At 66.3% G+C, this 226,660-nt stretch carries 202 protein-coding genes and 7 tRNA genes (2 of these 209 running past the window's edge); 122 read left to right on the plus strand and 87 right to left on the minus strand.

Annotated elements, in window-relative coordinates; genetic code table 11:
* The 3 genes from pilB to ACSVDO_RS03655 all read right to left on the minus strand — a co-directional run.
* On the minus strand, positions 1–1,055 hold the 5' portion of the coding sequence (pilB, locus tag ACSVDO_RS03645) for a type IV-A pilus assembly ATPase PilB (protein WP_489594932.1). The gene continues 691 nt to the left of window position 1, outside the view; 1,055 of the gene's 1,746 nt are visible here — the first part of the coding sequence; its start codon is at positions 1,053–1,055; its stop codon lies beyond the left edge, outside the window.
* Between the two features lie 145 nt (positions 1,056–1,200).
* Positions 1,201–1,836 (minus strand): FMN-dependent NADH-azoreductase, encoded by a 636-nt coding sequence (locus tag ACSVDO_RS03650; protein ID WP_489594933.1) that lies wholly within the window; start codon positions 1,834–1,836, stop codon positions 1,201–1,203.
* Positions 1,837–1,870: 34 nt separating this feature from the next.
* Positions 1,871–2,365, minus strand: a complete 495-nt coding sequence (locus tag ACSVDO_RS03655) for a GNAT family N-acetyltransferase (protein WP_332683941.1) — start codon at positions 2,363–2,365, stop codon at positions 1,871–1,873.
* A 65-nt stretch (positions 2,366–2,430) separates the two neighbouring features.
* On the opposite strand from ACSVDO_RS03655, the gene pdxR reads away from it, so the two are divergent.
* Entirely contained in the window at positions 2,431–3,870 is a 1,440-nt protein-coding gene (gene pdxR / locus ACSVDO_RS03660) for a MocR-like pyridoxine biosynthesis transcription factor PdxR (protein WP_489594936.1), read from the plus strand.
* 1 nt (position 3,871) lies between these two features.
* On the opposite strand, the gene ACSVDO_RS03665 is transcribed toward pdxR, so the two are convergent.
* A complete protein-coding gene (locus tag ACSVDO_RS03665) occupies positions 3,872–4,351 on the minus strand; it encodes a carboxymuconolactone decarboxylase family protein (protein ID WP_489594938.1) in 480 nt (159 codons plus the stop codon).
* A gap of 173 nt (positions 4,352–4,524) precedes the next feature.
* Positions 4,525–4,986, minus strand: coding sequence for an Lrp/AsnC family transcriptional regulator (locus ACSVDO_RS03670; RefSeq protein ID WP_332539355.1), 462 nt, complete (start codon positions 4,984–4,986; stop codon positions 4,525–4,527).
* 102 nt (positions 4,987–5,088) lie between these two features.
* On the opposite strand from ACSVDO_RS03670, the gene ACSVDO_RS03675 reads away from it, so the two are divergent.
* The gene (locus ACSVDO_RS03675) at positions 5,089–6,690 is read left to right on the plus strand and encodes an aminotransferase class V-fold PLP-dependent enzyme (RefSeq protein WP_489594940.1); all 1,602 of its coding nucleotides are present in this window, start codon (positions 5,089–5,091) and stop codon (positions 6,688–6,690) included.
* Positions 6,691–6,754: 64 nt separating this feature from the next.
* On the opposite strand, the gene ACSVDO_RS03680 is transcribed toward ACSVDO_RS03675, so the two are convergent.
* Both ACSVDO_RS03680 and ACSVDO_RS03685 read right to left on the minus strand, forming a co-directional pair.
* A tRNA-Pro gene (locus tag ACSVDO_RS03680) sits at positions 6,755–6,831 on the minus strand.
* 35 nt (positions 6,832–6,866) lie between these two features.
* Complete coding sequence (locus tag ACSVDO_RS03685; RefSeq protein WP_489596323.1) at positions 6,867–7,796, minus strand: polyprenyl synthetase family protein; 930 nt, start codon at positions 7,794–7,796, stop codon at positions 6,867–6,869.
* A 232-nt stretch (positions 7,797–8,028) separates the two neighbouring features.
* Here ACSVDO_RS03685 and rplU point away from each other — a divergent pair, with 232 nt between their 5' ends.
* From rplU to proB, 4 genes are all read left to right on the plus strand, one after another.
* Entirely contained in the window at positions 8,029–8,340 is a 312-nt protein-coding gene (rplU, locus tag ACSVDO_RS03690; protein ID WP_213301682.1) for a 50S ribosomal protein L21, read from the plus strand.
* Between the two features lie 13 nt (positions 8,341–8,353).
* Positions 8,354–8,611 carry a 50S ribosomal protein L27 gene (rpmA, locus tag ACSVDO_RS03695; RefSeq protein ID WP_159910762.1) on the plus strand — a complete coding sequence of 86 codons (258 nt, stop codon included), beginning with the start codon at positions 8,354–8,356 and terminating at the stop codon, positions 8,609–8,611.
* A 162-nt stretch (positions 8,612–8,773) separates the two neighbouring features.
* On the plus strand, positions 8,774–9,889 hold the full coding sequence (gene cgtA, locus ACSVDO_RS03700; RefSeq protein ID WP_332539916.1) for an Obg family GTPase CgtA: 1,116 nt from the start codon (positions 8,774–8,776) through the stop codon (positions 9,887–9,889).
* Positions 9,890–9,993: 104 nt separating this feature from the next.
* Positions 9,994–11,136, plus strand: coding sequence for a glutamate 5-kinase (gene proB / locus ACSVDO_RS03705; RefSeq protein ID WP_489594941.1), 1,143 nt, complete (start codon positions 9,994–9,996; stop codon positions 11,134–11,136).
* Between the two features lie 31 nt (positions 11,137–11,167).
* On the opposite strand, the gene ACSVDO_RS03710 is transcribed toward proB, so the two are convergent.
* Entirely contained in the window at positions 11,168–11,854 is a 687-nt protein-coding gene (locus ACSVDO_RS03710; protein ID WP_332539927.1) for an RNA pyrophosphohydrolase, read from the minus strand.
* 93 nt (positions 11,855–11,947) lie between these two features.
* Between ACSVDO_RS03710 and ACSVDO_RS03715 the strand changes: the two genes are divergently transcribed.
* A complete protein-coding gene (locus ACSVDO_RS03715) occupies positions 11,948–13,693 on the plus strand; it encodes a proline--tRNA ligase (protein ID WP_489594944.1) in 1,746 nt (581 codons plus the stop codon).
* Entirely contained in the window at positions 13,693–14,364 is a 672-nt protein-coding gene (locus ACSVDO_RS03720; protein ID WP_332539919.1) for a lytic transglycosylase domain-containing protein, read from the plus strand. Before ACSVDO_RS03715 ends, ACSVDO_RS03720 begins: the two co-directional genes overlap by 1 nt.
* Here ACSVDO_RS03720 and paeA read toward each other — a convergent pair whose 3' ends face one another.
* The 5 genes from paeA to hemA all read right to left on the minus strand — a co-directional run bounded on the left by paeA (position 14,365) and on the right by hemA (position 19,584).
* Positions 14,365–15,690, minus strand: a complete 1,326-nt coding sequence (gene paeA / locus ACSVDO_RS03725) for a polyamine export protein PaeA (RefSeq protein ID WP_332539921.1) — start codon at positions 15,688–15,690, stop codon at positions 14,365–14,367.
* A 173-nt stretch (positions 15,691–15,863) separates the two neighbouring features.
* Positions 15,864–16,187 (minus strand): Grx4 family monothiol glutaredoxin, encoded by a 324-nt coding sequence (gene grxD / locus ACSVDO_RS03730; RefSeq protein WP_332539922.1) that lies wholly within the window; start codon positions 16,185–16,187, stop codon positions 15,864–15,866.
* Positions 16,188–16,244: 57 nt separating this feature from the next.
* Positions 16,245–17,084 carry a peptide chain release factor N(5)-glutamine methyltransferase gene (gene prmC / locus ACSVDO_RS03735; protein WP_489594947.1) on the minus strand — a complete coding sequence of 280 codons (840 nt, stop codon included), beginning with the start codon at positions 17,082–17,084 and terminating at the stop codon, positions 16,245–16,247.
* Between the two features lie 2 nt (positions 17,085–17,086).
* Positions 17,087–18,169 (minus strand): peptide chain release factor 1, encoded by a 1,083-nt coding sequence (prfA, locus tag ACSVDO_RS03740; RefSeq protein WP_489594949.1) that lies wholly within the window; start codon positions 18,167–18,169, stop codon positions 17,087–17,089.
* Positions 18,170–18,282: 113 nt separating this feature from the next.
* Positions 18,283–19,584 (minus strand): glutamyl-tRNA reductase, encoded by a 1,302-nt coding sequence (hemA, locus tag ACSVDO_RS03745; protein WP_489594951.1) that lies wholly within the window; start codon positions 19,582–19,584, stop codon positions 18,283–18,285.
* A 74-nt stretch (positions 19,585–19,658) separates the two neighbouring features.
* On the opposite strand from hemA, the gene ACSVDO_RS03750 reads away from it, so the two are divergent.
* A complete protein-coding gene (locus ACSVDO_RS03750) occupies positions 19,659–19,937 on the plus strand; it encodes a hypothetical protein (protein WP_332535255.1) in 279 nt (92 codons plus the stop codon).
* Here ACSVDO_RS03750 and ACSVDO_RS03755 read toward each other — a convergent pair.
* Positions 19,890–20,834: a LysR substrate-binding domain-containing protein gene (locus ACSVDO_RS03755; RefSeq protein WP_489594953.1), complete on the minus strand. Its 945-nt coding sequence runs from the start codon at positions 20,832–20,834 to the stop codon at positions 19,890–19,892. The genes ACSVDO_RS03750 and ACSVDO_RS03755 overlap by 48 nt on opposite strands.
* Before the next feature lie 116 nt (positions 20,835–20,950).
* Here ACSVDO_RS03755 and ACSVDO_RS03760 point away from each other — a divergent pair, with 116 nt between their 5' ends.
* Both ACSVDO_RS03760 and ACSVDO_RS03765 read left to right on the plus strand, forming a co-directional pair.
* Entirely contained in the window at positions 20,951–21,934 is a 984-nt protein-coding gene (locus ACSVDO_RS03760; protein WP_489594955.1) for a tripartite tricarboxylate transporter substrate binding protein BugE, read from the plus strand.
* The gene (locus ACSVDO_RS03765) at positions 21,934–22,833 is read left to right on the plus strand and encodes an N-formylglutamate amidohydrolase (protein WP_489594957.1); all 900 of its coding nucleotides are present in this window, start codon (positions 21,934–21,936) and stop codon (positions 22,831–22,833) included. The genes ACSVDO_RS03760 and ACSVDO_RS03765 overlap by 1 nt, the downstream gene beginning before the upstream one ends.
* Before the next feature lie 59 nt (positions 22,834–22,892).
* Here the strand turns inward: ACSVDO_RS03765 and ugpQ are convergent, their stop codons facing one another.
* From ugpQ to ugpB, 5 genes are all read right to left on the minus strand, one after another.
* Complete coding sequence (gene ugpQ / locus ACSVDO_RS03770) at positions 22,893–23,648, minus strand: glycerophosphodiester phosphodiesterase (protein ID WP_489594959.1); 756 nt, start codon at positions 23,646–23,648, stop codon at positions 22,893–22,895.
* Between the two features lie 143 nt (positions 23,649–23,791).
* Positions 23,792–24,805 carry a sn-glycerol-3-phosphate ABC transporter ATP-binding protein UgpC gene (gene ugpC / locus ACSVDO_RS03775; protein ID WP_489594961.1) on the minus strand — a complete coding sequence of 338 codons (1,014 nt, stop codon included), beginning with the start codon at positions 24,803–24,805 and terminating at the stop codon, positions 23,792–23,794.
* A gap of 50 nt (positions 24,806–24,855) precedes the next feature.
* A complete protein-coding gene (gene ugpE / locus ACSVDO_RS03780) occupies positions 24,856–25,704 on the minus strand; it encodes a sn-glycerol-3-phosphate ABC transporter permease UgpE (protein ID WP_332683739.1) in 849 nt (282 codons plus the stop codon).
* A 45-nt stretch (positions 25,705–25,749) separates the two neighbouring features.
* Positions 25,750–26,631, minus strand: coding sequence for a sn-glycerol-3-phosphate ABC transporter permease UgpA (gene ugpA / locus ACSVDO_RS03785; RefSeq protein WP_332535242.1), 882 nt, complete (start codon positions 26,629–26,631; stop codon positions 25,750–25,752).
* Positions 26,632–26,849: 218 nt separating this feature from the next.
* Complete coding sequence (ugpB, locus tag ACSVDO_RS03790; protein ID WP_332548133.1) at positions 26,850–28,157, minus strand: sn-glycerol-3-phosphate ABC transporter substrate-binding protein UgpB; 1,308 nt, start codon at positions 28,155–28,157, stop codon at positions 26,850–26,852.
* Between the two features lie 405 nt (positions 28,158–28,562).
* Here ugpB and ACSVDO_RS03795 point away from each other — a divergent pair, with 405 nt between their 5' ends.
* From ACSVDO_RS03795 to ACSVDO_RS03870, 16 genes are all read left to right on the plus strand, one after another.
* The gene (locus tag ACSVDO_RS03795) at positions 28,563–32,474 is read left to right on the plus strand and encodes an FAD/FMN-binding oxidoreductase (protein WP_332535238.1); all 3,912 of its coding nucleotides are present in this window, start codon (positions 28,563–28,565) and stop codon (positions 32,472–32,474) included.
* On the plus strand, positions 32,471–32,920 hold the full coding sequence (locus ACSVDO_RS03800; RefSeq protein ID WP_489594964.1) for an HIT family protein: 450 nt from the start codon (positions 32,471–32,473) through the stop codon (positions 32,918–32,920). Before ACSVDO_RS03795 ends, ACSVDO_RS03800 begins: the two co-directional genes overlap by 4 nt.
* Before the next feature lie 22 nt (positions 32,921–32,942).
* Positions 32,943–33,359: a gamma-butyrobetaine hydroxylase family protein gene (locus ACSVDO_RS03805; protein WP_489594966.1), complete on the plus strand. Its 417-nt coding sequence runs from the start codon at positions 32,943–32,945 to the stop codon at positions 33,357–33,359.
* 376 nt (positions 33,360–33,735) lie between these two features.
* The gene (ubiE, locus tag ACSVDO_RS03810) at positions 33,736–34,467 is read left to right on the plus strand and encodes a bifunctional demethylmenaquinone methyltransferase/2-methoxy-6-polyprenyl-1,4-benzoquinol methylase UbiE (RefSeq protein ID WP_332535235.1); all 732 of its coding nucleotides are present in this window, start codon (positions 33,736–33,738) and stop codon (positions 34,465–34,467) included.
* 99 nt (positions 34,468–34,566) lie between these two features.
* Positions 34,567–35,589 carry a Tim44 domain-containing protein gene (locus ACSVDO_RS03815; protein WP_489594968.1) on the plus strand — a complete coding sequence of 341 codons (1,023 nt, stop codon included), beginning with the start codon at positions 34,567–34,569 and terminating at the stop codon, positions 35,587–35,589.
* 86 nt (positions 35,590–35,675) lie between these two features.
* Entirely contained in the window at positions 35,676–36,260 is a 585-nt protein-coding gene (locus tag ACSVDO_RS03820; RefSeq protein WP_332535231.1) for a ubiquinone biosynthesis accessory factor UbiJ, read from the plus strand.
* Positions 36,257–37,822, plus strand: a complete 1,566-nt coding sequence (ubiB, locus tag ACSVDO_RS03825; protein WP_332535229.1) for a ubiquinone biosynthesis regulatory protein kinase UbiB — start codon at positions 36,257–36,259, stop codon at positions 37,820–37,822. The genes ACSVDO_RS03820 and ubiB overlap by 4 nt, the downstream gene beginning before the upstream one ends.
* 162 nt (positions 37,823–37,984) lie before the next feature.
* Complete coding sequence (locus tag ACSVDO_RS03830; RefSeq protein WP_332681255.1) at positions 37,985–39,439, plus strand: high affinity choline transporter 1; 1,455 nt, start codon at positions 37,985–37,987, stop codon at positions 39,437–39,439.
* A 96-nt stretch (positions 39,440–39,535) separates the two neighbouring features.
* On the plus strand, positions 39,536–39,853 hold the full coding sequence (locus tag ACSVDO_RS03835) for an FmdB family zinc ribbon protein (RefSeq protein ID WP_332535225.1): 318 nt from the start codon (positions 39,536–39,538) through the stop codon (positions 39,851–39,853).
* An 8-nt stretch (positions 39,854–39,861) separates the two neighbouring features.
* Entirely contained in the window at positions 39,862–40,482 is a 621-nt protein-coding gene (locus ACSVDO_RS03840) for a DUF502 domain-containing protein (RefSeq protein WP_332535223.1), read from the plus strand.
* 41 nt (positions 40,483–40,523) lie between these two features.
* Positions 40,524–42,323, plus strand: coding sequence for an aspartate--tRNA ligase (gene aspS / locus ACSVDO_RS03845; protein WP_489594971.1), 1,800 nt, complete (start codon positions 40,524–40,526; stop codon positions 42,321–42,323).
* A 95-nt stretch (positions 42,324–42,418) separates the two neighbouring features.
* A complete protein-coding gene (gene nudB / locus ACSVDO_RS03850) occupies positions 42,419–42,877 on the plus strand; it encodes a dihydroneopterin triphosphate diphosphatase (protein WP_332535221.1) in 459 nt (152 codons plus the stop codon).
* A 10-nt stretch (positions 42,878–42,887) separates the two neighbouring features.
* Positions 42,888–43,643, plus strand: coding sequence for an endonuclease/exonuclease/phosphatase family protein (locus ACSVDO_RS03855; RefSeq protein ID WP_332535220.1), 756 nt, complete (start codon positions 42,888–42,890; stop codon positions 43,641–43,643).
* Between the two features lie 89 nt (positions 43,644–43,732).
* Positions 43,733–44,461 carry a GTP cyclohydrolase I gene (gene folE, locus ACSVDO_RS03860; protein ID WP_249729166.1) on the plus strand — a complete coding sequence of 243 codons (729 nt, stop codon included), beginning with the start codon at positions 43,733–43,735 and terminating at the stop codon, positions 44,459–44,461.
* A 3-nt stretch (positions 44,462–44,464) separates the two neighbouring features.
* Entirely contained in the window at positions 44,465–44,887 is a 423-nt protein-coding gene (locus tag ACSVDO_RS03865; protein ID WP_489594974.1) for a BLUF domain-containing protein, read from the plus strand.
* Positions 44,888–45,056: 169 nt separating this feature from the next.
* Positions 45,057–45,701 (plus strand): LysE family translocator, encoded by a 645-nt coding sequence (locus tag ACSVDO_RS03870; protein ID WP_489594976.1) that lies wholly within the window; start codon positions 45,057–45,059, stop codon positions 45,699–45,701.
* 6 nt (positions 45,702–45,707) lie between these two features.
* Here the strand turns inward: ACSVDO_RS03870 and ACSVDO_RS03875 are convergent, their stop codons facing one another.
* The 5 genes from ACSVDO_RS03875 to ACSVDO_RS03895 form a co-directional block, all read right to left on the minus strand.
* Positions 45,708–47,198, minus strand: coding sequence for an ABC transporter substrate-binding protein (locus tag ACSVDO_RS03875; protein ID WP_332535216.1), 1,491 nt, complete (start codon positions 47,196–47,198; stop codon positions 45,708–45,710).
* Positions 47,199–47,265: 67 nt separating this feature from the next.
* The gene (locus tag ACSVDO_RS03880) at positions 47,266–48,132 is read right to left on the minus strand and encodes an ATP-binding cassette domain-containing protein (protein ID WP_442881442.1); all 867 of its coding nucleotides are present in this window, start codon (positions 48,130–48,132) and stop codon (positions 47,266–47,268) included.
* The gene (locus ACSVDO_RS03885; protein WP_489594978.1) at positions 48,132–49,130 is read right to left on the minus strand and encodes an ABC transporter ATP-binding protein; all 999 of its coding nucleotides are present in this window, start codon (positions 49,128–49,130) and stop codon (positions 48,132–48,134) included. Before ACSVDO_RS03885 ends, ACSVDO_RS03880 begins: the two co-directional genes overlap by 1 nt.
* 21 nt (positions 49,131–49,151) lie before the next feature.
* Positions 49,152–50,000 (minus strand): ABC transporter permease, encoded by an 849-nt coding sequence (locus ACSVDO_RS03890; protein WP_489594980.1) that lies wholly within the window; start codon positions 49,998–50,000, stop codon positions 49,152–49,154.
* A complete protein-coding gene (locus ACSVDO_RS03895; protein ID WP_489594981.1) occupies positions 49,997–50,959 on the minus strand; it encodes an ABC transporter permease in 963 nt (320 codons plus the stop codon). The genes ACSVDO_RS03890 and ACSVDO_RS03895 overlap by 4 nt, the downstream gene beginning before the upstream one ends.
* Positions 50,960–51,149: 190 nt before the next feature.
* Here ACSVDO_RS03895 and ACSVDO_RS03900 point away from each other — a divergent pair, with 190 nt between their 5' ends.
* Positions 51,150–51,413, plus strand: coding sequence for a YfhL family 4Fe-4S dicluster ferredoxin (locus ACSVDO_RS03900; RefSeq protein WP_332535207.1), 264 nt, complete (start codon positions 51,150–51,152; stop codon positions 51,411–51,413).
* Between the two features lie 124 nt (positions 51,414–51,537).
* Here ACSVDO_RS03900 and pth read toward each other — a convergent pair whose 3' ends face one another.
* From pth to ACSVDO_RS03935, 7 genes are all read right to left on the minus strand, one after another.
* Entirely contained in the window at positions 51,538–52,146 is a 609-nt protein-coding gene (gene pth / locus ACSVDO_RS03905) for an aminoacyl-tRNA hydrolase (RefSeq protein ID WP_489594983.1), read from the minus strand.
* A 125-nt stretch (positions 52,147–52,271) separates the two neighbouring features.
* On the minus strand, positions 52,272–52,898 hold the full coding sequence (locus ACSVDO_RS03910; protein WP_332535205.1) for a 50S ribosomal protein L25/general stress protein Ctc: 627 nt from the start codon (positions 52,896–52,898) through the stop codon (positions 52,272–52,274).
* 159 nt (positions 52,899–53,057) lie between these two features.
* Positions 53,058–54,017 (minus strand): ribose-phosphate pyrophosphokinase, encoded by a 960-nt coding sequence (locus ACSVDO_RS03915; protein ID WP_332535204.1) that lies wholly within the window; start codon positions 54,015–54,017, stop codon positions 53,058–53,060.
* Positions 54,018–54,062: 45 nt separating this feature from the next.
* Positions 54,063–54,139 (minus strand) — tRNA-Gln (locus ACSVDO_RS03920).
* A 37-nt stretch (positions 54,140–54,176) separates the two neighbouring features.
* The gene (ispE, locus tag ACSVDO_RS03925; protein WP_332535202.1) at positions 54,177–55,025 is read right to left on the minus strand and encodes a 4-(cytidine 5'-diphospho)-2-C-methyl-D-erythritol kinase; all 849 of its coding nucleotides are present in this window, start codon (positions 55,023–55,025) and stop codon (positions 54,177–54,179) included.
* Positions 55,026–55,066: 41 nt separating this feature from the next.
* A complete protein-coding gene (locus ACSVDO_RS03930) occupies positions 55,067–55,585 on the minus strand; it encodes a lipoprotein insertase outer membrane protein LolB (RefSeq protein WP_489594984.1) in 519 nt (172 codons plus the stop codon).
* Positions 55,582–57,354: a tetratricopeptide repeat protein gene (locus ACSVDO_RS03935; RefSeq protein ID WP_332535199.1), complete on the minus strand. Its 1,773-nt coding sequence runs from the start codon at positions 57,352–57,354 to the stop codon at positions 55,582–55,584. Before ACSVDO_RS03935 ends, ACSVDO_RS03930 begins: the two co-directional genes overlap by 4 nt.
* 143 nt (positions 57,355–57,497) lie before the next feature.
* On the opposite strand from ACSVDO_RS03935, the gene mutM reads away from it, so the two are divergent.
* The 3 genes from mutM to mutY all read left to right on the plus strand — a co-directional run bounded on the left by mutM (position 57,498) and on the right by mutY (position 61,497).
* Positions 57,498–58,319 carry a bifunctional DNA-formamidopyrimidine glycosylase/DNA-(apurinic or apyrimidinic site) lyase gene (gene mutM, locus ACSVDO_RS03940; protein ID WP_332535198.1) on the plus strand — a complete coding sequence of 274 codons (822 nt, stop codon included), beginning with the start codon at positions 57,498–57,500 and terminating at the stop codon, positions 58,317–58,319.
* Between the two features lie 146 nt (positions 58,320–58,465).
* Positions 58,466–60,442 (plus strand): dynamin family protein, encoded by a 1,977-nt coding sequence (locus tag ACSVDO_RS03945; RefSeq protein WP_489594987.1) that lies wholly within the window; start codon positions 58,466–58,468, stop codon positions 60,440–60,442.
* A gap of 2 nt (positions 60,443–60,444) precedes the next feature.
* A complete protein-coding gene (mutY, locus tag ACSVDO_RS03950; RefSeq protein ID WP_332548525.1) occupies positions 60,445–61,497 on the plus strand; it encodes an A/G-specific adenine glycosylase in 1,053 nt (350 codons plus the stop codon).
* On the opposite strand, the gene rapZ is transcribed toward mutY, so the two are convergent.
* The 3 genes from rapZ to ACSVDO_RS03965 are packed head-to-tail and all read right to left on the minus strand — an operon-like array spanning position 61,494 to position 64,947.
* Positions 61,494–62,375 (minus strand): RNase adapter RapZ, encoded by an 882-nt coding sequence (rapZ, locus tag ACSVDO_RS03955; protein ID WP_489594989.1) that lies wholly within the window; start codon positions 62,373–62,375, stop codon positions 61,494–61,496. The genes mutY and rapZ overlap by 4 nt on opposite strands.
* A 3-nt stretch (positions 62,376–62,378) precedes the next feature.
* Positions 62,379–64,046, minus strand: coding sequence for a DNA repair protein RecN (recN, locus tag ACSVDO_RS03960; RefSeq protein WP_489594991.1), 1,668 nt, complete (start codon positions 64,044–64,046; stop codon positions 62,379–62,381).
* Between the two features lies 1 nt (position 64,047).
* Positions 64,048–64,947, minus strand: a complete 900-nt coding sequence (locus tag ACSVDO_RS03965) for an NAD kinase (protein WP_332535190.1) — start codon at positions 64,945–64,947, stop codon at positions 64,048–64,050.
* Between the two features lie 28 nt (positions 64,948–64,975).
* On the opposite strand from ACSVDO_RS03965, the gene hrcA reads away from it, so the two are divergent.
* The 6 genes from hrcA (at position 64,976) to ACSVDO_RS03995 (ending at position 72,633) form a co-directional block, all read left to right on the plus strand.
* Positions 64,976–65,977 (plus strand): heat-inducible transcriptional repressor HrcA, encoded by a 1,002-nt coding sequence (gene hrcA, locus ACSVDO_RS03970; protein ID WP_332535189.1) that lies wholly within the window; start codon positions 64,976–64,978, stop codon positions 65,975–65,977.
* A gap of 56 nt (positions 65,978–66,033) precedes the next feature.
* Positions 66,034–66,112, plus strand: a tRNA-Ile gene (locus ACSVDO_RS03975).
* Between the two features lie 325 nt (positions 66,113–66,437).
* Complete coding sequence (locus ACSVDO_RS03980; protein WP_489594994.1) at positions 66,438–66,959, plus strand: sigma-70 family RNA polymerase sigma factor; 522 nt, start codon at positions 66,438–66,440, stop codon at positions 66,957–66,959.
* Complete coding sequence (locus ACSVDO_RS03985) at positions 66,956–67,951, plus strand: FecR domain-containing protein (RefSeq protein WP_489594996.1); 996 nt, start codon at positions 66,956–66,958, stop codon at positions 67,949–67,951. The genes ACSVDO_RS03980 and ACSVDO_RS03985 overlap by 4 nt, the downstream gene beginning before the upstream one ends.
* A gap of 110 nt (positions 67,952–68,061) precedes the next feature.
* Positions 68,062–70,473: a TonB-dependent siderophore receptor gene (locus ACSVDO_RS03990; RefSeq protein WP_489594998.1), complete on the plus strand. Its 2,412-nt coding sequence runs from the start codon at positions 68,062–68,064 to the stop codon at positions 70,471–70,473.
* Between the two features lie 285 nt (positions 70,474–70,758).
* Complete coding sequence (locus ACSVDO_RS03995; protein ID WP_489595000.1) at positions 70,759–72,633, plus strand: sensor domain-containing diguanylate cyclase; 1,875 nt, start codon at positions 70,759–70,761, stop codon at positions 72,631–72,633.
* A gap of 11 nt (positions 72,634–72,644) precedes the next feature.
* On the opposite strand, the gene ACSVDO_RS04000 is transcribed toward ACSVDO_RS03995, so the two are convergent.
* On the minus strand, positions 72,645–73,409 hold the full coding sequence (locus ACSVDO_RS04000; RefSeq protein ID WP_332681249.1) for an SDR family oxidoreductase: 765 nt from the start codon (positions 73,407–73,409) through the stop codon (positions 72,645–72,647).
* Between the two features lie 122 nt (positions 73,410–73,531).
* On the opposite strand from ACSVDO_RS04000, the gene ACSVDO_RS04005 reads away from it, so the two are divergent.
* Together ACSVDO_RS04005 and ACSVDO_RS04010 are read left to right on the plus strand one after the other, a co-directional pair.
* Entirely contained in the window at positions 73,532–74,095 is a 564-nt protein-coding gene (locus tag ACSVDO_RS04005) for a peroxiredoxin (RefSeq protein ID WP_332535180.1), read from the plus strand.
* Positions 74,096–74,227: 132 nt separating this feature from the next.
* Complete coding sequence (locus ACSVDO_RS04010; RefSeq protein ID WP_332681248.1) at positions 74,228–75,532, plus strand: HD-GYP domain-containing protein; 1,305 nt, start codon at positions 74,228–74,230, stop codon at positions 75,530–75,532.
* Between the two features lie 91 nt (positions 75,533–75,623).
* On the opposite strand, the gene ACSVDO_RS04015 is transcribed toward ACSVDO_RS04010, so the two are convergent.
* The 3 genes from ACSVDO_RS04015 to ACSVDO_RS04025 form a co-directional block, all read right to left on the minus strand.
* Positions 75,624–77,780, minus strand: coding sequence for an outer membrane protein assembly factor BamB family protein (locus ACSVDO_RS04015; protein WP_332548532.1), 2,157 nt, complete (start codon positions 77,778–77,780; stop codon positions 75,624–75,626).
* 27 nt (positions 77,781–77,807) lie between these two features.
* Entirely contained in the window at positions 77,808–78,806 is a 999-nt protein-coding gene (locus tag ACSVDO_RS04020; protein ID WP_332535174.1) for a ThuA domain-containing protein, read from the minus strand.
* Positions 78,807–78,987: 181 nt separating this feature from the next.
* A complete protein-coding gene (locus ACSVDO_RS04025) occupies positions 78,988–80,202 on the minus strand; it encodes an MFS transporter (protein ID WP_489595003.1) in 1,215 nt (404 codons plus the stop codon).
* Between the two features lie 97 nt (positions 80,203–80,299).
* Between ACSVDO_RS04025 and ACSVDO_RS04030 the strand changes: the two genes are divergently transcribed.
* The 25 genes from ACSVDO_RS04030 (at position 80,300) to ACSVDO_RS04150 (ending at position 104,624) form a co-directional block, all read left to right on the plus strand.
* The gene (locus tag ACSVDO_RS04030; protein ID WP_332535171.1) at positions 80,300–80,746 is read left to right on the plus strand and encodes a winged helix-turn-helix transcriptional regulator; all 447 of its coding nucleotides are present in this window, start codon (positions 80,300–80,302) and stop codon (positions 80,744–80,746) included.
* 206 nt (positions 80,747–80,952) lie between these two features.
* Complete coding sequence (locus ACSVDO_RS04035) at positions 80,953–81,588, plus strand: RNA polymerase sigma factor (protein ID WP_489595006.1); 636 nt, start codon at positions 80,953–80,955, stop codon at positions 81,586–81,588.
* Positions 81,585–82,619 carry a FecR family protein gene (locus ACSVDO_RS04040; protein WP_332548535.1) on the plus strand — a complete coding sequence of 345 codons (1,035 nt, stop codon included), beginning with the start codon at positions 81,585–81,587 and terminating at the stop codon, positions 82,617–82,619. The genes ACSVDO_RS04035 and ACSVDO_RS04040 overlap by 4 nt, the downstream gene beginning before the upstream one ends.
* Positions 82,620–83,218: 599 nt before the next feature.
* Positions 83,219–83,605, plus strand: coding sequence for an STN domain-containing protein (locus tag ACSVDO_RS04045; RefSeq protein ID WP_489595007.1), 387 nt, complete (start codon positions 83,219–83,221; stop codon positions 83,603–83,605).
* Between the two features lie 14 nt (positions 83,606–83,619).
* Positions 83,620–85,269: a PepSY-associated TM helix domain-containing protein gene (locus ACSVDO_RS04050; protein ID WP_489595009.1), complete on the plus strand. Its 1,650-nt coding sequence runs from the start codon at positions 83,620–83,622 to the stop codon at positions 85,267–85,269.
* On the plus strand, positions 85,266–85,568 hold the full coding sequence (locus ACSVDO_RS04055) for a DUF3649 domain-containing protein (RefSeq protein WP_489595010.1): 303 nt from the start codon (positions 85,266–85,268) through the stop codon (positions 85,566–85,568). Before ACSVDO_RS04050 ends, ACSVDO_RS04055 begins: the two co-directional genes overlap by 4 nt.
* Complete coding sequence (locus ACSVDO_RS04060; protein WP_489595012.1) at positions 85,565–86,428, plus strand: DUF3325 domain-containing protein; 864 nt, start codon at positions 85,565–85,567, stop codon at positions 86,426–86,428. The genes ACSVDO_RS04055 and ACSVDO_RS04060 overlap by 4 nt, the downstream gene beginning before the upstream one ends.
* Before the next feature lie 13 nt (positions 86,429–86,441).
* Positions 86,442–86,786, plus strand: a complete 345-nt coding sequence (locus tag ACSVDO_RS04065; RefSeq protein ID WP_332549272.1) for a hypothetical protein — start codon at positions 86,442–86,444, stop codon at positions 86,784–86,786.
* 2 nt (positions 86,787–86,788) lie between these two features.
* Positions 86,789–87,388: a DUF6162 family protein gene (locus tag ACSVDO_RS04070; RefSeq protein WP_489595014.1), complete on the plus strand. Its 600-nt coding sequence runs from the start codon at positions 86,789–86,791 to the stop codon at positions 87,386–87,388.
* Positions 87,389–87,476: 88 nt separating this feature from the next.
* Entirely contained in the window at positions 87,477–88,421 is a 945-nt protein-coding gene (locus tag ACSVDO_RS04075) for a metal ABC transporter solute-binding protein, Zn/Mn family (RefSeq protein ID WP_332540115.1), read from the plus strand.
* A complete protein-coding gene (locus ACSVDO_RS04080; RefSeq protein ID WP_489595016.1) occupies positions 88,418–89,158 on the plus strand; it encodes a metal ABC transporter ATP-binding protein in 741 nt (246 codons plus the stop codon). Before ACSVDO_RS04075 ends, ACSVDO_RS04080 begins: the two co-directional genes overlap by 4 nt.
* Positions 89,155–90,057 carry a metal ABC transporter permease gene (locus ACSVDO_RS04085; protein ID WP_332540117.1) on the plus strand — a complete coding sequence of 301 codons (903 nt, stop codon included), beginning with the start codon at positions 89,155–89,157 and terminating at the stop codon, positions 90,055–90,057. Before ACSVDO_RS04080 ends, ACSVDO_RS04085 begins: the two co-directional genes overlap by 4 nt.
* Positions 90,058–90,062: 5 nt before the next feature.
* Positions 90,063–90,941, plus strand: a complete 879-nt coding sequence (locus ACSVDO_RS04090; RefSeq protein WP_489595017.1) for a metal ABC transporter solute-binding protein, Zn/Mn family — start codon at positions 90,063–90,065, stop codon at positions 90,939–90,941.
* Positions 90,942–90,974: 33 nt separating this feature from the next.
* Positions 90,975–91,613: a hypothetical protein gene (locus tag ACSVDO_RS04095; RefSeq protein WP_489595019.1), complete on the plus strand. Its 639-nt coding sequence runs from the start codon at positions 90,975–90,977 to the stop codon at positions 91,611–91,613.
* Position 91,614: 1 nt separating this feature from the next.
* Positions 91,615–92,826: an efflux RND transporter periplasmic adaptor subunit gene (locus tag ACSVDO_RS04100; RefSeq protein ID WP_489595021.1), complete on the plus strand. Its 1,212-nt coding sequence runs from the start codon at positions 91,615–91,617 to the stop codon at positions 92,824–92,826.
* On the plus strand, positions 92,820–94,796 hold the full coding sequence (locus ACSVDO_RS04105; RefSeq protein WP_332549280.1) for a MacB family efflux pump subunit: 1,977 nt from the start codon (positions 92,820–92,822) through the stop codon (positions 94,794–94,796). The genes ACSVDO_RS04100 and ACSVDO_RS04105 overlap by 7 nt, the downstream gene beginning before the upstream one ends.
* An 8-nt stretch (positions 94,797–94,804) precedes the next feature.
* A complete protein-coding gene (locus ACSVDO_RS04110; protein ID WP_489595023.1) occupies positions 94,805–96,232 on the plus strand; it encodes an efflux transporter outer membrane subunit in 1,428 nt (475 codons plus the stop codon).
* On the plus strand, positions 96,229–96,654 hold the full coding sequence (locus tag ACSVDO_RS04115) for a Fur family transcriptional regulator (protein WP_332533977.1): 426 nt from the start codon (positions 96,229–96,231) through the stop codon (positions 96,652–96,654). The genes ACSVDO_RS04110 and ACSVDO_RS04115 overlap by 4 nt, the downstream gene beginning before the upstream one ends.
* A gap of 61 nt (positions 96,655–96,715) precedes the next feature.
* On the plus strand, positions 96,716–98,005 hold the full coding sequence (locus ACSVDO_RS04120; RefSeq protein ID WP_332533978.1) for a putative DNA modification/repair radical SAM protein: 1,290 nt from the start codon (positions 96,716–96,718) through the stop codon (positions 98,003–98,005).
* A 15-nt stretch (positions 98,006–98,020) separates the two neighbouring features.
* Entirely contained in the window at positions 98,021–98,968 is a 948-nt protein-coding gene (locus ACSVDO_RS04125; RefSeq protein ID WP_489595026.1) for a TIGR03915 family putative DNA repair protein, read from the plus strand.
* Between the two features lie 122 nt (positions 98,969–99,090).
* Entirely contained in the window at positions 99,091–99,732 is a 642-nt protein-coding gene (paoA, locus tag ACSVDO_RS04130) for an aldehyde dehydrogenase iron-sulfur subunit PaoA (protein WP_489595028.1), read from the plus strand.
* Entirely contained in the window at positions 99,729–100,679 is a 951-nt protein-coding gene (locus ACSVDO_RS04135; protein ID WP_489595030.1) for an FAD binding domain-containing protein, read from the plus strand. Before paoA ends, ACSVDO_RS04135 begins: the two co-directional genes overlap by 4 nt.
* Before the next feature lie 2 nt (positions 100,680–100,681).
* Complete coding sequence (gene paoC, locus ACSVDO_RS04140; protein WP_489595032.1) at positions 100,682–102,889, plus strand: aldehyde oxidoreductase molybdenum-binding subunit PaoC; 2,208 nt, start codon at positions 100,682–100,684, stop codon at positions 102,887–102,889.
* Positions 102,890–102,997: 108 nt separating this feature from the next.
* Positions 102,998–104,482 (plus strand): CYTH and CHAD domain-containing protein, encoded by a 1,485-nt coding sequence (locus tag ACSVDO_RS04145; RefSeq protein WP_489595033.1) that lies wholly within the window; start codon positions 102,998–103,000, stop codon positions 104,480–104,482.
* Between the two features lie 65 nt (positions 104,483–104,547).
* Positions 104,548–104,624: transfer RNA gene (locus ACSVDO_RS04150), tRNA-Arg, on the plus strand.
* Positions 104,625–104,845: 221 nt separating this feature from the next.
* Here ACSVDO_RS04150 and ACSVDO_RS04155 read toward each other — a convergent pair.
* Genes ACSVDO_RS04155 through ACSVDO_RS04175 form a run of 5 tightly spaced genes read right to left on the minus strand, consistent with a single transcriptional unit; the run spans position 104,846 to position 111,714 of the window.
* Positions 104,846–107,170 carry a CHASE2 domain-containing protein gene (locus ACSVDO_RS04155; RefSeq protein WP_489596326.1) on the minus strand — a complete coding sequence of 775 codons (2,325 nt, stop codon included), beginning with the start codon at positions 107,168–107,170 and terminating at the stop codon, positions 104,846–104,848.
* Positions 107,171–107,182: 12 nt separating this feature from the next.
* Positions 107,183–108,934: a FecR family protein gene (locus tag ACSVDO_RS04160; protein WP_489595035.1), complete on the minus strand. Its 1,752-nt coding sequence runs from the start codon at positions 108,932–108,934 to the stop codon at positions 107,183–107,185.
* A 15-nt stretch (positions 108,935–108,949) separates the two neighbouring features.
* Positions 108,950–109,663, minus strand: coding sequence for a response regulator transcription factor (locus tag ACSVDO_RS04165; protein WP_489595037.1), 714 nt, complete (start codon positions 109,661–109,663; stop codon positions 108,950–108,952).
* A gap of 40 nt (positions 109,664–109,703) precedes the next feature.
* On the minus strand, positions 109,704–111,005 hold the full coding sequence (locus ACSVDO_RS04170) for a tryptophan--tRNA ligase (RefSeq protein ID WP_332533986.1): 1,302 nt from the start codon (positions 111,003–111,005) through the stop codon (positions 109,704–109,706).
* A 40-nt stretch (positions 111,006–111,045) separates the two neighbouring features.
* Positions 111,046–111,714 carry a site-2 protease family protein gene (locus ACSVDO_RS04175; RefSeq protein ID WP_332533987.1) on the minus strand — a complete coding sequence of 223 codons (669 nt, stop codon included), beginning with the start codon at positions 111,712–111,714 and terminating at the stop codon, positions 111,046–111,048.
* 188 nt (positions 111,715–111,902) lie between these two features.
* On the opposite strand from ACSVDO_RS04175, the gene ACSVDO_RS04180 reads away from it, so the two are divergent.
* Positions 111,903–113,129 carry a methyl-accepting chemotaxis protein gene (locus ACSVDO_RS04180; protein WP_489595040.1) on the plus strand — a complete coding sequence of 409 codons (1,227 nt, stop codon included), beginning with the start codon at positions 111,903–111,905 and terminating at the stop codon, positions 113,127–113,129.
* 303 nt (positions 113,130–113,432) lie between these two features.
* Here the strand turns inward: ACSVDO_RS04180 and ACSVDO_RS04185 are convergent, their stop codons facing one another.
* The 6 genes from ACSVDO_RS04185 to ACSVDO_RS04210 all read right to left on the minus strand — a co-directional run bounded on the left by ACSVDO_RS04185 (position 113,433) and on the right by ACSVDO_RS04210 (position 120,136).
* A complete protein-coding gene (locus tag ACSVDO_RS04185) occupies positions 113,433–114,068 on the minus strand; it encodes an L-threonylcarbamoyladenylate synthase (RefSeq protein ID WP_489595042.1) in 636 nt (211 codons plus the stop codon).
* A gap of 33 nt (positions 114,069–114,101) precedes the next feature.
* Positions 114,102–114,962, minus strand: coding sequence for a 3',5'-nucleoside bisphosphate phosphatase (locus tag ACSVDO_RS04190; RefSeq protein ID WP_489595044.1), 861 nt, complete (start codon positions 114,960–114,962; stop codon positions 114,102–114,104).
* Positions 114,963–115,027: 65 nt separating this feature from the next.
* The gene (gene recJ, locus ACSVDO_RS04195) at positions 115,028–116,743 is read right to left on the minus strand and encodes a single-stranded-DNA-specific exonuclease RecJ (RefSeq protein WP_489595046.1); all 1,716 of its coding nucleotides are present in this window, start codon (positions 116,741–116,743) and stop codon (positions 115,028–115,030) included.
* Complete coding sequence (locus tag ACSVDO_RS04200) at positions 116,740–117,726, minus strand: phosphoglycerate mutase (RefSeq protein ID WP_489595047.1); 987 nt, start codon at positions 117,724–117,726, stop codon at positions 116,740–116,742. Before ACSVDO_RS04200 ends, recJ begins: the two co-directional genes overlap by 4 nt.
* Positions 117,727–117,776: 50 nt before the next feature.
* Positions 117,777–119,099, minus strand: coding sequence for a sulfatase family protein (locus tag ACSVDO_RS04205; RefSeq protein ID WP_489595049.1), 1,323 nt, complete (start codon positions 119,097–119,099; stop codon positions 117,777–117,779).
* Positions 119,100–119,125: 26 nt separating this feature from the next.
* Positions 119,126–120,136, minus strand: a complete 1,011-nt coding sequence (locus ACSVDO_RS04210; protein WP_489595051.1) for a Bug family tripartite tricarboxylate transporter substrate binding protein — start codon at positions 120,134–120,136, stop codon at positions 119,126–119,128.
* 134 nt (positions 120,137–120,270) lie between these two features.
* On the opposite strand from ACSVDO_RS04210, the gene ACSVDO_RS04215 reads away from it, so the two are divergent.
* The 14 genes from ACSVDO_RS04215 (at position 120,271) to ACSVDO_RS04280 (ending at position 133,589) form a co-directional block, all read left to right on the plus strand.
* Positions 120,271–120,783 (plus strand): MarR family winged helix-turn-helix transcriptional regulator, encoded by a 513-nt coding sequence (locus ACSVDO_RS04215; protein ID WP_489595052.1) that lies wholly within the window; start codon positions 120,271–120,273, stop codon positions 120,781–120,783.
* A 66-nt stretch (positions 120,784–120,849) separates the two neighbouring features.
* Positions 120,850–122,103 carry a lipoprotein-releasing ABC transporter permease subunit gene (locus tag ACSVDO_RS04220; protein ID WP_332533996.1) on the plus strand — a complete coding sequence of 418 codons (1,254 nt, stop codon included), beginning with the start codon at positions 120,850–120,852 and terminating at the stop codon, positions 122,101–122,103.
* Entirely contained in the window at positions 122,096–122,779 is a 684-nt protein-coding gene (lolD, locus tag ACSVDO_RS04225; protein WP_332533997.1) for a lipoprotein-releasing ABC transporter ATP-binding protein LolD, read from the plus strand. The genes ACSVDO_RS04220 and lolD overlap by 8 nt, the downstream gene beginning before the upstream one ends.
* Positions 122,780–122,793: 14 nt before the next feature.
* The gene (locus ACSVDO_RS04230) at positions 122,794–123,621 is read left to right on the plus strand and encodes a TatD family hydrolase (RefSeq protein ID WP_332548767.1); all 828 of its coding nucleotides are present in this window, start codon (positions 122,794–122,796) and stop codon (positions 123,619–123,621) included.
* A 78-nt stretch (positions 123,622–123,699) separates the two neighbouring features.
* Entirely contained in the window at positions 123,700–124,242 is a 543-nt protein-coding gene (locus ACSVDO_RS04235) for a DNA-deoxyinosine glycosylase (protein ID WP_489595054.1), read from the plus strand.
* Positions 124,239–125,009 (plus strand): class I SAM-dependent methyltransferase, encoded by a 771-nt coding sequence (locus ACSVDO_RS04240; protein ID WP_332533999.1) that lies wholly within the window; start codon positions 124,239–124,241, stop codon positions 125,007–125,009. Before ACSVDO_RS04235 ends, ACSVDO_RS04240 begins: the two co-directional genes overlap by 4 nt.
* A gap of 44 nt (positions 125,010–125,053) precedes the next feature.
* Positions 125,054–125,404, plus strand: coding sequence for a FlxA-like family protein (locus ACSVDO_RS04245; protein WP_332534000.1), 351 nt, complete (start codon positions 125,054–125,056; stop codon positions 125,402–125,404).
* Positions 125,388–127,181, plus strand: a complete 1,794-nt coding sequence (gene tfpB / locus ACSVDO_RS04250) for a type IV pilus assembly ATPase TfpB (RefSeq protein ID WP_489595055.1) — start codon at positions 125,388–125,390, stop codon at positions 127,179–127,181. Before ACSVDO_RS04245 ends, tfpB begins: the two co-directional genes overlap by 17 nt.
* Before the next feature lie 208 nt (positions 127,182–127,389).
* Positions 127,390–127,878 (plus strand): tripartite tricarboxylate transporter TctB family protein, encoded by a 489-nt coding sequence (locus ACSVDO_RS04255; protein ID WP_489595057.1) that lies wholly within the window; start codon positions 127,390–127,392, stop codon positions 127,876–127,878.
* A 13-nt stretch (positions 127,879–127,891) separates the two neighbouring features.
* Positions 127,892–129,403, plus strand: a complete 1,512-nt coding sequence (locus ACSVDO_RS04260; RefSeq protein ID WP_489595059.1) for a tripartite tricarboxylate transporter permease — start codon at positions 127,892–127,894, stop codon at positions 129,401–129,403.
* A 155-nt stretch (positions 129,404–129,558) separates the two neighbouring features.
* Positions 129,559–130,863 carry a DUF3422 family protein gene (locus ACSVDO_RS04265; protein WP_332534004.1) on the plus strand — a complete coding sequence of 435 codons (1,305 nt, stop codon included), beginning with the start codon at positions 129,559–129,561 and terminating at the stop codon, positions 130,861–130,863.
* A gap of 75 nt (positions 130,864–130,938) precedes the next feature.
* Positions 130,939–131,736, plus strand: a complete 798-nt coding sequence (locus ACSVDO_RS04270; protein ID WP_332534005.1) for an SDR family oxidoreductase — start codon at positions 130,939–130,941, stop codon at positions 131,734–131,736.
* A gap of 63 nt (positions 131,737–131,799) precedes the next feature.
* A complete protein-coding gene (locus tag ACSVDO_RS04275) occupies positions 131,800–132,780 on the plus strand; it encodes a quinone oxidoreductase family protein (RefSeq protein WP_489595061.1) in 981 nt (326 codons plus the stop codon).
* Positions 132,777–133,589: an NUDIX hydrolase gene (locus ACSVDO_RS04280; RefSeq protein WP_489595063.1), complete on the plus strand. Its 813-nt coding sequence runs from the start codon at positions 132,777–132,779 to the stop codon at positions 133,587–133,589. The genes ACSVDO_RS04275 and ACSVDO_RS04280 overlap by 4 nt, the downstream gene beginning before the upstream one ends.
* A gap of 15 nt (positions 133,590–133,604) precedes the next feature.
* Here ACSVDO_RS04280 and ACSVDO_RS04285 read toward each other — a convergent pair whose 3' ends face one another.
* The 4 genes from ACSVDO_RS04285 to ACSVDO_RS04300 all read right to left on the minus strand — a co-directional run bounded on the left by ACSVDO_RS04285 (position 133,605) and on the right by ACSVDO_RS04300 (position 140,023).
* Complete coding sequence (locus tag ACSVDO_RS04285) at positions 133,605–135,266, minus strand: Na/Pi cotransporter family protein (protein ID WP_332534008.1); 1,662 nt, start codon at positions 135,264–135,266, stop codon at positions 133,605–133,607.
* A gap of 230 nt (positions 135,267–135,496) precedes the next feature.
* Positions 135,497–136,003 carry a signal peptidase II gene (gene lspA, locus ACSVDO_RS04290; RefSeq protein ID WP_489595065.1) on the minus strand — a complete coding sequence of 169 codons (507 nt, stop codon included), beginning with the start codon at positions 136,001–136,003 and terminating at the stop codon, positions 135,497–135,499.
* Positions 136,003–138,864, minus strand: coding sequence for an isoleucine--tRNA ligase (gene ileS / locus ACSVDO_RS04295; protein WP_489595067.1), 2,862 nt, complete (start codon positions 138,862–138,864; stop codon positions 136,003–136,005). Before ileS ends, lspA begins: the two co-directional genes overlap by 1 nt.
* Positions 138,865–138,973: 109 nt before the next feature.
* Positions 138,974–140,023: a bifunctional riboflavin kinase/FAD synthetase gene (locus tag ACSVDO_RS04300; RefSeq protein WP_332534011.1), complete on the minus strand. Its 1,050-nt coding sequence runs from the start codon at positions 140,021–140,023 to the stop codon at positions 138,974–138,976.
* 165 nt (positions 140,024–140,188) lie between these two features.
* On the opposite strand from ACSVDO_RS04300, the gene ACSVDO_RS04305 reads away from it, so the two are divergent.
* Entirely contained in the window at positions 140,189–140,770 is a 582-nt protein-coding gene (locus ACSVDO_RS04305; protein ID WP_332534012.1) for an HNH endonuclease, read from the plus strand.
* Here the strand turns inward: ACSVDO_RS04305 and ACSVDO_RS04310 are convergent.
* Entirely contained in the window at positions 140,767–141,702 is a 936-nt protein-coding gene (locus ACSVDO_RS04310) for a LysR family transcriptional regulator (protein WP_489595069.1), read from the minus strand. The genes ACSVDO_RS04305 and ACSVDO_RS04310 overlap by 4 nt on opposite strands.
* Before the next feature lie 101 nt (positions 141,703–141,803).
* On the opposite strand from ACSVDO_RS04310, the gene ACSVDO_RS04315 reads away from it, so the two are divergent.
* The 6 genes from ACSVDO_RS04315 (at position 141,804) to ACSVDO_RS04340 (ending at position 148,638) form a co-directional block, all read left to right on the plus strand.
* Positions 141,804–142,475, plus strand: a complete 672-nt coding sequence (locus ACSVDO_RS04315) for an orotate phosphoribosyltransferase (protein WP_489595070.1) — start codon at positions 141,804–141,806, stop codon at positions 142,473–142,475.
* The gene (locus ACSVDO_RS04320) at positions 142,472–143,734 is read left to right on the plus strand and encodes a hydantoinase/carbamoylase family amidase (protein WP_489595072.1); all 1,263 of its coding nucleotides are present in this window, start codon (positions 142,472–142,474) and stop codon (positions 143,732–143,734) included. The genes ACSVDO_RS04315 and ACSVDO_RS04320 overlap by 4 nt, the downstream gene beginning before the upstream one ends.
* 107 nt (positions 143,735–143,841) lie before the next feature.
* On the plus strand, positions 143,842–145,278 hold the full coding sequence (locus ACSVDO_RS04325) for a TolC family protein (protein ID WP_489596327.1): 1,437 nt from the start codon (positions 143,842–143,844) through the stop codon (positions 145,276–145,278).
* A complete protein-coding gene (locus ACSVDO_RS04330) occupies positions 145,275–146,312 on the plus strand; it encodes an HlyD family secretion protein (RefSeq protein WP_489595073.1) in 1,038 nt (345 codons plus the stop codon). The genes ACSVDO_RS04325 and ACSVDO_RS04330 overlap by 4 nt, the downstream gene beginning before the upstream one ends.
* Positions 146,312–147,502: an ABC transporter permease gene (locus ACSVDO_RS04335; RefSeq protein ID WP_489595074.1), complete on the plus strand. Its 1,191-nt coding sequence runs from the start codon at positions 146,312–146,314 to the stop codon at positions 147,500–147,502. Before ACSVDO_RS04330 ends, ACSVDO_RS04335 begins: the two co-directional genes overlap by 1 nt.
* 2 nt (positions 147,503–147,504) lie before the next feature.
* Positions 147,505–148,638: an ABC transporter permease gene (locus ACSVDO_RS04340; RefSeq protein ID WP_489595075.1), complete on the plus strand. Its 1,134-nt coding sequence runs from the start codon at positions 147,505–147,507 to the stop codon at positions 148,636–148,638.
* Here the strand turns inward: ACSVDO_RS04340 and ACSVDO_RS04345 are convergent.
* Positions 148,635–149,249: a DUF2238 domain-containing protein gene (locus ACSVDO_RS04345; RefSeq protein ID WP_442881425.1), complete on the minus strand. Its 615-nt coding sequence runs from the start codon at positions 149,247–149,249 to the stop codon at positions 148,635–148,637. The two genes, ACSVDO_RS04340 and ACSVDO_RS04345, sit on opposite strands and share 4 nt — an antisense overlap.
* A gap of 206 nt (positions 149,250–149,455) precedes the next feature.
* Between ACSVDO_RS04345 and ACSVDO_RS04350 the strand changes: the two genes are divergently transcribed.
* A complete protein-coding gene (locus ACSVDO_RS04350; RefSeq protein WP_489595076.1) occupies positions 149,456–150,403 on the plus strand; it encodes a bestrophin family protein in 948 nt (315 codons plus the stop codon).
* Positions 150,404–150,428: 25 nt separating this feature from the next.
* Here ACSVDO_RS04350 and ACSVDO_RS04355 read toward each other — a convergent pair whose 3' ends face one another.
* The 4 genes from ACSVDO_RS04355 to ACSVDO_RS04370 all read right to left on the minus strand — a co-directional run bounded on the left by ACSVDO_RS04355 (position 150,429) and on the right by ACSVDO_RS04370 (position 154,261).
* A complete protein-coding gene (locus ACSVDO_RS04355) occupies positions 150,429–151,040 on the minus strand; it encodes a GNAT family N-acetyltransferase (RefSeq protein ID WP_489595077.1) in 612 nt (203 codons plus the stop codon).
* Between the two features lie 132 nt (positions 151,041–151,172).
* Positions 151,173–152,288, minus strand: a complete 1,116-nt coding sequence (locus ACSVDO_RS04360) for an acyl-CoA dehydrogenase family protein (RefSeq protein ID WP_489595078.1) — start codon at positions 152,286–152,288, stop codon at positions 151,173–151,175.
* Between the two features lie 9 nt (positions 152,289–152,297).
* Positions 152,298–153,479, minus strand: a complete 1,182-nt coding sequence (locus ACSVDO_RS04365) for an acyl-CoA dehydrogenase family protein (RefSeq protein WP_489595079.1) — start codon at positions 153,477–153,479, stop codon at positions 152,298–152,300.
* 95 nt (positions 153,480–153,574) lie between these two features.
* Complete coding sequence (locus ACSVDO_RS04370; protein WP_332534024.1) at positions 153,575–154,261, minus strand: YceH family protein; 687 nt, start codon at positions 154,259–154,261, stop codon at positions 153,575–153,577.
* Positions 154,262–154,281: 20 nt separating this feature from the next.
* Here ACSVDO_RS04370 and purN point away from each other — a divergent pair, with 20 nt between their 5' ends.
* A complete protein-coding gene (purN, locus tag ACSVDO_RS04375; protein ID WP_332681875.1) occupies positions 154,282–154,866 on the plus strand; it encodes a phosphoribosylglycinamide formyltransferase in 585 nt (194 codons plus the stop codon).
* A gap of 30 nt (positions 154,867–154,896) precedes the next feature.
* Here purN and ACSVDO_RS04380 read toward each other — a convergent pair whose 3' ends face one another.
* Positions 154,897–155,175 (minus strand): DUF1653 domain-containing protein, encoded by a 279-nt coding sequence (locus tag ACSVDO_RS04380; protein WP_489595081.1) that lies wholly within the window; start codon positions 155,173–155,175, stop codon positions 154,897–154,899.
* Between the two features lie 75 nt (positions 155,176–155,250).
* On the opposite strand from ACSVDO_RS04380, the gene ACSVDO_RS04385 reads away from it, so the two are divergent.
* Positions 155,251–156,522: an RsmB/NOP family class I SAM-dependent RNA methyltransferase gene (locus ACSVDO_RS04385; protein ID WP_332534027.1), complete on the plus strand. Its 1,272-nt coding sequence runs from the start codon at positions 155,251–155,253 to the stop codon at positions 156,520–156,522.
* 116 nt (positions 156,523–156,638) lie between these two features.
* Positions 156,639–157,862, plus strand: coding sequence for a DesA family fatty acid desaturase (locus tag ACSVDO_RS04390; protein WP_332681863.1), 1,224 nt, complete (start codon positions 156,639–156,641; stop codon positions 157,860–157,862).
* On the opposite strand, the gene ACSVDO_RS04395 is transcribed toward ACSVDO_RS04390, so the two are convergent.
* The 4 genes from ACSVDO_RS04395 to trxB all read right to left on the minus strand — a co-directional run bounded on the left by ACSVDO_RS04395 (position 157,863) and on the right by trxB (position 160,867).
* Positions 157,863–159,038: a S8 family peptidase gene (locus tag ACSVDO_RS04395; protein WP_332534029.1), complete on the minus strand. Its 1,176-nt coding sequence runs from the start codon at positions 159,036–159,038 to the stop codon at positions 157,863–157,865.
* A 240-nt stretch (positions 159,039–159,278) separates the two neighbouring features.
* Complete coding sequence (rpmG, locus tag ACSVDO_RS04400; RefSeq protein ID WP_008904999.1) at positions 159,279–159,449, minus strand: 50S ribosomal protein L33; 171 nt, start codon at positions 159,447–159,449, stop codon at positions 159,279–159,281.
* Positions 159,450–159,469: 20 nt separating this feature from the next.
* Positions 159,470–159,703, minus strand: a complete 234-nt coding sequence (gene rpmB / locus ACSVDO_RS04405; protein WP_159910637.1) for a 50S ribosomal protein L28 — start codon at positions 159,701–159,703, stop codon at positions 159,470–159,472.
* Between the two features lie 213 nt (positions 159,704–159,916).
* Entirely contained in the window at positions 159,917–160,867 is a 951-nt protein-coding gene (gene trxB / locus ACSVDO_RS04410; RefSeq protein WP_213294571.1) for a thioredoxin-disulfide reductase, read from the minus strand.
* A 223-nt stretch (positions 160,868–161,090) separates the two neighbouring features.
* Here trxB and ACSVDO_RS04415 point away from each other — a divergent pair, with 223 nt between their 5' ends.
* Both ACSVDO_RS04415 and lolA read left to right on the plus strand, forming a co-directional pair.
* Positions 161,091–163,415 (plus strand): DNA translocase FtsK, encoded by a 2,325-nt coding sequence (locus ACSVDO_RS04415; protein WP_489595086.1) that lies wholly within the window; start codon positions 161,091–161,093, stop codon positions 163,413–163,415.
* Positions 163,416–163,442: 27 nt separating this feature from the next.
* Complete coding sequence (lolA, locus tag ACSVDO_RS04420; protein WP_332534031.1) at positions 163,443–164,075, plus strand: outer membrane lipoprotein periplasmic chaperone LolA; 633 nt, start codon at positions 163,443–163,445, stop codon at positions 164,073–164,075.
* A 7-nt stretch (positions 164,076–164,082) separates the two neighbouring features.
* On the opposite strand, the gene brnQ is transcribed toward lolA, so the two are convergent.
* The gene (brnQ, locus tag ACSVDO_RS04425; RefSeq protein ID WP_332534032.1) at positions 164,083–165,393 is read right to left on the minus strand and encodes a branched-chain amino acid transport system II carrier protein; all 1,311 of its coding nucleotides are present in this window, start codon (positions 165,391–165,393) and stop codon (positions 164,083–164,085) included.
* Between the two features lie 261 nt (positions 165,394–165,654).
* On the opposite strand from brnQ, the gene ACSVDO_RS04430 reads away from it, so the two are divergent.
* Positions 165,655–166,959, plus strand: coding sequence for a replication-associated recombination protein A (locus ACSVDO_RS04430; RefSeq protein ID WP_489595087.1), 1,305 nt, complete (start codon positions 165,655–165,657; stop codon positions 166,957–166,959).
* Positions 166,960–166,962: 3 nt separating this feature from the next.
* Here the strand turns inward: ACSVDO_RS04430 and ACSVDO_RS04435 are convergent, their stop codons facing one another.
* A complete protein-coding gene (locus ACSVDO_RS04435) occupies positions 166,963–167,730 on the minus strand; it encodes a sulfite exporter TauE/SafE family protein (RefSeq protein ID WP_489595089.1) in 768 nt (255 codons plus the stop codon).
* A 90-nt stretch (positions 167,731–167,820) separates the two neighbouring features.
* Here ACSVDO_RS04435 and ACSVDO_RS04440 point away from each other — a divergent pair, with 90 nt between their 5' ends.
* From ACSVDO_RS04440 to ACSVDO_RS04450, 3 genes are all read left to right on the plus strand, one after another.
* Complete coding sequence (locus ACSVDO_RS04440) at positions 167,821–168,834, plus strand: LysR family transcriptional regulator (RefSeq protein ID WP_489595091.1); 1,014 nt, start codon at positions 167,821–167,823, stop codon at positions 168,832–168,834.
* 469 nt (positions 168,835–169,303) lie between these two features.
* A complete protein-coding gene (locus ACSVDO_RS04445) occupies positions 169,304–169,951 on the plus strand; it encodes a DUF47 domain-containing protein (protein ID WP_332534036.1) in 648 nt (215 codons plus the stop codon).
* A 22-nt stretch (positions 169,952–169,973) separates the two neighbouring features.
* Complete coding sequence (locus ACSVDO_RS04450) at positions 169,974–170,984, plus strand: inorganic phosphate transporter (protein ID WP_489595092.1); 1,011 nt, start codon at positions 169,974–169,976, stop codon at positions 170,982–170,984.
* Positions 170,985–171,041: 57 nt separating this feature from the next.
* Here ACSVDO_RS04450 and ACSVDO_RS04455 read toward each other — a convergent pair whose 3' ends face one another.
* Together ACSVDO_RS04455 and ACSVDO_RS04460 are read right to left on the minus strand one after the other, a co-directional pair.
* Complete coding sequence (locus tag ACSVDO_RS04455) at positions 171,042–171,497, minus strand: TM2 domain-containing protein (protein WP_332534038.1); 456 nt, start codon at positions 171,495–171,497, stop codon at positions 171,042–171,044.
* A gap of 43 nt (positions 171,498–171,540) precedes the next feature.
* Positions 171,541–172,074, minus strand: a complete 534-nt coding sequence (locus ACSVDO_RS04460; protein WP_489595093.1) for a GNAT family N-acetyltransferase — start codon at positions 172,072–172,074, stop codon at positions 171,541–171,543.
* A 124-nt stretch (positions 172,075–172,198) separates the two neighbouring features.
* Between ACSVDO_RS04460 and rpsP the strand changes: the two genes are divergently transcribed.
* The 6 genes from rpsP to ACSVDO_RS04490 all read left to right on the plus strand — a co-directional run bounded on the left by rpsP (position 172,199) and on the right by ACSVDO_RS04490 (position 176,305).
* Positions 172,199–172,450 (plus strand): 30S ribosomal protein S16, encoded by a 252-nt coding sequence (rpsP, locus tag ACSVDO_RS04465; protein ID WP_159910627.1) that lies wholly within the window; start codon positions 172,199–172,201, stop codon positions 172,448–172,450.
* Positions 172,451–172,529: 79 nt separating this feature from the next.
* Positions 172,530–173,099 carry a ribosome maturation factor RimM gene (rimM, locus tag ACSVDO_RS04470; protein ID WP_489595094.1) on the plus strand — a complete coding sequence of 190 codons (570 nt, stop codon included), beginning with the start codon at positions 172,530–172,532 and terminating at the stop codon, positions 173,097–173,099.
* A gap of 51 nt (positions 173,100–173,150) precedes the next feature.
* A complete protein-coding gene (trmD, locus tag ACSVDO_RS04475; RefSeq protein ID WP_489595095.1) occupies positions 173,151–173,918 on the plus strand; it encodes a tRNA (guanosine(37)-N1)-methyltransferase TrmD in 768 nt (255 codons plus the stop codon).
* A 136-nt stretch (positions 173,919–174,054) separates the two neighbouring features.
* Positions 174,055–174,459 (plus strand): 50S ribosomal protein L19, encoded by a 405-nt coding sequence (gene rplS, locus ACSVDO_RS04480; protein WP_332534042.1) that lies wholly within the window; start codon positions 174,055–174,057, stop codon positions 174,457–174,459.
* A 91-nt stretch (positions 174,460–174,550) separates the two neighbouring features.
* Positions 174,551–175,258: a CoA pyrophosphatase gene (locus ACSVDO_RS04485; protein ID WP_332534043.1), complete on the plus strand. Its 708-nt coding sequence runs from the start codon at positions 174,551–174,553 to the stop codon at positions 175,256–175,258.
* A 60-nt stretch (positions 175,259–175,318) separates the two neighbouring features.
* Positions 175,319–176,305 carry a CobD/CbiB family protein gene (locus ACSVDO_RS04490; RefSeq protein WP_332534044.1) on the plus strand — a complete coding sequence of 329 codons (987 nt, stop codon included), beginning with the start codon at positions 175,319–175,321 and terminating at the stop codon, positions 176,303–176,305.
* A 27-nt stretch (positions 176,306–176,332) separates the two neighbouring features.
* On the opposite strand, the gene rsgA is transcribed toward ACSVDO_RS04490, so the two are convergent.
* Genes rsgA through ACSVDO_RS04505 form a run of 3 tightly spaced genes read right to left on the minus strand, consistent with a single transcriptional unit; the run spans position 176,333 to position 178,952 of the window.
* Entirely contained in the window at positions 176,333–177,289 is a 957-nt protein-coding gene (gene rsgA, locus ACSVDO_RS04495; RefSeq protein ID WP_332534045.1) for a ribosome small subunit-dependent GTPase A, read from the minus strand.
* Positions 177,286–177,624: a 4a-hydroxytetrahydrobiopterin dehydratase gene (locus ACSVDO_RS04500; RefSeq protein ID WP_332534046.1), complete on the minus strand. Its 339-nt coding sequence runs from the start codon at positions 177,622–177,624 to the stop codon at positions 177,286–177,288. Before ACSVDO_RS04500 ends, rsgA begins: the two co-directional genes overlap by 4 nt.
* Positions 177,621–178,952: a M48 family metallopeptidase gene (locus ACSVDO_RS04505; protein ID WP_489595096.1), complete on the minus strand. Its 1,332-nt coding sequence runs from the start codon at positions 178,950–178,952 to the stop codon at positions 177,621–177,623. Before ACSVDO_RS04505 ends, ACSVDO_RS04500 begins: the two co-directional genes overlap by 4 nt.
* Before the next feature lie 30 nt (positions 178,953–178,982).
* Between ACSVDO_RS04505 and orn the strand changes: the two genes are divergently transcribed.
* Positions 178,983–179,576 carry an oligoribonuclease gene (gene orn / locus ACSVDO_RS04510; RefSeq protein ID WP_332534048.1) on the plus strand — a complete coding sequence of 198 codons (594 nt, stop codon included), beginning with the start codon at positions 178,983–178,985 and terminating at the stop codon, positions 179,574–179,576.
* 292 nt (positions 179,577–179,868) lie between these two features.
* Positions 179,869–181,929, plus strand: coding sequence for a DEAD/DEAH box helicase (locus ACSVDO_RS04515; RefSeq protein ID WP_489595097.1), 2,061 nt, complete (start codon positions 179,869–179,871; stop codon positions 181,927–181,929).
* A gap of 80 nt (positions 181,930–182,009) precedes the next feature.
* Here the strand turns inward: ACSVDO_RS04515 and ACSVDO_RS04520 are convergent, their stop codons facing one another.
* Entirely contained in the window at positions 182,010–183,242 is a 1,233-nt protein-coding gene (locus tag ACSVDO_RS04520) for a multidrug effflux MFS transporter (RefSeq protein WP_489595098.1), read from the minus strand.
* Between the two features lie 200 nt (positions 183,243–183,442).
* Here ACSVDO_RS04520 and ACSVDO_RS04525 point away from each other — a divergent pair, with 200 nt between their 5' ends.
* Positions 183,443–185,260 carry a methyl-accepting chemotaxis protein gene (locus tag ACSVDO_RS04525; RefSeq protein ID WP_489595100.1) on the plus strand — a complete coding sequence of 606 codons (1,818 nt, stop codon included), beginning with the start codon at positions 183,443–183,445 and terminating at the stop codon, positions 185,258–185,260.
* A 26-nt stretch (positions 185,261–185,286) separates the two neighbouring features.
* Here the strand turns inward: ACSVDO_RS04525 and ACSVDO_RS04530 are convergent, their stop codons facing one another.
* Positions 185,287–186,372, minus strand: a complete 1,086-nt coding sequence (locus ACSVDO_RS04530) for a ubiquitin carboxyl-terminal hydrolase (protein ID WP_489595102.1) — start codon at positions 186,370–186,372, stop codon at positions 185,287–185,289.
* Between the two features lie 178 nt (positions 186,373–186,550).
* Positions 186,551–187,336 carry an IclR family transcriptional regulator gene (locus ACSVDO_RS04535; RefSeq protein WP_332547594.1) on the minus strand — a complete coding sequence of 262 codons (786 nt, stop codon included), beginning with the start codon at positions 187,334–187,336 and terminating at the stop codon, positions 186,551–186,553.
* Between the two features lie 147 nt (positions 187,337–187,483).
* Between ACSVDO_RS04535 and ACSVDO_RS04540 the strand changes: the two genes are divergently transcribed.
* The 4 genes from ACSVDO_RS04540 to ACSVDO_RS04555 are packed head-to-tail and all read left to right on the plus strand — an operon-like array spanning position 187,484 to position 191,363.
* A complete protein-coding gene (locus tag ACSVDO_RS04540) occupies positions 187,484–188,440 on the plus strand; it encodes an MBL fold metallo-hydrolase (protein WP_332534054.1) in 957 nt (318 codons plus the stop codon).
* Positions 188,441–188,462: 22 nt separating this feature from the next.
* Positions 188,463–190,154 carry an FAD-dependent oxidoreductase gene (locus tag ACSVDO_RS04545; RefSeq protein WP_489595104.1) on the plus strand — a complete coding sequence of 564 codons (1,692 nt, stop codon included), beginning with the start codon at positions 188,463–188,465 and terminating at the stop codon, positions 190,152–190,154.
* 11 nt (positions 190,155–190,165) lie between these two features.
* A complete protein-coding gene (locus ACSVDO_RS04550; protein ID WP_332534056.1) occupies positions 190,166–190,360 on the plus strand; it encodes a DUF2783 domain-containing protein in 195 nt (64 codons plus the stop codon).
* Between the two features lie 22 nt (positions 190,361–190,382).
* Complete coding sequence (locus ACSVDO_RS04555; RefSeq protein WP_489595106.1) at positions 190,383–191,363, plus strand: Bug family tripartite tricarboxylate transporter substrate binding protein; 981 nt, start codon at positions 190,383–190,385, stop codon at positions 191,361–191,363.
* Between the two features lie 372 nt (positions 191,364–191,735).
* Here ACSVDO_RS04555 and ACSVDO_RS04560 read toward each other — a convergent pair whose 3' ends face one another.
* From ACSVDO_RS04560 to ACSVDO_RS04585, 6 genes are all read right to left on the minus strand, one after another.
* Positions 191,736–193,127, minus strand: coding sequence for a hypothetical protein (locus ACSVDO_RS04560; RefSeq protein WP_489595108.1), 1,392 nt, complete (start codon positions 193,125–193,127; stop codon positions 191,736–191,738).
* A gap of 285 nt (positions 193,128–193,412) precedes the next feature.
* A tRNA-Lys gene (locus tag ACSVDO_RS04565) sits at positions 193,413–193,488 on the minus strand.
* Positions 193,489–193,518: 30 nt separating this feature from the next.
* Positions 193,519–193,594, minus strand: a tRNA-Lys gene (locus ACSVDO_RS04570).
* Positions 193,595–193,673: 79 nt separating this feature from the next.
* A tRNA-Lys gene (locus ACSVDO_RS04575) sits at positions 193,674–193,749 on the minus strand.
* 68 nt (positions 193,750–193,817) lie between these two features.
* Positions 193,818–194,702 carry an NAD(P)-dependent oxidoreductase gene (locus ACSVDO_RS04580; protein ID WP_332534059.1) on the minus strand — a complete coding sequence of 295 codons (885 nt, stop codon included), beginning with the start codon at positions 194,700–194,702 and terminating at the stop codon, positions 193,818–193,820.
* Positions 194,703–194,858: 156 nt separating this feature from the next.
* Positions 194,859–195,836, minus strand: coding sequence for a GMP reductase (locus tag ACSVDO_RS04585; RefSeq protein WP_332534060.1), 978 nt, complete (start codon positions 195,834–195,836; stop codon positions 194,859–194,861).
* Between the two features lie 285 nt (positions 195,837–196,121).
* Between ACSVDO_RS04585 and ACSVDO_RS04590 the strand changes: the two genes are divergently transcribed.
* The 3 genes from ACSVDO_RS04590 (at position 196,122) to ACSVDO_RS04600 (ending at position 201,859) form a co-directional block, all read left to right on the plus strand.
* The gene (locus ACSVDO_RS04590) at positions 196,122–198,563 is read left to right on the plus strand and encodes a UvrD-helicase domain-containing protein (RefSeq protein WP_332534061.1); all 2,442 of its coding nucleotides are present in this window, start codon (positions 196,122–196,124) and stop codon (positions 198,561–198,563) included.
* A 20-nt stretch (positions 198,564–198,583) separates the two neighbouring features.
* Entirely contained in the window at positions 198,584–199,699 is a 1,116-nt protein-coding gene (locus ACSVDO_RS04595; protein WP_332534062.1) for an FUSC family protein, read from the plus strand.
* A gap of 105 nt (positions 199,700–199,804) precedes the next feature.
* The gene (locus ACSVDO_RS04600) at positions 199,805–201,859 is read left to right on the plus strand and encodes a PhoX family protein (RefSeq protein WP_332682262.1); all 2,055 of its coding nucleotides are present in this window, start codon (positions 199,805–199,807) and stop codon (positions 201,857–201,859) included.
* Positions 201,860–201,957: 98 nt separating this feature from the next.
* On the opposite strand, the gene ACSVDO_RS04605 is transcribed toward ACSVDO_RS04600, so the two are convergent.
* The 5 genes from ACSVDO_RS04605 to ACSVDO_RS04625 all read right to left on the minus strand — a co-directional run bounded on the left by ACSVDO_RS04605 (position 201,958) and on the right by ACSVDO_RS04625 (position 206,947).
* Positions 201,958–202,767, minus strand: a complete 810-nt coding sequence (locus ACSVDO_RS04605) for a BPSS1780 family membrane protein (RefSeq protein ID WP_332534064.1) — start codon at positions 202,765–202,767, stop codon at positions 201,958–201,960.
* 129 nt (positions 202,768–202,896) lie between these two features.
* Entirely contained in the window at positions 202,897–204,495 is a 1,599-nt protein-coding gene (locus ACSVDO_RS04610; RefSeq protein WP_489595111.1) for a BPSS1780 family membrane protein, read from the minus strand.
* 47 nt (positions 204,496–204,542) lie between these two features.
* Positions 204,543–205,379, minus strand: coding sequence for a BPSS1780 family membrane protein (locus ACSVDO_RS04615; protein WP_489595113.1), 837 nt, complete (start codon positions 205,377–205,379; stop codon positions 204,543–204,545).
* Positions 205,380–205,579: 200 nt separating this feature from the next.
* Positions 205,580–206,536, minus strand: coding sequence for a homoserine kinase (locus tag ACSVDO_RS04620; RefSeq protein WP_489595114.1), 957 nt, complete (start codon positions 206,534–206,536; stop codon positions 205,580–205,582).
* 66 nt (positions 206,537–206,602) lie between these two features.
* Complete coding sequence (locus tag ACSVDO_RS04625; RefSeq protein WP_332534068.1) at positions 206,603–206,947, minus strand: hypothetical protein; 345 nt, start codon at positions 206,945–206,947, stop codon at positions 206,603–206,605.
* An 83-nt stretch (positions 206,948–207,030) separates the two neighbouring features.
* On the opposite strand from ACSVDO_RS04625, the gene polA reads away from it, so the two are divergent.
* Together polA and ACSVDO_RS04635 are read left to right on the plus strand one after the other, a co-directional pair.
* Complete coding sequence (gene polA / locus ACSVDO_RS04630) at positions 207,031–209,856, plus strand: DNA polymerase I (protein WP_489595116.1); 2,826 nt, start codon at positions 207,031–207,033, stop codon at positions 209,854–209,856.
* Positions 209,857–210,157: 301 nt separating this feature from the next.
* On the plus strand, positions 210,158–210,991 hold the full coding sequence (locus ACSVDO_RS04635; RefSeq protein WP_489595118.1) for a ZIP family metal transporter: 834 nt from the start codon (positions 210,158–210,160) through the stop codon (positions 210,989–210,991).
* Here the strand turns inward: ACSVDO_RS04635 and ACSVDO_RS04640 are convergent.
* Together ACSVDO_RS04640 and ACSVDO_RS04645 are read right to left on the minus strand one after the other, a co-directional pair.
* Positions 210,983–211,747 (minus strand): LytR/AlgR family response regulator transcription factor, encoded by a 765-nt coding sequence (locus tag ACSVDO_RS04640; protein WP_489596329.1) that lies wholly within the window; start codon positions 211,745–211,747, stop codon positions 210,983–210,985. The two genes, ACSVDO_RS04635 and ACSVDO_RS04640, sit on opposite strands and share 9 nt — an antisense overlap.
* Positions 211,748–211,755: 8 nt before the next feature.
* Complete coding sequence (locus tag ACSVDO_RS04645) at positions 211,756–212,826, minus strand: sensor histidine kinase (protein WP_489595119.1); 1,071 nt, start codon at positions 212,824–212,826, stop codon at positions 211,756–211,758.
* 52 nt (positions 212,827–212,878) lie between these two features.
* Here ACSVDO_RS04645 and argH point away from each other — a divergent pair, with 52 nt between their 5' ends.
* From argH to ACSVDO_RS04685, 8 genes are all read left to right on the plus strand, one after another.
* Positions 212,879–214,336, plus strand: coding sequence for an argininosuccinate lyase (gene argH / locus ACSVDO_RS04650; protein WP_489595121.1), 1,458 nt, complete (start codon positions 212,879–212,881; stop codon positions 214,334–214,336).
* 62 nt (positions 214,337–214,398) lie between these two features.
* Positions 214,399–215,376, plus strand: coding sequence for a Bug family tripartite tricarboxylate transporter substrate binding protein (locus ACSVDO_RS04655; protein ID WP_489595123.1), 978 nt, complete (start codon positions 214,399–214,401; stop codon positions 215,374–215,376).
* A 156-nt stretch (positions 215,377–215,532) separates the two neighbouring features.
* Positions 215,533–221,523 carry an alpha-2-macroglobulin family protein gene (locus ACSVDO_RS04660; protein ID WP_489596331.1) on the plus strand — a complete coding sequence of 1,997 codons (5,991 nt, stop codon included), beginning with the start codon at positions 215,533–215,535 and terminating at the stop codon, positions 221,521–221,523.
* Positions 221,524–221,653: 130 nt separating this feature from the next.
* Entirely contained in the window at positions 221,654–222,694 is a 1,041-nt protein-coding gene (locus ACSVDO_RS04665) for an ABC transporter ATP-binding protein (RefSeq protein WP_489595124.1), read from the plus strand.
* 72 nt (positions 222,695–222,766) lie between these two features.
* Positions 222,767–224,062 (plus strand): ABC transporter substrate-binding protein, encoded by a 1,296-nt coding sequence (locus tag ACSVDO_RS04670; RefSeq protein WP_332682254.1) that lies wholly within the window; start codon positions 222,767–222,769, stop codon positions 224,060–224,062.
* A 4-nt stretch (positions 224,063–224,066) separates the two neighbouring features.
* On the plus strand, positions 224,067–224,978 hold the full coding sequence (locus tag ACSVDO_RS04675) for a carbohydrate ABC transporter permease (RefSeq protein ID WP_489595125.1): 912 nt from the start codon (positions 224,067–224,069) through the stop codon (positions 224,976–224,978).
* Positions 224,975–225,820 carry a carbohydrate ABC transporter permease gene (locus ACSVDO_RS04680; RefSeq protein WP_489595127.1) on the plus strand — a complete coding sequence of 282 codons (846 nt, stop codon included), beginning with the start codon at positions 224,975–224,977 and terminating at the stop codon, positions 225,818–225,820. The genes ACSVDO_RS04675 and ACSVDO_RS04680 overlap by 4 nt, the downstream gene beginning before the upstream one ends.
* Before the next feature lie 70 nt (positions 225,821–225,890).
* Positions 225,891–226,660, plus strand: the 5' portion of a protein-coding gene (locus tag ACSVDO_RS04685) for an endonuclease/exonuclease/phosphatase family protein (RefSeq protein ID WP_489595128.1). The gene runs 94 nt beyond the window's last position; 770 of the gene's 864 nt are visible here — the first part of the coding sequence; it begins with the start codon at positions 225,891–225,893; its stop codon lies beyond the right edge, outside the window.

The raw sequence follows: 226,660 nt of genomic DNA on the forward strand, positions 1-226,660 counted from the left end.
GTGTAGAGCGACACCGTCTTGCCCGAACCCGTGGGGCCGGTGACCAGAATCATGCCGTAGGGACGGCCGATGGCGTGCATCAGGCGTTCGCGCTCCTCGGGCTCGTAACCGAGCGCATCGATGCCCATCTTGGCGCTTTCGGGGTCCAGGATACGGATCACGATCTTCTCGCCGAACAGCGTGGGCAGGGTGCTGACCCGGAAATCGATGGTCCGGCCCGGGCCGACCTTGAGCTTCATGCGGCCGTCCTGCGGCACGCGTTTCTCGGAGATATCCAGGCGTGAAATGACCTTGATGCGCGACGCGAGCTTGTCCTTGATCGCAATCGGCGGCGAGGCAATTTCGCGCAGCTCGCCGTCGATGCGAAAACGCACGCGGTAGTTGTGCTCGTAGGGCTCGAAATGCAGGTCGGACGCGCGCATGTGGAAAGCGTCGAGCAGCATCTTGTGCAGGAACTTGACGATGGGCGCGTCTTCCACGTCCGAGGCCGCGGCGTTGGCGCTGTCGCTGGCTTCCTCGGTATCTTCAGCCTTGATGTCGTCGAAATTGAAGTCACCCGTGGCGGTGTAGGTCTGCAGCGATTCAGCCACCGTCTTGTGCGTGGCTTCGCACAGCTGCACGAGCTTGTCGTATTCGGCAATGATCCAGTCTATCCCCATCTGGGACGTGAACTTGATGCGTTCGGCGGCTTCCTGGTCCGTGGGGTCGGCCGCGGCAATGGTCAGGCGGTTGTTGCGCTTGCTCAGCACGACCACGCGGTAGGTCAGGCACAGCTTCGCCGGCAGCAGCCCCTGCGGCAGCGTCGCGGGATCGACGGCGTCGAGATCGAGCAGGGGCGCGCCGAATACGGTCGACAGCGTATGCGCCAGATCGGAGGAGGTGACGGTTCCCGAGCCTATGAGTTCGGCAATGAAGCTGGTGCGCGCCGTCTGCGATTTCCGGTGCAGCTCTTCGGCGATTTCTGCGGTAATGGTGCCCGCAGAAATCAGTGCGCGACCCAGTCCGGGGAGCGCCTTGCCGGATGAGGACGAAGAGACGGATTCAGCAGCAGGCATGAAGCAGGTGATTGGAGGCGAAGTGAAGTCTCCCTATCATCCCTCATTCACGGCGGGCTGCATAGCTGCGTGGAGCATTTTGCAAGGACTTGTACCAAGGCGCCTGGCTGGCGCACACGCCGGCGCGCGCGCCACCGCGTCCCGGTCAGCGCCTGGCAAACAGCTTGTCCACGGCTTCGGTCGCTGCCTGCCGGCCCGCGCGCAGCGCTGCCTCCCCCAGGGCCGTGCCTTCTACCGTGACGAAGTGCAGGTCGTGCAGGCCAATGGTCGCCAAGGTATGGCGCAGATAGGGCCGCATAAAGTCGGGCTGGCGTGCGGATTCGCCCGTGATCAGGCCGCCGCTGGAGATCGCCACGTAGACCGGGCGGTCGCGCAGGCTGCCTATCTTGCCTTGCGGCGTCACGCTGAAGGTCGCGCGTATGCGCACGATATGGTCTACCCAGGCCTTGATCGACGATGGCAGCGTGAAGTTGTGCATAGGCGTGGCGATGACCACGGCGTCGGCCGCGGCCAGTTGCGCGATCAGCGCGTCGGATCGGTGCAGCGCGCTGCCCGCGGCCGCTGGAGTTTGCGGGTCTTCGCGCGCCGCCAATGCGAGGGCATAGCCGCTGTCGACCGCGGGCAGTTCGCTGGTGTCCACATCGGTCAGCGCCACGCTGCGCGTCGCCACCAAGGCATCGACGATCTGCTGCGACAGGCGCCGGCTTTCGGAGGCCGCGCCGCGCGGGCTGCCCAGGACGCGCAGCAGGCGCAGGGGCTGGTCGGGTGAGGTGGTATGCACGTATTTCCTTGTTTGAAGTGAAGGTCGGCGGGGCTTAGCCGCCACCCAGCATTTTTTGAAAGCGCAGCGCGCCGGTGTAGAGCCCGGCGCGAAAGTAGAAGCGCTGGGCGCGTGCATTGGCCAGACCTGTGTCGAGCACCAGCTGCGCGCAGCCTGCGGCGCGCGCCACACGCTCGAGTCCCTGCAGCAGCCGCGCGCCCCACTGGCCGCCGCGCCGGGACGCGTCCGTGACCAGATCGTCGACATAGAGGAAGCGGCCGTAGATGAGGTTTTCCTGCAGCCGATAGCCTGCGAGCGCGGCCAGGCTGCCGTCGGGCGCGAAAGCGCCGATGAGCTGGTAGCCCTGCAGGCGCTGGCGCTGCACGCGCGCGGCGAACTCGGCCGCGCCGTCCAGCTGGGGGCGCAACTGCTGCATCAGCGGCGCCGCAAGGCGCAGGTCGCTCGCGGAGTCGAGCGGGCGCAGCGCGCTGTCTGCCAGATCCAGGATGCTGGGCGCAGGCCAAGGGGAGTGGGCGTGTGAGGCGTTCATGGACTTGACTTTACAAGTCGCATGCCACAATGCCTTGAGCCAAGACTGTACTTATGGACTAGACCATGACGCCTGCCATTTCGCCGCCTGCCTTCGCGCCGCTGGCCGGGGAAAGCGGCACGCCGCTGTACCGTCAACTGTATGACCGCGTGCGCGCCTCGATCGCGGCCGGCGACCTCGCGCCGGGCGACCGCGTGCCTTCGGCGCGCGCGTTGGCCAAGGAGCTGGGCGTGGCGCGCGGCACGATAGAGCTGGCCTACGAGCTGTTGACTTCCGAAGGCTATCTGCTCGCGCGCGGCCAGGCGGGCACGGTCATCCATCCCGCGTTGCAACCGGCCGCGGCGGCGTCCCCGCCAGCCGTCACGCCACAGGAAGCCCCGCCCACTTCGATGCGGGATTCGCTGTGGCGGCCCGCGCAGCTGCTGCCTTTCCAGCTGGGCGTGCCGGCGATGGATGCGTTTCCGCGCAAGATCTGGGCGCGGCTGGGCGCGCGCTACCTGCGCGGCATGCAGGCCGCGGACCTTGACTACCCGCCGCCGCATGGTCTGCCCGCGTTGCGCAGCGCGATCGCTTCATATCTGCAGGTGGCGCGCGGCATCGATTGCGGCGCCCACCAGGTGTTCGTCACCACGGGTTACCGCGCGAGCCTGCAGCTGGCCGCGCTGGCGGTAATGCAGGCCGGCGACCGTGCCTGGGTCGAGGATCCGGGTTACCCGCCCACAAGGCAACTGCTGCGCGAATCGGGCCTGCTGCCGGTGCCGGTGCCGGTCGACGCACAGGGCCTGATGGTGGAGCGCGGCATCGCGCTGGCACCCGACGCGAAAGTGGTGACGGTCACGCCCGCGCATCAAAGTCCATTGTCGATGTCGCTTTCCTTGCCGCGCCGGCATGCGCTGCTGGAATGGGCTGCGGCGCAAGGCGCGTGGGTGGTCGAGGACGATTACGACGGCGAGTACCGCTACGCCAGCCGGCCGCTGCCGGCGCTCGCGAGCCTGGACCGCCATGGCCGCGTGCTGTACGCAGGGACTTTCAGCAAGGTGCTGTTTCCCGGAATCCGGCTCGCCTATCTGGTCGTGCCGCAGGCGCAGGTCGCGGCGTTCGAGCGCGTGGGGCGCATTTTCTTTGCCGCGGCGACGCCGGCCATCACCCAGGCCATCGTCGCTGACTTCATTGCCGAAGGGCATTTTTCGCGCCACATCCAGCGCATGCGCAAGCTCTATGCCGAGCGGCGCGCGGCCACCATCGCCGCGCTCGAGCGCGGTCTTGGCGGGCTGCTGCGCACCGAGCCCCAGCCCGGTGGCATGCATCTGGTGCTGCGCCTGCCCGGCGAGCGCAGCGACCAGCCGCTGGCCGAGAAGCTGCTGGCCCATGGCATGGCCGTGCAGCCGATGTCGCGCTGGTGGGCTTCGGAGTGCACGGATTCGGCGCTGCTGCTGAGCTTCACCAACTGCACGACCGCCGCCCAGGCCGAACGCCTGGGCCTGCTGATACGGCAGTCGCTCTAGATCAGGACAGACCGGCCTTGTCGAGGCCGTAGACCTTGTCGGCCGAACCGGGCACGGCGCGAAACGCCACGCTCAGCCGGTTCCAGCCATTGATGGCGACGATCAGGAAGGACAGGTCGGCCAGCTCCTCGTCCGACAGCTCGGCGCGCACGCTGTCGAAGATCGCGTCCGATACGCCATGCGCGCCCAGCTGGGTCAGGGCTTCGGTCCATTCGAGGATGGCGCGCTCCTTGGCGCTGAACAGCGTCGACTCGCGCCAGACCGTCACATGGTGCAGGCGCAGTTCGCGCTCGCCGTGGATCCTGGCTTCCTTGACATGCATGTCCACGCAGAATGCGCAGCCGTTGAGCTGCGAGGCGCGCAGCGTCACCAGATGTCCGTACTGCGCGAGAAACGGCTTCTTGTGCAGCAGGTTGTTGAACTCCATGTACTTCTGGGCAGCGTCGGGAGAAAGCTTGTAATAGTCGAGGCGTTGGCTCATGGTCGGTTCCAGTCGAGAGTGAGAGTTGCAGATTCCACGCACCGGCACAGGCCAGTGAAGGGCCTCAAGGCGCTGTCCCGGTGACGCGTTTGAGGCAATTGTGGTGCTGCAATGGACTGGTCTGTGAGGGCCATGAATGGTGTTTTTGTCTAGGCCATGTCGACTGCGCCGCTTCAGCGCACGTAGGTCAGCGGCAGGGCCGTGGTGTATTTGAGCTCCTCCATCGCAAAGCTCGAAGAGACGTCGAGCAACTGGGTGCCCGCAATCAGCCGCTTGTAGACCTTGTCGTAGGCCGCGATATCGGGCACGACCACGCGCAGCAGGTAATCGACATCGCCGCTCATGCGGTACAGCTCGACCACTTCGGAAATGGCCGCGACCGTGGCGTGGAACTGGTCGAACCATTCCTGGCTGTGGGTGCTGGTGCGCACGGCGACAAACACCGTGACGCTGACGTTGGCGTGGTTGCGGTCCAGCAGCGCGACGTTGCGCGTGATCACGCCGCCCTCCTTGAGACGCTGGATGCGCCGCCAGCACGAAGTCTGCGACAGGCCCAGTTCGGCGGCCAGATCCGCGACCGGGGCATCGGCGTCTTGCTGGAGTTTTTCCAGCAGCTTGCAGTCTATGGAATCTATTTTCATTTTCTATCTTTTATTTGGAATTTTGTCGCGCAATGATGTGAAATCAAGCGGTATTTTGCAAGACCTGTACGGGGCCTCTGGTGGAAAATTTCTCCCATGGAAATCTATCTCGACGCGAACGCCACCACGGCCGTCTTTCCCCCGGCCCGCGAGGCCGCGCTGGCCGTCATGGCCCAGGGCTTCGGCAATCCCAGCAGCATTCACGGCAGCGGCCTCAAGGCGCGCGCCGTGGTCGATGGCGTGCGCGCCAGCGCGCGGCGCGTGCTCGATGCGCCGACCGGACAGCTGTTCTTCACCAGTGGCGCGACCGAAGGCATACAGACCAGCGTGCTGTCGGCGCTGTGCGAACTGCGGCGCCGACGCGATGCCGGCGAGCCCGCAGCCCAGGCGCTGCTCTATGGCGCGACCGAACACAAGGCCGTGCCCCAGGCCCTGCACCACTGGAATGCGCTGCTGGGGCTGAATCTGCCGGTGCTGGCCATCCCTGTGGACCGCATGGGGCGCCATGACCTGGCCTGGCTGCGCGCGCACGCGCCGACCGCCGGCCTGGTCTGCACCATGGCCGCGAACAACGAAACGGGCGTGATCAGCGACCTCGACGGCATTGCCGACATCCTGCGCACGAGTCCCGCGCTGTGGCTGGTCGACGGCGTGCAGGCACTGGGCAAGCTGGCGCTCAAACTGATCGAGCGCGGCATCGATTACGCGCCGTTTTCCGGCCACAAGTTCTATGCGCCCAAGGGCATAGGTCTGCTTTATGTGCGCGCCGGCGCGCCTTTCACGCCGTTGCTGACGGGCGGCGGGCAGGAAGGCGGGCTGCGCGGGGGCACGGAGAACATCGCGGGCATAGCCGCGCTGGGCGCGGTGCTGCAGGCCTGGGAAGCCGGCGATGTGTTTCAGCCGCCCGCGGCGCTGGCCGCGCATCGCGCCCAACTGGTTGCGGCCTTGCGCGCGGCGTTTGCCGGGCTGGAATTCAACGCTCCTGACGCTTTGAGCCTGCCGACCACCTTGAACTTCGCGGTGCGCGGCGTGAGCTCCAAGGTGCTGCTGGATCTGTTCGATGCCGCCGATCTGCGCGTCAGCGGCGGCTCGGCCTGCAGCGCCGCCAAGGCCGAGCCCAGCTATGTGCTGCAGGCCATGGGCCTGGAGGAGTGGCAGACCCAGGCCGCGGTGCGCCTGTCGTTTGGCGCGCTGGACAGCGACAAATTCATTGCCGCGGCCTGCGCGCGCCTGCAGCGCTGCGGTGAGGTCCTGCGCGCGCGCGGCCTGAGCGACGCGGCGCCGCGGGAGGCTTTGGCGGCGTTTGCCGGCCTGGCGCTGGCCGACGACCTGGCGGACAGCATGGACGTGGTGCTGGACCAGTCGGCCGCGCTGGCCTTGCTGCAGGCCCAGGCGGGCGGCCTGTGGGTCGATGTGCGCGAAGCCTACGAGAGCGAGGTCCAGGCGCGGCGCGGTCTGCTCGCGAATGCGCAGGCCGTGCCGCTGTCGGCCTGGCTCTCGGCCGTGCCGCAGTGGCTGGCGCTGGCGCCCCAGGTGCCGGTGGTGTTTTATTGCCGCAGCGGCAACCGCAGCGCCCAGGCCGCGCGCGCGCTGCGCCGCCTTGGACATGCATCGGCCTGGAGCCTGGCCGGCGGTCTGGCGATGTGGAGCGAGCCGTCGCTTGAAAGTGCAGACGACTGCCTGGCTGGCGCGCGCTGATTTGCGCCAGCCCAACGCAAAAAGCCCAAGTGAGTGCATCACTTGGGCTTTTTGCATGGATTCCTGGTCGGGGTGAGAGGATTCGAACCTCCGGCCTCTACGTCCCGAACGTAGCGCTCTACCAGGCTAAGCTACACCCCGCAGCGGTCCTGTCAGGCACAAAACCGGCACGGGTTTCAAGTGCGTCTGTCGAGGAGCTGAGCTGCCAATTGTAGCAAATTTGCAGTGTGTTCATTGTCAGGCAGCTGGCTCAAGGCATCGATGGCGCGATGGGCTTCGGCATGCGCGGCAGCGCGCGCCACGTCGAGCGCGCCTGTTTCCTGCACGATGGCAATCACCGTGGCGAGCTGTTCGGTCGAGCCCTGCTCGATGGCCTGGCGCACGATGGCCGCCTGTTCGGGCGTGGCGCGCTGCATCGCGGCGATCAGCGGCAGCGTGCATTTGCCTTCGCGCAGGTCATCGCCGAGGTTCTTGCCCATTTCTGCAGTGTCGCCGGTGTAGTCCAGCACGTCGTCGATGATCTGGAAGGCCGTGCCCAGTGCCTGGCCATAGGTGGCGCAGGCTTCTTCCACGGCCGGGCTGCTGCCCGCGAGCACGGCGCCGAGCTGGGCGCTGGCTTCGAACAGCTTCGCGGTCTTGGAGCGGATCACATGCAGATAGCCGTCCTCGTCGAGCGAAGCGTCGTGCATGTTCATCAGCTGCTGGACTTCGCCTTCGGCAATGATGTTGGTCGCATCCGACAGGATCTGCAGCACGCGCGTACTGCCCGCCGCGACCATCATCTGGAACGAACGCGTGTGCAGGAAGTCGCCCACCAGCACGCTGGCCGGGTTGCCGAACGCTTCATTGGCCGTGGCGCGGCCGCGGCGCATGGTCGATTCATCGACCACGTCGTCGTGCAGCAGCGTCGCGGTATGGATCAGTTCGACCACGGCCGCGAGGTTGAAGCGCTGGCTTCCCTCGTAGCCCAGGGCCTTGCAGATCATCAGCAGCAACGCGGGCCGCAGCCGCTTTCCGCCGGCGGCAATGATGTACTGGGAAATCTGCGAGATCAGCGGAACACTGGTGTGCAGGCGGTCGGCGATGACGCTGTCCACCTCGCGCATGTCGTTGGCGATCAGGGAAAGGGGATTGGTGGGGGTGATAGCTGTGGTCAAAATGGTGGCCGCCATGTGAGCCTTGGATTATAGGAACTGTCGGCCCGAAATGAAGGCAGTCGGCGTTGGCCGCGGCAAACGGTCTGCACAAGCAAACCCAATGCATGAGAAATTCAGCCATGGTACAATCGCCGGCTCTGCGGAAATTCGTCTGCAGAACTCTCAATTAAAGAGGTCATACATGTACGCGGTCATAAAAACCGGCGGCAAGCAGTATCGCGTTGCTTCCGGCGAAAAAATCAAAGTAGAACAGATTGCTGCGGACGTAGGCCAGGAAATTGTGATCGATCAGGTTCTGGCAGTCGGCAACGGCACAGACATCAAGATCGGCGCACCCCTGGTGTCCGGCGCAACTGTGAAGGCAACTGTGGTTGCTCACGGCAAACACGACAAAGTGCACATCTTCAAGATGCGCCGTCGTAAGCACTATCAGAAGCGTCAGGGTCACCGTCAACAGTTCACCGAACTGCAGATCGTGGCAATCGTAGCTTAATAGGAGCTGAGTCATGGCACAGAAAAAAGGCGGCGGCTCTACGCGAAACGGGCGCGATTCCAAGCCCAAGATGCTCGGCGTGAAGGCTTTCGGCGGTGAGTTGATCACGGCTGGTTCCATCATCGTTCGCCAGCGCGGCACCAAGTTCCACCCCGGCGACAACGTCGGCGTGGGCAAGGACCACACGCTGTTTGCCTTGGTCGAGGGCCACGTGTCCTTCTCCACCAAGGGCGCACTGTCCAAGCACATGGTCAATGTGACGCCTGCATAAGGTTTGTCACTTCGACTCGCAGCGAAGCCCCGACCTGTCGGGGCTTTGCTGTTTAAGGGGTATTTTTGCCCTGCCCCGTTCGACGGGGCTTTATGCTTTTGCGCGCGGCGGGCTACGCTGTACGCTGCACGAAAGCACACTGTTTTGTAAACTGGATGCCTCATGAAGTTCGTCGATGAAGCTTATATTGACATTGCTGCCGGTGATGGCGGCAATGGCTGCGTCTCGTTTCGACACGAGAAATACAAGGAATTCGGCGGCCCCAATGGGGGAGACGGCGGCCGCGGCGGCCACGTCTTCGCGGTAGCGGATTCCAACCTGAATACCCTGGTCGATTTCCGCTATGCGCGCCGCCATGAAGCCAAGCGCGGCGAGCACGGCATGGGCTCGGACATGTTCGGCGCCGCCGGCACCGACATCACCTTGCGCGTGCCCGTGGGAACGATCTTTTCCGACCAGGAAACCGGCGAAGTGCTGTACGAACTGCTGACGCCGGGCGAAGTCGTGACCATCGCCAAGGGCGGTGACGGCGGCTTCGGCAACATGCGCTTCAAGAGCGCGATCAACCGCGCACCGCGCCAGAAGACGCCGGGCTGGCCCGGCGAGCGCAAGAGCCTCAAGCTCGAACTCAAGGTGCTGGCCGACGTGGGCCTGCTGGGCATGCCCAATGCAGGCAAGTCGACGCTGATCACGGCCGTGTCCAATGCACGCCCCAAGATTGCCGACTATCCGTTCACCACGCTGCACCCCAATCTGGGTGTGGTGCGCGTCGGCCCCGAGCAAAGCTTCGTGATTGCCGACATTCCGGGCCTGATCGAAGGCGCGTCCGAAGGCGCGGGCCTGGGCCATCTGTTCCTGCGCCATCTGCAGCGCACGCGTCTGCTGCTGCATGTGGTCGACATGGCGCCGTTCGACGAGACCGTCGATCCCGTGGCCCAGGCCAAGGCCATCGTGGGCGAGCTCAAGAAGTACGACGCCGCGCTCTACGACAAGCCGCGCTGGCTGGTGCTCAACAAGCTCGACATGGTGCCGACCGAAGAGCGCGCCGCGCGCGTCAAGGACTTCGTCAAGCGCTTCAAGTGGAAGGGCCCGGTGTTCGAGATTTCCGCGCTGACGCGCGAAGGCTGCGAGCCGCTGATCAAGACCATCTTCCAGCATGTGCAGGCCCAGCAGCGCGCCGAGAACACGCCCGAGGAAATCGATCTGCGCTTCGTGGGCGATGCGCCGGCGGAAGTCGATCCGCGCGACCCGCGTTTCGCCGACGACGAAGCGAAGTGAGAGTTCCGGTCAGGCCGCAAGGCCGGCCGGGGTGGGGGCCCTAGGGCCATTGACTGACCAGCGCCTGTGGCCTGCGAGGCAGGCGCCCAAGAACAATCTGAATCATGGCTTCCAGTGTTTTGCGTGACGCACGGCGTATCGTCGTGAAAGTAGGCTCCAGCCTCGTGACCAACGAAGGCCGGGGTCTGGATGAAGAGGCGATCGCGCAGTGGAGCCAGCAGCTCGCCGCCCTGGTGCGTGGCGATGCCGACGGCGTGCGCCGCGAAGTCGTCATGGTCTCGAGCGGAGCGATTGCCGAAGGCATGAAGCGCCTGGGCTGGAAGACGCGTCCCAAGCAGGTGCATGAGCTGCAGGCGGCCGCGGCCGTGGGCCAGATGGGCCTGGCGCAGATGTACGAGACCAAGCTGCGCGAGCAGGACGTGGGCAGCGCCCAGGTGCTGCTGACCCATGCCGACCTCGCCGACCGCGAGCGCTACCTCAATGCGCGCACCACGCTGCTGACGCTGCTGAGCCTGGGTGTGGTGCCGGTCATCAACGAAAACGACACCGTCGTCAACGACGAAATCAAGTTCGGCGACAACGACACGCTGGGCGCGCTGGTCGCCAATCTGGTCGATGCCGACGCGCTCGTGATCCTGACCGACCAGAAGGGCCTGTACACGGCCGATCCGCGCAAGAACCCCGATGCGCGCTTCGTCGACGAAGCCCAGGCCGGCGACCCGGCGCTGGAAGCCATGGCCGGCGGCGTGGGCTCGAGCATAGGCAGCGGCGGCATGATCACCAAGATCCTGGCGGCCAAGCGTGCCGCGGGCTCGGGCGCATCCACGGTGATCGCCTGGGGGCGCGAGCCCAATGTGCTGGGTCGGCTGGTCGCGGGCGAGGCCATTGGCACCCTGCTGCTGGCGCAGACGCCGAAAAAGCAGGCGCGCAAGCAATGGATTGCCGACCATCTGCAGCTCAAGGGCGCGGTCAGCGTAGACCAGGGCGCGGCCGACAAGCTGCAGGAAGAAGGCAAGAGCCTGCTTCCCATAGGCATGACGGGTGTGGAAGGCAATTTCTCGCGCGGCGATGTGATTGCCGTGCGCAATCCGCAGGGCCGCGAAATTGCGCGCGGCCTGGCCAACTATGCGAGCGCGGAAGCGCGGCTGCTGTGCCGCAAGAGCTCGGCCGAATTCGAGCGCCTGCTCGGTTACAGCGCCGAATCCGAAATGATCCACCGCGACAACATGATTGTCTCCGGCCACTGAAAGCCTGCGCCAGGTTTGCCTGGCGTCGGTTTCAGGGGTGTTTGGTGTTGCCGGCCGCGGCGCGCTGGCTGGCTGCGGTCAGATCGGTCTGCGGATCGGGATCGAAGCTCGCTCCGGGCGGAAGCTCGAGTCCCGGATGCAGCAGGCCCAGCGTGTTGCGTGACGGCAGTGTGGTCATGGGCACCATGGTGCCTTCCTGCTCGCGGTTGCGCATGCCGCTGCGCAGATAGCGATTGCGCTGCTCCTGCCGTGGCAGATAGCGCGCCAGTTCGGTCAGCGCCATCTCATAGACGCCACGCTTGAACTCGACCACGACTTCCAGCGGAACCCAGTAGTCGTTCCAGCGCCAGGCATCGAATTCCGGGTGGTCTGTGGCCCTGAGGTTCAGATCCCAGTCGTGGCCCAGCAACTGCAGCAAATACCAGATCTGCTTTTGGCCCCGGTAATGTCCACGCGCATCGCGTCGGATATACCGGTCTGGCACCTCGTAGCGCAACCAGTCCCGGGTTCGGGCGACCACGCGGACGTGATCGGGCTTCAGACCCACCTCTTCGTGCAATTCCCGGAACATGGCTTGCTCCGGAGATTCCCCCCGGTCTATGCCGCCTTGCGGGAACTGCCAGCTGTGGGTGCGGATGCGTTTGCCCCAGAACACCTGGTTCTTGTGGTTGAGCAGGATGATGCCGACGTTCGGGCGAAATCCGTCCCGGTCAAGCATAATCGAACCCCAATTTTTTGAATTGCGTCCATTATGCATGGTGCCATGCCCCCGGCAAGCGCGCCCGCCTGATTTCCGCTGTACTCTGCCCCCATGAAAGCCTCTCAATTCTTCATCTCCACCTTCAAAGAAGCTCCGGCCGACGCCGAAGTGGTCAGCCACAAGCTCATGATGCGTGCGGGCCTGATCAAACGCTTGGGTGCGGGTGTGTACAACTACATGCCCATGGGCCTGCGCGTGATCCGCAAGGTCGAAGCCATCGTGCGCGAAGAGATGAACCGCGCGGGCGCGGTTGAAATCTCCATGCCTGTGGTCCAGCCGGCCGAGCTGTGGCAGGAAACGGGCCGCTTCGAGAAGATGGGCCCCGAACTGCTGCGCATCCAGGACCGCCACGGCCGTGACTTCGTGATCCAGCCGACCAGCGAGGAAGTGGTAACAGATATCGCGCGCCAGGAACTGCGCAGCCATAAGCAGTTACCAAAGAATCTCTACCAGATCCAGACCAAGTTCCGGGACGAGCGCCGTCCGCGCTTCGGCCTGATGCGTGGCCGCGAATTCATCATGAAGGACGCCTACAGCTTCGACAAGAGCCGCGACGCGGCCCAACTGAGCTACCAGAACATGCGCCAGGCCTACCAGCAGATCTTCGATCGCTTCGGCCTGCGCTACCGCGCCGTGCGCGCCGACAGCGGTGCGATCGGTGGCGACCTGAGCGAAGAATTCCAGGTCATTGCCGCGACCGGCGAAGACGCCATCGTCTACTGCCCAGACAGCGACTACGCTGCCAACCTCGAGAAGGCCGAAGCGCTGGCGCCCGCGGGCGAGCGTCCCGCCGCCACCGTGGCGCTGACGCAGACGGCCACGCCCGGCAAGAGCACCTGTCCCGATGTTGCCGAACTGCTGGGCGTGCCCTTGTCCACGACCGTGAAGTCGCTGGTGCTGGCCACCGACGAGCTCGACGACAAGGGCATCCTGGTCAAGAGCCAGGTCTGGCTGCTGCTGCTGCGCGGCGACCACGACATGAACGAAATCAAGGTTGCCAAGGTGCCAGGTCTGGACGCCGGCTTCCGTTTCGCGACCCAGGCCGAGATTGAAACGCACTTCGGCTGCAAGCCCGGCTACCTGGGCCCGCTGAACCTGCTGCAGCCCGTGAACCTGGTTGTCGACCGCGACGTGGCCGTGATGGCCGACTGGATCTGCGGCGCCAACGTCGAAGGCTTCCACATGATTGGCGTGAACTGGGGCCGCGATCTGCCCGAGCCAGCCGTCATTGCCGATCTGCGCAACGTGGTGGCCGGCGACCTGTCGCCCGACGGCAAGGGTGCGCTTTCCATCGAGCGCGGCATCGAAGTCGGCCATGTGTTCTACCTGGGCGACAAGTACTCCAAGGCGATGAACGCCACGTTCCTGGCCGAGAACGGCAAGCCCGCGTTCTTCGAGATGGGTTGCTACGGCATTGGCGTGACCCGCCTGCCGGCCGCGGCCATCGAGCAGAACCATGACGAGCGCGGCATCATCTGGCCGGACGCGATCGCGCCGTTCACCGTCGTGCTGTGCCCCATCGGCATGGCACGCAGCGAAGCCGTGCAGACCACCGCGGGCGCGCTGTACGACGCGCTGATCGCGCTGGGCGTGGACGTGATCCTGGACGACCGCGACGAGCGCCTGGGCGCGATGCTGGCCGACTGGGAACTGATAGGCGTGCCGCACCGCGTGGTGATTTCCGACCGTGGCCTGAAAGAAGGCACGGTCGAATACCAGCACCGCCGCGAGACCGAAGCCAGCAAGGTCGCGCAGGACGGCATCCTCGACCACCTCAAGGCGCGACTGGGCCTGTGATGTCCCCAGGCCGCGCCGCCGCACCCCTGCCGCGGTCCGCGGCCGCGGGGCTGCGCCGGCGCAGCCTGCTGACCGCGCTGCCGGCCTCGCTGCTGGCGGTGGCCCTGCCTGCGCATGCGGGCGGGCAACTCGAAGAACCTCTGGCCGACTCGGTGCGCACCGCGCTGCGCGCGGCCGTGGCCAGCGCCGGCCCGCCCGAGCTGGCGTTTGCCTCGACCGAAGCCAAGCTGTCGTACCTGCGCTGGCTGGCTGCGATGAGCGACCGGCTCTACAGACGCAAGGCCGATGCCGAAGTGCGGCGCGAGTTCCTGCAGACCGTCTGGTACGAGGCGCGGCGCGCGGGCCTGGATGTGAGCCTGGTGCTGGGTCTGATCGAAGTCGAAAGCGCGTTCCGCAAGTTCGCGATCTCCAGCGTGGGCGCGCGCGGCTATATGCAGATCATGCCGTTCTGGATGCGCGTGATCGGCGATGGCGACGCGGGCAAGCTGTTCCATATGCAGACCAATCTGCGCTTCGGCTGCGTGATCCTGCGCCATTATCTGGACCGGGAACGCGGCGACATGTTCATGGCGCTGGGCCGCTACAACGGCAGCCGCGGCAAGCCGCCTTATCCGAATGCGGTGTTCGCGGCGCAGCGCAAGTGGCTGTTCGACCCCGAAGCCAGGGCCTGATCAGGCGGGCGTGGCCGCAGCGGCCGGCGCCGATGTCTCCGTATCGAGCCTGGACACCATCACCTGGTCGATGCGGTAGCTGTCTACGTCCAGCACTTCGAACTTGTAGCCGCCCCAGTTGACGCTGTCGGTGCGGCGCGGCACGCGCCGCAGCATGACCATCAGGAAGCCGCCCAGCGTCTCGTATTCGTCATCATGCGGCAGCGAGTCGAGCGACAGCGCGCGCAGCACGTCCTCGATGGGCGTCACGCCGTCGATCAGCCAGGAGTTGGCATCGCGGCGCACGATCTGCTCCTCGTCGTCCATGTCGACCATGTCGCCCATCACCGTGCTCATCACGTCGTTGAGCGTGACCACGCCGACCACCAGGCTGTATTCGTTGAGAATGATCGCGAAGTCTTCATGCACCTGGCGGAACTGGTCGAGCACTTCGGTCAGCGTGAGCCGGTCGGGAACGACCAGCGCCTTGTGCACCAGCGTGTCGTCGCGCAGCGAGATCGGCTGGTTGGTCAGCGCGCGCTGGAACAGGTCCTTGGCGTCTACATAGCCGATCACATGGTCGATGTCGCCTTCGCAGACCGGGTAAGTGGAGAACGGCTCGGCCGCAATGCGCAGGCGCACCACCTCCTCGGAGTCGTCGCGCAGGAAATAGGCAATGCGGTCGCGCTGCGTCATGGCCGAGGACACGGTGCGCGATTCGAGCTCGAACACATTGGCGATCATCTGCTGCTCGCGCTGGCCCATCATGCCGGTGCGCGCGCCGGCTTCGGTCATCGCCAGGATGTCGTCGGAGGTGATGCGCTCGTCGCGCTGCGTGGGCAGGTCGAGCACCTTGAAGAAGCCGTCGGCGGTGCGGCTGTAGAGCCAGACGATGGGCTTGAACAGCGTCATGAAGGTCTGCATGGGCCCGACCACACGCAGCGCCACGGCTTCCGACTCGGCCATGCTCAGGCGCTTGGGAATCAGGTCGGCAAAGACGATGAACAGCGATGTGATGATGAAGAACGAGGCCAGAAAACCCAGCGTGGCGGCCGTGCTGGCCGCAAACCAGAGCTCGAACACGCGCGTGAAATACGGGCTGAAAGCGCCTTCGCCGACGATACCGCCGAGGATGGCGATCGCGTTCTGTCCAATCTGCACCACCGTGAAATAGTTGCCCGGCTGCTCCTGCGTGCGCAGCACGGCGTCGGCGCGCGCATCGCCTTCATCGGCCAGCAGCCGCAGCCGCAGGCGCCGTGAAGCGGCCAGCGAGATTTCGGCCATGGAGAAAAATGCACTGACGGCAATCAGCACGGCAACGGTGATCAGACTTTGGGACAGACTCATAGGCAAAAGAACGAAACGCCGCGAAAAAGACCTCGCAGCAGGGCCATGGAAGGCATTTCATCATAAAAGATGCCAATTCCTCGAAGTGCCGGGACTGCGGCGCGCCGTGGCGCCACGCTCCTGCGGCGGCAAAAAAGCCGCCCTGAGGCGGCTTGATTGGCATGGGTGCAGGCTCAGGCCTTGTTGTCCAGCAGTTGCTGGAGTTCGCCGGATTCGTACATCTCCATCATGATGTCCGAGCCGCCGATGAACTCGCCCTTGACGTAGAGCTGGGGAATGGTCGGCCACTGGCTGTATTCCTTGATGCTCTGGCGGATTTCCTGGTCTTCAAGAACGTTCACCGTGGCGATGGTCTTGGTGTCTACGCCGCAGGCCTTGAGGATCTGCAGCGCGCGGCCGGAAAAGCCGCACTGGGGGAAACTCGCGTTGCCCTTCATGAACAGCAGGATTTCGTTGTTCTTGACGAGGTCGTCGATGCGTTGGTGGGTAGTGCTCATGGTTGACTCCAAAAGGGGGGCGGCCGCGCATGCGGCATGGCTACACCCGTGATTATTTCACTGTCTGTTCAAATCCGTCATGCACCCGCCAGTGCAACGGGCAATGCCGGCCAGGTCGTTGCGGCTTTGCACGGCGCCAAAGCCCGCGGCGCGCAGCAATTCCTGCACCGCCAGCGCCTGGTCCCAGCCATGTTCGATCAGCAGCCAGCCGCCGGGTGCAAGATGTGCGGGCGATTGCTCGATGATCGCACGGATGTCGTCCAGGCCGTCGGCGCCGCTGGCCAGCGCACTCAAAGGCTCGTGGGTCAGCGCCGCGAGGTGCGGGTCGTCGGCGCAAATATAGGGCGGGTTGGTGACGATGGCATCGAACTGCTGATCGGGCGCCAGCGCCCGCAGCCACGAGCCCTGGGCGAACTGCAGGCCCAGCCCCAGGCGGCGCGCGTTGCCCTGCGCCACGGCCAGCGCCTCGGCGCTCGCATCCACGGCCCAGACGCTGGCGTCGGGGCGCTGCTGCTGCAGCGCCAGCGCGATCGCGCCGCTGCCCGTTCCCAGGTCGACGACGCGCGGCGCATTCCAGTCGGCCAGCACTTCGAGCGCCCAGTCGACCAGCGTCTCGGTGTCGGGCCGCGGGTCGAGCACGCGCGCGTCGATCTGCAGCTCCAGTCCGTAAAACTCCTTGCGGCCCGTGAGATAGGCCACGGGCTCGCCCGCGAGGCGGCGCGCCGTGAGGGCGTCGAACGTCTGCTGCTGATCGGGCGTGAGCGCGTCGGTGTCGTGCGTCAGCAGCCAGGCGCGGCCGGCATTGGGCCGGCCTACGCTATGCAGCAGCAGCAGCTGCGCGTCTATGCGCGACAGACCCGCCTGCTGGGCCTGGAAGAGGGCTTGCTGCAGTGTCATGCTCAGCCGTTGACTTCGAGTTCTGCCAGCTGCTCGGCTTCGCGCGCATGCTGCAAGGCCTGCAGCACGTCGGTCATGTCGCCTTCCATGATGTACAGCAGCTTGTACAGCGTGAGGTTGATGCGGTGGTCGGTGAAGCGGCCCTGGGGAAAGTTGTAGGTGCGGATGCGGTCGGAGCGGTCGCCGCTGCCGATCAGCCCCTTGCGCTGGGCGGCTTCCTTGGCCGCGCGCTCGCTGCGCTCCTTTTCCTGGATGCGCGCCTGCAGCACCTGCAAGGCCTTGGCCTTGTTGGCGTGCTGGCTGCGGCCGTCCTGGCATTCGGCGACGATGCCCGTGGGCAGGTGGACCACGCGCACCGCGGAGTCGGTCTTGTTGATGTGCTGGCCGCCGGCGCCGCTGGCGCGGAACGTGTCTATGCGCAGATCGGACGGGTTCAGCGTGATCGCCTGGGTCTCGTCGGGCTCGGGCATCACGGCCACGGTGCAGGCGCTGGTGTGGATGCGGCCCTGGGTTTCGGTCGCCGGCACGCGCTGCACGCGGTGGCCGCCGGACTCGAAGCGCAGCTTGCCGTAGACCTGGTCGCCCGAGACATGCAGCACAATTTCCTTGTAGCCGCCGAGTTCGTTCTCGTTGGCGCTCATGACTTCTACCTTCCAGCCCACGCTGTCGCAGTAGCGCGTGTACATGCGCGCCAGATCGGCGGCAAACAGCGCCGACTCGTCGCCGCCCGTGCCGGCGCGGATTTCGAGGTAGGCGTCGCGCGCGTCGTCGGGGTCCTTGGGCAGCAGCAGGCGCTGCAGCTCGTCTTCGAGCTGGGCCAGTTCGGCCGTGGCGCTGGCGATTTCTTCCTGCGCCATGTCGGCCATCTCGGGGTCGGACTGCATTTCCTGGGCTTCGGCCAGGTCGGCCTCGCGCTGCACGTAGCGCGCGTAGCGCCCGGCGACGGCCGTGACGTCGGCATGCTCGCGCGAAATCTTGCGGTACTGGGCCATGTCGCTCATGATGTCTTCGCGCGACAGCAGGAAGTCGAGTTCCTCGAGGCGCTGGGCGAAACGTTGCAGCTGGCTGCGGAGAAAATTTTGCATGGCAAAGAGCGGTTGTGCGCTATGCGGGGCATAGCGTAAAAGAAGGCTGGGGAGCAATGCCGGCGCGCGGCCGGTGAGACTGGCGCCCAGGCAGGCGCTTGTCCGGGTCGCAGCTAGAGCGCGTTCTTGTCGCCCTGCGAGCGCAGGAACAGCCGCGAGACGGTCTGAACGGTCTGGGCGCGCTGCTCGGCATCGCCCGAATGCAGCTCGGCCATGGTGCCGTGCAGCATCTTCTGCGTGAGGCCGCGCGACAGCGCCTCGAGCACGGCATCCATGTCTTCGCCCTTGGCCAGGCGCTTCTTGGCGCGCGCGATTTCGGCGGCGCGCCAGACATTGGTCTGCTCGTGCAGTTGCTGGATCAGCGGCACCACGCCGCCTTGCGGGCTGCGCTGGTCCATCCAGTGCAGAAAGCTCTGCACGCCGGTGTCGATGATGGCTTCGGCCTGGGCCACGGCCGCCTGGCGGTGGGCCTGGGCGGTCTGCACCACATGCGCGAGGTCGTCGACGGTATAGAGGTAGACGTCGCGCAGCGCCTTGACTTCGGGTTCGATGTCGCGCGGCACGGCCAGATCCACCATGAACATGGGGCGGTGCTTGCGCTTTTTCAACGCGCTCTCTACCGCGCCCAGGCCGATGATGGGCAGGCTCGACGCCGTGCAGCTAATCACCGCATCGTATTCATGCAGGTGGTCGGGCAGCTCGGACAGGCGCATCACGTCGGCGCCGAAGCGCGCGGCCAGCTTCTCGCCGCGCTCCATGGTGCGGTTGGCAATCGTGATGTGCTGCGGATTCTTGGCGGCGAAATGGGTGGTCGCGAGCTCAATCATCTCGCCCGCGCCGACAAACAGGATGCGGATCTTGCCCAGGTCTTCGAACAGCTGGCCGGCCAGGCGCACGGCGGCCGCGGCCATGCTGATGCTGTGCTCGCCGATCTCGGTCGAGCTGCGCACTTCCTTGGCCACGGCAAAGCTGCGCTGGAACAGCTGGTTGAGCGTGGTGCCCAGCGCACCCGCGGTCTCGGCGGCGCGCACGGCGTTCTTCATCTGGCCCAGGATCTGGGCTTCGCCCAGCACCATGGAGTCGAGGCCGCTGGCGACGCGGAATGCGTGGCGTGCGGCAAAGCCTTCTTCGAGCTGATAGGAGTGCGAGCGCAGCACCTCGGGGCTCACGCCGCCGCTGCGCGCGAGCCAGTCAAGCGTATGGGCAATGGCCGGGGTGTTGGCCGCGCAGTAGATTTCGGTGCGATTGCAGGTCGACAGGATGGCGGTTTCGACGCCGTCGTGGCGACCGCTGCCTGCCAAAGATTGGCGCAGGCCTTGCAGCGTCGGTGCGATCTGGTCGAGCGCAAACGCAAAACGACCCCGCAAATCAAGCGGAGCCGTGTGGTGGTTGATGCCTAAAGCCCAGACTGCCATAGACGGTCATTATAAAATTTATGCGCCGACTTGGCATCCTCTGCTTACATAAGCCTTGATTTAGGTCATATGCCATGGGTTTTCCCGCCGCGCTCGCGCATCTGCTGAACTTTGTAGCCCCGGCCCTGGCGTTGGCGCTAGGCCTTGCCGTAGCCGGCCGCTGCATGGTGTCTAAAGCTAACCATATCACTGGCTGGTGGGCTCAGGTAGCTATCAATTTCGCCGTCGGTTGCGGCGTTCTGCTGGCCGGATTGGTGCTGTTCGAGCACGATGGCAAGCTGGCCACCTATGCGGCACTGGTGCTGTCATGTGCCTGCTGCCAGTGGGTTCTCTCGGGTGCCTGGCGGCGCTGATCCGCTGGCCGACGCGGCCTGCTGCAGCAGCCATTCGCGGAAATCGAGCAGCGCGGGCGTGGGCGTGCGCCCCGCGGGCCGGCACAGGAAATAGCCGCGCTCGATCTGCACGGCCTGGTCCATGGCGATGACGATGCGGCCCGCGGCCAGGTCGTCGTCGATCAGGCAGCGCTGCACCACGGCCACGCCCATGCCGGCAATCACCGCCTGGACCAGCATGGACACCAGCTCGAAGTCGGCGGCCGGCGCGGGCACTTCGCCGCTGCCACCGACATGTGCCCACCACTGGGCCCAGTTGCGCTGGTAATTGGTATGCGCGAGCAGCGGGCGGCGCAGCAGGTCGGCGGGTTGGCGTATGGCCTGCGGGCCCTGCAGGTCCTGCGGCCGGCAGATCGGCACCAGCTCGCGACCGACGATGTAGTCGGCCACGATATGCGCGGCCCAGGGGTCCTGGCCTATGCGCAGCCAGCCGTCGATCTCGGGCGCGCTGACCGGGTCGTCGCGCCGGTAGGGCGCAAACGACAGCATCACGCCCGGAAAGCGCGCGTTGAAGTCGGGCAGGCGCGGAATCAGCCAGTGGCTGAACAGCGTAGGCGTGACCGACAGCCGCAGCTGCGCGCCTGCGTGCGGGCGGCGCAACTGGGCCGATGCCGACTCTATGGCCAGGATCGCCGGACCTACCGCGTCCAGATAGGCGCGGCCCGCGCTGGTCAGCACGCTGCGCCGGCCATGGCGCTCGAACAGCGCCAGGCCCAAATGGTCCTCGAGACGGGCGATCGCGCGGCTGATCGCGCCTTGCGTGACATGCAGGTCATCGGCCGCGAGCGAGAAATTGCCCAGACGCGCCGCGGTCGCGAAAGCGTGCAATTCAGAAAGGGAGGGGGAGTGCATGCGCATGGCGCGGGCAATTATGACGGTTGGTAATAGTTGCGTGCCATTTTGTCTCTTTTCGCCGGGGCACGGTCTGTCCAGAATGACCGCTTCGAACCACATCCCCCGAGAGGATCTCCCCCATGGCACTGCGTCGTACCCTGTTGTCCAGCCTTGCAGCCTGCGCTGCCACCGCCCTGCTGGCGCCCCTGGCCCATGCCCAGGCCGATTACCCCAATCGTCCGCTGCGCCTGATCGTGCCGTTCGGTGCCGGTGGTTCGACCGACATGGTCGCGCGCCTGCTGGCCGACAAGATGGGCCAGGTGCTGGGCAAGGCCGTGGTGGTCGAGAACCGCGGCGGCGCGGGCGGCTCCATTGGCGCCGATGCAATTGCCAAGGCCGCGCCCGACGGCTACACCATAGGCATGGCAACGGTGTCCACGCATGGCGCCAACCCGGCCATCATGGCCAAGTTGCCCTACGACGCCGTCAAGGACTTCGCGCCCATCACCAATGTGATGTCCGTGCCCAGCGTGTTCGTGATCCACAACAGCGTGCCGGCCAAGACCATGCAGGAATTCATCGCGCTGGCCAAGGCCCAGCCCGGCAAGTACACCTTTGCCTCGCCCGGCAACGGTTCGCTGGGCCATGCGAACATCGAGAACTTCATGAACCTGGCAGGCATAGACATGCTGCACATCCCCTACAAGGGTGCAGGCCAGGCGATCAACGACGCGCTGGCCGGCCAGGTCACGGCCATGACCGACAACCTGCCCTCGACGCTGCCGCACATCAAGTCGGGCAAGCTGCGCCCGCTGGCCGTGCTCGCGCTCAAGCGCAGCGAGGTGCTGCCCGATGTGCCGACCTACTCCGAGCTGGGCTTCCCCGGAATGGGCGACGGCGGCTGGTTCGGCCTGGTCGCGCCCGCGGGCACGCCCCCGGCCATCATTGCCAAGCTCAATGCAGCGGCGCACAAGGTCATGGCCATGCCCGACTACCTCGAGAAGCAAAAAGGCATTTCGGGCGAATCCATGGGCAATACGCCGGCCCAGTTCAGCAAGCAGATCACCGCGGCCATCGACCGCTATACAGCCGTTGCCAAGCGCGCCAACATCAAGCTCGATTGATGCCTTTGCCTGATTTCCTGCAGCCCCGCCCGGATACTCCGGTCGAGGTGTTCGCGCCGACCGTGGCCGCACTGCCGCTGGTCTGCGACTCGCCGCACAGCGGCACGGCCTATCCGGCGGACTTCGGTCACTGTGTCGACATGGCGCTGCTGCGCCGCGGCGAGGACACCGATGTGCACAAACTGTGGCAGCGCTGGCCCGCGCATGGCGCGACGCTGCTCGCGGCGACATTTCCGCGCACCTACATCGATGTCAACCGCTCGGCCGACGACATCGACCCGGCGCAGCTGGCCACGGCCTGGCCGTCGCCGCTGGCGCCCGGCGTGAAGACGCGCCAGGGGCTGGGACTGATCTGGCAGCGCATCGTGCGCGACGGTCAGCCCACGCCGCTGTACGACCGCAAGCTCAGCGTGGCCGAAGTGCAGTCGCGGCTGGCGCACTACTGGCAGCCCTACCATGCCGCACTGCAGCAGGCGATAGACGACAGCGTCGCGCGTTTTGGCGGCGTCTGGCATCTGAATCTGCACTCCATGCCCAACGACGTCTATCGCCGCCTGGGCCGCACCGACGCCACGCTGGCCGACTTCGTGCTCGGCGACCGCGACGGCACGACCTGCGCGCCGGAGTTCATCCGCCTGGTCGGCGATCTGCTGCAGTCCGGCGGCTACAGCGTGGCCTACAACGAGCCCTACAAGGGCGTGGAGCTGATAGGCCGCATAGGCCAGCCCCAGCTGCAGCGCCACAGCCTGCAGATCGAGATCCGCCGCCCCATCTACATGGACGAGGACACGCGTGCGCCCAATGCCGGCTTTGCACCGCTGCAGGCGCATCTGGACAAGGTGATGCAGGGCGTGGCCGACTATGTGCGCACCCAATTGCCTTTGGGCATCGCGGCCTGACTTTCAGGTAATCAAAAAAAACCCGGCCTGGCCGGGTTTTTTCTTGGTGGGTGCCAGGTTCAAGCAGCCGCGCTGAACAGATCCACGCGATCGCTGATGATGCCGTCGGTGCCCAGGTCGAGCAGGCGCTGCACGGCCCACTCGTCGTTGACGGTGTAGCTGATGCAGCGCATGCCCAGGCCGTGGACCTGGGCGACACGCGCAGCATCCCACAGCGCGTGGTTGAAGACCATGGCCACGCAGCCCAGGTCTTGCGCGATCTGGAAATCGGCGCCGTCTGCGGCAAGCTTGTCGACCAGCAGGCCGCGCGGAATGTGCGGCGCGGCCAGCTTGGCGGCCTGTAGGGCTTGGGGCTTGAAGGACGTGAAGAACGGCTGCACGGCATCCGCCGGCCAGATGCGGTGCATCAGCTCGGCGACCACGCGGCCGGTCTCGGCTTCCTGGCCGGGCGTGGGCTTGATTTCCACGTTCAGGAAGAAATGGTTGGCCAGGCACCAGCGCGCCAGCGCCTCCAGCGTGGGCAGGGCTTCGCCCGCGTAGGCGCGCGAATGCCAGCTGCCGGCGTCAAGCTGGGCAATCTCGCCCAGCGTCAGGTCGCTGCCGGTGCCGCGGCCGTTGGTCGTGCGCTCCAGCGTCGCGTCGTGCAGCAGGAACGGCACGCCGTCGCTGCTGAGCTTGGCGTCGCATTCGAACATGCGCCAGCCATGGGCCGCGCCCAGGCGGAAGGCGCTCATGGTGTTCTCGGGCGCGAGCTTTCCTGCGCCGCGGTGGGCGATCCAGCGGGGATAGGGCCAGGAGGTCGAGGGGGCGGTCATCGCAAATCCAGTCAGTACGTTATCCATGGGGCAGCCCATGAAACTGGCGCGATCCAGCAAGGAGACGCCGAGCAAGGGCCGCCCCGCAGCGAGGGCGTCGTCCCCCTCCACCGAAGGATGAGAGGGGGAAGCCGCGAAGCGGCTCAGGGGGTGCGTTTCCCAGTTTCTGCATTGAACCAATGCAGTCGGCGCTCCTCGCGCGGCTGGATGCGGATGGTGTCGCCGGCCTTGGGGAAGCTATGGGCTTCCTCGATGCGCACGGTGACCATCTCGCCGCCCACGGTGCCGTAGACCAGGCGCTCGGCACCCAGCAGTTCGACGGTGATGACTTCCATGGCCCAGCCACCCGAGGCAACGATGTCGATATGCTCGGGACGGATGCCCAGGATCTGGCCGGGCTTGCCGCCGGGCGCGTTCTTCAGCAGGTTCATTGGCGGCGAGCCGATGAAGCTGGCGACGAAGGTCGTGGCCGGGGTGTTGTAGACCTCTTCGGGCGTGCCGAACTGGTCCATCACGCCGCCGTTCATGACGATCATGCGCTGCGCCAGGGTCATGGCTTCGACCTGGTCATGGGTCACGAACAGGCTGGTGATGCCCAGTTCGTGGTGCAGCTTCTGGATCTCGATGCGGGTCTGGGCGCGCAGCTTGGCGTCGAGGTTGGACAGCGGCTCGTCAAACAGGAAGACCTTGGGCTGGCGCACGATGGCGCGGCCCATGGCCACGCGCTGGCGCTGACCGCCCGAAAGCTGGCGCGGCTTGCGGTCCAGCAGGTGGCCCAGCTCGAGGATCTTGGCGGCCTTGTCGACGCGCTGCTTGATCTCGTCTACGGGCACCTTGGCGATCTTCAGGCCGTAGGCCATGTTTTCGAAGTTCGTCATGTGCGGGTACAGCGCGTAGTTCTGGAACACCATCGCGATGTCGCGCTGGGCCGGCTCCAGGTTGTTGACCACGCGGTCGCCGATGGAGATGTCGCCGCCGGAAATTTCTTCCAGGCCGGCAATCATGCGCAGCAGCGTCGACTTGCCGCAGCCCGAGGGGCCGACGATGACGATGAATTCGCCGTCCTTGATTTCAGCGTTGACGCCGTGGATCACGGGAACTGCGGTCTTGCCGCTGCCGTAGCGCTTGACGACGTTCTTGAGGGTAATGGATGCCATGAGAGTATTCGTTCAGATCGTTCAGAGGTTCAAAAGGAGCGGTGCTGGGCTTATTTCTCGGTGTCCACCAAGCCCTTTACGAACCACTTTTGCATCAACATCACCACCGCTGCGGGAGGCAGCATGGCGACAATGGCGGTGGCCATCACGATGTTCCAATCCACGGCGGCTTCACCGCCGGCGAGCATGCGCTTGATACCGATGACCACCGGGTACATGTCTTCGCTGGTCGTCATCAGCAGCGGCCACAGGTACTGGTTCCAGCCATAGATGAACTGGATCACGAACAGTGCGGCGACCGACGTCTTGGACAGCGGCACCAGCACATCCTTGAAGAAGCGCATGGGGCCGGCGCCGTCGATGCGCGCGGCTTCGACCAGCTCGTCCGGCACCGTCAGGAAGAACTGGCGGAACAGGAAGGTGGCCGTGGCCGAGGCGATCAGCGGCAGCGTCAGGCCCGCGTAGCTGTTGAGCATGCCCAGTTCAGCCACGACCTTGTAGGTCGGCAGGATACGCACTTCGACCGGCAGCATCAGCGTCAGGAAGATGGCCCAGAAGCACAGCATCTTGAAGGGGAAGCGGAAGTAGACGATGGCAAACGCCGACAGCAGCGAGATCGCGATCTTGCCGACGGTGATGATCATCGCGGTCATGAAGCTGACCCACATCATGTGCATGACGTTGGTGTTCGAGCCCAGCTTGCCCGAGCCGAACAGCGCGGCCTTGTAGTTCTCCCACATGTGCGCGCCGGGCAGCAGCGGCATCGGGGACTGGACGATCGCATCCGCGGTGTGCGTGGAGGCGACAAAGGCCAGGTACAGAGGGAAGGCCACGATCAGCACGCCCACGATCAATACGAGGTGGGACAGGACGGTGATCCAGGGACGGCGGTCAACCATGGGAGGACTCCAGATTCAAAACAGGTGCGGTAGAGAGGGCGGACATCAGTACTGCACCTTCTTTTCGACGTAGCGGAACTGCACCACCGTCAGGGCCACCACGATGATCATCAGGATCACCGACTGGGCGGCGGAACTGCCCAGATCCAGCGACTTGAAGCCGTCCTGATAGACCTTGTAGACCAGGATAGAGGTCGATTGGCCGGGGCCGCCGGCCGTCGCCGCGTCAATGATGCCGAAGGTATCGAAGAACGCGTAGACGATGTTGATCACCAGCAGGAAGAAGGTGGTCGGCGACAGCAGCGGCAGCTGGATGTTCCAGAAGCGGCGCCATGGGCCCGCACCGTCGATGGACGCGGCTTCGATCAGCGATTTCGGAATCGACTGCAGGCCGGCCAGGAAAAACAGGAAGTTGTACGAGATCTGCTTCCACACCGAAGCCAGAACCACCAGCGCCATGGCCTGGTTCTCGTTCATGATGTGGTTCCAGTTGTAGCCCAGTTCGCCCAGATAGTGGGCGACCACGCCCAGCGAGGGCGAGAACATGAACATCCACAGCACGCCGGCAATCACGGGAGCGACGGCGTAGGGGACTATGAGCAGCGTCTTGTAGAGCATGGCCGCGCGCACGATGCGGTCGGCAAAGATCGCCAGGATCAGCGAGATCGCGATACCCAGGCCCGCCACCAGCACCGAGAACAGCGCGGTGCGCATGAAGGAGTTGAGGTAGGTCGGATCGTCAAGCAGGTTGGCGAAATTCTCCAGACCCACCCATTCCGTGCTCATGCCGAAGGCATCTTCGATCTGGAACGACTGAAGCACGGCCTGGGCCGCAGGCCAGAAGAAGAACACACCAATGATCAGCAACTGGGGCAGCAACAGCACCCAGGGCAACCATGTCGAGCGGAAAAGTACGCGTTTTTCCATGGGATTCACAAACAAAAAAAACCGCCGAACCCCTTGTCTTGGGATTCGGAGGATTGGAAGGCGCCGGCCACCTTGGGTGTGAAAAGCGAATCTAAACGAACCGAGTCGAAGCGCTTAATCCAGCGAATATGCGCGTATTGTGCCTAGCTGGCAGCCGCTGTGCCAGCGTAAAACCCGCTATATCGTCAAATATAGGGGTTTAGCCTTGTATAAATTGCTTACTTCTTGTTGGCGCGTTCGAAACGCACCAGCAGTTCGTCGCCACGCTTGACGATCGAGTCCAGGGCTTCCTTGCCGGACTTCTTGCCGCTCCACACCTGTTCGAGTTCTTCGTCCTCGATCGTACGGATCTGCACGTAGTTGCCCAGGCGGATGCCGCGCGAGTTGTCGGTGACCTTGCGGATCATCTGTTGCACGGCCACATCGGTGCCGGGGTTCTTTTGGTAGAAGCCCGACTTTTCGGTCAGGTCGTAGGCGGCCATGGTCACAGGCAGGTAGCCGGTGCGCTGGTGGCTCGCGGCCTGGACTTTGCTCTGCGACAGGAAGTCGAAGAACTTGGCCACGCCCTTGTACTCTTCGGCCTTCTTGCCGGCCATGACCCACAGCGAAGCGCCGCCGATGACGGTGTTCTGCGGTGCGCCCTTGACGTCAGGGTAGTAAGGCAGGGGAGCCAGGGCGTAGGCGAACTTGGCGTTCTTGGCCACGTCGCCGTAGAAGCCCGACGACGTCTGGATCATCGCGCATTCACCGGAAGTGAACGAAGCCTGTGCGGAGGACGCACGGCCCTTGTAGACGAACTCGCCCGCAGCGGCGGCCTTGCCCAGGTTGTCGATGTGCTTGACGTGCAGCGGCGAGTTGGTCTTCATGCGCGCGTCCATGCCGCCCATGCCGTTGGCCTTGGTCGCGAATTCGACGTTGTGCCAGGTCGAGAAGCTCTCGAGCTGGGTCCAGCCCTGCCAGGCCAGCGTCATGGGGCAGCTGTGGCCGCTGGCCTTGAGCTTCTTGGCGGCTTCGAACACTTCGGGCCAGGTCTTGGGCGCGACGTCGGGGTTCAGGCCGGCCTTCTTGAAGGCGTCCTTGTTGTAATAGAAGATCGTGGTCGAGCTGTTGAACGGGAAGCTCAGCATCTGGCCGTTGGGCGCGGTGTAGTAACCGGCGACGGCGGGGATGTAGGCCTTGGGGTCGAAGCTCAGGCCGGCGTCGGTCATGACCTTGCCCACGGGCACGGTCGCACCCTTGGAAGCCATCATCGTGGCCGTGCCCACTTCGAACACCTGCAGGATGTGGGGAGCGTTGCCCGAACGGAAGGCGGCGATCGCGGCCGTCATGCTTTCATCGTAGACACCCTTGAAGGTGGGGACGATCTTGTATTCCTTCTGGCTTTCGTTGAACTGCTTGGCCAGGTCGTTGACCCACTCGTTGTTCACCGCGGTCATCGAATGCCACCACTGGATCTCGGTTTGGGCTTGGGCGGAGACGCAGGTGGCAGCGATGGCTGCAGCAATGGCCAATGGTTTGAAATTCATGAAAACTCCTCGAATCGAGACGAAAGAACAATCCGCCCATGCTAGGCACAGGGCGTGACAGATTTGTGTCATGGATTGTGCGCATATGCCGGGTGTCACATCAACGCGTAAACCCGCAGCCTCCCGTGGGCGGATGGGAATTCGTGGCAAAAATGTGAAAGAAGCGTAACGCGGGCGAAATCGCATTCTAGGCCACGGCCCCGGCCTCAACCGCGCGCAAACATCGGGAAAACACCGATTGCGAATGCATCGGTTCGTTTCCTTTTGGCTCGTTTTTGTTTGCTGCAAACGCCAGCAGCGCCGGGGGCCATCATCAGCGCGGATGCATCAAGTAACACTGCGCGGCTTAAAATCTAGACCCCCATGGCAAAGGGCGTGCAAGAAACGCCCAACACGGTCCACCCCATGAACTTTCCGATTGCGCAGGCCGCCTTGATGGCCAAGGCTGCCGAACCTGCCCGTCTCCGAGAAATCCCATACAACTACACCTCGTTCTCCGACAGGGAGATCGTGATCCGGTTGCTGGGCACGTCCATGTGGGACGTATTGAACCAGCTGCGCGAAGAGCGCCGCACGGGCCGCTCCGCACGCATGCTCTATGAAGTGCTCGGTGACATCTGGGTGGTGCAGCGCAACCCCTATCTGCAGGACGACCTGCTCGACAACCCCGAGCGTCGCAAGTCGCTGGTCGATGCGCTGCAGCACCGCCTGGCCGAAGTCGACAAGCGCCGTGAGCCCGGCACCGACCCCGAACGTGATGTGCTCGTGGGCCAGCTGGTCGAAGCCGCACGCGGCGCGATCGCCGAATTCAACACCACCTTCGAGGCCGCGGCCGAGCTGCGCCGCCGCGTGCAGCGCACGCTGCGCCGCCTCACGGCCAAGGACAACATCAAGTTCGACGGCCTGTCGCGCGTGAGCCATGTCACCGACGCCACCGACTGGCGCGTCGAGTATCCGTTTGTCGTGCTGACGCCCGATACCGAGGCCGAGATGGCCGGCCTGGTCAAGGGCTGTATCGACCTGGGGCTGACCATCATTCCGCGCGGAGGCGGCACGGGCTACACCGGCGGCGCGATTCCGCTGACCTGGCGCAGCGTGGTGATCAACACCGAGAAGCTCGAGGCCATGACCGAAGTCGAGATGCTGCGCATTCCGGGCCAGGCCCAGGAAGTGGGCACGATCTGGACCGAAGCCGGCGTGGTGACGCAGCGCGTGGCCGATGCGGCCGAGCGCGGCGGCTTCGTGTTCGCGGTCGATCCGACTTCCGCCGAAGCCTCGTGCATAGGCGGCAATGTCGCGATGAACGCCGGCGGCAAGAAGGCCGTGCTGTGGGGCACGGCACTCGACAACCTGGTCAGCTGGCGCATGGTCACGCCCGATGCGCAGTGGCTCGAAGTCACGCGCACCGACCACAACATGGGCAAGATCCACGACGCCGAAGTGGCGACGTTCGAGCTGCGCTATTTCGAGGCCGACGGCAAGACGCCGGTGCGCAGCGAGACGCTGGCGATTCCCGGCAAGAGCTTCCGCAAGGAAGGCCTGGGCAAGGACGTGACCGACAAGTTCCTGTCGGGCCTGCCGGGCATACAGAAAGAGGGCTGCGACGGCCTGATCACCAGCGCGCGCTGGGTCGTGCACCGCATGCCCCAGCACACGCGCACCGTGTGCATGGAGTTCTTCGGCAACGCCAAGGACGCCGTGCCCAGCATCGTCGAGATCAAGGACTTCATGTTTGCCGAGCAGAAGCGCTCGGGCGTGCTGCTGGCCGGTCTCGAGCATCTCGACGACCGCTACCTCAAGGCCGTGGGTTACGCGACCAAGAGCAAGAAGGGCAACGGCCACCTGCCCAAGATGGTGCTGCTGGGCGACATTGCCGGCGACAATGCCGACGACGTGGCGCGCGTCTCCGCGGAAGTCGTGCGCATTGCCAACTCGCGCAACGGCGAAGGCTTCACGGCCGTGAGCGCCGAGGCGCGCAAGAAGTTCTGGCTGGACCGCAAGCGCACCGCCGCGATCTCGCGCCACACCAACGCCTTCAAGATCAATGAAGACGTGGTGATTCCGCTGCCGCGCATGGCCGAGTACACCGACGGCATCGAGCGCATCAACATCGAGCTGAGCCTGCGCAACAAGCTCGCGCTGTGCGACGCGCTGCACGAGTTCTTCGCCCACGGCAGCCTGCCGCTGGGCAAGCAGGACGACGCCGGTGAGATTCCATCGGCCGAACTGCTGGAAGACCGGGTCCAGCAGGCGCTGGAGCTGATTGACGGCGTGCGCGCCCAGTGGGCCGGCTGGCTCGCCGATGTCGAGACGCTGTTCCCCGAGCTGCAGGACCACAGCCTGCGCGCGAGCTGGAAGACCCAGATCCGCGCGCCGCTGGCGCAGATCTTCGCGGGCGGGGCGTTCAAGCCCATCCTCGACGAAGCCCAGGCCATCCACCAGAAGGTGCTCAAGGGCCGCGTGTGGGTGGCGCTGCACATGCACGCCGGCGACGGCAACGTGCACACCAACATTCCGGTCAACAGCGACAACTATGAGATGCTGCAGACCGCGCACGAGGCCGTGGCGCGCATCATGGTGCTGGCACGGCGCCTGGATGGCGTGATCTCGGGCGAGCATGGCATTGGCATCACCAAGCTCGAGTTCCTGACCGACGCGGAACTCGCGCCGTTTGCCGCCTACAAGCAGCGCGTCGACCCCGAAGGCCGCTTCAACAAGGGCAAGCTGATCCGCAACGCGCATCTGACGGCCGGCGAACTGCGGCACGACGGCCATGCGGCGCGCGAATCGCTGATGTATTCGGACCTGACCAACGCCTATACGCCGAGCTTCGGCCTGATGGGCCATGAGTCGCTGATCATGCAGCAGTCGGACATCGGCGCGATCGCCGACTCCGTCAAGGACTGCCTGCGCTGCGGCAAGTGCAAGCCGGTCTGCGCCACGCATGTGCCGCGCGCCAGCCTGCTCTACAGCCCGCGCAACAAGATTCTCGCGACCTCGCTGCTGGTCGAGGCCTTCCTCTACGAGGAACAGACGCGGCGCGGCGTGTCGATCAAGCACTGGCAGGAGTTCGAGGACGTGGCCGACCACTGCACGGTCTGCCACAAGTGCGCCAATCCCTGCCCGGTCAAGATCGACTTCGGCGACGTGACCATGAACATGCGCAACCTGCTGCGCAAGATGGGCAAGAAGAGCTTCAATCCGGGCAACAAGCTCACGATGACCTTCTTGAATGCGACCAACCCGGACACCATCAAGGTGATGCGCAAGGCCATGGTCGGCGTGGGCTTCAAGGCCCAGCGCATGGCTGTCGACCTGTTCAAGTCCGTGAGCCGCCGGCAGACCGCGCGCCCGACCTCGACCGTGGGCAAGGCGCCGATCAAGGAGCAGGTGATCCACTTCATCAACAAGAAGCTGCCCGGCAACCTGCCCAAGAAGACTGCGCGCGCGCTGCTGGACATAGAGAACAAGGACTACGTTCCCATCATCCGCAACCCGCAGTCGACCAACGCCGACACCGAGGCGGTGTTCTACTTCCCCGGCTGCGGCTCGGAGCGCCTGTTCAGCCAGGTGGGCCTGGCGACCCAGGCCATGCTGTGGCATGCGGGCGTGCAGACCGTGCTGCCGCCGGGCTATCTGTGCTGCGGCTATCCGCAGCGCGGCAGCGGCCAGTTCGATGTCGCCGACAAGATGATCACCGACAACCGCGTGCTGTTCCACCGCGTGGCCAACACGCTCAACTACCTCGACATCAAGACCGTGGTGGTGAGCTGCGGCACCTGCTACGACCAGCTCCAGGGCTATGAGTTCGACAAGATCTTCCCCGGCAGCCGCATCATCGACATCCACGAGTTCCTGCTCGAAAAAGGCATCACGCTGGGCCAGGCCGGTGGTTATCTGTACCACGACCCCTGCCATACGCCAATGAAGCTGCAGGACCCGATGAAGACCGTCAAGGGCCTGATGGGCGACCAGGTGCTCAAGAGCGAGCGCTGCTGCGGCGAGTCCGGCACGCTGGGCGTGAGCCGTCCCGACATCTCGACGCAGATCCGCTTCCGCAAGGAAGAAGAACTGCTCAAGGGCCAGGCGCAGCTCAAGGCCGCGGGCGCGCTCGATGCCCAGGACAACGTCAAGATCCTGACCAGCTGCCCGAGCTGCCTGCAGGGCCTGAGCCGCTATGGCGACGACCTGAAGAACGGCCTGCTCGAAGCCGACTACATCGTGGTCGAGATGGCCAACAAGATCCTCGGCGAGAACTGGATGCCCGAATACGTGGAGCGTGCCAACGCCGGCGGCATCGAGCGGGTGCTGGTGTGAACGCGCAGGCTTGCCACGATCCGGCCTGCGTGCTGTGCACCGGCGCGGGCGGCACGCTGGTCTGGCAGGGCGCGCGGCTGCGCGTGATCCGTGCCGACGAGCCGGGTTTTCCGGCGTTCTACCGCGTGGTCTGGACGGACCATGTGGCTGAGTTCTCCGACCTCTCGCAGCAAGAGCGGGGTCTGTGCATGGACGTGGTGGCCGCGGTCGAGCGCGTGCTGCGCGCGCAGCTGCAGCCGACCAAGATCAATCTCGCGGCACTGGGCAACATGGTCGCGCATCTGCACTGGCATGTGATTGCGCGCTTCGACTGGGACAGCCACTTTCCGGCTGCCATCTGGGCGCCGGCGCAGCGCGAACGCCGGCCCGAGCGCGAAGCCGCGCTGGCTGCGCAGCTGCCGCAGCTCGATGCCCGCCTGGTTGCAGCTTTGCAGCCCTGGTCCTGAATTTTGAAGAATAGGTGACGTCATGGCAGGCTTGAAGCCCGGAATCCCCACCCCCGAATCCCTCACGGTGCATGGCGCTTCGCGCGTGCTTGAAGTGGGTTACTCCGACGGCGCGCAGTTCCGCCTGCCTTTCGAGCTGCTGCGCGTGTATTCGCCTTCGGCCGAAGTCCAGGGCCATGGCCCGGGCCAGGAAGTGCTGCAGTACGGTAAGCGCAATGTCGAGATCGTCGCCGTCGAGCCCGTGGGCAACTACGCGATCAAGCCGATCTTCAGCGACGGCCATGAAAGCGGACTGTTCACCTGGGTCTATCTGTACGAGCTGGGCAGCCAGCAGGAACAGCTGTGGGCGCAATACCTGCAGCGGCTGGAAGCGGCGGGCGTGGACCGCGACACGCCTATGCCGGGCAAGTCGTCGGGCCACGGCTGCGGCAGCCACTGAGCAAAGCCGGCTTCTGGCCAAAGCTTGTTCACCGCTTCGACGCGGCTGCCCAGGCAGGCTCGGGGCGAACGGGGACAAACCGTTCTGGTGAGCCCGTCGAACCATGAACGTCCTTTCCTCATGACTTGTGCGCAGTCAGTCATCCTTTGACGCGGCCGCCCCGGCGGGAAGCGCGGACGGCGGGAGGGACGCAGCGCGAGGCTACGGACAATCCCTGCCTTGGCGCACCGAGGATGCTATATTAATAGTAGCTTCGGCCGCAGATTCGGCCTGCGCTGTAGACGTTTTTTCTTTTTGCTGCAGGCCTGGCAAGCCCTGCGACGCCACGGGGTTGTCGCTGTACGCCAGGCGCATGCTTGCTTAGCATTGATTGCATATGAGCACCACACATTTCGGTTTCGAGTCGGTCGATGAACAGGACAAGGCACGCCATGTGCGCGGCGTCTTCGATTCGGTCGCGTCCAAGTACGACGTCATGAACGACCTGATGTCGGGCGGTCTGCACCGCGCCTGGAAGGCCTATACCGTGATGGTGGCCAACCTGCGCGAAGGCAGCAAGGTGCTCGACATCGCGGGTGGCACGGGCGATCTGTCGCTGGCTTTCTCGAAGAAGGTCGGCGCGAGCGGCGAAGTCGTGCACACCGACATCAACGAAGCCATGCTGCGCGTGGGCCGCAGCCGGCTGATCGACAAGGGCGTGCTGCTGCCCACCCTGGTCTGCGATGCCGAGCAGCTGCCGTTTCCCGATGCGCATTTCGATGTCGTGAGCGTGGCCTTCGGCCTGCGCAACATGACGCACAAGGACGCAGCGCTGCGCGAGATGTGCCGCGTGCTCAAGCCCGGCGGCCGGCTGCTGGTGCTCGAGTTCTCGCGCGTCGCCAAGCCGCTGACCAAGGCCTATGACTGGTATTCGTTCAAGGTGCTGCCCACGCTGGGCAAGCTGGTTGCCGGCGATGACGCCAGCTACCGCTATCTCGCCGAATCGATACGCATGCATCCGAGCCAGGACGAGCTGAAGACGCTGATGAAGCAGTGCGGCTTCGGCCATGTCGACTACCACAACATGACAGGCGGCATCGTGGCGCTTCATGTGGGTATCAAGTGCTAAGTAGGATAGAGAAAAACGCAAACAACACGACAAGGCAACGCAACGACGCAGCAAGGGTTGTGTGGGCCAATTTAAAACGAACAACGGAAGGAAGATGACATGATGAAGCTCTGGTCGGTAGTACTGGTGGCAATGCTGTCGGTGGTCCACCTGGATGCCGATGCCAAGCGCATGGGCGGCGGCAAGTCCATGGGACAGCAATCGAGCAACGTGACGCAACGCAATTCCGCAGCGCCCGGCGCGCCCGGCGCGCCCGGCGCTCCCGCGCAGAACGCCAGCAACGCGGCCCCGGCCAAGCCCGGCGCAGCACCTGCAGCCGCGGCTCCGAAGAAGCCCTGGGGCGCAATGCTCGGCGGCCTGGCCGCGGGCCTGGGCCTTGCATGGCTGGCGCATTCGCTGGGCCTGGGTGAAGCTTTCGCCAACATGCTGATGTTCGGCCTGCTGGCGATGGCCATCATGGTCGTCGTGGGCATGGTGCTGCGCGCGCGCAAGGCCAAGGCCGACAACGCCGCCGCAGCCCGCAGCCCGTTTGCCTTCCAGGGCGCGGGTGCCGGTGGTACAGGCGATGTGCCGATGGCGCGCCAGTACAGCCCCGACAAGGTCGGCAACGACGCGTCCGCGCGTCCCTGGGAAAGCCAGTCCACGGCCTTCGAGACGGCCGCGCCCGCGGCTGCTCCTGTGGTCGGTTCGGCCACGGGCTCGCTGATCGGTTCTGCCCTGCCTTCGACCTGGAGCGTGCCGCAAGGCTTTGACGCCGAAGGTTTCCTCACTGCCGCGAAGCGCAACTTCGTGACGCTGCAACAGGCCTGGGATCGCTCCGACATCAACAGCCTGCGCGCGATGATGACCGACGGCATGCTGTCGGAAATCCGCACGCAGCTCGCCGAGCGCGAAGCCGAGCATCCCGGCGCCGTGAACCAGACCGACGTGCTGATGATCGAAGCCCAGCTGCTGGGCATCGAAGACCTGGGCGACGGCTACATGGCCAGCGTCGAGTTCTCGGGCATGATCCGCGAAGAGGCTTCGGCCAGCCCCAGCCCCTTCCGCGAAGTGTGGAACATGACCAAGCCCAAGAGCGGCAACAGCGGCTGGCTCGTCGCCGGAGTGCAGGCTTTGCAGTAATTTCCACGCGGGCGCTCGGCAGAACCCAACGCAACGTCGGTTCAAGGGTTTTGCCGGGCGCAGTAACTAGGGAATAATCGGGGACTATGGCAACACAGTCCCCTTTTTCTTTCCTGAACGGCCTCCTGGAACGCGTTGTGTCAGGCCCGCAACTTCCGTCCTGGCTGGTGCACGAAGTGCAGCAGCGCACGGTGCTGTTCCTCAATCATGTGCTGATGCAGGAGAAGGCGGCGATGGAGCGTCTGGTGCGGCAAAAAGGCCGCGTCGCGCGCGTCCAGTGGCGCTCGTTTGCGATGGCGCTGGTCATCACGCCCGCGGGCCTGCTTGATCTTGCCGAAGCCGATGCCGTGCCCGATCTGCAGCTCGAAGTCACCGACACCTCGCCGCTGGCACTGGCCCAGGCCGCGCTGCGCGGCGACAAGCCCGCGATCCGCATCGAAGGCGATGTGCAGCTGGCCGCCGACATCAACTGGCTGGTCGACAACGTGCAGTGGGACATCGAGGAAGACCTGGCGCGCGTGATCGGCGATGCGCCCGCGCACACCGTGTCGCAGGTGGCGCGCAAGGCCGCACAGACATTGCGCCAGTTCGTCGGCGCGCGCACCCGCGGCGCGGCGGCGCAGACAGGCGAGACACTTCCAGGCGAATTCGGCGGCCGGAATCAGCCATGAGCCGCTTGCTGCGTGGGGTGACCATCCTCTGGGTGGTGTTCCGGTACGGACTCGATGAACTGGTGCTGTCCGGCTTCAAACATCCGTCGCTGCGCCTGCTGAGCCGGGTGCTGACATTCGGCCGGCGCTTCCACACGCCGCGCGGCGTGCGCCTGCGCCAGGCGCTGGAGCAGCTCGGGCCCATTTTCGTCAAGTTCGGCCAGGTGCTGTCGACGCGCAGCGACCTGCTGCCGCCCGACGTGGCGCTGGAGCTCGCCAAGCTGCAGGACCGCGTGCCGCCGTTCCCGGCAGAGATTGCCGTCGCCACCATCGAACGCTCGTTCCAGCGGCCGCTGGCCGACATCTTTGTGAGCTTCGAGCAGCAGCCCGTGGCCAGCGCGTCGATTGCCCAGGTGCATTTCGCCGTGCTGCGCGACCGCAACGGCGTGGAGCACGAAGTTGCCGTCAAGGTGCTGCGCCCCGGCATGCTGGCCGTGATCGACAAGGATCTGCAGCTGATGCACATGATGGCGCGCTGGGTCGAACGCCTGTCGGCCGACGCCAAGCGCCTCAAGCCGCGGCAGGTGATCGCCGAATTCGACAACTACCTGCACGACGAACTCGACCTGATACGCGAAGCCGCCAATGCCGCGCAATTGCGCCGCAACATGGAAGGCCTGGACCTGGTGCTGATTCCCGAGATCCACTGGGACTTCTGCCATCCGCAGGTCATGGTCATGGAGCGCATGAAGGGCGTGCCCATCAGCCAGGTCGAGCGCCTGCGCGAAGCCGGCGTCGACATTCCGCAGCTCGCGCGCGACGGCGTGACGCTGTTCTTCACCCAGGTGTTCCGCGACGGCTTCTTCCACGGCGACATGCACCCGGGCAATATCCAGGTCAGCCTCGATCCCCAGACCTTCGGGCGCTACATCTCGATCGACTTCGGCATCGTCGGCACGCTCACCGAGTTCGACAAGGAATACCTCGCGCAAAACTTCACGGCGTTCTTCCGCCGCGACTACAAGCGCGTGGCGCAGCTGCACATAGAAAGCGGCTGGGTGCCGGCGACGACGCGCGTCGAGGAGCTGGAGTCGGCGATACGCTCGGTCTGCGAGCCGTATTTCGACCGTCCGCTCAAGGAAATCTCGCTGGGCATGGTGCTGATGCGGCTGTTCCAGACCTCGCGCCGCTTCCAGGTCGAGATCCAGCCGCAGCTGGTGCTGCTGCAGAAGACGCTGCTCAACATCGAAGGCCTGGGCCGCCAGCTCGATCCCAACCTCGATCTGTGGAGCACGGCCAAGCCTTTCCTCGAGAAGTGGATGCTCGAGCAGATGGGGCCGCAGCGCCTGTGGCGTGAACTGCGCAACGAGGCGCCGACCTATGCCAAGCTGCTGCCCGAGCTGCCGCGCCTGCTGTACCGCGCGCTGCAGAACAACAACGACGACCAGAGCAAGGCGCTGCAGGAACTGGTCAAGGCCCAGCACCGCACCAACAGCCTGCTGCAGGCGCTGGTCTATGGCGGCGTGGGCTTTCTGCTGGGGCTGCTGGTGATGCAGGTGCTGGCGCGCGTGCGATTCTACTGATCGCTGCCTGGCGGCCCGGCCGTCAGGCGCGCCCGCGCGGCAACACGCCCGCATGGTTTTTCAGTCGGCGCATCATTTGCACCACAGCACTGGATGGAGGACGCCTATTGCCTCGATAATCCGCAGCGGTTTTGACAATACCCGGGGTTGGGGAGAGGTGCCATGCTGATCACGTTCATCGTTCTGTACTTGCTTGCGTCCATAGGCATAGGCCTGTATGCGGCCACGCGCGTCAAGAACACGGCCGACTATGCGGTGGCCGGCCGCAGTCTGCCGCTGGCGGTGGTGATCGCCACCACGTTCGCCACCTGGTTCGGCTCGGAAACGGTGCTTGGCGTGTCGGCGCAATTCGTCAAGCAAGGGCTGGGCGGTGTCGTCGAGGATCCGTTCGGCGCGGGCATGTGCCTGGTGCTTGTGGGCCTCTTCTTTGCCTACAAGCTCTACCAGAAGAACCTGATCACCATCGGCGACTACTATCGCCTGCGCTTCGGTCGCACCATAGAGATGCTGTGCTCGGCCATCATCATCTTCAGCTACCTCGGCTGGGTGGGCGCGCAGATCACCGCGCTGGGCCTGGTGTTCAATCTGCTGACGCAAGGCGCGATGTCCATCACGGCAGGCATGATCGTGGGCACGCTGATCGTGCTGATCTACACGCTTTACGGCGGCATGTGGTCGGTGGCGATGACGGATTTCGTGCAGATGATCGTGATTTCGATAGGTTTGCTGCTGATAGGCTGGTATGCGGCCGATCTTGCCGGCGGCGCGGGCCGCGTGATCGACTTCGCGGCGCGTGAAGGCAAGTTCCGCTTCTTTCCCGAAAACGCCGGCACGCGCGAATGGCTGTTCTTCGTCGCCTCGGCCATCACCATGATGCTGGGCTCGATTCCGCAGCAGGACGTGTTCCAGCGCGTGATGTCGTCGAAGAACGCTTCGGTGGCGCAGCGCGGCCCCATCATCGGCGGCATCCTGTACATCCTGTTCGCATTCGTGCCCATGTTCGTGGTCACGGCTGCGGTGCTGGTGATGCCCGAGACCGCCAAGGCACTGCTTGCCGACGATCCGCAGAAGCTGCTGCCCACGCTGGTGATGGAACGCATGCCGCTGGCGCTGCAGATCGCGTTCTTCGGCGCGCTGCTGTCGGCCATCATGTCGACGGCATCGGCGACGCTGCTCGCGCCCTCGACGGCCTTTGTGGAGAACATCCTGCGCAACCTGCGGCCCGACATGACGGATGCCGCGACGCTCAAGGCCATGCGCCTGTCGGTGCTGGGCTTCACGCTGTGCGTGCTGGCCTATTCGATCACCATGCAGGGCAGCTCGATCTATGAAATGGTTTCGGGCGCCTACCAGGTGCCGCTGGTCGGCGCACTGGTGCCGCTGGCCGCAGGCCTGTACTGGAAACGCGCCACGACCCAGGGTGCGCTCGCTGCGGTGGTCATGGGCCTGGGCGGCTGGCTGCTCGTCATCTGCGTGCCCGGATGGGCCGAAGTGTTTCCGCAGCAGCTCGCGGGCCTGCTGTGCGCGGCCAGTGGGATGTGGGCCGGATCGCTGCTGCCGCAGTGGCTGGGCAACCACCGTGAAGCCGGTCATCACTTCGCGCAGACTGCGGTCTGAACATTCCGCCAGCGTCTCGCACACCCCTGCAAGCCCGGGGTTCGAGGCGCACGCCTATAATTGAGGGTTTTGCACTTTCCCTCGATTCAAAGCGCTATGCCCATTTACGCCTACAAGTGTGGTTCCTGTGGTCACGCCAAGGATGTGCTGCAGAAAATGTCCGATGCTCCGCTGACGGAGTGTCCGGCCTGCAATGCCCAGGCGTTCTCTAAGCAGCTGACGGCCCCGGGCTTTCAGCTCAAGGGCACGGGCTGGTATGCCACCGATTTCAAGAACGGCGGCAGCAAGCCTGCGGCCGCTGCAGCAGCTGCGCCTGCGGCAGATGCCGCCCCCGCGGCACCGAGCGCAGCCCCGGCGCCAGCGCCTGCCGCAGCCCCGGCCGCCGCAGCTGCGACCGCCGGCGCAGCCCACTGAGCCCGCCCATGTCTGCACTGCGCAAATGGCTGTTCACCGGCTTGCTGGTCATTGTTCCCGGCGTCATCACCGTTTGGGTGCTGAACTGGATCGTGGGCATGCTCGACCAGACGCTGACCATACTGCCCGAAGCCTGGCAGCCTGACCGCCTGCTGGGCCTGCATATTCCCGGCTTCGGCGTGCTGCTGACGCTGGCCATTCTCCTGGTGGTGGGCGCGGCGGCCAGCAATTTCGCCGGCCGCACGCTGGTATCCTGGGGCGACGCCGTGGTCAGCCGCATCCCTGTGGTGCGCTCGATCTATTCCAGCGTCAAACAGGTGTCCGACACGCTGTTCTCCGAAAGCGGCAATGCATTTCGCACCGCCGTGCTGGTGCAATGGCCGCGTGAAGGCGTCTGGACCGTGGCGTTTGTCACGGGCTCGCCCAGCGGCGAAATCGCCGCCTATCTGCGCGACGAATACCTCAGCGTGTTCGTTCCCACGACTCCGAACCCCACCGGGGGCTATTTCGTGATCGTGCGCAAGAGCGACTGCATCGAGCTCGACATGAGTGTCGATGCGGCGCTCAAGTACATTGTTTCGATGGGCGTGGTGACGCCACCCGACACCACGCTCGCGGATCCCAAATAACAAACCTTGTCGCGTCCCAAGAGGGCGCAGGAAGACTAGCCATGGCCATGCGCTCCCATTATTGCGGTCTTGTGACCGAAGCCCTGTTGGGCCAAACCGTCACCCTGTCGGGTTGGGTCAACCGTCGCCGCGACCACGGTGGCGTGATTTTCATCGACCTGCGCGACCGCGAAGGCCATGTGCAGGTGGTCTGCGATCCCGACCGCGCCGAGATGTTCCAGACCGCCGAAGGCGTGCGCAATGAATTCTGCGTGCAGGTCAAGGGCCTGGTGCGCGCGCGTCCCGCGGGCACGACCAACGACAAGCTCAAGAGCGGCCAGATCGAAGTGCTGTGCCACGAGCTGAACGTGCTCAACGCTTCCGTGACGCCGCCGTTCCAGATCGACGACGAGAACCTGTCGGAAACCGTGCGCCTGACGCACCGCGTTCTCGACCTGCGCCGCCCCTACATGCAGAAGAACCTGATGCTGCGCTACAAGGTCAGCATGGAAGTGCGCAAGTTCCTCGACGCCAACGGCTTCGTCGACATCGAGACGCCCATGCTCACCAAGAGCACGCCCGAAGGCGCGCGCGATTACCTCGTGCCCAGCCGCGTGCACGACGGCCAGTTCTTCGCGCTGCCGCAGTCGCCCCAGCTGTTCAAGCAGCTGCTGATGGTTGCCGGCTTCGACCGCTACTACCAGATCACCAAGTGCTTCCGCGACGAAGACCTGCGCGCCGACCGCCAGCCCGAATTCACCCAGATCGATATCGAAACATCGTTCATGGATGAGCAGGAAATCCGCGACATGTTCCAGGGCATGATCAAGACCGTGTTCCAGACCGCGCTGGGCGTGGATCTGGGCGAATTCCCGGTCATGAGCTACCAGGAAGCGGCCCGCCTCTACGGTTCGGACAAGCCCGACCTGCGCGTCAAGCTCGAGTTCACCGAGCTGACCGATGTCATGGCCGATGTCGACTTCAAGGTGTTCTCCACTCCTGCGACCACGCCCGGCGGCCGCGTCGTGGCGCTGCGCGTGCCCGGTGGCGCGGCCATCAGCCGCGGCGAAATCGACGGCTACACCGACTTCGTCAAGATCTACGGCGCCAAGGGCCTGGCCTGGATCAAGGTCAATGAAGCCGCCAAGGGCCGCGAAGGCCTGCAGTCGCCCGTGGTCAAGAACCTGCACGACGCCGCGCTGGCTGAAATCATCAAGCGCACGGGCGCCCAGGACGGCGATCTGATCTTCTTCGGTGCCGACAAGGAAAAGATCGTCAACGACGCCATCGGCGCGCTGCGCATCAAGGTCGGTCACAGCGATTTCGGCAAGAGCCACGGCCTGTTCGAGGACCGTTGGGCGCCGCTGTGGGTGGTCGACTTCCCGATGTTCGAGCACGACGAGGAAAACGACCGCTGGGTCGCCGTGCACCACCCCTTCACGGCGCCCAAGGACGGCCATGAAGACCTGATGGTCACGGATCCCGGCAAGTGCATTGCCAAGGCCTACGACATGGTGCTCAACGGCTGGGAAATGGGTGGCGGTTCGGTCCGTATCCACCGCGCCGAAGTGCAGAAGAAGGTGTTCGACGCGCTCAAGATCACGCCCGAAGACGCACAGCTCAAGTTCGGCTTCCTGCTGGACGCGCTGCAATACGGCGCGCCGCCGCACGGCGGCCTGGCCTTCGGCCTGGACCGCATCGTCACGCTGATGACCGGCGCCGAGTCGATCCGCGACGTGATCGCCTTCCCCAAGACCCAGCGCGCCCAGTGTCTGCTGACGCAGGCGCCCAGCCCGGTCGATGAAAAGCAGCTGCGCGAACTGCACATCCGTCTGCGCAACCTGGACGCAGCCAAGGCGTAATCGCTTCCTGCGTTGCCGAACAGCGGCACCCGCTTGACCCTAGGGCCAGGCGGGTGCCGTTTTTTCATGTGCGCCGGCCTGGTCCACAATGGCCCATGGCGAAAATTCCGCAATCGGTGCTGGTCGTGATCCACACGCCGCAACTGCAGGTGCTGCTGCTGCAGCGCACCGGCCAGCCGGAGTTCTGGCAGTCGGTCACCGGCAGCAAGGACTTCGAGGACGAAGACTGGGCGGCCGTGGCCGCGCGCGAAGTGCGCGAGGAGACCGGCATCGATGCCCATGGCCCGGGCTGCCATCTGGTCGACTGGCAGCTCGAGAACATCTACACCATCTACCCCGAGTGGCAGCACCGCTATGCCCCGGGCGTATGGCACAACACCGAGCGGGTGTTCGGCCTGGAGGTTCCGTCCTACACCTGTGTGGGCTTGAATCCTCGCGAACACACCGCATTTGCTTGGCATGCTTGGCACGAAGCGGCGGACCGCTGTGCGGCTGCATCGAATGCAGAAGCCATCTTGCTTTTGCCGCGCTTCGCTTCCTCTCTTATTGTTTGAACCGCTGTACATGACTGTTGCCCATCCTTCCGACTCCGGCATCCTGCGTGTCGCGACCTACAACATCCACAAGGGCGTCCAGGGCCTGGGCCCGGCGCGCCGGCTCGAGATCCACAATCTGGGCCTGGCCGTGGAGCAGCTCGACGCCGACATCGTGTGTCTGCAGGAAGTGCGCAAGATGAACCGGCGCGAGGCGCAGTACTTCGACCGCTGGCCCGAAGTGTCGCAGGCCGAGTATCTTGCGCCCGAAGGCTATGAATCGATCTACCGCACCAATGCCTATACGCGCGACGGCGAGCATGGCAATGCGCTGCTCACGCGCTGGCCGGTGCTGGGCCACAAGCATGAAGACATCTCCGACCACCGTTTCGAGCAGCGCGGCCTGCTGCATGTCGAGATCGACATCCAGGGGCGCAGCGTGCACGCCATCGTCGTTCACCTGGGTTTGATACGCGGCAGCCGCATGCGCCAGATCGCGCAGTTGCAGCGTTTCATAGAGCGCGAAGTGCCGCCGGGCGCGCCGCTGGTCGTGGCCGGCGACTTCAACGACTGGGGCGGCCAGATCAAGCGCATGCTGGGCGGTTTCGGCCTCTACGAGTTCGAGGACGCGGCGGGCATGATGACCTATCCCTCGCGCCTGCCGCTGGCCCAGCTCGACCATGTCTATGTGCGCGGACTCACGCCCTGCGGCCTGCATGTGCCCAAGGGCAAGATCTGGTGGCGCATGTCCGACCACCTGCCGCTGATTGCCGAGTTCAAGCTGTAAGCGGCCGGTGCGCAATGCCCGGCTTTGCGGCGAAAATCGGGGAAGTCCTTTGCAACTGCAAACAGCGCAATCGCTGGTAGGATGCCCGCATGCTCAGAGAACTCGCTGCCGCCGACATGAATACAGCCAGCCCCGACGAAGGGACGCCGGTTTCCGTGAAAATCCGTGAGCGGCTCGCTGCAGCCCGCAAGCGCTACAACGCGAACGACAACATCGCGGAATTCATAGAACCCGGCGAACTCGAGAAACTGCTCGATGAAGTCGAGTCCAAGATGCAGGGCGTGCTCGACAGCCTGGTGATCGACACCGCCAAGGACCACAACACCCGCACCACGGCGCGGCGCGTGGCCAAGATGTATGTCAACGAAGTGTTCAAGGGCCGCTACACGCAGGCCCCGGCAATCACCGAGTTCCCCAATGCCGAGCACCTCAACGAACTGATGATCGTCGGACCGATCACGGTGCGCAGCGCCTGCAGCCACCATTTCTGCCCGGTCATCGGCAAGATATGGATAGGCGTGCTGCCCAACGAGCACACCAATGTGATCGGCCTGTCCAAGTACGCGCGCCTCGTCGACTGGGTCATGGGCCGTCCCCAGATCCAGGAAGAGGCCGTGGTGCAGCTGGCCGACCTGATCATGGAAAAGACCCAGCCCGACGGCCTGGCCATCGTCATGGAAGCCTCGCACTTCTGCATGTCCTGGCGCGGTGTGCGCGAGATGGACTCGAAGATGCTCAACTCGGTCATGCGCGGCGTGTTTCTCAAGGACTCGAACCTGCGCCGCGAATTTCTGTCGCTGATTCCCGGAAGGAACTGATACATGCTGGTGCGCCTGATCTATGCAAGCCGAGCCGCAGATGCGTCTGCCGCGGCGATCGAAGCCATCCTGACCCAGGCGCGCGAGCACAACCCGGCCACGGGCATCACGGGCGTGCTGTGCTACGGCGGCGGCGTGTTCCTGCAGGCGATCGAAGGCGGACGCTCGCAGGTCAGCGCGCTGTTTGGCCATATCCAGCGCGATGTGCGCCACCAGGATGTGGAACTGCTGCACTACGAGGAAATCGACGAGCGCCGCTTTGGCGGCTGGACCATGGGCCAGGTCAATCTGTCGCGCATCAACCATTCGATCGTGCTCAAGTACTCCGAGACCATCGAGCTCGACCCCTATGCGGTGTCGGGCAAGATGTCGCTGGCGCTGCTGGAAGAGTTGATGGCGACGGCGTCGATCATGGGACGAGCCTGAAGTTTAGTATTTGCGCTTTCACTGGAGAGCAGGCCGTTCATCCTTCGACAGGCTCAGGACGAACGGTTTGATGATCGCTGCGCTCTCTTTGTACCGTTCACCTTGAGCCTGCCTCGGCGGCCCCGTCCGAAGGGTGCAAAGGTCTACAGAAGCGTCTGAAAGCCTTTCCATGCCCACTCCCGAAACCCTCATTGCGTTCTTTGGCGTTGCCGTGCTGCTGGCTTTCAGTCCCGGCCCGGACAATGTGTTTGTGCTGCTGCAGTCGATCCGCCATGGCGCGCGCGCGGGTCTGGCGGTGGTGGTGGGGCTTTGCGCCGGCCTGGTCGTGCATACGGCCGCCGTGGCGCTGGGGCTGGCCGCGGTGTTTGCCTCGTCGCCCCTGGCGTTCACCGTGCTCAAGTACTGCGGCGCGGCCTATCTCACCTATCTGGCCTGGCAGGCCTGGCGCGCTCCGGTCACCCAGGCCGATGCCGCAAGCCGCACGGCCGCCGTGCCGCACGATGGCCGCGCGCTGCGCCGCCTGGGTGCGCGCGGTATGCTCATGAGCCTGACCAACCCCAAGGTGCTGATGTTCTTCCTGGCGTTCCTGCCGCAGTTCGCCGACCCGGCGCGCGGCAGCCTGGCGCCGCAGATCATGGTGCTGGGCGCGGTGTTCATGCTGGCCGCGTTTCTGGTGTTCGGCGCCATGGCCTGTTTTTCGGGCGTGTTCGGTCGCCTGCTGCAGAAATCGGCGCACGGCCAGCGCTGGCTCAATCGCCTGACCGCGCTGGTCTTTGTCGGCCTGGCGGTGCGCCTGGCCTCGTTGCAGCGCTGAGCGCTCTCAGGCCCAGGACAGGGCAGACAGGTCGTTGACGAACACCGGCATGTCCTTCCACAGGCCGCGCAAGCCTTTCTTGGCCACCGTGACCCATTGGGGCTGGTAGAGGAAGGCGTGCACGGAGTCTTGCGCAATCAGGCGCTGCGCTTCGCCCAGCAGGCGCGCGCGGTCGGCGGGACGCGGCGCGCGCTTGATCTGGTCGAACAGCGCGTTGAACTGCGGCGACTGGTAGCCCCAGTAGTAGTCGGGCTTGGCGAAGTTGCCCAGGTCGAAGGGCTCGACATGGGAAATGATCGTCAGGTCGTAGTTCTTGTTGCCATAGGTGCCGCTGAGCCATTGCGCCCACTCGACGTTCTGCAGCTTGACTTCGATGCCGATCTTGGCGAGCTGGGCCGCGATCACTTCACCGCCCTGGCGCGCATAGGGTGCGGGCGGCAGCGTCATGGTCAGCGTCATAGGCAGTTTCACGCCGGCCTCGGCCAGCAGCGCCTTGGCCTTGTCGAGATCGTAGGGATTGATGCCCGTGGTGTCGACATAGCCGAAGGCCGAAGGCACGTAATAGCTGCCGATGGGAACGCCGTAGCCTTCGGCCGCGCCGTCGATCACGGCCTTGCGGTCGATCGCGGCGGCGATCGCGCGGCGCACGCGCACATCGTTCAAGGGCTTGCGCGCGTTGTTGATCGCCATGATGGTCTTGGCGCGCGAACCGCTGACCAGCACCTGGAAGCGCGCGTTGGCCTTGAATTGCGCGACGCTGCGCGGTGACACGCGCGGAAAGCAGTCGACGTCACCGGCCATCAGCGCTGCCACCTGGGCACCGGGGTCGGGAATGAAGCGGAACGTTGCGCGCTGGATGTGGATGTCCTTGGCCGTGCGGTAGTCCTTCCAGGCGGTGAGGGTGACGGACGCACCCTTGCTCCAGCGGCCTATCTGGTACGGGCCGGTGCCCACGGGCTGGGTGGCATTGGTCCCCGCGCTTTTGGGCTCGACGATGATGGAGGTGGCCTGGCCCAGCACGAACAGGAAATCGGGGTCTATGTCCTCGTTGGTGATCACCACCGTGTGGGCATCGACGATCTGCGTGCGCATGCTGGCGAAAGTGCGCTTGTCCTTGTTGGTGCTGCGTTCGCTCGCGGCGCGCTCGAACGAGAACTTCACGGCATCGGCATTGAATGGCACGCCGTTCTGGAACTTGACGTCCTTGCGCAGCTTGAACGTGAAGGTCTTGAGATCTGTGCCGACTTCCCAGCTCTCGGCGAGCAGCGGCGAGACGCTGCCGTCGGAATTGATCTTGGTCAGCGTCTCGAAGATGTTGTATTGCACGATCTCGGCAATCGACGAGGCCGCGCCCGCCGTCGGGTCCAGCCCTGGCGGCTCCAGCGTGAGCGCGAACACCACGCTGTTCTTCTTTTCCTGGGCCAGGGCGCTCCAGGGCGCGAGCAAGGTCGTGCTGGCCAACGTGCTGGCGGCCAATACACTGCGGCGATTCAACATGGGGATTTCTCCGGGCGAAATGTTCGGGGGCGCGCAGCCCTTGCGGGCCGGCGGTCCATCCCCCTTTTTACACTATTGCGGCGCTGGCCGCGGCGCGCTCGCGGCGGCGCGCGCGCGCGCGTCCCGGCGCGATGCGCGGCACGGCCGCCACCAGCGCGCGGGTATAGGGATGCTGGGCGTCGCTGAACAGCTGCGCGGGCGCGCCGCGCTCGACGATGCGCCCCTGGTACAGCACCACCACTTCGTCGCACAGCTGCTGCACCACGGCAAGGTCGTGGCTGATCAGCAGATAGCCCAGGCCATGCTGCTGCTGCAGATCCTGCATCAGATTGAGCACCTGGGCCTGTACCGACACGTCGAGCGCGCTCACGGGCTCGTCGGCGACGATCAGCCGCGGGCGCGTGATCAGTGCGCGCGCGATCGCAATGCGCTGGCGCTGCCCACCCGAAAATTCGTGCGGGTACTTGTCGAGATCGCTGGCACGCAGGCCGACTTCGGCCAGCGCCTGCGCCACCTGTTCGCGCTGCTCGGCGCGGCTTCCCAGGCGCAGCGCCTGCAGCGGCTCGGCGACGATGCGCGCCACGCGCTGGCGCGGGTCCAGCGAGCCGTAGGGGTCCTGGAACACCATCTGGAAATCACGCCGCGCAGCGCGCAGCGCAGGGGGCGCGAGCCGGTGCAGATCCCGGCCCAGGACTTTCACCTGGCCCGCGTCGGGCTGGTCCAGCGCCATCACCAGCCGGGCCAATGTGGACTTGCCCGAGCCCGACTCGCCGACCACGCCCAGGCTGCGGCCGTTCTCCATGCGCAGGCTCACGCCGCGCAGCGCCTCGATGCGCGGCGGCGCGCTGAACAGCTTCTCGCGCGGCAAGCGGTAGCTGCGCGCAAGATCCGTGACTTCGAGCAGCGGCGGTACGGGGGGCGTGACGGGAGACATCATGGCAAGGCGGCAGCCGGGAAGGGTGCATGCACGACTTCGGGCAGCAGGCAGCGCGCCCAGTGGTCGGCGGCGGCGTCGACGCGGATGGCGGGCGGGCGCTGGCGCGCGCACGCGGCAACGGTATGCGGGCAGCGGCCCGCGAACGGGCAGCCGGCCGGCATGTCGGCGAGTTCGGGCACGCTGCCCGCAATCGTCGGCAGCCGGTGCCGGGCCGCGCTCATCTGCGGGCGCGCGCCCAGCAGCCCGCGCGTATAGGGGTGGCCCATGTGGCGGAAGATGGCTTCGGTCGCGCCGCTTTCGACCACGCTGCCGCCATACATCACCAGCAAATGATCGACGTTCTGCGAGACCACGCCCAGATCGTGGGAGATCAGGATCAGCGCCATCTGGCGCTCGTCGACCAGGTCGCTGATCAGATCGAGGATCTGCTGCTGTATGGTCACGTCCAGCGCGGTCGTGGGCTCGTCGGCAATCAGCAGATCGGGCTCGCAGGCCAGCGCCATGGCGATGGTGATGCGCTGGCGCTGGCCGCCCGAGAACGCGTGCGGATAGGCGTCGAAACGCCGCGCGGCGTCGGCTATGCCCACGCGGTCGAGCAGGGCCACGGCGCGGCGCCGGGCTTCGCTGGCTGACAGGCCGCGGTGGCGGCGCAGCGGCTCGGCCACCTGGCGGCCTATGCTGTGCAGCGGATTGAGCGCGGTCATGGGCTCCTGGAACACCATGGCGATGCGGTTGCCGCGCAGCGCAGCGCGTTCGGACTCTGGCATGCCCATCAGTTCCCGGCCTTCGAAACGCATGCTGCCCGCGAGCTGCGCGCGCTCGGGCAGCAGGCCCATCAGCGCCATGGCCGTGAGCGACTTGCCGCTGCCGGACTCGCCGATGATTCCCAGCGTGGCGCCGCGTTCCAGCGTGAAGTCCATGTCGCGCACGGCCGTGACCTGGCCGCGCGGCGTGGCCAGCGTCAGCTGCAGGTTGGAAACTTCAAGCAATGCCATCGTGGTGCCAAGGTACAGGGTTCAGCGCGAACGCGCCAGCCGCGGGTCAAGAAGGTCGCGCAGGCCGTCCCCCAGCAGGTTCAGCCCCAGCACCGCCAGCGCGATTGCCAGGCCGGGCCAGATCGCCAGCAGCGGCGCTTCGAACATCAAGGTCTGGGCTTCGCTGAGCATGCGCCCCCATGAAGGCTGGGGCGGCTGCGTGCCCAGGCCCAGGTACGACAGCGCGGCCTCGGCCAGGATGGCTAGCGCGAACTGTATGGTCGCCTGCACGATCAGCATCGGCAGGATGTTGGGCAGCACATGTTCACGCGTGATCGCCCAGCGGCTCCTGCCGCAGGCGCGCGCCGCCAGAACATATTCGCGCGCCCAGACCGCGTTGGCCGAAGCGCGCGTGACGCGCGCGAAGGTCGGGATATTGAAGATGCCGATGGCGATGATGGAGTTGACGATGCCCGCGCCGAACACCGCCGTGAGCATGATCGCCGAGAGAATCGCGGGGAACGCGAACGTGAAGTCGGCCAGGCGCATGATGGCTTCCTCGACCCAGCCGCGGCGCGCCGCGGCCAGCAGGCCCAGCGCCGTGCCCAGGCCCAGGCCTATGCCCACGGCGATCACGCCCACCAGAATCGAATTGCGCGCGCCCACCAGCAGCAGCGAGGCGACATCGCGGCCGTAGGCATCGGTGCCCAGCCAATGCGCGGCGCCGGGCGGCTGCAGTTTGGAAGGCAAATCCATTTCGTAGGGCGACCAGGGGGTCCAGACAAACGACAGTCCCGCGGCGAACAGCAGCAACAGCGTCAGCACGGCGCCGAGCATGAAGCTGCGCTGGCGCAGCGCACGCTGCCAGACGGTAGGGGCGCGGGGCATCATAGGTCGCTGGCTTTCAGGCGCGGATCGATGACCGCGTACAGCAGGTCGACAATGAAGTTCACCAGCACCACCATCGCGGCCAGCAGCATCACGCAGTTGCGCACCACGATCAGGTCGCGGTTGGCGATCGACTGGAAGATCAGCCGGCCCAGACCGGGCAGGAAAAAGACGTTCTCGACGACGATGGTGCCGGCGAGCAGATTGGCGAACTGCAGGCCCATCACCGTGACCACGGGCACCATGGCATTGCGCAGCACATGGCCCCATAGCACGGCGCGCTGCGAAAGTCCCTTGGCGCGCGCGCTGCGCACGAAGTCCTCGCGCAGCACTTCGAGCACGGCCGAGCGCGTGATGCGCGCCAGGATTGCGGCCTGCACCACGGCCAGCGAGATCGCGGGCAGCAGCAAGGCCTTGAGCGCGGCCCAGAAGCCGCCACCGGCTTCTTCGGTCCAGCCCGGAAAGCCGCCGGCCGAGAACCATTGCAGCTTCACCGAAAACAGCAGGATCAACAGGATGGCAAACCAGAAGTTGGGAATCGCTATGCCCAGCTGCGCCAGGCCCATGACGCCAACATCGCCCCAGCGGTTGTGGCGCGCGGCCGCATAGACGCCCGCGGTCAGGGCCAGCGCAGTGGTGATCAGCATCGCCAGCACGGCCAGCGGCACCGTGAGCGCCAGGCGTTCGAGCACCAGATCGCGCACCGGACTGCCGTAGGCATAGCTGTCGCCCAGGTCCAGCACCAGCAGGCCCTGGACCCATTGCAGGTAGCGCTGCCAGGCGGGCTGGTTCAGCCCCAGCTGTTCGGCCAGGGCCTGCACGGCTTCGGGCGCGGCATCGGGGCCCATGAGCACCTGCGCGGCGTTACCGGGCAGAATTTCCAGCACCACGAACACCACGGCCGACGTCGCCACCAGGGTGGCGATCAGCGTGAGCAGGCGTTTGAGGAGAAAGACACTCATGGGCGGGACGGTTCAGCGGGCAGGGCAGAGCATAGCGGCAAAAAGCGGCCGGAACAGACCGCGCGGCATGGGCATGTCCGCTGCTGCTGCGGGACTATTGATCTGGGCCGGATAATTGCGGCTATATGAAACCTGTGCCGTCTTCTCCATTGTGTTGCCAGGCGCGGCTTTGCGCGCGCGGGGTGCCGACATGGCCTTGATGATCACCGACGAGTGCATCAACTGCGACGTGTGCGAGCCCGAATGCCCGAACGACGCGATCTACATGGGCGAGCTGATCTACGAGATCACGCCGTCCAAGTGCACCGAATGCGTAGGCCATTTCGACGAACCGCAATGCGTGCAGATCTGCCCCGTGGCCTGCATTCCCGTGCACCCCGACCATGTGGAGAGCCGGGAGACGCTGTTCGAGAAGTTCACACGGCTCGAAGCAGCGAAGGCTGCGGGCGTTTAGAGTTGGCGTCATTTTCCCTGTGCTCCTGAAACTGGCGCGATCCAGCTTGGGGGCAACGAGCAAGGGCCGCCCCGCAGCGAGGTTGCCGTCCCCCTCCACCGTAGGTTGAGAGGGGGAAGCGGCGTCAGCCGCTCAGGGGGTTGGGGATTTTCGGCCGGGGCGGCTTGGTGGTGTGGATCTGCAGCGTGGCCTTGTCCATGTCGCCGGCCTGCAGCAGGCGCCAGGACTTGAGCGAGTGGTTGATGCTGTCTTCGATCAGCGTGCGCTGGTCGGGCGCGGGCTTCTTCAGCACCCAGTTCGCGACTTCCGCGCGGTCGCCGGGGTGGCCGATACCGATGCGCAGCCGCCAGTAGTCCCCCGTGCCCAGCTGGGCGTGGATATCGCGCAGACCGTTGTGGCCGGCATGGCTGCCGCCGCGCTTGAGCTTGGCCTGGCCTGGAACAACGTCGAGCTCGTCGTGCACCACCAGGATTTCCTCGGGCAGGATCTTGAAGAAGCGCGCCAGCGCACCCACCGACTTGCCCGAGAGGTTCATGAAGGTCTGGGGCTTGAGCAGCCAGACATTGTTGCCGTCCACGCTGGTGCGCGCGACCAGGCCGAAATAGCTGCGCTCGGGCTGCAGCGACACCTTGAGCTCGCGCGCCAGTTCGTCAATCCACCAGAAACCGGCGTTGTGGCGCGTATCTTCGTACTCGGGGCCGGGATTGCCCAGGCCGACAAACAGTTTGATCATGTGTGAATTATCTCCATGGGCCGCGGTCTCCCCAAAGCGAACGGCCCACGCGCATGAAGCGGTGGGCCGTTGGCTTTGGGGCAGCGCCCCGGCCTTGCGGCCCGGGCGCTGCACTCAAGAAGTGATTACTTCTTGCCCTTCTTGGCGGGAGCAGCGGGTGCGGCGCCTTCGACGGGAGCGACGAGTTCATCGGCGGGAGGCACGATGGAAACCAGTGCAGGGTTGCTTTGCGTGCCGCGCACGTGAGCAACCACGCCCTTTGGCAGCTTGACTTGCTTGAGCGTGAACGAGCCGCCCTTTTGCAGGTCGCTCAGGTCCACCGTGATGAACTCGGGCAGGTCCGAAGGAACGCAGACCACGGGCAGGGCGGTGACCAGAGGCGTCACGATGCACTTGTCCTGGGCCACTGCGGGCGACTTGTCGGCGCCTTCGAAGTGCAGGGGCACGTTCAGGTGCAGCTTGGTGTTTTCGTCCACGCGTTGGAAGTCAACGTGCAGCACCAGTTGCTTGAAGGGGTGGAATTGCACGTCACGCAGCACAACCTTGCTGACTTGACCGGCGATGTCCATTTCCAGAACGCTCGAGTGGAACACTTCCTTCTTCAGGGAGTGCCACAGATCGTTGTGGTCCAGTTCGATGGCCAAAGGCTCGGCGGAACCGCCAAACACGATGCCAGGGGTCTTGCCCGAATTACGCAGACGGCGGCTCGCACCCGTACCTTGCTTAGCGCGCTCTGTAGCGACAATGTTCATAATTAACTCCTGTGTGAGTCGACCGCGACCAGTCAGACTCGTTTGATAAAAAGACAGACCGGCACATGCCCGACTGTCCTTGAGATGCTCTGAAACACACAAAACCTCCCGAAGGAGGTTTACGCCAGCCCGGAGGCTGGAGATCTCGCAAGCGAGGTCTTATTCCGAGAACAAGCTGAGTACCGAATCACCCGTGGAAATGCGCTTGATCGTTTCGGCGATCAGCGGAGCCACGGAGAGTTGGCGAATCTTGTTGCATGCCTGGGCTTGTGCGCTCAGGGGAATGGTATTGGTCACCACGACTTCGTCGAGTGCCTCGCCACCGGCGATGCGCTCGATGGCCGGGCCCGAGAAGATCGGGTGGGTGCAGTAGGCATAGACCTTCTTGGCGCCGCGCTGCTTGAGCACTTCGGCAGCCTTGACCAGCGTGCCGGCGGTGTCGATCATGTCATCCATGATCACGCAGTTGCGGCCATCGATGTCGCCGATCACGTGCATGACTTCGGAGACATTCGCCTTCGGGCGGCGCTTGTCGATGATCGCCAGGTCGCAGCCCAGCTGCTTGGCCAGGGCGCGTGCGCGCACCACGCCACCGACGTCGGGCGAGACCACGATCAGGTCTTCGTAGTTCTTCTGGCGCAGATCGCCCAGCAGCACCGGCGAAGCGTAGATGTTGTCGACGGGAATATCGAAGAAGCCCTGGATCTGGTCAGCGTGCAAGTCCATCGTCAACACGCGTTCCACGCCTACGGCCTGGAGCATGTTGGCGACGACCTTGGCCGTGATCGGCACGCGCGACGAACGCGGGCGACGGTCCTGGCGGGCGTAACCGAAATAGGGGATCACTGCGCAGATGCGTTCGGCCGAGGCGCGCTTGAGCGCGTCGACCATCACCAGCAGTTCCATCAGGTTGTCATTGGTCGGCGCGCAGGTCGGCTGAACGACGAAAACGTCGCGGGTGCGAACGTTCTGCTTGATCTCGACGGTGACTTCACCATCGGAGAAACGGCCAACTTCCGCAGCGCCAAGCTTGGTGCCGAGATTGCTGGCAATCTCTTCGGCCATGCCACGGTTGGCATTGCCGGTAAAAATCATGAAGTCTGAATGATTGGTCTGCATGAGCGTCCCAGTGTTTATGGGTTTGCTTGTACGCAATAAGACATTTGGCAGGGGAAGAAGGACTCGAACCTTCGCATGCTGGAATCAAAATCCAGTGCCTTAACCAACTTGGCGACTCCCCTACACGGGTCAATTGCGTATGCAACCAACCGGTAACCTTTAATCTCTTGCCCAGCCGCGAAGCGGATGAACGTCGAGATTTTCACAAACTTTGACAGTCCAGTCGCTGGGTGCGTCTTTCATATCAATCGTTTGCTTCATCGGTGCAAACACTGCACTTCCTGAGCCCGTCATTCTACCATGCAATCCGTGCGATTCAAGCAAGTTTATTGCTTTTTTCACATCGGGGCACAAGGTTTGTGCGACCGGCTGCAAGTCGTTATGACCGAAGTCAAAGTGCTTTGCAGCGAAGACCGGCATTGTAGCATGCTCGGAATCCCGTTTCAGGGAAGGGTGGGAAAAAATCAATTTTGTTTCCAGCCCCGCATCCGGCTTGACCACAACAAAGCGCTGCCGCGGCAACGCTTTTTCGAGTGGCGTGATTATATCGCCTATGCCTTCGACCCAGGCGTTGTGCCCGCGCAGAAAGAACGGCACGTCGGCGCCCAGGGCCAGGCCTATGGTTTCCAGCGCCGACCGCGGCAGATCGAGCTGCCACAGGCGATTGAGCGCCAGCAGCGTGGTCGCCGCGTCGGACGAGCCGCCGCCCATTCCGGCCTGGGCTGGAATGCTCTTGTCTATGCCGATATGCGCGCCCGCGCTGCAGCCCGTAGCCTGCTGCAAGGCGCGCGCGGCGCGCACTATCAGGTCTTCGTCGGGCAGGCGCATGCCGCTGAGGTCTTCGCGCGTGATCGCGCCATCGGCGCGCAGCTCGAAATGCAGACGGTCCTGCCAGTCGATCAGCATGAACACCGATTCGATCAGGTGGTAGCCATCCGGGCGGCGGCCGGTGATGTGCAGGAACAGGTTGAGTTTGGCCGGGGCCGGCACATCGAGGAGCGAACGCATGGAATGGAAACCAGAAATCAAAAAAAGAGGGGCCGCGGACTTCAGCGGTCCAGCACCAGGCGCAACGTGGCGCGCGGCAGCGGGTCCGTGCGTTCGGCGCGCAGACGGCCTTCGGGCAATTGCGTGAGGTCGGCCTGCCAGCCGGGCGCCGACGCCTGCCGGCCCGCGAGCCAGGCAAACAGCGCGCCTATGGGCAGCGGCGTGCCTACGGTGTCCTGCACCAATGCGTCGAGCGACGGCGATTCGCGCAGCTGGCCGCCCTGGCGCAGCTGTGCGCCCGCGGGGCTCCACTGCAGTTCGGCCAACACCGCGCCGAACGGGCTCAGCAGCAGCAGCTGGCCCGCGCGCTCGGCGCCCTGCAGCTCGAACGAGGCGCTGAACGACTGCTCCTGGGCCTGGGGGTCGTGCAGTTGCAGCGCCAGACGGCCGCTCCAGTAGGCCGCGGCATCGGCGGGTGCGGGGCGCGCGGGTGGCTGGGCGCAGCCCGCGAGCCACAGCGCCATCGGAGCGGTGGCGAGCAGCAGCGCGCGGCGCCGTGCGCGCACGGGCCCGGCCATCATGGCTTGACGCCCAGGCGCTGCAGCGTTTCGCGCAAGGTTTCGTTGTCGGCGTTCAGCGCCAGGCCCTTGTCCCAGATGGCGCGCGCCTGGCGCTGCTGGCCGCTGCTCCAGAGCACTTCACCCAGATGGGCGGCGATCTCGGCGTCGGGGCGCAGCGCAAAGGCTTTCTCGAGCAAGGCCTGCGCCTGGGCCGCGTTGCCGCTGCGAAATTCGGTCCAGGCCAGGCTGTCCATGATGAACGGGTCGTTGGGCGCGGCTTCGAGCGCCTTGGTGATCAGCGCGCGCGCTTCGTCCAGGCGCACGCCGCGTTCGGCAAACGAAAAGCCCAGCGCGTTGTAGGCGTGGTGAAAGCCCGGGTCGCGCGCGATGATGTCGCGCAGCAGGCTTTCCATTTCCTGGAAACGGCCGATTTTCTCGGCCAGGATGGCGGTGTCGTAGGCAATCTCGTTGTCCTGCGGGAACTGCTGGTGCAATGCGGATTGCAGCGTGAAGGCCAGCGCCGGTTGACCGGCTTCGCGCACCAGCTGCACTTCGGCCTGCTTCTTGAGCCGCTGCTGCTGTTCGGTGCCCGCGGGCACGGCCTGGATCACGGCGCGCGCCTGGTCCAGCTGGCCCTGCTGGGCGAGTATCGAGGCGCGGCGCACCTGGACGTTGAGCAGCTGGGCCCCCCCCTCGATGCGCTCCAGCCATTCGAGCGCCTGCGGCAGGCGGCCCTGTTTCTGGGCGATCAGCGCGTGCTGCAAGGCCGACTCGGTGCGCGCGTTGCGCTGTATGCCCGCATTGGGCAGCTGGGGAATCAGGGCGTCGAAGCGCTGCAGCGAAGCTTCGGCCGCCTGCCAGCGCTGGGTCTGGACCTGCATGCGCGCCAGCGTGAACCAGGCGTCGGCGTAATCGGGGTTCTCGCGCGTGATCGCCAGGAGCTGGGCTTCGGCGGGCTCGAGCCGCTCCTGCCCCAGCAGGATGCGCGCGTAGGCCATGCGCATGTCGGCGCCGCGCTGCTTGTCGACATAGCGCGCAACGATGGGCTCGGCGTCGCGCTGGCCGTTCTCCAGCAGCTCGAGCGCCAGCAGCGCCGCCGCGCCATTGCCCGGCGACAGCGCTTCGGCGCGCTGTATGGCGTCGAGCGCGGCCCTGGGCTTGCCCGCCGCCAGTTGCATGTGGCCTATCGCGGCATAGGCCGAAGGGCCCGAGGCCGGATCGGTCAACTCGCCTTCGAGCGCCTGGGCAACGATGTCGGCCGCCAGGGCCTTGTCGCTGACGCGGCTGAAAAGCTGGGTGATCGACAGAAATGCCACGGGCTTGCTCGGCGCGGGCGTGGAGGCGATTTCCTGGCGCAGATAGGGCAGGGTGTCGCCTATGCGGTTGAGCGCCACCAGGATCTGCAGCACATAGCGGTTGGCATTGCGCGATTCGGGAAAGGCCTGGCGCCAGGCCTGGGCCGCAGTCAGCGCCTGGTTGCCGGCACGCGCCTGCAGCGCCATTTCGGTGGCGCGGCGGTACAGCTGGGGATTGTTGCTCTGGCGCGCGGCATTGAGCATCAGTGCCTGGCCGCTGCCCGGATCACCGACGCCGGCGGCCATTTCGCCGACCAGGATTTCATAGAACAGCTCGGCGTTGAGCGCCGCGGGGTCGTCCGCGTCGTTGTCCGGCTGGGGTGCCAGGGTTTCGGCGTCCGAGGGCACTGGCGCCGTTTGGCTCCAGGCGATTGCGGGGGCGACGACCAGTGCGGCGGCCAGCGCCAGGGCCCGAGGGCGTAGAGGATGAACCATCGAATGATAATAATCGAACGGGGTCCCCCTGCGCGCAACCGGGTGCAGCTTGCATTGCCGCAAAACCGCCCCAATTGCAAAGAATATTGCCGCACGTGGCGTGTCTTGCAGCGTCCCAAGGCGGCCCATTTTCCAGGATTGCCATGCCCGAATTACCCGAAGTGGAAGTCACGCGCCGTTCGTTTGCCCCGGCCATCGCGGGCGCGCGCATAGAATCCGCGCGCCTGGGCAAGCCCTTGCGCTGGCCGCTGGGGCTGGCGCCCGAAGACCTGGTGGGGCGCGAGGTGCTGTCCGTGCGCCGCCGCGGCAAATATCTTCTGCTGGACATGAGCGAAGGCCTGCTGCTGCTGCACCTGGGCATGTCGGGCAGCCTGCGCTTTGCGTCCGCCCAGGGCCTGCCGCCCGCAGGCCCGCACGATCATTTCGATCTGGTCACCAGCCAGGGCGTGCTGCGCCTGCACGATCCGCGCCGCTTCGGCGCCGTGGTCTATGCCGCGGGCGAGGCCGATCCGGTGGCGCAAAAACTGCTCAGCCGCCTGGGCATGGAGCCGCTCGAGGATGGGTTTGCGCCCAAGGCGTTCTACGCCGGCCTGCAGGCCAGCCGCACGCCGATCAAGCAACTGCTGCTGGGCGGCAAGCTGGTGGTCGGCGTGGGCAACATCTACGCCTCCGAAGTGCTGTTCACGGCGCGCATCTCGCCGCTGGCGCCGGCCAACACCATAGGGCCGCGGCGCGCGCTGCGGCTCTACGAAGCCATACGCCGCGTGCTCGCGGCCGCGGTGGAGCAGGGCGGCACCACGCTCAAGGACTTCTCCAATGCCCACGGCATGCCTGGGCATTTCCAGCTGCAGGCCCAGGTCTACGACCGCGAAGGCCTGCCCTGCACGCAATGCGCGGCGCCGCTGCGCATGCTGCGCCAGGGGCAGCGCAGCACTTTCTACTGCACTTATTGCCAGAAGCTTTGAGCAGCCCCGGACGGCCGCAGGCTTGCCGTCCCGGGCCAGGGTCACGCCGGTATCATGGGCAGGTGCCGCGTATCGTTGGTTGGCACTTGCTATATATTTTGTGAAGTCGGGCGCCCTGTCCGCAGTACATCCGCGGGAGAGCCAAGTTGTCCACACCATTCAATGCGCAGTTCGATCAGCACGGCAGCTGGCGCCGTGATTTCGCACGGCAGCTGCATCAGTTGCGCGAATGGCTTTCGGGCCACGAACTGCTGGACGCGGCGGTCGACGAGCGCCTGCAGCGCCTGCAGGCCCAGGTGCGCGGCGACAAGGTCACGGTGGCTTTCGTCGCCGAGTTCTCGCGCGGCAAGTCCGAGCTGATCAATGCAGTGTTCTTCGCGGGCTACGGCCGGCGCCTGATGCCCGCGGGCGCGGGCCGCACCACCATGTGTCCGGCAGAGCTGGGCTGGGACGAAGGGCTGGCGCCCTGCCTGCGCCTGCTGCCCGTGGAAACCCGCGAACATGCGCCCAGCCTGGCCGAATGGCGGCTGCGGCCCGAAGCTTGGCAGCAGTGGCCGCTCGATGTCGACGACAGCGCGCAGCTCGCGCAAATGCTCGCCAAGGTGGCCGAAACGCGCCGCGTGCCGCTGTCCCAGGCCCGCGCCTGGGGCTTCTGGCAGGATGAAGCCCATCCCAACGAGCAGCCGGTGCTCGATGAACAGGGCCTGGTCGAAGTGCCGATGTGGCGCCATGCGCTGATCAACCTGCCCCACCCCTTGCTGCGCGAGGGGCTGGTGATTCTCGACACGCCCGGCCTGAACGCCGTCGGCGCCGAGCCCGAACTGACCGTGAACCTGATTCCCCAGGCGCATGCGGTGGTGTTCCTGATTGCCGCCGACACCGGCGTGACGCAGTCCGACCTGGCCGTCTGGCGCGCGCATCTCGCGCCCAGCGACAGCGGCGATCTGTCGCGGCTGGTGGTGCTCAACAAGATCGATACGCTGTGGGACCGGCTCAGCACCGGCCAGCAGGTGCATGCGCAGATTCAGCGCCAGCGCGCGATATCGGCGCAGACGCTGGGCCTGTCGCTCGAGCGCGTGCTCGCGGTGTCGGCGCAAAAAGGCCTGGTCGCGAAGATCGCCGCCGACGACGCGCTGCTGCGCGCCAGCGGTCTGATGGCGTTCGAGCAGGCGCTGTCAGAAGGCATCATGGGCCAGCGCCAGCATGTTCTGCGCGCGGCCGTCGCCACCGGCGTCGCCCATCTGCAGACTGAAGTGGTGCGCCGGCTCACGATACGCCGGCGCGATCTCGACGACCAGATGGCCGAGCTGCGCAGCCTGCGCGGCAAGAATTCCAGCGTGATCGTCTCCATGCGCGCGCGCATAGAGCAGGAGCAGACGGAGTTCGACGCCAGCGCGGCGCGCATCCAGGCGCTGCGCAGCGTGCAGGCGCGCACGCTGCAGAGCGTGCTGCAGTCGCTGGGCGCGGCCGCGATCGAGGCCAGGCTCGCGCCGCTGCGCGAGTCGCTGGCGCGCGGCGGCCTCAAGCTCGGCGCGCGCAAGGCCTATGTCGCGACGTTCGAACAGCTGCGCGCCGCGGTCGACCAGGTGCTGGTCGATGCCGGCGAACTGCAGCAGATGGTGGTCGCCTCGTTTCGCGCGCTCAATGCCGAGTTCGGCTTTTCGCTGCAGGCGACCGCGTCCTGGCCCTTGCAGGATCTGGCGCGCGACCTGGCGCAGATCGAGCGCGGCTACCTGCATTACCTGGGCCTGGGCCATGCGCTGCAGCTCGCGCGCGCAGATTATTCGCAGCGCCTGATCCGCGCGCTGGCCGAGCGCCTCGCGGGCGTGTTTGGCGCCGCCGGCCAGGAGCTCTCGCTGTGGAGCCAATCGGCGATGGTGCAACTCGATGCACAATGGAAAGAGCGCAAGCGCAGTTTCACGCGCCGCATAGAAGCGGTGGACCGCATCCAGCTCGCGGCCAGCAGCCTGGTCGAGCGCATCGCCGAAATCGATGCCGCCGAGCAGGAGATCGCGGCGCTGACCGAGCAGTTGGCCCAGCTGTGCCGGGAGCTGTTAGAGCCGCCCGTGCCGCCCGCGCCGCATTCAACGCCTGCAGAACAAGACCCCACATCGGTAATCTGATTTTGACGACTTCCTCGATCGCCGCTGCCGTCGTGCAGTGGCAGGCCTCGCATGGCCGCAATCATCTGCCGTGGCAGCAAACGCGCGACCCGTACCGGGTCTGGCTTTCCGAGATCATGCTGCAGCAGACCCAGGTCGCGACCGTGCTCGGCTACTACCCGCGCTTTCTCGCCCAGTTTCCCGATGTCGCCAGCCTTGCGGCCGCGCCCGAGGACGCGGTGCTGGCGCTGTGGAGCGGCCTGGGTTACTACAGCCGCGCGCGCAATCTGCACAAGTGCGCAAAGGCCGTGATGGCGCTGCACGGCGGGCGCTTTCCCGAGACCGCCGAGCAACTCGCGACGCTGCCCGGAATAGGCCGCTCGACCGCGGGCGCGATTGCCGCGTTCTGCTTTTCCGAGCGCGTGCCGATTCTCGACGCCAATGTGCGGCGCGTGCTCACGCGCGTGCTGGCGTTCGATGCCGATCTGGCCGTGGCGCGCAACGAGCGCACGCTGTGGGATCTGGCCACCGAGCTGTGCCCCGATCCGCGCGAACTCGATCTGCAGGACGCGATGCCGCGCTACACGCAGGGCATGATGGACCTGGGCGCGAGCCTGTGCCTGCCGCGCAAGCCGGCCTGCCTGCTGTGCCCGCTGCAAAGCCAGTGCCGCGCGGCGCGCGCCGGCAATCCCGAGGACTATCCGGTGCGCACGCGCAAGCTCAAGCGCAGCTCCCAGTCGTGGTGGCTGCTCGTGGCCCAGGACAGCGCCGGGCGCATAGGCCTGGCCAAGCGGCCGTCCACGGGCATCTGGGCCGGGCTCTACAGCCCGCCGGTGTTCGAGGATGCGGCGGCGCTCGAAGCCGCCGTGCAGGCGCGCTGGCCGCAGGGCGGCGTGCAGCTGGAGCACCAGCCCGCTTTCCTGCATGTGCTCACGCACCGCGATCTGCACCTGCATGCGGTGGTGGCACGCATAGGCACGGCCGAGCCCGAAGCCGATGACTGGTATACGCGCGCCCAGTGGACCGACATGGGCCTGCCCGCGCCAGTCCGCAAGCTGCTCGAGCGCGAAGGCTAGATTTCCGCGGCGGGAGTGCGCGCGTCGAGTTCCCGGTGCCGGGTCAGCGTGGGCCAGTCCTTGCCGAAATGCGCGGCGAGCTGTTCGACCAGGTAGACCGAGCGGTGGTGGCCGCCGGTGCAACCAATGGCCACGGTGACATAGCTGCGGTGGTTCTGCTCGAGCAAGGGCAGCCAGTGCTCGAAGAACTGCGCGATCTGCTGCTGCATCTGCTGCACTTCGGGCTGCTGGCGCAGGAAGGCCTGCACTGCCGCATCCTTGCCCGAAAAAGGCCGCAGCTCGGTGTCGTAGTACGGATTGGGCAGCATGCGCACATCGAACAGATAGTCGCAGTCGGCCGGCAGGCCGTACTTGAAACCGAACGACTGGAACACCAGCGTCATCTGTCCCTGGGGCAGGGTCACCAGGCTCTTCACATAGCTTTGCAGCTGCGACGGCCGTATGGTGCTGGTGTCTATCACCTGCGACTGCTCGCGCAGGTCGGCCAGCAGTTCGCGCTCCCATTCGATGGTCTGCACCAGCGCGCGGCGGCCATGCTGCAGCTCGTCGCCCGACAGCGGGTGGCGGCGCCGGGTTTCCGAAAAGCGCCGCACCAGCGTGCCGGTGGTGGCGTCGAGAAACAGCGACTGCACCACCGCGCCCTGGCTGCGCAGCAGCGCCAGCTGCGCCGGCAGCTGCGGCAGTCCGGTGGCGCTGCGCGCGTCGATGGCGATGGCCACGCGGTTGCCATGGTGTGCATGCTCGAGCGCGACGAACGAGGCCAGCAGCTCGGGCGGCAGGTTGTCGACGCAGTAGTAGCCTGCGTCCTCGAGCGCATGCAGCGCCACGGATTTTCCGGAACCGGACATGCCGGTGACCAACACGATTTCAAGTGACATGCATCAACCTTTGCGCGCCGGCACGGTCGCTTGCTGCAGCATTTCGCGCGCGTGTGCCATGGTGGTTTCGGACAGGCGCTCGCCGCCGAGCATGCGCGCGACTTCGGCCACGCGCGTCTCGGGCACGAGCGCGGTAACGGTGCTCGTGGTGGCCTGCTTGTCGCGCTTCTTGGCAACGACCAGATGGTGATCGGCGCAGGCCGCGACCTGAGGCAGATGGGTCACGGCCAGCACCTGGCGATCGCGGCCGAGCTTGTGCATCAGCTTGCCCACGGTTTCTGCCACGGCCCCGCCCACGCCCGAGTCCACTTCGTCGAAGATCAGCGTCGAGGCTTCGCCCAGTTCGCTGGTCGTGACCGCGATCGCCAGCGAGATGCGCGAGAGCTCGCCGCCCGATGCCACCTTGCCTATGGGCTTGGGGCTGGCGCCGGGATGGCCGGCAACCAGAAACGCGAGCGTATCCATGCCGTGCGGGCCGGGTTCGTCGGCCGCGGTCTGCGCAACCTCGAAGCGCCCGCCCTGCATTCCCAGGCCCTGCATCGCCAGCGTGATGGCGCGCGACAGCTTGGGCGCGGCCTTGGCGCGCTGCTGCGACAGCGCCTTGGCGGCCTGTTCGTAGGCGGCATAGCCCGCATCGACCTGGGCGCGCAGGCCCGCGATGTCGACCACGGCGTCGAGCTGGCGCAATTCTTCCTTCCAGCCTGCGTACAGCTGCGGCAGTTCGGCCGGCAGGCGCTTGTAGCGGCGCGCTAGCTGCATCCACAGCGACAGCCGGCTGTCGAGTTCGGCCAGCCGTTCGGGGTCGAGTTCGGTGCGCCGCAGATAGGTCTGCAGCGAGTGGCGTGCATCGCTGATCTGCGCCAGGCCCGAGGCCAGCACTTCGGCGATTTCCTTGAATTCGGGGTCCAGGTGCTCCTGGTCCTGCAGGTCGCTGTGCGCGCGGCCCAGCGCCGCGAGGCCGCCGGTTTCATCGTCCTCGATCGCGAACAGCGCGCCCTGCGCGGTGTCGAGCAGCGCCTGGGCATGCGACAGCCGCGTGTGCTGGGCGTTGAGCTCTTCCCATTCGTCTTCACCCGGGTCGAGCTTTTCGACTTCGCTGATCTGCCACTGCAGGCGTTCGCGTTCGCGCTGCAAGGTGTCCTGCGCGGCAATCGCGTGCTCCAGCGCCTGGCGCGCATTGCGCCACACGGTCCAGAGATTGCGCAGCGGCTGGGTCTGCAGGCCGGCATAGGCGTCGAGCAGTTCGCGCGCCGCGTCGGGGCGCGTGAGGCTTTGCCAGGCGTGCTGGCCATGGATGTCGAGCAGTTGCTCGCCCACGGTGCGCAGCTGCGTGGCCGTGGCCGGCGCGCCATTGATCCAGGCGCGGCTGCGGCCCTGGGCGTCGATCACGCGGCGCAGCAGCAGGCTGTCCTCGAGCGCGAAGCCGCCTTGTTCCAGCCAGGGCTTGAGCCGCGCCGGGCATTCGAACTCGGCGCAGATATCGGCCTGGGGCGCGCCTTCGCGCACCACGCCGGCGTCGGCGCGCGCGCCCAGCGCAAGCTGCACGGCGTCGATCAGAATGGATTTGCCCGCGCCGGTCTCGCCGGTCAGCGCCGTGAAGCCGCCATGCAGGTCGAGGTCCAGCGCCTGGACGATGACGAAGTCGCGCAGCGCAATGCGTTTGAGACCCATCTCAGTTGACTCCCTCGTTCCAGCCGAGCTTCTTGCGCAGCGTGGCGAAGTAGTTCCAGCCCTTGGGATGCAGGAAGCGCACCGAATGCTCGGCCTTGGTCACCAGAATGCGGTCGCCGTGCAGCAGCGAGGCCAGCGACTGCATGTCGAAATTGGCGCTGACATCGCGCCCGCCGACGACTTCGATCACGACTTCGGTCGCATCCGACAGCACGATGGGGCGGTTGGAGAAGGTGTGCGGCGCGATCGGTGCCATGACCCAGCCGGGAATCGACGGGTGCATCATCGGCCCGCCGACCGACAGCGCATAGGCTGTCGAGCCCGTGGGCGTGGCGATGATCAGGCCGTCGGCGCGCTGGTTGGCGACGAAGTGGCCGCCGACTTCGACGCGCAGCTCGACCATGCCCGATGTGGCACCGCGATTGACCACGACGTCGTTCATTGCCAGCGCCTCGAACACCAGCTGATCGCCGCGCATCACGCGCGCCAGGATCATGGGCCGCAGGTCTTCCTCGTATTCCCCTTGGAGCATGGGCGTGAGGGTGGTCTGGTAATCTTCGAGCGGGATGTCCGTGACGAAGCCCAGGCGCCCCTGGTTGATGCCTATCAGCGGCGTGCCGTAGCGCGCCATGTGGCGGCCTATGCCCAGCATGGTGCCGTCGCCGCCGACGACCAGGCCCAGGTCGCAGTGCGCTCCCAGGCCGTCGACATCCATCGAACGGTAATTCTGTATGCCCGCGTTTCTGGCGGTTTCGGCGTCGACAATGACTTCGCATCCCTGGCTGCTGACAAAGCTGGCAATATCCTGCAGCGCGTGGCGTGCGCTGTCGGGGCTGGCGCTGCTGGATGCGGGCGACTGGTATTTCCCGATCAGTGCGACTCGGCGGAACTTAGACGTCATTTTGAAATTACATCATTAAAATCACTACATGCTCGATGACCGTGCCAAGTTGTTACTCAAAGCGCTGGTCGAGCGCTACATCGCCGACGGCCAGCCCATAGGTTCACGCACGCTTTCGCGTGCCTCGGGCCTTGAATTGTCGCCTGCGACGATACGCAATGTGATGTCCGACCTTGAGGAACTGGGGCTGATCGTCAGCCCGCACACCTCGGCGGGCCGCATTCCCACGGCCAAAGGTTACCGCTTGTTCGTCGACACCATGTTGACAGTGCAGCGCGACGACTTCCACGCGCCCGCGCTGCCGGCCGAACAACCGCAGAAAGTCATCGCCAACGCGGCGCATCTGCTGTCGAGCCTGTCGCAGTTTGTCGGTGTGGTGATGGTGCCCAAGCGCACTTCGGTGTTCCGCCAGATCGAGTTCGTGCGGCTGTCCGAAAAACGTTTCCTGGTGATCATCGTCTCGCCCGAGGGCGACGTGCAGAACCGCGTGATCTTCACCGAAGTCGACTACACCTCGTCGCAGCTGGTCGAGGCCGCGAACTTCCTCAATGCCAATTATGCGGGCCTGGCCATGGAGCAGGTGCGCGAGCGCCTCAAGGGCGAAGTCGAACTGCTGCGCGGCGAAGTCGCGGCGCTGATGCAGGCGGCCGTCAATGTGGGCAGCGAAGACCAGAGCAACGAGGCCGATGTGGTGATCTCGGGCGAGCGCAACCTGCTGGCCGTGAGCGACTTCTCCAGCGACATGGACCACCTGCGGCGCGCGTTCGACCTGTTCGAGCAGAAAACCCAGATCCTGCGCCTGCTCGACATCTCCAGCCAGGCCGAGGGCGTGCGCATCTACATCGGCGGCGAAAGCCATGTCGTGCCGTTCGAGGAACTGTCCATCGTGAGCGCGCCCTACGAAGTCGACGGCAAGATCGTCGGCACCCTGGGCGTGATCGGCCCGACGCGCATGCACTACGACAAGATGATCCAGATCGTCGATATCACATCGAAGCTGGTCACCAATGCCTTGAGTCATCGCAGATAGGCTCTACAATAGTCGAGTTTTGCTGAAATGCCTTGTGCATTCAGGCGCCCAGTCAAGGGCCTCTAGCTCATGCTTGGTTAGAGCAGCGGACTCATAATCCGTTGGTGCCGTGTTCGACTCACGGGAGGCCCACCAAAAATCCAACCCTTGCGGGTTGGGCAAAAGCCAACCTTCGCGGTTGGCTTTTTTTTGCCTGTCGCCAGCGCGGATTTGCCGATTCCGCCCGCAGCAATGGCGCAGTTGTCGAACGGACTGCCTGCCTTTGCCTCTTGCCCGCGTTTCGCGCCGCAGATGGCCGGTGCAGTCCGGGCCTCGTTCGCCAGCCAGGGGGCGTTTGTGCGGCAGTTCCTTGGGCTGCTTTGCGCATCGTTGAAATGCGGCGCTAAAATGCAAATAAGAATTATTACTGATGGCGCTCGCAGCGTTCGTCAGGCTTTGCAATCCGCCCAATCCTTCCCTTATGCCCGCTCTCGACAGCGTAGTCAGCCGCGAGATCACCACGCTGTACTCGGATCATCACCGCTGGCTGCAGGCGTGGCTGCGCAGAAAGCTGGGCAATGCCTTCGACGCGGCCGATCTGGCCCAGGACGCCTATCTGCGGCTCATGGGGCGCGACGTACAGGAGATCCGTGCGCTGCGTGAGCCGCGCGCCATGCTGGTCACCATTGCGCAGGGACTCGCGGCCAATCTTTACCGCCGCCGCGCCATCGAGCAGGCCTACCTGGAGACGCTGGCGCTGCAGCCGCAACCCACTGCGATCTCGCCCGAACAGCGCGCCATCGTGCTGGAAGCCCTGGTAGAGATCGACCGGCTGTTGGGCGAACTGCCCTTGCCCGTGCGCCAGGCATTCCTGCTGTCGCAGATCGAGGGCATGAGGCAGGCCGATATCGCCGTCGAGCTGGGGGTGTCGCTGCCGACCGCACGGCGCTACATCGCCCGGGCCGTGGTGCAGGTCTGCTTCCTGAACGATTCCGCGGCATGAGCGCCGCCATTGCGCCCGCGGTGCAGCAACAGGCCGCTCTTTGGCTGGTGGAGTTGCAGTCGGACGAACTCACTGCGCACGCGCGCGGACAATTGAACCAGCGCCTGCAGGCCTGGCGCCAGGCGCATGCCGACCACGAGCGCGCCTGGCAGCGCATAGAGGCCATGGGACTGCAACTGCAGCCGCTAGCCGGAACTGCGGCCAGCGCGGCCCTGGCGCATGCGGCGCGCAGCGCAGGGCGCGGTCGGCGCGTGGCGCTGCGCAATCTGGCGCTGCTGCTGTTCAGCGGCGCCGGGGCGGGCACGCTGGCGTGGCAGGCGCAGGGCGAAACTTCGGGCGTCTGGCTGGCCGGCGCCGATGAAAGCACGGGCACGGCTGAACGCCGCGCCATCACTTTGCCCGACGGCACGCAGCTGGAACTCAACGCCCGCAGTGCGCTGGACGTGCAATACGACGAGCGCTGGCGCCTGCTGCGCTTGCGCGCCGGCGAGATCCTCGTGACCACGGCGCCGGGCTCGACCGCGCTTGCCCAGCCGCTGGTGGTCGAAACCCGCCATGGCCGCATCCGTGCTTTGGGAACGCGCTTTGGCGTGCGCGAGCGCGGCCTGGGCAGCACCCAGGTCATGCTGTTCGAAGGACAGACGGAAATCACGCCGCAGCGCAGCCCGGCGCGCCGCTTCATTCTTTCCAAAGGGGAGCAGGTGCGCTTTGATGCGCAGCACGCAGAGACGGTTGAATCGGCCGACGCCAGCGCCATCGCCTGGACGCGCGGCATGCTGGTGGCGCAGGACATGCCGCTGGCCGAGTTCCTCGCGGAGCTTGCGCGCCATCGCCCCGGCTATCTGGGGTGCGATCCCGTGGTCGCGCGCCTGCCGATCAGCGGCACCTACCCGCTCGCGGACACCGACCGCGTGCTCGACATGCTGCTGGCAACCCAGCCCCTGGCCCTGCGCACGGCCACGCGTTACTGGGTCAGCGTGCAGCCGCGGTAATTTCTGGGACCTTTGCTGATCACTTTTCCCATCTCGCGGGGCAATGGAGGTGAAGCGCCATGCATGGCGCGGCATTTCGTCGACCACCCCTTACAGACAGAGAGAACATCATGGGTCACCACCCGATTTTGCGCGCCACGCGCCTGGCCTTCGCCCTGCGCCCGATGGTGCTGACATTGCCCGCGGCAGCCTGCCTGATCGCTGCGCCATGCGCCCATGCCCAGGCCGCGGCAACGCAGCGCTATGACATTCCCGCCGGACCACTGACGGCCACGCTCAACCGCTTCGGCGTCGAGGCCGGGATCATGCTGTCGCTGTTCACTGCGGATACGGCGGGCAGGCAAAGCCCGGGCGTGCAAGGCGAGATGACCGTGGCCCAGGCCCTGGCCGCGCTGCTGGCGGGAACCGGGCTGGATGCGGTGCCGCGCGCGGGTGGGGGTTTTCTGGTGCGGGTCACGCCCGCCGTGGGCGCGGCCAGCGCGCTCGCGGAAGTGCGTGTGAGCGCGCAGGCCGAGCCCGGCGGCGCCACCGAAGGCACGGGCAGCTACCGCGCCATAGGCCGCAGCGCGACCGGAACGCCGCTGGCGCTGGGTGCGAAGGAGACGCCGCAATCGGTCTCGGTGATCACGCGCCAGCGGCTCGACGACCAGCACCTCGACACCGTGAACGAGGTACTGGAGTTCACCACCGGCGTCACCGCGTTCCGCCAGGGCATGGGAACGGATCTGGAAGGCATCTGGTCACGCGGTTTTTCCGTCTCCAACTACCTGCTCGATGGCATGCCCAGCGCGGTGGCGGGCTCGATGCAGAACACCGTCATGTACGACCGCATTGAAGTCGTGCGCGGCGCGAACGGGCTGATGAGCGGCATGGGCAATCCGTCGGCCAGCATCAACATGGTCCGCAAGCGCCCCATGGCCGAGCGCCAGATCAGCGTCAGCGCCGAGGCCGGCAGCTGGGACCGATATGGCGTCGGGGCCGACATCTCCTCGCCGCTCAATGACAGCGCGAGCCTGCGCGGCCGGCTGGTGGTCGACGCCAAGCAGCAGCATTCTTGGATAGACCGTTACCATAAGAAGAGCGATGTGGTCTACGGCATCGTGGAATTGGACCTGGCGCCCTCGACCCTGCTGACCGCAGGTTTCAGCGCGCAATCGGACCGGAATGATGCGTCAATGCGCACCGGTTTCCCGTTGACCTACAGCAATGGCGTGGCGACAAACTTCGCGCGCTCGATCAACATCGGACCCAACTGGGCCTACCACGCGCCGCAAGTGGACAGCGTGTTCGCCTCGCTGGCACATGACTTCGGCACCGGCTGGCATGCCAAGATCGACTATGCGCATTTGCGCTCGGCATACGACAGTGCGCTGTACTTTCTGACCGGCAGCATAGACCAGGCCACGGGTCTGGGCGGCGCGCTGTGGCCTGTGCGCTGGCAAAGCACGGACCGCCAGAACAGTGTCGATGCGCAGCTGAACGGGCCGTTCTCGCTGTTTGGGCGCGCGCACGAAGCAGTGGCCGGCGTCTCGCTGTCCCAGCTGCACAGGGACACCGGCGACTACGGCGGCTGGATGGGACCATGGACTGGCTACGACGGCAGCATAGGCAACCTGCATGACTGGGACGGCAATGCCAACGTGCCGGTTTTCGTCAAGGCCAGCGATACCGCGACCAGGGAAAACCAGCTCAGCGCCTATGTCACTGCACGCTGGAGCCTGGGCGATTCGACCACGCTGATCACGGGCGCGCGCGCGATCGACTGGAAACGCGTGGCCGACACCACCACCGTGGCCGGTGCGCAAAGCCGCACCGAGCTGCGCGAGCGCGGCGTGGTCGTGCCCTATGCGGGGCTGGTGCATGCACTGGACGAGCGCTGGTCGCTTTACGGCAACTACACCCAGGTGTTTCAGCCCCAGGCCGCATCGGTGCGCGACGTGAGCAACCGGCCACTGGCCCCCGAGCAGGGCACAAGCTACGAAGCCGGCGTCAAGGCCGGCTGGCTCGACGGTCGGCTCATCACCAGCCTCGCGGTCTTCCGTTCCAGGCAGGACAACCTGGCGGTCTACAACGCGGGCACGGACGCCTATGATGCGCTGCAGGGCATCACCACCCAGGGCCTGGAACTCGAGGCTGCGGGTGAAGTCGCCAAGGGCTGGAACATGAGTGCCGGTTATGCCTATACCTCGAGCAAGGATGCCGATGGTACGCGCGCCAACACCCCGATTCCGCGCCACGGGCTCAAGCTGTTCACCACTTACCGGTTGCGCGGTGAACTCCATCCGCTGACCATAGGCGGCGGTGTCAACTGGCAAAGCGAATACGGCTATGTGGGCGAGCCGGCGCAAAAGAGCCATGCCGTCGTCAACCTGATGGCGCGCTACGCCGTGAGCCGGCAGCTGTCGGTGTCGCTGCATCTGAACAACGTTTTCGACAAGCATTACTACAGCGGCCTGAGCAACTACGGTGCAATGTATGGTGCGCCGCGCAATGTGATGGCGGCGGTCAAGTACGCCTTCTGACGCCGGGCGCGGGTCGGCGCTGCGGGCCGGCAGCGGCGCCTGCCCCGGGTCCTGCGGCGAACCGCGCCTGCCATGTTTCCCATGGCAGGCATTTTTTTTGGGAGGAAGAGCGGCCCGCAAACTGCGGAGCCTGGCACCGGCGCAAGCGCCCGCCCGGTTGCTGCAGACTGTTCAATTTCCGCGTAAACCGGCAAACTGCCGGTTGAAGAGTCGCCGTGCCTGGGCGCGCGTGTCGCCAGGCGAATTGCAACCCGATGCGCTGCATCGCATTCACGACAAAGCGGTATGAGTCTGAGGATTTCCAAAACAGTGCTGCGGCGCATCGTTCTCGGCAATCTGCTGGTGGCATGCCTGCTGTGCCTTGCGACCGGATTGAACCTGCATGCCAACTACCAGGCCGACATGGACCTGGGCATCGCCGTGACGCGCAATCAGGCCCGCAGTCTGGGGCTGGAGCTCACGGCGGAGCTGCGGCTCGTGGACAACGCGCTGTCGTCCATTACGAACCGGTTTCGCATGCGTTCCATCGACGGCCTGCCCGCGGCGCAATCCGCACTCGAGGAAGCGCTGCAGGAACAGCGCGCGCTGATTCCGTTCGTGACGGCGCTCAGGACCACGGGCCCCGATGGCCAGGTGCTGCTGGTGCCCAGCGAAGTCACCGTGCCGTTCTCGATCGAGAGCCGGCCGTATTTCGAGCAGGCCCGGGATACGGACCAGATGGTCGTGTCCTCGCCGCTGGTGAGCCTGTCCTTCGACAAATGGGCCATCGTGCTGGCCCGGCGGCTGCAGGACGCGGATGGCGGCTTTCAGGGCGTGGTCTATGCCGTCGTCGCGGCCGAGCATTTCCAGCGGCTGTTCAGCCAGCAATCGCTGGGACCGGACAGCGCCATGGCGCTGCGCACCGACGATGCGCGCCTGGTCGCGCGCTTCAATGCGAACCAGCCCTACTCCGAGCAAGGCCTGGGCGACGACCTGGTGTCCGCGCAATACCACGCGGCGCTGCGCAGCAATCCCGAACATGGCTGGTACATCACGCCCACGCTGCTCGATGGCGTGGAGCGCATCACCGCCTACCAGCGGCTGACCAACTATCCGCTGACGGTCGCCGCCGGTCTGGGCACAGAGACCTATCTGGCGATGTGGCGCGCGTCCGCCTGGCGCGCCTGGGGGCTCACGGGACTGTGCATTCTGCTGATCGCGCTGGGCTCGGTGAGCCTGTACCGGCTGCAGGCGCGCGAGCGGCTGGCGAAGATCAGGATGACGGAACTGCTCAAGGAGCAGGAGCTGTTCATCGACAATGACCTGATCGGCATGGCGCGGCTGCGCGACCGCAAGGTGCTGTGGACCAACCAGGCGATGCAGCGGCTGGTCAAACGCTCGGCCGGGGACCTGCAGGGCGCACCGATCCGTAGCATCTATGCCGATGAAGCCATTTACCAGCAGGTGGGCGAGCAGGCCTATGCCGCGCTGCGCGCCGCGGGCAAGTTCCACACCCAGATACAGCTGCTGAGCAGCGATGGCCAGACGCTGTGGGCGGACGTGAGCGGCGCGCGGCTCAACGACGTGGAGTCGCTGTGGATCTTCGTCGACATCGACGGCCTCAAGCGAGACGAGCAGACCGCGCGGCATCTGGCCACGCATGATGCGCTCACGGGCCTGGCCAATCGCCGCGCGCTGGAGCAGACGCTGGAGCAGGCATTGTCCGCCGCTACCCATTCCGCACAGGCGCTGGTGGCCTTGTGTTTCATGGATCTCGACGGCTTCAAGCTGGTCAACGACACGCATGGACACGATGCCGGCGACGAAGTGCTGCAGGTCGTCGCCGCGCGGCTCAAGGCCCAGGCGCGGGCTTCCGATTGCGTGGCCCGGCTGGGCGGCGACGAGTTCGTCGTGCTGCTTGCCGGTCTGGGCTCGACCCAGGAAGCCGTGGAGATCATGGAGCGCTGCCTGGCGGCCATCAGCCAGCCCATACGGCTGCAGCATGGCGCCGTGGTGCATGTCGGCGCAAGCATGGGCCTGGCGCTCAATCTCGCGGCCGACGACTCATCGGCGCAGCTGCTGCAGCTGGCCGACGAGGCGATGTACGCCGCCAAGCGGGCCGGCAAGGGGCGCATCGTGGTGGCGCGCAGCCCGCAGGCCCTGGCCGAGAACCCGGCCTAGGCGAAGCGCTGTCAGCCGCGGCCGACGAAAGGCATCTTGGTCGCCATGACGGTGTGGAACAGCACGTTGGCTTCGAGCGGCAGGCTGGCCATGTAGAGCACCGACTGGCCGACGACCGCGACATCGATCATGGGCTCGACCGCGATGTCGCCATTGGCCTGGGGCACGCCCTTGGCCATGCGCGACGCCAGGTCGGTCATCGCATTGCCGATGTCGATCTGCCCGACGGCGATGTTGTACGGGCGGCCGTCGAGCGCGGCCGTCTTGGTCAGCCCCATCACCGCATGCTTGGTCGCAGTGTAGGCAATGGAGTTGGGGCGCGGCGCATGCGCGGAGATCGAGCCGTTGTTGATGATGCGTCCGCCCTGGGGGCTCTGGCCCTGCATCACCTTGAAGGCCTGCTGCAGGCAATAGAACATGCCGTTGAGATTCACATCGACCACTTCGCGCCATTGATCCGGCGTCCAGTCGACGAAGGACCCCGGAGGGTTGCCGCGGCCCGCGTTGTTGAACAGCAGGTCGACGCGGCCGAACTTCGCGACCGCGCTCGCGAACAGCGCGGCGACGGCTTCGGGGTCGCTCACATCGGTGGGCACGCAGTGCACGCGCTCGCCCAGGCCGTGCTGCGTCTGCGCTTCTGTCTTGACCTGCTCGAGCAACTCGGCGCGGCGCCCGGCAAGCACCACATGAAAGCCTGCCGCAAGCAATGCCTGGGCCACGGCCTTGCCTACGCCGGAGCCTGCGCCCGTGATGACCGCTACCTTCTTGTCTGTCATTGTCAAATTCTCCAGGTGATGTAGAACCCCATTGTGAGTTCATTGCGGCCGCGCAGGAACTATGACCGTGCCTGGGCAAAAGCCTGGACAATGGCCGCATCCACCATTGGAAGAAAGCTCCCATGCGCACTACCGGCTCTGGCCTCTCCACCGCATTTTCCGCGGCCGCGCTGCTCGCGGCCCTGTTCTCTCCGGCCGCGCATGCGGTGCTCAAGGTGGGCGATGCGGCCCCGGCGTTCACCACCCAGGCGGCCGTTGCCGGCAAGCCTTTCGCGTTCGACATGAAAGCGGCGCTGGCCAAGGGGCCGGTGGTGCTGTATTTCTTCCCCAAGGCCTTTACCCAGGGTTGCACGCTCGAGGCGCATGCGTTTGCCGAAGCCTCGCCGCAGTTCAATGCGCTGGGCGCGCAGGTCGTGGGCATGTCGCATGACGACATCGCCACCTTGCAGCGCTTTTCCACCGAAGCCTGCCGCGACCAGTTTGCGGTCGCCTCCGATCCCCAGGCGCGCACCATTCGCGCCTACGATGCCTCGGCCGCGGCCAACCCCCAGCGCGCCGACCGCATCTCGTATGTGATCGGCCAGGACAGCCGGATCAAGTTTGCCCATGTGGGTTCCGATCCGGCAGAGCATGTGGAGCAGACCAAGGCAGCAGTGCAGCGCTTGCAGAACAGCTTGAAGAAGTGAGGGCATGCTTAGGGTACGGTCTTTCGATATGGAGCAGACTTCGGTGTGACACGATGTAAAAAGTACATCGGTTCGGAAACCTTTGCCATTTGACCCATGCCCGGATTGCGCCTCTCAGAATTGATTTCTGCCTTGAGCCATGCGCTCGACATCACCGAAGGACAACCCGAGGGACACTGCACCCGCTGCTGCTGGATTGGCATGCATGTGGGGCGGCGCCTGGGGATGTCGGACGATGAACTCTGGGGCCTGTACTACACCTTGCTGCTCAAGGACCTGGGCTGCAGCAGCAATGCGGCGCGCATCTGCGAGCTCTACCTGACCAACGATCTGGCGTTCAAGCACGACTTCAAGACCGTGGGCGACAGCCTGCCCCAGGTGCTCAATTTCGTGCTCTCGCACACGGGCCTGCGCGCGCCGCTGGCCGAGCGCTTTCGCGCGGTGATGAACATCCTGCGCAACGGCAAGGAGCTGGCCGACGAGCTGATCCAGACGCGCTGCCAGCGCGGCGCAGAGATCGCGCGCCTGCTGCGCTTTCCCGAGACGGTGGCCCAGGGCATTTATCACCTTGACGAGCATTTCAACGGCAAGGGCCGGCCCGACGGGCTCGCCGGCCAGGCGATACCCTTGTATTCGCGCATTGCGCTGCTGGCCCAGGTGGCCGATGTGTTTCACACCGGCGGCGGGCCGCAGGCCGCGCTGGCCGAATTGCAGCGCCGCCGCGGCCAGTGGCTGGACCCTGAATTGATCGATGCGTTCAGCGCGGTCGCCGACGACGCGTTCTGGGCACAGCTCGCGGGGGCGGACATCGACGCCGCGGTGCTGGCGCTCGAGCCCGCTTCCCATCTGGTGCCGCTGGACGAGGACTACCTCGACGACATCGCCACGGCGTTCGGCCAGGTCGTCGATTCCAAGAGCCCTTACACCAGCGGCCACAGCGCGCGCGTGGCGCTGTATGTCGATCTGATGGCCGAGACCATGGGCCTGGATGCCGACCGGCGCCGCTGGCTCAAGCGCGCGGCGCTGCTGCACGACATCGGCAAGCTGGGCGTGAGCAACAGCATTCTCGACAAGCCCGGCAAGCTCGATGCCGAGGAGTGGGCCGTGGTGCGCACCCATGCGATGTACACCGAAGCCATCCTGTCGCGCATCGATGCGTTTGGCGAGCTGGCGCGCATCGCGGGCGCCCATCATGAACGTCTCGACGGCCAGGGCTATCCCCGGGGACTTTCGGCGCAGGATATCGATCTCGAAACGCGCATCATCACCTGCGCCGACATCTTCGACGCGATCACCGCGGCGCGCCCCTATCGCGGTGCGATTCCTGTCGACAAGACGCTGGAAATCATGGGCGAGTCCGTGGGCACGGCGATAGACGCCGAGTGCTTTGCGGCGCTCAAGGCAACGCTGCACCGCCTGCCTGCAATGACGCAATGAAGTGAGCCGTGGCGCGCGCGCCACGTGAAAAAGCCTGCGATGGCATGCCTCGCAGGCTTTTTCGTTGCGGGGGCGCGCGCGCCCCGAGGGCTCACTTGTCGGCGACGACGATCTTGCCCGTGGGCCGCGGGCTGTGGCAGTCGTTGTAGAAGTACTCGCCGGGCTGCGTGAACTTGTAGTTGGCCGACTCGCCGGGCTTGAGGCGGAAGTTGAACACGCCTTCGAAGAACTGCGTGGCGCAATGCTCGTTGGCATTGCCCTCGGGGTTCTTGAACGTCACGGTGGTGTTCAGCGGCACCGTCATGAAGGTCGGCGTCATGGCGTTGACGGCCGTCGATTCCTGCGCTCCGGGGGCATTGGTCGCGGTCTGCACCCGGCCCAGATAGACGGTGTTGGGCGTGGGCAGGCTCGCACCGCTGACGGCCGAGCCGGACACCGGCCGGCGCACCAGCGGCGGAATGGGCGTGGCCGCGGGCGCGACCTTGCCGCCGACCTTGAACGCCCACAGGAAGTCGCCGCGCGGCGCATCGCTGTAGGGGATGGACGAGCCGCCCGCAAACACCGCGATGTACTGCTCGCCGTCGATCTCGTAGCTGACCGGGCTGGCATTGATCGAGGCGCCGGTCTGGAAGCGCCAGACTTCGTTGCCGTTGTCGCCGTCCATGGCGATCAGGTTGCCGTCGGGCTGGCCTATGAACAGCAGGTTGCTGGCCGTGGACAGGATGCCGTTGCCATGGGCCAGCGAGTAGGGCATGGCCTTCTTCCAGCGCACGCGGTTGGTGCTCGGGTCGACGGCGACCACGCCGCCGGTCTGGTAGGTGCCCGGCGGGCGCAGGCCGTTGCTGGCCTCGGTCAGCGAGTGCGCTGCGCCCACATAGCCATAGCCGGTGTAGACCAGTCCGGTCTTGGGGCTGAACGACTGGTGGTTCCAGTTGGCGCCGCCGCCGTGGCCGGGCACCGACAGGATAGGGATGTCCCAGTGCGGGTCGAACAGGCAGCCCTTCTGGTAGTTCGGGATGGCGCGGTTCGGGTCGCCGGGCACGGCCGTGCCGAGCTGCTGATCGACCACGCAGGTCTCGGTCCATGCGCCCTGGCGCGGAATCGGCTGCGTGGGCCAGGTGGCCTGGCGCGCGTCCTGCTTGACCGGCACCTCATCGATGCCCAGCGGCGCCGAGCCGTCCTTGCGGTCAAGGATGTAGTACATGCCGGTCTTGCTGCCGTAGATCACGATCTTGCGCAGCACGCCGTCGATCTTCACGTCGGCGAGCACCGGCGACATCACGTTGTCCATGTCCCAGATGTCGTGGTGCACCGACTGGAAGTGCCATCTGTACTCGCCCGTGACCGTGTCGAGGGCGACGATGGAGTTGGCAAACAGGTTCAGGCCGGGGCGCTTGGAGCCGTCCTGCGACGAGCCGCCGCGCACATTGCCGAAAGTCCAGTAGACCAGCTTGAGTTCGGGGTCCACGGCCGGGTGTATCCAGGGCGTGGCACCCGTGCGGTCGGCCTCGGCCGCGCCGCCCCAGGTGTCGTAGCCCTTGGTGCCGGGCTTGGGCACGCCCCAGAACACATTGAGCACCTTGCCGTCGGTGGCGTCGGCGGTGAAGGCCGCGCCGCGGTTGCCGTCGTTGGTGCCTATGTACAGGCGCTTGTCGTGGTAGACCAGCGCCACTTTCTGCACCGAGCCCAGGTAGTTGGCGTCGGCCGTGTCGTTGGGATATTCCTTGGTCCAGGCGACTTCGCCGGTGGCGATCTTTAGCGCCACCAGGCGGTTGCCCTTGGCAACCGTGTAGACCAGGCCCAGGTCCTTGGCCACGGCCACGCCGCGGCGGGTGATGGTGCCATGCGGGGTTTCCCATTTCCACTTGGTGACGCCGGTCTTGCCGTCGACCGCGACCACATTGCCCAGCGCGGTCTCGAGATAAATGACACCGTCGACGACCACCGTCGTGCTCTGGTTGGTGCCGGTGTTCAGCCCGCCTTCGACGCGGTTGACCCAGGCGCCACCGAGCTGGGCGATGTTCTTCTTCTCCAGCGCGGACAGCGCGCTGTAGTTCTGGTTGCCGAGGTTTCCGCCCACCTTGGGGAAATCCTTGCCGCCGGGCGTGCAGCAGTCGTTGAGATCCGCCGTCGGCGGCGGCGTGACGGCCGGCTTGTCATCCCCATTGCCGCCGCAGCCTATGAGCACCACGGGCAGGCAGATGATGGCCGCTGCAATCGCAGAAAGCGTGTAAGAGCGAGATTTCACGGATTTCCTCCAAAGTGGGCGCTGGGCTTACTTGGCCGGCGTGGCGGGGGAGCTGGTGCAGAAGTCGGTCAGGCCCATGGTGGACTTGACGGCCTGCACCACCATCTTCTGGAAGTCCTGCGCGCCCGGCGCCGCGGAGTTCGCGGTGAAGTGGTCGGCGGCGTGGCCCAGCGTGCTGAGCCAGGCGCGGCCGCCGTCGTAGTACTGGCACCAGGCGACGGGGTGGAAGTCCTTGTGGCCGGGATGGGGCGCGGCCGTGAGCGGGTTCAGCGTGGAGGTATCGACCTGGGCCAGGAACTTCACGTTGGTCGGGAACGGCGCGAGGTTGTACCACTCGTCCTTGAACGCGAAGCTCAGCGCCACGCCTTGCGTGGACGGGTCCTGGCCCATGATCTTCACCACGCCGTCGCGGTTCGGGCCGTGGTTGTAGAAGTTGGCATTGCCCAGCAGGCCTTCGTAGTAGGGCCAGTTGTACTCGGCGCCGAACGCGTTGTGCAGGCCGACGAAGCCGCCGCCGCGGCGCATGTAGTTGCGCAGCGCGGTGCGCGCCGCGTCATTGCCCGTGGCCACGGCTTCGTTCCACAGCGTGTCGCGGTTGGAGCTCGCGAAGATCACGGTCTTGTAGTTGTTGATGCGCCCGGCGAGCACCGTCACGTCTTCGGTCCAGTCGGCCTGTATGCCGGCTTCTTCCATCATGCGCTTGAGGCCCGCCTGCATGACGTTGTCGGCGTTCATCTCGGGGTTCAGCCCCGCGGCCATGGGCGTGCCCAGGTTGGCGTGGCGCGGTCCCGCGGTGCGCGAATAGATCAGCACGCGGTTGGGCGTGGAGGCAAACGCGCCCCAGTCGTTGTAGCACTTGGAGTCGGTGCCGCGGCAGACGTTGTAGTAGGGGTCGAAGCTGCTGTCGACCGCCGCCTCCTCGTCCTTGGGCGGCTCGTTGTTGTCGTCGCCGCCGCAGGCGCTCAGGCCGGCAAGCAGGGCCGCCGCCATGGCGGTGTAGGCAAATTTCCGCTGGAAAGATCTCATTCGCTGTCTCCGTTGAAGTTGTGTCGAACAGGTGCTTTGGAAAGACTCAGGCGCGCATTGCTGCCTTGTGTTGCAGCATGGACAAAATGTAATAAATCCGGAAAACATTTCCATAATGGAAATCCCTTCCTGTTTATTTTTGTGAGTTTCGCCTACAGCAGCCCTGTTTGCCGACAGCGCTTCACGCCCGCGCGGGCCCGGGCATGCAGCGCAAAGTGGCTCCCCAGAAGATCAGCGCCAGCAGGCTCACGCCCGCGCCCAGCGCGCACACGCCTTGCCAGCCCGCATGCGCATAGGTGACCGTGGAGGCGATTGCGCCCAGCCCGCTGCCGACCGCGTAGAACAGCATGTAGAGCCCCACCAGGCGGGCATGGGCGTCGGGCCGGGTGCGCAAGATCAGGCTCTGGTTGGTCACATGCAAGGCCTGGCCGCCCAGGTCCAGCAGCACGATGCCCAGCACCAGCGCCCACAGCGACCAGCCCATCAGCGCCAGCGGCCACCAGGCAAGCAGCAGCGCCAGCAGGGCCGCGGCGCTGGTGCGCTGGCCCCGGCCGCGGTCCGCCCATTGCCCGGCGCGCGCCGCCGCGAGCGCGCCGACCACGCCCACCAGCCCGAAAGCGCCTATGGCCGTGTGCGAGAGCGCGAATGGCGGCGAGCTCAGCGGCAGCACCAGCGCGCTCCAGAAGATGTTGAACGCGGCAAACATCAGCAAGGCCAGCATGCCGCGGATCTGCAGCACGCGCTCCTGGCACAGCAGCGTGAGCATCGACGCGATCAAGCGAAAGTAGCTGCTGCGCATCGCCGGGGCGGGCAGGGCCGGCAGGCGGCGCCACAGCGGCAGCGCGACCATGAGCATCAGCGCCGCCGCGCCGACATACACGCCGCGCCAGCCGGCCAGGTCGTTGACGCCGCCCGCGAACACGCGCGCCAGCAGCAGGCCGATGAACACCCCGCCTTGTGCGCCGCCCACGACCCGGCCCTGTTCATGCGGCGCGGCGGCGCTGGCGGCATAGGCGATCAGCCCCTGCGTCATGGCCGTGCCCAGCAGGCCCACGCCCAGCATTCCCAGCAGCAGCACGCGCGCCGAGGGCGCGTTCGCGACCAGCAACAGCGCCGCGATCAGGGCCAGCAGCTGCGCGCCCATCAGATGGCGCCGGTCCAGGCGATCGCCCAGCGGCACCAGCAGCAGCAGCGCCAGCGCCGAGCCGAGCTGGGTCGCGCTGACCACGCCGCCGACGGCCGCATGACTGATGCCGAAGTCGGCGGCCAGCGCGTCGAGCAGCGGCTGGGCGTAATAGACGTTGGCGACGCTCAGGCCGCTGGCGGCGGCAAACAGCAGCACCAGCGAGCGCGGCATGGCCACAGGGTTCGGGGAAGCAGGGGCAGGGGTTTGCATCACGGGCCGTTTCTTCAATCTGGTTTCAAAACAAAACCAGTTGAATTCTAGGCATGATGGTTTTAAAATGCAACCAACTCATTTGATGGAACGCCGCATGCCGAGTCGCAATCTCTCCGCAGACGAACCCTGTCCGGTCGCGCGCAGCGTCGATCTCGTCGGCGATCGCTGGTCCATGCTGATCGTGCGCGATGCATTCGATGGCATAAGCCGGTTCAGCGACTTTCAGCGCAGTCTGGGCATGGCGCGCAATATTCTTTCGGACCGGCTGCGCAAGCTGGTGGACGCGGGCATTCTCGAAACCCGGGCCGCATCCGATGGCAGCGCCTACCAGGAATACGTGCTGACGGCCAGGGGCGAAAGCCTGTTTCCTGTCGTCGTGGCCTTGCGCCAATGGGGGGAACGCCACCTGTTCGCCAAGGGCGAAGCGCATTCGCAGCTCGTCGACAAACGCGCGGGCCGGCCGCTGGCGCGCATGGCGCCGCAGGCCGGCGATGGCCGGGTGCTGCGTGCCGCGGATACCGAAGTGCGCAAGCTGCGCTGACTGCGCCATGACGACGGGCTGGCAGGGCGATGCACGTTTCCATATGCGAACGGTTCTCAGTAGAATGTCGCCACCTGTGCCGCACCCGGCGTTCATCTGTGTCGGATCTTCTTGCCCGCTTCAACCATTTCTTCTGCCGCGCGACTGCATGCCATGACGGGTTCAAGGCGTGCATCGGCGTGGCCGCTGAAGCCTGGAGGCAGGGCATGAAACGCGACTTCATGCCGGGCGAAGGCGCGCCGCCGCCGACCGCGAGCGATCAGCTGGGGCATCTCTATGCCCGCTGGCGCGCTCCGCTGGCGCGCATGATGCGCCGCTACTTCGGCTCGGCCGCCGAAGTCGAGGACGCGACGCAGGAAGTGTTTGCGCGCCTGGCCGCGACCGGCAAGTCGATTGCGCCGGGCGACGAGCAGCCTTATCTGCGCCGCGCCGCGCGCAATGTCGCCATCGATGGCTGGCGCAAGAGCGCGCAGCGCGAAGGCCTGCAGCGCGTCGCTCTCGAAGAGGATTCCGACACGCCCGACCTGTCTACCGACGCCGGCCACACCGCTGCCCACGCGGCCCATTCCCAACTGCTGTCCCGGCTCGATCAGGCCATACAGGAGCTGCCCGCGCGCCAGCGCGAAGCGTTCACGCTGCACCGCATAGAAGGCCATACGGTCGAGGAGACCGCGCTGCGCATGGGCATATCCACGCGCATGGTGGTCAAGCATCTGAGCCGCGGCCTGGCCTACTGCCAGGTGCGCGTGAGCTATGCCAGCAGCGCGCAGATGCGCCAGATGCATGTGGTGCTCAGCGGTGCCGAAGAAGCGGCCGACGCCGCCGACGGGGACGCTCCATGAAGCCCATTCCCGCGGGCACGACCCACAGCGCGCTGCTGCAGCTGCACCGCGAGGTGGCCGACTGGTGCGTGCGCCGCGCCCAGGCCGGCTGGACGGCCGCCGACGAACGCGCGCTGCAGACCTGGCTGGCCGCCGATCCCGCGCGCCGCGACATCATGGATTCGATGGGCCATACCGTGCAGCTCGCCGGCCAGCTGAAGCAATACCGTAGCGCGACTTGCGCCACGCCAGCACGGTCGACGGCAGGCGCGGCGCCCGCGGCCGGCCTGCGCTGGCTGCCCTGGCTCACACCCGCACGCCGGCGCAGTTTTGCGCCGGTGCTTGCCGCGACCTGCGTGGCGCTGGTCGCGGCGGGCTGGTTCCGCTGGGATGCAACTCCCAGCTACCGCCTCGATGTCGCCACCGGCCCGGGCGAGACGCGCGCGGTCGATCTGCCCGACGGCTCGCAGATTGCGCTCAACGTGGGCACGGCGGTGCAGGTGCGCTACTTCCCGCGCCGGCGCGAAGTGCTGATGGGCGAAGGCGAGGCCTTCTTTCGCGTCGCACCCAATGCCAATCAGCCGTTCACGATCGACCGCGGCGACAGCCGCGTGCGCGTGGTCGGCACGGCGTTCAACGTGCGCGCCACGGCGCAGCAATTGACCGTCAAGGTGCTTGAAGGCAAGGTCGAAGTGCAGCCGCGACGCAGCGTGACGACCGACCCCGCGCTGCTGCTGGGCCCGGGCGTCGGTGTCGCGATCGACACCGCCACCGGCAATCACCAGAGCCTGCGCGCCGCGCCCGAGGAAGTGGGCCGCTGGCGCACGGGGCAGATCCATTTCAGCCGCACCACGCTGGGCGAAGTCGCGCAGGAACTGGGACGCTACCTGGGCAAGTCGGTGGTGGTCGATGACGAAGGCTTGAAGGCCATGACGATCTCGGGCTTCCTCATGATCCACTCGGCCGATGACTTCATCCAGGCGCTGCCCGACGTGGTGCCGGTGCGCGTCGAGCGCGATCCTGTGGGCAACTGGCGCATTTCCAGGCGTTGAGGCTGCGCCGTGCCAGTGCGGCGCGGGCCTCAAGCACCGCGTTCGTGGTGAGCTTGCCTGGCCGGTCGCGTCGGCCTGTCCTCATGCCTGGAGCGCAGGCCGTTCATCCTTCGACAGGCTCAGGACGAACGGGGTGAGCCAACGCCTTGTGAGGCCTCGCCTCGCTTACCTCGCTCAGGACGAACGGTTGGCGACGAAAGGCTTGTGGCCGTAAGCCTTGCACCTCGCAATCGCCAGTTGCGCACCCCTACCCCACGCCGCAAAAAATAATTTGAATTATTTGCATTCCGCGGGTTCCATGTTTGCGCCGATTTCCGTTCTACCTATTGAGGGCGCGGAAATTCTTCCATGCTCCGGCTGCCAGCCACGGACCAGAAGGGTGACCTTCGTTCTTCCGCCAACAGCCACGAACACAGCGCGCGCCTGGCGCGAAGTGCTTGCAGTGGGCTGATGCTTCCCGGAAACGGGGCGACTTCCTGCCAAGCCGCTTCGACCAGACGCCGTACGAAGATGGAAACAGTGCAATGCGGCAAGGTCAAGGCAGCGAGAGCGCCCACTCCAGCAGGGGGCGGGCAGGGCGGGGATATCCGGCATCCACGGTGATGGCCTGGCTGGCCTGTGGCGTGCTGCTGCCGGCTGCGGCGCAGGACCTCCGGCCCGCGCCGCAGCCGCCGCGCCACGCGGGCGTGCAGGAATCGCGCGTTGCCGTGAGCATTCCTGCCCAGCCGCTGGTGAGCGCGCTGCGCGCCTTCGGTCTGCAGACCCAGTCCCAGGTGCTGTTCCACGAAGCCCTGCTTTCCGGGCGCGAAGCCGTCGCCGTCTATGGCGCCTATACGCCGCAGGAAGCGCTGGAGCTGCTGCTGGCGCGCACCGGCCTGACCATTGCCACGGTGCGTGCGCGCTCGTTCACGCTCAAGGCCGCGCAGACGGGCCCGCAGGCGCGCGGCGCGCTGCGCTGGGCCGTGCCGGCAATCACCATTTCCTGAGCCGGAGCACGCCCATGTTTTCTTCGCTTCGCCAGTGCACTTCCTGGCTGCACACCTGGACCGGCCTGATCGTCGGCTGGGTGCTGTTCTTTGTCTTCGTCACCGGCACGCCCGGCTATTTCCAGACGGAAATCACGCGCTGGATGCAACCCGAGCGGCCCATGGTCGAGGAGATTGCGCTGACCGACCGCGCCGGCGCGTTCGATCGCGCGCTCGATCGCCTGCAGCAGATCGCTCCGGGCGCCGCGAACTGGCGCATCAACCTGCCACATGACTCGGTGCCGTCGCGCAACTGGCAGGAGTTCGGCATCGCCTGGCAGGAGATGCCGCCCGAGGGCCATGACTTCGGCCCCGCGGGCAGCGAGCGGCTCGACGTGAACACCGGCGCGGTCCTGCCTTCGGGCGTGGAGCCGCGCGCCACGGCCGGCGGCAACACGCTGTACCGCATGCACTATCTGCTGCACTACATGGATTTCGACCTAGGCATTCGCATTGTCGGCATCTGCACCATGCTGATGCTGATGGCCATCGTCACCGGCGTGATCACGCACAAGAAGATCTTCAAGGACTTCTTCACTTTCCGTCCCGGCAAGGGTCAGCGCAGCTGGCTGGACGCGCACAACGCGGTGAGCGTGATGGCGCTGCCGTTCTTTCTGATGATCACCTACAGCGGCCTGGTGTTCTTCATGTATTCGTACATGCCCGCGGGCATCAACGCGCTCTACGGCAGCGACCAGCAAAGCCGCAAGCCGTATTTCTCGGAGCTGTTTCCCGAGTTCAACCGCAAGTCCGTGGCCGTGACGCGTCCCGAGACCGCGCTGACTCCGCTGGTGGAAAAGGCCGAGGCCGTCTGGGGCCCGGGCAAGGTGCGCAGCATCACCTTGATGCACCACCAGGGAGAGGGCGAACGGCTGGCACTCACACTCAACCGCGTCAACGAAGGCTCGCTCGATATCCACCGCTCCGACACGCTGCGCTTCGATGCGCGCAGCGGCGAGCCGCTGGACCCCGAGCCGCTTGCGGGCGGCGCGGCGCGCACCACGCAGAGCGTGATGCTCAACCTGCATGAAGGCCTGTTTGTCGGCGCCTGGGGCCGCTGGGTGTACTTCCTCGCGGGCCTGCTGGGCTGCGCGATGATAGGCACCGGCATGGTGCTGTGGACCGTCAAGCGCCGCAAGCACCATCTGGGCAGCGGCTTCGAAGGCCAGGAGCAGTTCGGCGTGCGCCTGGTCGAGAACCTCAATGTCGCCACCATTGCCGGCCTGCCGCTGGCCGTGGCCGCGTATTTCCTCGCCAACCGCCTGCTGCCGCTGGACATCACCGACCGCCCGGCCTGGGAAGTGCACAGCATGTTCGCGGTCTGGCTCGCAACGCTGTTCTACGCGCTGGCGCGGCCGCTGCACCGCGCCTGGATAGAACTGTTCTGGGCGGGCTGCGCGGCCTATGCGCTGGTGCCCGTGGTCAATGCATTGACCACCGACAGGCATCTGCTCAACAGCCTGCGCGCCGGCGACTGGGTGTTCGCGGGCTTCGACCTGACGATGTGGGGGCTGGCCGCGCTGCTGGCGCTGATGGCCGTGAAGGTCAAACGCCGGCTCGACCCGGCACGCGCTGCCGCCAAGGCCGCGGCTGCACTGCCCGTGCACGAAGGGAGTGTCGCATGAGCAACGCTGTTCCATTGACCCGCGCCTACCGCCTGGCGGTGGCGTCGCGCGTGATTGCTGCGGCTTTCGGCGGCTATGCGCTGGCTTCGGCCGCGACCGTGCTGCTGGCCCTGGTCTGGCCCGGACCCCAGCCCCAGGCGCTGCTGTGGGCCAGCATGCTGAGCTTCGCGATCTACAGCGTGGCCGTGATCGGAGTGTTCGTGGCGCGCAGCGCCACGCGCGCCTGGGTCGGCATCGTGCTGATCACCGCCGTGGTCGCGGCGCTGGCCTGGCTGCTCAAGAACGGAGGCGCGGCATGACACCGGTGCATCTTGCAATCCTGCTGATCAGCCTCGCGGGCTTTGCCGCGCTGGCGCTGGCCACCGAACGCCATGCCGAGCATCTGCTGGGCCGCGTGCCCGCGCCCCAGTGGCGGCTGCTGGCCCGCGCCACCGGCTGGGCGCTGCTGGCGATCGCGCTGGCGCTGGGCATCGCCTCCATGGGCACGGGCGTGGGCATCACGCTGTGGCTGGGCTGGCTCAGCATCGCCGCGCTGGCGCTGGTGTTTGCCTTTCCCAAGTGGCCCTGGCAGCCGCAGCAGCGTGCGGCGGCACGCCCGGCGCGCCCGGCGCGCGCCGCGCAGGCCGCCGCCCTGCCGCCCGCGCCGCCGCGCCTGCGCCGCTGGCTGGCCGCCGCGCTGCTGGCCGCCGTGCCCGTGGTCTTCCTGCTGGCCCTCAAGGCGACGCCGATCGCGCCGCTGCTGCGCGCCGATGCGTTTGCCGGCCAGGTCGGGCCGTGGAGCTTCCGCCTGGCCGAAAGCAACCACAACGTACCCGATCTGGTGGCCATGGACATTCCCATGAAGTCCTACCAGGTGCGTTTTTGCGAGGACTGCGACGCGCAGATCCGCGCCGCCTACCTCAAGGTCAACAAGCCGCGCTCGCTGCGCGCCGCCGGCATCGTGCTCAACGGCGCGCGCTGGAACCGCACTGTCGACATCCAGCTGCCGGCCAACACCACGGCCGACAGCATGCTGTGGCTCACCGTGGTCGGCAAGGACGGCGAAATGCACCAGGCTCCGGTGCGCCTGGCCGATGTGTCGCCGGCGACGGTGGCCTGGTTCAAGCAACGCGAAGACAAGCCGCAAGCCGGGCGCCAGGCCCCGCAGCAAGCCCAATAGAAAGGCCATTGAAATGACATCTCTCCACTTTGTTTGCCGCGCGCGCCAGGCGCTTGCTGCCGGCGCGCTGCTGCTGTCGGCCTCGGCCTTCGCGCACAACCCCGTGGTCGAGTGCCGCCAGATCTCGGCCGACACCATCCAGTGCCGCGGCGCGTTTTCCGACGGCTCGCTGGCGCCCGGCGTGCGGCTTGACGTGATGAGCTACGAAGACAAGGTGCTGGTGTCGGGCAAGCTCGACAAGAGCTCGATGCTGAGCTTCAAGAAACCCAAGGGCGATTTCTTCGTGCTGTTCGACGCGGGTCCTGGCCATGTGGTCGAAGTCGATCACGCCGAGATCGTTGCCGGCGCGGCGCGATGAGCATGAGCACCCAGATCGTGCGGCCGGCCGGCGCCGGCAACGAGACGCTGGCCGTGCTGGCCGGCTGCGCGCTGATACTGGCCATGGCCGGCACGGTGGTGACGCTGCGCGCCGCGCCCGCGCAAAGCCATGCGGTGGCGGCCCACCAGCTCGATGCACGCCGTGACCTGACAGCCGCCGAGCAGGGCATCTACGCCGACCTGCGCATCGCGCTTGAAGAGATCGACGCCGAGCGCGCGGGCGCGGCGCGCCTGCCCGCGGTCGCCGCATTGGCCGACATGGGCCTGCCGCCGTTCGCGCAGGACGCGAGCAGCGCGCAGCGCGGCGACCATGTCTGGACGCTGCTTGCCGACGGCCAGACCCAGGGCTATCTGGGCCTGAGCGCCGACAGCGCCGTTGCGGCCTCGGTGCTGCTGCGCGTGGCCGCGCCCGCGCATGGGCATGACCACGCCGAGCATGCGGCCGAAGACCAGCCCGACATCTGGATGCATCGCAGCGCCCAGGCCGCACCCGCGGCGCTGGACGCCGCGCAGCTCACGCGCGCCGGCTGGCGCCAGGTCGTTGCGCGCTTCGATGCGGGCGTGACCCGCCAGCAGCGCTAGCGCCACTCATCGCCGCGTCGCCGCTTTTTCCCCTGATGCTTTTTCGCTGCCTGCGCGCAGCGTGCCTTTTCGTTGGAGTCGTACGCCCATGTCCCCCATTTTCAGCCGCCGCCGTTTGCTGCAGACTGGCCTGGCCGCCACCACCGCGCTGACGCTGCTGCCCCTGTCCGCCCAGGCGCGCCGTCTGCGCATTGGCATCACGCTGCACCCGTACTACAGCTATGTGAGCAACATCGTCGGTGACCTGGCCGAAGTCGTGCCGCTGATTCCGGCCGGCTTCAACCCGCATGCCTACGAGCCGCGCGCCGAGGACATCAAGCGCATTGGCGGACTCGATGTGGTGGTGCTCAACGGCATAGGCCATGACGACTTCGCCGAACGCATGATTGCCGCCAGCAGCAAGCCCAAGCTGCCGGTGATCGAGGCCAATGCCCAGGTGCCGCTGCTGGCCGCTGTCGGCGCCTCCGCGAACGCGGGCCGCAGCGGCAAGGACAGCTCGGGCCAGGTCGTGAACCCGCACACTTTCCTGTCGGTGGCGGCGTCGATTGCCCAGGTCAACACCATTGCGCGCGAGCTCGGCAAGCTCGATCCGGCCAACGCCGAGGCCTACCGCACGAATGCGCGTGTCTATGGCCAGAAGCTGCGCAAGCTGCGCGCCGATGCGCTCGCGGGACTGGCGCAGGCGCCGGGCCGCAGCCTGCGCGTGGCGACCATCCACGGCGCCTACGACTATCTGCTGCGCGAGTTCGGCCTCGAAGTCACGGCCGTGGTCGAGCCGGCGCATGGCATCGAACCCAGCCCGGCCCAGCTCAAGGCCACCATAGACCAGATGCGCAATCTGGATGTGAAGGTGATCTTCTCGGAGATGGACTTTCCATCGGCCTATGTCGACACCATTCGCCGCGAGACCGGCGTGCGCCTCTATGCGCTGACGCATATCTCTTACGGCGACTACACCGCGCAGAAGTTCGAGCAGGACACGGCGAAGAATCTCGCCACCGTGGTGCGCGCCATCCGCGAGGCCGGCCAATGACGCCGTCGCAGGGACCGGCAATCGCGTTCGATGGCGTGGGGCTCAGGCTGGGCCAGACCACGGTGCTGCGCGATGTCTCGCTGCGCGTCGTGCCGGGCAGCGTGCATGCGCTGGTCGGGCCCAACGGCGCGGGCAAGAGCTCGCTGATCAAGACCTTGCTGGGGCAGACGCCGCACCAGGGCCGCGTGGCGCTGGAATGGCAGGGCGCGCCCGCAGTGATGGGCTATGTGCCCCAGGCGCTGGCGTTCGACGCCGGACTGCCGATGACCGTCGACGACTTCATGGCCGCGATGACCCAGCGCAAGCCCGCGTTCCTGGGCTTTGCGCGGGCGCGCGTCGACGAGATCACCGCGGCGCTGGAGCGCGTGGGCATGGCTGACAAGCGCCGCCGCCGCATGGGCGCGCTGTCGGGCGGCGAGCGCCAGCGCGTGCTGCTGGCCCAGGGCCTGGTGCCGGCGCCGTCGCTGCTGGTGCTCGATGAGCCCATGGCCGCGCTGGACGAGGCCGGTGCGCGCGTGTTCGAGCAGCTGCTGGTCGACTGGAAGAAGGCCGGCGTGACGGTGTTCTGGGTCGAACACGACCTCGAAGCCGTGGGCCGGCTGGCCGACCATGTGACCGGGCTGAACCGCGGCGTGCTGTTCGACGGTCCGCCGCGCGAAGTGCTGACGCCGCAGACCCTGCTCGATTTGTTTTCCACCCGGCCGCGCGCCGCCAAGGGCCGGGAGGCCGCAGCATGACGTTCTTCGATACCCTGCGCCTGGCCATTCAAGGCTGGGCCGAAGCCGGCGCGCTGCCCGGTGCGCTGACCTACGGCTTTGTCGTCAATGCCGTGCTGGCCGGCCTGATCATAGGCCCGGTGCTCGGCGGCCTGGGCACGCTGGTCGTGGTCAAGCGCTTTGCGTTCTTCTCCGAAGCCGTGGGCCATTCGGCGCTGACCGGCGTGGCAATAGGCATCCTGCTGGGCGAGCCCTATACCGGCCCCTACGGCAGCCTGTTCGGCTACTGCCTGCTGTTCGGCATCAGCCTGAACTACCTGCGCAACCGCACCGGGCTCACGCCCGACACGCTGATCGGCGTGTTCCTGTCGGTGTCGCTGGCGCTGGGAGCGAGCCTGCTGCTGCTGCTGTCGGGCCGCATCAACATCCACATCCTGGAGAACGTGCTGTTCGGCTCGGTGCTGACCGTCAACAGCCAGGATCTCGCGGTGCTGGCCGTGGTCGCGGCGCTCACCGTGGCGCTGAGCCTGCCCAACTACAACCGGCTGATGCTGGCGAGCTTCAACCCGCAGCTGGCGGCGGTGCGCGGCGTGCCGGTCAAGGCCATGGACTATCTGTTCGTGGTGCTGGTGACGGTGGTGACCGTGGCTTCGGTCAAGGTCATAGGCGCGATCCTGGTCGGCGCGCTGCTGGTGATTCCGGCCGCGGCCGCCAGGCTGCTGAGCCAGTCGCTGCGCGGCTTCTTCTGGCTCAGCGTGCTGATCGCCACGTTCAGCACGCTTGCGGGCATTTTGCTGCCCATCGAATTCGCACTGCCCCTGCCTTCGGGCGCGGCCATCATCCTGGTGGCCGGGGCGGTATTCATGCTGGCCGCGATCCTGCGCGGCCTGGTTCCCGGATTGAAAGGACAGCCGTCGTGAAACCCTTGTTGACTCTGCTTCTCGCCGCTGCGGCGACCCTGTTCACGGCCGCCACGGCGCAGGCGCAGGCGCAGGCGCCGGCCGCGGCGGCGCCCGCCAAGTCGGTTCAGGTTCTTGTCGGCCACCCGGTGGCCCATGGCCTGGCCGCGCAGCTGACCGAAGGCAGCGGCATCACGCTGGCGCGCGCCGCGCCGGCCAATCTGCCGCCCGCGCGCCAGCTGGCCTACTTCGAAGGCCGTGGCGCCAAGGCGCTGGCCCAGGCCGCGGCCCGGTCCGATGCGGTGATCACGCTGCGTTCGCTGTGGCCGCAGGACCCTTTGTTCCCGCTGGCGCGCCGCGCCAATATCCGCATGGTCGAGATCGACGCCGCGCGGCCGATTGACGGCGCGCTGCCGGGCATTGCGCTGCAGCCGGGCGCGGAGCTGGGCAGCTATCCCTGGCTGCACCCGGTGAATCTGGGCCGCATGGCCGACATCGTTGCCGCGGATCTGGAGCGGCTTGCGCCCCAGGACGCGCCCGTGCTGGCGCGCAATCTCGCGGCGCTCAAGCAGCAGCTGGTCGCGCTGTCGGGCCAGACCGAGACCGCGCTGCTGGCCGCGCCCAACCTGACCGTGGTGTCGCTGTCGCCGCGCCTCGATTACCTGGCTTCGGCCTTCAATCTCGAACTGGTGCCGGGCAGCACCGATCCCCAGGCCCTGGCCGCGCTGATCCGCAGCGAAGGCGTGGCCGCGGTGCTGCACCACGAGGAGCTGACGCCGGAACTTGCCCAGGCCGTGACCGGCGCCGGCGCCACCGTGGTGGTGCTGGCCACCGACGGCCAGCAGCCGGTTGCCGACATGACGGCGCTGGCCGCGCGCCTTGTGCAGGCGCTGCGCCCGCGCTGAGCCGCTCAGATTCCTTTCATTTCCGTTCATCCCATGACCGCATTCCGTATTTCCCGCAGCTGCGCGCCCGTTCTTGCCGTGCTCGCGCTGTCCCTGTCGCTGGCCCAGTCGGCCCATGCCGACTACCTCTGGCTGCAGCGCGCTGGCGCCCAGGCCCGCGTGTTTGCCGGCGAACTGCCCAAGCCGCTGGCGCAACTGCCTGCGCTGCGCGATGCCAAGCCGGTCGCGCCCGAAGGCCAGCCGCTGGCGCTGGAGACCGCGGCCAATCACTTTGCGTTCACGCCGGCCGGACAGGGCGATGCGCGCTTCACCGCGACCCGCACCGACGCCGATGGCGTGCTCACCTACTTTCAGGCCAAGTTCGGTCGCAGCGAGACCAAGGCCGTCAACGACCTCGAACTGGTGCCCACCGAAGCCGGCGGCAACACCTTCCAGCTGGTGTTCAAGGGCCGTCCGGTTGCGGCCAGCCAGGTCAATGTCGACACCTCGGAAGGCTGGCGCCGCGTGCTGACGCCGGCCAAGGACGGCACGGTCAGCTTCGAGCCTTCGTTCCCGGGTCTCTACGTGCTCGAAGTCTCGGCGCGCGTGGACAACGGCTCGGTGACGCTGGACGGCAAGAAGTACACCGACGTGCGCCACACGGCCACGCTGAGCTTTGAGGTGCCTCGCTGAAATGACTTCGCCTGATTCGCGTTCCTTGCGCCGCCGCCCTCGCGCCGCGCGCTATTTGATACCGCTGGCGGCCGTGGTCGCGCTCGGCGGGCTGTGGCTGGCGCTGCGCCCGGCCGCGGCCTCGCCGTGGCAGACCGTGACCGTCGCCCGGGGCGACATCGAGGCCAGCGTGGCCGCCATAGGCACGCTGCAGCCGCTGCGCTCGGTCGATGTGGGCGCCCAGGTCTCGGGCCAGATCACGCGCCTGCTGGTGCGCGCCGGCGACGCGGTCGAGAAGGGCCAACTGCTGGCCGAGATCGATGCCAGCGTGCTGGCGGCCACCGTCGAGGCCGGACAGGCGCAGATCGCCAGCCTGCGCGCCCAGGCCGACGACGCGCGCGCCCAGCATGAACTCGCGCAGCAGCAGCACGCGCGCCAGCAGCAGCTGGCCAGCGACGAAGCCACGCGCCTCGAAGACCTGCAGACCGCGGCGGCAACGCTCAAGTCCGCGGCGGCGCGCATCGCGCAATACGAAGCGCAGATCAAGCAGACCGCGGCCAGCCTGCGCGCCGACGAGGCGCGGCTGGGCTATACGCGCATCTACGCGCCGATTGCCGGCACGGTCACCGGTCTCGATGTGAAGGAAGGCCAGACGCTCAACGCGACCTACCAGACGCCCACGGTGCTGCGCATTGCCGACCTGAGCCGCATGACGGTCTGGACCGATGTGTCGGAAGCCGACATACGCCAGGTGAAGTCGGGCATGCCCGCCTACTTCAGCACGCTGGGCAGCGACCGCCGGCGCTGGAGCGGCACGGTGCGCCAGGTGCTGCCCGCGCCGTCGGCGGCGGTAGGCGCGCCTGCGGCCGCACAGGGCGGCATGCCGCCCGCGGGCACCAAGGCCGTGCAGTACACGGTGCTGTTCGACGTCGACAACCCCGACGGCGCGCTGATGCCGCAGATGACGGCCCAGGTCACGTTCGTGTCGGCCGCCGTCAAGGGCGTGCTCACGGCGCCGCTGGCGGCGTTCACCGCGCTCGACGGCGAGTCGGGCTCCTATGAGGCGCGCATCCTGGCCGAGAAGTCGCCCGACCAGCTGGTCGAAGTGCGCCGCGTGCAGCTGGGCACGCGCAACCGGCTGCTGGCCGAAGTGACCGGCGGCCTGGAGGAGGGCGAACGCCTGATCACCGGCGAGGCGCCGCCCGACAGCGGCGTGCGGAGATTCCAGTGGTAGCCAGCATCACGCCGCTGATCGAGCTGCGCGGCATACGCAAGCGCTATGGCGGCGCGCAGGACGCAGACGGCCAGCAGCCCGAAGTCGAAGTGCTGCACGGCATAGACCTGACGATTCACGCGGGCGAGTTCGTGGCCATCGTCGGCGCCTCGGGCTCGGGCAAGTCGACGCTGATGAATCTGCTCGGTTGCCTGGACCAGCCCAGCAGCGGCACCTATCTTTTCAACGGCCGCGATGTCGCGTCGCTTGACGCCGATGAAAAGGCCTGGCTGCGGCGCGAGGCCTTTGGCTTCGTGTTCCAGGGCTACCACCTGATCGCCACCGAATCGGCCAGCGAGAACGTCGAGATGCCGGCCATCTATGCCGGCATGTCGGGCGAGGCGCGCGCGCGCCGCGCGGCGGCGCTGCTCGAGCGCCTGGGCATGGGCGACAAGCTGCACAACCGGCCCAACCAGCTGTCGGGCGGCCAGCAGCAGCGCGTGTCGATCGCGCGCGCGCTGATGAACGGCGGGCGCATCATCCTGGCCGACGAGCCCACGGGCGCGCTCGATTCGAAGAGCGGCGCCGAAGTCATGCGCCTGCTCAACGAACTCGCCGATGCCGGCCACACCATCGTGCTGATCACCCATGACCGCACGGTGGCCGCGCAGGCCCAGCGCGTGATCGAGATCCACGACGGCGACATCGTTGCCGACAGCGCCAGCGACCCGCGCCGCGCGCTCATGGCCCTGCCGGTGCTCGACATGGCGCGCGCCGCGGGCGACGAAGGCGCCTCGCTGTGGCAGGACCTGCGCGAAGCCGCGCGCACCGCCTGGCGCGGCATGCGCATCAACCGCTCGCGCACCGTGCTGACGCTGCTGGGCATCGTCATCGGCGTGGCCTCGGTGATCGTGATGCTGGCCATAGGCGAAGGCGCGCGCCAGAAGATCGTCGCCCAGATGGGCACGCTGGGCACAACCATCATGTACATGGGCAGCAAGGCGCCGCCCACGGGCGGGCCTGCGGGCCAGATCACGCCCGAAGACCTGGACGCGCTTGCCGCGCTGCCGCAGATAGGCACCGTGATGCCCGTGATCGGCGATCCGATCACCGTGCGCCGCGGCAACGTGGACCGCCAGATCTATGTCTTCGCGGCCAGCGAACGCATGCCCGCGGTGCACCACTGGCGCCTGGCCCAGGGCCGCTACTACACCGCGGCCGAGGACCGCGAGCTCGCGCCGCTGGTGGTGCTGGGCCACAAGGCCAAGGAGCATTTCTTTCCCGACACGCCCGACCCGCTGGGCCAGCAACTGCTGATAGGCACCTCGCCATTCATCGTCATCGGCGTGATGACCGAGCGCGGCGCCGAATCGGCCGCGCAGAACTACGACGACATGGTGTTCATTCCCTACCAATCGGGCCGGGCGCGCGTCTACCAGGCGCAGACCCAGCCCGACTATGTGGTGGTCGATGTCGCCTCGTCGGACCAGGTGCTTGAAGCCGAGGCCGCGATGCGCAAGGTGCTGCTCGCGCGCCATGGCGGGCGCGAGGATTTCGGCATCAGCAACGCCGCCGCGCGACTGCAGGCCGAAGCCGCGACGCGCGAGAGCATGACCATGATGCTGGGCCTGATTGCCGCGGTGTCGCTGGTGGTCGGCGGCATTGGCGTGATGAACGTGATGCTGATGACGGTGCGCGAGCGCACGCGCGAGATCGGCATACGCATGGCGACCGGAGCGCGCCAGCGCGACATCCTGCGCCAGTTCCTGACCGAGGCCGTGCTGGTGACGCTGGTCGGCGGCACGGCGGGCGTGCTCGCAGGCCTGGCCATAGGCGCGGCGCTGATCATCGCGGATGTGCCGGTGGTGTTTTCGGCGACCGCTATGGCGGGCGCCTTCGGCTGCGCGGTCGCGACCGGCCTGCTGTTTGGCTTCATGCCGGCCAGAACCGCGGCGCGGCTCGATCCAGTGGTGGCACTGGCGGGGAAATGAGGATGAACATGAGACTGAACAGCAAGATGAATGCGTTGCTCATGGCAATGTCGTTGGCGGGCTGCGCGGCGCCGCTGCCGCCGCCCGTGGCCAGAACCTCGGCGCTGCCCGCGCAGTGGCATTCGGCGCCGCAGACCGACGCGCAGGCGGGCGTGACGGCCGACTGGTGGCGCAGCTTCGGCAGCGCCGAACTCGACGCCCTGGTGAACCAGGCGCAGGCGCAAAGCCTCGACATGGCCGCGGCCGTGGCGCGCGTGCAGCAGGCCGGCGCCGCGGCGCGCATTGCGGGCGCGGCGCTGCTGCCCGAAGTCGGCGCGAGCCTGAGCGCCAGCCGCCAGCAGCGCCTGGGCGGCAACGCCAGCGTGGACGGCAACCTGTTTGGCGCGGGCCTCAACGCCAGCTACGAAGTCGATTTCTGGGGCCGCCACCGCGCGGGCCGCGACAGCGCGCTGTCCACGCTGCAGGCCAGTGCTTTCGACCGCGACACGCTGCAGCTCACCGTGACCGCGGGCGTGGCCACGACCTGGCTGCAGGCCGTGGCGCTGCGCGAGCGCATCGCGATCGGCGAGCGCAACCTGCAAAGCGCGGGCCGGCTGCTGGCGCTGGTTGAATCGCGGGTGCGCGCCGGCGCGGCCACGCCGCTGGAACTCGCGCAGCAGCGCGGCCTGGTCTCGGCCCAGCGGCGCGGCGTCGAAGCGCTGCGCCAGCAGGCCGGCGATGCGCGCAGCGCACTTGCCTTGCTGCTGGGCCAGGACAGCGGCCCGGACATCGCCACGCCGACGCTGGCGGCGCTGCAGGCGCCTTCGGTCGCCGCGGGCCTGCCCGCCGAACTGCTCACGCGCCGGCCCGACATCGCGCGCGCCGAGGCGCAACTGGCCGCCGCCGATGCGAACCTGCTGGCGGCGCGCGCGGCGCTGCTGCCGCGCCTCACGCTGACCGGCGGCATCGCCTCGGGAGGCGACGCGCTGCGCCGCGTCTTCGACAATCCGCTGTATTCGCTGGCCGCTGGCCTGGCCGCGCCGGTTTTCGACGCCGGCCGGCTGGCCGCGGGGCGCGATCTGGCCCAGGCCCGGCGCGAGGAGCTGCTGGCCGGCTACCGCGCGGCCATCGTAGCGGCCTTTGCCGATACCGAAGTCGCGCTCAATGCCGTGGCCGGCGTGGCCGCGCAGGCCGCGGCCCAGGCCGAGGAGCTGGCCCAGGCGCAGCGGGCCTTGACGCTGGCCGAGCGCCGCTACCGCGCGGGCGCCGACAGCCTGCTGACGCTGCTCGACGCGCAGCGCACGCTGTATGCGGCGCAGGATGGCGCCGTGCAATTGCAGGCGCAGGGCCTGCAGGCGTCGGTGGCGCTTTACAAGGCGCTGGGCGGCGGCTGGTCACGGCCGGCCATGACGGCCGCCGCCACGAATTCTTCGTCCCTTCAGGGCTTGACTCCATGAGTACCGTCAGCATGACCATATTGCAGAGCCTGCGCGCCTCAGGGTTGACGCCGACTTCCGCACGCATAGGCGTGCTCCAGGTAATGGCCGCCCATGATCCGCGGCGGCTCAACAGCGAGGAGATCTTTCGCGAAATGCGCCGCCGCGGCATGCGCACCAGCCTGAGCACGGTCTACCGCATTGCGCAAAAACTCTATGCGGTCGGCATGCTGCTGCGCGAGATGGATGACACCGGCAAGGTGCATTACCGCTTGCCGCCGGCGGATGCCGACACCCAGGGCGTGCGCCTCATCTGCCGGCGCAGCGGCCAGAGCGTGATGCTGGAGGATGCGCAGCTGCATGCGGGCCTGATCGCGGCCGCGGCGCGCGAAGGCTTGAATGTGTCCGGGCAGACGCTGGTGCTCGAAGTGCATTCTCTCTAAACCCTTGCGCTGAAAGAGGGCGCGCCTTGCATGGCTTGGCAGATGACTGTACATTTGTACAGTGGAACTGCAAACCAAACTCGCCATCCTGGCCGATGCCGCCAAGTACGACGCTTCCTGCTCGTCGAGCGGCAGCGCCAAGCGCAATGCCGTGGGCGGCGGCATGGGCTCGACCGAAGGCGCGGGCATCTGCCACAGCTACACGCCCGACGGCCGCTGCATTTCGCTGCTCAAGATCCTGCTGACCAATTTCTGCGTCTACGACTGCAAATACTGCATCAACCGCGTCAGCTCCAACATCCCGCGCGCGCGCTTCTCTGTGGCCGAAGTCGTCAATCTCACGCTCGACTTCTACCGGCGCAACTGCATCGAAGGCCTGTTCCTGTCGAGCGGCATCATCCGCAGCCCCACCTACACCATGGAGCAGCTGGTGGGCGTGGCGCGCTCGCTGCGCCTGGACCATGGCTTCAAGGGCTATATCCACCTCAAGACCATTCCCGATGCCGATGCCGAGCTGCTGGCCCAGGCGGGCCTGTACGCCGACCGGCTGAGCATCAACATCGAGCTGCCCACGGTCCAGGGCCTGGCCCAGCTGGCGCCCGAGAAGGACAGCGCGACCATCCACCGGGCGATGGGCCAGCTGCACGACCACATCGCCACGTCCAAGGCCGAGCGCAAGGACGCCGCGAGCCGCGCCATCGTCTCCATGCCGCAGTCGCGCCGCACGCGGCCGACCGCGCCCAAGGCGTTCGCGCCCGGCGGCCAGAGCACGCAGATGATCGTCGGCGCCGATGGCGCCGACGACGGCGACATCATCGTCACCAGCTCCAGGCTCTATACCGGCTTCGGCCTGCGCCGCGTCTACTACTCGGCGTTCAGCCCCATTCCCGACGCCACGGCCGATCTGCCGCTGATCGCGCCGCCGCTGGTGCGCGAGCACCGGCTCTATCAGGCCGACTGGCTGATGCGCTTCTACGGCTTCGAAGCGCATGAAATCGTTCCGCCCGGCGCCCAGGGCAGGCGCATGCTGTCGCTGGAGCATGACCCCAAGCTCGCCTGGGCGCTGGCCCACCGCGAGCAGTTTCCCGTGAACCTCAACACCGCGCCGCGCGAAATGCTGCTGCGCGTTCCCGGCCTGGGCGTGGCCAGCGTCGACAAGCTGCTGGCCGTGCGCCGCTGGCGCCAGCTGCGCAGCGCCGACATCGAGCGCCTGCGCGTGCCGCAGTCCAAGGTGCTGCCGTTTGTCGAATGCCAGGGCTGGAGCCCGGGGCGCAGTCTCGACGACCCGCAGCTCGCGGCGCGGCTGGTGCAGCCCATGGCGCCGGCACCCGTGCAGGCCAGCCTTTTCTGAGTATTCCCACGCGCCATGATCACCCACACTTTCATCCTGCCGCGCGACGGCTGCGACTTCGCGCACTGGCGTGGTCTGGCGCGCTGGCTGTGGGCCCAGCAGGTACCGCCCGAAGCCGTGGTCTGGCATACCGAAGATGCGCAGGCGCGCACTCCCGACCTGTTTGCGCCGCCGACGCGCGCGACGCAGCTCGCGGATCTGCCGCCTGCGCCCGAGCGGCCGCTGAGCGTGCCGCGCAGCTGGCTGGCCGAGGCCGAGCAATGCCTGCTGCACCGCGCGCCCTCGCGCTTTGCGCTGCTGTACCGGCTGCTGTGGCGCATGCAACTGACGCCCGGCCTGCGCCACGACCTGCTCGATGCCGACAGCGTGCAGATGCAGCACTGGATCCATGCCGTGCGCCGCGAAGTGCACAAGACCCATGCCTTCGTGCGTTTCCGGCCCGTGGCGCTGGCCGACGACCCGATCGACGGCTGCGGCCCGCTGCATGTTGCCTGGTTCGAGCCCGAGCACCATATCGTGCAGGCCGCCGCGCCGTTCTTCGTCAATCGTTTTGCCAACATGCGCTGGGCGATTCTCACGCCCCAGTGCAGCCTGCGCTGGTGGCCGCAGGCGCCCGACATCGCGGCGCTGGCCGCCCAGGGCGTGCAGCCGGGCTTTGCGCAGCAGCCGCTCACCGGCCGCCCCGGCGTGCTCAGCTGGGGCCCGGGTGCCAGCGCCGACGACGCGCCCGCGGCCGACGCCGGCGAGGGCCTGTGGCTCACCTATTACGCGCACATCTTCAATCCCGCGCGGCTCAAGATCGCGGCGATGCGCAAGGAGATGCCGCGCAAGTATTGGCACAACATGCCCGAGACGCAGCTGATCTCGCCACTGGTGCAGGCCGCGCAGGCGCGCAGCGCGGCCATGCTCGCCAACGCGCCCACCACCCCGCAGCGCAAACTGCCGGCCAGGCCCGCGCAATAGGCCGGCACGCAGGCCCGCACTGTAGGCCAGCGCCGCCTTGTGCCGTACTGCGCGCCGTGGGCTGTTGACTGCACTGCGCTCAGCACGGGTTAATGCAGGTTCCCACAAAAAAAGGAACCGCGATGAACCGCCTTGAAATGCCTGCCATCAAGCGCCGCGATGCGCTGATCGCCTGCGCCGCCACGGCCGCCGCGGCCCAGGCCACAGCGGCGACGCAGACGGCCTCGGCGCCCGTTGCAACGGCCCGCGGCGCAGCGCCGACGCCCGTGTCGCTCACGGTCAATGGCCAGCAGCGCAAGCTCGAACTCGACACCCGCACCACCTTGCTCGACGCGCTGCGCGAGCACCTGCACCTCACGGGCAGCAAGAAAGGCTGTGACCACGGCCAGTGCGGCGCCTGCACGGTGATCGTCGACGGGCGGCGCATCAATTCCTGCCTCACGCTGGCCGTGATGCACGAAGGCGCGCAGGTCACGACCATCGAAGGCCTGGGCACGCCCCAGCAGCTGCACCCCATGCAGGCGGCCTTCGTCAAGCACGACGGGTTCCAGTGCGGCTATTGCACGCCGGGCCAGATCTGCTCGGCCGTCGCCGTGCTCGATGAAATCAAGCAGGGCATTCCCAGCCATGTGAGCACCGACCTGGGCGCGCAGCCGCTGCTGTCGCTCACGGAACTGCGCGAACGCATGAGCGGCAATCTGTGCCGCTGCGGCGCGTACTCGAACATCGTCGACGCCATGGCGGAAGTCGGAGGTGCGGCATGAAACCGTTCACCTACGAGCGCGCCACTACGCCCGCCGCGGCCGCTGCCGCCGTCGCGCGCCAGCCCGGCGCGAAGTTCATTGCGGGCGGCACCAACCTGCTCGATCTGATGAAGCTGCAGATCGAGGCGCCCCAGCATCTGGTCGATGTCAACGCGCTGGCGTTCGACAAGATAGAACCCACGGCCGAAGGCGGGCTGCGCATCGGTGCGCTGGTGCGCAACACCGATCTGGCCGCCGACCTGCGCGTGCGCCGCGACTACGCGCTGCTGTCGCGCGCCTTGCTGGCCGGCGCTTCGGGCCAGCTGCGCAACAAGGCGACGACCGCGGGCAATCTGCTGCAGCGCACGCGCTGCGCCTACTTCTACGATACCGACCAGCCCTGCAACAAGCGCCAGCCGGGCAGCGGCTGCAGCGCGCTCGGCGGCATCACGCGCCAGCATGCGGTGATAGGCGCGAGCAGCGCCTGCATCGCCACCCATCCCAGCGACATGGCGGTTGCCATGCGCGTGCTCGATGCCGCCGTGGAAACCGTGCGTCCGGACGGCCAGGCACGCGTGATTCCCATCGCCGACTTCTACCGCCTGCCGGGCCAGACACCCCATGTCGAGACGGTTCTTGAAGCCGGGGAGCTGATCACCGCCGTCACGTTGCCCAAGCCCCTGGGCGGAAAGCACATCTACCGCAAGGTGCGCGATCGCGCCTCGTATGCGTTCGCGCTGGTCTCGGTGGCGCTGGTGCTGCAGCCCGACGGCTCGGGCCGCGTGGGCCTGGGCGGTGTCGCCCACCAGCCCTGGCGATCGCCGGCTGCCGAAGTCCTGCTGCCACAAGGCGCGTCGGCCGTGACGGCGCAACTGCTCGCTGGCGCCGCACCCACGCACGACAACGCCTTCAAATTGCCTCTGGTCGAGCGCACGCTCGCCGCGGCCCTGCTGCAAGCGAAAGCCTGACCATGAAATTCGACACTCCCGCGACCACCAATCCCATCGATCAGCTGCAGTACATCGGCAAGGCCACCGACCGTGTCGACGGCAAGCTCAAGACCACGGGCACGGCGCCCTATGCCTACGAACGCCATGACGCCGTGGCCGATCCGGCCTACGGCTGGGTGGTCGGCGCAGGCATCGCCAAGGGCCGCATCGCTTCCATGGATCTGAAAGCCGCGCGCGCCGCGCCCGGCGTCCTGGCCATCGTCACGGCGCGCAATGCCGGCAAGCTGGGCAAGGTCAAGAACAACACCGCGCCGCTGCTGGGCGGCCCGGAGATCGCCCACTATCACCAGGCGCTGGCGCTGGTCGTCGCCAACACGCTGGAGCAGGCGCGCGCCGCGGCGCAGCTGGTGCGCATCACCTATGCCTCGGCCGACGGCAAGTTCGACCTGGCGCAAGAGCGCGACGCCGCGCCGCGCCCGCCGGGCTCCAAGGACAACCCCGCGCTGTCGGTGGTCGGAGATTTCGCCAGCGCCTTCGACAAGGCCGAGGTGACGCTGGACGCCACCTATACCACGCCCGACCAGTCGCATGCGATGATGGAGCCGCATGCATCGATGGCTGCATGGCAGGGCCAGCAGCTCACGCTGTGGACTTCGCACCAGATGATCGCCTGGGGTGTGGACGATGTCGCAAAGACGCTGGGCATCCCCAAGTCCCAGGTGCGGCTGGTCTCGCCGTTCATCGGCGGCGGCTTCGGCGCCAAGCTCTGGGTGCGCGCCGACGCCGTGCTCGCGGCGCTGGGCGCGCGCGCCGTCAAGCGCCCGGTCAAGGTCGCGCTGCAGCGGCCGCTGATTGCCAACAACACCGTGCACCGGCCCGCGACCATACAGCGCATACGCCTGGGTGCGACGCGCGCAGGCCGCCTCACGGCGCTGTCGCACGACAGCTGCTCGGGCAATCTGCGCGGCGGCTCGACCGAGCCCGCGGTCGACCAGACGCGGCTGCTCTATGCCGCGCCGAATCGCGAAAGCGGCGTGCGGCTCGCCCAGCTTGATCTGCCCGAAGGCAATGCCATGCGCGCGCCCGGCGAAGCCAGCGGCCTGAGCGCGCTCGAAGTGGCGATGGACGAACTCGCGCAGCGGCTCGGCATCGATCCCATAGAGCTGCGCGTTCTCAACGACACCCAGGTCGACCCCGAGCATCCCGAGCGGCCGTTCTCGCAGCGCCAACTGATCGAATGCATGCGCACCGGCGCCGAGCGCTTCGGCTGGAGCCGGCGCCAGGCCCAGCCGGGCCAGGTGCGCGACGGCCGCTGGCTAGTGGGAATGGGCATGGCCGCGGCGTTCCGCAACAACCTGCTCATGACCTCGGGCGCGCGCGTGCGCCTGGACAGCCGCGGCGTCGTCACGGTGGAGACCGACATGACCGACATAGGCACGGGCTCGTACACCATCATTGCCCAGACCGCGGCCGAAGTCATGGGCGTGCCGCTGGAAAAGGTGTTTGTGCGCCTGGGCGACTCGGCATTTCCCGCGTCGGCCGGATCGGGCGGCCAGTGGGGCGCGAACAGCGCGACTTCGGGCGTGTACGCGGCCTGCATGAAGCTGCGCGCGGAAGTCGCCAGGAAGCTGGGCTTTGCCGCCGGCGAAGCGCAGTTCGCCAACGGCCAGGTGAGCGCCGCCGGGCGCAGCGCTGCGCTGGCCAGCGCAGCGGGCGAGGGCGGGCTTGAAGTCGAGGACAAGATCGAATTCGGCGACCTCGCCAAGAAACAGCAGCAGTCGACTTTCGGCGCGCATTTCGTCGAAGTCGGCGTCGACATGGACACCGGCGAGATCCGCGTGCGCCGCATGCTGGCCGTGTGCGCCGCGGGCCGCATTCTGAACCCCAAGTCGGCGCGCAGCCAGGTGATAGGCGCGATGACCATGGCCGTGGGCGCGGCGCTGATGGAAGAACTGGCGGTCGACAAGCGCAAGGGCTTCTTTGTCAACCACGACCTCGCGGGCTATGAAGTGCCGGTGCATGCCGACATTCCGCACCAGGAAGTGATCTTTCTCGAAGAGACCGATCCGCAGTCCTCGCCCATGAAGGCCAAGGGCGTGGGCGAGCTGGGCATCTGCGGCGCGGCCGCGGCCGTTGCCAATGCGATCTACAACGCCACCGGCGTGCGCGTGCGCGACTACCCGATCACGCTGGACAAGCTGCTGGCCGGGTTGCCTGCGGTGGCGTGAGGCAAGTTACCCAATGCAGCGAAATGGAGGACCCGCCGTTCCTGCAGCCCCGCTATAGTCGAAAAAACAGCGGGAGCAGGGCACAGGCCCTGTGATTTGGAGGGTCCTATGAACGAAATCGAACTGAAATTCCAGGTGCCGGCGGGCAAGCGCCAGCCGCTGCTGCACGCGCTGACGCAGACCAAGGGCAAGGCCAAGGCGAATGTGAAGACGCTGCGCCTGCAGGCGCAATACTTCGACACGCCCGATCAGCGGCTGGCGAAAGCCCATGTCTCGCTGCGTTTGCGCCAGGAGGGCGATGACTGGGTGCAGACGCTCAAGTGCCCGGGCGAGAACCGCTGGACGCGGCTCGAGCATGAAGTGCCGCGCGCGGCGCACGGCGGCGAGCCGCGGCTCGACACGGCGCTGCATGCGGGCACGGCCGCAGGCGAGCAGCTGGCCGCGGCCCTGGGCGATCAGGCCGCGAGCCTGCAGGTCTACTACGCCACCGATGTGCAGCGCACCCTGCGCATGATACGCAGCACCGGCGTGCTGGCCGAAGTCGCGCTCGACGTGGGCGAGATTCGCGCCGGCAGCGACACCCGGGCACTGCACGAAATCGAGTTCGAATTGAAGAGCGGCTCCGTGGACGCGCTGGTGGCGCTGGCCGCGCGCTGGGCAGCGCGCCACGGCCTGTGGGTCGACGTGATCAGCAAGGCCGAGCGCGGCCAGCAGCTCGCGCGGCGCGAGTCGGCCGTGGCGCCGGTGTATGCGCAGGACGTAGTCCTCAAGGAACCGCATTCGCCCGACGCCGCACTGCGCCAGATGGTCGCTGCCTGCCTGGCGCATCTGCTGCCCAATGCCGCCGAAGTGGCGGGCGGCGCGGCCCAAGCCGAACATGTGCACCAGACCCGCGTGGCCTTGCGCCGCCTGCGCACGGCACTGCGCATCTATGGCGACTGGTCGCCCGCGGTCGATGCCGACTGGGAGCCGGCGCTGGCCACGCTGTTCGGTCAGCTGGGCGGCGTGCGCGACCGCGACGCGCTCGAAGCCGATTTGCTGCCTGCATTGCGCGCGGCCGGCGCACCGCTGGCCGAACTGCCGGCCGAAGCTGCAGGCCTGGCCATAGACGAACTGCTGCGCGCCCCGGCGACCACCCGCTTGTGGCTGGCGCTGATCGCATTTTCCCAAGCTGCGCCGGCCGAGACCGAAACGCCTGCGCCCGTGGGCGGCTTGCGCGCGCTGGCCGCGGCCAAGCTCGATCATCTGCACCGCCAACTGGCCAAGGATGCCAAGTCCTATGCCGATTTCGCGGACGAACAGCGCCACCGCGCGCGCCGGCGCATCAAGCGCCTGCGCTATGCCGTCGAGTTCACGGCCTCGCTGTTTCGCGCGAAGAAAGTCCAGTCCTATGTGCAGCGCCTCAAGCCCGCCCAGGATGCGCTGGGCGAGTACAACGATCTCGTGGTCGCCGAGCAGGCATTCACCCAGCTGTTGCCCGCCCAGCCCGAGGCCTGGTTCGCGCTGGGCTGGCTTGCCGCGCAGCGCAAGGAGTTGCTCGATGCCTCGGAGCACCGTCTGGGCAAATGGGCCAGGAAGCCGGGATTTTGGTGATCCGAACAAAAAAAGCCGGGTTTTCTCCAAAAGGCCATTGAACTGCGGCTAGAATACGAAGCTTAGCGGCTGTAGCTCAGCTGGATAGAGTACTTGGCTACGAACCAAGGGGTCGTGGGTTCGATTCCTGCCAGCCGCACCAAACGTGAAACCTCAGAGTAGAAATACTCTGAGGTTTTTTCGTATGCGCGATCGGTCCTGCCCAGCGCAGCCACCGCCAGCATTTCGTCTGCTCTGCATGCGAGACGCCCTTCGACAGGCTCAGGGCGAACGGCCATTTGCTCAGGGCGAACGGCCATTTGCTCAGGGCGAACGGCCATTTGCTCAGGGCGGACGCCACGCAGCGTGCATGGCGCAGGATGTTTAGCCTGCCGGCAGCACCAGCGTGAACATGCTGCCCGCGCCCGCGCTGCTCGCCACTTCAATTTGTCCGCCGTGGCGCATGACCACGGTGTGCACGAATGCCAGGCCCAGGCCCACGCCGCTGGTCTGGGCGTTGTTCTGGTTTTGCAGCCGGTCGAAGGCCTGGAACAGCCGGCCCTGCTGGTCGGCGGGAATGCCAGGGCCCTGGTCGCGCACCGACAGCGCCCAGGCGTTGCCGCGTGCCGCCAACGTGCATTCGATGCGCGCGCCGCCGGCCGCGGGCTGCGCCGGGCGGCCGTACTTGATCGCATTGCCTATCAGGTTGACGATGGCGCGGCGCAGCAGCGAAGCGTCGCCCTGCAGCATGGCGGCTTCTTCGGGCGGCAGGAACGACAGCTCCATGCCTTGCGCCTGCGCCTGGGCCCAGCAGTCGTCTATCGCCTGTTCCAGCACCCAGGCAAGGTCGACCGCTTCCTGGCGCAGCGGCTGGTTCTGCGCGCGCGCGAGGTGCACGAAATCGTCGGCCAGCGTCAGCGAAGACTGGGCATAGCGTTCTATGCGCTGCAGCAGTTCGGCGCTGGCCGGGCCGGCGTTGGCCTCGCGCATGTCGAGCAGCGTGATGATGGCGCCTATGGGCGCGCGGATGTCGTGCGAGATGAAGTGCATTGCCTGATCGCGCTGGGCCAGCGCCTGGCGCATGGCGCTCAGATCGACCAGAGTGATGATCCAGCCGCTGGCCGTGCCCGTGGCCAGCGGTTTACGCAGCAGCATCAGGCTGCGGCCCTGGCGGTCTTCGCCTTCGAGGTGCAGCGGTGCCTCGGCGCTGCGCAGACTGTCGGGCGTGAGCAGCGCGGCACCGCTGTCGCGGTCGCGCAGGCCTTGGAGCAGCGTCGGCAGCGCCAGGCCCGTGACCGCGCGCTGGCCCACGCCGGCCGCGTACTGCTGGGCCAGCGTGTTGGCCAGCAGCACCCGGCCCTGGTCGTCGCAGACAAAGGTCGCCGAAGGCAGCTGCAGCAGGCTTTCGCTGACGAAATGGTGCAGGCGGCGCAGTTCGCGCGATGCATGCTCGACCGCGCTGATGCGGCGCGCGAGAAAGTCGCCGCCGGTCTGGGGTGCGGGCTGCATCATTGGCAAGCCTTTTTGCAGGTCCTGCATTTCGAGGCCCAGGAAATGGGCCGCGGCGTTCAGGCGCCGCCAGCTCCACAGCGGGTATATGAAAGCCAGCGCGACCAGCGCGGCCGCGGGCGCGAACTGCACGCCGAAAGCCAGCGGCGCGAGCGCCGCGGCCAGCAGCGTCAGGCCCAGCAGCCCGGCGCAGACTGCAAGCGCCGATGACGGACCGAGCACCGCCAGGCCGACCAGCGCCAGCAGCACGGGAAACGCATTGAACAGCCGGTTGGCCCAGGGCGTGGCGGCCTGCAGGGGCCGGTGCTGCAGCGTGTCGTTGAGCACATGGGCCAGCATGTCCACGTTCGGCAGCTGCCGCAGGCCGGTGCCCGACGGCGGCGAAAAACCCGGGCCCAGGCCGGTGGCGGTGGCACCGATCAGCACATATTTGTCGCGGAACGCCGCCGCGGGAATGGCGCCGCGCAGCACGTCGATATAGGAATAGCGCGTGAATGGCGGCTGCGGCTTGGCGTAGCGGATGATCTCGCGCTGCAGGCGTTGCCAGCCGGCATCGGTGGCGGAAGCAGTCGAAGCGGCCGCCGCGGGCGCGCAGGCCGGGGCGGTGGTCTCCACCATGCAATGCATGGCCAGGGCCAGATGCGGCCAGGGCTGCTGCGGCGGCCCCTGGTAGGCGTAATAGCTGCGCGCCACGCCATCGCCGTCGACCTGCACATGGACATGGCCCAGCGCGCGCGCGCCTTGCGCCAGCGCGGCCAGCGGAAGGTCGGCGGGGCTGCGCGCTCCGGGGTTGCTGCGCACCACGGGCAGCACCACGCGCGCGCTTTGCGCGATGGCCCGCGCCAGCATCAGATCGTCGCCGGGGTAGTCGAGGTCCTCTTCATTGAACAGGATGTCCATGCCTATGGCCAGCGGCGGCTGCCTGGAGAGCTGCTGCAGCAGCTGCGCGTGCAGCGCGCGCCGCCAGGGCCAGCGGCCGATCGCGGCAATGCTCGCGTCGTCGATGGCAATGATGACGATGTCGGGCGCTGCGACGGGCTGGTTCAGGCCCGTGGCGATATCCTGTACGGCGGCGTTGGTGCGCGCGAAGTGGCCCGGTCCGCTGAACCAGAGCACCAGTGCGAAGATCGCCAGCGCCAGCGCCGCCCATTCGAGACGCTGCCAGCGCAGGCGGCGCCGGGCAGGGGCAGTGGGCGGCACCAAGGCGGCGCCTTACTGGCGATGCAGCGGCATGTCGGCGCCGGTGCGCAAAATCGCGCCCGAGCCGTCGCGCACGGTGTTGCCGGCGGCAAACTCGCGCGGCGCGGAGAAGCGGCTGCGCAGCCCGCTGCGGTCGATGATCTGCAGCTGCACGTAGTAGCGCCCGGGCGGCAGCGTGCTCGCGGACCAGTGCGGCTGCTGCAGCACGGCGTCATGCAGCACCTGGGCAAAGGCCAGATCGCTGGCGACCATCAGCCTGTAGCTGTGGCCGGACTGGCCCGGCCAGCTCAGCTGCGCCGTGTCGTCCTGCATGCCCAGGACGATGTCGTTGGCGGCCAGCGCCGCGGGAGGGGCGGCCACGGTGAACGGCTGGCCCGCGGCAAACGGCCCCTGGTCGGCGGCATCGGCGGGCGTGCTGCGTATGCTGGCCGCGCGCCACTGGTAGGCGCCTGCCGGCAGTTCGGCGACCGACAGCCGGCAGTCGCCGTCTACGCGCGCATCGCGCAGCGGCTGGGCGAAACCGGCTGCGCCCGCGACCTGGATGCGGTAGGCGATGGCGCCGGGCACGCCGGTGCATTGCAGCATGCCTGCACCCTGGGCCAGCACGCCTGCGGCCACCGGGGTCTGGTAGAGCGGCGGCACGGGCTGGGATTTGATGCGTATGCCGCGCTGTGCCAGGCGCCCGGGAATCCCCTGGGCGTCGAGCGCGCGCAGCGCGAGAAAGTAGTCGCCATCGTCCAGGGCCGCAAAGCGCTGCTGCGGCGTCTCGCCGGTCGCGCTGCGCAGCACCTGGCTGAATTGCGCGTCGCGCGCGACCTGCAGCTGGTAGCTGCTGGCACCGGCAATCGCCGGCCAGGAGAGGTCGAGCCAATGCGCATCTTCGAAGCGTTCGGGCAGCGCAGCCAGTTCGGGCGCGGGCAGCAGCGCGCCGGGCGCGCCCACGATGGCATCGGCGGAAACCGCCAGGCCCTGGCCTGCATCCAGCACGGCCGCCGGCCTGGCGCCCGGGCGCGCAGCCGCGGCGCTGGTCACGGCGACCGAGCCTTGGTCCACGGCCGCAATGGTGCGGCCCGAGTCGGCTATCTGTACATTGAAACGCGTGCCGCGCACGCTGGTCGAGGCCACGGGAGTGCGGATCTCGAAGCGCGGCGGGCTCGCGGGCGCGGGCGTGACCGTCGCGTCCAGCGCTCCCGAGCGCAGGTCCAGCACCGACTGCATGCTGCCCGCGCGGCCGCGCCGGCGCATCTGCTGTATCTGCACGTCGGACTGGGCCTGTACCCGCACCAGCGAGCCGTCGGCCAGGCGCACCGAGACAAAAGAATCGGCGTCGAGTTGCAGCTGATCGCCTTCCTGCAGCGTTTCACCGGCCTGCACATTGCGGCGCTGCGGCGCGGCCGGTGCCTGGCTGTCGCCGGCGCGGCGCGCAGGCGAGATCGCCACGGCCGGGCCGCGCACAAATTCTATCGATGCCGTCGCCATCTGCAGCAGGCGGTCGGGAAAACGCAGCGTGAAGCCCGGCTGCAGGTGCAGTGGATTCGCGACGCGGTTGAACGACTGCAGTTCAGGCCACAGGCGGTGGTCGCCCAGATACTGGCGCGCGATCTGCTCCAGCGTGTCGCCCGGCGCGACGCGGTGGGCGATCAGGCCGTCGACCACCAGCGTGGGCGTTTGCGCGGACGCGGCGCAACTCCAGGCCAGCAGCAGGCCGCTGATGCAGCACAGCGCGGGTCGGGACAGGGGGGAGCGGGGGCGGCGAAGCATCATGGGCAGGACAGGCCGTCAGGTCGGTGATGGCAGGGCCACGGGCGCATCGCGTGCATCGAGGCGGTAGCCATAGCCATAGATGGCCGAGATGGTGTAGCTCTGGCCGGGGCGCAAATTCAGCAGCTGGCGCAGGCGCGAGATATGGGTGTCGAGCGTGCGCGACAGCACTTCGGCGCTGTGGCCCCAGACCGCATCGCGCAGGTGGTCGCGCGACATCAGCCGGCCCTGGTTCTGGAACAGCAGCTTGGCGAGCGCGAACTCGCGGTGCGTCAGCTCGACGGGCTGGCCGTTGAACTCCAGCGATTGCGTCGAGGAGGTGAAGCGGTAGGGGCCGAAGTCCTGCACATCTTCGTCGCTGTCGGGATAGGCCCGGCGCAGCAGCGCATGGATGCGCGCGCTGAGTTCGCCCATGCGCACCGGCTTGACCATGAAGTCGTCGGCGCCGCTGCCCAGGCCGGAAACGATGTCGCACTCTTCGCTGCGATGGGTGATGAACAGAATGGGCATTTCATTGCCGAACTGCTCGCGCACCCAGTGCACCACCTGCGGACCCGAGGTATCGGGCAGCTCCCAGTCGACGATCAGCAGGTCGAAAGTCTCGCGCCGCATTTCCTGCATGAGCGCGGAGCCCGTGGCGTGCGTGCGGCAGACATGGCCGGCGCCCTGCACGACCTGCTGCACCATTTCCAGGTACAGCGGGTCATCATCCAAGACAGCTATTCGGCGCATCTTCGCTCCTTTTCATGGCTCACATCGGATTGCAACGCCTTCAGGCGTTGGCCGCAGCCAGCAGTTGATCGAGTGCCTTGGCGACTTCGTCCTGGCCCACGCCATCGACGGGCGCCAGACGCGCAGCCAGCTCGGCCAACGCGGCCGTGCCCTGCTGCTGCAGTCGGGCAATGCTTTGACCGGCTTCCTTGGGGGCGTCGAAGGCCGTGCTTTGCAGCAGCAGCTGACCCGAAGCCGAGACCAGCTTGAAATAGAACTTGCCGTCGGCTTCGCGATACTGCTTGAACTGGGGCAGGGCCGACTTCTGCGCCTTGTCGGCTTTCGGCGCCTGGATTTGCGCCAGGCTGCGCAGGCCCACGGCTTCGCGCAGTTGCTGGGTGAACGGCGTGGCCAGCGCGCGCGCTCGCTCGCCGCCGACGCGCAGGATCTTCTCGATCTGCGCGGGGTCGGCCATCAGGCTTTCATAGCGCGCACGCATGGGCGCGATTTCCTGGTCCAGGCGCTCGAACACGCGTTGCTTGGCGTCGCCCCAGGCAATGCCTTGCGCGTACTGCGCGGCCAGCGCCGCGGTCTCCTCGGCCGAGGCAAAGGCCTGGAACAGCTGGAACAGCGCCGAGCCTTCGGTCTCCTTGGGCTCGCCGGGCGCGCGCGAGTCGGTGGTGAAGCCGTTGATCAGCTTGCGCAACTGCTCGCGCGGCGTGAACAGCGGGATGGTGTTGTTGTAGCTCTTGCTCATCTTGCGGCCGTCGAGGCCGGGCAAGGTGGCGACGTTGTCGTCGATCACGACTTCGGGCAGCACCAGCAGTTCGCCGTAGAGGTGGTTGAAGCTCGAGGCGATGTCGCGCGCCATTTCCAGGTGCTGGACCTGGTCGCGGCCCACGGGCACCTTGTTCGCCTTGAACATCAGGATGTCGGCGGCCATCAGCACCGGGTACATGAACAGGCCGGCGGTGACATCGGCGTCGACGTCATTGCCCGCGGCGACGTTCTTGTCGACCGACGCCTTGTAGGCATGGGCGCGGTTGAGCAGGCCCTTGCCGGTGACGCAGGTCAGCAGCCAGCACAGCTCGGGAATCTCCGGCACGTCGGACTGGCGGTAGAGCATGACCTTTTCGGGGTCCAGGCCCGCGGCCAGCCAGCTCGCGGCAATCTCCAGCGTCGAGCGCTGCAGGCGCTGCGGGTCGGCGCCCTTGATCAGGCCGTGGTAGTCGGCGAGGAAGTAGAAGCTCTGCACGTCGGCGCGCTGGCTCGACTGCACGGCCGGGCGGATCGCGCCCACATAGTTGCCCAGATGGGGGGTGCCCGAAGGTGTGATGCCGGTGAGAAATCGGGTAGTAGCCATGGAAAAACCAATACGTCGCAATAAACAAAAAGGGGGGCGCTCAGCGCAGCAGCGCGAGCAGCGGGGTCAGCAGCAGGTCGATGGCGCTGTAGCCCAGGGTCATCAGCGGGCGCAGCCAGATGGTGCCGACGACGCCCATGACCACCAGCGCGAGCACGATGAAGAAGCCGAACGGCTCTATGCGCGCGACCTGGTTGGCGAGCTTCCAGGGCAGCAGGCCCACGAGAATGCGCCCGCCGTCGAGCGGCGGCAGCGGGAACAGGTTGAACGCCCACATCACCAGATTGACCAGAATGCCGGCGCGCGCCATCTCGACGAAGAAGCGCTCCTGCACGCCCTGGGTCACCAGCACCACCAGCACGATGGCCCAGAAAATGGCCTGGAAGAAGTTGGACGCCGGCCCGGCCAGCGCGACCCAGATCATGTCGCGCTTGGGGTTGCGCAGGTTGCCGAACTGTACCGGCACGGGTTTTGCGTATCCGAACAGGAACGCGCCCGACGTCGCGAAGTACAGCATCAGCGGCATCAGGATGGTGCCTACGGGATCGATGTGCTTGAGCGGGTTGAGCGTGATGCGTCCCAGCATGTGCGCGGTGTTGTCTCCGAAGTAGCGCGCGGCATAGCCATGGGCGGCCTCATGGACCGTGATGGCGAACAGCACGGGGAGGGCATAGATGAGTACGGTTTGGATGAGATTGGAGAAGTCCACGCGATGATTGTCTCAGACCGGCGCGTTTTCCGTGCGCTAGCGTCGGCTGCGGGCATGTCCTGAGCGGCAAATTGTCAATTTATTGCAAAATGCAATTGGATCTGTGCCTGCACTGTCGTCTGGCAGGTCATTCCTACAACCACTACAACACTGAGACAGTTGCGCCTGGCGCAGAAAGAGGCACAGACATGGGATTCGGTAGCTGGAAGATTGGTACGCGGCTGGTAATTGCTTTCGGCGGCATCTGCGCGTTGATGGTGGCGATGATGGTGGTTGTCGCCTGGTCCCTTGGCGCGGCCGATCACGCACTCGAATCGGGCGGTGCGACCGATGTGGCCCAGGCCGCGGTGCAGCAGGTGCGCTGGTGGGTGCTGGGTCTGGGCAGCGCGGTCTGCGCGCTCGCAGTCATCGCCTGGGTCAGCCTGCGCCAGGGCATAGTGCGGCCGCTGCAGCAGGCGATCCTGATTGCCGAAACCGTTGCCGCCGGCGATCTGAGCCAGGAGTTCAGCTCCGATCTGCAGGGCGACTTCGGCCGCCTGCTGGGCGCGCTGGGCACCATGGAGGACACGCTGACCGAGCTGGTGGGGCGCATCCAGCAGTCCAGCGATTCGATCTGCGTGTCGGCCTCGGAGATCGACGCCGGCAATGTCGACCTGTCGCGCCGCACCGACGACCAGGTGGCGGCGCTGACGCAGACCGCGGCCAGCATGGAGCAGCTCACCGCCACCGTGCGCCAGAACGCCGACCGTGCGCAGTCGGCCAGCGGCCTGGCCGTGGGCGCTTCGGCCACGGCCGAACGCGGCGGCATCGTCGTCGGCCAGGTGGTGCAGACCATGGAAGCCATCAGCGGCAGCTCGCGCAAGATTGTCGACATCATCCAGGTGATCGAAGGCATTGCGTTCCAGACCAACATCCTGGCGCTCAACGCCGCCGTCGAAGCCGCGCGCGCGGGCGATCAGGGCCGTGGCTTTGCCGTGGTAGCGAGCGAAGTGCGCAGCCTGGCCGGACGCTCGGCCGAGGCCGCCAAGCAGGTCAAGGCGCTGATCACGGCCAGCGTGGACCAGGTGCAAAGCGGCTCGGGCCTGGTGGGCCAGGCCGGCAAGACGATGCAGGAAATCGTCGGCGCGGTCGGCCAGGTCACGGGTCTGCTGGGCGAAATTTCCCAGGCGCTGACCGAGCAGAGCGAAGGCATTGCCCAGGTCAACCTGGCCGTGGCGCACATGGACGGCGCGACCCAGGAAAATGCCAGCCTGGTCGGCCAGGCCGGTCATGCGGCCCAGGCGCTGTCGGAACGCGCACGCGATCTGCAGCTTGCGGTCGGGGCGTTCAAGCTCGATGACGAAGAGGGTGGCGCCGCAACGGTAGTGGTCAGCCGCGCCGTTTCAACGCGTCCGGCGCTGGCGCTGGCGGAGTGATCGAACGGTTTTTCGTTCGCCCTGAGCGGGGTAAGCGAGCCGAGGTCTCGCAAGGCGTTCAAAAGAAACAGCGGGCCTCGTCCCCCGTTCGTCCTGAGCTTGTCGAAGGATGAACGGCCTGCGCTCAAGTCATGGGGACAGGTCGTTCATGGTTCGACAGGCTCACCACGAACGGTTTAGAGGCGTTCGTCGCTGTTTGCGCAAATCGAGTGCTTTCTAAGTACTTGATTTAATTGTCGAAGAAACTGTTTTTTGAGAGCCTGTCGAAGGGCGTTTCAGGACGCAGCGGCAGTACGTCGCAACTTAAAGCCCCAACGGTCCCAGCTCTCCGCGTCCCTGGCGCACCAGCGTCGCATCGCCGCCATTGGCCATGGTCGTGAGGTCCAGCACCGTGGTCGGCTCCTGCGGGCAGGCGCCGGCGTCGACGATGCCGTCGAGCAGCTTCTCGAAGCGCTCGCGGATTTCCTGCGGGTCGTTCAGCGGCTCGGTCTCGCCCGGGGGAATGAAGGTGCAGGCCAGCAGCGGCGCGCCATGCAGTTCGAGCAGCAGCAGCAGTCCCTTGCGATCGGGAACGCGCAGGCCTATGGTCTTGCGCTGCGGATGGCTCACGCGGCGCGGCACTTCCTTGGTCGCATCGAGGATGAAGGTATAGGGGCCTGGCGTGCCCAGCTTGAGCAGGCGGTACTGGCGGTTGTCGACCTGGGCGTAGTTCGCCAGCTCGGACAGGTCGCGGCACAGCAGCGTCAGATGGTGCTTCTCGTCGATCTGGCGGATGCGGCGAATGCGCTCCACGGCGTCGCGGTCGTCGAGATGGCAGACCAGCGCGTAGCTCGAATCGGTGGGCACGGCGAGCACGCCGCCTTTTTGCAGCAGCGTCGCAGCCTGCTTGAGCAGGCGCGGCTGGGGGTTGTCGGGGTGGGCTTCAAAGTACTGGGCCATTTGCAAGCGCTCCGTGGCAAGGGAAAGAGGACGTCAGGGCTGCTGAATGCGCTCGGCCAGCAGTTCCCAGACAGGGGTCAGCGTACCGGGCAGCAGGGGCAGGGCCCCGAGGTCGGTGCGCGATTCGTGCGGGCTGTGGAAGTCGCTGCCGCGCGAGGCGGCGAGGCCGAATTCCTGGGCCATCGAACCATAGGTAATGTATTCGGCGTTCGTATGGCTGCCGGTCACGACTTCGACACCCTGGCCGCCATGCGCCTTGAATTCGGAAAACAGCGCGTATTCCTCGTTGGCCGAGAAACGGTAACGCGCGGGGTGGGCGATCACCGCCACGCCGCCCGCGGCCGTGATCCACTGCACGGCGTCCTGCAGCCGCGCCCAGCGGTGCGGCGCGAAGCCGGGCTTGCCTTCGGTCAGGTATTTGCGGAACACTTCGCCCATGTCGCGGCAGACCTTGGTCTCGACCAGAAAGCGCGCGAAGTGGGTGCGTGAAATCAGCGCCGGGTTGCCCACGTAGCGCAGCGCGCCTTCGTAGCTGCCGGGAATGCCCGCGAGTTCAAGCTGGCGCGCCATTTCGAGCGCGCGCGGGCCGCGGCCGCCGCGAGTTTCTGCGAGTCCTTGCTCCAGCGCCGCGTTGTCGGCGTCGAAGCCCAGGCCCACGATATGCACGGTCTCGTTGGCGAACGTCACCGAGATTTCCACGCCCGTGAGATAGGCCATGCCCTCGGCACGCGCCGCGGCCGCAGCCTGTTTCTGGCCGCCGATCTCGTCATGGTCGGTCAGCGCCCACAGCTCCACGCCGTTGGCGCGCGCACGCGCCGCCAGCTCCGGGGGAGTCAGCGTGCCGTCCGAGAAAATGGAGTGGCAGTGCAGGTCGGCGTTGAGGTAAGTGGTCACGGACCCATTGTAGGCCGGGCTTTGCGGCCTGGGAGCGGGTCAGGCCATAGTCCTTGCCGCCGCCTTCAGCCGTTGGTCTGTGCGCCTTCCAGAAGGAATTGCACGCGGCGCTCGCCGCGCCATTCGTTGACGTCGAGGCGAAACGCGATCAGTACGCGCTCGGGCAGCGGGTCGGTGTGGCCGAACCAGATGCCGTCGACCGGCTGACCGCGGTGGCGCAGCTTGAGCGACAAATGTTTCTCTCCGACCAGGCGCTGCGACAGCACGTCGACTTCCTCGCTGAACGTGGGCGCGGCAAAGCCCTGGCCCCAGACCTCCTGGTGCAGCTTGTCGACCAGGTCGGCATCGCAGTACTCGGGTGCGAGCGGGCCATCGGTCTCTATGCGCCGCGTGAGCGTCGCGGCGTCCAGCCATTCCTTGGCGACCTGGGCCAGCGCCTGGTCGAAGACCTCGAAGTGCTCCTCGGCAATGGTGCAGCCCGCGGCCATGGCGTGGCCGCCGAAGCGCAGCAGCACGCCGGGGTGGCGCTTGGCCACCAGGTCCAGCGCGTCGCGCAGGTGAAAGCCCGGAATAGAGCGGCCCGAACCCTTGAGCTCATGCTCGTGGCCGGGCGCGGCGCTGGCGGCAAACACAAAGCTCGGGCGGTGCAGCTTGTCCTTGATGCGCGAGGCGACGATGCCGACCACGCCTTCGTGGAAATCGGGATCGAACACGCTCACCGCCGGCGGCGCCTCGTCGCCTTCGTCAAACAGGCTTTCGACCATCAGCAGCGCCTGCTCGCGCATGCCGCCTTCGATCACGCGGCGTTCGCGGTTGATTGCATCCAGCGTGTGCGCGAGCTCGCTCGCACGGCCGCGGTCATCGGTCAGCAGGCATTCGATGCCCAGCGTCATGTCGGCCAGCCGGCCCGCGGCGTTGATGCGCGGGCCCAGCGCAAAGCCGAAATCGAAGGTGGTGGCAACGCGTGACTTGCGGCCCGCGGCGTCGAACAGCGCGGCGACGCCGGGCTGCATTTGGCCCTGGCGTATGCGCTTGAGTCCCTGAGCCACGAGGCGGCGGTTGTTGGCGTCGAGCCTGACCACGTCGGCGACCGTGCCCAGCGCGACCAGCGGCAGCAGCGGCTCGAGCCGCGGCTGGCTGGCCTGGTCGAAGACGCCGCGCGCGCGCAGCTCGGCGCGCAGCGCCAGCAGCACATAGAACATCACGCCCACGCCGGCCATCGACTTGCTCTCGAACGTGCAGCCCGGCTGGTTGGGATTGACCAGGGCCTCGGCCTCGGGCAGCGCAGGGCCGGGCAGGTGGTGGTCGGTGACCAGCACCTGCATGCCCAGCGCGCGCGCCTGGGCCACGCCTTCGACGCTGCTGATGCCGTTGTCGACAGTGATCAGCATGTCTGCGCCGCGTTCCTTGACGCGCCGCGCGATCGAGGCAGTGAGCCCGTAGCCGTCGACCACGCGGTCGGGCACGAGATAGTCGACATGGCGCGCGCCCAGCAGGCGCAGGCCGCGCACCGCGACCGCGCAGGCGGTCGCGCCGTCGCAGTCATAGTCGGCGACGATGCACAGCCGCCGGTCGCTGGCGATGGCATCGGCGAGCAGCCGCGCCGCGGCGTCTATTCCCATCAGGCCCGAAGGGGGCAGCAGGTGCTTGAGCGCATCGTCGAGCTCCGCCGCCGAGTGCACGCCGCGCGCCGCGTAGAGCTGGGCCAGCAGCGGATGTATGCCCGCCTGCTGCAGTTCTGACAGCATGGCGGCGGGAATGTTGCGTTCGATGATGTTCATAGCATGGAGGGCAGGTCGGGCAAGCCCTTTGGCTTGAAGATATTCTGGACTTTTTGCCAGGCGCCGGGGCGCTGCGGCCGCCAGGTCAGCGCATGGCGTTCGCCGCTGAGCGTCAGCTCCACGGCCGCGCCGCGCAGATGCGCGGCCAGCAGCTCGCGCAGCAGGCCCGCGTCCAGAGCCTGCCAGGCCTGGCCCCAGGCGGGCCAGTTTTCCTGCAGCGCGGCCAGGCGCAGCGCGCTCAGTTCGGGATGATCGGGCAGCGGCTGCACGGGCACCGGCGCCTGCAGCCGGCCCGCGCCATGCAGCCAGAAGGCGTTGACCGGCGCCAGGCCGCGCGCGGCGCGCTGGTCGTTGAACGCATGGGTGTAGAGCAGCATCTGCACTTCGCTGTGCAGGCGGTTGACAGTGCGCGCTGTCTTGGCGTCGGGCAGCCAGCGGCGCACGTCGCGGCCCAGCACCCGGTCCAGCGAAGCCGTGCGCAGGCCGTCCAGCGGCGCGCCGCTGGCCAGCCAGCGGTCGGGACGCTCGTACTGCAGCGTGATGCCGTCTTCGGCAAACCAGGGCGCGAGAATGTCCAGCAGCGTGCGCGACTGTTCCTCGTCCAGGCCCAGTTCCGCGGGGTCGGTCATGTGCACGGTGTCGGCGCCAATGCGCCAGTGGCAGGGCGACATCCAGGCCCAGGCCCGCGCTTGCGGCGCGGGGTCTGCGGCCTGCTGTGCCCATGCGGCCCAGGGCACGCCGCTGTCATCGACCGGCAATTGCAGCGCGCGCGCCCAGGCGCGCTCGTGCGGCGGGCAGAAGTCGGTTTCCTCGCCCAGGTCGCTGCGCACCAGCGCCGCATGCTGGAGCAGCTGCTGCAGGTGCGGCAGCTGCAGCGTGGGCCACAGCGCCGCCGCGCCTTCGGCAGCGCTGGCAAAGGCAATCGTGTGGGCGGGGAGGGCGCTGGCAGGCGAAGACAGGGAAGCGGTCGGGGTCGGGGACATGCCGCTATTGTCGGGCAGCGCGCGTGTCCGCTTGCGGCCTGGGGTCGTGCTCAGCGCTGCGGCATGTCCGCGGCCGAGCAGACCAGGCTCACGCTCGCATCGTCGGGAATGGCGGGCATGGTCGCATTCCAGGCTTCCCAGTCGGCGCGCATCGCGGCCAGGCGTTCGGGCTGGGCTTGCGCCTGGTTGGCGCGCTCGCGCTCGTCGTCGGCAATGTTGAACAGGTAGTCGTGGCCGTCGACGCGCAGGTATTTCCAGTCGCCGTCGCGCAGCGCGCGCTGACCGCGGTGGTTCATGCGCCAGTGCAGGGCGCGCGCGAACTCGGCGTTCTCGGCGCACAGCACCGGCAGCAGCGAGACGCCGTCCAGCGGATGGTCCGCATCGCCGGCGACGCCGGCCGCGTCCAGCACCGTTGCCGACCAGTCCATGGTCATGCACTGCTGGCGGCTGCGCCGCCCCGCGGCAATCCGCGCCGGCCAGTGGGCGATCCAGGGCACGCGTATGCCGCCTTCGGTCAGGTCCATCTTGCCGCCGACCAGCGGCCAGTTGTCCGAGAAGCGCTCGCCGCCGTTGTCGCTGGTGAAGACGATCAAGGTGTTGTCGAGCTGGCCGTTGGCGCGCAGCGCGTCGACGAGCCAGCCTATGCCTTCGTCCATGTGGTGGATCATGCGGCGGTACTGTTCGACGTTGCCGCCCGCGAGGTGGGTGATGCTGGCCAGCGTCTGCGCGCTCGCGCGGTCATCGCGCGTTTCCCAGGGCCAGTGGGGCGCGGTGTAGTGCAGGCTCAGGAAGAACGGTGCGTCGCCCGCGGCCATGCGGTTGACATAGTCGACGCTGCGCTGCGACAGCAGGTCGGTGAGGTAGCCCTCGTCGTGGTGTTCCTCCTCGCCCACCCAGAGGTCATGCTGGCCCGACGAGCTCTGGTGCGTGAAGTAGTCGACACCGCCCGACATCGGTCCGAAATATTCTTCGTAGCCCGAGCGCAGCGGACCGAACAGCGGCGGATAGCCCAGGTGCCACTTGCCTATCAGCGCCGTGCGGTAGCCCGCGCCCTTGAGCAGCGCGGCCACAGTCGGCACTTCGGGCGGCAGGCCCAGCCTCGCGCCCAGCGGCGTGCCGCGCGTCTTGCTGTTGATCGGCTCCTCGGCCGCGCCGCGCAGGCGGTACTGGTAGCGCGCCGTCGCCAGCGCGAAGCGCGTGGGCGAGCACACGGGCGAGTTGGCATAGCCCTGGCTGAACTGCAGGCCGCCACGCGCGAGCTGATCGAGCACCGGCGAGACCGGGCCGAAGACGGCGTCGCGGCCGCCGTAGCAGCCCAGGTCGGCATAGCCGAGGTCGTCGGCGACGATGAAAACAATATTGGGACGTGTCATTGCGTGCTTCTTCTGTGGCAAACGGTTCATTCCATCTTCATGCCCGCGGCCTGTATCACCACGCGGTAGCGCTCGGCAACCGCCTGCAGGCGCTGGGCCGCGGCGTCGCCGGTCAGGCCTTCGTGGAACAGGTCGTTGGCGCGCAGGCGCTCCTGCAGCTTGCCGTCCTTGAGCGCGCGTTCGAGGTGGGCCTGGATCTTCTGCACCAGCGGCTCGGGCGTGCTCTGCGGCAGCCAGACGGCGAACAGCACTTCCTGCTCCAGCGCCTTGTAGCCGAGCTCGCCGACGGTGGCCACCTGGGGCAGCAGCGGGTTGCGCTGGCGCGTGGTCACGGCCAGGGGCACGACCTTGTCGCCCGCAAGATGGGGCAGCAGCGCGGTGGAGCTGATGATGCCGCCGTCGACTTCGTTGGACAGCAGCGCCGTGGTCGCCGGCGCATTGCCTTTGTAGGGCACGTGGTTGACTCTCGCGCCCGTGCTGTGCGCAAGAATGGTCGCGCCCAGGTGGCCTGGCGTGCCGTAGCCGGCCGAGCCGAGATTGAGCGTGCTTTTCTTTCCATGGGCAATGAACTGTTCGAGCGACTGGATGCCGGTCTGCGGGCTCACGGCGACGAGCATGCCTTGCGAGGCCATGACCATCACCGGACGCAGCTCGCTGTTCCTGAACGGCATGCTCTTGTAGATCAGCGGGTTCACGGTCAGCGTGGTGTCCAGGCCGACCAGCCACTGGTAGCCGTCGCCCGGGGCCTTGGCGACCGCGCCGGCGCCGATGTTGCCGCCCGCGCCCGGGCGGTTCTCGACGACAAAGGCCTGGCGCGTCTCGCGCTGCAGCACTTCGCCCAGGCCGCGCGCAATCAGGTCGGCCGCGCCGCCCGGCGCAAACGGCACCACCATGCGCACCGCCTTGGCGGGCCAGGCGGCGGCGTCGCCTGCGGGCTGGGCCGGCGCGGGCAGCGCGGCCAGGCCCAGCGCCAGTGCGATCAGGCCGGGGACCAGGGCCGCACGGGCCAGGCGGGAAGAGACGGTGGGAGAAAACATGGTCGATCAGCTTCCTGCAAAAGGTGGAACACGCGCTTTGCGAAAATCACGCCGCGCAGACCCTGAGCCGCATGCCTCGCACCGGTAGGGAACCCGAATCTAGAAGACCCGGGCTCAATTGTTCTAATCAACCCATGTCCATGAATACCCGCAAGCCTCCCCAAGCCATCCAGCAGATGCTGCTGTTTCGCGTCAGCCGTTTCTTCGGTGCGGCCGGCGGCCTGGCGACGCGCGTCTGCGAAGCCGGGTTCGGCCTGCCGCGCCGCGAGTGGGGCGTGATGGCCACGCTGGCCACGCACGAAGGCCTGCTCTCGTCGGAGCTGGCCGCGCTGGCGCGGCTGGACCGAGCGCGCACTTCGCGCGCGCTCAGCCGCCTCGAGGAGCGCGGCTGGGTGCAGCGCACGCCCATCCAGGGCGACCGCCGCCGGATTGCCGTGCACCTGACCGAAGAGGGCCGGCGCATGTATGCGCTGATCCTGCCGCGCATGGCCCAGCTGCATACCGATCTGGTCGCGGCGCTGGATGACACCGAACTGGCGCAGTTCGATGCCATGCTCGCCCGGCTGCAGCAGCAGGCACAGGCGCTGGAGAACGACAGCCGCTATGCGAGCCTGCCGCGCGTGGAGCGCAGCAAAGGCCAGCGCTGAGCCTATATCCGTAACCTCCCGCGCATTGCCAGGGACATGTCCTGGCAATGCCACAATGCGACCACCATGCAAATACCCTATGAGCTGGCCTTGGGCTGGCGTTACACCCGTGCGGGACGCGCTACGCGCCGCAATGGTTTCATCTCCTTTATCTCCGGTGTGTCCATGCTGGGCATTGCGCTGGGCGTTGCCGCGCTGATCATCGTGCTCAGCGTGATGAACGGCTTCCAGAAGGAAGTCCGCGACCGCATGCTCGGCGTCGTCTCGCATATCGAAATCTTCGCGCCCCAGGGCGCGGCATTGCCCAGCGTCGAGCGCACGCTGGCCGAAGCCCGGAAAAATCCCGCAGTGGTGGGCGCGGCGCCGTTCGTGTTTTCCCAGGCGCTGATCGCGCGCGGCGAAGACATGAAAGGCACGCTGGTGCGCGGCATCGATCCGGCGCTGGAGCACGAAGTCACCGATCTCGCTCCGGCCAACGCCGAGGCGATCAAGCAGCTGGTTCCCGGCGAGTTCCGCGTGGTGCTGGGCGTGGAGCTGGCGCGTTCGCTGGGCGTGCGCACGGGCGATGCGGTCACGCTGATCGTTCCCGGCGGCCAGGTCACGCCGGCCGGCGTGGTGCCGCGCCTCAAGCAGATGACGGTTGCCGGAACGTTCGACTCCGGTCACTACGAATACGACTCGGCGCTGGTGATGCTGCACCACGAGGATGCGCAGCGGCTGTTCCGCCTCGAAGGCCCGACCGGCATTCGGCTGAAGATCAAGGACCTGCACGAGGCGCCCCAGGTGGCGCGCGAGCTCGCCGACTCGCTGACCGACCAGCTGCTGATCCGCGACTGGACGCAGCAGAACAAGACCTGGTTCTCGGCCGTGCAGCTCGAGAAACGCATGATGTTCATCATCCTGACGCTGATCGTCGCCGTCGCGGCCTTCAATCTGGTCTCGACCCTGGTCATGACCGTGACCGACAAGCGCGCCGACATCGCCATCCTGCGCACGCTGGGCGCGAGCCCGCAGAGCATCATGACCATCTTCATGGTCCAGGGAGCGATGGTCGGTGTAATCGGCACGCTCGCCGGCCTGGCGCTGGGCTTGGGCATTGCGCTCAACATCGATGTGATCGTGCCGGCCATCGAGCATGCGTTCAACGCCAGCTTCCTGCCCAAGGACATCTATCTGATCAGCAAGATGCCCAGCGAGCCGCAAAGCTCGGACATCGCGCCGATTGCCGTCATTTCCCTGATCCTGTCGTTCGTGGCGACCATTTATCCCAGCTGGCGTGCCAGCCGCGTGAACCCTGCGGAGGCGCTGCGTTATGAATAATTCCCAAGCTGTTGTATTGCAGGCGCGCGCGCTGAGCAAACGTTTCACCGAAGGCCGGCTCGATGTGCAGGTGCTGCGCAGCGTCGATCTGTCGGTGGCCGCGGGCGAGACCCTGGCCATCGTCGGCGCCTCGGGCTCGGGCAAGAGCACCTTGCTGCACCTGCTCGGCGGCCTCGACGCGCCCAGCGAAGGCAGCGTCTGGCTCAAGGGCCAGGAGCTCAATACCCTGACGCCGCAGGCACAGGGCAAGCTGCGCAACCAGCACCTGGGCTTCATCTACCAGTTCCACCACCTGCTGCCCGAGTTCAGCGCGCTCGACAACGTCGCCATGCCGCTGCGCATACGCCGCCTGCCCGTGGACGAATGCCGCGAACGCGCGCGCCAGATACTGACCCTGGTGGGCCTGCAGGACCGCGTCCAGCACCGCCCCTCCGAGCTGTCGGGCGGCGAGCGCCAGCGCGTGGCGATCGCGCGCGCGCTGGTCACCGAGCCGGCCTGCGTGCTGGCCGACGAACCTACCGGCAATCTCGACCGCAGCACGGCCGACGCGGTGTTCGCGCTGATGCTGGGCCTGGCGCGCGACAAGGGCACGGCGTTCGTGATGGTCACGCACGACGAATCGCTGGCCGCCAGGTGCGACCGCGTGGTGCGCATCGTGCAGGGACAGCTGGGCTGAGCCACGGCGCGGCAATGACGTTCTGGATAGACACCCACTGCCACCTCGACGCGCCTGAATTCGACGCGGACCGCAGCGCAGTGCGTGCTGCGGGTCGCAGCGCGGGCGTGGGCCATTGCGTGATTCCCGCCGTGGAGCGCAGCAACTGGGCCACCGTGCGCGAGCTCGCGCATGCGGGCGGCGACAGCTATGCGCTGGGCATACATCCGCTGTACACGCCCCAGGCGGCCGACGAAGACCTCGATCTGCTGGCGCAGGAGCTGGCCGCAAGGCGCGCCGATGCGCGGCTGCTGGCCGTGGGCGAGATCGGCCTGGATTTCTTCGTTCCCGGACTCGACGCCGAAAGGCAGCTGCAGATCTACCGCGCGCAGATCGCGCTCGCGCGGCGCTTCGATCTGCCCGTGATCCTGCATGTGCGCCAGTCGAGCGACAAGCTGCTGCAGCAGCTGCGCGCCACCCCGGTGCGCGGCGGCATTGCCCATGCGTTCAACGGCAGCGCCCAGCAGGCGCAGATGTTCATCGATCTGGGCTTCAAGCTGGGCTTTGGCGGCGCGGCGACCTATGAGCGCGCGCACAAGCTGCGCCGGCTTGCGGCCGAGCTGCCGCTGTCGGCGCTGGTGCTGGAGACCGATGCTCCCGATATTCCGCCGCATTGGGTCTACACCACGGCCGAGCAGCGCGCCGCGGGGCTGCCCCAGGGCCGCAACAGCCCGGCCGAGCTGCCGCGCATCGCGCAAGTCATTGCCGGGCTGCGCGGCATGCCGCTGGCCGATCTCGCCGTGGCGACCACGCGCAACGCCTGCGCGGCGCTGCCCGGCCTGGCGGCGCTGAATACCGCCTGACCAGCGCGCAGCACTGGTTTCGGGCCAGAATGCAGGCAGATGACTGTGCCGCCGCGATCGCTTTCCCCTTCTGCCGCCATGCTGCCGGCGGACTACGCACGTCTGCAGGGCCTGGCTCCCGTGGTGGGTGCGCGCACCCAATTGCTGGTGCTGGGCAGCTTCCCGGGCGTGGCCTCGCTGGCGCGCCAGCAGTACTATGCCCATCCGCAAAACCAGTTCTGGCGCCTGCTGCAGGCCTTGTGGCCGCAGCATCCCCAGCCCGGCGCGCAGGACTACGCGGGGCGCTGCGCCTGGCTGCTCGAGCGCGGTCTGGGCGTCTGGGATGTGTACGACAGCTGCGAGCGCCAGGGCAGCCTGGACGCGGCCATACGCCGGCCGCAGGTCAATGATTTCGCCGCGCTGCGCGCCCGCTGCCCGCAGTTGCGCGTGCTCGCGCACAACGGCGCCGAAAGCTTTCGCCATGCGGACGCGGCGCAGGCCGCCTTGCACCTGCCCGGCGCCGCGCCGCTGCAGGCGCTGAAGCTGCCTTCGACCAGTCCCGCGAACGCGGGCTGGAGTTTTGAACGTAAACGCGCGGCCTGGCATGAAGCCATGGTCGCCGCTGGATTGGTGACAACGTGACGACCCGCAAGAAAAATGACAGCGTAGAGCTGCCCGAAGTCAGTGTTTCGGACGATGGCGAAGTGCGCCATCTGCACCTGGGCACGCCCTGGATCCAGGGCTCGATGCGGCTCAAGGAGCCGTTCGCGCTCGAACTCGAATATGTGCAGCGCATGATGGCCTGGCTGCTGTTTGTCGACCCGGCGAGCGTGACCAAGCGCTACGCCGTGCAACTGGGCCTGGGCGCGGGCGCGATCACCAAGTTCTGCCACAAGAAGCTGCGCATGCAGACCACGGCCATCGAGCTCAACCCGCAGGTGATCGCCGTCTGCCACAGCTGGTTCAAGCTGCCGCCCAACGGGGCGCGCCTGCAGGTGGTGCTGGCCGACGCGGCCGAGGAGATCCGCCGCCCCGGCTGGGAAGACCAGGTGGATGCGCTGGCCGTCGATCTCTACGACCACGACGCGGCCGCACCGGTGCTCGACAGCGCCGAGTTCTATGCCGACTGCCGCGCGCTGCTGACCGAAGACGGCTGCATGACCGTGAACCTGTTCGGCCGCTCGTCGAGCTACGAGAAAAGCCTGGCCAAGATGGCCGAAGCGTTTGGCGAGGACGCGCTGTGGGCGTTCAAGCCCACGCGCGAAGGCAATACCGTGGTGCTGGCCCAGCGCACCGCTTCGCGCCCGGCGCGCGCCGTGCTCGACGAGCGCGCGCAGATGATCCAGTCGCGCTGGGACCTGCCGGCTGCAAAGTGGCCGCGCGGCTTCAAACCTGTCGTAAAACGCTGAAAGGCAGTGGCGGCAGGCGGGTGAACAGGGGCACAATGGCAGACATGCAAGTCAGCTCCACCTCCTCCACTTCGTCCTCGCCGGCCAGCAACTCCCGCGCCACGGCCAGCCAGATTGCACAACTGCAAAAGCAGATCCAATCCTTGCAGAAAGACCTCAAGGAACTCGCGACGTCCGAGGGGGATGTGAAGGTCAGGCAGGAAAAGCAGAAGCTGCTGCAGGCCCAGATCATGGCCGTGCAGGCGCAGATCGAAGCTCTGCAGCGCGCCCAGCAGCAGGCGCAGCTGCAGAAGGCCCAGGCCCAGCAGCCCGAGGCCAAGACCGAAGAGAAGGACAGCGAGCGCCGCACCCAGGCGGTGAGCACGCTGGGTTCGCAGGTTGACACCTTCGCCTGACGCCGCGCGCCTGGTCGCAGAACGGCCCGAGGCCGGGCTGCTGCAGTGGCGCAGCATCGTGCGCTGGCTGCAGGCCGACGGCATCATCACGGCCGAAGAAGCCGAGCGCACCATCGTGCGCTGCTCGCAGGCCGAAAGCAGCCTGCACCCGCTGGTGCGGCTGGCCCATGTGGCGATGGAACGCGCCGACGGCGCGCCGCCGTTCGATGTCGAGGCGCTGACGCAATACGTGGCCCAGCGCTGCGGCCTGCCTTATCTGCGCATAGACCCGCTGCGCGTAGACGCCGGCCGTGTCGCCGAGACCATGAGCGCGAGCTACGCCGAGCGCCACAAGGTGCTGCCGGTACAGGTCACGCCCGATGAAGTGGTGGTTGCCACCTCCGAGCCGCTGATCGACGACTGGGTCGCCGAAGTCGAGCGCCAGGCGCGGCGCAAGGTGCGCCGCGTCATGTCGAATCCGCTCGACATCAAGCGCCTCACCGCGGAATTCTTCGCACTCGCCAAGTCGGTGCGCGCCGCGCAGAAAACCGGCGGCGCGGCGAGCACCGCGAGCTTCGAGCAGCTGGTCGAGCTGGGCAATACCAACAAGCAGCTCGACGCCAACGACCAGGGCGTGGTGCGCGTCGTCGACTGGCTGTGGCAATACGCATTCGATCAGCGCGCCAGCGACATCCATCTCGAGCCGCGGCGCGAGCAGGGCGTGATCCGCTTTCGCATCGACGGCGTGCTGCACCCGGTTTATCACCTGCCCATGGGCGTGCTCAACGCCATGGTCGCGCGCGTCAAGCTGCTGGGCCGCATGGACGTGGTCGAGAAGCGCCGCCCCCAGGACGGCCGCATCAAAACCCGCAATCCGCGCGGCGTCGAAGTCGAAATGCGGCTGTCCACGCTGCCCACGGCGTTCGGCGAGAAGATGGTGATGCGCATCTTCGATCCCGACAACGCGGTCAAGAATCTCGCCGGCCTGGGCTTTGCGCCGCATGACGCCCAGCGCTGGGAGTCGCTGGTGCGCAGCCCGCACGGCATCATTCTCGTGACCGGCCCCACGGGCTCGGGCAAGACCACCACGCTGTACGCCACGCTCAAGCGCATCGCGACCGAGGAAGTCAACGTCAGCACGGTCGAAGACCCTATCGAAATGATAGAGCCCAGCTTCAACCAGACCCAGGTCCAGACGCAGCTCGACTTCGGCTTCACCGAAGGGCTGCGCGCGCTGATGCGCCAGGACCCCGACATCATCATGGTCGGCGAAATCCGCGATCTGGCCACGGCCGAGATGGCGGTGCAGGCCGCGCTCACCGGCCATCTGGTGTTCTCCACGCTGCACACCAACGACGCGCCCAGCGCCGTGAGCCGGCTGATGGAGCTGGGCGTTCCGTCCTATTTGATCAACGCCACCTTGCTGGGCGTGCTGGCCCAGCGGCTGGTGCGCACGCTGTGCCCGCAGTGCAAGCAGCCCGACGAAGCCGCGGCGCGCGACGACCTGGCCGAAGCGGTCAAGCCCTGGAAGCTCAACGGCGGCTACCGTCCCTATCAGCCCGTGGGCTGCACCGACTGCCGCATGACGGGTTTCAAGGGCCGCACTGGCCTCTACGAGCTGCTCACCGTGAGTGAAGCACTCAAGGAAATGATCCATGCCGCGCCGTCGATCGACGGCCTGCGCCGCCAGGCGGTGGCCGACGGCATGCGCCCGCTGCGCCTGGCCGGCGCGCTGCGCGTGGCCGAAGGTCTGACCACGCTGCCCGAGGTCATAGGCGCGACGCCTCTGCTGGGCTGATTTCAACCCCGGGGGAAACCCTTGGGTGGCTGCGCGCTGGCCCTTCCTGAAATCACGACAACCCAGGCTGCATGCGGGCTGCGGGCCGATTCTCTGCCTCGAAATGTAGTGTTTTGGGAATCGCCTTTGTAGGTGGAATCCACATTCGGACACAACTTTTCAGGCCCCACAATCGCGGCATCGTGATTTCCGTCTAGGAGACATTTTTGTGAAAATCAAGAGTCAAAAAGACTTTTTTTCCGGGTTGATGTTCTTGGTCATCGGTCTCGCTTTCGCGATCGGTGCAGTGGACTACAACGTTGGTACGGGTGCGCGCATGGGTCCCGGGTACTTCCCGCTGATCCTGGGCGTGTTGATGTCCATTCTCGGTATTGCCATCGGCGCCAAGGGCCTGATCGTCGAAACCGCTGACGGCGACAAGATCGGCAAGTGGGCGTGGAAGCAAGTCTTCTTCATCCTGGCTGCCAACTTCGCGTTCGGCATTCTGCTGGTCGGTGTTCCTGCCCTGGGCATTCCCCAGTTCGGCCTGATCGTCGCGATCTACGGCCTGGTGTTCATCGCCAGCCTGGGTGGCTACTCCTTCAAGACCAAGGAAGTTGCCATTCTGGCGACCTGCCTGGCTGTGGGTAGCTATGGGGCTTTCGTCTGGGCGCTGAATTTGCAGTTCCCCGTGTGGCCTAGCTTCATCACGGGTTAAGGGAGCATCGTTCGTGGAACTTCTTGACAATCTGGCACTCGGCTTCGGCGTTGCCTTTACCTTCCAAAACCTGATTTACTGCTTCATCGGCTGTCTGTTGGGTACCCTCATCGGCATCTTGCCGGGCATCGGCCCCGTGGCGACCATCGCCATGTTGCTGCCCGCGACCTACGCTCTGCCTCCCGTGGCGGCGCTGATCATGCTGGCCGGTATTTACTACGGCGCGCAGTACGGCGGCTCGACCACCGCGATTCTGGTGAATCTGCCGGGCGAATCCTCGTCGGTGGTGACCGTGATCGACGGCTACCAGATGGCGCGCAAGGGCCGGGCGGGTCCCGCGCTGGCGGCTGCCGGTATCGGTTCGTTCTTCGCTGGTTGCGTCGGCACCATCATCCTGGCTGCGTTCGCTCCTCCACTGACGGAAGTCGCGTTCAAGTTCGGTCCTGCTGAATACTTCTCGCTGATGACCCTGGGCCTGATCGGCGCCGTGGTGCTGGCTTCGGGTTCGCTGCTCAAGGCGATTGCCATGATCGTGCTGGGCCTGCTGTTCGGCATGGTCGGCACCGACGTGAACTCCGGCGTTGCCCGCTACAGCTTCGATATCCCTGAACTGACCGACGGCATCGACTTCGTCGTGATCGCCATGGGTGTGTTCGGTTACGGCGAAATCATTGCCAACCTGTCCAAGCCAGAAGACGAGCGCGAAGTGTTCACCGCCAAGGTGACGGGTCTGATGCCTACCGCAGAAGACTTCAAGCGCATGATTCCCGCAATGCTGCGTGGTACGGCTCTGGGTTCGGCTCTGGGCATCCTGCCTGGTGGCGGCGCAATGCTGTCGGCCTTTGCTGCCTACACCATCGAAAAGAAGACCAAGCTCAAGCCGGGCGAAGTTCCTTTCGGTCAAGGCAACATCCGTGGCGTGTGTGCTCCCGAGTCGGCCAACAACGCCGGTTCGCAGACTTCGTTCATTCCCCTGCTGACGCTGGGCATCCCCCCGAACGCCGTGATGGCGCTGATGGTGGGCGCGATGACGATCCACAACATCCAGCCTGGTCCCCAGGTGATGACCAGCAACCCCGAACTGTTCTGGGGCCTGATTGCCTCGATGTGGCTCGGCAACCTGATGCTGATCATCTTGAACCTGCCGCTGATCGGCGTCTGGATCAAGCTGCTGACGGTTCCTTACCGCTGGCTGTTCCCCGCCATCGTGCTGTTCTGCGCGATCGGTGTGTACGGCACGAAGAACAGCGAGTTCGACGTGTGGATGGTCGGTATCTTCGGTTTCGTGGGCTACGTGTTCCACAAGCTGGGCACCGAACCCGCACCGCTGCTGCTGGGCTTCATCCTGGGCCCGATGATGGAAGAAAACCTGCGCCGTGCGCTGCTGCTGTCGCGCGGCGACTGGAGCGTGTTCGTGACGCGTCCCATCTCCGCGAGCTTCCTGGCACTGGCCGTGCTGCTGCTGATCATCGTGCTGATGCCGGCAGTCAAGAACCGCCGCGAAGAAGCCTTCGTCGAAGACTGATGAAACTGCAGGCCCCACGCGCTGGGGCTGGCACAACGGAAACGGCACCTTCGGGTGCCGTTTTTTTTCGTCCCTGCGCGGCGCCGGAAAATGTCGACCACCATGGCTGCGCCGCTGCGACAGGCCACAATAGGGGTTGGTATCACAAGGTTCCCATGCTTGCTCCGACTCCCCCGGCGCAGCACCCGCAGCGGGTGCTGCTGCACAATGAAATCCATGCGCGTCCCGCCGAAGTGATGGCCGCGCCGCTGGCCATCACGCAGGTCGTGATGTGGGCCGACGCCGCCCAGCGCGAAGCCAGCCGCAGCCATGTGGCGCGCCTGCTGCGCGACCACCATCAATCTCCACCCGACGACAGCACCACGCATCTGCGCTGCGACCTCGGTGCGTTCCGCCTGCGCTGGGAGCTGCACACCGAATTCGTTTCCTGGACCTTCACCGTGGCACTGGACGACGCCAGCGAACTCGACGCGCGCGCGCCGCGCAGCGCGCTGTCCCAGGTGCCGCGCGAATGGCTTGCGGCCCTGCCGGGCCAGTGCCTGAGCAGCCTGCACCTTTGGGCGCTCACGCCCGCCCAGGAGCAGGGCCAGCGCCTGGTGCGCCACATGCTGCACGAGGAGAACGTCGTCGCTTCGGCCGTGGTCGACGGCGCGGCGCAGCTGTTCACCGATTTTTCCATTCACGCCGACGGCAGCTCGCGCATGCTGGTGTTTGTCCAGGAGCCGATGTCGCCGCAGCGCCTGGGCCGGCTGGTGCAGCGCCTGCTCGAGATCGAGGCCTACCGTATGGCCGCGCTGCTGGGCCTGCCGGCCGCGCGGCGCGCGGCCGAAGTGCTGGCCACCGCCGAGCGCGACCTCGCCGAGCTGGCCCAGGCGATACGCCTGGCCGACCGCGACAGCGAGCCGCTGCTGCTCGATCGCCTCACGCGGCTCGCGGGCCAGGTCGAGAGCGAATACGCGGCCACGCACTCGCGCTTTTCGGCGAGCATGGCCTATTTCGAGCTGGTCGACCGGCGCATCCACGACATCAGCGAAACGCGGCTGCCGGGCATGCAGACCATCCAGCAATTCATGGACCGGCGGCTGTCGCCCGCGCGCAGCACCTGCGAATGGGCCACGCGCCGGCAGAACGCGCTGTCCGAGCGGGTCTCGCGCGTGAGCCAGTTGCTGCGCACCCGCGTCGACATCGAGCAGCAGCAAAGCAGCCAGGCGCTGCTGGGCACGATGAACCACCGCCAGGGCATGCAGCTGAAACTCCAGTCCACCGTCGAAGGCCTGTCGGTCGCGGCCATCACCTATTACATCGTGGGCCTGGTGAGCTACCTCGCCAAGGGCGCGCAGAAGATAGGCTGGCCCTGGTCGCCGGAGTCGACGGCGGCGGTGGCGATTCCGGTCGTGGCGCTGGGCGTATGGTGGTCGTTGCGACGGCTGCACCACAAGCTTTTTCACGGCCGCGGTTGAACCCGGGCGCAACTATATTCAATGACAGGCGCGACCCGAGGGCGCGCGATTTTTCAACGGCAACGGAGGTTTTCCATGGATTTGGGTATTGCAGGCAAGTGGGCGCTGGTATGCGGCGCGAGCAAGGGTCTGGGCTATGGCTGCGCGCAGGCGCTGGCCGGTGAAGGCGTGAACCTGGTGATCAACGCGCGCAACCCCGAGGCGCTGGCCGAAGCCGCGGCGCGCCTGGCGGCGCTGCCGGGCGCGGGCAAGGTGATTGCCGCCGCCGCCGACATCACCACGCCCGAAGGCCGCGCAGCGGTGCTGTCGGCCGCGGGTGGCCCGGGCGTGGACTTCGACATCGTCGTGACCAATGCCGGCGGCCCGCCACCGGGTGATTTCCGCGACTGGGACCGCGACGCCTGGATCAAGGCCGTGGACGCCAACATGCTCACGCCCATCGAGCTGATCAAGGCCACCGTGGACGGCATGGCCGCGCGCGGCTTCGGGCGCATCGTCAACATCACGTCGAGCGCCGTGAAGGCACCGATCGACATCCTGGGCCTGTCGAACGGCGCGCGCAGCGGCCTGACCGGTTTTGTCGCCGGCGCCGCCCGCAGCTCGATCGCGGGCAAGGGCGTGACCATCAACAACCTGCTGCCGGGCAAGTTCGCCACCGACCGCCTGCAGGGCACGATGCAGGCCGCGGCCAGCAAGACCGGCAAGAGCATCGACGAGATCAGCGAAGCCAGCATGAAGCAGATTCCCGCGCGCCGCTTCGGCAATGCCCAGGAATTCGGCGCGATCTGCGCTTTCCTGTGCAGCCAGCATGCGGGCTACATGACGGGCCAGAACATCCTTCCGGATGGCGGCCTGTACCCAGGCAGCTTCTAAGCACCAGCAGCCCGGTCGCCGTACCGGGCTGTTTTACTTGCAACGCGTTGGAGGAGACAGGCAATGAACATGGCAGTACAAATCGCCGCGCCCGGCGGACCCGAGCAATTGCAACTGGTCGAGGTCGCGGTAGGAGAGCCCGGTCCGGGCGAAGTGCGCATACGCCACAAGGCGATAGGGCTCAACTACATCGATGTCTATCAGCGCAGCGGCCTGTATCCGCTGGCCATGCCCCTGAACCTGGGCATGGAAGGCGCGGGCGTGATCGAGGCCGTGGGGCCGGGCGTTGCGCATCTGCAGGTCGGCGACCGCGCGGCCTACACCAGCAATCCGCCGGGCTCGTACTGCGAAGCGCGCGTCATGCCCGCCGATCGCGTCTGCCGCCTGCCGGACGACATCGATTTCGAGACCGGCGCGGCGATGATGCTCAAGGGACTCACGGCGCAATACCTGCTCAAGAAGGTCAAGCCGGTCGAAGGACTGGAAGCCGGAGACTTCGTGCTGTTTCATGCGGCCGCGGGCGGCGTGGGCCTGATTGCCTGCCAATGGGCGCGCGCCCTGGGCCTGCAGTTGATTGCCACGGCCGGCAGCGACGAGAAATGCCAGCTGGCCCTGGCCAACGGCGCGGCCCATGCCATCAACTACCGCAGCGAGAATTTCGCCGAGCGCGTGCAGGAGATCACGGCCGGCGCGGGCGTCAAGGTGGTCTACGACTCGGTCGGCAAGGACACCTGGGAAGGCTCGCTGCAGTGCCTGCGCACTTTCGGCCTGATGGTCTGCTTCGGCAATGCCTCGGGGCCGGTGCCGGCGTTCGCGCCTTCGCTGCTCGCCGCGCGCTCGCTGTACATCACGCGCCAGACGGTCTACAACCACATCGCCACGCGCGCATCCTGCCAGGCCATGGCCGACGAGCTGTTCGCCGTGGTGCAAAGTGGCGCCGTGAAGATCCATATCGCCCAGCGCTATGCGCTGCGCGACATCCAGCAGGCCCACCGCGACCTCGAGGCGCGCAAGACCACGGGCTCGACCATCCTGACCCTATGAGCGCCTCGCCGGTTCCCGAATGGGTGGCGCGCACGCGCGCCATCGCCTGCGCCGCGCCGCTGCAGCCGCGCGAGACGCTGCATGTCGCGGGCCATGCCGTGGGTTCGGTGCAGCGCGGCCTGCTGCCCGATCTGGGCCTGGACAATCTGCGCGCCATGGGCATAGCGCTGATGCAGCGGGACGGCGCCTGGTGGCTGCAGGCCGAAGCGGGCGACAGCGCCACGCTGGCGCTCAACCGCCTGGCCCAGGTGCTGCGCGCCGACGGCCGCTGCGGGCCCTGGCGCGATGAGCAACTGGCGGTGCGCAACGCCCAGGGCGAGTCCATCGCCACCGTGGAGCGCGGCGCGGTGCGCGTGCTGGGCCTTGCCACGCTGGCCGTGCATCTGGTCGGCGTCGCGCCCGACGGCCGGCTGTGGGTGCAGCAGCGCGCTGCCGACAAGGCGATGTTTCCCAACCGCTGGGACACGCTGATGGGCGGCATGGTGTCGGCCCAGGACGATCTCGATACCGCGCTGGCGCGCGAGACCTGGGAAGAGGCCGGACTGCGGCTGGACGCGCTGCACGAGCTGCGCCATGGCGGATTCTTTGAACTGAACCAGCCCAGCGACGAAGGCGACGGCTGCGGCTATATCCGCGAGCGCATCCACTGGTATGTGGCGACCGTGCCCGACGGCGTGCTGCCCGACAACCAGGACGGCGAAGTCCAGGGATTTGCGCTGCTGCCGGCCGATCAGGTCCAGGCCTGGGCGGCGCAGGAGCGCTTCACGCCCGAGGCGGCGCTGGTCTGGGCGGGATATTGGGGCTGGTAGACAGCCCCGACCGGTTCATTCCTGCTTTGCCAGCGGCTTCTCACGCAATCGGCTGGGCGCGAGCGCTCCGGCCGATTCGAGGATGGGATAGGCCACAGAGCACAGCAGCGAGTTGATGCGCTTGAGTTCGCTGATCATGTCGATGTGCAGCGAGCTGGTCTCTATGCTGGGCATGGTGTTGTCCGACAGCCGCGCGAGGTGGGAGGCCGAGTAGGCGAGTTCCAGGTCGCGAAAGCGCGCCTTTTCTTCCAGCAGCTTCTGCGCGTCGCGCACGTTGCCCGTGAGGAAAACGCTCATTGCCAGCCGCAGGTTGTCGAGCAGGCGCGCGTGCAGGTCGTTGATTTCCTGCATGCCGGCCGCCGAGAACTGCCGGCCCTTCTTGATCTTCTTGGCTTCGATGTCCTGCAGCACGCGCTCGATCAAATCGCCGATCTGCTCCATGTTGATGGTGAAGCTGATGACTTCGGTCCAGCGCTGGCCTTCCTTCTCGTCGAGCTCGGCGCGCGAGATCTTGGTCATGTAGTACTTGATGGCCGAATACAGCTCGTCGACGGTGTCGTCGAGATGGCGCAGCTCCGCCGACAGCTTGAGGTCGTCGTTGACCAGCACCTTGTGCATGCCTATCAGCATGGCTTCGACGATGTCGGCCTGGTGCAGCGCTTCGCGCGCGGCGCAGGAAATCGCCAGCGAGGGCGTGGACAGCGCCGAGGCGTCGAGGTGGCGCGGACGCAGCGGATTGCCCGAGCCCGGCGCGGGCTTGGGCAGCAGCGTGGTCACCCATTTGGCGACCATGTTGGTCATGCCTATGAAGAACAGCGTGTTGAAGATGTTGAACGCGAGGTGGAACAGCACCACGTTGCTCGCGCCGTCGCCGATGAGGGGACGCACATGCTGCATCCACGGGCCTATGGCCGGCAAGGCCAGCGCCACGCCCATGATCTTGAACAGCATGTTGCCCACGGTCACCTGGCGCACTTCGACGCTGGACTTGGCCGTGGTCAGCACCGCGACCAGGCCACTGCCCAGGTTCGCGCCCAGCGCCAGGCCCAGCGCGACTTCGAGCGGCACGGCGCCGGAGCTTGCCATGGCGGCGATCAGCAGCACGATGGCCAGGCTCGAATAGGCCATGACCGCGAGCACCGCGCCCATCAGCAGTTCGAGGAAGATATCGCTGGTCATCGAGCCCAGCAGCGTGCGTATGACGTTGGACTCGACCAGCGGCTCGGTGGCTTCGACCACCAGGCGCAGCGCCAGCAGCATCACGCCCAGGCCGATCAGCACGCGGCCTATGCGCCCTGGCGTGCTGTCCTGGCGCGTGATGAACAGCACCACGCCGACGAAGATCAATAGAGGCGAGAGCCAGGACAGGTCGGTGGCGAACAGCACCGACATCATTGCCGTGCCCACGTCGGCGCCGCGCATCACGGCCAGCGCCGAGGGCAGGGTGATCAGCCCCTGGCCCACGAAGGACGAGGTCATCAGCGAGGTCGCGGTGCTGGACTGAACCAGCGCGGTCACACCGATGCCCGAGAGCACCGCGGACACGCGGTTGCCCATGCTGCGGGCAAGGAGGTTGCGCAGGTTCGCACCGAAGACGCGCAAGACCCCGGTTCGAACCATGTGGGTGCCCCACACAAGCAGTGCAACGGCGGCCAGTAGGTTGAGTAAGTGTTTCATGGGCAGAACCAAGCACTATAGCGCGGTGGCCGAGTCTGTGCCGCGAGAGTGGTTGAAATGGCGCGTTTTCGCGCGTTTATGCGCGTTTTGCCTACATTATGTGCGATTTGAGCACTCTTTTTCCTTGCGAAGCTACGGGTAAACCCGTGGCTCCCGCCGGCTTGCGGGGTGCCTGCCTGCTGCCTGGGCAAAAAAAACGGCCTGTGCCAGGGGCGCAGGCCGGTGCACGATCAGGCGCCGCTCTTCCTGCGCATGCGGCGCAGTTCGTCAAGAACCAGCAGCACCGCGCCTATGCTGATCGCCATGTCGGCCACATTGAACGCCGGGAAGTGCGAAGCCCCCCAGTAGAAGTCGAGAAAGTCGACCACATAGCCGTGCTGCAGGCGATCGACCACATTGCCGATCGCACCGCCCAGGATGCTGGCCAGCGCCAGACCCAGCAGGCGCTGGCCGCGATGGGCGTGCAACTGCCAGACGATGACCACCGTGGCGACCACGCCTATGCCCGTGAACAGCCAGCGCTGCCAGCCGCCGGCGTCGGCCAGGAACGAGAACGCCGCGCCGGTGTTGTGCGCGCGCACGATGTTGAAGAAGCCCGTGATCGGCGTGAAATCACCGAGCTGGTAGTAGGCCAGGATCCACTGCTTGGTGATCTGATCGACCACGATCAGCAGCAGCGCCCAGGCCAGCCACGGCCAGATGGCCGGGCGCGCCGTGGTGGGAATGGCGCTGGCCATCAGGCGATCTTCCGGTCTTCGCCGGCGCCATGCAGATTGCTGTCGCAGCGGCCGCACAGCGTTGGGTGGGCGGGGTTGACGCCCACGTCCTCGCGGTAATGCCAGCAGCGCTCGCACTTTTCATGGGCGCTGGGCGCGACCGTCGATTGCAGCGCCGCACCGGACTCAGCAGCCACGGCCTGCGCGGCCGAGGTGATCAGCACGAACTTCAGGTCGTCGCCCAGGCTTTGCAGCAGCGCCAGGTCTTCGGGCTCGGCGGCCAGCGTGACTTCGGCCTGCAGCGACGAGCCGACCTGGCCCGTGGTGCGCACGGCTTCGATGTCCTTGTTCACCAGATCGCGGATCTCGCGGATGCGCGCCCACTTGGCGAGCAGCGCGGCGTCGCCCGCGGGCAGGTCGCTGAACTTTTCCAGGAAGATGGTTTCGCTGTCGCCGAAGATCTTCCAGGCCTCCTCGGCCGTGAACGACAGGAACGGCGCCATCCAGCGCAGCATCGCATGCGTGATCTGCCACAGCGCGGTCTGCGCCGAGCGGCGCGCCAGGCTCTTGGGCGCGCTGGTGTAGAGCCGGTCCTTGAGCACGTCGAGGTAGAAGCCGCCCAGGTCTTCCGAGCAGTACAGCTGCAGCTTCGCGACCGCGGGATGGAACTCGTAGTCGTGGTAGTGGCCGATGATCTCCGTCTGCAGTTCGTGGGCGCGCGCCAGCGCGTAGCGGTCGATCTCGAGCATCTGCTCGAAAGGCACGGCATCCTGCGCCGGGTCGAAGTCGCTGACGTTGGCCAGCAGGAAGCGCAGCGTGTTGCGGATGCGGCGGTAGGCATCGACCACGCGCGCCAGGATCTTGTCGTCGATCGCCAGGTCGCCCGAGTAATCGGTGGAAGCCACCCACAGGCGGATGATTTCCGCGCCCAGCTTGCTTGACACGTCCTGGGGCGCGACGGTGTTGCCCACCGACTTGCTCATCTTCTTGCCCTGGCCGTCAACGGTGAAGCCGTGGGTCAGCAGGCCGCGGTAGGGCGCGCGGCCGTAGATGGCCGAGGCCAGCAGCAGCGACGAGTGGAACCAGCCGCGGTGCTGGTCATGGCCTTCGAGGTACAGGTCGGCTTCGGGGCCGCTGTCGTGGTGCATGGCGGGGTGGGTGCCGCGCATCACATGCCAGAAGGTCGAGCCCGAGTCGAACCAGACTTCGAGAATGTCGGTGCTCTTGGTGTACTGGGCGGCTTCCTCGGCGCCGAGGATTTCCTCGGTGCTCACGCGGCTCCAGGCCTCGATGCCGCCTTCCTCGATCATGGCCGCGGCCTGGTCGATGATTTCCATGGTGCGCGGGTGCAGTTCACCCGAGTCCACATGCAGGAAGAACGGCAGGGGCACGCCCCAGCTGCGCTGGCGCGAGATGCACCAGTCGGGCCGCCCGGCAATCATCGCGCGCAGACGTTCCTTGCCGTTCTCGGGATAGAACTGGGTCTGCTCGATGGCCGCCAGCGCGGTCTCGCGCAGCGTGCCCGGCGCCTTGTCCTTGGTGAACACGCCTTCGCCCTCGTCCATGCGCACGAACCACTGGGCCGCGGCGCGGTAGATCACCGGCGTCTTGTGGCGCCAGCAATGCGGATAGCTGTGGGTGATGGTCTGGCTGTCGAGCAGGCGGCCGGCTTCGCGCAGCGTCTCGATGATGACCGGCGCGGCCTTCCAGATGTGCTGGCCGGCAAACAGCGGCAGTTCGGGCGCATAGACGCCGTTGCCCTGCACGGGGTTGAGGATGTTGTCGTACTCCATGCCGTTGCTGACGCAGGAGTTGAAGTCATCCACGCCATAGGCGGGCGCCGAGTGCACGATACCCGTGCCGTCGTCGGCCGTGGCGTAGTCGGCCAGATACACCGGCGACAGGCGGTCGTAGCCCGCATCGACTTCGGCCAGCGGATGGCGGAAGTTCAGGTGGTCGAGCTTCTCGCCCAGCGCCGTGGCCAGCACCGTGCCTTCGAGGTTCCAGCGCGCCAGGCACTTCTCGACCAGCGCGCTGGCGACGATCAGCACGCCGCGCTCGGTGTCGACCAGGCTGTATTCGAGCGCCGGGTTGACGTTGAGCGCCTGGTTCGCGGGGATGGTCCAGGCGGTCGTGGTCCAGATGACGATATAGGCGGTCTTGGACAGCTGGGGCAGGCCGAAGGCCGCGGCCAGCTTCTCGGGCTCGGCCGAGGGGAACATCACGTCCAGCGTCTGGCTCTTCTTGTCGGCGTATTCGATCTCGAACTCGGCCAGCGACGAGCCGCAGTCGAAGCACCAGTACACGGGCTTGAGGCCGCGGTACACGTAGCCGCGCTCCATGACGCGCTTCAAGGCGCGCAGTTCGGCGGCCTCGTTGGCGTAGTTCATGGTCTTGTACGGGTTGTCCCAGTCGCCGAGCACGCCCAGGCGCTTGAAATCGGCCATCTGCTGGGCGATCTGCGCGGTGGCGAAAGCGCGGCTCTTGGCCTGCATCTCGTCGCGCGGCAGGTTGCGCCCGTGCAGCTTCTCGATCGCGTTCTCGATCGGCAGGCCGTGGCAGTCCCAGCCCGGCACGTAAAGCGCGTCAAAGCCTTCGAGCTGGCGGCTCTTGACGATCATGTCCTTGAGCACCTTGTTGACCGCATGGCCGATATGGATCTGGCCGTTGGCATACGGCGGGCCGTCGTGCAGGATGAACTTGGGCGCGCCGCAGCGCGCGTCGCGCAGCTTCTTGTAGATGCCCTTGTCGTCCCATTCCTTGGCCCAGCCGGCTTCCCGCTTGGGCAGGTCGCCGCGCATGGGAAACGGGGTGTCGGGCATGTTCAGGGTGCTGCGATAGCTGCTCGCAGCGGCGGGGGTGTTTTTGGCTTGATCGGACATGGAAACCTTCAAAGCGAAGCGTTGCCCGGGGAAGTGGCCCGGGCATGGAAAGCGGGGCGGGAGTGGAGCACGGGCGACCTGCCCGGGCTCCTGCAGCGCAGGGCGCGCGTCAAATTCGATCGCGAGTCGTCTGGCGACGGGTTTCGGTGTACGTGGGCGCAGGCAAAGCGGCAAACAGCGCGCGCGCGTCGTCACAGTCCTTGGCAATCCCCGCGGTCAGGGCTTGCAGACTGTCGTACTTCAGCTCGTCATGCAGTTTGTGCAGAAGTTCCACGCGGATGATTTTACCGTATGCCCCTTCAGCCCCCAGGTGGGCGGGCCAATCGAGGCAATGGGTCTCGAGCAGCACGCGCCCGCCGTTGACGTCGTTCGGGTCCAGAGAAGGGCGCACGCCCAGATTGGCCACGCCCTGCAGCGGCTGGTCGGACAGGCCGTGCACATGCACCGCGAAAATGCCGCCGGCCGCGGGCTTCCAGTGTGCAAAGCGCAGGTTCAGCGTGCGGAAGCCGTCGCTTGCGCCCGGGCGGGATTCGGCAAGCTGGCGTCCCAGTTTGCGGCCGTGCAGCACATGGCCGGAGATCGTGTAGGGATGGCCCAGCAGGCGCGCGGCTTCGTCCATCCGGCCCGCGGCCAGGGCCTCGCGCACCGCCGAGCTCGACACGCGCAGGCCGTGCACTTCGTAGCTGTTCATGCGCGCCACGTCAAAGCCGCTGCGCTGGCCTGCGGCGTCGAGCATCGCGTAGTCGCCGGCGCGCTTGGCGCCAAAGCAGAAATCGTCGCCGACCAGCACATAGCGCGCGCCCAGACCGGCGAGCAGCACTTCGTCGATGAAGGCCTGGGGCGACTGGCTGGCCAGCCGCTGGTTGAACGGCAGTACCACCACCTGGTCCACACCGCAGCGCTCGAGTGCTTCGAGCTTGTCGCGCAGCGTGCAGATGCGCGCCGGCGCGAGCCCGGGCTGGTGGAGCACCTTGGCGAAATAGTCGCGCGGATGGGGCTCGAAGGTGAGCACGCAGGTGGCGACGCCGCGCTGCCGGGCTTCGCCCGCCAGCAGGGACAGCATGGCCTGGTGACCCCGGTGGACACCGTCGAAATTGCCAATCGTCAGGGCACAGGCGGGTTCACGCCCCGAGTGCTGGAAGCCGCGGAAGATCTTCATCAATATGCTTTGGTTCTGCGAGCGGTGCGCGCCTGTGCATCCAGCGCGGCCTACGGGTTTTCGCTCAAAGCGAGTATATTGCCTGAGACAGGTGGGCCCAGACCGGCGGGTTGTTCCCTGCGGGCCCACGTTCCTTGGCGATGGTGATTGCAAAGGAGGCATGTTGTGAAGGTGCTGAAATTGTCCGCGCAAGGGCTGCCCCAGTCCTGGCTCACGCTTGAACAGGCGGTTCTCTATTACGCCGCCGACGCCGTGCGCTGGGAGTCCGGGGCAGAGATCGCCTGTTTCCGCGGCGGCCACAACGCGCGCACCGGCCTGCAGTCGGTGATACACGTCAACAGCATCATCGGCACGCGCGGCATGCCCGCCATCAATCCGCATGCGCTCAAGCCCGGCCTCACCAACAGCAAGCTCTTTGCGCGCGACCGCTGCGTCTGCGCCTACTGCGGCCAGCTGTTCGACGACAGCGAGCTCACGCGCGAACATATCCTGCCCCAGGCCGCGCGCGGCCAGGACCACTGGATGAACGTGGTCACAGCCTGCCGCCCCTGCAACCACCGCAAGGGCGCGCGCACGCCCGAGCAGGCGCGCATGCCGCTGCTCTATGCCCCCTATGTGCCCAGCCTCTGGGAAGACTTCATCCTGCGCAACCGCCGCATTCTGGCCGACCAGATGGAATTCCTCACCGCGCATCTGCCCAAGACTTCACGCATGCGCTTGGGGCATGAGATGGAAGCCTTGGCTTAGGAATCCTTGCCCTGCGGAACCAATGCCTCGGCAAAGTGCCGCGCGGGCGCGGGCAGGTCGGCAAAGCGCGTTGCATACAGGTTGAGGTCGCGTTCTGCCCAGGCGTCGGTCAGCGGCACGGCGTGCAGTTCGCGCGTCTCGCCCAGGCGCTGGTAGGCGCCTTCAGGCATCACGCCCACGCCCAGTCCGCATTCGATCATGCGGCACATCGCGCTCAGGCTGTCGACTTCGATGCGCTGGCGCAGCATGCGCCGGCCCGAGCGCGCTTCGCGGTCCAGCGTTTCCTGCACGATGGAGCTGTCGCGCAGGCCGACCTGGGCATAGTCGAGCGCTTCTTCATACGCCAGCTGCGCATGGCACGCGAGCGCATGGCCGCGCGGCATGATCAGCACCATGCGCTCGCGTCGGTAGGGCATGGATTCGAGGCCTTCGGCTTCGTCGCAGGGGCTGCACACGCCCAGGTCGGCGAGATGATCGCGCACCGCGCGCGCCACATTGCGGCTGGTTGCCTGGCGCAGGTCGATGCGGATGTCGGGGTGGCGCTGGGCGAACTGCGCGATGTGCTCGGGCAGGAACTGCTCCACGGCCGAGGCGTTGGCGCTCAGCCGCACCAGGCCGCGCACGCCGCGCGCGTATTCGATCAGGTCGTCGCGCAGGTGTTCCACGTCGAGCAGGATGGTGCGCGCGTGTTCGAGCAGCAACTGGCCTGCGGGCGTGGCGCGCACGCCGCGCGCATGGCGCAGCAGCAGCGGCGTGCGCGCCAGCGATTCGAGCTCGGCAATGCGCTTGCTCACGGCCGAAGCCACCATGCCGCCATGCTCGGCCGCGCGCGCGATGCTGCCGCACTCGCAGATCAGCACGAAAAGATCGAGCGAAGCGAGGTCGATCTGGCGCAGAAAGCTGCGCGAGGAGGTGAAGTCGGATAGGGACATGCGGCATGAGCCATCGCGGATGGGAACGGCTGTAGGAATTTTAGCCACTTCTGGTTGGACCGCTGGCTTCTTACCATGGCGTTTTGCCCACGGATACGTTCATGCTTCTTTCCGACTCCGACGCCCCGCGCGTTGCCCAGGCCCTGGTGGGGCTGGGCGCGGTGCGCATTGCCGCGCACCAGCCGTTCTTCTATACATCGGGCTGGGCGAGTCCGGTCTATGTGGACGCGCAAGTCCTGATGTCGGATGTCGCGCTGCGCGGCTCAATCATGGACCTCGCGGCGCGCAGCGTGCGGCCGGTGATCGCCGCGCGCGGCATCAATGCCATCGTGGGCACGGAAAGCTCGGGCATAGCGTTTGCGGCATGGCTGGCCGAACGCCTGGAACTGCCCATGCTCTACCTGCGCAAGCGCCCCGTGGGCTGGGACATCACGGCCCAGCTCGAAGGCCGGCTGCCGGCCGACGCCAGGGTGCTGCTGGTCGACGACGTGACCACCGACGGCCGCTCCAAGGCCGGCACCGTCGCGGCGCTGCGCCGCGCGGGCCCGGTGGTCGAAAATGTGCTGGTGCTGCTTGATTACGCGCTCTACGCCCAGGAAGCCAGCACGCTGGCCGAGCATGGCCTGTCGCTGCACGCGCTGGCCACCTGGAAGCATCTGCATGAAGCGCTGCTCGCCAGCGGACAGCTCAGCAGCGCCCAGCAGGCGACGCTGGCCGACTTCTCGGCCTCGCCCGTGGCCTGGTCGCTGCGCAACGGAGGCACAGGCGCATGATGGACTGCACCACCGCGACCGACACCCGCGCTCTGGCCGAAGCGCTGCTCGCCGAGATCCGCGCAGCCACGCGCGACGGCCTGGGCGTGACGCGCGAAAGCTATGGCCAGGGCGAGAACACCGCGCTGCGCATTCTCGCGGCCAAGGCCGCTGAACTCGATCTGCGCTGCGAGACCGACCGTGCGGGCAACCTCTGGCTGAGTCTGCCCGAAGACCAGCGCGAGGCCCCTTTCCTGGTGGTCGGCTCGCACGCCGACTCCGTGCCGCAGGGCGGCAATTTCGACGGCCTGGCCGGCATCGTCGCCGGCATGCTGATACTGGTCGGCCTGCGCGGGCGCCATGAGGATGCGCTGCCGGTGCGCGTGCTCGCGTTGCGCGGCGAGGAAAGCGCCTGGTACGGCAAGGCCTATCTGGGCTCGCTGTCGCTGCTGGGCAAGCTGCCTGCGGCCACGCTCGCGCGCCCGCGCCGCGACGGTCTCGACACGCTGAGCGAAGCCATGACGCGCTGCGGCGCCGACGTCGCGGCAATCGGCCGCGGCGAAGCGCTGATTGACATCGCCGACATCGCCGCCTACCTCGAAGTGCATATCGAGCAGGGCCCCATCATGGTCAACCGCGGCTGGCCCGTGGCGCTGGTCACGGGCATACGCGGCAACGTGCGCCACAACCTGATCCGCTGCATAGGCGAGTCCGGCCACTCGGGCGCGGTGCCGCGCTGGCTGCGCAAGGACGCGCTGCTGGCCGTGGCCGAACTGCTGTCGCGCATGGACGAACACTGGCGCGTGCTGCTGCAGATGGGCATGGACATGGTGATGACCACGGGCATCTGCTCGACCTCGCCGCAATCGCACGCGGTCTCGGTGATTCCCGGCGAAGTCGCCTTCAGCTTCGAGGTGCGCAGCCAGGACACGCAGACGCTGGAGCGCTTCTATACCTTGATGCGCGAGGAATGCGCGGCCATCGAGCGCGCGCGCAACGTGCGTTTCGAATTCGATGACCGCCTGTTCACCGAGCCGGCGATCATGGATGCGGGCTGGCTCGATCGCATGGAGGCGGTCGCTGCCCCGGGCGACAAGCTCGAACGCATCGCCAGCGGCGCCGGCCATGACGCTGCCGTGTTTGCCAATGCGGGCGTGCCTTCGGGCATGGTGTTCATACGCAACGACAACGGCTCGCACAATCCGCATGAAGCCATGGACATAGACGACTTCCTGCTGGGCGTCGAATTGCTGACGCGGGCGATGACGGCCAAGGCCTGAAGTCCGGGCCCTGGTGCCGCCGTCAGCGCCTTTGCCGGCAGCGGCTTCCGATATGATGGCTCCATCCTTTTCAAGGCTTACCGCGAGAGAGGAAGGAGCTACCCGTGATGCCGACTCCCACGTCATCTGTTGCACTGCGCTGGCGTCGGCTGCTGGGTGGCTGCGTGGCGGCCTTGGGCGCATGCTGCGCGCTGGCACAGCCCGCAGCCCCGCTGAGTTTTGTCGACGCACAGACCGCGCTGCTCGAGCGCTCCGACCAGCTGGCCGCAGCGCACAGCGCCGTGGACAGCGCACGCCTGCGCCGCCAGGGCGTCGATGGTCTGGGCGGGCCTTCGGTGTCGGTCACGGGCATGGCCTACCGCTATTCGGTCAATGCCGAAATCAATCTCGATCCCGCGCGCCGCATGCTCGACGGCGCGCTGGGCATGCTGCCTCCTGAGTTGGGGCAGCTGCTGCCCGGTACGCCGCAGCTGCCCTCCAATGTCGGGCTGCAGCGCGAGAAGAACAATGCGTCGGCCAATCTGTCGCTGATCTGGCCGCTGTACATGGGCGGCGTGTCGGACGCCGTGCGTTCGGGGCTAGACGGCGCCACCGACGAGGCCCTGGCCGACGCCGCCAGCAGCCGCGAATCGCTGCAGTCGCTGCTAGTCCAGCGCTACTTCGGCGCGCAGCTCGCCGAGCGCGCCGCACAGTTGCGCCTGCGTGCGCTGGATGCGGTGCGCCAGCACGACAGCGCAGCGCAAAGCATGCTCCAGGTCGGCGTGATTGCCAAGGTGGAGCGGCTGCAGGCCCAGGCCGCATTGGCCGATGCCGAGCAGCAGGCGCGCAAGGCGCACGACGACGCCCAGCTCGCGGCCACGGCGCTGGCGCGCACCGTCAAGGCCCAGGCCCTGGTGCAGCCCACGTCGCCGCTGTTCGTCAGCAGCCGGCCGCTGGCGCCGCTCGCGGAGTTCGTGGCCGCCGCCCAGCGGCTGCATCCCGGTCTCGACAAGGTGCAGGCCAAGCGGCGCCAGGCCGAATCGCTGCACGACGCCCAGGAAGCCTTGCGCAAGCCCCAGGTGCTGGCCTTCGGCCTGCACGAGCTGGCGACCAGCGGCAAGCCCAACTGGGTCGCGGGCGTGGCCGTGCGCTGGACGCTGTGGGACAGTCTGGACCGCGATGCGCTCGCGGCGTCGTCGCTGCGCAAGATCGACCAGGCCGAATCGATGCAGGCCCAGGTGCGCAGCGACCTCGCGCTGCTGGTCGAGAAGAACTGGCTGGGCGTGGAGCAGGCGCGGCGCCAGTACCTGGCGCAGCAGGCGCAGGAAGACCTGGCGCGCGAGTTGCTGAGCCTGCGCGAAGCCGGACTCAAGGAGGGCACGAGCACCGTTCTTGACCTGATCGACGCCCAGACCAATCTTGCCAAGGTGCAGACCCAGCGCGCGGAAAGCGCCAATCTGTATGTGCAGGCATTGGCTGCGCTGCTCGAAAGCTCGGGCCAGAGCGATGCCTTCGCGCGCCACATGGCCCAGGCCGACATCCAAATTCCCGCCGACGCACCATGACCTCTACTCCATCCGAACCCCAATCTCCGGCGCCTGCGGCGTCGCGCGCCAAGCGTCCCGTGCTGGCCGTCGTGCTGGTGCTGCTGGTGGTGCTGCTGATTGCCTGGGGGTTCTGGCGCGCGGCCCAGCCCGCGCCGCTGTATTTCCAGGGGCAGATGGAAGCGCGCGAGTCGGACATCGCCTCCAAGGTCACGGCGCGCATCTCCAAGGTGCTGGTCAAGGACGGCCAGAAGATCCAGCCCGGCGACCTGCTGATCGAACTCGACAGCCCCGAAGTGCGTGCCAAGCTGGCCCAGGCCGAAGCCGCGCGCGACGCGGCCCAGGCTGTGGCCGACAAGGCCCAGGCCGGTGCCCGGCCGCAGGAAGTGCAGATGGCGCGCCTGAGCTGGCAGCGCGCCCAGGCCGCGGCCGAGCTGGCCGAGACGTCCTACCGGCGCGTGCAAAGCCTCTACGACCAGGGCCTGGTCGCGGCGCAAAAGCGCGACGAGGCCTTCGCCAACCACCGCGCCTCGCGCGACCAGGCGCTGGCCGCCAAGGCGCAGTTCGACATGGCCGCGTCCGGCGCGCGCACCGAGGACAAGAGCGCCGCCCAGGCCCAGGCGCGCCAGGTGCAGGGCGTGGTCGCGGAAGTCGAGGCGGCCAGCGCCGAGACGCAGCTGCGCAGCCCCGTGGGCGGCGAAGTCGGCCAGATACTGGCCAAGGAAGGCGAGCTGTCGCCGCAGGGCGTGGCCCTGGTCACCGTGGTCGATCTGAGCGACCAGTGGGTGGTTCTGAACGTGCGCGAAGACCATCTCGCGCGCTTCGCCCAGGGCAGCCGCTTCTCGGCGCGCCTGCCTGCGCTGGACAACCGTCAGGCCGAGTTCGAGGTGTTCTACCTGGGCGTGCTGCCCGACTTCGCGACCTGGCGCGCGACGCGCGCCGGCCAGGGTTTCGACGCGCGCACGTTCGAGGTGCGCGCCCGGCCTGCCGCGCCCATTGAAGGCGCGCGCCCGGGCATGAGTGTCGTGGTCGAGGAAAGCCGCGCAGGCGGATGATGGGCCCGCTGCTTGTCAGCCTGCGGCGCGAAGCAAGGCTGCTGCGCGCGCGTCCCTGGGACCTGGCCATGGTCAGCTGGGTGCCGCTGCTGTCGGTGCTGCTGCTGGCCTGGATCTTCTCGGCGGGTCTGCCGCAGCGGCTGCCGATCACCGTTTGGGACCAGGACCACAGCAGCGTCTCGCGCCAGCTGGTGCGCTTTCTGGAGGCGACGCCGGGGCTGGCGGTGCGCTCGCAGGCGCTCAATGCGTCCGAGGCGCAATGGGAGCTGCAGTCCATGGCATCCTATGCCGTGGTGCAGATTCCGCCGGGCTTCGCGCGCGCTGTGAAGCGCGGCCACGCGGCCAATGTGGTGCTGCTGCACAACGCCCAGCTCGCCACGCATTCGAGCCTGATACAGCGCGACCTGCGCCAGGTGGTCGGCGTGCTGTCGGCGGGCATAGAGATGCAGGCGCGCGCCAAGCGCGGCGACCCGCAGCAGGTGCTGCGCGTGCGCATGGAGCCGGTGCAGACCAATCTGGTGTCCTTGTTCAACATCTCGACCAATTACGAGCAGTTCCTTGCCGCGGCGCTGATTCCGGCGCTGCTGCATATCCTCGCGATGACTGCGGGCGCCTGGTCGGTGGGGCGCGAGCTGCGCGACCGCACGCTGGGCGACTGGCTGCAGGCGGCCGCAGGCCCGCGGACCGCGGGCTGGTCGGTGCTGCTGGGCGCGCTGACGGGCAAGCTGGTTCTTCCCTGGCTGAGCCTGAGCGCCTGCGGCTGGACAGGCTTGCTGTGGCTTACGCTGGGGCGCGGCTGGGCCGTGGCCGGCAGCCTGGCGTGGGTCGGCCTGGGGCTGGCGGCGCTGGTCGCCGTGAGCCTGGCCGCGGGCGCGCTGCTGGCCGCGCTGACGCTGTCGCTGCGCACCGCGCTGTCGGGCGCGGGCCTGCTGTCGGCGCCCGCGTTCGCGTTCAGCGGCGTGGGCTTTCCGCTGCTGGCCATGCCGGCCGCGGCGCGCGGCTGGGCGGTCTCCATGCCCTACACCCACTATGCGCGGCTGCAGATCGAGCAGTTCCAGATGGGCGCGCCCGTGGTGCAGAGCCTGCCCATCGTGTGTTCGCTGGCGCTGGCCACGCTGGTGCTGTTGCTGCTGGCGACGGCGGGCCTGGCCAGGGGCCTGCGCAGTCCCGACAAGTGGGGCGGGCGCTGAACATGGCGCGCCAATCCTCCTTTGTCCGCAGCCTGACCGGCACGCTGCGCGCGGCGTTCGGCGATGTCGGCGTGCTGCTGCTGCTGGTCGGCGCTCCCGTGCTGTACGGTTTCTTCTACCCCTGGTTCTATGCCGATGAAGTGGTGCAGCGCGTTCCGGTCGCCGTGGTGCAGCTGGACGGCAGCGGCCTGGCGCGCCAGACGCTGCGCTTTGCCCAGGCCAGTCCGCGCATCGCCGTGACGCTGGTGACCGGCGATGAAGCCGCGGCCCAGCAGGCGCTGCTGCGCGGCGAGGTCATGGGCTATGCGGTGCTGCCCCCCGACTTCAAGCGCAAGGTGGTGCGCAGCGAGAAGGTCGTGGTGACGGTCTATGCGAACGGTGCCTATCCGCTGGTCGCCAAGCAGGTGCAGTACGGCTTTGCCGAAGCCGTGGGCACGGTTTCGGCGGGCATAGAGCTCAAGCGCCTCGGCGCCAGCGGGCAGAGCAGCCTGCAGGCCGCAAGCAGCCGGTCGCCGGTCAACCTGCAGCTGCAGGCGCTGTTCAATCCCACCGAAGGCTACGGCAGCTTCGTCGTCGCGGCGGTCGCAGTGCTGATACTGCAGCAGACCCTGCTGATGGGCGGCGCGCTGCTGGTCGGCACCTGGCGCGAGCGCGGCGAGGCCGCGGCGCCGGCATCGGTCTGGCTGGGCCGGCTGCTCGCGCTGTGCCTGATAGGCTGGCTGTCGGGCCTGTACTACTTTGGCTGGATCTTTGTCTGGCACGACTTCCCGCGCGGCGGCAACCCGCTGGGCGCCTTGGCGCTGCTCGCGGTCTTCGTCCCCGCGGTCGTCGGGCTGTCGGCGCTGCTGGGCTGGTGGTTCGCGAGCCGCGAGCGCGCGATGCAGGTGATTCTGTTCACCTCGATTCCTCTGGCCTTCGTGGGTGGCTTCAGCTGGCCGGCCGAAGCCCTGCCCACCGCACTGCAATGGCTGCGCTGGCTGTCGCCCAGCACGGCGGGCATACAGGCTTCGCTGCGGTTGAACCAGGCCGGCGCTCCGCTGCAGGCCGCGCTCTGGTATCTGAGCGTGCTGCTGGCTTTGGCGCTGTGCAGCTGGCTGGTCGTGCTGTGGCTGGGGCGCAGGAAGGCCGGGCGCTAGCCGCGGCGCGGCGCGGCCAGCCGTGCGATCTGCCGGTCCTGCCAGCGCGCCAGCGTCAGCAGCGCGGCCAGCGCGCCCAGCAGGGCAAACGCCATGTCCGATTGCGTGTCCCAGGGATCGCCCTGCGTGCCCAGGAATTCGTCCGCGCCCTGGCCCAGCGCCAGCGCCGCGGCCCATTCGATCAGCTCGTAGCTGGCGCTGATCGCCAGCACGATGCAGACGACCACAAAGGCCAGCATCTTCCTGCCCTGGACATAGCCGCCGCGCAGCAGGATCTCGCGCGCCACCAGCGCCGGTATGAAGCCCTGGGCAAAGTGGCCTATCTTGTCGTAGGGGTTGCGCGACAGATCGAGCCACGACTGCAGCTCGAAGCCGAACGGCACGCGCGCATAGGAATAGGTGCCGCCGACGATCAGCACCAGCGCATGCAGGCCTATGCAGGCATAGAGCAGGGGGGTGAGCGGGAAACGCCTGCGCGTGGCCCAGAGCATCGGCAGCGCAATCAGCACGGGCGCGACTTCCAGCCACCAGGTGGTGCGGTCGAACGGATTGAGCGACGAGATCGCGAGGGCAATCAGGCAGAACAAGGTCAGCGCGGATAAATGCTTCAAGGCCGAATTTTCCATTCCCATTGCGCGTCCTGTCCGTGAAGTGACCTGTGCCGCAGAGCATGCGCAGGCCGCGCCATCTCTATCCAGAGAAGCGCGCATGGCCTTGTGCTCTGCTCAATAATGCCCGGCTATGCAAAAAATGCCGAAGGCGTGCCCGTCGGAGATTGCATTCTAGTATCCGTTTTTTCCAGACTGCACCCCCCGCAATGATCGTTCGCGAGCGCCCGGCCGGCTTCCGGCTTTTCCTCATCTTGCGGGGCTCTGTGTTGCAGCGCATTCGCCTGTCCCTGGCCATCAACACGCTGCTGGCCATTCTCGTGACGCTGGCCCACGGCAGTCTGTTTTCCGTGAAGATCACGCTGACGCCGATTCCCTTCACGCTGATCGGCCTGCCGCTGGCGATCTTCCTGGGTTTTCGCAACAACACCGCCTACGACCGCTACTGGGAAGGGCGCAAGCTCTGGGGCGAGATGGTGATACAGACGCGCACGCTCGCGCGCCAGTGCCTGGGCCTGATACGCCTGCCGCAAGCCGTTGATGCCGGCCGGCGCGACAGCGACGTGCGCGTGCGCATGATCCACCGCGCTATCGCCTACGCGCATGCGCTGCGCCTGCAGCTGCGCGACCAGCCGCAAACCGACGACCTGCAGCGCTGGCTCACGACCGAGGAGTGGCAGGCGCTGCGGCGCAAGCCCGTGGGCCGGCGCGCCGATGCGCTGATGATGACCATGGGCCAGGAGCTGGGCGACTGCGTGCGCCGCGGCGAGATCGACCCCTGCCTGGCGACGCGCTTCGACACCACGCTGACCGAGATGCTGGGCGCCGCGGCCTCGTGCGAACGCATACGCCACACGCCCATGCCGTTTTCCTATGCGCTGCTGCTGCATCGCACGGCCTATATGTATTGCTTCCTGCTGCCGTTCGGCCTGGTCGACATCACGGGCTTCATGACGCCGTTCGTCGTCGCCATCGTCGCCTACACGTTCTTCGGCCTCGACGCGCTGGGCGATGAACTCGAAGAGCCGTTCGGCATGGAAAGCAACGACCTGCCGCTGGACACGATCTGCCGCGGCATAGAGATCACGCTGCTCGACGCCTTGAACGCCCCCGACATTCCCGAGCCGCTGCGCCCGGTCAACTATCTGCTGACCTGAGGCCGCGGCCTGCGCGCTTCAAGCGCTACCCGGCGAGCGCGCCGATGATCGGCACCTGCGGCGCGGCCCCGGCCGGCAGATGGCCTGTGAGACGGGGATCGGCCTGCACTTCGACGCGCACCGCATAGGGGGTGAAGCCGGCGTTGATATAGAAGCGCAGCGCCGAAGGGTGGTCGTAGGTGCAGGTATGGACCCACATGCGCTCGATGGGGCGCGACCAGGCCAGCGCAATCGCCTGCTGCATCAGCGCGCGGCCCAGGCCTTGGCCGGTGCACTCGGGTGTGAGGCCCAGAAAGCTCAGCTCGCAGGCGAGCGGCGTGCGGAAATCGAGTTCCAGCAGGCCCACGTCTTCATCGTCGCGGCGAACGATGCGCACCACGACATCGGGGTCGTTCAGAATGCCGGCCAGTTCGTCGTCGGCCATGAACAGCCGCGAGTACCAGAGCCAGTCGGCGCCGACCTTGCGAAACAGCGCGCGGTAGGCATCGAGGCTGCCATGCGCCAGCGGCGCGAGCGCGAACCCTGGGGGCAGCGCGTGATCGGCGGGCGCGGGGCGGGCGCGCATTTCGAGATCGGTGACAACGCTGGCCACATGGCCGGCAGCGACGTCGGTATAGCCAAGGGGAACGGTGCTCATGGGTGGCAAGCGCTGCGTCCCGGCTTGAACGACAGGGAAAGAAGAGGTTTGGTCATGCCGAAACATTAGCACGGCATGGTGTGCACGCTGGCGCCCGCCCATGCAGGCAGCGCGCCAGGATGCAGACACAGGCTAGGCAAACACGCCGGCCGTCTCCTGCATTCCCGCCGAGACTTCGCCCAGATGGTGCAGGCTGTCGCCGAACGTCATTTCCAGCTGGGTCAGGCGCTTGAAGTAGTGGCTCACGATGTATTCGTCGGTCACGCCTATGCCGCCGTGCAGCTGCACCGCCTGCTGACCCACGAAGCGCATCGCCTGGCCCAGCTGCACGCGCGCGCGCGCCATCGCCAGGTGGCGCTCGGCGGCCGGAGCGGTCATCTTCAGGCTCGCGTAGTAACTCATCGAACGTGCGAGCTCGAGCTGCATCTTCATGTCGGCAACGCGATGGCGCAGCGCCTGGAAGCTCGCGATCACCACGCCGAACTGCTTGCGCTGGTTCATGTAGTCGACGGTGATGTGCAGCGTCTGCTCCATTGCGCCCACGGCTTCGGCGCACAGCGCGGCATTGGCCACATCGGAGGCCAGCGTCAGCGCCGTGAGGCCATGCTGGGTCAGCAGCGTGGCCGGTGTGTTTGTGCACTGCAGCTCGGCTGCGCGGCCGCCGTCCTGTGTGCCATAGCCGCGCAGCGCCACGCCGCTGGCGCCGCGCTCCACCAGGAACAGCGCGATCTGGCCGTTGAGCTGTGCGGGCACGAGGAAAGCGTCGGCATGGTCGCCCACGGGCACCAGGCTCTTGTGCGCGTTGATCACATGGCCGCTGCCGCTGGTGGTTGCCGTGGCGCTGCAGACGTCGAGACGATGGCGCGCCTTGCGCTCCTGGTGGGCCAGCACGACCAGCGCTTCGCCGCTGGCGATCTTCGGCAGCCACTGCGCCTGGGCGTCGGCCGGCGCGTACTGGCTCAGCACGGCGCTGGCGACCACGGCCTGGGCCAGCGGCTCCAGCACGATGCCCCGGCCCAGCTCTTCCATTGCCACCATCACGTCGATCGGGCCCTGGCCCAGGCCGCCATGGGCTTCGGGCACGGCCAGCGCCGTCAGGCCCAGCTCGGCAAGCTCGTTGTAGGCGGCGCGTGAAAAGCCGCCTTCGGCCACGATTTCACGCCGGCGCTCGAAGGTATAGGCCTTGCTCACCCAGCGGCGCACGGCGTCGCGCAGTTGCTGCTGGTCTTCGGAAAAATTGAAATCCATGATGTCTCCTCAGCCGAACACTGTTTGAGCGACGATATTGCGCTGGACTTCATTGCTGCCGCCATAGATGGTGGTCTTGCGCATGTTGAAGTAGGTCGAGGCCAGCGGCGCGTTGGCCGCTTCGCCGCCGGGGAAGTCGCCCTGCCAGCCGGCTTCCATCGCTTCCTCGATGAACGGCAGGCTGAACGGGCCCGCGGCCAGCATCATCAGCTCGCTGTAGCGCTGCTGGATCTCGCTGCCCTTGATCTTCAGCAGGCCCGCGATATCGAGCGGGTTCTTGCCCGAGGTCTCGGCCGAGAGCACGCGCAGCACCATCATTTCCAGCGCGATCACATCGATTTCGAGCAACGCGATCTGGTCGCGAAAGCGCTGGTCTTCCCATACGCCTTCGGCCTTGGCGATGCGCTTGAGGCGCTCGAGCTCGCGCTTGGAGCGGTTCACGTCGGCAATGTTGGTGCGCTCGTGCGACAGCAGGTGCTTGGCATAGGTCCAGCCCTGGTTCTCCTCGCCAATCAGGTTCTCGACCGGCACCTTGACGTCGTCGAAGAAGACTTCGTTGACTTCGCATTCGCCGTCGAGCAGCTTGATCGGGCGCACGCTCACGCCCGGCGATTTCATGTCGATCAGCAGGAAGGAAATGCCGGTCTGCGGCTTGCCCTCGGTGCTGGTGCGCACCAGGCAGAAGATCCATTCGCCGTACTGGCCCAGCGTCGTCCAAGTCTTCTGGCCGTTGACCAGATAGTGGTCGCCCTGGCGTTCGGCGCGGGTCTTGACCGACGCCAGGTCCGAGCCCGAGCCCGGCTCGCTGTAGCCCTGGCTCCACCAGACTTCGCCGCTGGCGATGCCCGGCAGAAAGCGCTGCTGCTGCTCGGCATTGCCGAAAGCCATGATCACCGGCGCAACCATCACCGGGCCGAAGGGAATCACGCGCGGCGCACAGGCCAGCGCGCATTCTTCCTCGAACAGATGCTTTTGCACCGCGGTCCAGCCCGGACCGCCGAAGGCCGTGGGCCAGCCATGGCCCAGCCAGCCGCGGCTGCCCAGTATCTTGGACCAGCGCTGCAGGTCGTCGCGCGACAGCCTCAAAGCGTTGCGCACCTTGTGCGCGATGTCCTCGGGAAGATTGCTGCGGACCCAGGCGCGAATCTCTTCGCGGAAGGCCTGCTCTTCAGGGGTGAATGCGAGATCCATGCGTCAGTCTCCTGTGATGGGAGATTTGTAGCACGCCCGTGCTTTTTTGTGCTGTCCGCAGCGGGACACCCGGCGCCGGGCTTGTCGCGCGCTGCTCAATCCTGCGTCGGTGCGGACGTCGGCTCCACGCCCAGCTGCTGGCACAGCGCATGGAGTTGCGCTTCGAGCTGCTCCACGCGCGCTTCTAGCGCCGCAATGCGCTGCTCGGCTGCGCTGCTGGTCGCAGCGCGCGCGGCCGGCGCCGCGGGCAGGGCCGACAGATCGATGGGGCCGGTGAGCAGCGTTGCCCAGCGCGGCTCGCGCGCGCCCGGCGCACGCGGCAGCAGCACCACCAGCGGGCCGCCTTTTTCCTCGCTGCGCTCCTGCAGTTCATCGAGAAAGGCCTCGACCGAGGAAATATCGGCAAAGCGGTGCCAGCGCTCGGCGTTCAGCCGCAGCTCGGCCGCGGTCTGCGGGCCGCGCAGCAGCAGCAGCGACAGCAGCACCGCCGACTGCTCGGGCACGCCCACGCCGCGCGGGAAGTTGTGCTCCCAGCGCTGGGTGCGGTTGCCGCTCACGGGCGTCACCAGGCTCTGGCGCAGCAGATCGTCGAGCGCCTGCTGCACATCGCCTTCATCGAGTTCCATGACGGGATCGCGGCTGCTTTTCTGGTTGCAGCCGTTGACCAGGGCATTGATGGACAGCGGATAGCTGTCGGGAACCGTGCGGGCCTTTTCCATCAGCGTGGCAAGCACGCGCGCCTGGACGGGATTCAACGGGGTGGAGCGTGGGTCAAAGGGCATGGATGAGACAATCGGTGGCAATGAAAAACATCGTGATTTTGATCTCTGGCGGCGGCTCCAACATGGCAGCCATCGTGCAGACCGCCCGGCAACAGGACTGGGCCCGGACCTTGAACGCGCGCGTCGCCGCGGTCATCAGCAACAAGGCCGACGCCAAGGGCCTGGAATTTGCGCGTCAGCATGGCATTGCCACCGACGTGCTCGACCACAAGACCTTTGCGAGCCGCGAAGCGTTCGACGCGCGCCTGAGCGAAGTCATAGACCAGTACCAGCCCGCGCTGGTGGTGCTGGCCGGCTTCATGCGCATTCTGACACCAGGCTTCGTGAACCATTATGCGGGCCGGCTGGTCAACATCCATCCTTCGCTGCTGCCGGCCTTCACCGGCCTGCACACGCACCAGCGCGCGATCGACGCGGGCTGCAAGTTTGCCGGCGCCACGGTGCATGAAGTCACGGCCGAGCTGGACGTAGGCCCCATCCTGGAGCAGGCCGTGGTGCCGGTGCTGCCGGATGACACGGCGCAGACGCTGGCCGCGCGCGTGCTGGTGCAGGAGCACGCGATCTATCCGCTGGCAGTCGCGAACTGGCTCAGAAAGCAGGGCTGAAGCGTTCGCTCTGGCCTCAAGGTCAGAGCGTCATGCGCGCGCCGCGCTTTCGGCTTCGGGCGAGTAATCGCCCAGCCGCGTGAACCGCAACTGGTGCCGGCCGTCGATTTCCACGCTTTCGCCGAACATCGCCGCGGGCCGCACCCACAGGCCGCGCGCGCCGTAGAGCGCGCGGTACAGCGTCATGGCTTCGAGCGTTTCGCTGTGGCGCACCATGTCTATCACCTGGTAGAGCCCGCCCTTGTAGTGGCGGTAGAGGCCGGGCGGCGTGGCGTTGAGCGGGGGCAGGTCGGAGTCGGTGGCGGTCATTGTCGGCAGTCGTACTGAAACGCGCACAGTACCAGCGAATGCCGGGGACACTCCGCAAATGGGACAATCGCTCCCATGCATCCCAACGCCCTCCTTGATGCTTGCTCCGAACTGGTCAAGCGCACCCTGACATTTGAACACCCGGCCGACGCCGTGGTGTCCCGCTTTTTCCGTGAAAACCGTGGACTGGGCCAGCGCGAACGCGCCGCCCTGGCCGAAACGGCCTACACCGTGCTGCGCAAGAAACTGCTGTTCGAAAGCCTTGCGCGTTCGGGCAGCGGCCCGCGCGAGCGCCGCCTCGCGATCCTGGGCTACCACGGCCCGCGCGACTTCCTCAAGGCCGCGCTCAACGACCAGGAAATCGCCTGGCTGGCCCAGTGCGACGCGGTCAAGCCTGAAGAACTGATGGAGCCGCACCGCCACAACCTGCCGGCCTGGCTGGTCGAGCCGCTCAAGGCCCAGCTGGGCGACGGCTTCTGGCCGCTGGCGCAAAGCATGGAAGAGGGCGCTCCGCTCGACCTGCGCGTCAACGCGTTGAAGGACAAGCGCGCCGATGTGCAAAAAGAGCTGCTCAAGGCCGGCATACGCTCGGTGCCCACGCCGTTCTCCCCCTGGGGCCTGCGCGTCGAAGGCAAGCCTGCGCTGACGCGCTATGACGTGTTCACGCGCGGCGCCATCGAAGTCCAGGACGAAGGCTCGCAGCTGCTGGCCCTGTTGCTGGACGCCAAGCGCGGCGAGATGGTGGTCGATTTCTGCGCGGGCGCGGGCGGCAAGACGCTGGCCATAGGCGCGAGCATGCGCAGCACCGGCCGTCTGTATGCGTTTGACGTGTCGGGCCACCGCCTCGAAGCGCTCAAGCCGCGCCTGGCGCGCAGCGGGCTGTCGAACGTGCATCCCGCGGCGATCGCGCATGAGCGCGACGAGCGCGTCAAGCGCCTGTCGGGCAAGATCGACCGCGTGCTGGTCGATGCGCCCTGCTCGGGCCTGGGCACGCTGCGCCGCAATCCCGATCTCAAGTGGCGCCAATCCGAAGAGGCGATTGCCGAGCTGACCGTCAAGCAGGCATCCATTCTCGACAGCGCCGCGCGCCTGGTGAAGTCGGGCGGACGCCTGGTCTACGCGACCTGCTCCATCCTGCCCGAGGAAAACGAGGCGATCGCCGAAGCGTTCAGCGCGGCCCACCCCGACTTTGTTCCGCTCGAAGCCGCGGAACTGCTGGAGCAGCTCAAGGTGGCTGCGGCGGCCAGCCTGTGCAGCGGCGGCGAGTCGGGTGGCCGCTACCTGCGCATGTGGCCGCATCTGCATCAAACCGACGGCTTCTTCGCCGCGGTGTGGGTGCGCAAGTAGCCTCTTGTTGCCAATGACCTGTAAGTGCGGGTAATTGGCAGGCATCCTCCACGGGCCTGGCCCTAAAATGAAACACCGCTTTTTCAGGCGGTGTTGCTTTTTGGGAAGGTCGTGCCATGTGGAATTTCAATGGAGCGTTCTCGGGCGCGATGCTCGACTGGCTGGGCCATGGGCTGCTGCGCCTTTCCTGGTGGCAGCTGCTGCTGGTCGCACTGGCCACCACCCACCTCACCATCGTCGCCGTCACGGTCTTCCTGCACCGCTGCCAGACCCATCGCGCGCTGGAGCTAGGCCCCATCCCGTCGCACATCTTCCGCTTCTGGCTGTGGCTGTCCACGGGCATGGTCACGCGCGAATGGGTCGCGGTACACCGCAAGCACCACGCCAAATGCGAAACGCCCGACGATCCGCACAGCCCGCAGCAGCGCGGCCTGCGCACCGTGCTGTGGCGCGGCGCCGAGCTCTACCGCAGCGAAACCACCAATGCGCAGACCTTGCGCACCTATGGCCAGGGCACGCCGGATGACTGGCTAGAGCGCCGCGTCTACGGCCGCTTTCCCGGCCTGGGCATCGCGCTGCTGCTGGCGATCTACCTGCTGCTGTTCGGCTTCGCTGGGCTGGCGCTTTGGGCGGTGCAAATGGCCTGGATTCCATTCTGGGCCGCGGGCGTGGTCAACGGCATAGGCCACTACTGGGGCTACCGCAACTTCGAGGTCAAGGACGCGAGCCGCAATATTTCGCCCTGGGGCCTGCTGATCGGCGGTGAAGAGCTGCACAACAACCACCATACCTATCCGACCGCGGCCAAGTTCTCGGTCAAGCGCCATGAGTTCGATATCGGCTGGGTCTACATCCGGCTGCTGCAGCGCCTGGGCTGGGCGCGCGTCAAGAAGCTGCCGCCGCGCTGGCAGGAAGGCGAAGTGCGCGCCGAAGCCGATGAAGCCACGCTTGAGGCCTTGATTGCCCACCGCTACGAAGCCATGGCGCGCTATGCGCGCGGCCTGCGCGCGGCCTGTGCCGTCGAAGTCGAGAGTCTCAAGGCGCGGCGCGCCGACCGCGCCCAGGTCTCCTTGCTCAAGTCCGTGCGGCGCTCGCTGGTGCGCGACCAGGAGCGGCTTCCGCAGCGCGCGCGCGCGCAGATCGATCAGGTGCGCGCCGCGCATCCGGTCATAGACCAGATGCTGACCATGCGCGAGGAACTGCGCCAGCTGTGGCTCAACACTTCGCACACGCGCGAGCAGCTCACGGCCGATCTGCGCGCCTGGTGCCGCAAGGCCGAGGCCAGCAATATCCGCGTGCTGCAGGAATTCTCCATCGCGCTGCGCGCGGTGCGCGTCTGACTACGGCGCCGTGACCAGGCCCTGACCCACATCGGATTCATCGGTGTTGGCGACAAACACGTTCTTGCGCGCATTCGAGATCAGCCGTGCCGAGACATTGCGTGCCGTGGGCTTGATGTCCGCCTGGCGCAGGAACTGCCACCACAGCGCGGCAACGCCGGCCACATGCGGGCAGGCCATGCTGGTGCCGCTGATGGTGCGCAGTCCCCCTCCGGGCCAGGCCGAGGTGATGTCGACACCGGGTGCGGACAGCCGCGCCTGGATGTTGGAGAAGTCCGCGACCATGAACTTGCCGTCGGTGCGCCCGACGGCCGCCACCGAGATCACATCGTCCGCCGAGGCCGGCAGCGAGGTGGCAATGCGGTATTCGCGCTTGAGCGCGCGCCGGCTTTCGTTGCCGGCCGCGGCAATCACCAGCGGCGCCACGCCAAACGCCGCCTGGGCCTTGAGCACGGCCATGATGGCATCGAACATGCGCAGATTGCCGCCATAGGCTTCTAGCGCCGTGGAAGTCGCCAGGTCCAGCGGCCAGCCGTCGGCCATGAGGCGCGAGACCATTCCGGGAAAGTCAAAGCCCAGCGACATGGAGATGATGTCGGCCTGCTGCTCCATTGCCCAGGTGAGCGCGTGGAACACCATCTCCGACTGGCCGGCGCCGTCGTCGCCCAGCACCTTGCCTATCAGCGCGCGCTCCACGCCGCGCGCCACGCCCACGCGCTGCTGGCCGTCGTTGCGCCCGAAGATGGTGCCCGCGCAATGCGTTCCATGGCCGTTGCGGTCGCCATTGCCGTGGTCGCTGAAGTCCTTCTCGACCAGCGTCATGCCGGCAAACGCGGGATGGTCGCGGTCTATGCCGGTATCGAGCACGGCAATGCTCACGCCGGCGCCGTCGTAGCGGCTCTTGTCGGCACGCACCGCCCGTATGCCCCAGTTGCTGGCCAGCGCCGTGCGCGGCAGCACGGGCTTCAACTCGACCGGGCTGATGAGCCGCGTGGGCATGGTGGGCACCACCAATTGCACCTGGGGATCGTTCTTGAGCTCACTGACCGCATGTTCGGGCAGGTGTTCGGTGGACACCGCGGGCAGAGCGCTTTCCAGCGAGAGTATGCCGGTGTCGAGTTCACGTTTGCTGATGCGGCGCTGATAGACGTATTTCAGAATGATGTAGCGTTTCATTTGCGCTCCACGGGGCGGTCTGCAGCAGCCGAATGACCTCCCATTCACAGCTTTGTCTGCCGATCATCGATAGTGTGCGCTCACTTGGATGAGGCCGCAATACGGAGCACAGGAGGGTGTGCCCTAGTTGCTGGGGAGTGCAATGCAGTATGTGCGCCAACGAAAAAAGGACACCGAAGTGTCCTTTTTCAAGAAGCTTGAGAGCGTGCAGCCTGAGCCGCGGCCACTCTTGGGAAGCGCTTACTTGAGCTTCATTTCCTTGTACTCGACATGCTTGCGAGCCTTGGGATCGAACTTCATGATCAACATCTTTTCAGGCATTGTCTTCTTGTTCTTGGTAGTGGTGTAGAAGTGACCGGTACCCGCAGTGGATTCCAGCTTGATCTTGTCGCGTCCGCCTTTAGATGCCATGGTATTTCTCCTTCAGGGAATTAGGCTTGGCCACGGGCACGCAGGTCTGCGAGCACGGCGTCGATACCGTTCTTGTCGATCAGGCGCAGAGCAGCGCTGGAAACGCGCAGGCGCACCCAACGGTTCTCGGTTTCCACCCAGAAACGACGGTACTGCAGGTTAGGCAGGAAACGACGCTTGGTCTTGTTGTTGGCGTGGGAAACATTGTTTCCCACCATGGGCTTCTTGCCCGTTACATCACATACGCGTGCCATGAGGACACTCCGATAGTTTTTTTACAGCCGTGGTCACCGAGCCCTGCACAGTTGCGCAGGTCGTGTCCATGGCCTCACCTCGCCAGAATTCGGGTGGCGGTAACCCGTCGCTGAACCTGTGGCAAGCCTTGCACGCCCCCTGTGGGGCATGCTCAAATTCAGCAAAGCCTGCGATTATAGGCGCCGCGCCTCGGCGCGTGCCAGCGAAAGACCTTATTCCTGCTCGAGGAAGCGTTGTGCGTCGAGCGCGGCCATGCAGCCCGTACCGGCGCTGGTGATGGCCTGGCGGTAGACATGGTCCTGCACGTCGCCCGCGGCGAACACGCCGGGAACGCTGGTCTGCGTGGCAAAGCCCTTGAGGCCGCCCTGCGTGACGATGTAGCCGTTTTCCATTTCCAGCTGGCCCTGGAAGATGTCGGTGTTGGGGGAATGACCGATGGCGATGAAGCAGCCTTGCAGCGCGATGTCTTCGGTATGGCCGTCCTGCGTGCTCTTGAGGCGTATGCCGGTCACGCCGGATTGGTCGCCCAGCACTTCGTCGAGCGTGAAATGGGTCTTGAGCTCGATCTTGCCGGCCTTGACTTTCTCGTGCAGCTTGTCGACCAGGATGGGCTCGGCCTTGAACTTGTCGCGGCGGTGCACCAGCGTGACCTTGCTGGCGATGTTGGACAGATACAACGCTTCTTCGACGGCCGTGTTGCCGCCGCCGACCACGCAGACCGGCTGCTCGCGGTAGAAGAAACCGTCACAGGTCGCGCAGCCCGAAACGCCGCGGCCCATGAAGGCCTCTTCGGAAGGCAGGCCCAGGTACTTGGCCGAAGCGCCGGTGGCAATGATCAGCGCATCGCAGGTATAGGTGCCCGAGTCGCCGGTCAGCGTGAACGGGCGCTGGCTGAAGTCGACCTTGTTGATATGGTCGAAAACGATTTGCGTCTGGAAGCGCTCGGCATGCTGCTGGAAGCGCTGCATCAGTTCGGGGCCTTGCACGCCCATCACGTCGGCCGGCCAGTTGTCCACGTCGGTGGTCGTCATCAGCTGGCCGCCCTGGGCCATGCCGGTCACGAGCAGCGGCTTGAGGTTCGCACGGGCGGCATAGATGGCGGCGGAATAGCCTGCGGGGCCGGAGCCGAGAATCAGAACTTTGGCGTGTTGCGTAGTGGACATGGTTGCACTCATGGAAAACATGCCGACGGTCGGCATGTGGAGGTAGACAGATGGTGGAGTATCTCCCGCACGCGGAGTTTCCGTGTGCGTGGCGCTTCAATCACCGGCATTGTAAAAAATCATCAAATGCTTGAAATTTGAACGTCTTGTTGCAAGTGTCTGCGTTCTCCCACACGGCAAGTCCTGTGCGCGGGCGGGCGGTGGGGTAAGCTCCCGCTTGCGTATGACTTACACATTGAATGCCCTGAACGGTTCCTCAGGGAAATCATCCACCCGCACCGGCCTGGCCCGCTTCGGCCATGAAGTCAGCCTCATCGTGGGGCTGCTGGCGCTGGTGTTCCTGCTGCTGTCGCTGCTGAGCTATTCGCCGCAGGACCCGGCATGGTCGACCTCGGGCGCGCTCGAAGGGGGCTGGGTGCACAACTGGTTCGGGCGCTCGGGCGCCTGGCTCGCCGACACCTGCTATTTCGGCTTCGGCTTCTCGGTCTGGTGGCTGGTGCTGGCCGCCGTGAGCAATTGGCTGGGCTCGCTGCTGCGCTGGACGCGCGGCGGCGTCGCGCCGGCCGACCCGCTGTGGCTGCGCCGCCTGCGCTTCTGGGGCGGGCTGGCGCTGCTGCTGATGGCCAGCACTTCGCTGGAATGGTCGCGCATGTACCGTTTCGAATCGCTGCTGCCCGGGCACGCGGGCGGCGTCGTCGGCTATGTGTTCGGCTTGCACGGCATGCAATGGCTGGGCTTCACCGGCTCGGGCCTGGCCGGCATCGTGCTGCTGGTGCTGGGCACGGCGCTGGTGTTCGGCTTTTCCTGGGGCCAGCTCGCCGAGCGCATGGGCAAGCGCATCTATTCCATGGTGCGCGTGAGCCGCGCCCAGCATGAGAAAGCCAAGGACGTCGCCGTGGGCCGCAAGGCCGCGCGTGCGCGCCAGGTCGATGTGCAGGAAGAGCGCACCGAAAGCGTCGAGAGCCATCCGCTGCCGGTGCAGATCATCGAGCCGGTCATGGAGGCCGCGGCCGCGCCCAGCGAGCGCGTGATCAAGGAAAAGCAAAAGCCGCTGTTCCACGAGCTGCCCGACACCAAGCTGCCCCAGGTCGAACTGCTCGACGCGGCGCAGCAGCGCCAGGAAACGGTCTCGGCAGATACGCTGGAAATGACCAGCCGCATGATAGAGAAGAAGCTCAAGGATTTCGGCGTCGAAGTGCGCGTGGTCGCAGCCATGCCCGGCCCGGTGATCACGCGCTACGAAATCGAGCCGGCGACCGGCGTCAAGGGCTCGCAGGTCGTGGGCCTGGGCAAGGACCTCGCGCGCTCGCTGTCGCTGGTCTCGGTGCGCGTGGTCGAAACCATTCCCGGCAAGAACTACATGGCGCTGGAGCTGCCCAACGCCAAGCGCCAGTCGATACGCCTGTCCGAAGTGCTGGGCTCCAAGGTCTACCACGATGCCAAGAGCATGCTGACCATGGGCCTGGGCAAGGACATCGTCGGCAATCCCGTGGTCGCCGACCTGGCCAAGATGCCGCATGTGCTGGTCGCGGGCACCACCGGTTCGGGCAAGTCGGTGGGGATCAACGCCATGATCCTGTCGCTGCTCTACAAGGCCGAGGCGCGCGACGTGCGCCTGCTGATGATCGATCCAAAGATGCTGGAAATGTCGGTCTACGAGGGCATTCCGCACCTGCTGTGCCCGGTGGTCACCGACATGAAGCAGGCGGCCAACGGCCTGACCTGGTGCGTGGCCGAAATGGAGCGCCGCTACAAGCTGATGAGCAAGCTGGGCGTGCGCAATCTTGCGGGCTACAACGCAAAAATCGACGAAGCCAGAGCCAAGGAAAGCTTCATCTACAACCCGTTCAGCCTCACGCCCGAGTCGCCCGAGCCGCTGGACCGCCTGCCGCACATCGTGATCGTGATCGATGAGCTTGCCGACCTGATGATGGTGGTCGGCAAGAAGATCGAGGAGCTGATCGCGCGCCTGGCGCAGAAGGCGCGCGCCGCGGGCATCCACCTGATTCTCGCCACCCAGCGCCCCAGCGTGGACGTGATCACCGGCCTGATCAAGGCCAACATCCCGACACGCATTGCCTTCCAGGTCAGCAGCAAGATCGACAGCCGCACCGTGCTCGACCAGATGGGCGCCGAAGCGCTGCTGGGCATGGGCGACATGCTCTACATGGCCAGCGGCACCGGCCTGCCGATACGCGTGCACGGCGCTTTCGTCAGCGATGAGGAAGTGCACCGCGTCGTCAACTACCTCAAGGAACAGGGCGAGCCCGACTATATCGAAGGCGTGCTCGAAGGCGGCGTCGTCGATGGCGATGGCGAAATCGGTGGCGATGGGGATGGAAACGGCGAAAAAGACCCCATGTATGACCAAGCTGTCGAAGTGGTCCTCAAGGACCGCAAGGCCAGCATCTCGTACGTGCAGCGCAAGCTGCGCATAGGCTACAACCGCTCGGCGCGCCTGCTGGAAGACATGGAAAAAGCCGGTCTGGTGAGTTCGCTCACGACCAGCGGACAGCGCGAGGTGCTGGTGCCGGCGCGCAATGAATAGGTGCTTGCGCCATAGGATGGAGAGTGTATGAAGCGATTTGTGACCAGTATCTTGTTGGTGGCCGCAGCCGGCCTGGCCCAGGCCGACGGCCTGCAAAGCCTCGAGGCGTTCATGCAGGGCGCGCAGGCGGGCAAGGCCGACTTCACGCAGACCGTGACGGCACCGGCCAAGGACGGCCAGGCGGCGCGCAGCAAGACTTCGAGCGGCCAGTTCTCGTTCCAGCGGCCAGGCCGTTTCAAGTTCGAATACCGCAAGCCGTTCGAGCAGGTGATCGTCGCCGACGGCAAGACGCTGTGGATGTACGACGCTGACCTGAATCAGGTCACGCAGCGCGCCCAGGCCAAGGTGCTCGACGCCACGCCCGCGGCCATTCTCGCCTCGGCGGCCAGCGTCCAGGCATTGCGTGCCGATTTCGACCTCAAGGCCGCGCCCGACCAGGACGGCCTGCAATGGGTGGAGGCCTTGCCCAAGGCCAAGGACGGCCAACTCAAGAGCGTGCGCGTGGGCTTTGCGGGCGACAAGCTTGCGGCCGTCGACATGCTCGACAGCTTTGGCCAGCGCTCGCTGATGCGCTTCACGGGCGTGCAGACCAGCGCCAGCCTGCCCGCGGAAACCTTCAAGTTCGTCGCGCCCAAGGGCGCTGACGTGCTCGCGCCTTAAACCGTTCTCAGGCGCGCGCGCGCACCGGCTGCAGCCTGTCCATCAGCGCGCAGGCCATCAGTGTGGCGGCCACGGGCAGCAGCCAGCCCAGGCCCATCGCGGTGCCCGGCAATTGTTCCAGCCATTGCGGCGTCCAGCCGCTCATGCCTATGGCCTGCAAGGCGTTGAGCAGGCCAAACACCAGCGCAACCAGCATCACGGGCACGAACACGCGCGGCGCCGACTTCCACATGCCTGACAGCAGGCTCAGGCAGACCAGTGCGATCGCCATGGGGTAGATCGCCACCAGCACCGGCACCGCGACCGTGATCAACTTCTCCAGTCCCTGGTTGGAGAACAGCAGGCTCACCAGGCTCAGCGCGACCACCATGCCGCGATAGGACGATCCCGGGACCAGGTCGCTGAAATAGGTGGCGCAGGCGCTGACCAGGCCCACGCCCGTGGTCAGGCAGGCCAGAATGATCACCGCCGCGAGCAGCACCATGCCGGCCGTGCCGAAAGTGTGCTGCACGTATGCCGTCAGGATCTGCACGCCGCTGCTGGCATCGGGAACCATGGAGCCGCTGTGCGCGCCCAGGTGCATCAGCGAGATGTAGACCAGGCACAGCCCCAGGGCTGCGATCATGCCCGCGATGATTGCGTAGCGCGTCTGCAGGCGCGCATCGGTCACGCCCGTGTCTTTGATGGCGTTGACGATCACGATGCCGAACACCAGCGCACCCAGCGCATCCATGGTCTGGTAGCCCTGGGTGAAGCCTTCGGCCAGAGCGGCCTGCTGGTAGTCGCCTGTACTGGGAAGCATGCTGCCCGCGGGCAGCAAAAACGCCGCACCGCCAAGCACGGCCAGCGCCAGGATCAGCACCGGGGTGATGATCTTGCCGACGTTGTCCATCAGCTTGCCGGGAAACAGCGCCAGCAGCATGACCAGCGCGAAATAGCCGCAGGTGTAGCCGAGCAGCGCGCCGGCGCCATGGCCCACGAATGGCGCCAGGCCCATTTCAAACGAAACGGTGGCGGTGCGCGGCGTGGCGAACAACGGGCCTATGGTCAGATAGACTGCAACCCCGAGCAGCGTGCCGCCGACGCGGCCCAGCGGTGCGGTGATCGCATCCATGCCGCCGCCCACGCGCGCCAGCGCGACCACGGTCAGCAGCGGCAGGCCCACGCCCGTGAGCAGAAATCCCAGCGCCGCGCTCCACAGGTGCTCACCCGCGGCCAGGCCCACCATGGGCGGGAAAATGATGTTGCCAGCCCCCAGGAAGAGCGCAAAGGTCAGGAAGCCAAGCGCGATCAGGTCGCGCGTCTGTAGGGTCTGCATAAGAAGGAATTTGTTCCGGATGCTGTCTGCCGGTGCACGAAAAGGGTTGGATTCTAAGTGGGCGCCCACTGGTTGGTAGGACAAGGGCGGCATGGCCTGTCGGCGGGCCCAGGTTTGACCGGGCCTATTGTCTGCGCTGCGTGCCTGCACGCCGGCAAGCGGCTAAGCTTGGTGGCACAGCTTCGCTGCTGCGTTCCATTACTGCCATGCATATTTCTCTTCACTGCTACTTACCTGCGGCCCTGCACCTGGAGGCAAGCCATGCCTGACCTTTTCACGCAGGATCCGGTGGCGCCGCTGGCCGAAGCCCTCAGGCCCAGGACGCTGGACGACGTCGTCGGCCAGTCGCACCTGCTGGGCGAAGGCAAGCCGCTGCGCCTGGCCTTCCAGTCGGGCAAGCCGCATTCGATGATTTTCTGGGGGCCTCCCGGCGTCGGCAAGACCACGCTGGCGCGGCTCACGGCCACGGCTTTCAAGTGCGAGTTCATCGCGCTGTCGGCGGTGTTCTCCGGCGTCAAGGACATACGCGCGGCGATGGAGCAGGCCCAGCAGAACCTGGCGCTGGGCAAGCACACCATCCTGTTCGTCGACGAGATCCACCGCTTCAACAAGTCCCAGCAGGATGCGCTGCTGCCCTATGCCGAAAGCGGCCTGGTGACGTTCATAGGCGCAACCACCGAGAACCCGTCGTTCGAAGTCAACTCGGCGCTGTTGTCGCGCGCCCAGGTCTATGTGCTCAAGTCGCTGACCGACGACGAACTCAAGCTGCTGCTGCAGCGCACGCAGGAAAAGGCGCTGGGCGAGCTGTCATTCGACGAACCGGCAACGGATACCCTCATCGGCTATGCCGATGGCGACGCGCGCCGCTTCCTGAACCTGCTCGAGCAGACCAGCACCGCAGCCCGCACCTCGGGCATCACGCGCATCACGGCGGAGTTTCTCGAAAACGCCTTGACGCTGAACGCGCGGCGCTTCGACAAGGGCGGCGACAACTTCTACGACCAGATTTCGGCGCTGCACAAGTCGGTGCGCGGTTCGCACCCCGACGCCGCGCTCTACTGGCTCACGCGCATGCTCGACGGCGGCGCCGATGCGCGCTATCTGTCGCGTCGCATCGTGCGCATGGCCTGGGAAGACATAGGCCTGGCCGACCCGCGCGCCATGCAGATCGCCAATGATGCCGCGCTGACCTACGAGCGGCTGGGCAGCCCCGAAGGCGAGCTGGCGCTGGGCCAGGCGGTGATCTATCTGGCGATCGCGGCCAAGAGCAATGCAGGCTACAACGCCTACAACCAGGCCAAGGCCTTCGTGAAGCAGGACAAGAGCCGCGAAGTGCCGGTGCATCTGCGCAACGCGCCCACCAAGTTGATGAAGGAGCTGGGTTACGGCCACGAATACCGCTATGCGCACGACGAGCCCAATGCCTATGCGGCCGGTGAAACCTATCTGCCCGACGGCCTGGCCGAGCCCGGCTGGTACCGGCCCGTGCCGCGCGGCCTGGAAAGCAAGATTGGCGAGAAGCTGGCGCTGCTGAGGAAATGGGACGAGGAAGCCGGCAAAACGTAGGCCTCAACCCGGGCCCAGGGTGCTGGCGCCAAGGAAATGGGGCAGGGCCGAGGCCATCAGCGCGATGCCCGAGCTGGTGAGCAGCAGCAGCACCATCTGGCGAAAACGCGCTTCGCTCAGCCGCACATAGAGTTTCGCGCCCAGCAGCGTGGGCACCAGCATTGCCGGGGCAACGATGGCGAAAAAGGGCAGCATGTCGCGGGTGACGATGCCGGTGGCGAGATAGGTTCCCATGGTGACCAGCAGCATGGACAGGTTGAAGTTCTGGATCACCGCGCGCTGCGCGTCCTTGTCGAAGCCCTTGAGCGTGCACCACAGCGTGGGCACGGCGCCGGTCATGCCGCCGATTCCGCCCATCACGCCGCCCACCATGCCGGCCACGGCATCGCCCAGGCGACCGCCGGCCTTCCATCGGGGCAGCTTGCCGGCAAACAGCATGCAGGGGCACCAGATCACCAGCAGCGTGCCCAGCAGCAGCTTGAACCAATGGATGCTCAGGTGCGGAAGAACCGCCACGCCCAATGGAACGCCTGCCAGGCCGCCGAGCACGAACGGCAGCAGCAGCTTCCAGTCAAAGCCGCGCCGCACGCTCAACGCGGCAATGATCTGGCCGGTCAGCGCGCCGAACACCGTCAGTGCTGCGGCCAGTCGCGGCTCCAGCGTCCAGACCCAGAAGGACATGGCCACCATGCCGAAGGCAAAGCCCGACAGCCCCTGCACAAAGCCCGCAGCGATCGCTCCCACGGCCGCCCAGACATAGACCTGTTCCATTGTTCTCCCCCTTGTCTTGATGGGGGTGATTGTCCGGCTGTCTCATAAGTAGATAAATTGGAATTCATATATATCGATATGAATTTTCTTATGTCGTCACGCATTTCGGATCTACCCGCCACGGGACTGGCCCAGCGCCTGGCCACGCGCCTTCGGATGAAGCACCTGCTGCTGCAGGCGATCCGCGCGCACCGCTCGCTGACCCGGGTGGCCGAGCAGATGGCGACCAGCCAGCCCGCCGTGACCCAGAGCCTGGCGGAGCTCGAGGCGCTGTTTGGCGCGCCGCTGTTCCAACGCACTTCGCAGGGCATGGTGCCCACGCCGACCGGGGAGCTGGTGCTGTCGCGCTGCGAGACCATGCTGGCCGATCTGCGGCACTGGGCCGACGACATTGAGGCCGTGGGCCAGGGACGCGCGGCGCACCTGCATGTGGGCGTGATTCCTTTCCTGCCGGGCAAGCTGCTCGCGGCGGCCATAGCGCGCACCCGCGCGCAAGGCCGGGAAGTCACGGTCACGCTGTATGAAGACACCAGCGACCAACTGCTGCAGAAGCTGCGCGCGCATGCGCTTGACTGCGTGATCGGCCGCACATCGGCGGTGCTCGACATGTCGCAGCTGCGCCATGAGATCCTGTATGCGCAGGAACCCCGCCTCATTGCCCACCGCCGCCTGGCGGCGCGGCTGGCGCGGCGGCCGCTGCAGTGGAATGAGCTGACCGGGCTGGATTGGGTGCTGGGGCCGCGCAGCACGCCCATGCGCGAGCAGATCACCGATTTTTTCTTGCGCGCCGGCGTCAAGCCGCCGCCGCCGTTTGTCGAAAGCCTGTCGGCCAAGCTGATTGGCGAGCTGGTGGCCGCCAATGAGCGCGCGGTGTCCATCGTGCCTCTCGATGTGGCCGAGGAACTGGTGCGCATTGCGGGCGTGGCCATTGTGGCGCATCGTTTTGACTGGAGCCTGCCGCCGATCACGCTGTTCCGGCGCGAGTCGGGCGCTGAATACGACGAGGTGAATGTGTTTGCGGCAGCGCTGCGTTCGGTCAGCGCCTCCATTGCAACGCAAGCGCCGAGCCGGGTGCAGCCCGCGCAGGTTTCCCATTTGCCTTGAACTTTCACTTCCAGGATTGCGCTGAACCGCTTCGGTTTGCATTAAATGCACTCGCGAATCGATTCGACCCTGCGCGATTCAACGTGTTTTTTTGCGATTGTTTTCGGTTGTGCGCAATCTGGCACAAATCGTGCAACGGCTTATGACATATTTTTGTCTTTTGAGTGAAATTCTACGCTGAAGCCTGTCACATTCGGGGTGTTCCACGCCTACCCTTTCTGGCTTTTTCGGGCTGTTGGTTTTATGACTCACAGCGCCGCAAGCCGCAGCCCGCCTTGATATTCAGCTCCCGGCGCCGAGGGCGGCAAGGTTTGCGCAAGCGCTCATTCATCGCATATGCGTTCGATTACGAGACTATTACATTGCCCGGAGTACACTTCGCCCCGTTGACGCCGGCAAGCCCCTGCCCAGCATTCGTGTGTGTGTATGTTCGCCTGCGTGCCCGTCAGAAACCCTGGTAAGGAATCCCATGCTATTTGGCAAGCTGCTGCCACGCGAAGGTAATTTTTTTGAAATGTTCAACCAGCACGCGGATCGCATTGTCGAAGCCGCGCATGCGTTCTCGCAGCTGGTGGCGAACTACAACGACCTGCATCTGCGTGAAAAGTATGGACAGGACGTCGACAACGCCGAGCGCGCTGCCGACCGTGTGACCCACGACGTGAACAAGGCCTTGCACCGGACCTTCATCACGCCCCTGGACCGTGAGCAGATCCACTCGCTGATCAACACCATGGACGACGTTGCCGACCTGATCCAGGACTCGGCTGAAACCATGGCGCTTTATGACGTGCGTCATATGACAGACGAAATCAAGCGTCTGACCGACCTGAACGTCAGGTGCTGCGAGCGCGTGCGCGATGCCGTCAAGATGCTGGACCGCATCTCCGACGCCAACACCGCCGAAGCCGCGCTCAAGACCTGCGAGGAAATCGACCGCCTCGAATCCGATGCCGACCGCGTGATGCGCTCGGCCATGAGCAAGCTGTTCCGTGAAGAGCCCGATGTGCGTGAAGTGATCAAGCTCAAGGCGATCTACGAACTGCTCGAAACCATCACCGACAAGTGTGAGGACGTGGCCAATCACATCGAGGGCATCGTCCTCGAGAATTCCTGATACGGCGCGGAGTCCTGAAATAATGGAAACCGTACAAGCCGCCCTCTGGGTCGTGGTCTTGCTGGTGGCGCTGGCCTTGCTGTTCGATTTCATGAACGGCTTTCACGACGCGGCCAACTCGATTGCGACCGTCGTCTCCACCGGCGTGCTCAAACCCGCGCAGGCCGTGGTCTTTGCCGCCTTCTTCAATGTCGTCGCGATCTTCGTGTTCCACCTGAGCGTTGCCGCGACGGTGGGCAAGGGCATAGTGCAGCCGGGCATCGTCGACATCCATGTGGTGTTCGGCGCGCTCGTCGGCGCGATCGCCTGGAACCTGATTACCTGGTACTACGGCATTCCCAGCAGCTCCTCGCATGCGCTGATCGGCGGCATCGTCGGTGCAGTGATTGCCAAGGCGGGTGCTGGCTCGCTGATCGCCAGCGGCATCTGGAAGACCGTGGCCTTCATCTTTGTGTCGCCGCTGCTGGGCTATCTGCTCGGTTCGCTGATGATGGTGCTGGTCGCCTGGATCTGCCGCCGCGCCAGACCCAACAAGGTCGACAAGTGGTTCCGGCGTCTGCAGCTGGTTTCGGCCGGTGCCTACAGCCTGGGTCACGGCGGCAATGATGCGCAAAAGACCATTGGCATCATCTGGCTGCTGCTGATCGCCACGGGCTACACCAGCGTCAACGACGCTTCGCCACCTACCTGGACCATCATTTCCTGCTACATCGCCATTGGCCTGGGCACGATGTTCGGTGGCTGGCGCATCGTCAAGACCATGGGCCAGAAAATCACCAAGCTCAAGCCCGTGGGCGGCTTCTGCGCCGAAAGCGGTGGCGCGCTGACGCTGTTCATCGCCACGGCCATGGGCGTGCCGGTCTCGACCACGCACACCATCACCGGTGCCATCGTGGGCGTGGGCTCGACCCAGCGTGCCAGCGCGGTGCGCTGGGGCGTGGCCGGCAACATCATCTGGGCCTGGGTGCTGACCATTCCGGCCAGCGCGTTTGTCGCCTCGATTGCCTACTGGGTCAGCCTGCAGATCTTCTGATCTTGCGTCGCACCCTTATGAAAGCCGTCGTCCTCTGGGGCGGCGGCTTTTTTCATTTCAGTTCTGCGGCTGGGAAATCCTGCGCGCTTCCTCGATCTGATACTCGAAGTAATGCTGAAAGCTGTAGGCCAGGCTGGCCATGAGCACCGTGGCACCCATCATCAGCGACAGACCTATGCCGAACACTGTGAACCAATGGGTGCGGCCTGGGGCGGCGTCGGCGCTCGCGCCAGGGTTGAAGCGTGCGTTCCAGGCGTCGGCCGGCGTCAGGCCGTACAGGATGGCGCGCAGCGCGCAGCCGGCAATGGTGAAGCCCAGCAGCGGAATCAGCAGCCAGCTGAGTTGGTCATCCTGGCCCAGTTGCTGCACGCGCTGAATGCCATAGATGCCCAGCGCCGTGGGCAGCGGCAGCAGCCAGCCGCGCCAGTCGCCCAGGCCGAACAGGTAGAAACGGTGCAGGCCCAGCGGCCCGCCGAGGAAGGCCAACCAGGCGGCCAGGGTCTTGCTTTTCATGGGGCCATTATTGGTGCGAAGCCCCGGCCCGGCTAGCCCGGGATTACGCCTTGTCGACCGGTGCCGTGGTGTCCCCTTCGCCCAGCGTCTTTTCCATCAGCACGATGTCGAGCCAGCGGTCGAACTTCCAGCCCATGGAGCGCATCACGCCGATTTCGCTGAAGCCGGCCGCGCGGTGCACGCCGATGGAGCCGGCGTTGGCCGAGTCGCCGATCACCGCCAGCAGCTTGCGCACGCCCGCGGCCTGCGCCTGGTCGCAAAGCGCCTGCAGCAGCAACCGGCCCACACCCTGGCCGCGTGCGGAATCCGCCACATAGATCGAGTCCTCGGCCGAGAAGCGGTAGGCCGGCCGCGGCTTGAACCAGTTGGCGTAGCTGAAGCCCAGGACCCGGCCGTCGTCACCTTCGGCCACGAGGTAGGGCAGGCCGCGCGAAAGCACATCGGCGCGGCGTGCAGTCATGTCCTGCTCGTTGGGTGGGTCAATCTCGAAAGTGCCCGTGCCATGCAGCACGTGGTGGCGGTAGATTGCGGTGATTGCAGGGATGTCTGACTCGTGGCTGGTGCGGATATTAGGCATAAATGAAAGAAGTCGATATAATCGTGAGCTTTGCTGCGTGTCGCTGGCCGGGTGGCCATGTCGCGTGTCTCAACGTGGCAGAAAACATTGCAGCAATTGCTGCAAACCACCCAAAGGATAAATTATGGTCGTCATTCGACTTTCTCGCGGCGGCTCCAAGGCCCGTCCTTTCTATAACATCGTTGTGGCTGACAAGCGCACCCGCCGTGATGGCGCCTTCATCGAGCGTCTGGGTTTCTACAACCCAACCGCACGTGGCGGCGAAGAAGGTCTGCGCATTGCGCAAGACCGTCTGACGTACTGGAAGAGCGTGGGCGCACAATCGTCGCCTACGGTGGACCGCCTGATCAAGCAAGCCTCCAAGGCAGCTGCTTAATCTGACGCTTCCCTGAAGGCGGGTTCCGTGGCTTATGCTTGCGGAACCCGCCTTTTTTTGTTTATCAAGATTTAGCACCATGGCCCTTTTTCCTGTCTTCGAACCCGCTCAACTGCCTGCCGACGCCGTAGAGGTCGGCCGCATTGCGGACGCCTGGGGTGTCAAGGGATGGTTCAAGGTGCTGCCTTTCAGTGCCGACGCCGAAGTGCTGCTGTCTTCCAAGCAATGGTTTCTGCAGCCGTCCGAGCGCGGCGCGCGCACGTTCACCGGCACCGTGCTGATGCCGGTCAAGCAGTCGCGCGAGCATTCGGGCTCCATTGTCGCCACCGCCGAGGCCGTGGTCGACCGCACGGCGGCCGAGTCGCTCAAGGGCGCACGCATTTTTGTCTCGCGCGCCGAGTTTCCCCAGGCCGCCGAAGACGAGTACTACTGGGTCGACCTGCTGGGCCTGGACGTGATCAACCGCGAAGGCCTGGTGCTGGGCCAGGTCAAGGACCTGATGTCGACCGGCCCGCAGACCGTGCTGGTGATTGCCTACGAGGAAGATGGGAAAACGCTGGAGCGCATGATCCCGTTTGTGTCGGCCTATGTGGACAAGGTCGAACTGTCGGAGCGTCGCATCACGGTCGACTGGCAAACGGATTATTGATGGCCTGTGTTTCGTTGACGCTGCCCATGCCGTGCAGGAAGGGTCCAAGCCATGCGTTTTGACATCATCACCTTGTTTCCGGAACTGTTCGCGCCGTTTCTCGCCAGCGGCGTCACGCGCCGCGCCTATTCCTCGGAGCAGGTCAAGGTACGGCTGTGGAATCCGCGCGATTTCGCTCAGGGCAATTACCGCCGCGTCGACGACCGGCCGTTCGGCGGCGGCCCGGGCATGGTGATGATGGCCGAGCCGCTGCAGGCCTGCCTCGATGCCATTCGTGCCGACCGCGCAGAAGGCCCGGACGCACAGGCGCCGCTGGTGCTGTTCTCGCCCATTGGCAAGAAGCTCGACCACCCATCGGTGGAGCATTGGGCGCAAGGCCCGGGCGCGATCCTGCTGTGCGGCCGCTATGAAGGCATTGACCAGCGTTTCATCGACACCCATGTGAACGCGCAGATCAGCCTGGGCGACTTCGTGCTGTCCGGCGGCGAAATCGCCGCCATGGCTCTGCTCGACGCGGTCACGCGGCTGCAGCCCGGCGTGCTCAACGACGAAGGCAGTCACCAGCTCGACAGCTTCAACCCCAGCCTCAACGGCCTGCTCGACTGCCCGCATTACACGCGTCCCGAAGTCTGGCAGGGCCAGGAAGTGCCGGCGGTGCTGATGTCGGGCCACCACGCGCTGATCGAGCGCTGGCGCCGCGACCAGAGCCTGGAGATCACGGCGCGCAACCGGCCCGATCTGCTGGCCCAGGCGCGCGAAGCCGGGCATCTGACCCGCAAGGACGAAGCAGTTTTGGCAAAAATAGCAGACGGGCTATAATCGAGGGCTGTCGATCCTCTGCCGGCCGCTGCATTCGAGGAGCCCGAGCTCATAGCTCTGGGCAAGCAATGCAGCCATACAGCACCAATCCCGGTGCTTGCCAATTGTGGCGCGGACAAGATCGTTGGATGTAACCATGAATCTGATCCAGACTCTTGAGCAGGAAGAAATTGCCCGCTTGAACAAGACCATCCCCCCGTTTGCTCCTGGTGACACCGTCATCGTGAGCGTGAACGTGGTTGAAGGCGCGCGCAAGCGTGTGCAGGCCTACGAAGGCGTCGTGATTGCCAAGCGCAACCGCGGCCTCAACAGCGGCTTCACTGTTCGCAAGATCTCCAGCGGTGAAGGCGTGGAGCGTACGTTCCAGACGTACAGCCCGCTGATCGCCGGTATCGAAGTCAAGCGCCGCGGTGACGTGCGCCGTGCCAAGCTGTACTACCTGCGCGAGCGCAGCGGCAAGTCGGCACGTATCAAGGAAAAGCTGCCAGCTCGCAAGACGGCAGCCGCGCCTGCAGCAGCAGCGCCCGCTACCGCCGCCTGAATCGCCTAGGCGCTTCGGGAAAGCCGCTACAGTTCGCTGTAGCGGCTTTTTTATTTTTGCGGGCGCTCCGCATTTTTTCCGGGACAGGTCTGTGCTCCCTTCTACCTCGGTTTCTCCCCGCCCCAGCCTCCTGGCGCCGGGCTTCGATCCGCGTTCGGTGCCGGTGCTGGCGGTGGACAGCCATCTGCCCGCCGTGCCCGCAAGTGCGCAGACGGCGCAGGCGCTGCGCCACCGCTTCGCGGCGCCGCCGCTGTGGTCGCCCGAGATCGAACGCGAACGCCGCTTGTCCGATCGCGCGCCGGCCGAAGCCGCGGTGCTGATCGCCATCGTGCAGCGCGCCGAGCCCATGGTGCTGCTGACCGAGCGCACGCTCCATCTGTCCGCGCATTCGGGCCAGGTGGCGTTTCCGGGCGGCAAGCGCGACCCCGAGGATGCGGATGCGACCGCCACGGCGCTGCGCGAAGCCCAGGAAGAGGTCGGTCTGGACCCGGCGCTGGTCGAAGTGCTGGGCAATCTGCCGCCCTACGTGACCGGCACCGGCTTTGTCGTGACGCCGGTCGTGGGCCTGGTGCCGGCCGATGCGCGCTACCAGCCCAACCCCTATGAGGTGGCGGACCTGTTCGAGGTGCCGCTGGCCTTCGTGCTCGACCCCGCCAACCACCAGCGCCATGCGCTCGATCGCCCCGAAGGACGGCGCGAATGGTTGTCCATGCCCTACCAGGACGGCGCCGTGCAGCGCTATATCTGGGGCGCCACCGCGGGCATGTTGCGCAACTTCTATCGCTTCATGCAGGCTTGAAAAGCTCCGACCCTGGCGAGTTGAGGTCCACCTGTTGCAGAGGCAAAGTATGATGGCCGCATGAGTTTCTTCGCCATCCTGTTTGCCTTGCTGATCGAGCAGGCCCGCCCGCTGGCCCGCAGCAATGCCGTTCACGCCGGATTGCGCGCCTGGACCGTCTCCGTGCGCCGCAATTTCGATGCAGGCCAGTCGTATCACGGCTGGGTCGCCTGGGGCCTTGCCGTGCTGGCTCCGGCGTTGCTCGCCCTGGGCGTGCACCTGTTGCTGACGTGGCTTGTGGGCTGGCCGCTGGCCCTGGTCTGGAATGTTGCCGTGCTCTACGTGACGCTGGGCTTTCGGCAGTTCAGCCACCATTTCACGCGCATCCGCGATGCGCTCGAAGGGGCCGATGAATTCACCGCGCGCGAAGAACTCGCCCAATGGCAGCAGGTCGACACCACCGAGGTGCCGCGCAGCCAGGTGGTGCGCCATGTGATCGAGTACTCGGTGCTCGCGGCCCACCGCCATGTGTTCGGCGTGCTGTTCTGGTATTCGGCGCTCGCGGCGCTGGGCCTGGGGCCCATGGGGGCGGTGCTGTACCGTTCGGCCGAGTTCGTTTCGCGCTACTGGTCGCGCCAGGGCTTCATGGGCGCCCAGCCCGTGAGCGAGCGCCTGCAAAGCGCGGCGCGCCAGGCCTGGATGTGGATCGACTGGCTGCCCGCGCGCCTCACGGCGCTGAGCTTCGCGGTGGTCGGCAGCTTCGAGGAAGCGATCGACGGCTGGCGCTTCCATGCGCAGCGCTTTCCCAACGACAACGACGGCGTGCTGCTGGCCGCCACGGCGGGTGCGATCAACGTGCGCCTGGGCGGCGAAGCGCTGAAGGCGCGCGAGGATGCATCGCTGATGCCGGGCTTCGATGGCGAGGCCGACTTCGACGACAGCGACTCCACACCGGGCCGCCTGCCCGAGCTGAGCCACCTGCGCAGCGTGGTGGGCCTGGTCTGGCGCTCGGTGGTGGTGTGGCTGCTGCTGCTGGCACTGCTGACGCTGGCGCGCCTGCTGGGCTAGTTCCCCGCGCCCCGAATGGGGCGCTTTTCAATAGCGCCGCTCGGCGCTCAGTTCCTCGAACAGGTCCTGGTAGATCCGGTAGCGGTTGGCGCTGATGTGGTGCGGGCTGTCCTTGGCGTCGACTTCGGCCATCACCGCGCAGCCCGGCTCGTGCAGGTGGGTGCAGTTGTAGAACTTGCAGTCGGCCGCGCGTGCGCCTATGTCGGGCATGCAGCGCGCGAGGTCCATGGGACCGATGTGGTGCAGGCCGAACTCCTGGAATCCCGGCGAGTCGAGCAGCGCGGTCTGGCGCTCCTCGTCGACCCAGTACCAGGTGGTGCTGGTCGTGGTGTGCTTGCCCGAGTTCAAGGCCTGGGAGATTTCACCGGTCTGCGCGCGCGCGCCCGGAATCAGCAGGTTGATCAGCGTGCTCTTGCCCGAGCCCGAGGGGCCCAGCACCAGCGTGGCCTTGCCCTTGAGGTGCTGCATCAGCGCCGCGCGGTCGGTCTCGCTCGATTCGGTCAGCGACAGCGGCAGCACGCCGTAGTTGAGCTGGTCGCTGCCGTGGCGCATGTGGCGGTAGGGCAGCAGCCGTTCCCAGGCGCGCGCGAACGGCTCGACCAGATCGCTCTTGTTGAGCGCGATCAGCGGCGTGATGTGCGAGGCTTCGGCGGCAATCAGCGCGCGCGCGAGCTGGCTTTCGGAAAACACCGGGTCGGCCGCGATCAGGATCAGCACCTGGTCGATGTTGGCCGCAAACGACTTGGTGCGGATCTCGTCCTGGCGGTAGAACAGGTTGCGCCGCGGCAGCACTTTTTCTATCGTGCCTTCGTCGCCCTGGCCCGCGTTGGGCATGATCCAGCGCACATGGTCGCCGACCACGGCCTGGCTCTTCTTGCCGCGCGGGTGACAGATGCGGCGCGAGCCGTCCGGGGCTTCGACCACGCAGTGGCGGCCGTGGCTCGCAACGACCAGGCCTTCGGGGCGGGTGCTGTCCTGCGTCATGCGAGCAAGGCGTCGACGCGGCGCGCGCAATCGAAGTCCGTGGCCGAGACGCCGCCCACGTCATGGGTGTTGAAGCGCACGTGGCAGCGGTTGTATGACACCTTGAGGTCCGGATGGTGGTCCTGCTGGTGGGCGATCAGCGCCACGGCATTGACGAAGGCCATGGTCTCGTAATAGTTCACGAACGAATAGGTCTTCTCGATCGCCACGTCGGCGCCGTCGCCGCTGAGTTGCCAGCCTTCGGTCTGTGCGAGTTGCGAAACCAGTTGCGTGGCGGAGAGTGCGCGGCGTGGCTGGGTGGACCAGTCCTGTTGCTTGAGTGGGGTGGTTGTCATGATGCGTTGGGTGCCAGGGCAGGAGCGGGCGCCGGCAGGCGCGCCAGGCGCTCTATGGCCGGTGGGTGCGAATAGTAGAAAGCGACGTAGGTCGGGTCGGGCGTGAGCGTCGAGGCGTTGTCTTCGTAGAGGGTCAGCAGTGCCGACGCCAGCGCGCCGCCCTCGGCCTGGGCCGCGGCGTAGGCATCGGCCTGGAACTCGTCGCGGCGCGAGAAATAGGACATCAGGGGCGCGAGAAAGAAGCTCAACACCGGCACCACCAGCATGAACAGCAGCAGCGCGACGGCTTCGTTGCCGGCCAGGGCGCTGGCGCCCGAAAGCAGCATGTCGAGGCTGGGGCGCACGCCCAGGCCGGTGTAGAACCAGGGCTGCTGCGACAGCCAGCCGAGCAGGGCCAGCGCGGCCAGGCTCATGGCGAACAGGCCGACCAGGCGCTTGGTGATGTGGCGGTGCTTGAAATGGCCCAGCTCGTGGGCCAGCACGGCTTCGACTTCGTTCGGCGCAAGCTGCTTGAGCAGCGTGTCGTAGAACACCACGCGCTTGGCCGAACCAAAGCCCGTGAAGTAGGCGTTGGCATGGGCCGAGCGGCGGCTGCCGTCCATGACGAACAGGCCCTTGGCCGAAAAGCCGCAGCGCTGCATCAGCGCCGTGACGCGCTGCTGTATGGCCTCGTCCTTGAGCGGCTCGAAGCGGTTGAACAGCGGCGCGATCACGCTGGGGTACAGCCACATCAGCAGCAGATTGAAGCCGGCCCAGACGATCCAGGCCCAGAGCCACCAGAGCGCGCCGCTCGAAGCCATGAGCCAGAGGATCAGTGCGGCCAGCGGCAGGCCGATCACGGCGCCGACCAGCGTCGACTTGACCAGGTCGGCAAGCCAGAGCCTTGGCGTGAGCTTGTTGAAGCCAAAGCGCTGCTCGACGACAAAGGTCTGGTACAGCGACAGCGGCAGGCCGGCCAGGCCAGAGATCAGCGTGAACGCGGCCAGCAGCGCGAGCTGCTGGTGCAGGCCCTGGCCCAGCCACTGCAGCAGTTGTTGGTGCATGGCGTCGAGGCCGCCGAGCAGCGTCCAGGCCAGCAGCAGGGCGGTGGACAGCGCGAGGTCGATCAGACCCACACGCGCCTTGGCCAGCGTGTAATCGGCGGCCTTTTGGTGGGCCGCGAGCGGCACATGCTGGGCAAACGCCGTGGGCACTTGGGCGCGGTGGCGCGCTACATGGCGCACCTGGCGCGACAGCAGCCACAGGCGTGTGAGCAGTTGCAGCACGAGCAGCGCGGCAAAGCCCAGAGTCAACAGCAGCGAAGGTGAAAATGGGGTAGGCGAAAGCATCTGCGGGCAGTGTAGGCGACAATTCGCGCCATGTCCGATGCCCCCATCTCCAACCCTCCCGTGCTTGCGAAATCCGATTTGAATCTCGTCTGGCTAGACTGTGAAATGACCGGCTTGCAGCCCGAGACCGACAGGGTGATCGAAATCGCCGTCGTGGTCACCAATTCCGATCTGTCGATACGCGTCGAAGGCCCGGTCTTCGCCATCCATCAGAGCGATGCGCTGCTCAATGGCATGGATGCCTGGAACAAGGGCACGCATGGCCGCAGCGGCCTGATCGAGCGCGTCAAGGCGTCGGAAGTCGACGAAGCCCAGGCCGAGCGCGAGCTGATCGCGTTCCTGTCGCGCTATGTGCCCAAGGGCAAGGTGCCGCTGTGCGGCAACAGCATAGGTCAGGACCGGCGCTTCCTGGTCAATTACATGCCCAAGCTCGAAGCCTTCTTCCACTACCGCAATGTCGATGTGAGCACTTTCAAGGAACTCGCGCGCCGCTGGAAGCCCGCGGTCTGCGCGTCGTTCAAGAAAGCCCAGCGCCACACCGCATTGGCCGACGTGCACGAGTCTATCGACGAACTGATCCACTACCGCGCGCACTTCCTCGCGCTCGAGCCGCTGGCCGCCTGAGCGCTGTGCCAAGGGTCTTGGCCTTGGCGATTTGAGGGCAATATCCGGCCAGGGCTTGCGCAAAACAAGACAAACATGTCATAATTCGCAGCTTGCCCCTACCCTTTGGGGTAATTTGCGCATCTCCCATCACTCACCGGGCCCCGCTTTTTGATTCGTGCACCTTGCACGACAAAGCAACTTATGCCCAGCCGCCTCATCTTGAGCCGGCCTCGTTTGACGGTTGATGTTTTTTAACCGTCATTGAAGCACCGCAGACATCTGTTCGGTGGCGCTTCATCGTGAGAAACAAATGAACGACAACATTATTGAGCAGGGCGTCGCCGCCTCTGCAGAATCTTCTTTGGACCATTCCATTCTGAATGCAGCGCCTTTCGCTGCCGACGACGCTGCCATCGTTGCAGACGCCGCCTCCATCATTGCCGATTCCGATTCGCTGGAAACCGAAGCTGAGCCAGCTGAAGTCGTCGAGCAGAAGCCCAACGGCTTCGTCGAACTGGGCCTGGCCCCTGAACTGGTTCAGGCCGTTGCCGACCTGGGCTATACCCAGCCTACCGCCGTGCAAGCCAAGGCCATCCCCCTGGCAATGAACAAGGGCGCGAATGCGACCGCCTTTGTCGACCTGATGGTGTCGAGCCAGACCGGTTCGGGCAAGACCGCTGCGTTCCTGCTGCCCGTGCTGCACACGCTGCTCGAGCAGCAAGCCGAAATCGAAGCCGAAGGCCGTGCCGAATTCGAGCGCGCCTGCGCCGAAGCCGCCGCCAATGGCGAACCGGCTCCCAAGCGCAAGCGCAAGGACCCGACCAACCCGCGCAACTTCAAGGCTGCCGCTCCCGGCGCCCTGATCCTGTGCCCCACGCGCGAGCTGGCCCAACAGGTGGCGCATGACGCCATCGAGCTGGTCAAGCATTGCCGCGGCCTGCGCGTTGCCAACGTGGTCGGTGGCATTCCTTACCAACTGCAGATCGCCAAGCTGCAGAACGCCAATCTGGTGGTGGCCACTCCCGGCCGTCTGCTGGACCTGCAGCGTTCCATGCAGATCAAGCTCGACAAGGTGCAATTCCTGGTCGTCGACGAAGCCGACCGCATGCTCGACCTGGGCTTCTCGGACGACCTCGCCGAAGTCAACCAGATGACGGCACAGCGCCAGCAGACCATGATGTTCAGCGCCACGTTCGCGTCGCGCATTCAGCAGCTGGCCATGCGCGTGATGCATGACAACGGCGCCGGCGTCAAGAAGATCCAGATCGACTCGCCGCAGGAAAAGCATTCGAGCATCAAGCAGGTGCTGTTCTGGGCCGACAACGCCCAGCACAAGCGCAAGCTGCTGGACCACTGGCTGCGTGACACCACGATCAACCAGGCCATCGTGTTTGCTTCCACGCAAGTGGAATGCGACGGTCTGGCCACCGATCTGCAGCAGGAAGGCTTCTCGGCCGTTGCTCTGCACGGTGCGCTGAGCCAAGGTCTGCGCAATCGCCGCCTGCAGGCGCTGCGCGGCGGCCAGGTGCAGATCCTGGTGGCTACCGATGTGGCGGCTCGCGGCATCGACGTGCCCACGATCACCCACGTGTTCAACTACGGTCTTCCCATGAAGGCCGAAGATTACACCCACCGTATCGGTCGTACCGGCCGCGCCGGTCGCACGGGTCTGGCTGTGACGTTCGCTGAGTTGCGCGATCGTCGCCGCATCTTCGACATCGAAGCTTTCACCCGCCAGCAGTTCACCGCGGAAGTGGTGCCTGGCATGGAGCCCACACAGCGCGCTCCCCAGGGCGGTCGCCCTGACGGCCGTGGCCGTGGCGGCGAAGGCCGTGACTACTCGCCACGTGGCCGCAGCGGCGGCTTCGGCGGCGGTGGTGGCGGTCGCAGCTTCGGCGGCGGCGGTGGTGGCGATCGTGGCCGCAGCTTCGGCGGCGGTGACCGCGGCGGCTTCGGCGGCGGCGACCGTGGTGGTGATCGCGGCGGCTTCGGCGGCGGCGGTGACCGCGGTGGTTTCGGTGGCGGCGACCGTGGTGGTGATCGTGGCGGCTTCGGCGGCGGCGCTGACCGCGGCGGCTTCGGTGGCAACGACCGCGGCGCGGGCTTTGCTCCCCGCGGCGGCGCACCCCGTGACGACCGTGGCTTCGGCGGCGCTCCACGCCGTGACGGCGAAGGCTTTGCTCCGCGCAAGCCCGCATTTGCCGACAACCGTGGTGGTGATCGCGGCGGCTTCGGCGGCGGCGACCGTGCTCCCGCACGTGAATACGGTGCGCGTCCAGCCTTCGCTGGCAAGCCCGCAGGCGGCCCTGGCGGCAAGCCTTCGTTCACGCCCCATGACGCCCGCAAGCGTCCCGCACGCCCAGCCCGCTGATCTTCAGCGCTGAGCATGCAAAAAAACCGGCCTCAGGGCCGGTTTTTTTATGGGCGATGCGTGGTTGCCGCTGCCCGTGCTCAGTCCTCGGCGCTGCGCCGCCCGATATCGGGCCAGCGCCAGTGCAGGTAGATCCAGGCGCCCAGGCCGATCAGCATCAGCGACATCGAAGACACCGCCAGCCCCAGGGTGGAGTGCATGACCAGGGGCGCGAGCAGGCCGGCAACCAGGCCGTTGGCGGCCGAGCCTATGAAGGCCTGCAGCGATGAAGCCATGCCGCGGCGCTCGGGGTACAGGTCCAGCACCAGCAGCGTGACGACCGGCACCATCAGCGCCCAGCCCAGCGAGAACAGCGCGATCGGCAGCATGGCCCAGCTCGCGTGCATCGGCAGCAGCACGGTGGCGATCACGTTGAGCACCGACATCAGCAGCATGATCACGAAGCCGTGGCGGATCTGGCGCTTGGGCGGAATGCGGCCCGCGAGCCGGCCACTGAGCCAGGCGCCGGTCATGATGCCCGAGATGATCAGCAGGAACAGCCAGAAGAATTCGGTCGGCCCCAGCCCCAGGTGGTCGCCGAGAAACGCGGGCGCGGCCATCACGTAGAGGAACATGCCGTTGAACGGCACGCCGCTGGCCAATGCGAGCAGCAGAAAGCGCGGGCTGGTGCCGAGCTTCCAGTAGCCGCGCATCAGGTGGCGGGTGTTGAACGGCTGGCGCAATTCAGCATGCAGGGTTTCGGGCAGCAGCCGGAAATTGATGCTCCACAGCAGCACGCCGATCAGCGTCAGGAACCAGAAGATGCTGTGCCAGCCCGCGAGCACCAGCAGCCAGCCGCCCGCAATCGGGGCGATGGCCGGTGCGGCGCCGAAGAACAGCGTCACCTGGCTCATGACCTTCTGCGCTTCCGAAGGCGGGTACATGTCGCGTATCACCGCCCGCGAGACCACGATGCCCGCTCCCGTCGACAGCCCCTGCAGCGCGCGAAAGAACACCAGCTGGCCGATGTTCTGCGACAGCGCGCAGCCCGCCGAAGCCAGCGTGAACACCGCCAGGCCCCAGAGCACGACCGGGCGGCGCCCGAAGCTGTCGGCCAGGGCGCCATGGAACAGGTTCATGAACGCAAAGCCGAACAGATAGGCCGACAGCGTCTGCTGCATCTGTACCGGCGTCGCGCCCAGCGCCTGGGCAATGCCCGAAAAGGCGGGCAGGTAGGTGTCTATGGAGAACGGCCCGAGCATGCCCAGCAGGGCCAGCAATATGGACAGGGTCCAGCGCGGGCCGCGCCAGAGTTGTTGGGCTTGAGGGTGCATGGGTGAGGCTAAGGGGGAGGGCTGGTGCACCGGGCTGGTGCGCAGGACGATTGTGCCGTGCAATGCGCAAGTGCGCAGCGCGCCGAGTCTGGGCCGCGGGTGTTGCACCCGGGTGACAGGAAAAACCCCAGGCGCTGAATGTCACATTCTGCGAGGAAGACAGATGTGACAATCTGCCGCAATTGTTAATAGGATTTTCCATGTCGCTTTCCCTTCGGGCCCGTCTTATCGCGCTGAGCATTGCCGTTGTCACAGTGGCCATGCTGGCGCTTGCCGCGGCCAATTTCCTGACCGTGCAGCGCCATGTCCGGTCCACCGTCGATGCCGAGAGCCGGCAACTGGTGGCCGCGCAGGCGCGTGCGCTCGGCGATTGGGTGGAGACCAAGCGGCTGCTGACCCATACGCTGACGTTGGCCATAGACCAGCCGGACCCGCGTGGCGTGGTCCAGGCGCTGCGCGACGGCGGCGGCTTCTCCGATGCCTATGTCGGCTTTTCCGACAAGCGCATGATTTTTCTCAACCCCATGCCCGACAGCTACGACGTCACATCGCGGCCTTGGTACCAGCAGGCAGTCAAGGAAGGCAAGCCCATCCTGACCACGCCTTATCTGTTTACCTCGCCGCCTGAAGTCGGCGTGACGTTTGCCGAGCCGGTCGGCCCCGCAGGCAATCCCACGGCTGTCGTCGGCACCGATGTGCTGCTGACCACCGTGGTGCGCAACGTCGCGGCCATACGGCCCACGCCCGACAGCTTTGCCTTCCTGGCGAATGGCGCCGGAGCGATCGTGACCCACCCCGACACTGCCTTGACGCTCAAGCCCGTCTCCGAGCTGTCGCCCAACCTCCAGCCTGCGACCCTGGGTGAACTCGCGCAGGCGGGCAGCGGCATGCGCGCCGAAATCAAGGGTGTCGACTACCTGCTCTATGGCAGCCCCGTTCCCGGCACCGACTGGCAGCTGGTGATTGCCGTGCACCGCGCCCAGGCCCTCGCTTCCATCGATACCCTGCTCAAGGTGTCGGCGCTCACGGTGGTGGTCTCGCTGGCGCTGGCCATCGTGGTGCTGGGTGCGGTGATCGCACGTTCGCTGCGCCGCCTGGCGCTGGTGCGCGACGCGCTCGACGACATCGCTTCGGGCGAGGGCGACCTGACGCGCCGCCTGTCCACGCATGGCCATGACGAGCTCACGCAGATTTCGCGCGCGTTCAACCAGTTCGTCGACAAGATCGCAGCCGTGCTGCTGCGCATCCGCGAGTCGTCCGAGGCCGTGCGCCTGGCATCCACCGAGATCGCCAGCGGCAACCAGAACCTGTCGAGCCGCACCGAGCAGCAGGCCAGCTCACTGGAAGAGACCGCGGCCGCGATGGAGCAGCTCACGGCCACGGTGCAGCAGAATGCCGAGAACGCGCGCCAGGCCAATCAGCTGGCCGTGGGGGCGTCGGAAGTCGCTTCGCACGGCGGAACGGTGGTCGCCCAGGTAGTGCAGACCATGGGCGGCATCGAGACCTCGTCGCGCAAGATAGCCGACATCATCGGCGTGATCGACGGCATTGCCTTCCAGACCAATATCCTCGCGCTCAACGCGGCCGTCGAAGCGGCGCGCGCGGGCGAGCAGGGGCGCGGCTTTGCCGTCGTGGCCAGCGAAGTGCGCACGCTGGCGCAGCGCAGCGCCACGGCAGCCAAGGAGATCAAGGACCTGATCGGTGAATCCGTGCAGCAGGTCAACGCCGGCAGCCGCCTGGTGCATGACGCGGGCACGACCATGGAAAAAGTGGTCGACAGCGTGCGCCGCGTCACGGCCATCGTCAACGAGATCAGCCATGCCAGCCAGGAACAGAGCACGGGCATCGTCGAGGTCAACACGGCCGTGAGCCATATGGACCAGTCGACGCAGCAGAACGCGGCCCTGGTCGAGGAGGCGACGGCGGCCGCGCAGTCGCTGCAGCAGCAGGCCGCGCAGCTCGCCGATGCGGTTGCGGGCTTCAAGCTCGACAACGCGGTGCGGCGCCTGCCGCGCTGAAGCCGGAGCTGGGCGGCAAATGCTGCTCAGGAGGCGTCGGCGGCAGGGCTCGAGGAAGCCGTTTCGATGTGGGTGATGGCGAAGTTGATGAACCGCACCTGTTCCAGCGCGGGCATCTGGCTCAAGGCCGTTACCTGATCGTCGTCATACCGGACCCACTGCGCATCCTTGGCATAGACCACGCAGTGGCCAGACTGGTGCGTGCCGCGGAACTCGATGACCTCGCGGGGTTCCAGCGTCAAGATGGTCGTGAGATTGCCTTCGGTGGCATGCAGTCGCACAGGCTGGTTGAAATCGAAGTTCCGGTTGCTGAGCAGGTGCCGGCCCTGCGCATCGTGCATGGCGTTTTCCAGGCGCACGGTCAGGTGCGGCCGGGGCCGCTGCAGCAGCAGCTGCCAGTCCGCGGCCGGGGTACGGTCCAGCACCGCCTGCAGCGTGTCGTCCGGGCTTGCAGGCTGCAAAATGGTCCAGTATTGGCCTTCGCTGCGCAGCGTGTCGAGGCCGCCGTGCAGCGTGATCTCGCTGGCGTAAAGCGCATGCAGTTGGAAGGACTGCGACAGCTTCGTCAGAAACTCGTCCGTATCCTGCTGCCGGCCCACGATGGGGAAGTCCAGCGCATTGTCGGCGTTGATCGCCGAGAAGGCGGGAAGCTGCTGCACTGCGGCAAGTAAGTCCGACAGCTGCTGGCGCGTGGGCCCGGTTTCGGAGCAGGTATCGGCAATCAGTTGCATGAAGCCTTGTGCGGCCTCGCGCTGCTGCGCGTCGCCATCGGCCGCAAAGGCTCGCAGGTGCTGCGTCAGGCGCTGCGGGCCTATCGAGTGAATCAGGAACTTCAATGCGGCATTGGCGTAGCAGGTGCTGCCCAGGTTGTCGAAGCCTGCCATGGCACGCAGGCCTTGTTCGGGAGGCTGCATGCTTGAAGCGCTGATGCTGGCAGGGGTGCGCGCCGGCGTATCCGCGGCGGCGGTCAGTGTCGCCGCCCGGGCAGTCAGGATGGTCTGCGCTCTGGCTGGAAAGTTCTCAAATGACCCGTCTGCTTCACCGCCGCAGGCGGCAAGCATCAATGCAGCACCGAGCACGCAAAGGTGGCGGATGAATGGCGGGTGGATCATGGCGTCTTCCTTCTTGGCAAACAATGGATGCAAGGTAAGTTCCACAATCAATCGATAGGTTCCAGCTATCGCTATTATTTCTCAATAATTGCTTTGTTGCCACAGGCCGCGAGGTTCTGTCGCGCGCAAGGATACGGCCGCCGACGACAGCGCGCTGGCTGAACGCCAGTCTCAACGTCTATTTGTTCCGGACCCTGTGCCCGAGCCGCGCTCCTGCTTCATGTGCCGCCAGCTGCAGCGCCTTGGGCATAGGAGCATCCCAGTCTGGCGTCAATTCCTCCTCGTGTCCGATCAGGGTCAGCACCGCGACCACGTCGCCATCGGCATTGAACACGGGAGCGCTGTAGGCATTGATGCCGGGTAGTGGGCGACCTATGGTACGTGTCATGCCTTGTGCCTGTACCTCTGCGGTGGCGGCTTTCAGTTCTTTGGCGATGCGCGCAGCCGAACTGTGCGCAGCCTCATTGAGAGGGCCTTGCAAGGCTTGTTCGACACGGTCTTTGGGCAAGGTTGCAGCAAAGGCGCGTCCGGTAGCGGTGCCGAGAATGGACAGCACGTTGCCAGGCCGCAGTGCGATGTACAGCGGGCGCCGGGCCTCCAGCAAACGTACGGCCGTCGGGCCGAAGTTGCCCCAGACCGCAATCGCCACCGCCTGTCCTGTGTCGGCCGCCAGGGCTTCGGCCGCGGCATTCACCGGTTTCATCGGGTCGAGTTGGTACAGATAGGTCAGACCGAGCTGCAATGCGGCCGGTCCCAGCGCATATGCGCCGCTGCCTTGCAATTGCTCGATCAAACCCAGCTTGCCAAAACTCACCAGATAAGGATGGGCGCGCGAGGGGGGTAAATCCGCCGCCGCAGCCAGATCCTTGAGGGCCATTGGCGCCGGGCTGTTGGCCAGTGCCATCAGCAGCCGTCCACCCACTTCGACAGATTGCACGGCACGTTGTTCGCGAGGAATGGGCATAGGGAGTCAGGTTTCCATGTTTGTTATTTGGTAAGCAGTTTGCCATGGTCGAATTTGCTATGCATAATGCGGGGGAAATTTGTTATCAGCAAATTTATTTGCTGAGTTGTCAGACCTGCGAGCCGTTGCATATCCGGAGACCCCACCATGAGCCAACCTAAAGCCTTCGCCTCTCAAGCCGATCTGGAGGAGAAGAAAGTCAGCTTCACCAAGCTGTCCGAAAACGCCTACGCCTACACCGCCGAGGGCGACCCGAACACCGGCATCATCATTGGCGACGACGCAGTGATGGTCATCGACACCCAGGCCACGCCGGTGATGGCGCAAGACGTGATCCGTCGCATCCGTGAAGTGACAGACCTGCCCATCAAGTACGTGGTGATGAGCCACTACCACGCGGTGCGCGTGCTGGGCGCGAGTGCCTACCAGCCCGAGCAGATCATCGCCAGCCAGGACACCTATGACCTGATCGTGGAGCGCGGTGCGCATGACATGAAAAGCGAGATCGAGCGTTTTCCACGGCTGTTCCGCGCCGTCGAAACCATTCCCGGTCTGACCTGGCCCAGCATCACCTTCGAGGGCCGCATGACGCTGTGGCTGGGCAAGCTGGAAGTGCAGCTGATCCAGTTGGGCCGCGGCCACACCAAGGGCGACACCGTGGTCTGGCTGCCGCAGCAGAAGATACTGTTCAGCGGTGACCTGGTCGAGTTCGATGCCACGCCGTACGCGGGCGACGCCTACTTCAAGGACTGGCCGCAAACGCTGGACAACATCGCGGCCCTGCAGCCCGTCGCCCTGGTGCCCGGCCGCGGCGCCGCGCTGACCACGCCCGAGATGGTGCAAGCCGGCCTGGCCGGGACCAAGTCCTTTGTGCAAGACCTGTATGCCAATGTCCAGGCCGGTGCCGCCGCCGGCAATGACCTCAACCGCATCTACAAGGACACGCACGCCGCCCTCAAGCCCAAATATGGACATTGGGTGATCTACGACCACTGCTTGCCATTTGACGTGACTCGGGCCCTGGACGAGGCGACGCAGCATCCCGATCCGCGTATCTGGACTGCCGAGCGCGACAAGGCCATGTGGGAATCGCTGGAAGCCTGAGTCCGCGCCGGAGGAGACAAAAATGCAGAACCAAAAAAACTTGCAGACGGACTCAGTGGCGGACTACCAGAAGCTGGTGTTTCCGTACCGGCGCACGCCCGACCAGGATGTGACGCCGCCGGCGCGGCACCCGGTGGTGGTGGTCGGCGCCGGCCCGGTGGGCCTGGCCCTGGCGATCGATCTGGCGCAGCAGAATATTCCCGTGGTGCTGTTGGACAACGACGATCGCTTGTCCAGCGGTTCGCGGGCGATCTGCTTTGCCAAACGCACCTTGGAGATTTTTGAACGCCTGGGCTGCGGCCAGCGCATGCTCGACAAGGGCGTGTCATGGAATGTCGGCAAGGTGTTTTTCCGCCAGCAGCAGGTCTACAGCTTCGACCTGCTGCCCGAGGCGGGACATCAGTTTCCGGCCTTTATCAATCTGCAGCAGTATTACGTCGAAGGCTATTTGGCCGAGCGTGCGGCAGAATTGCCGTTGATCGATATCCGCTGGAAGAGTGCCGTCAGCGGTTTGGAGCAGCACGCCGACTTTGCCCGTCTCACCGTCACGACGCCCGATGGCCCGTACCAGCTGGACGCCCAATATGTGGCCGCCTGCGACGGTTCGCGTTCGGCGCTGCGCCAGCTGGTCGGCCAGGAAAGCCATGGCCGCACCTTCAAAGACCGCTTCCTGATTGCCGACATCAAGCTCAAGTCCGGGCATTCGGGCATCGATCTGGCGGCCGAGCGCTGGTTCTGGTTCGATCCGGAATTCCACCCCAACCAGAGCGTGCTGCTGCACATGCAACCTGACGGCGTGTGGCGCATCGACTTCCAATTGGGCTGGGATGCCAACCCGGAAGAAGAAAAAAAGCCGGAAAACATCATCCCCCGCGTCAAGGCCTTGCTGGGCCCGGAGGCACAGTTCGAGCTGGAGTGGGCCAGCGTCTATACCTTCTCCTGCCTGCGCATGGACAGCTTTCGCCATGGCCGGGTGCTGTTCGCGGGTGACTCGGCGCACGGCGTCTCGCCCTTCGGCGCGCGCGGTGCCAACTCGGGAGTGCAGGATGCCGAGAATCTGGCCTGGAAGCTGGCCGCGGTGCTGCAGGGCCGGGCCGGGCAGGCCCTGCTCAACAGTTATGGCGGGGAGCGCGAATACGCTGCGGACGAGAACATCCGCAATTCCAGCCGTGCGACCGACTTCATCACTCCCAAAAGCGCCATCAGCCGTCTGTTCCGCGACGCAGTGCTGGAGCTGGCCAAGGACCATGCGTTTGCCCGCACCATCGTCAACAGCGGCCGGCTTTCGGTGCCCGCGACGTTGCACCAGTCGCCGCTGAATACGCTGCAAGCCGATGATTTCAGTGGAAGCATGGTGCCCGGTGCTGCAGCCGCGGATGCGCCGGTGCTGTGGCGGGGCCAGGCCGATTGGCTGCTGCGCCATCTGTCCACAGGCTGCTTTACCGCGCTGGTGTTTGGCGCGGTGGACAGCGCGCTGGACTGGTTGCCCGATCCCGGTCTGACACCGCTGCGGGTGCTGCACATCGCGCCAGCGCAAGGAGAAGCAGGCGCCGAGACCCTGGTCGATAGGGATGGCCTGGCGGCACTGCGCTACGACGCCCAGCCCGGCACCGTGGTGTTGCTGCGCCCCGACCAGCATGTATGCGCCCGCTGGCGGGCTCCCACGGTCGCCAACGTACACCAGGCGCTGGAACGCGCCCTGGCTCTTGCTTGATGGACGCACTTATGCAACTCAATACTGAACCCAATCTGCAAGCGCCCGACGATTTCTACGAGGCGCTGATTGATGCCCACCATGATCTCAGCAACGAGGCCAGCCAGGCACTGAATGCCCGACTGGTTCTGCTGCTGGCCAACCACATCGGGACAACCAGCGTGTTGAAGCAGGCGCTGGACGCAGCCCGTGCCAGTGCAATTTAAAAAACTAAACGGAGACAAAATCATGGCTAAAAATAATCTCTTGCGTGCGCTGGGCGCCGCGCTGCTGGCACCGATCATGGCGTTGGGCTCCCCGGGCGCGTCGGCTCAGGACAGCAAGCCCATAGAGTGGGTCGTCGGCTACGCGCCCGGGGGCGGCTCGGACGTAGTGGCGCGATCCCTGGCGGAGGCCATGGGAAAGACCCTGGGCCAAACCATCATCGTCGCCAACAAACCCGGTGCGGCGACCAACATCGCTGCCGACTATGCCGCCAAGGCACGGGATGTGGAGCACACGGTTTTGTCCGCCGACTTTGCTACCCTGGCTGCCAATCCGGCCTTGTTCAGCAAGCTGGCGTACAACGCCGAGCGCGACTTCGCTGCGGTAGGGCTGCTGGCACGCTTCCCCTTGATTCTGGTGGTGGCACCGAGTACTCCTGCCCGTAACTGGAAGGAGTTCCTGGCTTGGGCCAAGGCGAACGCCGACGGCACTAGCTACGCGTCGGCGGGCATAGGCAGTCCCCACCATCTGGCGGCCGAATTGCTGCGCGAACGCACCGGGCTCAAGTTCTCACATGTGGCCTACCGGGGTGCGGCGCCCGCCGTGCAGGACCTGATGGGGGGCCAGGTGCCGTTCATGTTCGTGGATTCCGCCAGCGGCTACCAGTTCATCGCGTCAGGCAAGCTCAAGGCCATCGGTGTCGCCAGCCCGGAACGTATGAAGACCATGGCCGAAATCCCGACCCTGGCTGAACAGGGCCTGACGGGTTTCGAAGCCTGGGCCTGGCAAGGGCTGGTGCTGCCGGCAGCGGCAAAACCGGAAACCGTTGCCCGCTTGAGCGCAGCCTTGCAGACGGCTTTTGCAAGCACCGAGATCAAGGCCCGATTCCAGGCGATAGGGGTGGAGGCCATGCCTGGCACGCCCGCACAGATGGCTGCCTACGTCAAAGCCGAACGTGAACGCTGGGGTCGCCTGATCCGCGACAACGGCATCAAATTGGATTGATGCAGGAGCCTGCAAGCGCACTTCCCAGCCCCTTCTTTGCAGTACCAAGGCGCAGGGGCGCGAGCAGGCCCGCAACCAGGCGGTTGGCGGCCTGGCCTATGAAGGCCTGCAGCGAAGTGGCCAGGCCGCGGCGTTCGGGGGGGAGGCCGAACACCGGCAGCGTGACGAGCGGCACCCTCAGCGCCCAGCTCGCTTGCACCGGCGGCAGCACGCCGATCAGCGTCAGGAATCAGGAGATGCAGTGTGAACAAAAAGCCCGCTGCGTATGAAGCGGGCTTTGCGATAGGGCATTGGCGGGTGAAGACCCATGCTTTCGCTCATTCTTTCAGCAAGAACTCCTGCGGCAATGCATTTATTTTTCGTTGAAAATCATCAATTCGATTCCATTTTCACCACGGAAAAACTGATCAATTCAGGATAATTATTCTCCTGGATTTCAATGCCATCTGCGACGCTCCAGTCGTTGTGAAGCGAAAAACCTTTTCCATCATATTTCAGATAAGAAACGTAATGCGTCACTCCGGGCTGGCTGCTTTTGGGGAAGACAATGGCTTTCGCCTTGAGCGTGGCAGTGAATTTTTTCCCGCTGATCCTATTGACCACGGGAATCGTCACAGTGTCATTGAAATTCAGCTGATCTGTTTTCGATCCAACGCCAGGACCCACCATGAAATTCACGGTTTGCACGGCCTTTTCATCTGACGTCTGGAATTGATATCGCTGGGTAGACGAGGCGTCTGTTTTCCTGGAGTAAGTGTTGACAAGGGCTTGCAAGTCCATGTCGTCTGCATCTGGCAGGAGAATGTGCAGAATGTCGCTTTGCTGCTCGACTTTCTTGCTTCCATCAGCCCTTATGGACTCTCTGGTCAACGACAAGTCACCATTATTGATTTTTTCGATCTCAAATAATCTGTGCATTGCGTCGTAAAAGTAGGAGGTGCCCTGTGCTGTCCCTATGATTTTTCCCAGATAGAAATGATTTGTTTTGTCTAGAGTGGTGAAAAAGCTTTTCATCACACCCGCAGTTGATTGTTGGGGTGTGTGCGCCGTTCTTATCAGGTTGACAAATTCCTGCAGGGATTCCATTTTTTCCGGAGGGAAGCTCGCCGAAATATTTTCCAGATGGGAAATCATCGCCGCGGGCCCAATGGAGTGAATGAGTAGTTTGAGCGCGGCATTGGCGTAGCAGGTTTGGCCCAGGTTGGCAAAGCCAATCATTTTCTTGCCGGAAAAGTCATCTGCGGGCGCAGGACCGCTGCCGGCCGCTTGATTCGAGCTTGTCGGTGTCAGGGCGGAGGCGGGCGACGATGGAGCGATGGCAGCGACGCTGGGAATTGCCGGGATGGAGATGGCAGGAATGGCGGGAATGGGTGGGGTGAAGGGGCTTGCCGGTGTGGGGATTGCAGCGACGGTCGGGATGGGTGGAGTGCGGATGGCAGTCACGCGGGCGGGTGCAATCTGCGCAGCGGAAAGAGGTGCGTATGCGGCGGGTGCAGCGACGGGCGTCTGCGCAGTCTTGCCTGCCGGTACGGGAGCTTCGGTGGCCATGGGCTCCCTGGTGATGACCGGTGCAGCCGAGAAGATCTCCAGGTGCGGCGCCGGAGGTTCTGCAGCCTGCGCAGCAACGGCGGCCGCAGACTCCGGCGCAGCGATGAGGTGGGCCTCGAGTGTGGGATCGTAAAGCTCGGAATCCCCGCCGCAGCCCAGCAACATGACCGCTGCAGCGACGCTTGCGCACAGCGCATTCCATTTTCCATACAACATGATTCAGTTCCCTTTTGTTCGGGTGGCAGTGCATGTTTCGGTGGAAAACCTTATGCACTCCAACTAATTGAAATCATAAATCAATAGTCTTTGACTATTTTGTAGGTTGATGCCGCGCCGTTCAAAGGGGCGGAGTCTGCTGTCGCGTGGGCGGGGGATGCGTCTGGCGATGCGCTTGGGGTCGGGAGCCATGTCGATGTCGCTGCGCGTGCAGCAGCAGGCTGCGCCGGCCATGGTGTGGTGCCAAAACAAAAAGCCCACTTCTTGCGAAGTGGGCTTTTGAATTGGTGGGTCCTGAGTGATTCGAACACTCGACCTACGGATTAAGAGTCCGCTGCTCTACCAGCTGAGCTAAGAACCCAATTATTTTGTTGAACCACTGAATTGAAAGTGGTGGGTCCTGAGTGATTCGAACACTCGACCTACGGATTAAGAGTCCGCTGCTCTACCAGCTGAGCTAAGAACCCATCTTGAAGGAACAAGGCCCAATGGCCTCGAACTTCCAAAACGTTGTGCAGTGATCTTTCGACCAAGGCGCTGAAAAAGTGGTGGGTCCTGAGTGATTCGAACACTCGACCTACGGATTAAGAGTCCGCTGCTCTACCAGCTGAGCTAAGAACCCACTTTTCCCTTGCGTTTGCAAGCGAGAGCTGGATTATGCACTATTTTTTTCACGCCTGCAGAAAAAAATCAGCCCATGGCGTTGCGGCTGGCCAGTTCGACAAACAGCCCGCTGTGGTCCAGGTCGCCCAGGCCATGGGCAACGCTGTCGGCGTACAGCTGCTCGAACAGCCCGGTGATCGGTGCATCGAAGCCGATTTCCGCGGCCGTGGCCAGCGCATTGCGCAGGTCCTTGAGCTGCACCGTCATGCGCCCGCGCGGCGCGAAGTCGCGCTCGAGCATGCGCTGGCCGTGCAGCTGCAGGATGCGGCTGTCGGCAAAGCCGCCGCCTATCGCTTCGCGCACCTTGGCCATGTCTGCGCCGCCTTTGGCAGCGAGCAGCAGTGCTTCGGCAACCGCGCCTATGGTGATGCCGACAATCATCTGATTGGCGAGCTTGGCCAGCTGGCCAGCGCCGTGCGGTCCTACATGGGTCGCGCGTCCCAAGGCGCTGAAAACCACGCGTGCGCGTTCAAAGTCGGCAGGCCTGCCGCCGGCCATGATGGCCAGCGTGCCGGCCTCGGCGCCCACGGTGCCGCCAGACACCGGAGCGTCGAGATGGGCGATGCCGCGTTCGCCCAGGCGCGCCGCATGGTCGCGGGCTTCGCTGGGCTGGATCGATGCCATGTCGATGAACAGGCTGGCGTCACGCATGGCGGCCGCCGCGCCCTGGCTGAACAGCACGTCTTCGACCACCGGTCCGTTCTCGAGCAGGCTGATGGCGATATCGGCGCCCGCCACGGCCTGTGCCGCCGTGTCGTGGACTTGCGCACCGTCATCGGCCAGCGGCTGGGCGCGGGCGCGGGTGCGGTTCCAGGCATGGACTTCGTGGCCGGCCTGGCACAGACGGCGGGCCATGGGCAGACCCATCATGCCGGTGCCCAGTACAGCAATCTTCAACGGGTGAGGGTGCATGTCTTCAAACATCCTTGACGAAGTGCGGCGGGTACCCGCGAATTCATCGTGTGCACCGCAATGGAAAAAGCCCGGGGCATGCAATGCCCCGGGCCTCTATCATCACCGCGATCGGCGCGCCAAGCTGTCACTGAGCTTGCAGCGCCGCGGCGGGCTTCACATCAGCAGATGTTCGCCCGCGTTGTCGCCGCCCAGCGTCACATAGTTGACCTTGCGGATGTCCATGAGCTTCTTGCCGCCCGAGTAGCTGATCGAGCTCTGGATGTCCTGCTCCATCTCGATCAGCGTGCTGGCCAGCGTGCCCTTGACGGGTTCGAGGATGCGCTTGCCTTCGACATGCTTGTACTCGCCCTTGTTGAAGTCCGAGGCCGAACCGTAGTACTCCTTGAACTTCTCGCCATCGACCTCGACGGTGTTGCCCGGCGATTCCTCGTGGCCCGCGAACAGCGAGCCGATCATGACCATGCTGGCGCCAAAGCGTATGCTCTTGGCGATGTCGCCGTGGCTGCGAATGCCCCCGTCGGCAATGATTGGCTTGGTCGCGACGCGCGCGCACCACTTGAGCGCCGACAGCTGCCAGCCGCCCGTGCCGAAGCCGGTCTTGAGCTTGGTGATGCAGACCTTGCCCGGGCCTATGCCGACCTTGGTCGCGTCCGCGCCCCAGCTTTCGAGTTCGATCACGGCTTCGGGCGTGCCGACGTTGCCGGCGATCACGAAGGCCTGCGGCAGCTTGAGCTTGAGGTAGGCGATCATGTTCTTCACGCTGTCGGCATGGCCGTGGGCGATGTCGATGGTGATGTACTCGGGCACCAGTCCCAGTTCGACGAAACGGTCGACCGTGGCGTAGTCGGGTTGCTTGACGCCCAGCGAGATCGACGCAAAGCAGCCCTTGGCGTGCATGTCCTGCACGAACTGCACGTTGTCGAGGTCAAAGCGGTGCATCACATAGAAGTAGCCGTTCTGCGCCAGCCAGGTGCAGATAGCCTCGTCGACGACGGTCTTCATGTTGGCCGGCACGGCCGGGATGCGGAACGACCGACTGCCCAGCGTCACGCTGGCATCACATTCCGAACGGCTTTCCACACAGCACTTGCGGGGCAGCAGAAGAATGTTGTCGTAGTCGAAGATTTCCATGAATTTCCAAGCTCCATAAAGGGTCGCCGCGGAACAATTTCCGTGGCGATGGGGCGCTTGGCCTGGAGACCGGTTTGCGGACGCTGCCGCTGGAGGCGGCCACCGCGGGCCCGCAGGACGCGGGCACAAAAAACCGGACCACAAGAAACTTGGGCCCGGTGATTGATTCTACCCGTACTGCATACCTCGCGCCAATGCCCCCGGGATGGCGGCACGCGCAACAGGGCCGCAAGGCTTTTGATTGCGCACATGTGCAGGGCGGGGCGGGGTTTCTACAATCGCAGCATGTTTCCTCTTGACCTGCTTTCCAGCAGCGCGCCCGTCGCCGCGTCTGCATCTCCCCTGCTTGCCGACCTCAACGAGGAGCAGCTCGCGGCCGTGACGCTGCCCGCAGGCCATGCGCTGATACTGGCCGGCGCCGGTTCGGGCAAGACCCGCGTGCTGACCACGCGCATTGCCTGGCTGCTGCAGACCGGCCAGGCCACGCCCGCGGGCATACTGGCCGTGACCTTCACCAACAAGGCGGCCAAGGAAATGACGGCGCGGCTGTCGGCCATGCTGCCGGTGAATGTGCGCGGCATGTGGATAGGCACCTTCCACGGCCTGTGCAACCGCCTGCTGCGCGCGCATCACCAGGCCGCTGGCCTGCCCCAGGCGTTCCAGATCCTCGACATGCAGGACCAGCTGTCGGCCGTCAAGCGGCTGTGCAAGCAGCACAACGTCGACGACGAGCGCTTCCCGCCCAAGCAGCTGCAGTACTTCATCGCGGGCTGCAAGGAAGAAGGCCAGCGTCCCGGCGACGTCGCCGTGAAGGACCCCGACACGCGCAAGAAAGTCGAGTTCTATCAGCTCTACGAGGAGCAATGCCAGCGCGAAGGCGTGGTCGATTTCGGCGAACTGATGCTGCGCAGCTTCGAGCTGCTGCGCGACCAGCCGCAGCTGCGCGCCCACTATCAGCGGCGTTTCCAGCACATCCTGGTCGACGAGTTCCAGGACACCAACCGCCTGCAGTACGCCTGGCTCAAGCAGCTCGCGGGCGACGAGGTCGGCGGCCAGATGCGCACCCAGGGCTCGGTGATCGCCGTGGGCGACGACGACCAGAGCATTTACGCTTTCCGTGGCGCACGCGTGGGCAACATGGCCGACTTCGTGCGCGAGTTCGACGTGCAGCGCCAGATCAAGCTCGAGCAGAACTACCGCAGCTTCAGCAACATCCTCGACTCGGCCAATGCGCTGATCAGCCACAACAGCCGCCGCCTGGGCAAGAACCTGCGCACCACGCAGGGCCCGGGCGAGCCGGTGCGCGTCTACGAGTCGCACACCGATCTGGCCGAAGCGCAGTGGATCGTCGATGAAATCCGCCAGCTCGTGAAGAACGACGGCTTCGAGCGCCAGCAGATCGCCATCCTGTACCGCAGCAATGCGCAAAGCCGGGTGATAGAGACCGCGCTGTTCAATGCCGGCGTGCCCTACCGCGTCTACGGCGGCCTGCGCTTTTTCGAGCGCGCCGAAATCAAGCACGCGCTGGCCTATCTGCGCCTGCTCGAGAACCCGCATGACGACACCAGCTTCATGCGCGCGGTGAACTTCCCGCCGCGCGGCATAGGCGCGCGCACGGTCGAAGTGCTGCAGGATGCGGCGCGCAGCGCGGGCTGCTCGCTCAGCGATGCCGTCACGGCCGTGCCCGGCAAGGCGGGCGCGAATCTGGGCGCGTTTGTCGCCAAGATCGAAGTGCTGCGCGAGCAGACCCAGGGCAAGAATCTGCGGTTGATCATCGAGGCCGTGCTCGAGGAGAGCGGCCTGGTCGAGCACTACCGCAACGAAAAGGAAGGCGCGGACCGCATAGAGAACCTGCAGGAACTGGTGAATGCGGGCGAGAGCTTCGTGACCCAGGAAGGCTTTGGCCGCGACGCCGTGGCGCTGCCGCTCGACGAGCATGGCCAGGCGCTGCGCCAGAGCCCGGTGAGCCAGGGAATCGATCCCACGCAACCCATGCTCGACCAGGTGCTGCCGGGATCGCAGCCGGCCGCGGGCATGGTCGACATCGATACCGGCGAAACGCTGTCGCCGCTGGTCGCCTTCCTCACGCATGCCGCGCTCGAAGCCGGCGACAACCAGGCGCAGGCGGGCCAGGATGCGGTGCAGCTGATGACCGTGCATGCGTCCAAGGGCCTGGAGTTCGACGCGGTGTTCATCGGCGGCATGGAAGAAGGCCTGTTTCCGCACGAGAACGCGATGAGCGACAGCGGCGGCCTCGAGGAAGAGCGCCGGCTGATGTACGTGGCGATCACGCGCGCGAGAAAGCGCCTGTACCTGAGCCATTCGCAGACGCGCATGCTGCACGGCCAGACGCGCTTTCACATCAAGAGCCGCTTCTTCGACGAGCTGCCCGAGAGCGCGCTCAAGTGGATCACGCCCAAGCAGCAGGGCTTTGGCACGTTCACGCCCCAGTCCGCGGGAGGTTACGGCGGCGGAGGTTACGGTGGCGGCCGCGGCGGCTTTGGCGCCAAGTCCGAGACTTTTGCCAGCCCGCCCGTGCCGCCGCAAAAGGCCGCGCCCAGCCATGGCCTGCGTGCCGGCATCGCGGTGTTCCACAACAAGTTCGGTGAAGGCAAGGTGCTGGCCATCGAAGGCACGGGCGACGACGCGCGCGCGCAGGTGGATTTCCCGCGCCACGGCACCAAGTGGCTGGCGCTGGCGATCGCCAAGCTGACCATCGTCGACTGAGTTCGAGCAGGAGCGCGCGCATGGAAAAAGAAAAAGACCCGGTCCAGGCGGCCTCCAGGACCCGTGCCGCGATCCACCTGCTGCATCCGCAGCAGTTGCAGGACAGCCTGGCGCTCGCGCCGCAGCTGTCGCTGCGCATCGCACTGATTGCCGGGCTGCAGGCCAGCCTTGCGGTGCTCGCGGCGCTGGTGCTGACGCTGTTGTCGCCCTGGCCCGAACTCGTGGGCTTTCCCGCGCTGGGCGCGCTGGCCGCGCTGTTCGGGCGCTTTGCGCCGCTGGCGCGGCGCCGGCGCATCGTTGCCGCGGCGGCGCTGCTGCTGCTGGCGGCCGTGCTGTTTCCCTCGCTCGCGGGGTTGTTCGGCGCCAGCGAATGGGCGCTGGTGCTGGTGCTGGCGCTGGTGGCCGGGGCGTCGACCGTGGCGGTGAGCCGCTGGAATATCGGCGGCCCGGGCGCGGTGATCATCGTGTTCGCCGCCGGCGCTGCGCTGCACCCGGTGGCCACCTGGCAGGAGCTGGCCGCGCGCCTGCTCGCGACTGCGGCGGGCGGGCTGATAGGCTGGCTGGTCTGCTCGCTCACCGACCGCCTGCGCGCGCAGGAGGTCAGCGCACTGCAGATTCCCGTGGTGCGCATTCCGCCGATGTCGCATCAATGGATAGCGGGCGCGCGCATTGCCGTGGGCGCGGCCATTGCGGCGCTGCTCGCCTGGGCCGCGGGCGGACAGCATCCTGCCTGGGCGGCCATCGGGGCCACCGCTGTCATGCAGGGCAGTCATCTGCATGTGACCATGAGCCGCGCGCTGCAGCGCCTGGGAGGCACGGTGATCGGGGCCTGCCTGGTGTGGCTGATACTGGCCCAGCACCCGCCGCTGTGGGTCATCGTGCTGGCTGTCGTCGTGTTCCAGTTCCTGACCGAAGTGATCATCGGCTTCAACTACGCACTCGGGCAGATCACGGTCACGCCGATGGCGCTGTTGATGACAATGCTCGCGTCGCACGCGCCGACAATGGGAAACATGCCTGTCGAGCGTGTCATCGACACCTTGCTGGGCGCGGCCGTGGGCATTGCTCTGGCGGTGCTGTTTTCCAGCGTGGATGACCGTGTTCACCTCGCCAAGCTGCGGCGCAACAACGCCTGATCGGGCCGGCAACCTGTCTTGTGTCGGGTTTCACGCTATCGTCATATTGATTTCCTAGAGTGGCGGCACCCGTCGATGAATCGACAAAACCAAGAGAGCCGCCACGTGAGCAAATCCATTTCCGACAAGGTTGTTCGCAACCACAGCGACAACGCGCCCTTCAGTACCATTCTCGAGGCAAGCCTCTCGCGCCGTGCCGTGACACGTGGCAGCCTGGGTGCTGCAGTGGCCCTGATGGCGGGCTTGAGCCTTTCGGCCTGTGGCGGTGATGGCGACCCGGCCCCCGTCGATCCCGTGAAGCCGGTCGAGCCGGAACTCAAGCTGGGCTTCGAGTCGCTGCCCAACTCCATGACCCATGGCTGCGTGGTGCCCGCAGGCTATACGGCCCAGGTGCTCGGCGCCTGGGGCACGCCGCTCAACGACAACGCCGCGGCCTGGGATCGCAACGGCAACAACAGCTCCAACGATCTGCTGAACTCGACCGGCATGCACCACGACGGCATGCACTTCTTCCCCATCGCCGGCAGCTCGACCGAAGGCCTGCTGGTGGTCAACCACGAGTACATCGATGAGTTCGCGCTGCATCCCGCAGGTCCGACCAAGGTCGCGGGCAAGCGTCCGGCCGAAGAGGTGCGCAAGGAAATCAATGCCCATGGCGTGGCCGTGATGCATGTGCGCAAGGAAGGCAAGAACTGGAACATCGTTCTCAATTCCAAGTACAACCGCCGCTTCACTTCGGGCACGCCCATGCGCCTGGCCGGCCCGGTCGGCGGCACGGACTGGGTCAAGACTCCGTTCTCGCCCAACGGCACGCAGGTGCGCGGCACCAACAACAACTGCGGCAACGGCACCACGCCCTGGGGCACCTACATCACCGCCGAGGAAAACTGGGCGGCCTGCTTCCTGAACACCGGCACGATTCCCGCGCACCAGAAGCGCGTTGGCGTGTCCAGCACCAAGGGCCGCTACGAGTGGGAAACCGCTGCCGGCGACGCCACCGAAGTCAACGGCGAGTTCGCGCGCTTCAACGTCACGGCCAGCGGCGCGGATGCGCTGTCCGACTGGCGCAACGAAGTCAACGGCTTCGGCTACCTGGTCGAAATCGATCCCTACGATCCTTCGAGCATCGCCACCAAGCGCACGGCGATGGGCCGCTTTGCGCACGAAGGCGCGGCCTATGGCAACCCCGTGGCCGGCCAGCCGCTGGCGTTCTACTGCGGTGACGACTCGCGCTTTGAATACGTCTACCGTTTTGTCTCCGAAGCCGTCTGGGATCCCAAGGACGCCACGCGCAGCGACCGCCTGGCCGTGGGCGCCAAGTACCTTGACAAGGGCACGCTGTATGTCGCGCGCTTCAACGACAACGGCTCGGGCGAGTGGCTGGCACTGGCACCGAACACCGTCGGCAAGGGCGGCAAGACGCTGGGCGCCGAGTTCGGCAGCCTGGAGGCGATCCTGATCAACACCCGCGGTGCGGCCGACTTCGTCGGTGCCACGCCCATGGACCGCCCCGAGTGGACTGCGGTACACCCGACCAATGGCGATGTCTACCTGACGCTGACCAACAACACCAGCCGCAATGCGACCACCGGCACCAACGGCGCCAACCCGCGCCTGAACAATGCCAACGGCCACATCATCCGTTGGCACGATGCCAGCGGCTCGAACGCCTTCCGCTGGGACATCTTCGTCTTCGGCGCGGCCGCGGGCGCGAATGCCGACACCAACCGTTCGTCGCTGACCGCGGTGAACCAGCTCGCCAGCCCGGACGGCATGTCGTTCGACAGCCGCGGCATCATGTGGATCCAGACCGACAACGGCCTGGACGGCGGCCGCAACAACGACGTGGCCAAGGCGACCAACGACCAGATGCTGGCCGTGATTCCCAAGCCCATGTCGGCCAGCACGGGCACGGGTCCGGTGATCAATGCCAGCAACCAGGCCGAACTGCGCCGCTTCTTCGTCGGCCCCAACGAAGCCGAAGTGACAGGCGTTGCGTTCTCGCCCGACAACACCAGCATCTTCCTGAACATCCAGCATCCAGGCAACTGGCCTGCGTACGACACGACCGACGCCACGGTGCTGGCCAGCGGCACGGTGCGCCCGCGCTCGTCGACGGTGGTGATCCAGCGCGTAGACGGCAAGCCCGTCGGCGTCTGAGGCGGTTTCGCCCAGTCCACGCAGCGAAGCGATTCCCCAGTAAAAAACGCCCCTCGGGGCGTTTTTTTCATGGGGCTCGAAGGGCGACCGCGAGGCGCTCAGGCTTCATGCAGTTCGGGATCGGTCGCGTCCGAGGGATCGGGCGCGGAAAAGCTGTCGCGGAACGTGAACACCACCGAGGTGAAGAACATCGCCGCCAGGATCATGGCAGCGCCCGCCATGATGCCGGCGGCCATGCCGCCGATCAGGCTCGCGAGAATGCCGGTGACCAGCGCCAGCACGATGCCGCAGGCCATGAAGAAGACCATCCAGGCCAGGCAGAAGACCAGATAGGCGCGCCAGTTGCGCATGCAGGCCACCAGGCTGAAAAACAGCGCCTTGGCGGGCGGAATGCCATGCCAGTGGATCAATCCGGGCGCGTGCCAGAACATCAGCGACAGCGGGATGTACAGCGCCATCGACAGCCACATCGCGGACTGGAACGCGGGATCTTCGGCGATCTCGCGCGTCATCGGCTCGCCGCCCAGATAGACCTCGGCGAACGTGCCGCCATCGATCAAGGCCGACAGCCCCATGATCGCGAGAAAGCCCACGGCGTACAGCAGGCCCAGCGTGACCATGGCGTTCAGACGCTGGCGGCCGGTGCGAAACGCGACCAGCAGCAGCGCCGGCGTGGGAAAGCGGCCCTGGGTGGCTTCGGCGGCCGCGACCATCATCGCCAGCGAGGTCGCGGGCAGCAGCGCCAGCGCCAGCGCGGGGCCGATCAACGGCACGATGCTGATCAGCGACATGCCGACAATGGCCAGAATAAAAATCGCGGCCAGGGCCAGGGGTTGGCGCCAGAAAGTCTGGACGCCGAGTTTGACCCACTGGACACCTGTGCGGGCGGGAACGATCTGGAGTTTCATGAAGCAGTCAAAGTCCTGGGCAAGCAGTAACGGGCGCTTTCGGGCGCCGATGGCGTTACTGTACCGCAGGCTTTTTTGACCGCTGAAGACAAGGGCAGCTTGCTGCGCGCGGCGCCGGCAGGCCGAATCTCAATCGGCGCGCGAATCGGCGCTGTCGGGCAAGGCAAAACAGTCGCGAAAACTGAAATAGATGCACGACATGAAGATGACATTCAATAGATGTATCACGCAGATCCCGAACTGCGTGGAGATTGCCGTGAACGCGAAGCTCCCGGGTGCGGGCAGCCGGATCAGCATGATCAGGGCCGTGCCGAAGACGGCATAGATGAGCCCCCACAGCACAAAGAACAAGGAAAACGCGCGCCAGTTGAGTCGCACCGCATGGCTGCTGCACCTGAGTGCCTGCAGCGGGGACAGGCGCTGCCAGTGGATCAGCCCGGGGGCATGCCAGAACTGCAGCGTCGCCAACCCAATGAGAACAGCGGCCGCGACCATGAGCATGGCCAGCGCAATGTGCGCGTCGGCCTGGGCCGCCATCGCCGACAGGGGTGCAGCGACCCTGATCCCCACCACGAAGGTGACGCTCAGAACGAGCCAACTGATTCCCACGTACAGCGCGCCCAGCCGCAGCAGCCGCCAGAACTCCTGGCGCAATGCGCGCCCGGCGGCTTGCAGCACGGCGCGCAGGGGCTGGGCGCCTCTGTCGGCCTGGGCCGTGACGACCATTGCCAGCAGCATGGCAAACGGCAAGAAAACGATGAGCATTGAGGCGATCATGCCCAGGCCCAGCACCAGCGGCTGGCGCCTGAAGGTCTTGAAGCCCATCTGCAGCCAGCGCAAGCCGTTGCGGGCGGGGACGGCGCGGGACTCGCAGGGCAGTCGGTTGCCTGGTGGCGCAGCGGGGGCAGGCCTTGCGCCCGAGAACAGCGTGCGAAAGGCAAAGAACCAGGAAATACTGAAGATGGCGGAGGAAAGAAAGACCAGGCTGTCGGCAAGTGCCTGCAGTGCAAATTCGCTTGTCGCCGGCATGGATTCCATCAGCCATGTCAGCAGCCTGATGAGCAACTGGCCGACGACTGCCTGGACCAGGATCAGCTGCAGAATGGCGCGCCAGTTGCGCAGGCAAGCCGCGGCGCTGGACCGCATGGCCTGCAGGGGGCCGAGGCCGTGCCAGTGCACCAGCGCGGGAGCGAAAGCCAGCAACGCGGCCGGTGGCACTACCAGCATGTCCAGCCACGCGAGCATCCGTTCAGGCCGCTCGCCGTCCAAGAGCCCATGGTGGCCCTGCAGATGACGATAGGCAAAGCCCTGGTCGAAGAGCGCGGACAGCAGCATCAGCGCGAGCAGGAAAACAACGAGCTGCACCGCGCTCAACGCGAGCAGACCGCGCAGCGGCCCGCGGAACGCGCGCAATCCGGACCACAGCAGGGCGGACGTTGACCTGTGGCCGCTGGAGGCCCGCGCCACCACGATCAGCATGATCAAGGCGGTGATGGGCTCGATGGCGGCCGACAGCGGAGTGCCGACAAAGGGAATGCGGCACAGCAGCACATGGCAGATGCGCAGCAGCCCGGCCAGCAGCACGAAGGCCAGGGGATTGCGGAAAATGGTCTGAAGAACGAGTCCCAGCCATTGAAGGCTGGCATGCGCAGGCGCAATGGAGAAATTCATGGCAGTTGCAGATGTGGAGTTGCATGCCGTGAACCGTTGATAAAAGCCCAAGCGCATTCAACATTGATAGTCTTAAGCTATCGATTATAGTTTTAATTTGAAAATTACAATTGATTTGTGCTGCACTGCAGGCGCGGCAGGCTGGAAAACCAAGTGCGCCGGGGCGCAAAGCAGTCGCGAAAGGAAAACAGCTGGGAGATGGAAAGGATGACGGCCGGAATCGTGATGACCCCGGCCGCGCCTTCGATGAGCGCGGCATTCGCCGCGCTGGCGGTTGCGGGCAGAAAGGCCAGGATCAGCATGACCCCCAGCAGCGGGCCGGCGACCAGGACGGTACGTATCACGCCGAACAGCAGAAACGCACGCCAGTTGCGCAGGTAGGCTGCGGCGCTGAGGAAAATGGCCTGGCCCGGCGTGGCGCTGTACCAGTAGACCAGCGCCGGAGCAAAGCCGAACAGCACTTGCGGCACGATCGCCAGCAGCTTGATGATGTCCACCTGCGCGGGACCGGACTCGCCTCCAGGGGATAGCTGCAGGGCCATGGGCAGATGCTCCAGCGCGAAGCCGCGGTCCTGCACCAGCGACACCATTGCCACGATGCAGCAAAGGGCCAGCGCATGCATCGCGCCCAGCGTGATCAATGCGCGCAGGTGCGTGCGAAAGGCTCGCAGCGTCAGGACGATCAGCGCCGGCAGCGATGTGGTGCCGGAAAATGCCTGGGACGCGACGATCATCGTCATCAGGCTGTGAAAAGGCAGGACGGCGTTATAGAGCACCGTCTCGATGACGGGACTGGGGCTGGCCAGCAGATAGCAGATGGCCAGCGGGAAGCTCAGCAGTATGGGGAGCAGCACAAAGGCCAGGGGCCGGCGGCAGAAGGTCCTGAAACCCAGCCCAAGCCACTGAAAGCTGCTGCGCGCGGGAACGATTTCGATGTCCATGGCAGGATGAACCGCTTGCCTGCCTTGGATGACGCGTTCCGGCGGATGATGTCCGGGGGGAACGCGCAGGCGCAAAGGAAGAAAAGCAGTGGATTGAGTTAAAAACTATCGAAATATAGATTTCAATAGTCTTTGATTTTGTAGTCCAGCTGCTTGTCTTCAGCGCCGTTTTTGCTGCACCGCGTGTACCGCGGCCGGCCTCATGTCAGTTGCACTGGCGCGGCAATGCGCTGGCGCAGCACGCGCTCGAAATGGCGCGGGTCGTGCGGCGTGAGCATCGCGGCTTCACGCGGCAGGTAGAAGTCCCACAGGCGCGAAATCCAGAAGCGCAGCGCACCGGCGCGCAGCTGTGCGTTGAGCAGCTGGCGCTCGGCGCCCGTGAGCGGGCGCACGCGCTGGTAGGCGGCGAGCATGGCCTGGGCGCGCGGCGCGTCGTGCGCTCCCGTGGCGTGGTCTATGCACCAGTCGTTGAGACAGACCGCGAGGTCGAACAGCCAGCTGTCCACGCCCGCGAAATAGAAGTCGAAGAAGCCCGTGAGCTGCTCGCCCTCGAACATCACGTTGTCGCGGAACAGGTCGGCATGCACCGGGCCGCGCGGCAGCGCGGCGTACTGCGACGAAGCTGCGATATGGTTCTGGAAGGCAAGTTCGGACTGCAGCAGGTCGACCAGGCCGCTGTCCAGATGGGGCATGACCACGGGAGCGGTTTCGTTCCACCAGGCAAGGCCGCGCAGATTGGGCTGCTGGCGCTCGAAGTCACGGCCCGCGAGATGCATGCGCGCGAGCATGTCGCCGACGGCCGCGCAGTGCACGGGCGCGGGAGCGAGCTGGCTGCTGCCGCGCAGGCGATTGACCACAGCCGCGGGCTTGCCGCACACGCGCAGCAGGATGTCGCCGCTTTGCTTGTGCGCCTGCGGGTCGGGCACGGGAATGCCGGCGTGCGCGAGATGCTTCATCAGGTGCAGATAGAACGGCAGCTGTTCGGCCGTGAGCCGTTCGAACAGCGTCAGCACCCATTCGCCCTGGTCGGTCGTCAGGAAGTAGTTGGTATTTTCAATACCGCCCTGAATGCCGCGCAGGCTCTGGAAGGTTCCCAGCGGCAGGTGGCGCAGCAGGTCGCGCGCCTCTTTTTCGGAGACTTCGGTAAAAACGGCCATGGCGAGAAGCGCGCCCCGAGGGCGGCGCAGGAAAGAAGAGGAAGAAAGGGGGGAGCGCTGGGAAGCTCAGAACTTGCGGATGTTCCACACCCGCGGGCCCGTGGTGTCCGAGCTGCTGCGGCTGCGGTTGCGCACGCCTTCGCTGGGTTGCACTTCGTAGGCGGGCATGTCGCTGACCTTGGGGGTCACGGTGATGCTGCGGGTCTGGCCGCCGATGCGCACTTCGTCGACGCGGCTGCCCTCGTCCTCGACGCGGATACGTTCCACGCGCTGGTTGTTCTTGTCGCCCTGGGGGGCGGTACGCGGTTCGGCCGCGTCAGTAGCGGCCTGGACGGCAGTGCCAGGCGGATTCTGGGCCAGCAACGGGCTGGCAGCCAGGCTGAGGAGGAGGAGAAGTGGGGCGGCGCGCATGGGGTGATTGTAGAGCCAGTGTTCAATTGATCCCGTGGGGAAATCCAGCGCGCAGGCCGGGCCGCGCCGTGCACAATCCTGGCATGAGCAATTCCAAGACATTGGTGCTGGTCGATGGCTCCAGCTATCTGTACCGCGCCTACCACGCCATGCCCGATCTGCGGGCCCGGCCCGGCGACCCGACGAGTCCCGCCACCGGCGCGATCCGCGGCATGATCAACATGCTGCAGTCCCTCAAGAGGGAAGTGCCTGCCGATTACGCGGTCTGCATCTTCGACACCAGCGGTCCGACCTTCCGTGACGCGCTCTACCCCGAGTACAAGGCCCAGCGCTCGCCCATGCCCGACGACCTGCGCGCGCAGATCGAGCCCATCCATGCCGTGGTGCGCATGCTCGGCTGGCCCGTGCTGGCCATCAAGGGCGTCGAGGCCGACGACGTGATAGGCACGCTGGCCCAGGTCGCATCGCGCCAGGGCGTGCGCGTGGTGGTCTCCAGCGGCGACAAGGATCTGAGCCAGCTGGTCGACGAGCACATCACCATCATCGACACCATGAACGGCAAGGTGCGCGATGTCGCCGGCGTCACCGCCGAGTTCGGCGTGCCGCCGTCGCTGATGGTCGATTTCCAGACGCTGGTCGGCGATACCGTGGACAACGTTCCCGGCGTGCCCAAGGTCGGCCCCAAGACCGCGGCCAAGTGGCTCAATGAATACGGCTCGCTCGACGCCTTGCTCGCGCGCGCCGACGAGATCAAGGGCGTGGCCGGCCAGAACCTGCGTGACAGCCTCGCATGGCTGCCCACGGGCCGCCAGCTGGTGACCATCAAGACCGATTGCGATCTGGTCGAGGAAGTGGTCGGCCTGCCGTCGCTCGACGGCCTGGCCTGGCGCGCGCCCGAGAACAAGGCGCTGCGCGACTTCTACCTCGAGTACGGCTTCAAGGGCCTGGCGATGGCGCTGGAAAACCAGGCCGAAGCCGCAGCGGAAGAGCCCAAGGCCAAAGCCAAGGCCGCCAAGCCGCGCGCCGACCAGGACACGGGCGACATGTTTGCCGAGCAGCAGGAATCCACCGAGGCCACCGAGGAAGCGCAAGCCGCGCAACAGCGCAGCGTGGACTACGACGTGATACTGACCTGGGCCAGCTTCGATGCCTGGCTGGCGAAGATCGAGGCCGCGCCGCTCACGGCGCTGGACACCGAAACCACCTCGCTCGACGAGATGCGCGCCGAGATCGTGGGCCTCAGCTTCAGCGTCGAGCCCGGCGCCGCGGCCTATATTCCACTGCGCCACGCGGGCCTGGACGTGCCCGAGCAGCTGCCGTTCGACGAAGTGCTCGCGCGCCTCAAGCCCTGGCTCGAGAATGCCCAGCGGCCCAAGCTCGGCCAGCACGTCAAGTACGACCGCCATGTGTTTGCCAACCATGGCATCCAGGTGCAGGGCTATGCGCACGACACCATGCTGCAAAGCTATGTGCTCGAAGTGCACCGCCCGCACGGGCTGTCCAGCCTGGCGCTGCGCCATACCGGGCGCAGCGGCACGAGCTACGAAGATCTGTGCGGCAAGGGCGTGCACCAGATTCCGTTTGCCCAGGTGCCGGTCGACAAGGCCGCAGCCTACTCGTGCGAGGACTCGGACCAGACGCTGGACGTGCACCGCGTGCTCTGGCCCCAGCTCGAGGCCGAGGCCGCGCTGCGCGCCGTCTATGACCTCGAACTGCAGACCAGCGAAGCGCTGTTCCGCATCGAACGCAACGGCGTGATGATCGACGCCGCGACGCTGGCCAAGCAGAGCAACGAGCTGGGCCAGCGCATCGTGCAACTCGAAAACGAAGCCTATGAGATCGCGGGCCAGCCGTTCAACCTGGCCAGCCCCAAGCAGCTGGGCGAGATCTTCTTCGACAAGCTGGGCATGCCCGTGGTCAAGAAGACCGCGACCGGCGCGCGCAGCACCGACGAGGAAGTGCTGGAGAAGCTTGCCGCCGATTACCCTCTGCCGGCCAAGCTGCTGGAGCACCGCAGCCTGTCCAAGCTCAAGGGCACCTACACCGACAAGCTGGCCCAGCTCGCGCTGCCGGCCACGGGCCGCGTGCACACGCATTACGCCCAGGCCGTGGCCGTGACCGGCCGGCTGTCGAGCAACGACCCCAACCTGCAGAACATTCCCATCCGCACGCCCGAAGGCCGGCGCGTGCGCGAAGCCTTCATCGCGCCCGCGGGCCGCGTGATCGCCAGCGCCGACTATTCGCAGATCGAGCTGCGCATCATGGCCCACCTGTCGGGCGACGAGTCGCTGCTCAAGGCTTTCCAGGACGGCCGCGACGTGCACCGTGCGACCGCCGCCGAAGTGTTCGCCGTTGAAGTCGACCAGGTCAGCAGCGAGCAGCGCCGCTATGCCAAGGTGATCAACTTCGGCCTGATCTACGGCATGAGCAGTTTCGGCCTGGCCAAGAACCTGGGCATAGAGACCAAGGCCGCGGCGGCCTATATCGACCGCTATTTCCAGCGCTATCCCGGCGTCAAGCGCTACATGGACGAGACCGTGGAGTTCGCGCGCGCCCATGGCTATGTCGAGACCGTGCTCGGCCGGCGCCTGTACCTGCCCGACATCAACGGCGGCAACGGCCCGCGCAAGAAGGCTGCAGAACGCCAGGCGATCAACGCCCCCATGCAGGGCACGGCCGCCGACCTGATCAAGATGGCCATGGTCGCGGTGCAGGCCGAGCTCGACGCGCACAAGCCCGACATCAAGGTCATCATGCAGGTGCACGATGAACTGGTGTTCGAGCTGCCGCAGGGCGACGAGGGCTGGATACGCAGCGAGATTCCGCGCCTGATGGCGGGCGTGGCCGAGTTGAAGGTGCCGCTGCTGGCCGAAGTGGGCGTGGGCCCCAACTGGGACCAGGCGCATTGAAGCTGGCACGGGCGGGATTCCGAGCAACGCGCTCTAAATCCCGATGACCGTTCGCCCTGAGCCTGCCACGGCGGCGCCGTCGAAGGGCGTTTCAGGGAGCGTGGCATGCCTGCGGCGAGGCTGCACGATGGCTTGAGGGCCGGTCGTTCATCCTTCGACAAGCTCAGGACGAACGTGGGGAGGACGGCATCAAGCGCCATAGTCCACCGCCGTTTTGCATTGCCGCCAACGGCGGCATGCGTCTTCTGCGAAAATCAGCGGGATCGGCCTTTGTGGCCCATCAAGAAAAGCAAAAACAGCTATGACTTTGGCAGCAATCATTTTGGCCACCTTGGCCGCGGGCATTGGTAGCGTGTGGGTCGCTGCATTGCTCATGCGCGTGGGCGTGTCCTCCAACAACGGCGGCATGATGCCCCAGCGCCTGCTGAGCCTGGCTGCGGGGGCCTTGCTGGCGACGGCTTTCATGCATCTGCTGCCCGAAGCGTTCGAGAGCGAGGCCAGCGCGCACGACCTGTTCCTCACGCTGCTGATCGGCGTGGTGTTCTTCTTCCTGCTCGACAAGGCCGAACTCTGGCACCACGGCCATGAGCATGGCCACGGGCATGACAACCATCCGAGCCACGGGCATGGTCACGCGCATGGCCATGGCCACAGCGATGGCCATAGCCACGACCATGGCAAGACCACGGGCGGCTGGGCGGTGCTCACGGGCGACAGCGTGCATTGCTTTGGCGACGGCGTGCTGATCGCTTCGGCGTTCCTGGCCGACATGCGCCTGGGCCTGATCGCCGCGGCGTCGGTGCTGGCGCATGAAGTGCCCCACCATATCGGCGACCTGGTGGTGCTGCGCCATGCGAGCGGCAACCGGCGCGTGGCGCTGGTCAAGGTTTCGCTGGCGGGCGCGGTGACTGCGCTGGGCGGCATCGCGGGCTACTTTCTCGTCGGTCAGCTGCAGGACTGGCTGCCGTATTTCCTCGTGCTGGCGTCGAGCAGCTTTGTCTATGTGGCGCTGGCCGATCTGATTCCCCAGCTGCAAAAGCGCCTCACGGCGCGCGAGACCTTCGCGCAGATCGCCTGGCTCGTTGCGGGCATGGTGCTGGTGACGCTGGTCAGCGGCCTGGCACATTCACACTGACGGCTCGGGCTGATCGCGCAGCGCCGCGCGCACCGCGGGCAGCTGGCGGCGCGAGACCGCAAGCGGCTCGTCTATGCCGTCCAGGCGCACGGCCCAGCCATCGCCTTCCTCGGCGTCATGGTGCTTTTCCAGCGCGCGCAGCGCGCGGCGCGCGACCAGCGCGTTGCGGTGTATGCGCAGGAACTGCGCGGCATGGCGCGTTTCGAGTTCGCCCAGAGCGCTGTCGAGGATGTAGCTGTGTTCGGCCGTGCGCACGGTCACGTATTTGAGCTCGGCCTTGAAATAGACCACTTCGGCCAGCGGCACGCGTTCGGTACGGCCGCGGTCCTGGATCAGCAGCGTGCCCGGGCTTTCCTGCGCGGCGGCCGCGGGCAGCCGCTGGCGCAGCAGCTTGGCCAGCATCTGCTGCAGTCGCGCGAGGCGCACGGGCTTGGTCAGGTAGTCGAGCGCATCGAGCTCGAAGGCATCGACCGCATGCTGGCTGTTCGCGGTGACGAACACCAGCGCGGGCGGCTGGGCCAGGCCGCGCAGGCGTTCGGCCAGAGACAGCCCGTCCTGGCCCGGCATGTGGATGTCGAGCAGCAGCAGCTCGATCGCGCAATCGGGCGCGTCGAGCAGCGCCCAGGCCTGGGCGCTGTCCGCGGCTTCATGCACGACCAGCGGCGGCAGCGGCGGGTCGCTGCGCGCGGCGTCCGCCAGCAGCGTACGCAGCCGGCTGCGCGCCAGCGCTTCGTCATCGACCAACAGAATGTGCAAGGGGCGATTCATGCCACGTCCTCCAGCGGCAGGATGATACGCACGCGGTAGCGGCCCTGGTGGCTGCCGGCGCTGAAGTCGGCCTGCAGATCATGCAGCAGGGACAGGCGCTCGCGCACATTGCGCAGCGCCATGCCATGGCCGGGCGTGGACCGGGCCGAGGCCGGCGGCAGGCTGTTGACCAGGGTGATCTCGACACGGCCGCGGTGCAGCCGCGTGGTCAACTCCAGGCTGCCGCCGTCGGGGCTGGGCTCCACACCGTGGCGTATCGCATTTTCCACCAGCGGCTGCAGCAGCAGCGGCGGCAGCCGCGCGCCGCCCGCCGCGGGGTCGAGTTGCCAGTGCGCGCGCAGTCTTGCGCCAAAGCGCACCTGCTCGATGGCGAGATATTGCCGCGCCAAGGCGATTTCCTCGGCCAGCGTGGTGCTGGCGCGGGGTTCGGCCAGCGCGCAGCGAAACAGGTCGCTGAGGTCTTCCAGCAAGGCTTCGGCCTGGGCCGGCTCGGCGCGCACCAGCGCAATGGCGCTGTTGAGCGTGTTGAACAGGAAATGCGGGCGTATGCGCGACTGCAGTTCGGCCAGCCGCGCCGTGGTCGCGGCCGGTGCGCGCGCGCGCGCGCGCAGCTGCAGCGCGGTCACCAGCAGCGCCGACAGCAGCGCGCCCGAGGCCGCGCTGGCCAGCCAGAACGAGGCCGGCGCGTCATCGACCAGCCACAGCATGGCGCAGGCATAGAGGCCGCACAGCGTTCCCAGCCCCATGCCGGCGAGGACCTGGGCCTGCCGGGGCAGGCGCTGCAGCAGGCGCTTCATGCCGCAGGCAACGACCAGCCACAGCAGCGTTGCGGGCAGCGTGCCGCTGGTGACCAGCGCCATGCCGGCCAGCCATTCAAGCGCGCTGTCGGCGCCGAAAAGCGCGGCCGTCGCGACCACGCTCTGCACGAACAACACGGCCCGCAGCACCACGCCGACATGACAGGCATCGAACACCAGAACGCGCTGCGCCGCACCGGCCGTGGGGGCTAGTACAGCACCGGATTCGTCGGATCCGGCCGGGGTCGATAAAATTTGCATATCTTGCATTGCGGCATCCGGTTGTTCCGGCTGTCCTGAACCCTCTGATTATTGCCCGTCCATGTCCAACAACTCCAGCACGCAACCTTCCCACAATCAGCTCGATACCAAGGCCCAGGCATGGTCGGCGTTGTTCTCCGAGCCCATGAGCGACCTCGTCAAGCGCTACACCTCGAGCGTGTTCTTCGACAAGCGCCTGTGGCAAGCCGACATCATGGGCAGCCTGGCGCATGCGGAAATGCTGTCCGCCCAGGGCATCATTTCCGCCGAAGACCATGCGTCCATTGAAAAGGGCATGGCCCAGATCACGGCCGAGATCGAGGCCGGCGGCTTTGAATGGAAGCTCGATCTCGAAGACGTGCATCTGAACATCGAAGCGCGCCTGACGCAATTGGTCGGCGACGCGGGCAAGCGCCTGCACACCGGCCGCAGCCGCAACGACCAGGTCGCGACCGACGTGCGCCTGTGGCTGCGCGGCGAGATCGACGTGATCAGCGGCCTGCTCGGCGAGCTGCAGAAGTCGCTGGTGGAAACCGCCGAGCGCCATGTCGAAGTGATACTTCCGGGCTTCACCCACCTGCAGGTGGCCCAGCCCGTGAGCTTCGGCCACCATCTGCTGGCCTATGTGGAGATGTTCAAGCGCGACGCCGAGCGCATGGCCGACGTGCGCCGCCGCGTCAATGTGCTGCCGCTGGGCTCTGCCGCGCTGGCCGGCACCACCTACCCGCTGGACCGCGAACGCGTGGCGCGCAGCCTGGGCATGGAAGGCGTGTGCCAGAACAGCCTGGACGCGGTGAGCGACCGCGACTTCGCGATCGAGTTCAGCGCCGCGGCCGCGCTGTGCATGGTGCACATCAGCCGCTTCTCCGAAGAGCTGATCCTGTGGATGAGCCAGAACTTCGGCTTCATCAAGATTGCCGACCGCTTCACCACGGGCTCGTCGATCATGCCGCAGAAGAAGAACCCCGACGTGCCCGAACTGGCGCGCGGCAAGACCGGCCGCGTGGTCGGCCACCTGATGGGTCTGATCACGCTGATGAAGGGCCAGCCCCTGGCCTACAACAAGGACAACCAGGAAGACAAGGAGCCGCTGTTCGACACCGTCGACACGCTCAAGGACACGCTGCGCATCTTCAGCGAAATGGTCGGCGGCCAGCTCAACCCGGCCACGGGCGTCAAGGAAGGCGGCATAGGCGTGAACGCCGAAGCGATGGAGCGCGCGGCGCTCAAGGGCTATGCGACGGCCACCGATCTGGCTGATTATCTGGTCAAGAAGGGCCTGCCGTTCCGCGACGCGCACGAGACCGTCGCGCATGCGGTCAAGGCCGCGATCACCGAAGGCGTGGACCTGTCCGAGCTGCCGCTGGCGACGCTGCAGGGCTTTCACCCGCAGATCGAGCAGGACGTGTTCGAGTGCCTGAGCCTGCGCGGTTCGCTCAATGCGCGCAACACGCTGGGCGGCACGGCGCCGGCCCAGGTGCGCGCCCAGCTGGCGCTGCACAAGGCACGTCTGGCGTAAATCCAGCCGCGCGCGGCCGCGGCCGCGCCGGCGTTCTTCTGATTCCACTGGAGTGATCCTTCATGCGTCTTTCACGTCGCCGTCTTCTGTCCCATGCCGCCGTGGTGTCGTCCGTGGTGGCCTGGGGCGCCAGCGCCCATGCGGCCGATCCCCAGCCGATCCGCATTCTCGTGGGCTTTCCGCCGGGCGGCGGCACGGACGCGATCGCGCGCCTGCTGGCCGAGAAGCTGCGCGATGAACTGGGCACCACGGTGCTGGTCGACAACCGCCCGGGCGCGGGCGGACAGATCGCGGCCCAGCAGCTCAAGGCGGCGCCGGCCGACGGCCATACGCTGTTCCTGACGCACGACCACACGATTTCCATCCTGCCCCAGGTCGTCAGAAAGCCCGGTTTCGACCCGGCCCAGGACTTCGTTCCCGTGACCGGCATTGCCACCTTCGTCAACGCGCTCGCGGTGTCCAGCCAGACGCCGGCAAAGAACCTTGCCGAATACGTGCAGTGGGTGCGCCAGCAGGGCGGCAAAAGCGCTGTGGGCATTCCCGCGCCCGCGTCCACGCCCGAGTTCCTGGTCAAGCAGCTGTCCAACCGCTTCCAGCTCGATCTCGTGGCCGCGCCGTATCGCGGCAGCGCGCCCATGCTGGCCGACATGCTGGGCAACCAGATTCCTGCGGGCATTGCCGCAGTGCAGGACTTCATCGAGCACCAGCGCGCGGGCAAGATGCGCGTGATCGCGGTGCTGGGCGACCGGCGCCAGGCGTCCATGCCCGATGTGTCGACGCTGGCCGAGCAGGGCGTCAAGGGTTATGAAGACATGCCGTACTACGGTTTCTATGCGCCCAAGGGCACGCCCACGGCGTTCATCGAGCGCTTCTCGGCCGCGACCGCCAAGGTGTTGCAGATACCGCAAGTCCATGAACAACTGGTGGCGCTGGGCCTGACCGTAGGCCATATGTCGCCGCAGCAGCTCGCGCAGCGCGAGCAGGCCTATACGCGGGCCTGGACGGCCATCATTCGCAACAGCGGCTACCAGCCGCAATAAGCGTCCTGCACTGAACGAAAAGCCCCGCAATTTCTGTGGGGTTTTTTTGGCAAAGCGCTCCGGCCCACCCATGATCGGCCGATACGCCGCAAAAAGCCGCCATCGAGCGGCCCAGGCAGCACCGGCCCGGCCGGATCGAGAGGGTAAGACGTGGGAATAAAACATTGGACAGGCGCCGCGCTGGTGCTGTGGGCCGGCAATGCGCTGGCGTTGGCCGTGGGGCAATTCAACCCGCAAGGCGAAGTTGCGCAGGTGGCGCAGGTGCGGGTGCAGTTCGACAGCGCCGCGGTGCGCTTTGGCGACCCCAAGGCCGCGGCGCCGCTGCAGCTGTCATGCAGCGACGCCTCGGCCGCGGCCGGAACGGGCCGCTGGACCAGCGAGCGCGAATGGGTGTTTGATTTTTCCAAGCCCTTGCCGCCGGGCGTGCGCTGCACGGCGCAGCTGCTCGCCGGCCTCAAGTCGCCCACGGGGCAGGTGTTGTCGGGCACCACCCGCTACCAGTTCAGCACCGGCGGCCCGCAGGCGGTTTCCATCCTGCCGCCCACATATGAAGCCATCGACGAGTCGCAGTTCTTCGTGCTGCGCTTCAACGGCCCGGTGGCACGCGAGACGCTGCTGGCCAACGGCTATTGCGCGCTCGAAGGCGTGGGCGAGCGCATTCCGCTGCGCTGGATCGACGGCGACGAGCGCCAGGCGCTGCTCAAGATGCGCGGCTGGGACAAGCCGGCCGCGGCCGCGCCGCTGCAGTACGCCACGCTGGCCTGCAATCGCACGCTCACCCCCGGCGCCAAGCTGCGTCTGGTGCTGGGCAGCGGTGTCGCCACGCCCAGCGGCGTGGCCACGCGCAATGCGCAGGAGTTCGCGTACAGCGTGCGTGAACCGTTCTCGGCCGAGATGCGCTGCGAGCGCGAGAACGCCCAGGCCGCCTGCCTGCCGATACGGCCGATACGGCTGTCGTTCAACGCGCCCGTGTCGCGCGCGCTGGCTGAAGCGGTACGCCTGCAGGGCGGCGGCGCGACGCTCAAGCCGGTGATCGACGAAGGCGACGACCCTTCGGTGCGCCCCGACCCTCAGGGGCTGGTCGACGGTTTGCGCTTCGAAGGCCTGGCGGCTCAGACCAGCTACCAGCTGCAACTGCCCAAGGACTTCAAGGACGCGGCCGGGCGCACGCTGCGCAATGCCGCATCCTTTCCGCTCACGGTGGCCACGGGCGACATGCCGCCGTTGGTCAAGTTCGCGGCTTCTCCGTTCGGCATCGTGGAGCGCTTTGCCGAAGGCCCCGAGGGCCCGGCGCTGCTGCCGGTGACGGTGCGCAAGGTCGAAGCCGCGCTGAAAGGCCAGCAACTGCAGCCGGGCAGCGAGGTCAGCCTGCTCGAGCCGCGCACCGATGCCGACATCATTGCCTGGCTGCGCAAGCTGCAGAACTATGAACGCGACCAGGTCACGCGTGCCCAGGCGCGGCGCGACGTGCAGGGCGCGCTGCCGCCGGTGATAGACCCCGATCAGCGCCAGAGCGTGCAGACGCGCATGCTGTCGCTGCTTGCCGGCCAGTCCAATGTCAAGGCCATGTCGCTGCCCGCGGCCCAGGCCGGCGATCCGCGGCCGTTTGAAGTCGTGGGCATTCCATTGACACCCGGTTTCCATGTGGTCGAGATCGCCTCGCCGCTGCTGGGCGCGGCGCTGCTCGATGAACGCTATGGCGAGAAGCGCAGCATGTATGTGCGCAGCTCGGCGCTGGTGACCAACCTCGCCGTGCATTTCAAGCTGGGCCGCGAGAATTCCGCGGCCTGGGTGACCACGCTCGACAAGGGCCAGGTCGTTGCCGGCGCCAAGGTCCAGGTGTCGAGCTGCAATGGCGAAGTGCTGGCCTCGGCCGTGACCAATGCCCAGGGCATCGCCCAGTTTGCCGATCTGTCGCCCCAGCCGCCGCAATGCCACGGCGACGGCTACCGCAATGCCGCCTATTTCGTCAGCGCGCGCGCCCAGACCGCGGCCGGCCCCGAGCTGGCGTTTGCCTGGAGCGATTGGCAGCGTGGCATAGAGCCCTGGCGCTTCAATGTGCCTACCAGCTCCAGCGAGAAGGCCGACATGCTCGCGCACACGGTGTTCGATCGCACGCTGCTGCGCGCCGGCGAAACCCTGGCCATGAAGCATTTCCTGCGCCAGCAGAACGGCCAGGGCCTGGCGCTGCCGCCGCAGCGTCCCAGCGAGCTGCGCATCACCCATCTGGGCAGCGGCCAGAGCTTTCGCCAGCCCCTGGTCTGGCGCGAGACCGGCAGCGGGGGCTTGAGCGCCGAAAGCCGCTTTCCCGTGCCCGCGGGCGCCAAGCTCGGCGAATACCAGGTCGAGCTGCGCGAGCCGCAGGATGGAGCCAAGTTTCGCGCGCTGACCAGCGGGTCGTTCCGCGTCGAGGAGTTCCGCCTGCCGGTGTTCGAAGGCCGGGTCGGCCCGGTCAACGCCAAGCCGCTGGTGCGCGCCGAGAAGCTGCCGGTGCAGGTGCAGCTCAACTACCTTTCGGGCGGACCGGCCGACGGCCTGCCGGTGCGCGTTTCGGCCATGGTGCGCGCCAAATCGCTCGATTTTGCGGGCTATGACGACTTCCACTTCGGCCCGCCGCGCGCGGCCGCAGACAACGCGCAAAGCGACGACGAGGAGGCCAGCGCGGCGCAGGACACCAAGGTGGTTGCCGACGCGCTGCCGCTGGTGCTCAATCGCCAGGGTGCGGGTCAGGTCGAGCTGCAGTCGCTGCCGCGCGGCAACCAGGCGCGCGAACTGCTGGTCGAAGCGACCTATGCCGACCCCAGCGGCGAAGTGCAGACGCTGCGCAGCACGCAGACGCTGTGGCCCGCGGCCGTGGTCGTGGGCATACAGGCCGAGAACTGGGTCTCGACCGAGCGCGAAATGCAGTTCTCGGCGCTGGCGCTGGGCCTGGACGGCAAGCCCCAGGCGGGCGTGGCGCTCAAGGTGCAGGCGCTGGCGCGCATCACCACCAGCAGCCGCAAGCGGCTGGTCGGCGGCTTCTACAGTTACGACAACCAGACTACGCTCAAGGACCTGGGCACGCTGTGCTCGGGCAAGAGCGACGCCCAGGGCCGGCTGCACTGCACGGCAAAGATCGCCCAGGCGGGCGAAGTCGAACTCGTGGCCACGGCCAGCGACAGCGCGGGCAACGAAGTCCAGGCTGCGACTTCGGTCTGGGTCACGCGCCAGGGCGAGCTGTGGTTCGGCGGCGAAGACCATGACCGCATGGAACTGCTGTCCGAGCAGCGCAGCTACCAGCCCGGCGAGACCGCGCGCCTGCAGGTGCGCATGCCGTTCCGCTACGCGACCGCGCTGGTGGCCGTCGAGCGCGAAGGCATTTTGAGCACGCGCGTGGTGCAGCTCGAAGGCCAGAACCCGACGGTCGAATTGAAGATCGAGGAGAGCTGGGGGCCCAACGTCTACGTGAGCGTGCTGGCGCTGCGCGGGCGGTTGCGTGAAGTGCCCTGGTACAGCTTCTTCACCTGGGGCTACCAGGCGCCGCGTGCCTGGTGGAATGCGTTCTGGCACGAAGGCCGCGAATATGTGGCGCCTACGGCCCTGGTCGATCTGAGCCGCCCCGCGTTCCGTCTGGGCATGGCCGAGATCAAGGTCGACGCCGCGGCGAACCGGCTCGCGGTGCAGGTCAGCGCCGACCGCGAAACCTATCCGGTGCGCGGCACGGCCCAGGTCACGATCAGCGCCAAGCTGCCCAATGGGCAACCGGCGGCCGGGGCCGAAGTCGCGCTCGCTGCCGTGGACCAGGCGCTGCTCGAACTCATGCCCAATGGCAGCTGGAACCTGCTGGACGCGATGCTGCCGCGCCGCGCCTGGGGCGTGCAGACCGCGACCGCGCAGATGGAAGTGATAGGTCGGCGCCACTATGGGCGCAAGGCCGTTGCCGCGGGCGGCGGCGGCGGGCGCAGTCCGCGGCGCGAGCTGTTCGACAGCGTGCTGCTGTGGCAGCCCAGCGTGGTGCTCGACGCCAAGGGGCAGGCGCGCGTCACGGTGCCGCTCAATGATTCGCTGACCACGTTCGAGATCGTTGCCGTCGCCGATGCGGGCGTGCAGCTGTTCGGCACGGGGCGCACCAAGATCCGCAGCACGCAGGACCTGCAGATCATCAGCGGCCTGCCGCCGCTGGTGCGCGAAGGCGACCGCTTCCGCGCTCAGGTCACGCTGCGCAACACCACGCAGCGCGCGATGCAGGTCCAGGTGCAGCCGCGCGCCGCGCCGCTCACGCTGGCCGCGCAGCGCATTGCGCTGGCCGCGGGTGCTTCTCAGGAAGTCGCGTGGGAGGTCACGGTGCCGGTGAACGCCGCGGGCAGCAGCGCGCTCGAGAACCTGGCCGCGGGCCTGGACTGGGAAATCGACGCCCAGGACGTGACGCCGGGCGCGCCGCCGGCGCGCGACGCGATTCGCACGCGCCAGCGCATCGAGGCCGCCGTGCCGCTCACGGTGCAGCAGGCGACGCTGGTGCAGATCGATGGCTCATGGCAGCTGCCGGTGTCGCCGCCGGCCGACGCCCTGCCGGGCCGCGGCGGACTGCGCCTGGCGCTCGCGCCCAAGCTGGCCGACGGCATGACCGGCGTGCGCGACTGGTGGCTGCGCTACGCCTACACCTGCCTGGAGCAGATCAGCAGCCGCGCGCTGGGCCTGGGCGACGCCGCCCAGTGGCAGCAGGTGATCGCCAAGATGCCCAGCTATCTCGACGAGAACGGGCTGGCGTCGTATTTCCCGCCGCGCGCCGGTGCCCCGCACCGCGGCAGCGACACGCTGACCGCCTATCTGCTGGCCGCCAGCCACGAGGCCGCGCGCCAGGACCCGCGCCTGGCCCTGCCCGAAGCGCTGCGCGCGCAGATGGAAAGCGCGCTGATCGCGTTTGTCGAAGGCCGGCTAGAACGCCCGCTGAACAATCCGCGCAACGACCAGGCGCTGGCGCTGGAGCTGCGCAAGCTCGCGGCGATCGAGGCGCTGTCGCGCAACGGCCGCGCCGTGCCGCGCATGCTTGAAAGCATTCGCGTCGCGCCCACGCAATGGCCCACGCACGCGCTGCTGGACTGGGTGCAGATCCTGCAGCGCATGCCCGAAGCCGCGCAGCGCGATACGCGTCTGCAGGAAGCCAAGCAGCTGCTGCAAAGCCGGCTGTCGTTCCAGGGCAGCCAGGTGGTGTTCAGCACCGAGAAGGACGACAACTGGTGGTGGCAGATGCAGGGCGGCGACAGCAATGCCGCGCGCCTGCTGCTCACGGCGCTGTCGCTGCCCGAGTGGAAGGACGACGTGCCGCGCCTGGCCCAGGGACTGATCGCGCGCCAGCGCGGCGGCGCCTGGACCACGACCACGGCCAACCTGTGGGGCGTGCTGGCGCTGCAGGCGTTCTCGCGCGAGCGCGAAAGCACGCCGGTCGCGGGCCGCACGCTGGCCCAGCTGGGCACGCAAAGCGTGGTCAAGGAATGGCGCGGCATGGGAGCGCAGCCCGCGGTGACTATGGGCGCCGTGCCCGCAGCCGGCGTGCCGCTGGGCGCGACGGCCGTGGGCGCACCCACGCCGTCCGCATCGGGCGCCAGCTCCCTGTTCCTGCCCTGGGCGCCGGGCCCGCTCACGGTCACGCACGAAGGCGCGGGCAAGCCCTGGCTGAGCCTGCAATCGGTGGCGGCGGTGCCGCTGAGCAAGCCGTTCAGCGCGGGCTACACGGTGCGCAAGACCGTCACCCGCGTCACGCCGTCGCAGCTGCCCGCGGGCAGCTACCAGCGCGGCGAGGTGCTCGATGTGACGCTTGACGTCACCTCGACGGCCGACATGGGCTGGGTCGCTATCACCGATCCGATTCCCGCGGGCGCGACCATTCTGGGCAGCGGCCTGGGGCGCGACTCCGAGATCGCCCAGCAGCAGGGCGCGACCGACAGCGGCGACCAAGGCAGCCAGCCCACGTTCGAGGAGCGCAGCTTCTCGTCGTGGCGCGGCTACTACGAGTGGCTGCCGCGCGGCAGCATCAAGCTGCGCTACCGCGTGCGCGTGAGCAATGTCGGCGAGTTCGCGCTGCCGCCCACGCGCGTCGAGGCGCTGTACGCGCCCGAGATGTTCGGCGAGGCGCCAAACGCGCCGGTGAAGGTCGTTCCCGCGCCCTGAAGCGTCACAGAACGCTCTCCTTGCATGTCACATACCCCGTGGCCTGCAAGGAGGGGTCTGCATGACTTCAGGGCAAGCACCTAGAAAATTGACACGCATCCGTCACATGACTTGCCTAGACTAGGCACTCATGTCCTTGATAGAACTCGATGGTGTCGCAAAGTCCTGGGGTGCAACAACGGCGCTGCGCGCGCTGCACTTGCGCATTGAACCGGCAACTTTCTGCGTGCTGCTCGGGCCTTCGGGCTGTGGAAAATCAACCACCCTGCGCATCATCGCCGGGCTGGAAACCGCGACCGCGGGCAGTGTGCGCATCGATGGCCGCGAAGTCGGCCACCTGCCTCCCGCCGAGCGCGGCATCGCCATGGTGTTCCAGAACTATGCGCTGTTTCCCCACCTCACGGTGGCGCAGAACATAGGCTTCGGCCTGTCGGTGCGCAAGGTGGCTGCGGCCGAGTCCGCCAAGCGCCTGGCCGAGACCGCCGAGCTGCTGGGCCTCACGGCCCTGCTCGATCGCCGGCCCGCCCAGCTGTCCGGCGGACAGCAGCAGCGCGTGGCGCTGGGGCGCGCGCTGGTCGCCCAGGCCAAGGTCTGCCTGATGGACGAACCCCTTTCCAATCTCGATGCCCAGCTGCGCCAGGAAATGCGCAGCGAGCTGCGCGAACTGCAGCAGCGCCTGGGCCTCACGGTGGTCTATGTGACCCATGACCAGGCCGAAGCGATGAGCATGGCCGACCAGGTGGTGCTGCTGCACCAGGGCAGCGTGGAGCAATGCGCGACGCCGCGCGAAATGTATGCCCGCCCGGCAAGCCGCTTTGCCGCGCGCTTCATCGGCACGCCCGCAATGAATCTGATCGCGCTCGAGCATGGCCGCATCGCTGGCAGCGACGTGGGCGTGGGCGGCGGCAGCGCGCGCTGCATGGGGCTGCGCCCCGAAGCGATTGCTGTCGTTGACGCCGCGCAGCGCGGCATAGACGCCCAGGTGGTCGGCCAGGAGTATCTGGGCGCCGATCTGGTGCTGCGCTGCCAGGTGGGCAGCGAAGTGCTCACGGTGCGCGCTCCCGGCCCGCAGCAGGTGCCCACGGGCGCGCAGGTGCGCCTGGCGTGGCAGGACCACGACACCCATTTCTTCGGCGCCGACGGCCTGCGCCTGGGCACGCGCGCCGGCTGATTTTCGCCTTCGGGTTTTCGGGCCTTGCCGCGGCAGCGCCCGTCATTCATTGCATTTCTTTCAGGAGCTTTCATGCAGCGCAAGACCTTCCTCCAGACCCTGGCCGTCGCCGGCGCAATGGGCACCATCGGCATGTCCGGCCAGGCCCTGGCCCAGGCACAGGTCGAAGTGCCGTTCTACTATCCCGTGGCCGTGGGCGGCGCGATTGCCAAGACCATAGACGGCTTTGCCGCCGATTTCATGAAGGCCAACCCGAACATCAAGGTGACGCCGATCTACGCCGGCACCTACCAGGAAACCATCGTCAAGGCGCTGACCGCGCACAAGTCGGGCAAGCCGCCCGCAACCTCGGTGCTGCTGTCGACCGACATGTTCACGCTGATCGACGAAGACGCGATCGCCCCCATAGACCAGTTCGTCAAGACCGCCGACGACCAGGCCTGGCTCAAGAGCTTCTACCCGGCCTTCATGGCCAACAGCCAGACCGGCGGCAAGACCTGGGGCGTGCCGTTCCAGCGCTCCACCGTGGTGATGTACTACAACAAGGATTTGTTCAAGCAGGCCGGGCTGGACCCGAACCGCGCGCCCCAGACCTGGAAGGAACTGAGCGAGGCGGCGCAAAAGCTCACGCGCAAGGACGCCAGCGGCAAGGTGGTGCAGTACGGCATACAGATTCCATCGACGGGCTTTGGCTACTGGATGCTGCAGACGCTGACCACGCCCAACGGCGTGCTGCTGGCCAACGACACCGGCACCAAGGTCACGCTCGACAATCCCAAGGTCATCGAGGCGCTGGACTACTGGGTCAATCTGGCGCGCAGCGGCGTGCACCCCAGCGGCGTGGTCGAGTGGGGCACTACGCCCAAAGACTTCATCGAGCAGAAGGCCGCAATCATCGTCACCACCACGGGCAACCTGACCAACCTCAAGGCCAATGCCAAGTTCGACTTCGGCGTGGGCCAGATCGCGGGCAATGTGCGCAAGGGCTCGCCCACGGGCGGCGGCAATTTCTACATCTTCAAGAAGTCGACGCCGGCGCAGCAGCAGGCGGCGTTCGAGTTCATCAAATGGGTCACCCAGCCCGAGCGCGCCGCGCAGTGGAGCATGGACACCGGCTATGTGGCGGTCTCGCCCGCGGCCTACGACACGCCGGTGCTGAAGAAATACGGACAGGATTTCCCGCAGGCTTTGGTCGCGCGTGACCAGCTGCCGGTGTCGGTCGCCGAGTTCTCCACGCACGACAACCAGCGCGTGACCAAGCTGCTCAACGACGCCGTGCAGGCCGCGCTCAACGGCAGCAAGACCTCGGCCCAGGCGCTCAAGGACGCCCAGCGCGAAGCCGACCGCCTGCTGCGCAGCTACCAGTAAGACCATGGCCGCGGGCACGAACTTCGCCGCGCCGCGTGCTGCAGTCAGCCAGCATGCACTGCATGCCTGGCTGCTGCTGCTGCTGCCGGCGCTGGCGCTGCTGGTGGCGTTCACGCACTGGCCCGCGCTGGCGACGCTGATCGACAGCTTCTTCTCGACGCCGCGCGGCAGCCGGCCGGGCCACTGGGTGGGGCTGGAGAACTACCAGGTGATGGTCGATGACCCGGTGTTCTGGCAGGCGGTGCGCAACAACCTGTGGTTTGCGGGCGCGACCATTCCGCTGTCGATAGGCCTGGCGCTGGCGATGGCGCTGTGGGTCAACGAACGCATGCACGGGCGCGCATTCCTGCGCATGGCGTATTTCACGCCCACGGTGCTGCCCATGATTGCCGTGGCCAATATCTGGCTGTTCTTCTACACGCCGCAATACGGCCTGCTCGAGCAGATCACGGGCGCGCTGGGCCTGCCGTCGCACAACTGGCTGGGTGATCCTTCGACCGCGCTGGCCTGCATCACGCTGGTCGCGATCTGGAAGGAAGCCGGCTTCTTCATGATCTTCTACCTCGCGGCGCTGCAGACGCTCAACCCCAGCCTCAAGGAAGCGGCCGCGATAGAAGGCGCGTCGCGCTGGTATTACTTCCGGCGCGTGCAGTGGCCGCTGCTGATGCCGACCACGCTGTTCGTGCTGGTCAACGCCGTGGTGAATGCGTTCCGGCTGGTCGACCATGTGTTCATCCTGACGCGCGGCGGCCCCGACAACGCGACCAGCCTGCTGCTCTACCACCTCTACGAAGTCGGCTTCAAGTTCTGGGACGCGGGCTATGCGGCGGCAATCACCGTGGTGCTGGTGGTGGTGCTGGCCAGCGTCGCGCTGTTCCAGTTTTTCGTGTTGGACAAGCGGGTGCATTACAAATGAGCGCAGTCAAGGATTCGCCGCGCCAGGGCCCGGCGCTGTACACGGTCTCGTGGCTGGACACGCTTGCCGCCTGGCTGCTGGCGCTGCTGTGGATACTGCCGCTGGTCTACGCGGTCTGGACGGCGTTTCACCCCGCGGAGTTCTCCACGCGCTTCGATCTCGCCGCGCCCTGGACGCTGGAGAACTTCCGCCATGCCTGGCAGGCCGCGCCGTTTGCACGCTACTTCCTCAACACCACGCTGCTGGTGGCCATGATCCTGGCCGCGCAGCTGGTGCTCAGCACGCTGGCCGCCTATGCATTTGCGCGGTATGAATTCCGCGGCAAGAACGTGGCGTTTGCGCTGGTGCTGGTGCAGCTGATGATCATGCCCGACATCCTGCTGGTGGAGAACTACCAGACCATGGCGAAGCTGGGCCTGGTCGACAGCCTGCTGGCCATAGGCCTGCCTTACTTCGCCTCGGCGTTCGCCATCTTCCTGCTGCGCCAGACCTTCATGGGCATTCCCAGGGAGCTCGACGAAGCCGCGCGCGTCGAGGGCGCAAGCGCGCTGCAGACGCTGTGGCGCGTCTATGTGCCCCTGGCCAAGCCGGTCTACACCGCGTTCGCGCTGGTCTCGGTGAGCTTTCACTGGAACAACTTCCTGTGGCCGCTGATCATCACCAACAGCGTGGAGTCGCGGCCGCTCACCGTGGGCCTGCAGGTGTTCTCGTCGGTGGAGCAGGGCGTCGAATGGTCGACGATCACCGCCGCGACGCTGATGACCTCGGCGCCGCTGCTGATTGCCTTCCTGCTGTTCCAGCGCCAGTTCGTGCAAAGCTTCATGCGCGCGGGCATCAAGTAGCGCCGGGACCGGGACGCTCAGACGGCATTTGCTGGCTTGGACCGCTGCCGCCTTGGGGTGTAATGCTTGCATGAAAATCCTCAGCTGGAACACCCAATGGTGCTGTGGCCTCGACGGCCTGGTCAGCCCGCAGCGCATCATCGAACGCGCGCGTTCTCTTGCCGACGCCGATGTCCTGTGCCTGCAGGAAATCGCGGTCAACTATCCGGGCCTGCAGGGCGCTCCCGGCGACCAGCTCGCGCAGCTGCAGAAGCTGCTGCCCGGCTGGCAGCTGTTCTTCGGCGCGGCCGTCGATGAGTTCACGACCACCGGCCGCCAGCGCTTCGGCAATCTGATCGCCACGCGCCTGCCCGCGCTGCAGGTGCAGCACTATCCGCTGCCTTACCCGGCCGATGCCGGCGTGCGCAGCATGCCCCGCATCTGCACCGTGGTCACGGTGATGGACGCGCGCCTGGGCGCGGTACGTGTGATGACCACCCACCTCGAGTACTACTCCAAGGCCCAGCGCATGGCCCAGGCGCTGGCGCTGCGCAGCCTGCACCTCGCGGCCTGCAGCGTTGCCGATGCGCCGCCGCAGGAATGCCGCGACGGCTCGCCGTTCCAGACCAAGTCGCATACGCACCAGGCGGTGCTGTGCGGCGACTTCAACTTCGAGCCGCAGGAGGCCGAGTACGCGGCGCTCACGGCGCGCTGGGCGACGGGCGAGGAGGGCGCACTGCAGCCCGGCCAGTGGCATGACAGCTGGCGGCTGCTGCACCCCGACGACCCCCAGCCGCCTACGTTCAAGCTGTTCGATCGGCGCTACGGGCCCGAGCCCGTGGCCTGCGACTTCATGCTGGT

This window comes from Comamonas sp. DB36, from assembly GCF_057914905.1.

Excerpts from the sequence above, each read along its gene's own strand:
- ACSVDO_RS03830 (WP_332681255.1), top strand. The coding sequence starts at position 37,985 with ATGCTGATCACGTTCATCGTTCTGTACTTGCTTGCGTCCATAGGCATA.
- ACSVDO_RS03885 (WP_489594978.1), bottom strand. The coding sequence starts at position 49,130 with ATGGCATTGCTTGAAGTTTCCAACCTGCAGCTGACGCTGGCCACGCCG.
- grxD (WP_332539922.1), bottom strand. The coding sequence starts at position 16,187 with ATGAGCACTACCCACCAACGCATCGACGACCTCGTCAAGAACAACGAA.
- prmC (WP_489594947.1), bottom strand. The coding sequence starts at position 17,084 with ATGACACTGCAGCAAGCCCTCTTCCAGGCCCAGCAGGCGGGTCTGTCG.
- ACSVDO_RS03890 (WP_489594980.1), bottom strand. The coding sequence starts at position 50,000 with ATGATGCCCCGCGCCCCTACCGTCTGGCAGCGTGCGCTGCGCCAGCGC.
- ACSVDO_RS04540 (WP_332534054.1), top strand. The coding sequence starts at position 187,484 with ATGAGCCAACCTAAAGCCTTCGCCTCTCAAGCCGATCTGGAGGAGAAG.
- aspS (WP_489594971.1), top strand. The coding sequence starts at position 40,524 with ATGGCCATGCGCTCCCATTATTGCGGTCTTGTGACCGAAGCCCTGTTG.
- ACSVDO_RS04275 (WP_489595061.1), top strand. The coding sequence starts at position 131,800 with ATGAACATGGCAGTACAAATCGCCGCGCCCGGCGGACCCGAGCAATTG.
- ACSVDO_RS04320 (WP_489595072.1), top strand. The coding sequence starts at position 142,472 with ATGATGGACTGCACCACCGCGACCGACACCCGCGCTCTGGCCGAAGCG.
- ACSVDO_RS03870 (WP_489594976.1), top strand. The coding sequence starts at position 45,057 with ATGCCCACTCCCGAAACCCTCATTGCGTTCTTTGGCGTTGCCGTGCTG.
- ACSVDO_RS03895 (WP_489594981.1), bottom strand. The coding sequence starts at position 50,959 with ATGAGTGTCTTTCTCCTCAAACGCCTGCTCACGCTGATCGCCACCCTG.
- ACSVDO_RS04460 (WP_489595093.1), bottom strand. The coding sequence starts at position 172,074 with ATGCCTAATATCCGCACCAGCCACGAGTCAGACATCCCTGCAATCACC.
- ACSVDO_RS03765 (WP_489594957.1), top strand. The coding sequence starts at position 21,934 with ATGCCTTTGCCTGATTTCCTGCAGCCCCGCCCGGATACTCCGGTCGAG.
- ACSVDO_RS03820 (WP_332535231.1), top strand. The coding sequence starts at position 35,676 with ATGGCAACACAGTCCCCTTTTTCTTTCCTGAACGGCCTCCTGGAACGC.
- ACSVDO_RS03910 (WP_332535205.1), bottom strand. The coding sequence starts at position 52,898 with ATGAACATTGTCGCTACAGAGCGCGCTAAGCAAGGTACGGGTGCGAGC.
- ACSVDO_RS04115 (WP_332533977.1), top strand. The coding sequence starts at position 96,229 with ATGAGTACCGTCAGCATGACCATATTGCAGAGCCTGCGCGCCTCAGGG.
- ACSVDO_RS03715 (WP_489594944.1), top strand. The coding sequence starts at position 11,948 with ATGAAAGCCTCTCAATTCTTCATCTCCACCTTCAAAGAAGCTCCGGCC.
- ACSVDO_RS04215 (WP_489595052.1), top strand. The coding sequence starts at position 120,271 with ATGTCCATGAATACCCGCAAGCCTCCCCAAGCCATCCAGCAGATGCTG.
- ACSVDO_RS04415 (WP_489595086.1), top strand. The coding sequence starts at position 161,091 with ATGACTTACACATTGAATGCCCTGAACGGTTCCTCAGGGAAATCATCC.
- ACSVDO_RS04300 (WP_332534011.1), bottom strand. The coding sequence starts at position 140,023 with ATGAAGATCTTCCGCGGCTTCCAGCACTCGGGGCGTGAACCCGCCTGT.
- ACSVDO_RS04035 (WP_489595006.1), top strand. The coding sequence starts at position 80,953 with ATGAAACGCGACTTCATGCCGGGCGAAGGCGCGCCGCCGCCGACCGCG.
- ACSVDO_RS04450 (WP_489595092.1), top strand. The coding sequence starts at position 169,974 with ATGGAAACCGTACAAGCCGCCCTCTGGGTCGTGGTCTTGCTGGTGGCG.
- ACSVDO_RS04675 (WP_489595125.1), top strand. The coding sequence starts at position 224,067 with ATGGCCGCGGGCACGAACTTCGCCGCGCCGCGTGCTGCAGTCAGCCAG.
- nudB (WP_332535221.1), top strand. The coding sequence starts at position 42,419 with ATGGCGAAAATTCCGCAATCGGTGCTGGTCGTGATCCACACGCCGCAA.
- ACSVDO_RS03930 (WP_489594984.1), bottom strand. The coding sequence starts at position 55,585 with ATGATGGCCGGGCCCGTGCGCGCACGGCGCCGCGCGCTGCTGCTCGCC.
- ACSVDO_RS04145 (WP_489595033.1), top strand. The coding sequence starts at position 102,998 with ATGAACGAAATCGAACTGAAATTCCAGGTGCCGGCGGGCAAGCGCCAG.
- ACSVDO_RS04655 (WP_489595123.1), top strand. The coding sequence starts at position 214,399 with ATGCGTCTTTCACGTCGCCGTCTTCTGTCCCATGCCGCCGTGGTGTCG.
- ACSVDO_RS04110 (WP_489595023.1), top strand. The coding sequence starts at position 94,805 with ATGAGACTGAACAGCAAGATGAATGCGTTGCTCATGGCAATGTCGTTG.
- ACSVDO_RS03980 (WP_489594994.1), top strand. The coding sequence starts at position 66,438 with ATGCCCGCTCTCGACAGCGTAGTCAGCCGCGAGATCACCACGCTGTAC.
- ACSVDO_RS04440 (WP_489595091.1), top strand. The coding sequence starts at position 167,821 with ATGTCGTCACGCATTTCGGATCTACCCGCCACGGGACTGGCCCAGCGC.
- ACSVDO_RS04595 (WP_332534062.1), top strand. The coding sequence starts at position 198,584 with ATGGAAAAAGAAAAAGACCCGGTCCAGGCGGCCTCCAGGACCCGTGCC.
- ACSVDO_RS04220 (WP_332533996.1), top strand. The coding sequence starts at position 120,850 with ATGCAAATACCCTATGAGCTGGCCTTGGGCTGGCGTTACACCCGTGCG.
- ACSVDO_RS04605 (WP_332534064.1), bottom strand. The coding sequence starts at position 202,767 with ATGAAACTCCAGATCGTTCCCGCCCGCACAGGTGTCCAGTGGGTCAAA.
- ACSVDO_RS04230 (WP_332548767.1), top strand. The coding sequence starts at position 122,794 with ATGACGTTCTGGATAGACACCCACTGCCACCTCGACGCGCCTGAATTC.
- ACSVDO_RS04590 (WP_332534061.1), top strand. The coding sequence starts at position 196,122 with ATGTTTCCTCTTGACCTGCTTTCCAGCAGCGCGCCCGTCGCCGCGTCT.
- hemA (WP_489594951.1), bottom strand. The coding sequence starts at position 19,584 with ATGGCAGTCTGGGCTTTAGGCATCAACCACCACACGGCTCCGCTTGAT.
- ugpC (WP_489594961.1), bottom strand. The coding sequence starts at position 24,805 with ATGGCATCCATTACCCTCAAGAACGTCGTCAAGCGCTACGGCAGCGGC.
- ACSVDO_RS04635 (WP_489595118.1), top strand. The coding sequence starts at position 210,158 with ATGACTTTGGCAGCAATCATTTTGGCCACCTTGGCCGCGGGCATTGGT.
- ACSVDO_RS03835 (WP_332535225.1), top strand. The coding sequence starts at position 39,536 with ATGCCCATTTACGCCTACAAGTGTGGTTCCTGTGGTCACGCCAAGGAT.
- ACSVDO_RS04020 (WP_332535174.1), bottom strand. The coding sequence starts at position 78,806 with ATGAGATCTTTCCAGCGGAAATTTGCCTACACCGCCATGGCGGCGGCC.
- ACSVDO_RS04280 (WP_489595063.1), top strand. The coding sequence starts at position 132,777 with ATGAGCGCCTCGCCGGTTCCCGAATGGGTGGCGCGCACGCGCGCCATC.
- rpmA (WP_159910762.1), top strand. The coding sequence starts at position 8,354 with ATGGCACAGAAAAAAGGCGGCGGCTCTACGCGAAACGGGCGCGATTCC.
- ACSVDO_RS03855 (WP_332535220.1), top strand. The coding sequence starts at position 42,888 with ATGACTGTTGCCCATCCTTCCGACTCCGGCATCCTGCGTGTCGCGACC.
- ACSVDO_RS04680 (WP_489595127.1), top strand. The coding sequence starts at position 224,975 with ATGAGCGCAGTCAAGGATTCGCCGCGCCAGGGCCCGGCGCTGTACACG.
- ACSVDO_RS03995 (WP_489595000.1), top strand. The coding sequence starts at position 70,759 with ATGAGTCTGAGGATTTCCAAAACAGTGCTGCGGCGCATCGTTCTCGGC.
- ACSVDO_RS03710 (WP_332539927.1), bottom strand. The coding sequence starts at position 11,854 with ATGCTTGACCGGGACGGATTTCGCCCGAACGTCGGCATCATCCTGCTC.
- ACSVDO_RS04625 (WP_332534068.1), bottom strand. The coding sequence starts at position 206,947 with ATGCGCGCCGCCCCACTTCTCCTCCTCCTCAGCCTGGCTGCCAGCCCG.
- ACSVDO_RS04530 (WP_489595102.1), bottom strand. The coding sequence starts at position 186,372 with ATGATCCACCCGCCATTCATCCGCCACCTTTGCGTGCTCGGTGCTGCA.
- ispE (WP_332535202.1), bottom strand. The coding sequence starts at position 55,025 with ATGCGTTCGCTCCTCGATGTGCCGGCCCCGGCCAAACTCAACCTGTTC.
- ACSVDO_RS04100 (WP_489595021.1), top strand. The coding sequence starts at position 91,615 with ATGACTTCGCCTGATTCGCGTTCCTTGCGCCGCCGCCCTCGCGCCGCG.
- ACSVDO_RS04135 (WP_489595030.1), top strand. The coding sequence starts at position 99,729 with ATGAAACCGTTCACCTACGAGCGCGCCACTACGCCCGCCGCGGCCGCT.
- ACSVDO_RS04580 (WP_332534059.1), bottom strand. The coding sequence starts at position 194,702 with ATGCACCCTCACCCGTTGAAGATTGCTGTACTGGGCACCGGCATGATG.
- orn (WP_332534048.1), top strand. The coding sequence starts at position 178,983 with ATGTCCGATGCCCCCATCTCCAACCCTCCCGTGCTTGCGAAATCCGAT.
- recJ (WP_489595046.1), bottom strand. The coding sequence starts at position 116,743 with ATGAACATCATCGAACGCAACATTCCCGCCGCCATGCTGTCAGAACTG.
- lolD (WP_332533997.1), top strand. The coding sequence starts at position 122,096 with ATGAATAATTCCCAAGCTGTTGTATTGCAGGCGCGCGCGCTGAGCAAA.
- ACSVDO_RS04060 (WP_489595012.1), top strand. The coding sequence starts at position 85,565 with ATGACACCGGTGCATCTTGCAATCCTGCTGATCAGCCTCGCGGGCTTT.
- cgtA (WP_332539916.1), top strand. The coding sequence starts at position 8,774 with ATGAAGTTCGTCGATGAAGCTTATATTGACATTGCTGCCGGTGATGGC.
- ACSVDO_RS04430 (WP_489595087.1), top strand. The coding sequence starts at position 165,655 with ATGCCTGACCTTTTCACGCAGGATCCGGTGGCGCCGCTGGCCGAAGCC.
- ACSVDO_RS04330 (WP_489595073.1), top strand. The coding sequence starts at position 145,275 with ATGACCTCTACTCCATCCGAACCCCAATCTCCGGCGCCTGCGGCGTCG.
- ACSVDO_RS04210 (WP_489595051.1), bottom strand. The coding sequence starts at position 120,136 with ATGTTTTCTCCCACCGTCTCTTCCCGCCTGGCCCGTGCGGCCCTGGTC.
- pth (WP_489594983.1), bottom strand. The coding sequence starts at position 52,146 with ATGATCAAACTGTTTGTCGGCCTGGGCAATCCCGGCCCCGAGTACGAA.
- ACSVDO_RS03990 (WP_489594998.1), top strand. The coding sequence starts at position 68,062 with ATGGGTCACCACCCGATTTTGCGCGCCACGCGCCTGGCCTTCGCCCTG.
- paoA (WP_489595028.1), top strand. The coding sequence starts at position 99,091 with ATGAACCGCCTTGAAATGCCTGCCATCAAGCGCCGCGATGCGCTGATC.
- rplU (WP_213301682.1), top strand. The coding sequence starts at position 8,029 with ATGTACGCGGTCATAAAAACCGGCGGCAAGCAGTATCGCGTTGCTTCC.
- rplS (WP_332534042.1), top strand. The coding sequence starts at position 174,055 with ATGAATCTGATCCAGACTCTTGAGCAGGAAGAAATTGCCCGCTTGAAC.
- ACSVDO_RS04080 (WP_489595016.1), top strand. The coding sequence starts at position 88,418 with ATGACGCCGTCGCAGGGACCGGCAATCGCGTTCGATGGCGTGGGGCTC.
- ACSVDO_RS04365 (WP_489595079.1), bottom strand. The coding sequence starts at position 153,479 with ATGGATCTCGCATTCACCCCTGAAGAGCAGGCCTTCCGCGAAGAGATT.
- rpsP (WP_159910627.1), top strand. The coding sequence starts at position 172,199 with ATGGTCGTCATTCGACTTTCTCGCGGCGGCTCCAAGGCCCGTCCTTTC.
- ACSVDO_RS04055 (WP_489595010.1), top strand. The coding sequence starts at position 85,266 with ATGAGCAACGCTGTTCCATTGACCCGCGCCTACCGCCTGGCGGTGGCG.
- ACSVDO_RS04445 (WP_332534036.1), top strand. The coding sequence starts at position 169,304 with ATGCTATTTGGCAAGCTGCTGCCACGCGAAGGTAATTTTTTTGAAATG.
- ACSVDO_RS04505 (WP_489595096.1), bottom strand. The coding sequence starts at position 178,952 with ATGCTTTCGCCTACCCCATTTTCACCTTCGCTGCTGTTGACTCTGGGC.
- ACSVDO_RS04520 (WP_489595098.1), bottom strand. The coding sequence starts at position 183,242 with ATGCACCCTCAAGCCCAACAACTCTGGCGCGGCCCGCGCTGGACCCTG.
- ACSVDO_RS04490 (WP_332534044.1), top strand. The coding sequence starts at position 175,319 with ATGAGTTTCTTCGCCATCCTGTTTGCCTTGCTGATCGAGCAGGCCCGC.
- ACSVDO_RS03840 (WP_332535223.1), top strand. The coding sequence starts at position 39,862 with ATGTCTGCACTGCGCAAATGGCTGTTCACCGGCTTGCTGGTCATTGTT.
- ugpQ (WP_489594959.1), bottom strand. The coding sequence starts at position 23,648 with ATGACCGCCCCCTCGACCTCCTGGCCCTATCCCCGCTGGATCGCCCAC.
- ugpA (WP_332535242.1), bottom strand. The coding sequence starts at position 26,631 with ATGGAAAAACGCGTACTTTTCCGCTCGACATGGTTGCCCTGGGTGCTG.
- ACSVDO_RS04005 (WP_332535180.1), top strand. The coding sequence starts at position 73,532 with ATGCGCACTACCGGCTCTGGCCTCTCCACCGCATTTTCCGCGGCCGCG.
- rimM (WP_489595094.1), top strand. The coding sequence starts at position 172,530 with ATGGCCCTTTTTCCTGTCTTCGAACCCGCTCAACTGCCTGCCGACGCC.
- ACSVDO_RS04390 (WP_332681863.1), top strand. The coding sequence starts at position 156,639 with ATGTGGAATTTCAATGGAGCGTTCTCGGGCGCGATGCTCGACTGGCTG.
- ACSVDO_RS04205 (WP_489595049.1), bottom strand. The coding sequence starts at position 119,099 with ATGACACGTCCCAATATTGTTTTCATCGTCGCCGACGACCTCGGCTAT.
- ACSVDO_RS04350 (WP_489595076.1), top strand. The coding sequence starts at position 149,456 with ATGATCGTTCGCGAGCGCCCGGCCGGCTTCCGGCTTTTCCTCATCTTG.
- ACSVDO_RS04315 (WP_489595070.1), top strand. The coding sequence starts at position 141,804 with ATGCTTCTTTCCGACTCCGACGCCCCGCGCGTTGCCCAGGCCCTGGTG.
- ACSVDO_RS04070 (WP_489595014.1), top strand. The coding sequence starts at position 86,789 with ATGAGCACCCAGATCGTGCGGCCGGCCGGCGCCGGCAACGAGACGCTG.
- ACSVDO_RS04665 (WP_489595124.1), top strand. The coding sequence starts at position 221,654 with ATGTCCTTGATAGAACTCGATGGTGTCGCAAAGTCCTGGGGTGCAACA.
- ACSVDO_RS04325 (WP_489596327.1), top strand. The coding sequence starts at position 143,842 with ATGCCGACTCCCACGTCATCTGTTGCACTGCGCTGGCGTCGGCTGCTG.
- ACSVDO_RS04435 (WP_489595089.1), bottom strand. The coding sequence starts at position 167,730 with ATGGAACAGGTCTATGTCTGGGCGGCCGTGGGAGCGATCGCTGCGGGC.
- ACSVDO_RS04265 (WP_332534004.1), top strand. The coding sequence starts at position 129,559 with ATGCTTGCTCCGACTCCCCCGGCGCAGCACCCGCAGCGGGTGCTGCTG.
- ACSVDO_RS03755 (WP_489594953.1), bottom strand. The coding sequence starts at position 20,834 with ATGCGCATGCACTCCCCCTCCCTTTCTGAATTGCACGCTTTCGCGACC.
- rpmB (WP_159910637.1), bottom strand. The coding sequence starts at position 159,703 with ATGGCACGCGTATGTGATGTAACGGGCAAGAAGCCCATGGTGGGAAAC.
- ACSVDO_RS04025 (WP_489595003.1), bottom strand. The coding sequence starts at position 80,202 with ATGCAAACCCCTGCCCCTGCTTCCCCGAACCCTGTGGCCATGCCGCGC.
- ACSVDO_RS03685 (WP_489596323.1), bottom strand. The coding sequence starts at position 7,796 with ATGCGCGAGGTGGACAGCGTCATCGCCGACCGCCTGCACACCAGTGTT.
- ACSVDO_RS04125 (WP_489595026.1), top strand. The coding sequence starts at position 98,021 with ATGATCACCCACACTTTCATCCTGCCGCGCGACGGCTGCGACTTCGCG.
- ACSVDO_RS04545 (WP_489595104.1), top strand. The coding sequence starts at position 188,463 with ATGCAGAACCAAAAAAACTTGCAGACGGACTCAGTGGCGGACTACCAG.
- ACSVDO_RS04185 (WP_489595042.1), bottom strand. The coding sequence starts at position 114,068 with ATGGCCCAGTACTTTGAAGCCCACCCCGACAACCCCCAGCCGCGCCTG.
- ACSVDO_RS04085 (WP_332540117.1), top strand. The coding sequence starts at position 89,155 with ATGACGTTCTTCGATACCCTGCGCCTGGCCATTCAAGGCTGGGCCGAA.
- ACSVDO_RS04515 (WP_489595097.1), top strand. The coding sequence starts at position 179,869 with ATGAACGACAACATTATTGAGCAGGGCGTCGCCGCCTCTGCAGAATCT.
- ACSVDO_RS04310 (WP_489595069.1), bottom strand. The coding sequence starts at position 141,702 with ATGTCCCTATCCGACTTCACCTCCTCGCGCAGCTTTCTGCGCCAGATC.
- ACSVDO_RS04030 (WP_332535171.1), top strand. The coding sequence starts at position 80,300 with ATGCCGAGTCGCAATCTCTCCGCAGACGAACCCTGTCCGGTCGCGCGC.
- ACSVDO_RS04370 (WP_332534024.1), bottom strand. The coding sequence starts at position 154,261 with ATGCCCTTTGACCCACGCTCCACCCCGTTGAATCCCGTCCAGGCGCGC.
- ACSVDO_RS04180 (WP_489595040.1), top strand. The coding sequence starts at position 111,903 with ATGGGATTCGGTAGCTGGAAGATTGGTACGCGGCTGGTAATTGCTTTC.
- ACSVDO_RS04360 (WP_489595078.1), bottom strand. The coding sequence starts at position 152,288 with ATGGATTTCAATTTTTCCGAAGACCAGCAGCAACTGCGCGACGCCGTG.
- ACSVDO_RS04620 (WP_489595114.1), bottom strand. The coding sequence starts at position 206,536 with ATGGCCGTTTTTACCGAAGTCTCCGAAAAAGAGGCGCGCGACCTGCTG.
- argH (WP_489595121.1), top strand. The coding sequence starts at position 212,879 with ATGTCCAACAACTCCAGCACGCAACCTTCCCACAATCAGCTCGATACC.
- ACSVDO_RS04235 (WP_489595054.1), top strand. The coding sequence starts at position 123,700 with ATGCTGCCGGCGGACTACGCACGTCTGCAGGGCCTGGCTCCCGTGGTG.
- ACSVDO_RS03675 (WP_489594940.1), top strand. The coding sequence starts at position 5,089 with ATGGAAATCTATCTCGACGCGAACGCCACCACGGCCGTCTTTCCCCCG.
- ACSVDO_RS04245 (WP_332534000.1), top strand. The coding sequence starts at position 125,054 with ATGCAAGTCAGCTCCACCTCCTCCACTTCGTCCTCGCCGGCCAGCAAC.
- ACSVDO_RS04525 (WP_489595100.1), top strand. The coding sequence starts at position 183,443 with ATGTCGCTTTCCCTTCGGGCCCGTCTTATCGCGCTGAGCATTGCCGTT.
- paoC (WP_489595032.1), top strand. The coding sequence starts at position 100,682 with ATGAAATTCGACACTCCCGCGACCACCAATCCCATCGATCAGCTGCAG.
- ACSVDO_RS03875 (WP_332535216.1), bottom strand. The coding sequence starts at position 47,198 with ATGTTGAATCGCCGCAGTGTATTGGCCGCCAGCACGTTGGCCAGCACG.
- ACSVDO_RS04500 (WP_332534046.1), bottom strand. The coding sequence starts at position 177,624 with ATGACAACCACCCCACTCAAGCAACAGGACTGGTCCACCCAGCCACGC.
- ACSVDO_RS04340 (WP_489595075.1), top strand. The coding sequence starts at position 147,505 with ATGGCGCGCCAATCCTCCTTTGTCCGCAGCCTGACCGGCACGCTGCGC.
- ACSVDO_RS04550 (WP_332534056.1), top strand. The coding sequence starts at position 190,166 with ATGCAACTCAATACTGAACCCAATCTGCAAGCGCCCGACGATTTCTAC.
- rsgA (WP_332534045.1), bottom strand. The coding sequence starts at position 177,289 with ATGACGCAGGACAGCACCCGCCCCGAAGGCCTGGTCGTTGCGAGCCAC.
- prfA (WP_489594949.1), bottom strand. The coding sequence starts at position 18,169 with ATGCAAAATTTTCTCCGCAGCCAGCTGCAACGTTTCGCCCAGCGCCTC.
- ACSVDO_RS03805 (WP_489594966.1), top strand. The coding sequence starts at position 32,943 with ATGGCAGGCTTGAAGCCCGGAATCCCCACCCCCGAATCCCTCACGGTG.
- pdxR (WP_489594936.1), top strand. The coding sequence starts at position 2,431 with ATGACGCCTGCCATTTCGCCGCCTGCCTTCGCGCCGCTGGCCGGGGAA.
- ACSVDO_RS03665 (WP_489594938.1), bottom strand. The coding sequence starts at position 4,351 with ATGAGCCAACGCCTCGACTATTACAAGCTTTCTCCCGACGCTGCCCAG.
- ACSVDO_RS04585 (WP_332534060.1), bottom strand. The coding sequence starts at position 195,836 with ATGGAAATCTTCGACTACGACAACATTCTTCTGCTGCCCCGCAAGTGC.
- ACSVDO_RS04270 (WP_332534005.1), top strand. The coding sequence starts at position 130,939 with ATGGATTTGGGTATTGCAGGCAAGTGGGCGCTGGTATGCGGCGCGAGC.
- ACSVDO_RS03795 (WP_332535238.1), top strand. The coding sequence starts at position 28,563 with ATGAACTTTCCGATTGCGCAGGCCGCCTTGATGGCCAAGGCTGCCGAA.
- ACSVDO_RS04165 (WP_489595037.1), bottom strand. The coding sequence starts at position 109,663 with ATGCGCCGAATAGCTGTCTTGGATGATGACCCGCTGTACCTGGAAATG.
- mutM (WP_332535198.1), top strand. The coding sequence starts at position 57,498 with ATGCCCGAATTACCCGAAGTGGAAGTCACGCGCCGTTCGTTTGCCCCG.
- ACSVDO_RS03900 (WP_332535207.1), top strand. The coding sequence starts at position 51,150 with ATGGCCTTGATGATCACCGACGAGTGCATCAACTGCGACGTGTGCGAG.
- ACSVDO_RS04335 (WP_489595074.1), top strand. The coding sequence starts at position 146,312 with ATGGGCCCGCTGCTTGTCAGCCTGCGGCGCGAAGCAAGGCTGCTGCGC.
- ACSVDO_RS04200 (WP_489595047.1), bottom strand. The coding sequence starts at position 117,726 with ATGTCCCCGACCCCGACCGCTTCCCTGTCTTCGCCTGCCAGCGCCCTC.
- ugpE (WP_332683739.1), bottom strand. The coding sequence starts at position 25,704 with ATGGTTGACCGCCGTCCCTGGATCACCGTCCTGTCCCACCTCGTATTG.
- ACSVDO_RS04160 (WP_489595035.1), bottom strand. The coding sequence starts at position 108,934 with ATGATGCTTCGCCGCCCCCGCTCCCCCCTGTCCCGACCCGCGCTGTGC.
- recN (WP_489594991.1), bottom strand. The coding sequence starts at position 64,046 with ATGGGTCTCAAACGCATTGCGCTGCGCGACTTCGTCATCGTCCAGGCG.
- rpmG (WP_008904999.1), bottom strand. The coding sequence starts at position 159,449 with ATGGCATCTAAAGGCGGACGCGACAAGATCAAGCTGGAATCCACTGCG.
- ACSVDO_RS04555 (WP_489595106.1), top strand. The coding sequence starts at position 190,383 with ATGGCTAAAAATAATCTCTTGCGTGCGCTGGGCGCCGCGCTGCTGGCA.
- ubiE (WP_332535235.1), top strand. The coding sequence starts at position 33,736 with ATGAGCACCACACATTTCGGTTTCGAGTCGGTCGATGAACAGGACAAG.
- purN (WP_332681875.1), top strand. The coding sequence starts at position 154,282 with ATGAAAAACATCGTGATTTTGATCTCTGGCGGCGGCTCCAACATGGCA.
- trxB (WP_213294571.1), bottom strand. The coding sequence starts at position 160,867 with ATGTCCACTACGCAACACGCCAAAGTTCTGATTCTCGGCTCCGGCCCC.
- paeA (WP_332539921.1), bottom strand. The coding sequence starts at position 15,690 with ATGAGTCTGTCCCAAAGTCTGATCACCGTTGCCGTGCTGATTGCCGTC.
- ugpB (WP_332548133.1), bottom strand. The coding sequence starts at position 28,157 with ATGAATTTCAAACCATTGGCCATTGCTGCAGCCATCGCTGCCACCTGC.
- ACSVDO_RS04535 (WP_332547594.1), bottom strand. The coding sequence starts at position 187,336 with ATGCCCATTCCTCGCGAACAACGTGCCGTGCAATCTGTCGAAGTGGGT.
- lspA (WP_489595065.1), bottom strand. The coding sequence starts at position 136,003 with ATGGCCAGCGCCATTCCCACCACGGCGCGCCCGGCCATCTGGCCGTGG.
- lolA (WP_332534031.1), top strand. The coding sequence starts at position 163,443 with ATGAAGCGATTTGTGACCAGTATCTTGTTGGTGGCCGCAGCCGGCCTG.
- hrcA (WP_332535189.1), top strand. The coding sequence starts at position 64,976 with ATGCTCGATGACCGTGCCAAGTTGTTACTCAAAGCGCTGGTCGAGCGC.
- ACSVDO_RS04610 (WP_489595111.1), bottom strand. The coding sequence starts at position 204,495 with ATGCGCTTGGGCTTTTATCAACGGTTCACGGCATGCAACTCCACATCT.
- polA (WP_489595116.1), top strand. The coding sequence starts at position 207,031 with ATGAGCAATTCCAAGACATTGGTGCTGGTCGATGGCTCCAGCTATCTG.
- ACSVDO_RS03985 (WP_489594996.1), top strand. The coding sequence starts at position 66,956 with ATGAGCGCCGCCATTGCGCCCGCGGTGCAGCAACAGGCCGCTCTTTGG.
- ACSVDO_RS04645 (WP_489595119.1), bottom strand. The coding sequence starts at position 212,826 with ATGCAAGATATGCAAATTTTATCGACCCCGGCCGGATCCGACGAATCC.
- ACSVDO_RS03865 (WP_489594974.1), top strand. The coding sequence starts at position 44,465 with ATGCTGGTGCGCCTGATCTATGCAAGCCGAGCCGCAGATGCGTCTGCC.
- ACSVDO_RS03720 (WP_332539919.1), top strand. The coding sequence starts at position 13,693 with ATGTCCCCAGGCCGCGCCGCCGCACCCCTGCCGCGGTCCGCGGCCGCG.
- brnQ (WP_332534032.1), bottom strand. The coding sequence starts at position 165,393 with ATGCAGACCCTACAGACGCGCGACCTGATCGCGCTTGGCTTCCTGACC.
- ACSVDO_RS04095 (WP_489595019.1), top strand. The coding sequence starts at position 90,975 with ATGACCGCATTCCGTATTTCCCGCAGCTGCGCGCCCGTTCTTGCCGTG.
- ACSVDO_RS03760 (WP_489594955.1), top strand. The coding sequence starts at position 20,951 with ATGGCACTGCGTCGTACCCTGTTGTCCAGCCTTGCAGCCTGCGCTGCC.
- ACSVDO_RS04385 (WP_332534027.1), top strand. The coding sequence starts at position 155,251 with ATGCATCCCAACGCCCTCCTTGATGCTTGCTCCGAACTGGTCAAGCGC.
- ACSVDO_RS04050 (WP_489595009.1), top strand. The coding sequence starts at position 83,620 with ATGTTTTCTTCGCTTCGCCAGTGCACTTCCTGGCTGCACACCTGGACC.
- ACSVDO_RS03965 (WP_332535190.1), bottom strand. The coding sequence starts at position 64,947 with ATGACGTCTAAGTTCCGCCGAGTCGCACTGATCGGGAAATACCAGTCG.
- ubiB (WP_332535229.1), top strand. The coding sequence starts at position 36,257 with ATGAGCCGCTTGCTGCGTGGGGTGACCATCCTCTGGGTGGTGTTCCGG.
- ACSVDO_RS03915 (WP_332535204.1), bottom strand. The coding sequence starts at position 54,017 with ATGCAGACCAATCATTCAGACTTCATGATTTTTACCGGCAATGCCAAC.
- ACSVDO_RS03655 (WP_332683941.1), bottom strand. The coding sequence starts at position 2,365 with ATGAACGCCTCACACGCCCACTCCCCTTGGCCTGCGCCCAGCATCCTG.
- ACSVDO_RS04560 (WP_489595108.1), bottom strand. The coding sequence starts at position 193,127 with ATGTTGTATGGAAAATGGAATGCGCTGTGCGCAAGCGTCGCTGCAGCG.
- trmD (WP_489595095.1), top strand. The coding sequence starts at position 173,151 with ATGCGTTTTGACATCATCACCTTGTTTCCGGAACTGTTCGCGCCGTTT.
- ACSVDO_RS03935 (WP_332535199.1), bottom strand. The coding sequence starts at position 57,354 with ATGGTTCATCCTCTACGCCCTCGGGCCCTGGCGCTGGCCGCCGCACTG.
- ACSVDO_RS04395 (WP_332534029.1), bottom strand. The coding sequence starts at position 159,038 with ATGAAACGCTACATCATTCTGAAATACGTCTATCAGCGCCGCATCAGC.
- ACSVDO_RS03750 (WP_332535255.1), top strand. The coding sequence starts at position 19,659 with ATGGGTTTTCCCGCCGCGCTCGCGCATCTGCTGAACTTTGTAGCCCCG.
- ACSVDO_RS04355 (WP_489595077.1), bottom strand. The coding sequence starts at position 151,040 with ATGAGCACCGTTCCCCTTGGCTATACCGACGTCGCTGCCGGCCATGTG.
- folE (WP_249729166.1), top strand. The coding sequence starts at position 43,733 with ATGCTCAGAGAACTCGCTGCCGCCGACATGAATACAGCCAGCCCCGAC.
- ACSVDO_RS04000 (WP_332681249.1), bottom strand. The coding sequence starts at position 73,409 with ATGACAGACAAGAAGGTAGCGGTCATCACGGGCGCAGGCTCCGGCGTA.
- ACSVDO_RS04065 (WP_332549272.1), top strand. The coding sequence starts at position 86,442 with ATGACATCTCTCCACTTTGTTTGCCGCGCGCGCCAGGCGCTTGCTGCC.
- rapZ (WP_489594989.1), bottom strand. The coding sequence starts at position 62,375 with ATGTCACTTGAAATCGTGTTGGTCACCGGCATGTCCGGTTCCGGAAAA.
- ACSVDO_RS04615 (WP_489595113.1), bottom strand. The coding sequence starts at position 205,379 with ATGGACATCGAAATCGTTCCCGCGCGCAGCAGCTTTCAGTGGCTTGGG.
- ACSVDO_RS04075 (WP_332540115.1), top strand. The coding sequence starts at position 87,477 with ATGTCCCCCATTTTCAGCCGCCGCCGTTTGCTGCAGACTGGCCTGGCC.
- ACSVDO_RS03815 (WP_489594968.1), top strand. The coding sequence starts at position 34,567 with ATGATGAAGCTCTGGTCGGTAGTACTGGTGGCAATGCTGTCGGTGGTC.
- proB (WP_489594941.1), top strand. The coding sequence starts at position 9,994 with ATGGCTTCCAGTGTTTTGCGTGACGCACGGCGTATCGTCGTGAAAGTA.
- ACSVDO_RS04670 (WP_332682254.1), top strand. The coding sequence starts at position 222,767 with ATGCAGCGCAAGACCTTCCTCCAGACCCTGGCCGTCGCCGGCGCAATG.
- ACSVDO_RS04170 (WP_332533986.1), bottom strand. The coding sequence starts at position 111,005 with ATGGCTACTACCCGATTTCTCACCGGCATCACACCTTCGGGCACCCCC.
- ACSVDO_RS04380 (WP_489595081.1), bottom strand. The coding sequence starts at position 155,175 with ATGACCGCCACCGACTCCGACCTGCCCCCGCTCAACGCCACGCCGCCC.
- ACSVDO_RS04285 (WP_332534008.1), bottom strand. The coding sequence starts at position 135,266 with ATGAAACACTTACTCAACCTACTGGCCGCCGTTGCACTGCTTGTGTGG.
- ACSVDO_RS03880 (WP_442881442.1), bottom strand. The coding sequence starts at position 48,132 with ATGTCTCCCGTCACGCCCCCCGTACCGCCGCTGCTCGAAGTCACGGAT.
- ACSVDO_RS04455 (WP_332534038.1), bottom strand. The coding sequence starts at position 171,497 with ATGAAAAGCAAGACCCTGGCCGCCTGGTTGGCCTTCCTCGGCGGGCCG.
- ACSVDO_RS04040 (WP_332548535.1), top strand. The coding sequence starts at position 81,585 with ATGAAGCCCATTCCCGCGGGCACGACCCACAGCGCGCTGCTGCAGCTG.
- ileS (WP_489595067.1), bottom strand. The coding sequence starts at position 138,864 with ATGTCCGATCAAGCCAAAAACACCCCCGCCGCTGCGAGCAGCTATCGC.